Below are 230,003 nucleotides of genomic sequence, written 5' to 3'. Positions count from 1 at the left end.
AGCCTGCTGCGGGCCACGTACACGGGGGTCGTCGCGCAGCAGAACGCCGGGCAGCTGGCCCGGACGGCGACCCCGGGCGGCACGGTCTCCGTCGCGCAGGCACAGGCCCTGATCACGCCGCCGCCGGTCACCGACGTGGTGCCGCTGCCGCCCGACGACGTCAACGGCGCCTCGCTCGGCTTCCTCACCCAGGCCCTCGCCCTCGGCGGCACCATCGCGTCCGTCGGGCTCGGCCGGCTGATCCCGCGCACCCGGCGGTCCTGGCGCCGCGGGCTGGGACATCTGACCACCCTCATCGTGTACGCCCTGGGCTCCGCGGCCGTGGTGCTCTGGTCGATGAGCTGGTTCGGGGTCGGCTCCGGCGCGAACCAGGCGGGCACGTTCGGCATCTTCGCCCTGGTCTCGCTCGCGATCACGGCGTCCACCGCGGGCGCCGTGGCCCTCTTCGGCCCCGGCGGCGCGCTGCTCGGCGGCCTCTACTTCACGGTCGGCACGGTGATCAGCGGCGCGAGCATCCTCCCGGAATTCCTGCCCGCCTTCGGTCGTGCGGTGGGCGAGAACCTTCCGACCGGCGCCGGCGTCCAGGCGGTCCGCGACGACCTCTACTTCCCCGCCGCGCCGATCGCCGGGCACCTGGGCGTGCTCGCCCTGTACGCCGGCATCGGCTGCCTCCTGGTGCTGGTCACGAACCTGCTGCCGAACCGGGCGGACCGCACGTCGGAGCTTGATCTGGAGGTCAGGGACCGGATCGAGGGCAACGAGGTGCGGGAGCCCGACGCGATTCCCTGAGCCGGTTTGATCCGTTGTGACGTTCGGCTCGTGGATCACTTGATGAGCGCGCGGTACGGTCGAACCGTGCTTGAAGCGTCAAGTGCTGAGGGAGCGTCACATGTCTTTGGGTATTCGCAGCCGCGTCACCGTCCCGCTGAAGTTCACGGACGGCTACCGCACCACGGCCGAGGTCGTCACCTTCACCGGCCTGGCCGACGGCAAGGAACACCTGGCGCTCGCCCTCGGTGACGTGGCCGGCGCGGCCGTGCCGCTGGTCCGGCCGCACTCCGAATGCCTCACCGGCGACGTGTTCGGCTCCGAGCGCTGCGACTGCGGCCCCCAGTTGCGCGAGGCGGTCGAGCGGATCGCCACGGCCGGCGGCTACCTGCTCTACCTGCGCCAGGAGGGCCGCGGCATCGGGCTCTACGCGAAGCTCGACGCGTACGCGCTGCAGGACCGGGGCATGGACACATACGAGGCGAACCGCGCGCTCGGGCACGCCGACGACGAGCGGGACTACACCGCGGCGGCGCAGATGCTGTCGGTGCTCGGCGTCACGTCGATCGACCTGCTCAGCAACAATCCGGACAAGGCGGCCCAGCTGCGCGCGCTCGACGTCGACGTGCGCGCGGTGGTCCCGACCGGGGTGCACGCTTCCGCCGCGAACGTCCGCTATCTGCAGGCGAAGGTGTCGCACACGGCACACACCATCGACCTGCCGCTGGCGGTCTGAGCGCTCAGGGATCCGCCGCCCGGGCCGAAGAGGCAGGGGTCAGGCTGAACCAGCGCGCGGAGGTCATCGCTGTGGGCATCGAGGCCGTCAACAACCGGATAGCCGACATCCAGAGCCGGATCATCGCCCTGCAGACGCAGCAGGCGACGCGGCCCACGGCCGCCTCGGGCAGCACGGCCACCACGTCGGCCTCGGGCGCCTCGTTCGCCTCGGCGCTGGCGGACGCGGTCGGTGCGCAGAGCACCACCGCGCCCGCGGCCGCCGCCAAGTCGTACACGCTGAACGGCAAGGGCATTCCGACCGAGCTTGCCGCGTACGGCAACGGCAAGATCCCCGCCACCGCGCTGGAGCAGGTGGGCGGCACCCGGCACCGGCTCTGGGCGCCGGCCGCGGAGTCGCTGACCAGGATGATCGCCGACGCCAAGGCGCAGGGCGTGAAGATCGGGATCACCGACTCCTACCGTCCGTACGCCGAGCAGGTCGATCTCGCCCGGCGCAAGGGCCTCTACTCGCAGGGCGGGCTGGCCGCCAAGCCCGGCACCAGCGAGCACGGCTGGGGCATGGCGACCGACCTCGACCTGAACACCAAGGCGCAGGCGTGGATGCGCGCGAACGCCGAGAAGTACGGCTTCGTGGAGAACGTGCCGCGGGAGCCGTGGCACTGGGCGTACAAGCCGAAGAGCGTCTAGGAGACCCGGCAGATCAGCTCGCCGTGCAGCAGCGAGAGCCAGCCGTCGGGGTCGGCGGCCCACGTGCGCCAGCCCGCCGAGATGCGGGTGAGCTCGTCCCGCGTCGCGCCGGACGCCAGGGCCTGGGCCGCCAGGTCCGACTTCAGGATGCGGTCCGCCCAGAGGCCGCCCCACCAGGCGCGGTCCTCGTCGTTCGCGAAGCACCACGTGCTCGACGTCGCGGTGACGTCGGTGAAGCCGGCGGCGTGCGCCCAGGAGAGCAGCCGCCGTCCCGCGTCGGGCTCGCCGCCGTTGCGCCGGGCGACCCGCTCGTAGAGGGCCAGCCACTCGTCCAGCTCCGGCAGCCGCGGGAACCAGGTGAAGGCCGCGTAGTCGCTGTCGCGGACCGCCACGATCCCACCCGGCCGGGTCACCCGGCGCATCTCGCGCAGCGCCCGCACCGGATCGCCGACGTGCTGCAACACCTGATGGGCGTGCACCACGTCGAAGCTGTCGTCGGGGAAGTCCAGGGCGTGCACGTCGCCGACCGCGAAGTCGACGCCGGTCAGGCCCCGCCGGGCGATCTCGGCGCGGGCAAGGTCGAGCGCCTCCCCGGTGCGTTCCAGCGCGGTGATCCGGCCGGGTGTGATGTGCGTCGCCAGGTCCGCGGTGATGGTGCCGGGTCCGCAGCCGACGTCGAGCACCGTCGCGCCGGAGGTCAGGTGGGGCAGCAGGTACGCCGCCGAATTTTCTGCGGTGCGCCAGCGGTGTGAGCGCAGGACCGACTCGTGATGCCCGTGGGTGTAGACAGCAGCCATGCCACCGACGCTACGACCGTGTTTCGTATTTCGGGAGCGATATCCTGGGATGTGAGATAGCGACGGATACCGGATTTCCGTCGGTGCAGTTGGGGCCGTACTTTTGGGGCCATGAGGATCGGCATCGTCGGCGCGACGGGACAGGTCGGTGGCGTCATGCGCCGCATCCTGGCCGAGCGCGAGTTTCCCGTTGACCAGCTCCGGCTCTTCGCGTCCGCGCGTTCCGCGGGGCGCACGCTGCCCTGGCAGGGCGGTGAGGTGACCGTCGAGGACGCGGAGAAGGCGGACTTCCGCGGCCTGGACATCGTGCTGTTCTCCGCCGGCAAGGGCAGCTCCAGGGAGTTCGCGCCGCGCGTCGCCGAGGCCGGCGCCGTGGTGATCGACAACTCCTCCGCCTGGCGGATGGACCCGGACGTCCCGCTCGTCGTCGCCGAGGTGAACCCCGGCGCCGCCGCGAACCGGCCGAAGGGCATCATCGCCAACCCGAACTGCACCACGATGGCGGCGATGCCGGTGCTGCGCCCGTTGCACGACGAGGCGGAGCTGGTCGCGCTGGTCGCCACGACGTACCAGGCGGTGTCCGGGGCGGGCCTGGCCGGCGTGGCCGAGCTCGACGAGCAGGTGAAGAAGGTGGCCGACCGCGCCACCGAGCTGACCCACGACGGCGCGGCCGTCGACTTCCCCGCGCCCCGCTCGTTCGCCCGGCCGATCGCGTTCAACGTCCTGCCGCTGGCCGGCGCGATCGTCGACGACGGCCGCGGCGAGACCGACGAGGAGCAGAAGCTCCGCAACGAGAGCCGCAAGATCCTCGGCATCCCGGACCTGAAGGTCTCCGGCACCTGCGTCCGCGTCCCGGTCTTCACCGGCCACTCGCTGCAGATCAACGCCCGCTTCGCCCGGCCGCTCAGCCCGGCCCGTGCCCAGGAGTTGCTGACCGGCGCGCCCGGCGTGGAGCTGTCGGACGTGCCGACGCCGTTGCAGGCGGCCGGCCAGGACCCGACGTACGTGGGCCGCATCCGCGCCGACGAGACGGTGGACAACGGCCTGGCGCTGTTCCTCTCCAACGACAACCTGCGCAAGGGGGCGGCCCTCAACGCCGTCCAGGTCGCCGAGCTGGTCGCCGCCGGCCTCCGCTGATCTCGGATTTCGCGGGCTTTTCCGCCCCGTCCCGCCTTTCGGTGGGGCGGGGCGGTGCCATTTTGTCGTTCCTTCGGGGGTTCTTTGCGTCGCTCCACTATGGAAAATCCGGGCTTTTTGCCTGAATCGGTAGCGCATGGTGGGTTTGAGGTGCACAGTGATGGCATGAACGACAGTGGGCCTGGCGGGGGCGGCTATTTCTGGTGCCTCCGGCATGACCGGGTCGAGTCCGGGGACGACGTGTGTCCTGCCCAGTTCCGGCTCGGCCCGTACGCCTCCGCTGACGACGCCACGCGGGCACTCGAGACGGTCGAGAAGCGCAATAAGGCGTGGGATGCCGAGGATGCCCGCTGGACCGGGGAGGTCAGCTAGGCCCGGCTCGACCCCTGTGTCCAAGCCGGAATCTTCGGTCTCCAGGCGGAGACGAGCCCGCAGTCATTCGCAAGGAGGAACTTCCCCATGGCCGTGACCAAGAAGGCTGCCCCGAAACGGGCCGCCGACCCGAAACCAGCCGCCTCGAAGGCCGCCGCTCCGAAGGCCACCACTCAGAAGGCCACCACTCAGAAGGCCACCACCAAGCGGACGTCGGCGGCGACCTCGACCGCGACGAAGACCGCCACCAAGACGGTCGCGGGTCGCGCTGCGGGTGCCCAGAAGGCCCCGGCGAGCAAGGCCACCGCGAAGAAGGCCCCGGCGAGCAAGACCGCCGTGAAGAAGGCGCCCGCGAGCAAGGCTGTCGCCAAGAAGGCCCCGGCGAGCAAGACCACCGCGAAGAAGGCGCCCGCGAGCAAGACCACTGCCAAGAAGGCGCCCGCTAGCAAGACCACCGCCAAGAAGGCGACGGCGGCGAAGTCGACGGGGACCAAGGCGACCTCGGCGGTCAAGAAGACGGCGACCAAGATCGCGTCGACGGCGAAGAAGGCCACCACCAAGGCCACCACCACCAAGGCCACCGCCGCCACCAAGGTCACCGCGAAGAAGGCGTCGGCGGCGAAGCCCACCGCGAGCAAGGCCAACGCCGCCGCCACGAAGGCGCGCACGATGTCCGCCGGCAAGGCCGGCAACGCCAAGGCGGACTCGATGACGAAGAACTCGGCCACCAACGCCGGGCGGGTCACGAAGCCGGCGAACGCGTCCGCCGCCCGGAAGGCGACCGCCGCGAGCAACGGGCGTACGGCGGCTCCGGCGCGCAAGACGGCCGCCAAGAGCTGAGGTTCCTCGCGAGGGCCGCGCCGGTACGGGCGCGGCCCTTCGCGTGTTAGGAATGAGCCGTGCCGATCAGACGGGTTCTCGCGCCGCGTATCGACTTCTCCGTGCTGCGCGGGGAGCTGAAACTCCCGGACGGCTATCCGGCCGGGGCGCTGGAGGAGGCGCAGCGGGCCGCGGCGGCCCCGCTGCCGGAGAACGACCGTACGGACATCCCGCTCGTGACCGTCGACCCCGCCGCGTCCCGCGACCTCGACCAGGCGATGCACCTGAGCGAACGGCCCGGCGGCGGCTTCCGGGTCCGGTACGCGATCGCCGACGTGGCCGGCTACGTGCGCCCCGGCGGGCCGCTGGAGGCGGAGACCTGGGTCCGCGGGCAGACCATCTACCTGCCCGACGGCCGGATCCCGCTGCACCCGCCGGTGCTCAGCGAGGACGCGGTGAGCCTGCTGCCCGACGTCGACCGGGCGGCGGTGCTGTGGACGATCGACCTCGACGCGGACGGGGCCGTCACCGGCGTCGAGCTCGAGCGGGCCCGCGTACGCAGCCGCGCGAAGCTCGACTACGAGGGTCTGCAGCGGGCCGTGGACGCCGGCACCGCCCCCGAGCCGATCGCGTTGCTGCCGCGGATCGGTGCCCTGCTCGCCGCGCGCGCCGCCGGCCGGGGCGCGGTGAACCTGCCGCTGCCGGAGCAGGAGGTGGAGCCCGACGGCGACGGCTGGCGGCTGGTCCTGCGGGCGCCCGTGGCGGTCGAGGAGGACAACGCGCAGATCTCGCTGCTGACCGGCATGGCCGCGGCGACGCTGATGCTCGGCGGCGGGGTGGGCCTGCTGCGGACGATGCCGCCGCCTCGGTCCGGCGCCGTCGACAAGCTGCGGGCGGCAGCGGCGTCGCTGGGCGTGGAGTGGCCCGCGGGCGCCACGGTCGGTGCCGTCGTCTCGTCGGTCGATCCGGGCTCGCCGCGGGGCGCCGCGTTCCTCAACCAGGCCGCCGAGCTGCTGCGCGGGGCGGCGTACACGGCCTTCGACGGCGAGGCGCCCGCGGAGACCGGCCACGGCGGGGTGGGAGCGCCGTACGCGCACGTCACCGCCCCGCTGCGCCGCCTCGCCGACCGCTACGCGACGGAGGTGTGCCTCGCGCTGCACGCCGGCCGCGACGTGCCGGAGTGGGCCCGGGCCGCCCTGCCGCGGCTGCCCGAGGCGATGGCCACGACCGACCGGGTGGCCTCGGCCGCCGACCGGGGCGCGGTGTCGCTGGCCGAGGCGGTGCTGCTCGAGCACCGGGTGGGCGAGACGTTCGAGGCGGGCGTGCTCGACGTCGACGAGCCGTCCTCGTCCAACGGCCGGACCCGGCCGCCGGGCGGGGCGGTCGCCATCGACGAACCCGCGGTGCAGGCCCGCTGCACGGGGGAGCTGCCGCTGGGCGAGCGGATCACGGTCCGGCTCGTGGAGGCGGCGCCGAAGACCCGCACCGTACGGTTCGAAGCCGTGTGATCAGGGCAGGCGCGGGACGCCGTCGTCCAGGGGCCAGGCGGGGTTGTGGGTGATCTCCCACAGGTGGCCGTCCGGGTCGGTGAAGTAGCCGAGGTAGCCGCCCCACTCGGTGGGGCTGCCGGCGCGTACCAGGGTGGCGCCGGCCTGGACGACCGTGCGCAGGGCCTCGTCCACCGCCGCCGGGCTCTCCACGTTGATCGCCAGCATGGTCCCGCGGAAGTCGGTGGCCGGGTTGGCCGGCGGGACGCGCGTGGGCAGTCCCGCGTCGGCCGTCATGTCGTCCGTGGCCACCAGCGACAACAGCCCTCCGGCGGTGTGGAAGAAGCTCACCAGGCCGGGCACCGAGGCCGGCGACAGGCGCCAGCCCAGCGACTCGTAGAACTCGGTCGCGCGCACGACATCGGCCACGCCGAGGGTGGCGAGGCTGACCCGGGCAGGAACGGACATGTGACACCTCCGGGGACGAAGTCTGCCACTCCCGCGATCTTGCCCGGGCCGTACCCCGGTTCTAGAAGGTGTGTTCGGCCGCCGGGAACTCCCCGGAGCGGACCTCGTCCGCATAGCGGCGGGCCGCGTCGCCGAGGACGCCGGCGAGGTCGGCGTAGCGCTTGACGAACCGTGGCGCCTTGCCGCCGCGGAGGCCGGCCATGTCCTGCCAGACCAGCACCTGGGCGTCGGTGTCGGGGCCGGCGCCGATGCCGACCGTCGGCACGGCCAGCTCCTTGGTGACCTGCTTGGCCACCTCGCCGGGGACCATCTCGAGCACCACCGAGAAGGCGCCCGCCTCGGCGACCGCGCGGGCGTCGGCGACGACCTCCTCGGCGGCGCTGCCCCGGCCCTGGACCCGGTAGCCGCCGAGGGTGTGTTCGCTCTGCGGCGTGAAGCCGACGTGGCCCATCACCGGGATGCCGGCGCCGACGATCGCCCGGATCTGCTCGGCGGTGCGGCGCCCGCCCTCCAGCTTGACGGCGTGCGCGCCGCCCTCCTTCATGAACCGTACGGCGGTGCGCAGCGCCTGGACAGGCCCCTCCTCGTACGAGCCGAAGGGCAGGTCGGCGACGATCAGCGCGGTCTTCGTGGCGCGGACCACGGCCCGTACGAGCGGGAGCAGCTCGTCCGTGGTGACCGGCAGCGTCGTCTCGTAGCCGAACACGTTGTTGGCCGCGGAGTCGCCGACGAGCAGCACGGGGATGCCGGACGTGTCGAACAGCGCGGCCGTGTACTGGTCGTACGAGGTGAGCATGGCCCAGCGGTCGCCGCGCTCCTTGGCGGCGAGCAGGTCGCGGGTGCGGACCCGGCGGGTGGGCGGGCCGCCGTACAGGGTGGGCACCTCGGCGGGTGTCTCGGACATCGTCGTCTCCTTCCCTCGAGGCCGCGGTCTGCGGTCCCCGGGTGTTCTCGAATAGTCGCACCCGGGGACGGTTCGCGGTCAGAGGTGAGTGCGGCCGGTCACATCCGTGCTCAGGCCCCCTCGCGGAAGCGGTTGGTGATCGGCAGCCGGCGGTCGCGGCCGAACGCCTTGATGGAGATCTTCGTGCCCGGGGCGGACTGGCGGCGCTTGTACTCGGCGATGTCGACCATCCGCAGCACCCGGTCGACCAGCGCCGCGTCGTGCCCGGCGGCGATCAGGTCGTCGCGGCCCCGGTCGCCGTCGATGTAGCCGCTGAGGATCGCGTCGAGCACGTCGTAGTCCGGCAGCGAGTCGGTGTCGACCTGCCCGGGGCGCAACTCGGCCGAGGGCGGCTTGGTGATGGAGTTCTCCGGGATCGGCGGTTCGCCGCCGCGCCGGGCGGCGTCGGAGTTGCGCCACTTCGCGAGGCGCCAGACCATCGTCTTCGGTACGTCCTTGAGCGGGTTGAAGCCGCCGACCGAGTCGCCGTACAGGGTCGAGTAGCCGACCGCGAGCTCGCTCTTGTTGCCGGTGGTCAGGACGAGGTGGCCCTCCTGGTTCGACAGGGCCATGAGGATGACCCCGCGGACCCGGGCCTGGAGGTTCTCCACCGCGAGCCCGGAGAGCGACATGTTCGCCAGGAACGCGTCGACCATCGGCTGGATCGGTTCCGACCGGTAGTCGAGGCCGGTGCGCTTGGCCAGGTCGGCGGCGTCGTCGCGGGAGTGCGTGGAGGAGTAGCCGCTGGGCATGGAGACGCCGACGACCCGCTGCGGTCCGAGGGCGTCGACCGCGATGGCCGCCACGACCGCCGAGTCGATGCCGCCGGACAGGCCCAGCACCACCGAGCGGAAGCCGTTCTTCTCCACGTAGTCGTGCAGGCCCAGGGTGAGCGCGGACCAGATCTCCGCCTCGTCGGTGACCCGCTCGGCGATGCCGCCGTCGGCCGGGCCGCCGGTCAGCGGGCGCGGCGCGACGGCGAGCCGCACCCGCTCGATGGTCAGGTCGTCGTCGCCCCGCACCTCGCCGTGCAGGGACTCGGCGGAGGCCCCGGGGGCGGGCGGCGCGGCCGCGTCGACCGGGTCCGCCTCGACCTCGACGTCGTGCACCAGGAGCTCCTCGGTGAACTGCCCGGCCCGGGTGAGCAGCTCGCCGGTCGCCGTCACGATCATCGAGTCGCCGTCGAAGACCAGCTCGTCCTGGCCGCCGATCATGTTGACGTACGCCACCGTCGCGCCGGCCTCCGCGGCCCGGCGCCGCACCAGGGGCAGCCGCACGTCGTCCTTGTCCAGCTCGTACGGGGAGGCGTTGATGTTGACGACCAGCCCGACCCGGGCCCGGCGCGCGGCGGCGAACGGTCCGCCGGCCTGCCACAGGTCCTCGCACACGGTCAGCGCCACGTCGACGTCGCCGAAGCGCACCACGGTCAGCGAGGTGCCCGGCTCGAAGTAGCGGTCCTCGTCGAACACGCCGTAGTTGGGCAGGTGGTGCTTGAAGTAGGTGGCGGCCACCTCGCCGCCGAGCAGCAGCGCGGAGGCGTCCCGCCGGCCGCTGCCGGGCACCGCGTCGGCGCTGGTCGGGGCGGGTCCGTCGGCGTCGACGTAGCCGACCACCACGGCGACGTCGCCGAGGCCGTCGGCGGCCAGGTCGGCGGCGAGCTGCCGCACCGCCGCCCGGGACGCGGCCACCAGCGAATCGCGGAAGACCAGGTCCTCGATGGGGTAGCCGGTCAGCATCATCTCCGGGAACGCGACGAGCTGGGCGCCGGCGTCGGCGGCCCGCCGGGTCCAGCGGCGCACGGCGGCGGCATTGCCGGGTATATCCCCGACGGTGGAGTTCACCTGGGCGAGGGCGAGGCGCAACGAGGGCATACGGCTATTGTTCCCCAGCGTTGGCATCCCATGTGGCGGGTCCCTGCCGTACTCTCTGTGATCGGCATCGGGGCTCACCCGGGGCGCCCGCCGGGCTGTGGTCAGCGTAATCTCGGCGTAATCGGCACGGGAGAGACTGGCCGCCGGGCGAGTACGAGGGGTTGACGTGGACCGACAGCAGGAGTTCGTGCTCCGCACGCTCGAAGAGCGCGACATCCGTTTTGTCCGGCTCTGGTTCACCGACGTGCTCGGCACCCTGAAGAGTGTGTCGGTCGCGCCGGCCGAGCTGGAGTCCGCCTTCGAGGAGGGCATCGGCATCGACGGCTCGGCCATCGAGGGCTTCGCCCGGGTCTCCGAGTCGGACATGGTGGCCATGCCGGACCCCACCACGTTCCAGGTCTTCCCGTTCGAGGGCGGCGCCAGCGGCGAGAGCGCCCGGATGTTCTGCGACATCCTGCTGCCCGACGGCAGCGCCGCGTGGGCCGACCCGCGGCACGTGCTGCGCCGCATGCTGGCCAAGGCGGCCGAGAAGGGCTTCACCTTCTACACCCACCCCGAGGTCGAGTTCTTCCTGGTGCAGGACGGGCCGCTGGACGGGTCGGTGCCGGTCCCGGTCGACGGGGGCGGCTACTTCGACCACACCACGCACTCGGTCGCCCGCGACTTCCGCCGCCAGGCCGTGCTCGCGCTGGAGCGGATCGGCATCAGCGTCGAGTTCAGCCACCACGAGGTTGCGCCCGGCCAGCAGGAGATCGACCTGCGGTACGCCGACGCGCTGACCACGGCGGACAACATCATGACGTTCCGGCACGTGGTCAAGGAGGTGGCGCTGTCCCAGGGCGTACGCGCGACCTTCATGCCGAAGCCGTACACGGACCAGCCCGGCAGCGGCATGCACACGCACCTGTCGCTGTTCGAGGGCGAGCGCAACGCCTTCCACGACGCCGAGGACCCGCTCAAGCTCTCCAAGACCGCCCGCGCGTTCATCGCCGGGCTGCTCGTGCACGCCCGGGAGTACACGGCTGTCACGAATCAGTGGGTCAACTCGTACAAGAGGCTCTTCCCGCTGCAGTTGCCGGACCGGATCACCGAGTCGCCGGCGTTCGTCAGCTGGGGTCACCTGAACCGGTCCGCGCTGGTCCGGGTGCCGGCGTTCGGCAAGCCCAACTCGGCCCGGGTCGAGGTCCGCTCGATCGACTCCGGCACCAACCCCTACCTCGCCTTCGCGGTGATGCTCGGTGCCGGGCTCAAGGGCATCGAGGAGGGCTACGAGCTGCCGCCGGGCGCCGAGGACGACGTCTGGGCGCTGTCGCCGCAGGAGCGCAAGGCGATGGGCTACGACGCCCTGCCGGAGAACCTGGCCGAGGCGATCGACGTGATGGCCCGCTCGGAACTGATCCCGGAGATCCTCGGCGAGCACGTCTTCGACTTCTTCCTGCGCAACAAGCGCCAGGAATGGGAGCAGTACCGGCGTGAGGTGACCCCGTACGAGCGGCAGCGCTACCTCGGGACACTCTGACACTTTCGCCCGGCCGGTGGATCACCCCCGTGCGCTGGTCGGATACGGTGCCCTCGGACGTTCTACGAGGGAGAAATCGTGCTGGAGAATCTGCTTGAGGGTGCCGGGCGCAGCATCGTGTTCGGCGCGGTGGGCATCGGGCTGATGGCCCTCGGCTTCGTGCTCGTCGATCTGCTGACCCCGGGCAAGCTCCGCGACCTCATCTGGGTGGAGAAGAACCCGAACGCCGCCCTGCTGCTGGCCGCCAACCAGCTGGGCATCGCCGCGATCGTGTTCACCGCGGTCTTCACCAGCTACACCAACTTCGGCGAGGGCCTGGCGTCGACGGCGCTCTTCGGCGTGCTCGGCATCGGCGTGATGGCGCTCGCCTTCCTGGTGCTCGACTGGATGACCCCGGGCAAGCTCGGCGAGGTCATCTGCAGCCAGGAACGGCACCCGGGCGCCCTGGTCAGCGCCGCCTCGCACTTCGGCGCGGCGCTCATCGTCTGCGCCTGCATCGCCTGACGGCCCCGCCGTGGCGGGGTTGCCCGGACGCGGTGTCGGACCCACCGGATAGCCTCGACGGGTGGCTACTGCACTGGTGATCGAGAACGACCCGTCCGACGATCTGCGCCGGCTCGGCGACTGGTTCGCCGAGGCCGGCCTCGACCTGACCGTCGTGCGGCCGCACGCGGGTGAGCCGCTGCCCGACTCGCTCGACGGCTTCCTGGCCCTGGTCGTGCTCGGCGGCGACCAGAGCGCCTACGCCGACGCGGAGGGCCGGCCCGGCGCGCCGTGGTTCCCGGCGACCGAGGGGCTGCTGCGCAAGGCCGTCCGCCATCACGTGCCCACGCTGGGCGTCTGCCTGGGCGCGCAGCTGCTCGCCCAGGCGCACGGCGGCCTGGTGGAGCGCAGCACCTCCGGCCCGGAGATCGGCCCGGGGCTGGTCGGGCGCCGGGACGCGGCCGACGGCGATCCGCTGTTCAAGTGGGTGCCGCTGCTGCCCGACGTGGTGCAGTGGCACGTCGACGAGATCACCGAGCTGCCGATCGGCGCGGTCCTGCTCGCCGCCTCCACCCGCTACCCGCACCAGGCGTTCCGCCTCGGCGACCGGGCCTGGGGCCTCCAGTTCCACATCGAGTGCGACGCCGACATGATCGCCGCGTGGGCCCGTTCCGACCACGCGGTCCTCGAGGAGCTCGGGTACGACCCCGAGGCCGTCGTCGTGGCGACCGCGGACGTGCTGGCCGACGTCGAGGAGGTCTGGCAGCCGTTCGTGGCCCGGTTCGCCGCGCTGGCGCTGGGCGAGCTGCCCGACGCGGACATCCCGGTGCCGGGCACCCCGCGCACCCTCCCGCTCCTCGGCCACTGAGGTGACCAGGCCCAGCCGGCTCGCCCGGTACGGCTTCGCCGACAACGGCGCCCGCGCGGCCGACCTGCTCGGCCCCGGCGGGCTGCGGCTGTGGAACCCGGAGGCGCAGGAGCCGGTCGACCCCGAGGCGGGGGAACTGCTCCAGGCCCTGTCCCGTGCCGCCGACCCGACCCTCGCGCTGCGCCAGCTGCACCGGCTGGTCGACGCGGCGTCGCGGGCGGCGCTGCGCGGCAACGGCGGCCCGGTTACCGGCCCGGGCGAGGAGATCGCCGCCGGTCCGGCCGCCGAGGCGATCCTGACCGCCCTGGCCGGCGACGCCGGGCTGCGCCGCCGGCTGATCGCGGTGCTCGGTGCCTCCAGCGCGCTGGGCGATCACCTCGTCGCCAACCACGACCAGTGGCGGGTCCTCGCCACCGGCAAGACCGGCCTGCCGCCGAACGCCGAGGGGCGCCTGGAGTTCGGCGACTCCACCGGCGAGGGGCCGCCGACCGTGGCGGCGCTACGGGCGGCGTACCGGATCGCGCTGCTGCGGATCGTGGCCGCGGACCTGACCGGGGGACGCGGGCTGGAGCCGACGATGGCCGCCCTGTCCCGGCTGGCCGACGAGACCCTGGCGGCGGCGTATGCGATCGCCGTCGCCGGCCTTCCCGAGGGCACCGCGGAGCCGCGGCTGGCGGTCGTCGCGATGGGCAAGTGCGGCGGTGGCGAGCTCAACTACGTGTCCGACGTGGACGTCATCTTCGTGGCCGCCGGCGACGAGGACCTGTCCGCCGGCACCACCGTCGCGGCGAAGCTGATCGAGGTGTGCGGGCTGGTCGCGTGGCCGGTCGACGCCGCCCTGCGGCCCGAGGGCAGCCGCGGCCCCCTGGTCCGCACGCTCGCCAGCCACCAGGCCTACTACCGCCGCTGGGCCCGTACGTGGGAATTCCAGGCCCTGCTGAAGGCCCGCCCGGCGGCCGGCGACCTGGGTCTCGCCCGGGAATGGATCGACGACCTGGCGCCGCTCGTGTGGCACGCCGCCGAGCGCCCCGAGGCGGTCGCCGACGTCCGCGACATGCGCCGCAAGATCATCGCCAACGTGCCGCCGAAGGAGGTCGACCGGGAGATCAAGCGCGGCCCCGGCGGCCTGCGCGACATCGAGTTCGCCGTGCAACTGCTCCAGCTCGTGCACGGCCGCGTCGACGAGAGCCTGCGCGACGGCGGCACGCTGCCCGCCCTGCGCGCCCTGGTCGCCGGCGGCTACGTGGGCCGCGAGGACGGCGAGACGCTGCTGCGGGGGTATCGCTTCCTGCGTACCGTCGAGCATCGGTTGCAGCTGCAGAACCTCCGGCGTACGCACACCGTCCCGGACGACCCGGCGGCCCTGCGCTGGCTCGCCGCGGCCCTGGGCTACAAGGCGCTGGCCGGCCGCGACGCGGTCGAGGCGTTCCGCTCCGACTGGGTGAGCCACGCGGCGCAGGTCCGGCGCCTGCACGTCAAGCTGCTCTACCAGCCGCTGCTCGAGGCGGTGGCCCGGGTGCCCGCCGAGGCGCTGCGGATGACCACCGAGTCGGCCGGCCGTCGCCTGGAGATCCTCGGCTTCGCCGACCCGGCCGGCGCGCTGCGGCACCTCCAGGCGCTGACCGGCGGGGTCAGCCGCACCGCGGCCATCCAGCGCACCCTGCTGCCGATGCTGCTGCAGGAGTTCGCGGACGGCCCCGAACCCGACCGCGGGCTGCTGAACTACCGGCACGTGTCCGACAAGCTCGGCAGCACCCCCTGGTATCTGCGCCTGCTGCGCGACGGCGGCCCGGTCGCCCGCCGGCTGGCCCGGGTGATCAGCCTGTCCCGGTACGCGACCGATCTGCTCACCCGCGACCCGGAGGCGCTGCGCCTGCTCGCGGACGACGCCGAGCTTCAGCCTCGCCCGCGCGAGGTGCTGCGCGACGGCTTCCTGGCCGCGGTCGAACGGCATCTGCGCGACGGCGCCACCGACCCCGCCCCGGCCATCGCCGCCGTGCGCGCCCTGCGCCGCCGCGAGCTGTTCCGGCTCGCCTGCGCCGACATCCTGAGCGAGGCCGGCGAGCTGGCCCCCGCCCACCCGCTCGACGTGCACGCCATCGGCACCGCCCTGTCCGACGTCACCGACGCGACCCTGGGCGCGGCGCTGGCCGCGGCGCGGCGGGTCCACCCGGGCCCGGACGGGCTGCGCTTCGCGGTCATCGGCATGGGCCGCCTCGGCGGATACGAGATGAGCTACCCCTCCGACGCCGACGTGCTCTTCGTCTACGAGCCGCCGGAGGACGGCCCGGAGGGACAGGCCGGCGCCGCGGCCCAGGCCATCGCCGAGGAGCTGCGCCGCGCGCTCGGCGCCCCGGCGCCCGACCCGCCGCTGGGCGTGGACGCCGACCTGCGTCCCGAGGGCCGGCAGGGGCCGCTGGTGCGCAGCCTCAACGCGTACGCGCAGTATTACGCCCGCTGGTCGAAGGTGTGGGAGTCGCAGGCGCTGCTGCGGGCCCGGTTCGTCTGCGGCGACGCGGAGCTCGGCCGCCGCTTCGAGCAGCTCGCCGACGGCATGCGCTACCCGGACGGCGGGCTGACCCGCGAACAGGTCGTCGAGATCCGGCGGATCAAGGCCCGGGTGGAGACCGAGCGGATGCCCCGCGGCGCCGACCCCAACACGCACGCGAAACTCGGCCGGGGCGGGCTCGCCGACGTCGAGTGGGCGGTGCAGCTGGTGCAGTTGCGGCACGCGTACGCGCTGGAGGGCCTGCGGTGCACCCGCACGCTGGACGCGCTCACGGCGGAGCTCGAGGCGAAACTCGTCGACCGGGTGGACGCGGCCGCGATGACCGCGGGCTGGACGCTGGCCGCCCGGGTGCGCAACGCGCTCACCCTGGTCCGCGGGCGCCCCACCGACCAGCTGCCCCGGCACGGCCCGGAGCTGGCCGGCGTGGTGCAGATCCTCGGCGGCGGCGACCCGGGCGAGTTCGTCGACCGCTACCTGCGCATCACCCGGCGGTCGCGGGCGGCGATGGAGCGCGTGCTCGATGCTTGACCGGCACCGGGCGGTCCTCGGCGCGGTGGTGGTCGCGGTGCTGGTGCGGCTGCCGTTCGTCTTCACCGGGCTGTCGACGGACGAGGGCGGCTACGCGTACGTGGCCCGGCAGTGGGCCCGCGGCGACCGCCTCTACGACACCGCGTGGCTCGACCGGCCGCAGGGGCTGCTGCTGACGTACCGGGCGCTGCTGGCGATCGACGACTCGGGCTGGACCATCCGGGCCGGCATGGTCGCCGGCGGCGCGATCATCACGGTCGCGCTGGCGGCGATCGGCTGGCTGCTGGCCGGCCGGGCGGTGGGGATCGCGGCGGCCTGGATCTACGCGATTGCCGGGCTCGCCCCGCACCTCGAGGGCATGACCTTCAACGGCGAACTGCTCGCGAGCATCCCGTCGACGGTGGCCATCGCGTTCGCCGTCTGGTGGTGGCGGCGCGACCGGCCGCTGTGGGTGCTCGCGGCGGCCGGGATCTGCGCCGGTCTGGCCCTGACCATGAAGCAGTCCGGCATCGACGGCCTGGTCGTGGGGCTCGTCATCGTCGCGCTCGCGCGCAGCGGGCGGGCCGCGGCGGCCTTCCTCTCGGCCGCGGCGCTGCCGTTGCTGGCGTCGGTGCTGCACGGCATCGCGGTGGGCTGGCACTTCTACTGGACCGCGCTCGTCGGATATCAGCTGTCCGCCATGGGCGGCGACGGCTCCAACGCCTCCACCCGCTGGACCGACCTCGGCCGCCACGCCGGCGACATCGCCCTCGACCTGACGCTGCTGGTCCTCGTGGCCGTCCTCGGCTGGCGCCGCTTCGACCGGGGCGGCCGGTGGTTGCTCGGTGCGTGGCTGGCGGCCGGCTTCGTGGGCATCAACCTCGGCGGCTCGTACTGGCCGCACTACTTCGTCCAGCCGCTCCCGGCCCTCGTCCTGCTCGCCGCGGCGGCGGTGGCCGGCCTCGCCTCGCCGTGGCGGCGCCGGGCCCTCGCCGCCGCCGTCGTGCTGCCCACGCTGGTGTGGCTGGCGGCGCTCGCGGTCATGTCGCCGGGGCGCCGGGCGCAGGCCGTCCCGTACGATGCGCTGGCCGCCCGAGACGACCGGATCGCGGCCGTGATCAGGGAATCCACCACGCCGGACGAGCGCATCTACGTCCTGGAGTCGGAGGCCTACCTCTACTTCGCGGCCGACCGCGAGTCACCGTATCCGTACCTGTGGGGAAAGCCGATCGACAAGATCCCGGACGCGCTGCCCCGGCTGCGCGCCATGCTGACGTCACCGCAGCGCCCCACGCTCGTGGTCCTCGACACGCCCCCGGGCGCGGTCGACCCGAGCGGCGGGATCGCCGCGGACCTGGCCGCCCACTACCACCTCGGCACGGTCGTCGAGGGAGTGACGATCCTGCGGGCCAACCCATGACCGGCCCGTCGCCTGCCGGGCCTACTCCCGCCGGCCCGTTGCCCGCCGGCCCGTCGCCTGCCGGGCCTTCGCCTGCCGGGTCGTTGTCCGCTGGGCCGTCCGGGGCCGGGTCTGCCGGGTCTGGCGCTTCGGTGCCGGCTTCGTCGGCGGGCGGTCGGTGGGGGGCGCGGCTGGGGTGGCTCGGGCGGCCGGCGGGGGTGCGGTGGCTCGGGTTCGCCGGCTCGGTGTGCGCCGGGGCGGACGCCGTGCTGTTCGGGGCTCCGACGTGGATCCGGCGGGGTGTCTCCGTCATGAGCATCCTGCGCGGGCCGCACGGCGTACCGATCATGCTGCTCTGGATCGCCGGCGTCACCGCCCTGTGCGCGGCGTGGTGGCTCGGGCGCCGGCTCACCGTGTCGCGGCGGTGGATCCTGGTGACGGCCGCGCTGTGGATCGCGCCCCTGCTCCTCGTGCCGCCGCTGGCCAGCCGGGACGTCTACGCGTACGCCTGCCAGGGTTCCCTCTTCGACGCCGGCCTCAACCCGTCGGTGGTCGGCATCTCGGCGCAGCCGTGCCCCTGGATCGAGTCGGTGTCGGTGGTGTGGCGCGACACGCCCACGCCGTACGGGCCGCTCTGGATCGTGCTCACCGGCCTTGCCGCCTCGTTCGGCTCGCAGGCCGTCGCCGTCGCGATCTTCCGCCTGTACGCGGTCCTCGCCGTCGCCGGCCTCGCCGTGGCGGTGCCCGCACTGGCCCGGCGCACCGGCGTGCGGGAGGAGCGGGCGTTGTGGCTGGTGCTCTGCTGCCCGCTGGTGCCGGTGCACATGGTCGGTGGCAGCCACAACGACGCCCTCACCATGGCGTTGCTGCTCGCCGGACTCGCCCTGGTGACCGGCCGCCGCACCCCGGCCGGCCCTCCGGCCGTGCCCGTCGCCTCGGCTGGCCCTCCTGCCGTGCCCGCCGTCCCGGCTGGCGCTCCGGCCGTGCCAGTCGCCCCGGCTGGCCCTCCGGCCGTGCCAGTCGCCTCGGCCGGCCCTCCGGCCGTGCCAGTCGCCCCGGCCGGCCCTCCGGCCGACGCTGCGTCGGGCGAGCTTCCGGCCACGGACGCCGCACCGGCAAGCTCTTCGGGCGCGGGCGCGGGCGCGGGCGCGGGCGCGGGCGTGGGTGCGGGCGCGGGCGCGGGTGTGGGCGGCGGGCCGGGTGGGCGTGTGCTGGTCGGCGGGTGGCGGGGGACCGGGGTGCTGGTCGCCGGGGGTGCGCTGGTCGGGGCGGCGATCGCGGTCAAGACGACGGTCGGGGTGGTGCTGCCGTTCGCCGTGCTGATCGCCGCCGGGGGGCTCGAGCTGAACCGGGCGGGGCTCCTGCGCTTCGTGCGGAGGGGGGCCGCGGTGGTCGGCGGGGCGCTGGCCGCGCTGGCCGGATTGTCGGTGGTGTCGGGGCTGGGCTTCGGGTGGGCGGTCGCCCTGTCCGGGGCGGGGGAGTCGCGGAGCTGGACGTCGCCGCCCACCGCCGTGGGGATCGCTGTCAACGCCGTCGGCAAGTGGTTCGGCGCGGGGATCGACGTCGTGCCTGCCGTGCGTACGGTGGCATTGGTGTTGCTGCTCGGGACGCTGGTCGGGATCTGGTGGCGTTTCCGGCGGGGGGATGCCCTGCGCGGCGCCGGGCTGGCCTGCCTCGCCGTGATCTTCTTCGCGCCGATCACGCAGCCCTGGTATCTGTTCTGGACCCTCGCGCTGTTCGCGGTGACGACCGTGCGGATGCGGTGGTTCGAGCTCACCGTCGTCGCCTCGATGTTCCTCATCCTGCCCAACGGGGACGGGGCGTGGAAGCCGTTGCAGGTGCCGTTCGCGTTCCTGGTGACCGGGCTGGCCGGCTGGGTCGCGTGGCGCACGCTGCGCCGCCCCGGGCCGGCGGTGCCCTCGTGATCGCCGGCCCGCGGCTCGTGCGGTGGGGCGGGTTCGCCGGCAGCGTCGCCACGGCCGGGACCGCCTACCTCGGCGGGTCGGGGTTCGCACGGGTGCCGAGCATCAACCCGGGGACCCTGCTCAGCGGGCAGCGCGGGGTGCTGCTGCCGGTGCTGTGGGTGCTGGGCATGGCGCTGCTGATCACGGCGTGGTGGGTCGGGCGGCACGCGGTCCCGTCGACGCGCTGGGCCCTGCTGACCGCCGGGCTGTGGTTCCTGCCGGTGCTCCCGTTCCTGCCGCTGGGCAGCGCGGACGTTTATTCGTACGCGTGCCAGGGCTTCGTCCAGCACGCCGGCGGCGACCCGTACGCGGCCGGCGTGGGCGGCTCCGGCTGCCCGTGGCTGGGCTCGGTGGCGACGTCGTGGGTCGACTCGCCGGCGCCGTACGGACCGCTCTTCCTGATGCTGGCCGCCCGCGTGGTGGCGGTTGCCGGGGAGTCGCTCACCGGGGTCGTGGCCGGCCTGCGGATCGTCGCGCTGGCGGGGGTGGCGCTGCTGGCGGTCGCGGTGCCGGCGCTCGCCCGGAGTCGCGGCGCGGACCCGGCGAGGGCGACCTGGCTGGTCCTGGCGTGCCCCCTCGTGCTGATCCACCTCGTGTCCGGGGCGCACAACGACGCCGTCATGGCGGGTCTGATCGTCGCCGGCCTCGTGCTCGCCGCCGCGGCACAGCCGGAAACCCCCGGTTCCGCCCGGCTGGTTCTCGCCGGGGTGGTGCTCGGGCTGGCGGTCGGCGTGAAGGCGACCGCGATCGTCGTCGTGCCGTTCGCGGTGCTGGCGGCGCTGCCCGGGCCCGACAGGCGCCTGCGGGAGCTGTGGCGGCCGGCCGTGGCCGTCGGCGGGGGACTGGTGCTCGCCACGGTCGCCCTCGCCGGCCTGTCGGGGCGTGGGGCCGGGTGGGTCACCGGACTGCTGCGCAGCGGCGACACCGTGACGTGGGGATCGCCGCCCACCGCCGTCGGGCTGGTCGTCGAGGCGGTGACGGGGCTGCCCGCCGTACCCGTGACGCGGTTGATCGGGGTGGTGGTCCTGGCCGTCGTCCTGGTCCTGCTCTGGTGGCGGGCCCGGCGCGGCGACGCGATCACCGGGGCCGGGCTGGCCCTCGCCGCCACGGTCCTGTGCGCCCCGGTCTTCCATCCCTGGTACGCGACCTGGCCGCTCGCCGTCCTCGCCGCCGTCCGGGCGGAACACCGGTGGCTGCTCGGCCTGTGCGCCTTCGCGGCGACGCTCACCACCCCCGCCGGCTACAACTGGGCGCTCTACACCCGGGTGCCGGGCGCGTTCGTCGTCACCGCGGCGCTGGTCACGGCCGTGGTGGTCGCGGTGCGCCGCCGCGTGGACCGTAGGGTGGTCGCGTGACCCGCCGCACCATGATCCTCGCCGTCCTGGTGGCCGTCGCGGCGGTCGGGCTCGGCTGGTCGGCCGTCTACCACTTCTACTTCGACTCGAGCGTCTACGCCGGGGCCGTCCGCTACTGGTTCCGCGACGGGGGCATGGTCTACGACTACCTCACCCCGGGGACACCGTACGGGTTCACCTATCCGCCGTTCGCCGCGCTGGTCATGGCGCCGATGGCCTACCTGCCGCTGTGGCTGATCGCCACGATCGCCTCCGTCGCGACCGTCGCCACCACGGTGCTGGTCACGTGGTGGTTCCTCGTCCCGCTGATCCGCCGCCGCGGCTGGAACCCCCGGTACGCCCTGGCCGCCGCGTCCTGCCTCGCGCTCTTCTTCGAGCCGGTCCGCGAGACCTTCGGCTTCGGCCAGGTCAACCTCCTGCTGCTCGCCCTGGTGGCCGGCGACGTCCTGCTCGGCGTGGCGAAGGGCCGCCGCTGGGCGGGCGTGGGCATCGGGCTGGCCACCGCGATCAAGCTGACCCCCGGCGTCTTCATCCTGTATCTGCTGGTCACCCGGCGCTGGCGGGCCGCGGCCACGGCGATCGGCGCCGCCGCGGTGGCCACCCTGCTGCCCGCGGCCCTCTGGCCGGACGCCTCCCGCGAGTTCTGGACGGCCGCGCTCTGGGACACCAACCGGGTCGGCAACCTCGAGTACGTCTCCAACCAGTCCCTGCGCGGCATGCTGGCCCGGCTGCCGTTCGACGACGTCGAATCCCAGGTCTGGATCGCCTGCGTCCTGCTCGCCCTGGCCGTCTGGGCCTGGCGGGTACGCGCGGCCGACCCGCTGGGCGGCCTGGCCCTGACCGGCATCCTGGGCTGCCTGATCAGCCCGGTGACCTGGGTCCACCACTGCGTGTGGCTGCTGCCGGCCCTGGTCCGCTGCGTCGAGGTGGCCCGCGGCCACCGCTGGATCTTCTGGACCGGGGCGGCCTTCTACGGCCTGGTCTGCACCCGGATGACCTTCCTGTACGAGGCCGGCCCCAAGCCGCCACTCGCGATGGTGGGCGCGAACCTGTACGTACTGTTCGGAGCGCTGATGCTGGTGGCGATGCCGGTGGACGCGGGTACGGCCCGGGACGCGCCTGCCGAGGCGGGCGCGGACGGTGCGTTGGTGGGGGCCCGCGGCCTCAGGAGCTGATCTTCTGCTGCTTGACGACGGTGGAGCTGGCGGGGTGTTCGTGTGGCCTCAGGAGGTGGCCTTCTGCTGCTTGACCACGATCGAGCCGGCCGCGCGGTCGTGCAGGCCCCGGCGGTCGGCGTCCATGATCACCGCGGGGATCAGCAGGGCCAGCAGGACGCCGCGGAGCAGGCCCTTCGGCATGCCGATCGCACCGCCGTCGACGGCCGAGACGCAGCGCAGGCGGGCCAGCGCCATCCCCGGCGTCTGGCCGAACAGGCCGATGAAGACCATGTTCAGGAAGATGAGTACGACCACAGGCGGCCACGCCACCACCCGTGGATCGGCGTAGAAACTGGCCGCGAGCAGGCACAGGGCCCAGTCGATGAGCAGTGCGGCGAAGCGCCTGCCGAAGTCGGCGGGCTGCAGCCGGGTGGGGTCGTACGCGGGGGTCGCCACGGTGGATCAGGGTAATCGTGGGGCTGCCCGGCTCTGAGCTCCGGTCGCTGTTCCCGGCGCTCCGGTCGCCCCTGGGCTGGGCGGCGTTCCCCGGGCTGGGCGGCGTTCCCCGGGCTGGGCGTCGTTTCCCGGTGCTCCCGGCGTCCTTTTCGGTGCTCCGGGCGTACATGAAAATCGATCCTGGCGCGGGACGGCGTCGGCTCGCGTTAGGGTCCGGAGGGTCGCGGGCTCGGAAACCGGGAGCCTCCTTAACACGGCGGAAACAATAGGGATACGCCTGGGCAACCGCCACCCCATAGCGTCGCGACCAGCCTAGCCACGTGGCGGCCCACGCCGCCCGGTTCGAAAATCTGTGCCAGGAGGACGTGTGTTCGCCAATCCCGAGGAACTCCTGCGATACCTCAAAGACGAGGATGTCAAGTTCGTCGACGTACGGTTCTGTGATCTTCCGGGCGTGATGCAGCACTTCAACATGCCGGTGGAATCGTTCGACGACAGCGTCGTCACCGACGGCCTCGCCTTCGACGGATCGTCGATCCGCGGGTTCCAGGCCATCCACGAGTCCGACATGATGCTGCTGCCGGACGTGACGACGGCCTTCATCGACCCGTTCCGCATCCAGAAGACCCTGGCGCTCAACTTCTTCATCCACGACCCGTTCACGCGCGAGCCGTACTCGCGTGACCCGCGCAACGTGGCGAAGAAGGCCGAGACGTACCTGGCCTCCAGCGGCATCGCCGACACGGCGTACTTCGGTGCCGAGGCCGAGTTCTACATCTTCGACTCGATCCGCCACTCGACGTCCGCCAACGAGTCCTTCTACTACATCGACTCGATCGAGGGCGCCTGGAACTCCGGCAAGGACGAGGAGGGCGGCAACCGCGGCTACAAGACCGCGTACAAGGGCGGCTACTTCCCGGTGGCGCCGGTCGACCACTACTCCGACCTGCGCGACGCCATGGTGCGCCGCCTGATCGACGTCGGCTTCACCGTCGAGCGCTCGCACCACGAGGTCGGCACCGCCGGCCAGGCCGAGATCAACTACAAGTTCTCGACCCTGCTGCACGCCGGCGACCAGATGCAGATGTTCAAGTACATCATCAAGAACACCGCCTGGGAGCACGGCAAGACGGCGACGTTCATGCCGAAGCCGCTCTTCGGCGACAACGGCTCCGGCATGCACACCCACCAGAGCCTCTGGCTGGGCGGCGAGCCCCTGTTCTACGACGAGACCGGCTACGCGGGCCTGTCCGACACGGCCCGCTGGTACATCGGCGGCCTGCTCCACCACGCTCCGTCGCTGCTCGCGTTCACCAACCCGACCGTCAACTCGTACCGGCGCCTGGTCCCCGGCTACGAGGCCCCGGTCAACCTGGTCTACTCGCAGCGCAACCGCTCGGCCTGCACCCGCATCCCGGTCACGGGCAGCAACCCGAAGGCCAAGCGCGTCGAGTTCCGCGTCCCGGACCCGTCGTCGAACCCGTACCTGTCCTTCTCCGCCCAGATGATGGCGGGCCTCGACGGCATCAAGAACAAGATCGAGCCCCCGGCCCCGATCGACAAGGACCTCTACGACCTCCCCCCGGAGGAGTGGGGCAACGTCAAGCAGGTCCCCGGCTCCCTCGACGCGGTACTGAACAGCCTCGAGTCGGACCACGAATTCCTGACCGCCGGCGGCGTCTTCACCGACGACCTCATCTCCACCTGGATCGACTGGAAGCGCGCCAACGAAATCGACCCGGTCCGCCTCCGCCCGACCCCCCACGAATTCGAGATGTACTACAACGTCTGATCGTCTTCGCCGCGGAGCCGTGCACTCGGCTCCGCCCTGACGATCGCTGTCGCACGCGGCGGTCACTGCCGGCTCCTGCCGATGGTGACCGCCGCTTTGCGTTGCCTCTCCGAGCTTGTCGTCGTCCGTCGTCGGCGGCGACCATGGGGCCGGCGCGGCTGTGGCCGCGAGTCTGAGTGCCGACATGGCTGAGGGGTTTTGCTGCCGGCAAGCAAACGAGGATTCGCCGATTCGAGTTTGGCCTCGCCGGCGGCGATTGAACGTGAATTGATTCGTCGATGTGCACTGGTGCGGTAATCGGCAAGTTAGGCCGCCGCGGAGGTTATTCGTCGAGGGGGAGGGGGCGGTATGCGATGAAGAGGTTGGTGCGGGCGAGCAGGACGTGAGGGAGGCGTCGCGTCGCGCCCGGTGAACGGTTGCCTTGGCGGCCGTTGCTTGGTGCGGGCCCGTCCGGGGTCGAGCGCCGGGTGAAAAGGGCGCGGTCCTGCGCGGCGTCGCGCTCTTGATGTCGGGAGGCGCCGTGCTGTGTGGCGGCGGGCGGTGGGTGTGGGGTGGCGCGATGCTGTGGGGTGTCGCGCGGTGGGTGTGGGGTGGCGCGATGCTGTGGGGTGTCGCGCGGTGGGTGTGGGGTGGCGCGATGCTGTGGGGTGTCGCGCGGTCGGTGTGGGGTGGCGCCGTGCTGTGTGGCGTCGGGCGGTCCGTGTTGGACGGTGCGGTCTCGGGTGGCGTCGTGCGGTCCGGTTGGGCAGTGTGGGCCTGGCCAGCAGCGGGCGGCGGGAGTTGGGCAGTGCGGGATGGCGCGGCGTCGCGGCCGGGGCGGCCGTTGCGGGCAAGGCGAGATGGCGCGGCGTCGCGGCCGGGGCGGCCGTTGCGGGAAACGTCGGCGATGCAGCGTGGGGCCGGTCGTGCGAGGTGGGCCGGCAGTCGGTCGTGAGTCTGCAGTGTGCGGCGGGCCGACGGTGCCGGCTGGACTGGCGGTGCCGGCTGGACCGGCGGTGCCGGCTGGGCCAGCAGCGCGCGGTGGCGTGGAGTTGATCGGTGCGGGTGGGGGCGTGGTGGGTGGTCGGCTCCGGGTGTGGGGGAGACGTTCGGCGTGGCGGCGGGTCAGGCCCCAGGTGCGGTGGCGCTGGTGCGTTCGGCGGAATTGTTCGGCTGCGGGTGAGTGATGGCGGGACGCGGTCCGGTCGCGCATGGCGGAGAGTTCCGCCGTGGTGAACAACTGGAGCTGCCGCATGGGTCAATTCTCCCGCGTCCGGGCGACAATTTCCGCCTCCGGCCATGCCAATTCATCGGAGTCAGAAGAATGTAAGAATTGGCGGCCCAGGCGCGTTAATGGCGGGGATCGAGCGGGGCCCTGCGGGCGGAGTCCGGCACTGTGCTGGGCGGAGACCGTCATGGTGCACGCGGTAGTCGAGCGCGCTAGGTGCCTTGGCAGCCGAGGAAGGACGGAGTAACGCCCGGCAGCGGCCAGTCGAGCGCAGACGCCAAGCGCCGACACCGACCGTGCACGCCAAAGGCGCACGCCAACCGAGGACGCCGAGCACGGCAAGACCCTAAAAGAAGCGGCAAGACCTCAGAAGAGGCGGCAAGACCTCAGAAGAAGCGGCGAGACCTCAGGAGAAGCCGTACCCCTGCCGCCGGGCCATGCAGGCCCGGGCGGGGTCAGCGGGGGCGTTGCTGGCGGAAGGCGCCCTTCGAGGGACGCATGTTCTTCGGGATGGCGCCCTTGGGCATCTGGGGGCGGGCCATCAGGGCGGCGAGACGCTTGTCGAGGGCGTTGACGTCCTTGCCGGTCAGGTTGCGGGGGAGCTTCATCACCGTGGTGCGGAGTTTGCGGATGGAGAGCTCGCCCTCCTGCTGGCCGATGATGTAGTCGTACATCGGGGCGTTGCCGATGACCTTGGAGAGGCGGCGCTTCTCCTGGCCCATCAGGGAGCGGACGCGCTGGGGCTGGCCCTCGCCGAGGAGGATCACGCCGGGGCGGCCGATCACGACGTGGACCATGTCGAACTGGGTGGTGGAGCTGGCGGCGGGGCGTACGCGCCAGTCGCCGCGCATGTTCTCCATGATCGAGGCGGCGGCGCCGGGCTGGCCCTCGGCCGCGTTCATCATCGCCGCGTTGGAGCGCAGGTTGAGGACGATCAGCGAGGCCAGCAGGGCCACCATGATGCCGATCGGGATCCAGATCCAGCCGTAGCCCAGGAGCACCAGGAGCACCGTCAGCGCGAGCGGGATCAGCACCGCCGCGATGATCAGCGGGACGAACCACCGGTCCTGCCGCGCCGTGAACGCGAACACCTGGCCGATCTGCTTCAGGCGCTCGACGAACGACACCTTCTCCTGGGGTTTTGCCATACCCGAAAGTGTAAGGCCGCCTCAGGGCGCCGGGACCCGCGGGTAAGGCGCGCGGCGGCGCGAGGATCAGGCACGTTCCCCATGCGGCGGCGGGGCCTTCGGGCGAAGAGTCGAGGACATCGGAACGACAGCGAGGAGAAACCGATGTTCCAGGACGCGGGAATGCATCTCGAGCTCTTCCACCAGCGCGCGGGCGAGGAGCGGCGGGCGGCCGAGGCATACCGGCTGGCCCGCGATGTCTGGGCGCGCGGCCGGCGCCGGCAGGGCTGGTGGTCACGCCCCGTGCGCCGGCTACGGCCGGGCGTCCCCGAAACAACCAGGGCCCGAGGGTACGCCGAAAGCACCGCGAACCACGACCATTGCGCCGTGGCACTGGCGTAAGAACCGCCCCATCGGCGAGGGCCGGACACAGGGGGCACGCGGGACACGGGGCCCGTGAACCCCGGTCCGCCCCGAGACGCCGCGGGCGACACAGGGGCCCGCGAACCCCGTCCGCCCCGAGACGCCGCGGGCGACACAGGGGCCGGTGAGCCCGGATCCGCCCCGAGACGCCGCGGGGACATGGGGGACAGCGAGCCTGGGTCCGGACCGAGACACCCCGTAGAAGCGGGGTGCACGGGGGTCGGCGAGCCCGGATCCGCCCCGAGCCACCCCGCAGAAATGGGGTGCACGGGGGACCAGCACAGTCGCACGACGGGGGCATGCGGGGCCGGCGCGGCGCCAAGGCGGCGTGCCAGCGCACCCGGAGCACCCGGACCCCGGGGAATCCGGGTCCGCAGCGGGGGACGCGATGCGCCGATCCCCCGGGGGAACACGAGCGCAGATCGGGCCGCGGGGGCCGCGCTACGGGGGCCGCTGGGTGCTACCCGGCCGACGCGGAACAGGGGTTGGGGGTTCCGGCGTGAGCGGGGCATTCGGGGACGGTGGGGGATCCGGTTGGCGTGGCATGCTCGACGACGTGAGCGCGTACGCCGGGAAGGGTGTTCTGGTCGGCCGGGAGGCCGATCTTGCCGCGCTGCGTGATGCGCTGAAGCGGACCCGCAGCGCCGAGCCTTCCGTCGTGCTGGTCGGGGGTGAGGCGGGGGTCGGCAAGACCCGGCTCGTCGAGGAGTTCTGCCGGGCGGCCGCCGCCGACGGCGCTCGGGTGGTCACCGGGCAGTGCCTCGAGCTGGGCGAGGAGGGGTTGCCGTTCGCGCCGTTCGCCGCGGCGTTGCGGGAGGTGGTGCGGGCCGACGGTGCGGGCGTGCTCGACGGGCGGGAGCGGGATTTCGCCCGGTTGCTGCCCGAGCTGGTGCCGGTCGGCGAGGGCGTGCCGGAGAGCCGGCGCGGCTACCTGTTCGAGCTGGTCGCCGGGCTGTTCGGGCGGGTGAGCTCGGAACGGCCGCTGGTGCTCGTACTCGAGGATCTGCATTGGGCCGACCGGTCGACGCGCGACCTCATCGGTTTTCTGGTGCGGTCGGCCCGGCTGCCGCAGGTGCTGCTGGTCGCGACCTATCGCACCGACGAGCTGCACCGCGGCCATCCGTTGCGGCCGTTCCTGGCCGAGCTCGATCGGGTACGCGGGGTGCAACGCGTCGAGCTCGACCGGCTGGACCGCGACGGCACCGGCCAGCTGCTCACCGCTCTGCTGGGCGCCGAGCCGGAACCCGCGCTGGTCGACACGGTGCACGAGCGTGCCCAGGGCAACCCGTTCTTCATCGAGCAGTTCGCGGCGTCGGGCGACCCGCGGTGCTGCGACATCCCGCACAGCCTCCGCGACCTGCTGCTGACCCGCGTCGACCAGCTGCCCGAGCAGGCCCAGCGGGTGCTGCGGGTGGCAGCCGCCGGCGGCACCACGTTCGGGCACGAGCTGCTGACCGCGGTCGCCGGGATGGACGAGGCCGAGCTGGAGTCCGCGCTGCGGATCGTCGTCGCGGCCCAGCTCGTCGTGGTCGGGGCCGACGGCGATTACGAGTTCCGCCATGCGCTCGTGCGTGAGGCCGTACACGATGATCTTCTGCCGGGGGAGCACGCACGCCTGCATGCCCGCTATGCCCGGGCCGTCGAGGCGCAGCCGCACCTGGTCGCGATGGGCCGGGCGCCGGCCGAGATCGCCCACCACTGGTATGCCGCCCATGATCATCCTCGGGCCCTGACGGCGGCCCGGCTCGCTGCCGACGCCGCCGGCCGACGATATGCGTACGCGGAGCAGTCCCGTCTTCTGGAACGGGTCCTCGAGCTGTGGGAGCTGGTCGACGACGCGGCCGACCGCCTCGGCGCCGGCCATCTCGACCTGCTCGAGGAGAGCGCGCTCGCCGCCATCGACGCGGGCGACCACCAGCGCGCCCTCACGCTGACCAGGGCCGCGCTGGCCGACCTCGACGCCGCTGCCGAGCCGCTGCGCGCCGCCCGCCTGCTGGTACGCCGCGCGAAACTGCTCTTCAACGCCGGCACCAGTGACGGGGCGGCCGAGGCGCGGGAGGCGTACCGGCTGCTGCTCGCGGCGCCGCGCTCGGCGGAGCAGATCCGGTTGATGGCGGACGTGGCGTACCAGCTCGGAGGCGTGGATGACACCGAGGCGGGCGACGTGGCGAGGCGCGCGATGGCGGCGGCGGCCGAGCTGGGTGACGTGGCGACCCAGGTGGCCGCGACCATCACGTACGGGAAGGTCTGCGGTGGCCGGCTCTCCGCCGACGAGGCGCTACCGTCCATGCGGGCGGCGGCCGCGCGCGCCCGCGAGGCCGGTGACCTGCCCGGGCTCGCCAAGTCCCTGGTGAACATCTCCGATTCGCTGTTCGAGCTGGGCCGCTACGAGGAATCGGCGACCACGGCGGCCGAGGGCGTCCCGTACGCGGACCGGGTCGGGGTCAGCCGCACCACGGGCGTGTTCCTGCTGGCCAACCACGCCGAGGCGCTCCTTGCCCTGGGCCGCTGGGACGAGGCGGACGCCCGGCTCGAGGAGGCGGCCCGCCACGACCCGCCGGGAACGCTGGCGTTGCCCTGGTTGCGGCTCCGGGCCCGGTTGCGGCTCGCGCGCGGCCACGACGGCGCCCAGCCGCTGGTGCAGCGGGCGGTGGCGTTCCTCGGCCGGCCGTACCTGCACCGCGAGAACCGCCTGTCGCTCCTGGAGCTCCGCATCCTCGCGGCCCGCCACGCCGCCGACCCGGCCACGGAACTCGCCGCCGCCCGCGCCGCCATCACCGACCCGACCATCACCGACCGCCCCCGGTACGGCTGGCCGCTAGTCACCGCTGCCGCCGCCCTCGACGCCCCCGACGTACGTGAAAAGGCCGCGCACCTCGCCGCCGACCTGCCCGAACGCTATCCGGCCGACCGGGCGTACGCGGCACAGACCCGTGCGCTCCTGAACGGCGGCACCCCTGACCTGTGGCACGCGGCGGTCGAGGCCTGGCGCACCGACGGCCAGCGACATCCGCTGGCGGCGGCCCTCCTCGGCTACGCGGCATCGGAGGCGGCAGCGGGCGACCGCACGGCGGCGGGCCAGGCAATCGAGGAAGCAGCGGCGATCGCACGAGCCCTCGGCGCGGGCCCCCTGTCCGAGGAAGCGGACACCCTCGCCCGCCGCCTCGGCCTCCGCTCGGCGACGCACCCCGTCCTCTCGGGCACGGAGTCCCTGACCGACCGCGAACGAGAGGTGCTGACCCTGGTGGCGGAGGGCCACAGCAACGCCCGCATCGCCGAGCAGCTCTACATCTCGCCGAAGACGGCCAGCGTCCACGTGTCCCGCATCATCGCCAAACTCTCGGTAACCAGCCGCGGCGAGGCAGCGGCGGTAGCCCACCGACTAGGCCTGCTCGACTGACTCGGCTCGGCCCCGGCCCGGCCGTCGCCGGCCCGGGAGCGGGACGCTTATCCGGCCCGGCCCGGCCCGGCCCGGCCCGGCCCGGCCCGGCGTGGCTCGGCCCGGCGTGGCCGGGCTTGGCGTGGCTCGGCTTGGCGCCGCCGGGCTCGGCTTGGCGCGGCTCGGCCTGGGCGAGCTCGGCGCGCCCCGGGCGCCGCGTCTGGGGGCGCGGGGCGCATCCGTCGGGCCGGTGGGTTCTCCTGGCCGGGCGGCGCCGTGTCCGGGGCGCGAGGCGCATCCGTCGGGCCTGTGGGTCCCCCTGGGCCTGGCGGCGGCACCCGGACCGGAGGCACCCGGCCTGGCCGTGGCACAAGCCCGGCCGCGGCGCCCGGCCCGGCTTGGCTGTGGCACCCGGCCCGGCCGCAGCACAAGCCCGGCCGCGGCACCCGGACCGGAGGCACCCGGCTCGGCTGCGGCGCCCGGCTTGGCTGCGGCACCCGGACCGGAGGCACCCGGCTCGGCTGCGGCGTCCGGCTCGGCTGCGGCGTCCGGCTCGGCTGCGGCGCTCGGCCCGGAGGCGCCCGGCCCGGCGGTCTGGTTAGCCGCGGGCGGCCAGGGCCTGCTGGTAGAGGCGGCCGGCGCGGTAGGACGAGCGGACCAGGGGGCCTGACATGACTCCCGCGAAGCCGATCTGCTCGGCTTCTTCGCGGAGGTCGATGAATTCTTCCGGCTTGACCCAGCGTTCGACCGGGTGGTGGCGGGGGGTGGGGCGCAGGTACTGGGTGATGGTGATCAGTTCGCAGCCGGCGGCGTGGAGGTCGCGGAGGGCCTGGGAGACTTCGGCGCGTTCTTCGCCCATGCCGAGGATCAGGTTGGACTTGGTGACGAGGCCGGCGGCTCGGGCCTGGGTGATGACGTCGAGGGAGCGTTCGTAGCGGAAGCCGGGGCGGATGCGCTTGAAGATGCGGGGGACCGTCTCGACGTTGTGGGCCAGGACCTCGGGGGCCGCGCCGAAGACCTCGGCGAGCTGGGCCGGGTCGGCGTTGAAGTCGGGGATCAGCAGCTCGACGCCGCAGCCGGGCTGGAGCTTGTGGATCTGGCGCACCGTCTCGGCGTAGAGCCAGGCGCCGCCGTCGGGCAGGTCGTCGCGGGCGACGCCGGTGACGGTCGCGTATTTCAGGCCCATCGTGGCGACGGACTCGCCGACGCGGCGGGGCTCGTCGGCGTCGAACTCGGCCGGCTTGCCGGTGTCGATCTGGCAGAAGTCGCACCGGCGGGTGCACTGGTCACCGCCGATGAGGAAGGTGGCCTCGCGGTCTTCCCAGCACTCGTAGATGTTGGGGCAGCCCGCCTCCTGACAGACGGTGTGCAGGCCTTCCTTCTGGACCAGGCCACGCATGTGCGTGTATTCCGGGCCCATCTTCGCTTTGACTTTGATCCACGGCGGCTTCCGCTCGATGGGAGTTTCGGCGTTGCGCGCCTCGATGCGCAGCATTCGGCGGCCCTCGGGAGCAATAGTCACAACCCTGAGGTTACGCCGAATGCAAGATCAACCGGAGCAGGGGCGACGAGGCTCACGTGCGCGAATCTGTGAGCGCCCTCACGTCCGTCCGCTAATCCCCGTGCGTTGCCGGGTTCCCCACTGTTAACGTCCAGGCCACGGCGACGACGGAACCGAGTAACGCCCCGATCCACCGGCCGAGAGAGCCACCGCCAGCTGCGAAGGTGGCCCGGTGCCGGGGCGCGAAGACACTCCCGAGCCGCGCACGACAAGAGGCGCCCGAACCCGGTGCCCCTCGCCGCACCCGAGCGGCGGCAAACCCCCCGCCGCAAGCACAGGCGGCAGGTGGCCGCTCGCCGCAAGCAGGCGGCAGGTGGCCGCCTACCGCAAGCAAGCGGCAGGTGGCCACGCTGCCCGCCGCATGCAAGCGGCAGGTGGCCACGCTGCCCGCCGGCAGGCACGCGGCAAGGCCGGGCCTGCCGCCGGCGAGCGGTGGGCAGGGATCGGGATCGGGCGCGAAGGTGTGGTGGCACCGCGAGGATCCCGCTCGCCCACGCCTCCCTGGGGCCGCGTTGCCGCATCCGAGGAGGTCACCCATCGTGCAACGCATCCTCTCCACCGAACTTCACGCCCACGAGAAGCAGACCGTCACCGTCGCCGGCTGGGTGCATCGCCGCCGGTTGCTCAAGTCGGTCGCGTTCGTCATCGTGCGCGACGCCGGCGGGTTCAGCCAGGTGGTGGTCACCGAGCCCGGCGTGCGCGCGTTGGTCGAGACGCTGCCGGAGGAGACCGTCGTCGAGGTCACGGCCACGGTCACGGCGAACGCCGCGGCGCCGTCCGGGGTCGAGCTCACCGATCCTTCCGTACGCGTGAGCAGCCGCGCTCCGGGCGTACCGTTGCCGTTCGAACTGCATCGGCCGACGCTGAGCGCGACCATGGCCACCCAGCTGGACCATGCTGCTCTGGCTCTGCGGCATCCGTCGCGGGCGGCGGCGCTGCGGGTCGCGGCCGCCGCGACCGCCGGGTTCCGCGACGCGCTCGACCGGGAGCGGTTCGTCGAGATCCACACCCCCAAGATCGTGGGTACGGCCACCGAGTCCGGTGCCACGGTGTTCGCGCTCGACTACTTCGGGCGGCCGGCCTACCTCGCGCAGTCGCCGCAGTTCTACAAGCAGCTGATGGTCGGGGTGTTCGAGCGCGTCTACGAGGTCGGGCCGGTGTTCCGCGCCGAGCCGCACGACACGTCGCGGCACCTGGCGCAGTACACGTCGCTGGACGCGGAGATGGGCTTCGTCGCCGACCACCGGGACGTGATGGCGACGCTGACCCGGGTCGTCGCCGGCATGACCGCGACGGTCGCGGACCGTACGGGCGCCGAGGTGCCCCCGGTGCCGGCGCAGATCCCGTCGGTGCACTTCGCCGAGGCGCTGCGGATCGCGGGCGCCCCACCGGACGAACCGGACCTGGCACCGGCGCACGAGCGCGCGATCGGCGACTGGGCGCGCCGCGAACACGGCTCCGACTTCGTCTTCGTGACCGGCTACCCGATGGCGAAACGCCCGTTCTACACGCACCCGCAGCCGTCCGACCCGCGCTGGAGCAACAGCTTCGACCTGCTGTTCCGCGGGCAGGAACTGGTCACGGGAGGCCAGCGGCTGCACCGCTACGAGGACTACCTCGCGGTGGTCCCGGACCCGGAGCCGCTGGCGGGCTACCTCGAGGCTTTCCGGTACGGAATGCCGCCGCACGGAGGCTTCGCCATCGGACTGGAACGGTTCGTGGCAAGGCTGACGGGCGCGGCGAACGTCCGCGAGGCGACGGCCTTTCCCCGCGACCTCCACCGCGTGACGCCGTAAGAAGTCACGCCGCGGCGAGTCGTCGGTCGCTGCGGGTGGTCGAGGCGGGGAGCGCGGGGAAGCTGGCCGGCTCGCTGAGGCAACGCGCGCCGCGGCCGTAGTCGCCCGGACGGCCCGCGATGGCCCGCCGCGGTCGCCCGGACGGCCCGCGATGGCCCGCCGTAGTCGCCCGGACGGCCCGCGATGGCCCGCCGCGGTCGCCCGGACGGCCCGCGATGGCCCGCCGCGGTCGCCCGGACGGCCCGCGATCGCCCGCCGCGATCGCCCGCCCGGATCACGTAGCCCACAGCCCGGACCACACAGCTCGGGCCCCGCGCCCGGCTCGCTCCGATCCCGGGCCGGGCGGGCCCGGGCCGGGTCGGCCGCGCTCCGCGCGGGACAGCCGGGCGGGCGGGGCAGGCGGGGCCGGGCGGGACAGCCGGGCGGGCGGGGCAGGCCGGGCCGGGCGGGGCGCTCAGGCGAGGACGGCGATGGTTACGCCGGCGACGATGACCACGGGGACGATCGTCATCAGGATCAGGATCCACCAGGCGATCGGGTGTCCGAAGTTGAGGGACACCCCGCCCGCCTTGTTCGGCACGAAGACGCGTTTGTCGCGGGGGTTGTTGTAGAGCTTCACAGCAGCGTCGGGAGGTGGCGTTCGACCGCCGGGAGGACCTCGGCCACCGGGACCGGGCGGCGCAGTTCCTCGGTCAGCGACGTTACGCCCGCGTCGCGGATGCCGCAGGGGACGAAACGGTCGTAGTTCGACAGGTCGCAGTCGCAGTTGATGGCGAAACCGTGCTGGGTGACGCCGCGGGCGACCCGGATGCCGATCGCCGCGATCTTGCGGTCGGGGCCTCGGTCGTCGGCGCGGACCCAGGCGCCGCTGCGGCCCTCGACGCGTTCCGCGGTGACGCCGAACTCGGCGCAGACGTCGATGAGCAGCTGCTCGATGCGGCGCACGTAGGCCACCACGTCGACCGGGTCGGGCAGCTTGACGATCGGGTAGCCGACGAGCTGCCCGGGGCCGTGCCAGGTGATCTTGCCGCCGCGGTCCACGTCGACGACCGGGGTGCCGTCGACCGGGCGGTCCATCGGCTCGGTGCGCTTGCCGGCGGTGAAGACGCTCGGGTGCTCGAGCAGCAGGATCGTGTCGGGGCGCTCGCCCGCCACCACGGCCTCGTGCAGCCGCCGCTGCTCGTCCCAGGCCTCGCGGTAGTCGACCAGGCCCGGGCGGAGGACCTGCAGGGTGGAAGTCGTCACGACCCCCAGACTAGCCCGCCGGCCGCGCCGATCCAGGCCCCGCACCCGCTGCCGGCGCAGTCGAGACGGAGCCCACACCAGCCACCGCACCGCCGGAACCGGGCCGAGCCCCGGCCGCCGGCCCGGAGCCAGAACCGGGTCGAGCCCCGGCCGAGGGCCGAGCCCCGGCCGAGGGCCCGCCGCCGGAGCCGGCCCCAGCCGCAGGCCCCGCGACTCCGGCAGCCGCAGCCCGGCACGCGGGGCAGGCGCCGGCGGGCACCGAGCCGGGCCGCCGAGATCCGGGACCGGGGCCGCCGGCCGGGCGCAGCGAGCTCGGCAGCCCGCCCCCGGGCACCAGCACCGGATCCAGCCCCGGCCGCACCCGCCACACCGTCACGTCGTCCACGTGCTCGCCCGGCCCGAACAGCACCGTCAGATTCCACACCAGCGACTCGTGGAACATCATCCCGTCGCGCCCCGAGATCCGGTCCGGGACGTACAGCGCCTGTACGTTCCAGTACGCGAGGTCGGTGCGGACCTTGAGCCGGTCCCAGTTGCTGATCCGGTAGACGTAGCCGCTCCACGCCGACTTGGTCCACATCCAGGCCGCCGGCCGTACGGGCGCACCCACCTGCCCCGTGCCGTCCGGGCCGCCGGGGCCCAGGAAATACCCGTCGGGGATGCGGAACTCCTCACCGCGGGCCAGGGCGTACGCCTGCCAGCGCTGCGCGTCCGGGGCCGTGTTCGAGCCGTGCGGAAGCGCGGTGATTACGCCGCCCTCGGAGACGTACCGCTTCCAGGTGCCGCCGGCCATGAACCGGGGCTCCGCCGCCCGTTCGGTGGTCAGGATCGGCAGCGGGAAGAGCGGCACCAGCGCCAGGGCGAACGCCGCCACCCAGACCGCCCGCACGCGGGGCAGCCGGTCGGCGAGCAACGCCAGCGTCGTCGCGATGACGCAGGCCACGACGAGGGCCAGCCGGCCGGGGAGGGCCGCGTCGAAGAGCGGGACCCGGGTCAGGGCGGCGTACGGAAGAGGGAAGTGGAATTCGTGCTGGAACCAGTTGAAGCGGGGGCCGAGGGACAGCGCGGTGAAGAGCACGCCCACGACGGTGAGCGCGCGCATGAGGGCCTTGCGCTGCCGGTCCGCGCGCCACCACAGCGCGGCCGTGCCGGCGACCATCAGCAGCAGCAGCGGAAGGCCGAAGAACGAGGCGCCCTCGGTCTGGTTGACCGCCAGGTCGCCGCGGCTCACGCCGAGCAGCGAACCCACCGATCGGTACGGGTAGAACAGGTACGCGGCCGCGTCCTCCACGTACCAGCGCTGGTCGAAGCCGGTGCCGTGGAACGAGCCGGGCCCGGCGAAGTGCATGTAGAGCGGGTACGCGAGCAGCGTGTCGGCCACCAGCGCGCTCATCCCCAGCGCGGCGAACGTGGTGGCCGCCGCGGCCCGCGCCTGCGGCCAGGTGCCCCGGCCGCAGCTCCACGCGAGCACGAACACGGTGGTGCCCAGCGCGGTCCAGAACAGCCACTCGGCGGCGATGGAGAACCCGATCGCCATGAGGAGGCCGAGCACCGTGCCGTTCAGCAACCAGCGGCGGGACGTGCGCAGCCGCAGCACCCACCAGATGATCACCGGTGCGATCCAGCCGGCCGTCCAGTTGAGATGGCCGTTGGCGTGCGAGATCCAGCCCGGGGCGAAGCCGGCGAACAGGCCACCGAGGACGGCCGCGGCGCGGTGGCGCACGGCGTACCGGTGGAACAGCAGATACCAGGCGAAGGCGGAGGCGGCGAGATTCAGGGTGAGGATGACCGCGTACGTGAGCTGCGGTCCGGCGAGGAAGGTCAGGGGCGCGAACACGATCGCGTACGCCGTGACCGATGTGTTCGCCGCCAGGTTCACCCCGAGCGGGGCGTTGAGCAGGTCGGTGTAGAAGGGGTCCGCGCCGGTCCGCAGGATCTGCACGCCGTACGCCAGCATCCACTCGAAGAACGCGTGATCGCCCCGGTTGTGCGAGACCGTACGCCGGTACGGGTCCATCCACAGCCCGGACGTGACCCAGTAGCCCATGCCGAGGCAGATCAGCCCGACGAGCGCGTGCCACATCCGTCCGGCGCGGCGGTAGTTCGTGCCGGGGGAGGCGCGGGGTTCGGCGACCTCGGGGGCGATGGTTGCGACGGCCACGGGGGAAAATTAGCAGTGAACTATGTCGTCCGCCGTTCCAGGAGTCACCCGGAACTGTTGCGGTCCACCGGATCCACGCCCGGCCGGATCCGCCACAGCAGCACCCCGCCCACCCGTTGCGGCTCGCCGAGCAGGTCGCGGGCGGTGGTCTCCACCGCGGAGCGGAAAAGCCCCGTATGCGAGCCGGTGATCTCGTCCGGCAGGAACACCGCCTCGACGCCCCAGTACGCGAAATCCTGCCGGGCGCGCAGCCGGTCGAAGTCGTCCACCGCGACGAGCGTCCCGTAGTAGGCCGCCTGGAAGAACAGCCAGTCGGTGTTGCGGGGCGACGCGCCGATCTGCCCGACGCCGTCGGGCCCGCCCGGCCCGAGGAAATAGCCGCCGGGGATCCGGAACTGCTTGCCGGCCCGGGCCATCGTGTACGCCTGCCAGCGCTGCCCGTCCGCGGTGTCGGTGGTGGCGAACGGCAGCGCGGTCATCACCCCGTTGTCGCTGACGTAGTCCCGCCAGATGCCGTCGGCGATGAACGCGGGCTCCGGCGAGCGCAGCGACGTCCGCACCGGCATCGGGATCAGCGGGACGAGCGCCACCGCGAACACCGCCGTCCACAGGGCGCCGGTGCGCACCGGCAGGGACTCGCTCAGCAGCCGGTCGGCGAGCAGGGCCAGCAGGATGCCGATGACGACGGCGACCACGAGCGCCAGGCGGGCCGGCAGCGCGGAGTCGAACAGCGGAAGATCGCGCAGGGCCTCGTACGGAAGCTTGAAGCCGGTCTCGGTCTTGAAGATCCTCAGCTGCGGCCCCCAGGACAGCACCATGAAGATCACGGCCACGGTGCTGAGCGCGGCCAGCGTCGAGCGCCGGCCGGGTGCCGCGCGCCGCCACAGGAACACCACGGCCACAACCGCGAGAACCATCAACGGTACGCCGAAATAGGACGTCTCCTCCGTCGCGTTGGGAGCCAGCTTGCTGCCCAGCCCCGCGTAGCCGGCCAGGGAACGGTTCGGATACTCGACGTAGGCGCCGACGTCCTCGGCATAGTGGGCCTGGTTGAAGCCCGTACCCGTGAAGGTGTGCGGCCCCGCGAAGTGCATGTAGAGCGGGTACGCCAGCAGCAGCCCCGCCTGCACCGCGGTGACGCCCAGCGCGGCCAGCACCCGCGGCGCGGCGGCCCGGGCCTCGGCGCGGGTGGCCGGCGCCAGCGACCAGACCAGCACGAAGACGCCGCAGGCGAGCGCGGTGAAGAACAGCCCCTCGGCGGCGATCGAGAACCCGACGGCGACCAGCAGGCCGAGGACCACGCCGTGCAGCAGCCACTTGCCGGGCTCCCGCAGCTTGAGCACCCACCACAGCACCACCGGCGCGATCCAGCCGGCCGTCCAGTTCAGGTGCCCGTTGGCGTGCGAGACGAACCCGGGCGCGAAGCCGCAGAAGAGCCCGCCGAGCGTGGCCGCGGTCTGGTTCCCGACGAGGTAGCGGCGCAGGAACAGATACCAGGCGAAGCCCGACGCGGCGAGGTTCAGGGTCAGGATCGTCACGAACGTGACCTGCGGTCCGGCCAGGAACGTCAGCGGGGAGAACAGCGTCGAGTACACGGTGATGGAGGTGTTCGCGGCCAGGTTCACCCCGACCGGCGCGTTGAGCATCCACGTGTAGAACGGGTCGGCGCCGTGCCCGAGCGTGTACACCCCGTACCCGAGGACCCATTCGAAGAACGCCTGGTCGCCCAGGTTCTCGGTCAACCCCCGGTTCGCCGGATCGAACCAGAGACCGCTCGTCACGTACGTGGCGAGCGCCAGCGCGATGACGGCGACGGGCAGATGCGGGCGCCACGCGAGAGAGCCGCGGCGGGCCGGTGACGTTGCCGGCGGCTCGGCGGACTCGGACGGGGCTGCGGCAACGACGGACACCAGCCGCAGATTATCAACAACTCCCGCCCCCGGCCGACCCGTCCCGGTGGGTGGCGCCGCCCTCCGCCGCCCCTCCGCCCCGAGACCCCAGGTCAGGGCCCCACCCCCGCACCCCGATTCCCAGCCAGTTGTGACCCGGCACCCCGCGCGCCCAGCACCCCGCGCGCCCAGCACCCCGCGCGCCCAGCACCCCGCGCGCCCGGCGCCGCGCGCGCCCAGCACCCCGCGCGCCCGGCGCTTGGGTACCTGGCGCCCGACGAACCCCGCGCGCCCAGCACCCCGCGCGCCCGGCGCCGCGCGCGCCCAGCACCCCGCGCGCCCGGCGCTTGGGTACCTGGCCGCCCGACGAACCCCGCGCCTGGGTACCCGGCGCCCGGCGAACCCCGCGCCAGGCACCCCGCACGCGCGCCCGCGATCGACCCGTGCGGCCGTGTCCGGCCACCCCAACACGAGCGCGCGCAATCGGCCCATGCAGCCGTGTCCGGCCACCGCACACGAGCGCACGCGATCAGCCCGTGCAGCCGTGCCCGGCCACCCTCCAGCCTTTGCGCCGCCCAGCCCTCCGGGCCGGCCGGCTGCCGGGCGGTCAGGCGGCTGCGGGGGATTCGGTGCCGACGGCGGCGTGGAGGGCCGATTCGAGGTTCGGGTAGGCGAAGGTGAAGCCGGCGCGCTCCAGCACTCCCGGCAGCACACGTTGGCTGCGCAGCGCCTCGTGGGCGAACTCGCCGAGCGCGACCTGCAGGGCGAGTCCCGGCACCTGGAGCAGCGCCGGGCGGTTCAGCACCCTGCCGAGGGTGCGGGTGAACTCGGCGTTGGTCACCGGACGTGGCCCGACCACGTTGACCGGGCCGGCGAGGTCGTCGCGCGCCAGCAGGAACTCGGCGGCGGCCAGCCAGTCGGCGAGGGCGATCCACGGCACCCACTGTTTCCCGCCGCCCAGCTTCGCCCCGGCGCCGAGCCGGAACAGGGGCATCTGCGGCTTGAGGAGGCCACCGTTCGCGGCCAGCGGAAGCCCGGTGCGCAGCAGGACCACCCGGGTGCCGGCATCCTCGGCGGGCCGGGCGGCGGCCTCCCAGACCCGGCACACGTCGGCGAGGAACCCGGTGCCGGCCGGCGCCTCCTCGGTGACCTCCCGGTCGCCGGTGTCGCCGTACCACCCGACGGCCGAAGACTGCAGGAGAACCTTCGGCCGGTCCTCGGCGGGCAGCTGCCGGATGGCCCGCGCGATGGTGCCGGTGCTGTCCACCCGGCTGCTACGGATCAAACTCTTGTAGCGGGCCGTCCACCGCTTGTCCCCGACCCCGGCCCCGGCCAGATTCACGACGGCGTCCGCACCGACCAGCAACGCCGGATCGAGCTGCCCCGCCGACGGCTTCCACGACGCCTCATCGGCCCCCTCGACCGCCCGCCGCACCAGCCGGACGACGTCATGCCCGCCGTCCCGCAGCCGCTCGGCAAGGGTGGTGCCCAGAAAGCCCGACGCGCCGGCCATGAGGATCCGCATATCCCCATCATTCCCGAACTTGAACCCGCTCAAAACACGAAAGAGGCGCCGAAGCGCCCCTCCCCTGTGATCTTCCACGCGTAGCCGACCGGCCGAGGCCGCCCGGAGCCCGCACCCGAAGCCCACCCCGCCCCAATAGGTAGCCCGCGCGCCTGCCCGTCCGCGCGCCTGCCCGTCCGCCCGCGCCTCGGCCCACCCGCCCGCGCGCCGGCCCGTCCGCCAGCCGTGAGAGGGCCCGCCCAAAGGGTGGTAGCTCCCTGGGGCTCGGCTCACCGGCGTCCAACCGTTCAAGGTCGGCCGCTCGAAGTCGGCTCACCCGCGCCCGCCCGCTCAAGGCCGCCCGCTCAAGGCCGACCACTCAAAGTCGGCTCGCCCGCGCCGGGCCCGCTCAAGGCCCTCACCCCGCGGTCGGCCCACCCACCGCTAGCCCACCCGGAGGCCAACCCACCCGGAGGCCAACCCACCCCGAGAGGGCGCGGTTGAAGAGGGCGCGGTTGAAGAGGGCGCGGTTGAAGAGGGGCGCGGTTGAAGAGGGCGCGGTTGGAGACGGCGCGGTTGGAGACCGCGCGGAGGGTGGTCCGTCGGGACCGGGCGGCGCGGAGGCTGCCCGGTCCCGACGGGGCGTGCTCAGGCGTGCAGGCCGAGGTCGCCCTCGAACTGGCCGGCTTCGAGGCGTTCCTTCATCGTCACCAGGAAGCGGGCGGCGTCGGCGCCGTCGACGATGCGGTGGTCGTAGCTCAGGGCGAGGTAGACCATGGAGCGGGGGACGACGAGTTCGCCCAGGTTGGGGTCGTCGACGACTACCGCTCGCTTGACCACGGCGCCGGTGCCCAGGATGCCTACCTGGGGCTGGTTGATGATCGGGGTGTCGAAGAGCGCGCCGCGGCTGCCCGTGTTGGTCAGCGTGAACGTGCCGCCGGAGAGCTCGTCGGGGCTGATCTTGTTGTTGCGGGTGCGCTCGGCGACGTCGGCGATCCGCTTGGCCAGGCCGGCCAGGTTGAGGTCGCCGGCGTCCCGCAGGACCGGGACGACCAGGCCCTTCGGGGTGTCCACCGCGATGCCCAGGTGCTCGCCGTCGTGGTACGTGACGGTGCCGGCCTCCTGGTCGATCGACGAGTTGACGACCGGGTGCTGGCGCAGCGCCTCGACCGCGGCCAGGGCGAAGAACGGCAGGAAGGACAGCTTGACGCCGTTCTTGGCGACGAAGTCCGCCTTGGCGCGGTTGCGCAGCTGGGCGATCTTCGTGACGTCCACCTCGACGACCGTGGTGAGCTGCGCCGAGATGTGCAGCGACTCGACCATGCGGCGGGCGATCGTCGCGCGGATGCGGGTCAGCTTCTCGGTGCGGCCGCGCAGCGGGCTCGGGGCCGGCTTCGGGGTGGGCGCCGCGGGAGCCGCGGCGGCCGGGGCCTGCTGCGGAGCCGGCGCGCTCGCGGCGGCCTTGGCAGCGGCGGCCTTGTCGGCGGCCTCGATGACGTCCTGCTTGCGGATCCGTCCGCCGACCCCGGTGCCGGTGATCGACCCGAGGTCGACGCCCTTCTCGGCGGCCAGCTTGCGGACCAGCGGGGTCACGTAGCCGGCGTCGCCCGCGCCGTTGCTCCGGACCGTCTCGGCGGCGGGCGCGGAGGCCTGCGCCGGGGCGGGCTCGGCGGCGCGCTCGGCCGCGACCGGGTCCTTGGCGGTCTCCGCCTCGGCGGCGGGCTCGGCGTAGGAGCCGCCGGGCTCGATCGACGGCGCCGGCTTCGACTCGATCGTCGGCTGCGGCGCCTGCTGCGGAGCCGGCGCCGGGGCCGACGAAGAACCCGAGGAGGACGAAGAACCCGAGGACGACGGCGCAGGCGAGGACGACGGCGCAGGCGAGGACGACGGGGCCGGGGAAGCAGAGGCGGTGCCGATGATCGCCAGGTCGGCGCCGACGTCCGCGGTCTCGTCCTCGGGGACCTTGATCTCCAGGACGGTGCCGGCCACCGGCGACGGGATCTCCGTGTCGACCTTGTCGGTGGAGACCTCGAGCAGGGGCTCGTCCACCTCGACCGTCTCGCCGACCTGCTTGAGCCAGCGGGTGACCGTACCCTCGGTGACGCTCTCGCCCAGGGCGGGCATCTTCACGGCCGTGCCCTCGCCGCCGGACTGCTGGGCGGTCTGCGGAGCGGGGGCCTCCTCCTCGACCGGCTTCTCGGTCGACGGGGTGGTCGGCGCGGCCGGCTCGGGCTCCGCCTCCTGCTGCTGCTGAGCGGGGGCGGCCGGAGCCTCCTGCTCGGGGGCCTGGGCGGCCGGTGCGGGGGCGGAGTCGCCCGCGTCCTCGCCGTCGCCCGCGATGACCGCGAGCTCGCTGCCGACGTCCGCCGTCTCGTCCTCGCCGACGACGATGCGCGAGAGCACACCGGCGGCCGGCGACGGGATCTCGGTGTCGACCTTGTCGGTGGAGACCTCGAGCAGCGGCTCGTCGGCCTCGACCCGCTCGCCCTCCTGCTTGAGCCAGCGCGTGACGGTGCCCTCGGTGACGCTCTCACCGAGCCGCGGCATGGTGACCGATACCGGCATGTCTCAGTACTCCTTAACCGCTTGAGCGGGCCTGTAAGTCCGGTGCGGGGTGTGTGACGGGATCGTTGTCAGGCGTGCGCGTGCAGGGGCTTGCCGGCCAGCGCCAGGAAAGCCTCGCCGAGCGCCTCGTTCTGCGTCGGGTGGGCGTGCACGAGCTGGGCCACCTCCGCCGGGAAGGCCTCCCAGTTGTAGATCAGCTGGGCCTCGCCGACGAGTTCGCCCATCCGGGCGCCGACCATGTGGACGCCGACGACCGGGCCGTCCTCGACCCGGACCAGCTTCACGAAGCCCTGGGTCTTGAGGATCTGGCTCTTGCCGTTGCCGCCGAGGTTGTAGTTGTACGTCGAGACCTTGTCGGCGCCGTACTGCTCCTTGGCCTTGGCCTCGGTGAGACCGACCGAGGCGACCTCGGGGTCGGAATACGTGACGCGCGGGATGCCGGCCTCGTCGATGACCGCCGGGCGCAGGCCCGCGATCTCCTCGGCGACGAAGATGCCCTGCTGGAAGCCGCGGTGCGCGAGCTGCAGGCCGGGGACGATGTCGCCGACGGCGTAGATGTTGCCGACGCCGGTGTGCAGCCGCTCGTTGGTGATGACGAAGCCGCGGTCCAGCGTGACGCCCTGCTCCTCGTAGCCCAGCCCCTGCGTCGTCGGGCCGCGGCCCACGGCGACCAGCAGGATCTCGGCCTCGACGGTCTCGCCGCCGGCGATGGTGGCGCGCACACCGTTGTCGGTGTGCTCGACCTTCTCGAACGGCTTGCCGACCTTGAAGTTGATCTTCCGCTTGCGGAACGCGCGCTCGACCGCCTTGGAGATGTCCTCGTCCTCGGCGGCGACGAGCCGGGGCAGCGCCTCCAGGATCGTCACGTCCGCGCCGAAGGACTTCCACACGCTGGCGAACTCGACGCCGATGACGCCGCCGCCCAGCACGATCGCCGAGCTCGGCACCCGGTCGAGCTTGAGCGCGTGCTCGCTGGTGAGCACCCGGGTGCCGTCGACCTCGAGGCCGGGCAGGGAGCGCGAGTACGACCCGGTGGCCAGGATGACGTTGCGGCCGGTGTAGCGCTTCCCGTCCACCTCGACGGTGTCCTGGGAGACCAGCTTGCCGGCGCCCTGCACCAGGGTGATCTTGTCCTGCTTGAGCAGCCCCTGGAGGCCCTTGTACAGCCGGCCGACGACGCCGTCCTTGTACGCGTTGACGCCCGCCATGTCGATGCCGACGAGGTCCGCCTTGACGCCGAACTGCTCGCTCTCGCGGGTCTGGTCGGCCAGCTCCGCGGCGTGCAGCAGCGCCTTCGTCGGGATACAGCCGCGGTGCAGGCAGGTGCCGCCCAGCTCCGCCTTGTCGATCAGTGCCACCGAGAGGTTCAGCTCGGCCGCGCGCAGGGCGGCCGCATACCCGCCGCTGCCCGCGCCGAGAATCACGATGTCGAAGGTTCCGCCAGGCTGGCTCACGTCTACTCCCAGATCGCGTCGTTGCCACATGGGTCACATGGTGGAAACGGTCACAGCATTCCAGTTCATCTTGTCACTTGGCGCACCGATCGATGCAGCCAGGTGCCCAATGACACGTCGATTCGTCGTACCCTTGCGGCAGTTGACCCGAAGGAGTTGTCCGTGGCCTGGTTCCGGCGGCGCAAGGAACCGTCGCGCACGAGCGGCCGACCTGCGGATCGTGCGGACCTCGAGTATCTCGCGGAGTTCGTCAGGTCGCGGCGGGGCGTCGAGGCGTTCATCGAGCCCCGCACCACCGTGACGGAGACCACGATCCTGCTGGTCGCGCACGACGGCGAGTGGACGCGGCGGCGCATCGAGAGCCCGGAAGCGGCCCGGCGCTTCGCCCACCAGCTGGCGATGCCGATCTACGACATCCGGCTCATGGGCTACCCGCAGCGCATGCGCGACTACAACGCCCGCCAGAAACGCCGCCCGGCCTGAGCGCGGCCCTCCCGGCCGTCCAAGGACAAAAACCCTTTTCCTGTACGGGCACAGCCGCGCCCAAAAGCAGCAGCGTGCCACAAGCCCCGACGGCGGAAGCACGAGCGCCGAGAGCCCGAGCGGCCCGGAGCGCGCGGCGAGGACTTGGGCGGCCCGGGAGCACGCGTGGCCGGGAGCGCGTGCGGCGAGAACTCGGGCGGTCGAACACGCGCGGCGAGAACTAGGGCGGCGGAGCATGCGCGGCCAGAGCGGCCGGGACACACGGCCGTCGGCGCGCGAGGAATCGGCAAGGCCGAGTGTTGTGGCGCGGCGGCCGGGCAGCCGACCCGCGACCCGGCCTGGCGGACTGGGGTGAGCGGCGCGGGTGGTGGGAGTGGCGCGGCAGATGACGCGGCCGTGGGTGGTGACGCGGCCTTGGGTGGTGAAGCGGCCTTAGGTGGTGAGTGGCCGTGGGTGGTGGAGTGGCGCGAGCGACCGTGCGTGATGGGGTGGCGCGGGGTTCGGGTTGGAGAGGGGCCCGCGACCCGGCCGGAAGTGGCGTGGTCGGGCCGGGACGGCAGGTGCGGGGCGTGCGCCACGCGGGCCTGCCGTGCCCGTACCGGAAAAGGGGTCAGCCGTTGGCCGCGACGTCGTCGATCAGGGTGAGGAAGGTACGGACCGGGACGCCCGTGCCGCCCTTCGTCCAGTAGCCGGTCGGCTCGCCGGTGTGGTACGACGGGCCGGCGATGTCGATGTGGGCCCATTCGACGCCCTCGGCGACGAACTCGCGCAGGAAGACGCCGCCCTGGAGCATGTGGCCGGCGCGGTCCATGCTCGCGTTGACCTGGGTGATGTCGGCGATCTCCGACTCCATGCCCTTGCGGACGTCGTCGGGCAGGGGCATCGGCCAGGCCGGTTCGCCCGCCGCCTCGCCGGCCGCGCGGACCCGCTCGCAGGTGTCCGGGCTGCCCATGACGCCGGCGATGCGCTTGCCGAGCGCGACGACCTGGCCGCCGGTGAGCGTGGACGTCTCGAAGACGTAGTCGGTGCCGTCGGCGCAGGCCCGGGCGATCGCGTCGGCGAGCACCATGCGGCCCTCGGCGTCGGTGTTGAGCACCTCGACGCGCTTGCCGTTGAACATCGTGATGACGTCGCCCGGCCGGTACGCCGAACCCGACGGCATGTTCTCCGCCATGGCCAGGTAGCCGGTGACCGCGACCGGCGGCTTCAGGGCGGCCACCGCCAGCATGGTCGCGCCCACGGCGGCCGCGCCGGCCATGTCCGACTTCATCTCCCACATGCCGGCGGCCGGCTTGATGCTGATGCCGCCGGTGTCGAAGGTGATGCCCTTGCCGACCAGCGCGACGCGCTTCGGGTCGGCGACGCCCTCGGGGGTGTAGGTGAGCTTCACCAGCCGCGGCGGGGCCTCGGAGCCCTGGCCGACCGCCACGATGCCGCCGTAGCCACCGGCCTTGAGCTGCTCGAAGTCGAGCACCTCGACCTCCAGGCCGGTGCCCTCGGCGGCGGCCACCACGGCGTCGGCGAACGCCGGCGGGCGCAGCTGGTTCGGGGGAGTGTTGACCCAGTCCCGGGTCAGCCGGACCGCGCGGGCGACCGCCTCGCCGCGGGCCACCTCGCTGCCGGCGGCGGCGTCGGCGGCGTCCGGCACGACCACCTGGAGGGCCTTGACCGGCTCCCGGCGGCCCGGCTGCGGCTTCGTCTTGTAGCCGGCGAACCGGTACGACCCCAGCAGCGCGCCCTCGAGGATGCCGCGCAGCACGGCGGGGGCGTCGGCGTCGTCGGGCACCGGCAGGGCCAGGGCGACCGACTCGCTGCCGGCGAGCGCCCGCACGGCGGCACCCGTGCCGCGGCGCAGCGTCTCGGGGGCGGGTGCGGAACCCGGCGGCTCGTCGCCGAGGCCGACGGCGACGATCAGCGGCGCCGCCACCGTGCCGAGGGTGGCCAGCTTGGTGACCTCGCCGGGGGCGCCGGTCGCGCCGAGCAGCGCCAGGGTCGCGGTCAGCCGGCCGTCGAAGGCGGCGGCGATGCTCTCCGCGCCGGCGGCCGGCAGCAGCGCACCGTCCTCGTCGGGCTGGCTGTGCAGGCCGATGACGAGGGCATCGACGGCCAGTTCGGCGGGGTCGCTGTCGACCAGGCTCAATGAGGGGGCGGGGTGGGTCACTCAGGCTCTCCGCGGCGACTGGGGCCGGAGCTCGCTCGTGGGCCGCTCCGACAGCGTGGTCCGTGCGGCGCGGGTCGCGCCGGACGGCGGGTGGTGTCCCGCCGATGCTAACCACATGCAAGGTCACGGGTAAGTTGCCACTCATGTCCACCGACGCCACGCCCCTGCTCCGTTCGCCCCTGCACGAGCGTCACCTCGCCCTGGGCGCCAAGTTCGCCGCGTTCGGCGGCTGGGAGATGCCGCTGGAGTACGCTGGCGGCGGCGTTCTGCGCGAGCATGCCGCGGTCCGCGAGGCCGTGGGTGTGTTCGACGTCTCCCACCTGGGCAAGGCGCGGGTGGCCGGGCCGGGTGCGGCCGACTTCGTCAACGCCTGCCTCAGCAACGATCTGGGCCGCATCGAGCCGGGCAGGGCGCAGTACACGCTCTGCTGCGACGAGGCCACGGGCGGGGTGGTCGACGACCTGATCGCGTACCTGATCGGGCCGGACGAGGTGTTCCTCATCCCGAACGCCGCGAACACCGCCGAGGTCGTGCGCCGGCTCGCCGCGGCGGCGCCGGCCGGGATCACGGTCACCGACGAGCACCGGGCGTACGCCGTCCTCGCCGTGCAGGGCCCCGGGTCGGCGGAGACCGTGGCGGCGCTGGGTCTGCCGGTCGAGCACGGCTACATGTCGTTCTCCACCGCCCGCCTCGACGGGGTGGAACTCATCGTGTGCCGCACCGGGTACACCGGCGAGCACGGCTACGAGCTGGTCGTGCCGTGGGACGACGCGACCCGGGTGTGGGACGCGCTCGCCGGGGCCGGGGTGCGCCCGTGCGGCCTGGGCGCGCGGGACACGCTGCGCACCGAGATGGGCTACCCGCTGCACGGCCAGGAGCTCTCGCTGGAGATCACCCCCGTGCAGGCCCGCTCGGGCTGGGCGGTCGGCTGGTCCAAGCCGGCGTTCTGGGGCCGCGACGCCCTGCTCGCCGAGAAGGAGCAGGGCCCCCGGCGGTCGCTGCGCGGCCTCGAGCTGACGGGCCGCGGCATCCCGCGGGGTCACATGCACGTGTACGCCGGCAGCACGCTCGTCGGCGAGACGACCAGCGGCACGTTCTCGCCCACGAAGAAGGTGGGGATCGCGCTGGCGCTGCTCGACACGTCCGCGGGCCTGGCCGAGGGCGACGTGGTCGAGGTGGGCATCCGGGGCCGGCGCGCCGAGGCACGCGTCGTGAAGCCGCCGTTCGTGCAGACGTCGGTGCGCTGAGGGCGGCCGGGTCAGGTCAGCGCGAGAGCGACCAGCGCGAGGGTGGTGGCGAGTTCCGTCGCCGCGCCCAGCACGTCGCCGGTGATGCCGCCGAAGCGCCGCACCGCGTGCCGCAGCAGCACGAGCACGACCAGCACGACCCCGGCGACCACGGCCGGCCCCGCCCAGGGCCGGCCCGGCACGGCCCACACCGCGCCCGCCGCGACGGCGACCGCGAGCCCCGCCGCCACCGGGACGGGCACGGTCGACGCGACCAGCGCGCCGAGCCCACCCGGGCGCGCGGCCGGCACCCCGCGGCGGCAGGCGAGCGTGATCCCCAGGCGGCCGGCCGCCCACGCGGCGACGATCGCCCACGGCCCCACCTCGGCCACGGCGGCGGCCTGGAGCAGCAGGGTCAGCGTGATCGCGGCGACCCCGAACGGCCCGATGTCGGGCTTCTTCATGATCTCCAGGGCCGCCTCCCCGGACCGGTACGACCCCAGCGCGTCGACCGTGTCCGCCAGCCCGTCCAGGTGCAGCCCCCGGGTCAGCAGGACACCCGCGGCGACGATGACCGCGGCGCCGAGCAGGCCGGCCGGCAGCAGCCCGTGCAGGCCGGCGAGCACCAGCCCGAGCAGCGCGCCGACCAGCGGCGCGAGGCTCATCGCCACCGCGGCGGCCCGCCGGTCGACGCGGCCGGGGCGCAGCGGCAGGACGGTCAGCGTGGTGAGGGCCAGACGCAGCCCGTCAAACACGGGCCAGGCCGTTACGCACCGCCGGGCCGTTGCCCACCGCCGTACCGTTGCCCACTCCTGGGCCGTTGCCCACTCCTGGGCCGTTGCCCACGGCCGGGCCGTTGCCCGCTCCCGGGCCGTTACGCGCCGATCGGGCCGGGTTAGGCACTGGCCGGGCCGGGGCCGCGCGGCTCGGGCTCGGTGAAGGCCTCGTCGGAGGCCTCCGCTGCGTCGTCCTCGTCGTCCTCGTCGTCCGCGGCGTCGCTCAGGCCGTCGTCTCCGGGGGCCGTGAGCAGCGCGGGGTGCACCGGCAGCGCGGACGCCAGGGCGATCGCCGAGCGCAGCAGCGGCAGGGCGGCCAGGGCGTTCGCGCCCTCGCCCAGATCCAGGCCGAGGTCGAGCACCGGGGTCAGGCCCAGCACGTCCGCGCCCTGCCGCACCAGCTGGTCGCGGCCCGCGTCGGCGAGCAGCCACCAGTGCCGGCTCTGCGAGCTCAGGTCGCGGGCCACCAGGCCGGCCGCGATGCCCACCGGCCCGTCGACCAGCACCGGCATCCGCCGCGCGGCCGCGCCGAGCAGCGCCCCGGTGGCCACGGCGAGGTCCGCGCCGCCGAGCTGCGCGAGGACGTCCTTGGCGCCCCGGGGCTCCTGCCGGATCCGGTGCAGGGCATCGCGGACGGCCGCGCAGCGCCGCATCCACGCCTCGTCGTCGTACCGGCCGCCGGGCACCAGGACGCGGGGCAGGATCGCGACCGGTTCGGCGCCGGTGGTGGCGGCGACGACGGCGGTGGCTGCTGCCTGCGTACCGGCGCCGCACGCGCCGATCACCAGTGCCTCCCGGCCCGCGTCGGCCGCCGCGAAGGCGAGCTCCCAGCCCTGCCGCAGCCCCGCCTCGACGCCCGCCTCGTCCAGCACGGGGCCGTCCTCCATCGCACCGGAGGCCGGCACGCGGACGACGGCGATATCGGCGTCGGCGGCAGCGGCGAGCTGGGCGAGGGCGCCCGTGCCGGCCTCGGCCTGCGCGGCCCGGCGCCCGGACTCGGCGGGGTCGGCGCCGGCCGTCGCCCCGCCGGCGTGGCTGCCGTCGATCAGCAGGACGCGCACCGGACCCCAGGGCCGGGGCGCGGCGGTGCTCTGCGTGGCCGCGGCGAACTCGACGGCCTCGAGCAGGACGCCGACGCCGGCCCCCGGCAGGTCGAGGCGTTCGAGGCGGTCCCGGGCGTCGGGGCCGGAGTCGCTGTCCGGGAGCGGCAGGTCCATGCCCGGCTCGATGACCGTGTCGACCGGCAGGGCCGCCTCACCGGGATCGGCAGCGGCGACCGCGGGTGCCACCGGGGCGGCGACCGGCGTGGCGATGGTGACCTGCGCAGGTGCCACCGGGGCGGCGACCGCGGGTGCCACCGGGGCGGCGACCGGCGTCGCGATGGTGACCTGCGCGGGGGCCGGCAGGGGAGCGGTCGCCTCCACCGCCTGGAGGTCGGTGACGATGCCCGGCTCCGCGGCGGCCGTCTTCAGCCACGCCGGGCGGCCCGCGACCACGAACGCGACCCGGTCGCACGCGTCGGCCAGCGCCTGGTTCGCGGTGCCGAGCGCGTCGGCGAACGCCCGCCCGACCGGCGTCGCCGGCACCAGCGACAGGCCCACCTCCGGACTGACCAGCACGACCCGGGCCGCGCACGCCCGGACCGCCTCCGCCAGCGCGGCCACCGTCGCCACGTCGTCGTTCGGCTGGTTCGCCGGGTCGAGCAGGGTGGCCACCCAGCCGCCCAGGTCGTCGACGAGCAGCGTCTCGTCCGGCTTCGCCTCGGCCAGCACGGCGGCGAGACGCCCCGGGTCGGCGCCGGTCTCCTCGGTCGTCCACGACTGCGGCCGGCGCCGCTGGTGCGCCTCGATGCGGCCGCGCCACTCGGGGTCGTCCTCGCCACCCGCGGAGGTGGCGACGTACCGCACGGAGGGCGCGCCGGCCACGAGGGCCTCGGCGTACGCGGACTTCCCGGACCGGATCCCGCCGAGCACCAGGACCGAACTCCACCCGTCAGCAGACATGCCCCGTACCTTAGATCCGCGCCCGGCGATCACGCGGCCCGACCCGGGGGCTGTCCGTTCACCGGCCCGCCCGCCGGCCCGGCACCTGCCCGGTGCCGGCGCACCGGCCGCGCCCGGAGCGGGCCCGCGCGCCCGCCGGCCCGCCGGCCCGCCCGCCGGCCCGGCACCTGCCCGGCGTCGGCGCACCGGCCGCGCCCGGAGCGGACCCGCGCGCCCGGAGCGGGCCCGCGCGCCCGGAGCGGGGCCGGGCGGTTCGGCGGCGGTCGATCGTTCGCGCGCGCCCGCGATGGGTGCCGCCGGCCGACACCGTAGGGTGGGACGCAAGCACAGTCGGACACCGAGGAGGGCGACCGCATGCCGTGGAGTTGGCGGTACGAGGGCGTCGACGGGCAGCCTGTGGCAGGGCCCGCCGAGACGTTCAGCAGCCAGGCAGACGCCGAGTCGTGGATCGGCCAGGCGTGGCGTGAGCTGGCCGCCGCCGGGGTCACCCAGGTCACCCTGGTCGAGGACGACCGGGTCGACTACAAGATGAGTCTGCTGCCGGCCGAGTGAGCAGCTTCCAGGTCAGCCGCGGCACGCCGCGCAGCGCCTTCCTGCCGAGCCCGGTCTTCGTCGGCATCCTCGCGCTCGTCGCGGTCAGCGGATGGATGACGTGGACCGGCTACGGCAACGTCCGCGTCGACGTGTTCCTGCTCGTCATCGCGGGCTGGGTGCTGTCGCTGTGCCTGCACGAGTACGCGCACGCCCTGGTGGCGTACTTCTCCGGGGACCGCGGCGTCGCCGAGCGCGGCTACCTGACGCTCAACCCGCTGAAGTACACCCACCCCGTGCTGTCGATCGTCCTGCCGCTGGTCGCGGTCGTGCTCGGCGGCATCGGCCTGCCCGGCGGCGCGGTCTGGGTGGATCACGCGTACGTCCGCAGCAAGCTCAGGCAGTCCCTGATCAGCCTGGCCGGACCGGCCACCAACGTGCTCTTCGCCCTGGTGCTCGCGGCGCCGTTCGCCTTCGGCGCGGGCGACGACGTGGGCTTCTACCGGGACGGCTCCGGCCAGATCGCGGTCGCCGGCGAGCACGGCGCGTTCTGGGTGGCCCTGGGCGCGCTGGCTTTCCTCCAGGTGACCGCGAGCGTGCTGAACCTGCTGCCGGTGCCCGGCCTCGACGGCGGCAACATCCTGCACCCGTGGCTCAGCCCGCCCTACCAGCGCGCCTACAACCTCTTCGCGCCGTACGGCTTCATCCTGCTCTTCGTCCTGCTCTGGCAGTCGGAGATCAACGTGCTCTTCTTCGACCTGGTGCGGTTCCTCGCGGGCCTGCTCGGCGTGCCGGACATCGGCCAGGGCGGCCTGTTCTACATGCGCTTCTGGTCCGACGTCTGACCTGCCGCGGCGTGCGGTGCCCGCCTGCCGCGGCGTGCGGTGCCCGCCTGCCGCGGCGTGCGGTGCCCGCCTGCCGCGGCGTGCGGTGCCCGCCTGCCCCGGCGCGCGGTGCCCGCGCGCCGGGGACCGGTTCAGGGACGGTTCGCGGGGCTGGCCGTCTTCGCCGGGTCGCGCTCGGCGATGCCACCGATGACGTCGTCGATCGCCTTCATCAGGTCCGCTTCCAGCCGTACGCCCGAAGCCTTGGCGTTGTCCCGGACCTGCTCGGGCCGCGACGCCCCCACGATCGCCGCGGAGACGTTCGGGTTCTGCAGCACCCAGGCGACCGCCAGCTGCGCCAGGGTCAGCCCGGCCTGCTCGGCGAGGGGCTTGAGCCGCTGCACCGTGCCCAGCACCTCGTCGGTCATGAGGCGCTGGATGAACTGCGCGCCCGACTTCTCGTCGGTGGCCCGCGAGCCCGCCGGCGGCTGCTTGCCCGGCTCGTACTTGCCGGTCAGCACGCCCTGCGCGACCGGGGAGAAGACGACCTGGCCCAGGCCCAGTTCCTCGCACACCGGCACCACCTCCGCCTCGATGACCCGCCACAGCATCGAGTACTGCGGCTGGTTCGAGACGAGCTGGATCTTCAGGTCCTGGGCGAGCTCCCAGCCGGCCCGGATCTCCGAGGCGGTCCACTCGGAGACGCCGATGTAGAGCGCCTTGCCGGAGTGCACGATGTCGGCGAACGCCTGCATCGTCTCCTCGAGCGGCGTCGAGTAGTCGTAGCGGTGCGCCTGGTACAGGTCGACGTAGTCCAGCTGCAGCCGGCGCAGCGAACCGTTGATCGACTCCATGACGTGCTTACGGGACAGGGCGCGGTCGTTCGGGCCCGGCCCGGTCGGCCAGAAGACCTTCGTGAAGATCTCCAGCCCTTCGCGGCGCTCGCCCTTGAGCGCGCGGCCGAGGACTTCCTCGGCGCGGGTGCCGGCGTACGCGTCCGCGGTGTCGAAGGTGGTGATGCCCACGTCGAGGGCGGCCCGCACGCACGCGGCGGCGGCGTCCTCCTCGACCTGGGAACCGTGGGTGATCCAGTTGCCGTACGCGATCTCGCTGATCATGAGGCCGGAACGGCCGAGGTGACGGAACTCCATGACCTCGGACCCTACCCGCCCCTTACAGAACCGGCCGGGTATCGGCGAGCAGGCGGTCGATCTCCCGCACCACGTCGGCGGGTTTCGGGTACGCCACGTCGACGATCGGGTCACCCTGCCGGTCGAGCGCGCCCCACAGCCCCTCCCGGTCCCGGATCACGTACGCGACCGGGTGGATGAACAGCTCGGCGTGCACCGGCGGGATGAGCAGCTGCCCCGTACGGTCGACGACGCCGAACCGGTCGCCCGCGTCCACCACCGCCAGCCCCTCGTCGGTGAACCCGTCCACCGGCCCGCCCGCGGTCAGCGCCGTGGCGAACCCGCGGAACTTCAGCGGCACCACGATCCGCCCGTGCCGGTCCACGGCGCCCCAGCCGCCGCGCTGCACCGCCGCCAGGCCCTGCCGGAACGGCCGCACCTCCTCGAACCCGCCCGGCACGATGACCCGGTTGTGCCAGTCGACGGCGAACCACCCGCCGACCGGCTCCCGCGACACCCAGGCCAGCCCGTCCGAGAACGGCAGCACCTGCTTGTACCCGGACGAGGCGTCCAGCAGCAGCGCCCCCCGCTCGTCGATGAGCTCCCAGGAGGCGGTGCCGGGCCGGCGTACCCAGGCGGCGCCCTCGTGGAACGGCTGGGCGGCGGCGTAGGTCTCGGGGATGACGACGTCGCCGTTGCTGTCGGCGTACCCGAAAAGCCCGGTCCGGTAGTCGGTGGCTGGCTGCGGCGGACGGCTCTGCTGCAGAATCTCCTCCCGCGACCGCGGATAGGGTCCCCACCCGGTCTCCTGCACCCGCGCCATGACGGCGTCGAGCGCGGCCTCGGTCCGCGCCACCAGCTCCGGATCCTCGACCCGCCGCAACTCCAGCGCCTGCTCGAAGTGGTTGCACGCCTCGAGATACCGCCCCTGGTCGTAACAGGACTTCCCGGCATGCACGTGCATCTCGGCCCGCAACCGCCCGGGCAGCTCGACGGAGTTCGCCTCCTCGTACAGCCGGTCGGCCTCGGCGAAATCCCCCCGCCACTGCTGCACATGAGCCAGCCGGGCCTGCACGATCGCGATCCGCCTGAGCTCCCCGGTAGCCTCGGCGTGCCGCAACGCCTCCCGCCCGTCGGCGAGCGCCCACCCGTAGTCGCCCAGCACCCGGCTGACCACGGCCCGCAGGCTCAGCAACCGCGCCCGCACGGCATCCCGCTCGGCATACTCCACCTTGTCGGTCAACCGATCCCGCACGGCCCGCAGCCGCTCCGGCTCCCCGGCGGTCTCCCGCAGGGTGACCGGATCAACCACCCACGGGTACGCCGCCAGCACCTGCTCCGGATCGACGAGCCGAGGCTGCGGCTCGAGCTCCGGCTCCGGCGGAGGGGGAACGGAGAGGGCGGGCAGCTGCTGACTCGGCGCGAGAACAGCCCTGCCCTCGGCCTCCCGCTCCGTCCCGGCCTTGTTCTCAGCCTCAGCCTTGTTCTCAGCCTCGGCCTCGGCCTCGTTCTCGCCCTTGTTCGCGGCCTCGTGTCCCGGCTCGGTCTCCCGAGGCGTGACGATCGCGGTCTCGGCCGACGGCGAAAACCAATCCGTCCGTACGGGAGCACCCCCGCTGACCGGAACCTCCTCCACCACGGGCGGCGCGCTGACCGGCGCCTCAGGAGCGGGCGAAACGGGCACCCCCTCAGGCTCCGGAGTAACCGCCCCCAGCCCACTCAGCGACAGCAGCCACCCGAGCCCTCGCCCGTCCTCCCCAGCATCGCCCGTCCCCCCACCAATTTCCGCCGCGCCGTCCTCGGCCGTGCCGTCCTCCGCCGGGATGTCCCCGGCCGGGACGGTCTCTGCCTGGGCGGTTTCGGCCTGGACGGTTTCCGCCGGGACGACCTCGCCGGCCGGCTCCTCCGTGTCGCCACTGCCGGTCTCATCGACAGACTCGACCTCGTCCACCGGCCGCTCGACACCGGCCACCTCGCCGGACCTCGCAACCTCGGAGCCCACCGCGTCGGCGTTGCTCTCCGATCCCGCCTCGCGCTCGGCGCTGACTTCGGCCTCAGCTTCAGCTTCGGTCCCGGCTGCGGCCTCGACCTCAGCGCCGGCCTCGGTCTCGACTGCGGCCTCGGCTTCGACCGGGGCGTCGACTTCGGTTCGCGCCTTTGTGCCGGCCTCCGGTTCGGTGTCGGCCTCGGGCTCGTCCCGAGCCTCGGGCTCAGCCCTGACCTCGGGCGCGCCATCAGCCGGCGCGCTCTCCGCAGCGGGCGGTTCCTCCGTCGCGCTTTCCGCCGGGACCCCGTCAGATACCGGCTCTTCAACCACCGGATCCTCGGACAACGTTGCCGCGGTTACCGGCTCTTCGAGCACCGTTGGTGCGGCTACGGGTTTCTCGGGCAGCGTTGCTGCGGCTGCCGGCTCCTCGGGTGTCAGGGCCGCCGCGGCCTCGGACGCCTCGGGCGCCGGTGCTGCGACCACGGGGTCGGCCGACACGGGCACCGCTGAAACGGGCGCCTCCGGAATCACCGGAACCGGAGCAGCCGCAGCCTGAGGCGCTGTCGGCGCGCTGGCCGCTTCCGCCGGCTTGGTGGGCAGGCCGGCCGCCTCCGGCTGAGCAGCAGGCGGCGCCGCCGCGACAGACGCGACCGGTGTGACAGCAGGAGCCGGTGCGGCCGACAACGCCGACGTAGGAGCGGGCGCCGGTGTGGGAGCGGCGGCCGGCGTGGAAGCGGGCGGTGACGCAGGCGCGGGAGTAGGCGCGGGCGCCGGCGTGGCAGCGGGCGTTGGGGCCGGCGTGGGCGGAGACGTGGGGGTAGGAGTGGGCGTTGGGCCCGGCGTGGGAGCGGGCGTTGGGGCCGGCGTGGGCGCAGACGTGGGGGTAGGAGCGGGCGTGGCGGCCGGCGTGGGCGCAGACGTGGAGGTGGCAGCGGGCGTGGGCGTCGCCGGGGGAGTCGGCATCGGCGTGGGAGTGGGCGTTGGCGCTGGAGTGGGTGCCGGTGCCGGTGCCGGTGCTGGTGCTGGTGTCGGAGCGGGAGCCGGCGTCGGTGCAGGCGTCGGCGTGGGCTGCGGGGCCGGCGTGGTGGCCGGCGGTGCCGGCGTAGGGGTCGGGGCCGGAGCGTCCACAGGGGCGGGTGTGGGCGCCGTGGAAGGGGCTGGTGCCACCGCTGGCGTGGGCGAAGGGGTCGGCCGGCGGTCGTCCGGGGTGGGGGCGTGCCGGGGCTGGGGCTCGTAGGGGTGTGACGGCGGCGCCGGGCGGAAGTGGGCCGGTTGGGCCGGCGTCGGGCGGGCGGCCGGCGGGGCCGGCTCGGTCGGCGCGGGGCGCACGACCGGCGGTGCGGGCTGGGCCGAGGTCGGGCGGACCACCGGAGGCGGCGGCTGCTGCGCGACCACGACCGGCGCCGGCGGCTGCGGACTACCCGACGGCTGGGTGGGCTGAGGTCGGGCGGGCTGGGATTGGGTGGGCTGAGGCTGGGCCGGCGGCTGGGTGGGCTGAGGCCGCGCGGGCTGGGGATGGCCGGGCTGAGGCTGGGCCGGCGGCTGGGTGGGCTGCGGGCGGGTGGGCTGCGGCTCCGCCGCCGGGCGGAGTGGGACCGGGAAGCGGGGGTCGGTCGGGGGTTCCGCGCTGTGGGCGCCCCGGCGTGGCGGGCGGTCGTCCGAGAACGCTGCCGGGCGGTCGTCCAGCGGGCGGCGGGTCTCCGGCTGGGTGGGTGTCGGGGCGCCGTGCCGGAATTCCGGCTGGGGCGCGAACGGGGTGGCGGGCGGGTTCGAGCGCGGCGGCTGCACCGGCTCCGGCCGCGGTGCCTGGTGGAGGGACTCCGGCCGCTGCGCGGGGCGCGTCGGCTCGGGCCGCGGGGCCTGGTGCAGCGACTCCGGCCGCTGCACGGGCCGCGGCGCCTCCGGCTGCGGGGCAGGGCGCGTCGGTTCGGGCCGCTGCGTCTGGTGCAGCGTCTCGGACCGGTGGACCGGATCGGGTCGCTGGGCGAGGTCGGGTCGCTGGGCATGGTGGAGCGACTCGGGCCGCTGCGGCAGATCGGGCCGCGGGGCCTGGTGCAGGGACTCGGGCCGCTGCGGTTCCGGGCGGTACGGCTGCGCCGGCGCCGGCGGGTAGGGCCGTGGCGCTCCCGAGCGTGGTTCGGCGCTCGTACCGGGCCGGTCGCTGTAGCGGTGATCGGCCGGTGCGGCCCAGCGGGAGTCGCCCGGGTACGGCGGGCCCGACTGCGGCTGCGGACCCGTGGGCCGGGGACCGAGCGGGGTGACCGGGCGGGGATCGACCGGCGCGGCCCAGCTCGGGTCCGGGGGCGTCGGGCGGGGTGCCCGCTCCTGTCCGGGGCCGCGCTGGGAGTACGGGCCGTAGAAGGGCTCGTCGGGCCGGGCGGCGGGCATCGGCTCCGGGCCGGGGACCTCCGGGCGCTGCCCGGGGGCGCGCCGCTCCGGCTCGGGCAGCCGCTCGGGCAGGGGTACGGCCCGGTTCCAGGACGGTTCCGCGCGCGAGGGCTGCTCCGGCTGATTCCAGGAGGGGGGAGAGGGCTGCTGCGGCGGGTTCCACGACGGCCGCGACCGGCCCGACGGGTCAGGCCGGTTCCACGACGGCTCGGGCCGCGGAGGCTGAGCGGGATGAGAGGGCTGAGCGGGATGAGAGGACTGGGAAGGATGAGGGGGCTGCGAAGACTGCGCCGGCCCGTGCCAGGCCGGCGGTGGCTGCGGCGGGCGGCCGACCGTGGCCCGGCCCGCTGCCGGGGAGATCGGGCGGGCCGGTGGGGCGGATACGGGCGGTGATGACACCGGGCCGGCCGGCGGGCCCGACGCCTGGGCGATCGCCTTGAAGTCCGCGTCCCAGGCGGCTGCCGCGGAGGCCGCCGCCGACGCGTCCCAGACCGGGTGGTGCACCGCCCGGCGCCGGCCCGGGTCGCCCGGGTAGCGCTGGCCGGGGGTGGGTTCCCACTCCCAGGTGATCTCGTACACCCAGGCGGGTTCGTCGTCCCAGCCGCCCGCGCCCACGTGCGAGCTCCAGCCGTTCATCGGGCGACCACGAGGGTGCCGGATGCCTGGCTACGCTGCGTCACGACGGGTTTCCACCTTGTCGGAAATTGCTCGGTGGCTGGGCGGCGCACCGGGTACAGTCGCCCGGCTCCGCTGCGGGGGTTGTGAGAGGAGATTAACGGCGTGGACGGGCTCGACGCCAGGGTGCCTGTGATCTCTCCCCGCCGTCCGTTCCGGGACTGGGTCAGCACGTTCGGTGCGCTTTCATGGTCGGGTTTCCGGAGGTACGCGACCTACCGGCAGGCGACCATAGCCGGATCGTTCACGAACACCGTCTTCGGGTTCCTCAGGTGTTACGTGCTGCTCGCGGTGGCGGCGGGCGCGGCGGGGGGACGGCCGGGCGGTTACGGCGCCGAACAGCTCGCGTCGTTCGTCTGGGTGGGGCAGGGGTTGCTCACCGTAGTGTCGCTGTGGGGCTGGACCGAGCTGGCGGATCGGATCCGGTCCGGCGACGTGGCCGCCGACCTGCTCCGGCCCGTACCCCCGATCGTCGGTTATCTCGCCCCTGACCTGGGGCGAGCCGGGCATGCGATGATTTTCCGGTTTCTGCCGCCGCTCGCGGTCGGCGCGCTTTTCTTCGATCTGTACGCCCCCAGCCGCTGGTTCACCGTCCCGCTCTTTGCGCTGTCGATCGTGCTGGCCGTGGTCGCGAGCCTGGGCCTGCGGTTCCTGGTGAACGCCACGGCGTACTGGCTGCACGACGCGCGCGGCCCGATCGCGCTCTGGACGTTGTCGGCGGGGGTCCTGGCCGGCCTGTACTTCCCGCTGCGGTTCCTGCCGGACTGGCTGGCGGTGCTGCTCTGGGTCGCCACGCCGTTCCCGGGGCTGCTGCAGACGCCGCTCGACGTGCTCGTGGAGCGCGATCCGGCGCCGGTGCAGCTGGGCCTGGTGGCGTTGCAGGCGGTGTGGGCGACGGCGCTGATCACGGCCGCGGTGTTCGTGCAGCGCCGGGCCGAGCGCCGGCTGGTGGCGCAGGGTGGGTGAGCTGCGGGCGTACGCGGCGCTGTTCTCCGGGCAGTTCCGTTCGGTGGCCTCGTACCGGGCGTCGTTCGTGGCCGACCTGGTCACGAACCTCTTCGGTACGGTGCTGGACGTCCTCGCCGTGCTCGTGCTGTTCCGGGCGACCCGGTCGGTGGCCGGGTTCACCCTCGCCCAGGGTCTGCTGGTGGTGAGCCTGTCGTCGTGCGGGTTCGCGCTCGCCGACCTGACCGTGGGCAACATCGACCGGCTCAAGACGTACGTGCGCACCGGCACGATGGACGCCGTGCTGGTCCGTCCGCTGGCGGCGCTGCCCCAGCTGGTGCTCATGGACCTGCCGGTGCGCAAGGCGCTGCGCGCCGTCGTGGCCGTCTCCGTGCTGGTCGTGGCGCTGCGGCTGAACCACGTCGAGTGGACGCCGGGCCGGGCGCTGCTCGTGGTGTCCGCCCCGCTCGCCGGCGCGGTGTTCTTCGGTGCCATCTTCGTGATCAGCGCCAGCCTCGCCTTCTGGTGGGTGGAGTCCGGCGAGATCGGCCACGCGTTCACGTACGGCGGTCGCGACTTCACCGCGTATCCGACCCCCGTCTACTCAGGGTGGTTCCGCGGGCTTTTCGCGTACGCGATGGGCTTCGGTTTCGTGGCCTATCAGCCGGCGCTGGCGCTCCTGGGCCGCGCCGACCCGCTCGGCCTGCCCGCCTGGGCGGGCTTTCTCTCACCCTTGGTCGCCCTGGTCGCGGCCGGTATTGCCGCCGTCGTGTGGCGGACCGGGATCAGGCACTACCGGAGTACGGGTTCATGAGCGTGATAGCGATGCGCGGGCTGCGCAAGGATTTCACCGTACGTGTCGGCAGAGGGCGGTTGCGCCGCGAGAAACGCACGGTGACGGCCGTCGACGGCATCGACCTCGGCATCGAGCGCGGCGAGATGGTCGGTTACATCGGGCCGAACGGCGCCGGCAAGTCGACCACGCTGAAGATGCTGACCGGCGTGCTGACCCCGTCGGCGGGCGAGGTGTCGGTGTGCGGGCTGAGTCCGGTGCCGCAGCGCACCCGGCTCGCGCTGACGATCGGCGTGGTGTTCGGGCAGCGCTCGCAGCTGTGGTGGGATCTGCCGCTGCGGGACTCGTTCGCGCTGCTGCGGCACGTCTACCGGGTTCCGGCCGGGGCGCACGCCGCGCGGCTGCGGCGGTGCCGGGCGCTGCTGGAACTGGACGAGTTCCTGGACACGCCGGTCCGGCAGTTGTCGCTCGGCCAGCGGATGCGCGGCGAGCTGACCGCCGCGCTGCTGCACGGGCCGTCGGTGCTGTTCCTGGACGAGCCGACGATCGGCCTGGACGTGGTGAGCAAGCAGGCGGTGCGCTCGTTCCTCGCGGAGCTGGGCGGTTCCGGCGACGTGACCATGGTGCTGACCACGCACGACCTCGCCGACATCGAGCGGCTGTGCCGGCGGCTGGTGGTGATCGACCACGGCCGGGTGGTGCACGACGGCACGATCGAGGCCCTGCACGCCCGGTACGGTTCCCGCCGCCGTCTCGTCGTGGACCTCGACGCGCCGCTCGCACCGGACTTCGCCGTGCCCGGGGCGGAACTCGTCGCGCTGGACGCCGGCGGGCACCGCGCGTCGTTCGACCTGCTCTCGTCGGTGGCCGGCGCGGTGGTCGCCGAGCTGACGTCGCTGGCCGCCGTACGGGACCTGGCGCTGGTCGAGCCGGACATCGAGGACGTGGTGGCCCGGCTCTACCGTTCGTAGCCCTATGAGTGCTCCATCACCAGCACGGCCCAGGTGCCCGGCTCCAACGCCTCGTAGTGGTGCGGCACGTCGCCGGGGAACGCCAGGTAGTCGCCGGGGCCGAGCTCGACGTGGTCGCCGTCCGGCCCGGCGACGAGCCGTCCGGCGGCCACGACGAGGTGCTCCACGCTGCCCGGGATGTGCGCCTCGGCGTCGCGGGGCTGGCCGGGCTCGAGTTCCATCACGTACAGGTCGCGCCGCGCGTGCGCGGAACCGGCCGCCAGCAGGGCGGCGGCGAAATCGGCATGGTCGGCCCGCAGCCTGGGCCCGGCGCCGGCCCGGATGACGCGTACGGCGGGAGCCGGGGGTTCGACGAGCCGGCTGAACGGCACCCCGAGCGCCACGCCGAGCGACCAGAGCGTCTCGATGCTCGGATTGCCGGTGCCGTTCTCGAGCTGGGAGAGCGTGGACTTGGCCAGGCCGGCCCGGCGCGCGAGCTCGGCGAGGGAGATGCCCACCCGTTCGCGTTCGCGGCGCAGGGCGGCGGCGATGGCGGCGAGCGGGGCAGCCGGCTGCGACATTGTTCACTCCGTCGGTCGGTGCGTTCGGTTTGACGAACGATCGGCGCGTCGTTCATTATTTTGAACCATGCGTACGACAGGCCGAACACCGGACCGGGCGCTGCTCCGGGACGCGGCAGCCATCGCCGCGGCGATGGTCGCGGTCGGTGCCTCGTTCGGCGCCATAGCGATCGCGTACGGGCTGCCGACCTGGGTCCCGTTCGTCATGTCCACGGTGGTGTTCGCCGGCGGCGCCCAGTTCCTGGCCGTCGGGCTGATCGCGGCGGGCAACCCCCTCGCGGCGGTCGTCGCCGGGCTGCTGCTGAACGCCCGCCACCTCCCGTTCGGCCTGGCGGTCGCCCCGACGATCGGCACCCGGTGGCGCGACCGCCTCCTCGGCAGCCACCTGATGACGGACGAGACGGTGGCCTTCACCCTGCGGGAGGAGCACCCGGCCCGCCGCCGTCGCACCTACTGGCTGATCGGCACAACCCTGTTCGTCTCCTGGAACACCGGCACGCTCCTGGGCGTCCTGCTCGGCGGCGCCACCGGCGACCCGGCCGCCCTGGGCCTGGACGCGGCCTTCCCGGCCGGCCTGATCGCCCTGATCCTCCCGTCCCTGCGAGACGGCACGACCCGCGCGGTGGCACTCACGGGTGCGGCCCTCGCGGTGCTGCTCACGCCGGTGCTGCCGGCAGGCCTGCCGGTGCTGGCGGCCCTGCTCGGGCTGTTCGTCCTGTTCGTCCCTCGCCGCGGTGGCCCGCACCGCCCCGGCCCCACCCCGGACGGCCAGACCCACCCGGATCCGGAGCGGTCGGAGGGGGTTGTGCCGTGCTGATCGCGTCGATCGTGGTGCTGGCCGTCGGCACGTACACGATGCGGCTCAGCGGTGTCCTGCTCCGCGACCGCCTGGAGCTGTCGGACCGCCTCCAGCGTCTCCTGCCGATGGCCGCGACGACGCTGCTCGCGGCGCTGGCCCTGACCGCCACGCTGATGGAGGGCGCCGCGTTCGCCGGCCTCGCCCGGCCGGCGGGGGTGGCGGTGGGCGCGCTCCTGGCCTGGCGCCGCGCCCCGTTCGTCGTGGTGGTGCTCGCCGCGGCCCTGACAGCGGCCCTGCTCCGCCTCGCCGGCCTACCCTGAGCCCTCGCCCGGCCCGCTCAGCCCTCGCCCGGCCCGCTCAGCCCTCGCCCGGCCCGCTCAGCCCTCGCCCGGCCCGCTCAGCCCTCGCCCGGCCCTCGCCCGGCCCTCGCGCGCCCGGCTCGGCCCGGCGGTTGGTCAGACCTTGGTGCCGAGCTCGATCTGCGGCTTGGGCACGCGCATCCGGCGGAAGGTGAGGCCGCGCATGATGCCGTACAGATAGAGCGATCCCATGCGCTGCGTCGTCTTCGGGAAGCGTTCCGTGACCAGCCGCTTGATCCGGCGGGAGATCAGGATGCTGTCGACGACGACGGTGATCGCCAGGATCGCCCAGAGCAGGTTGGCGCCGAGCTGGACGGCCACCGGCATCGCGCCGGTCGAGCCGATGAACACGATGATCGCGCCGACGAAGAACCAGGTGCCCGCGGTGCGGCGGGAGTCGACGATGTTGCGGACCAGGGCGCGTTCCGGGCCGCGGTCGCGGGCCAGCAGGTAACGCTCGTCGCCCGCGCGCATGCCGGCCGAGGCCTCGGCGCGCTCGGAGCGCTGCCGCTCGCGCATCTGCTTGTACGCCTCCCGGCGGTTGGCCGGGGCCTGCACGGCGTCGTGGCGCCGCTGGGCGGTCTGCCGCTTCGGCGTCTGGAGCCCGAGCTCCTTCTTGGAGGGCGTGTAGCCCTTGGGCCGGGACGTGGCGGGGTCCGGCTCGGTCGTCACCTGCTCGGTGGCGTCGGCGACCAGATCGGCGGACTTACGGCGAAACAGCGAGGGCACCCCAGCAGAGTAGCCAAGTGCCACCGCAAACCCGAAACCGCGGTTCCGCCGACCGGCCCGAAACCCGCCGCCCCGCACCCCGGGATCCGCCGAGCCGCCGCCGACGCAGCCCAAGATCCGCCGAACCGCCCCGCGCACCCGGACCCCGCCGAACCGCCGTGGCCCTATCCCGGGGAACGCCGAACCGCCGCGGCACCGTCGGGACCCGCGGCACCGCCGCCGCCGGACCCGCGGAACCGCCGCCGCCGCGCCCTGCGGAACGCGGAACCGCCGCCGCCGCCGCGCATCCCGGAACGCGGAACCGCCGCCGCCGCGCATCCCGGAACGCGGAACCGCGCCGCCGAATGAGCTCGGCGGCGCGGTTGCCGGGAGGGCGGCGGTCCGTCAGAGGCGCTCGACGTGCGCGCCGAGGGCGGCCAGCTTGCCCTCGAAGTCCTCGTAGCCGCGGTTGATCAGGTCGACGCCGTACACCCGGGAGGTGCCCTCGGCGGCGAGAGCCGCGATCAGGTGGCTGAAGCCCGCCCGGAGGTCCGGGATGACCAGGTCGGCCGCGTGCAGCTTGCTGGGGCCGGCGATGACCGCGGAGTGCTTGAAGTTGCGGCGGCCGAAGCGGCAGGGGGTGCCGCCGAGGCAGTCGCGGTAGACCTGGATGGTCGCGCCCATGGAGTTCAGCGCCTCGGTGTAGCCGAGCCGCTGCTCGTAGACCGTCTCGTGCATGATCGACAGGCCGCGGGCCTGGGTCAGCGCGACCACCAGCGGCTGCTGCCAGTCGGTCATGAAGCCGGGGTGGACGTCGGTCTCCAGCGCCACGGCCTGCAGCTCGCCGCCCGGGTGCCAGAACTTGATGCCGCCCTCGACGCCGGTGACGCCGGGCCGGGGCACGCGCGCGTCGGTGACCTCGAACTGGCCGCCGATCGAGCGGAAGACGTTGAGGAACGTCATCATGTCGGCCTGCTGGGCGCCGAGCACCTCGATCTCGCCGCGGGTGGCGAGCGCGGCGGCGGCCCAGCTGGCGGCCTCGATCCGGTCCGGGATCGGCTTGTGGTGGTAGCCGTGCAGCTTCGGTACGCCCAGGATCTCGATGACCCGGTCGGTGTGCACGGTGATGATCGCGCCCATCTTCTGCAGCACGCAGATGAGGTCGATGATCTCCGGCTCGATGGCCGCGTTGCGCAGCTCCGTGACGCCCTCGGCGCGTACGGCGGTGAGCAGCACCTGCTCGGTAGCGCCCACGCTCGGGTACGGCAGCTCGAGCTTCGTGCCGTGCAGCCCGTTGGGGGCGGTCAGGTGCATGCCCTCGGGCGTCTTGTCGACGATCGCGCCGAACTGGCGCAGCGCCTGGATGTGGAAGTCGATCGGGCGCGGGCCGATGTGGCAGCCGCCCAGGTCGGGGATGAACGCGTGGCCGAGCCGGTGCAGCAGCGGCCCGCAGAACAGGATCGGGATCCGCGAGGAGCCGGCGTGCACGTTGATCTCGTCGCTGCTGGCGGACTCCACGTTGGTGGGGTCCATCACCAGCTCGCCGTCGTCGGCGCCGTCGGACACCTTGACACCGTGCAGGCCGAGCAGGCCGCGGACGACCTCCACGTCCCGGATGGCCGGTACGTCGAACAGGCGGCTCGGCGTCTCGCCCAGCAGGGCGGCCACCATGGCCTTCGAAACCAGGTTCTTGGCGCCACGGACCCGGATCTGCCCGTGCAGCGGCGCACCGCCGTGTACGGCCAGGACGTCGTCGGTCAACGCAACCTCCAGAGGCGGGCGCATCGACGCGCCCGAAGCGAATATGGGTGCTGCGAGGAAGGGGGGACCCTCGGCAGCCGCCCGGGCAGCATAGCCCTGCGTGACCGTTGCAGAAATCCTCACACCGCTCAGGACGGCACGAATTGCTGATGATTAAGCCAAGAAAAAGATGCGGCTGAGCGCAGGGCTCATCGTCGATCACACACGGTGATTATTTACGGCAGCGCCAGCATCTGGTCGAGGGCGATCCGGGCGTACTTCGCGGTGTCCTCGTCGACGGTGATCTGGTTGGGCACGCGGCCCGCGACGAGCTCCTCGAGTGCCCACACGAGGTGCGGGAGATCGATGCGGTTCATCGTCGAGCAGTAGCAGACCGCCCGGTCGAGGAACATGATCTGCTTGTCCGGGTGGGCCAGGGCCATCCGGCGGACGAGATTGAGCTCGGTGCCGACCGCCCACGCCGAACCGGCCGGGGCCGCCTCCAGCGCCTTGATGATGTATTCGGTCGAGCCGACCTGGTCGGCGGCGCGGACGACCTCGTGCCGGCATTCCGGGTGGACCAGGACGTTGACGCCGGGCACCCGCTCGCGGACCTCGCGCACGCTGTCGAGCGTGAAGCGGCCGTGCACCGAGCAGTGGCCGCGCCAGAGGATCATCTTGGCGTCGCGGAGCTGCTCGGCGGTGAGGCCACCGTTCGGCTTGTGCGGGTCGTAGAGGACGCAGTCGTCGAGCGAGAAGCCCATCTCGAGCACCGCGGTGTTGCGGCCCAGGTGCTGGTCGGGCAGGAAGAACACCTTCTGGCCCTGCTCGAAGGCCCAGGTCAGGGCGCGCTCGGCGTTGGACGAGGTGCAGACCACGCCGCCGTTGCGACCGACGAAGCCCTTGATGTCCGCCGAGCTGTTCATGTACGTCACCGGGACGATGTCGCCCTGGATGCCCAGGTCGGTGAACTGCTCCCAGGCCGTCTCCACCTGGCCCAGGACGGCCATGTCGGCCATCGAGCAGCCGGCGGCCAGGTCGGGCAGCACCACCTTCTGCGCCGCGGTGGTGAGGATGTCGGCGCTCTCGGCCATGAAGTGCACGCCGCAGAAGACGATGAACTCGGCGGCGGGCCGGGCGGCGGCCTCGCGGGCGAGCTTGAACGAGTCGCCGGTCACGTCGGCGAACTGGATGACCTCGTCGCGCTGATAGTGGTGACCGAGCACGAAGACGCGGTCGCCGAGCGCGGCCTTGGCCGCGGCGGCGCGGGCGACCAGCCCGGGATCGCTGGGCGCCGGCAGGTCGCCGGGGCAGTCGACGCCGCGCTCGCTGGCGGGGTCGGTGCCCTGGCCGAGCAGGAGCAGCGCGAGGGGCGTGTTCGCGGGTTCGGTCCAGGTCGACGTCACGCTGACCATGTTTCCACAAGGTTGCCGTGACTCACGGGGGCCGATCAGGTGCTGTACGCCACTCAGCGCCGGCGGTTCTGGAAGCGGGTCGCGAGCTTGCGCAGCCGCGCCTGGTTCTCGGGCTTGGCCAGCTGGCGCCGGCCCTGCTGGACGACCCGCTGGCCCTGAGGGCTGCGGAGGAACTGCTGCAATCGCTGCATGAGAGTGGCCATGTACTCAACGTTGCCAGGTGTGCCTGAGTGAAACCTGTACTTTCTTTCCGTGCGCGTACTGATCTGCCCCGACAAGTTCGCCGGAACGCTGTCCGCCCCCGAGGCCGCCGCCGCGGTGGCCGAGGGCTGGCACGAGACCGCCCCGGCGGACGATTGCGTGCTGCGGCCCCTCTCCGACGGCGGCCCCGGCTTCGTGGAGGTGCTCGCGGGCGCGCTCGACGGCCGGCTCCTCCCGGTGACGACGACCGACCCGCTCGGGCGGCCGGCGCAGGGCGAGATCCTGCTGGCCGGCACCACCGCCTACGTCGAGAGCGCCCAGGCCTGCGGGTTGCACCTGCTCACGAAGGAAGAGCGCAACCCCAACACCGCTTCCTCGTACGGCCTGGGCCTGCTGCTCGCCGCCGCGGTGGAGGCGGGCGCCACCGAGGTCGTGGTGGGGCTCGGCGGCTCCGCGGTCAACGACGCCGGCGCCGGCATGCTGGCCGCGCTGGGTGCCGGCCCGGTCGACCAGAGCGGGTACGCCCTCCCGTACGGCGGCGCGGCCCTGGGCGTGGCGGCCGGGCTGGCCGGGCTGCCCCAGCTGCGCGAGGCCCGCCTGGTCGCGGCCACCGACGTCGACAACCCGCTGCTGGGGCTGCACGGCGCCAGCAACGTGTACGGCCCCCAGAAGGGCGCGAGCAGGGAGGACGTCCTCAGGCTGGACGCCGCCCTGGAACACTTCTCCGGCGTACTCGAACGGGCGTTCGGCGTCGACGGCCTGGCCACGATGCCCGGCGCCGGTGCGGCCGGCGGGATCGGCGCCGCCCTGCTCGCCCTCGGCGGCCGGGTGGTGTCCGGCATCGGCCTGGTCACCCGGCTCATCGGCCTCGAGGAGCAGCTGGACCGGGCGGACCTGGTGATCACCGGCGAGGGCTCGTTCGACCACCAGTCGCTGCGCGGCAAGGTCGCCGCGGGGATCGCCGGGGGAGCGCGCGACCGCGGCCTGCCCTGCGTGGTGATCGCCGGACGCAACGAGACCGGCTACCGCGAGGCGGCCGCGGCCGGCGTGACCGAGACGTACGCCCTCGTCGAGCACTTCGGCTCCGTGGAGAAGGCCCTCGCCGAGCCGGCCCGCGGCGTCCGCGAGGTCGCGGCGCGCCTCGCCGGGCAGTGGAGCCGGTGAACCGGTGTCCGACATCTCGCCCCTCCCGATTGGGAATAGGGCCGGAGAGAGCTAGCGTTGGCCGGTACGGCACAACACCGGACCGGCAGGAGAACCGCACGTGACCACTGAAGCGCACACCGAGTCGACCGAGGCCACCACGGCCGCGCCGACCGGCGTCATCTTGACCGACGTCGCGGCTACCAAGGTCAAGGCCCTCATCGAGCAGGAGGGCCGCGACGACCTGCGCCTGCGCATCGCGGTGCAGCCCGGCGGCTGCTCCGGCCTGCGTTACCAGCTGTTCTTCGACGAGCGCTCGCTCGACGGGGACATCGTCACCGACTTCGACGGCGTCGAGGTCGTCGTCGACCGCATGAGCTCGCCGTACCTCGCGGGTGCCAAGATCGACTTCGCGGACCGCATCGACGCCCAGGGCTTCACGATCGACAACCCCAACGCGCAGAATTCCTGCGCCTGCGGCGACTCTTTCCACTGAGCCGCCCGCCCGGCCACTGAGCCGCCCGCCCGGCACCCACCGGGCCGACGGGCAGGTCGAGGCCGCCCAGCAGCACGTCCGGCCGAGGGCCGTCCACCCCACCGGGGGCGGGCGGCCCTCGCCGCATCCACCCACCCACCCGCCTGCCGGGCCGCCCCGTCGCGCCACGCCCCGCCACGCCCCGCCACGCCACGCCCCGTCGCGCCACGCCCCGTCGCGCCGCCACGCCGTCGCGTCGCGCCGCCACGCCGCGCCACCGCCCCGCCCCGCCCCGCCACGCCGCGCCACCGCCACGCCGCCCCGCCACGCCTCGCCGCGCCTCGCCGCCCGCCTCGCCGTCGCGCCCAGCGCCGCCCGGACCGTCCTCGCGGGGCTGCCGCACCTTGCCCACAGCGCCCGGGCCGTCCCCGCCGAGCCGCCACTCCGCCGCCCGCACCGGGCTGCTGCTCCGGCCCCCGCGGGCCGCTGCTCCGGCCGCCGCACCGGCCGCCGCTCAGCCGCCGCACCGGCCGCCGCTCGGCCGCCGCTCGGCCGCCGCTCGGCCGCCGCACCGGCCGCCGCTCGGCCGCCGCTCGGCCGCCGCACGGCCGCCGCTCGGCCGCCGCTCGGCCGCCGCTCGGCCGCCGCTCGGCCGCCGCTCGGCCGCCGCTCGGCCGCCGCTCGGCCGCCGCTCGGCCGCCGCTCGGCCGCCGCACCGGCCGCCGCACCGGCCGCCGCACCGGCCGCCGCACCGGCCGCCGCACCGGCCGCCGCACCGGCCGCCGCACCGGCCGCCGCACCGGCCTTCGGCCTGCTGCCTGCGCCGGGCTGCCGGGCCGTGCCGCCCGCCGGCGTGTCGCATCCGGCGGGCGGGTGTGGGCGGCGCGCCGGGTGGAGTGGGGGCGTGTGACGCGGAGGTGTCCCTCGTGCGAACGGCCGGTAGGCTCCGGGGGTAATCGCACCCGACCCCCGAGGGCCGACATGAAGATCGCCGTCACCGGCTCGATCGCCACCGACCATCTGATGCACTTTCCCGGCAAGTTTGCCGAGCAGCTCATCGCCGATCAGCTCCACAAGGTCTCGCTCTCGTTCCTCGTCGACGACCTCGTGGTGCGCCGCGGCGGCGTGGCGTCGAACATCGCGTACGGCATGGGCAAGCTGGGCCTGCGGCCGATCCTGGTCGGCGCGGTCGGCCTCGACTTCGCCGACTACCGCTCGTGGCTGGAGCGGCACGGCGTCGACTGCGACTCCGTGCACGTCAGCGAGGTCGCGCACACCGCGCGCTTCGTGTGCACCACCGATGACGACCTCAACCAGATCGCGTCGTTCTACGCGGGCGCGATGGCCGAGGCCCGCAACATCGAGCTGGCGCCGGTCGCCGAGCGTGCCGGGGGCCTCGACCTCGTCCTGGTCAGCGCCAACGACCCGGCCGCGATGCTCCGCCACTCGCAGGAGTGCCGCACCCGGGGCTACGCCTTCGCGGCCGACCCGTCGCAGCAGCTCGCCCGCATGGAGGGCAGCGACGTGATGGCCCTCATCGAGGGCGCGGAGTATCTGCTCACCAACGACTACGAGCGCTCGCTGCTGGAGACCAAGGCCGGCCTCAGCGCGGAGCAGATCCTCGAGCACGTCAAGGTGCGGGTCACCACGCTGGGCAAGGACGGCGTGGAGATCAGCGGGCGCGGGATCGAGCGGATCCACGTCCCGGTCGCGCGCGGCGTGGTGCCCGACGATCCCACCGGCGTCGGCGACGGCTTCCGGGCCGGTTTCTTCGCCGCGCTCAGCTGGGGGATCGGCCTCGAACGGGCCGCGCAGGTGGGCTCGCTGGTCGCCGCCCTGGTCCTCGAGACGGTCGGCCCGCAGGAGTACGACGTGCAGGCGGACGAGTTCCTCAAGCGCCTCGCCGACTCCTACGGCGACGAAGCCGCCGCCGAGATCCAGCCCTACCTTCCCGCGTAGCCGTGGTCCTCGCCGTCTTCGCCGGCCTGCCGGGCGTGGGCAAGAGCACGCTCGCGCAGCGGGTGGGGGCGGCGCTGCCGGCCGCAGTGCTCGCGGTCGACGCCGTCGACTTCACGCTCCAGGCCTACGACGTCACCGAGCCCCGTCCCGGCTATGCCGCGTACGGGGTGGTGGCGGCGCTGGCCGAGACGCAGCTCACCATGGGCCACAGCGTGATCATCGACGCGGTGAACCCGGTGAAGGCGGCCCGGCAGCTGTGGATCGAGCTCGCCGACCGGCTCGGCGTCCCGCTGCGGGTCGTCGAGGTGGTCTGCGGCGACGACGCCGAGCACCGCCGCCGCGTCGAGGCCCGGTTCGCGGCCCGCGCCCACGACGGCATCCCCGACTGGGTGCGGGTCCTGGAACGGCAGACCGAGTACGAGCCCTACCTGGGCCCCCGCCTGGTCGTGGACACCTACTTCGCGAAGGACCCGGTCGGCCCGGTCGTCGAGTACCTCAGCTGAGCGTGACCCACCCCGCCGGGGCGGGGAGAAGACCGCTCAGCTGAGCCGGCGGACGTCGTAGGCGCCGGGGGCGGGGCTGCCGGCGTACTCCTGTCCCTTCATCCGGCACCAGGCCGGGATGTCGTTGGCCGCCGCCGGGTCGTCGGCCAGGACCCGCACCACCTCGCCGACCGGCACCGACGGCATCGCCTTCGCCAGGTCGATGACCGGCAGCGGGCAGCGCCGGCCGCGGGAGTCCACCTCGATCACAGCCCCGCCTCCTTGCGGATCTCCGCGACGACCCCGGGCAGCACGGCCAGGAAGCGGTCCACGTCCGCCTCCGTGGTGCCGCGGTGCAGCGACACCCGGACGTTGCCGTGGCTGAGCACGCCCATCGCCTCCAGGACGTGGCTGGGCCGCAGCGTGGAAGCCGTGCAGGACGAGCCGGACGACACCGCGAAGCCGCGCCGGTCCAGGGCGTGCAGCAGCGCCTCGCCGTCCACGTAGAGGCACGAGAACGTGACCAGGTGGGGTAGCCGTGCCACCGGGTCGCCGACGATGTCGACGTCCGGCACGGTCGCCGCGACGGTGTCCCGGATGCGGTCCACCAGGGCGCTCAGGCGTACGGACTCGGTCTCGGTCTCGGCCAGGACGGCCCGCAGGCTCGCCGCGGCCGCGACCACCGCGGGCAGGTCCAGCGCCCCCTGCGGGCGCGGTCTGTGAAGATCATCACCAGGGTACGGCGAGAGCCAGCGCGTGCCCTTACGGACCGCCAGAAGTCCCACCCCGGGCGGCCCTCCCCACTTGCGGGCGCTGGCCGTGAGCAGGGACCAGCCCGGCGGCACCGGCGCGTGCCCGACCGACTGGGCGGCGTCCACGTGCAGCGGCACCCCGGCCTCGGCGCACGCCTCGGCGGCCGCCGCCACCGGCTGCACCGTTCCCACCTCGTGGCTCGCGCTGATCAGGCTCGCCAGGGCCACGCCGGGACGCGCCACGGCGGCCCGCCACGCGGCCGGGTCGAGGCGGCCCAGCCGGTCGACGCCGACCTCTTCCGACGTGCCGTGCCGGGCGGCGGCGTGCAGCACCGCCGAGTGCTCGATCGCCGAGTGGACGAGCGTCCGGCCTGCGCGGACGCGTCCCGCGAGTCCGCCGAGGACCGCCGCGTGCACCGCGGCGGTGCCCGAGGAGAGAAAGGTCAGTTCGTCCGGGCGTACGCCCAGGCACTGCGCCGCGGTGGCGGTCGCCGCCTCCCGCAGCTGCTGGGCCCGCCGGCCCGCGGCGTAGAGCCGGTCCGGATCGGCCCAGCCGTCGTCCAGGGCGGCCAGCATCGCCTGCCGCGCCACGGGATGCATCGGGGCCGCGGCGGCCGCGTCCAGGTACGCGGGCGCACCCGCTTGTTCCGCCGTGTATTCCACCTCCGGAACGGTATCGTCCACAGGATCGGGGGTATGCACGCCCGGGCGAAGATCGGACCCCCGGTAGCCGGGCGGCAGGGCCAGGTCGAGTAGTGTGCGACCGTCGGTGACACCTTGCCGCCGGTGTCCGGATTCAGTCGCACCGGGCGGTGCTCTAGGGAGGCAGGAGCAGGTGGTCTCAAGGAGTTCGGTCGCACGACCCCGCGTCGTACGGCTAGCCGGGCTCGGTGTCGGCGGTGCCATGCTGCTGGCCCTGCTGTCCGGCTGTTCCGCCAACTCGATCGGTGACCGGCTGGGCGGCTTCGGCTGGCCCCGGCACGGCATCACGCTGCAGGCCCACAAGATGTACGACATGTGGATCGCCGCCACCATCGCGGCCCTGGTCGTCGGCATCTTCGTGTGGGGCCTGATCTTCTGGTGCGTGATCCGGTACCGCAAGCGCGGCGACAACCTGCCCGTGCAGACACGGTTCAACATGCCGATGGAGGTGCTCTACACGGTCACCCCGGTGCTGATCGTGGCGGTCCTCTTCTACTACACGGCCATCGTGCAGACCGATGTGGACAAGCTGTCGGCCAAGCCGGATCAGACCGTCGAGGTCGTGGCGTTCAAGTGGAACTGGCAGTTCAACTACCGTGACGCGCCCGGCAAGGACGCCCGCACGCTGGCCTCCAACCTCGGCTCGTCGGACGTCATCCCGCTGCTCGTGCTCCCCACCGGCCGCAAGATCCGGTTCGAGGAGACCAGCCGCGACGTCATCCACTCGTTCTGGGTGCCGGAGATGCTGTTCAAGCGGGACGTCTTCCCGGGCAGCACGCGCAACGTCTTCGAGGTCACGCTCGACCGCGAGGGCCGCTACGTCGGCCGCTGCGCCGAGCTGTGCGGCACGTACCACGCCTTCATGCAGTTCGAGCTGGTCGTGGTCTCGCCGGAGCGGTTCGACCGGTTCCTCGCGGCCAAGACCGGCGGCGCCAGCACGCAGGACGCGATGGCGGCGATCGGCTTCACCGGCGACGAGCGCTTCGCCGTGACGACGCGGCCGTTCGACACCCGCCGCGACGGCCAGTCGTGGAACCAGTCCGGCGATTCCGTGGCCGCAGGGAAGTAGGAACCCGAGTTGAGGACCGAATACAAGATCTTCGCGGGCGTCGCCGCCTTCCTCTTCGGCGCGGCGATCGTGTACGCCTTCTACACCGACGGCACCGGCGTCCACGTCGAGTGGGTCGGCACCGTGGCGCTCCTCCTGTCGGGCCTGCTGTGCGCGATGTGCGCCGGCTTCTTCTGGTTCGTCGCCCGCCGCATCGACCTCCGCCCGGAGGACCGCGAGGACGGCGAGATCGTCGAGGGCGCGGGCGAGGTCGGCTTCTTCAGCCCGGGCAGCTACTGGCCGTTCGGCCTGGCCCTGGCCGCCGCGACCGCCGCGATGGGCCTCGTCTTCTGGATGTGGTGGCTGATCGCGGCCGGCCTGATCATGGTCATCTTCGCGGCGTGCGGGCTGCTCTTCGAGTACTACTCGGGCACCCGGCACCCCGCCGAGCACTGAACGACGCAACACCCCGGAAGGCCCGCGCTCCGGCGCGGGCCTTCCGCGTTCCAGACGCAATCTCCGGCCCCGCGACGGTACGGGGTGACCGGGCCCGCGGGCTCCGGGCTGAACGTCAGCTCAGGCCGCTTCAGAGTGCCCTGCCGGAGCCGTCCGTCCCCGGAGCCGTCCGCGGCCGGAGCCGTCCATGCCCGGAGCCGTCCGCGGCCGGAGCCGTCCATGCCCGGAGCCGTCCGCGGCCGGAGCCGTCCATGCCCGGAGCCGTCCGCGGCCGGAGCCGTCCGCGGCCGGAGCTGTCCGTGGCTGGCGCCGTCCGTCCGTGGCTGGCGCCGTCCGTCCGCGGCCGGAGCCGTCCGTCTGCCGCCGGAGGTGGTCCGTCCGAGGCGGAGGTGTCCGTTTGCGGTGCCGATCGCAGGCGGCCGGCTATGGCCGTGACCGCTTCGGAGAGCCCTCGAAGGGTCTTAAATGCGATATTTCCGTCAGATAGTTGAACGGCAGGCATGACCTATATCCGGATTTATCCGGTGCAGAGGTGTCCGCCGCGGCGCTGCGAGGGGCGCGGCGGGGGAGCGGCGGCGCTGATGGCCGGCTCCGGTCCGGGCGGTCAGGCGGCGCGGCGCTGGAGGGGGGCGATGCGGTCGCCGCCGGGGCGTAGCCAGACCCGGATCTCGAGGGGGGCGAGGATCTCCGCGGCGCCGCAGCGGGTGCAGACGAGTTCCGGGCAGTCCCTGTCGTGGCCGTCCGTGCAGGGCGGCACCTCGAACGGCATCTCGGCGTCGCAGATGATGCAGCGCAGCTCTCGTTCGTCCACGGGTGGCTCCTCTTCGTCGGAAGCGGAAGGTGGAATTACCCGAATGTCATTCAAACGTTGTCACGGGTTCGCCGGGCAGCGGTGGACGTGCCCCGGCGTGTTGGGGACAAAGCTGTCAGGACTGCTCGGCCTCCGCTCCAGCGGATCGTCCCACCGGCCGTCGCGCGCATGCCGGTCTGTCGGGACTGCTCGGCCTCCGCTCCAGCGGGCCGCCCTACCGGCCGTTGCGCGCATGCCGGTCCGGGTCAGGACTGCTCGGCGGCCTTCGCGGCCTTGGCCGCCTCGACCCAGCGGTCCAGCAGCGCGGTGGCCGCCCCCGAGTCGACCGCCTCCACCGCCCGGGCGATGCCCGCGCGCATCGTGTCCGCGAAGGTGCCCGGGAAGCCGGCGTGGGCCGCGAACGCCGCGGCGGCGTTGACCAGGACGGCGTCGCGGACCGGGCCGCGTTCGCCGGCGAACGTGCGGAGTGCGGCGTCCGCGTTGAAGGTCGCGTCGCCGCCGCGCAGGTCGCCGGGTTCGCTGCGGGGGACGCCGAAGTCCGTGGCGTCCACCACCGACTCGGTGACCGTGCCGTCCTTGACCGTCCAGATCCGGGTCGGGGCGGCTGTGGTGAACTCGTCCAGGCCGTCCTCACCCCGCATGACCAGGGCCGAGTCGCCGCGGCCGGCGAAGACCTCGGCCATCACCGGGGCCATCCGCTGGTCGAAGCAGCCGACCGCCGCGCTGCGGGGGCGGGCCGGGTTGGTCAGCGGGCCCAGCACGTTGAAGAACGTCGGGTGGCCCAGCTCGCGGCGGGTGACCGAGGCGTGCCGCATGCCGGGGTGGTAGCGGGCGGCGAAGCAGAAGCCGATGCCGGCCTCGGCCACCGTGCGGGCGACGCCGTCCGGGCCGAGGTCGAGCGGGATGCCGAAGTGTTCCAGCAGGTCGGCGGTGCCGCAGGCGGAGGATGCCGCCCGGTTGCCGTGCTTGACCACCTTGACGCCGGCCGCGGCCACGATGATCGCGGCCATCGTGGAGATGTTGACCGTGTGGGCCCGGTCTCCGCCGGTGCCGACCACGTCGACGGCGTCGGCGCGTACGGCCTCGGGCAGGTCCACGACGGTCGCGTTGGACAGCATGGACTCGACCAGGCCGGCCAGCTCGACCGGCGTCTCGCCCTTGGCACGCAGCGCCACCGCGAAGCCCGCGACCTGCACCGGGGTGGCGTTACCCGCCATGATCTCGTCCATCGCCCAGGCCGTGTCGTGCGCCGGGAGCTCCTCGCCCCGCAGCAGGGCACTCAGCAGATTGGGCCAGGTAGGTGCGCCCATGGGGGCCTCCGGAGGCGAGGGTGCGTGCGGGGGAGGGTGGTGCTCAGCCCAGCGTGCCGAGGGTGCCCAGCGGGATCGCGCCGTTGCGGCGGGCCCGGAGCATGCCGGCGATGGTCTGGCCGGTGGTGACCGGGTCGAGCGGGTACACCAGCGTCTCGTCGACCTGGGCGTACGCGGCGAGCCAGCGGTCCGCCGCCCGGGCGATCACGACGCAGGTGGGCGGGGGGTCGGCGTACTCGTCCTTGGTCTGGCGGGCGATGCCGAGGCCGCCGGCGGGTGTCGCCTCGCCGTCGAGCACCATCAGGTCGATCTCGTAGTCGTCGAGCAGCCGGCGGCACTCCTCCCAGGTGGAGGCGTCGACGAACTCGACGGACAGGTCGGCGGCGGGGCGCACGCCGATCGCCAGCCGGATCTTGTCGCGGACCAGCGCGTCGTCGCTGTACAGCAGGACGGTGTACTTGTCCGGCTGCGGCTTGGTGTCGTTGCTCATAAGGTGCCCCGGTTCCCACGCTCGTAGGTGCTGGCTGATCGTACCCAACCGGTCATCGGCTGTCGGGCTCCGGGCGTACCGTGGCGGTCCCGTTTGTGATCTTGCTCGCCGACGGCGCAGCCGGCGCCGGGTCCGCGGCCCGGGCCTGCGCCCGGTCGGAGGTCTGGGCCTGCTCCTGGTCCGGGGTCCGGGGCGCCTGGTCCGGGGTCTGTGCCGGGTCCGGGGTCCGGGGCGCCTGGTGCGGGCCGGCCGCGGCGCGTTCCTCGGCCTCGGCCCGGTCGAGGGCGCGGTCGATCCGCTTGGCCTCCCGCTCGGACTGCTTGATCCACTGGAGCACCAGGATGCCGAGCATCGTGACGCTGACGATCTCGCCGCCCGCCCACAGGATGCCGCCCGCCGTGACCTGGTCGTCGAAGGGGTCCATCCAGCTCAGCCGGAGGTTCGGGTACCAGTCGCCGCCGAGCAGGGTCTTGCTCTGCATGATCGTCAGGCCCAGCACCGTGTGGAACGGCACGGACAGGACCATGAGCAGGGCCCTTGCCGGGTACGGCCACCTGTTCGGCAGCGGGTCCAGGCCCAGCAGCGGCCAGAAGAACAGGCAGCCGGTCACGATGAAGTGCACGTGGATGAACTCGTGCAGCCACGCGTGCTCCAGCGTGGCGCGGTACAGGCCGGTGAAGTAGAGGACGAACGGGTTCGCGATGAACAGCCCGAACGCGACCAGCGGGAAGGTCAGCACCCCGATCGGACGGCTGTGCAGCACGGCGAGCAGGCGCTTGCGCCCGCGTACGGGCATCGTGCGCAGCGCCAGCGTGACCGGCGCGCCGAGGGCGAGGAAGATCGGGCCCACCATGGACAGGACCATGTGCTGCACCATGTGCACGCTGATGAGCGTGGTGTCGTACGCCTCGATCCCGGTCACCGTGACCGCCGCGAGCGAGCCCAGCCCGCCGGCCAGGAAGGCCGCCGTCCGGCCGCCGGACCAGTGGTCGCCGCGCTGCCGGAGTCGATGTACGCCGTACAGGTACGCGGCCGCGGCCAGGAGCAGGAACAGCGCGATCAGGCTGGTCAGACGGATCTCGGTGAAGATCTGACCGACGCTGAACGGCGGCGGGGCAGTATCCCCCGCCGCCACGGCGGGGGGGAGCGATTCGGCGAGCTGCACCGTTCGAGGCTAGGCCCCTCGGCGGTGTCCGCACGCCACCGGGCTGCGACACATGCCGGATTGGGCCCCCCGCGACATGTTCAGGTGATCGCGGGGCAATAATGAGCCCGTGACAGCGGCAGCCATCGACAAGAGCCGGATCCACTCGCTGACCCGACCCAACATGGTCAGCGTGGGGACCATCGTGTGGCTCTCCAGCGAGCTCATGTTCTTCGCAGCCTTGTTCGCGATGTATTTCGCGATCCGCGCGGCGGACTACAGCATGTGGGAGCACCACACCGAGGTTCTGAACATTCCGTACGCGACGACGTTCACGGTGATCCTCGTGCTCTCGTCGGTCACCTGCCAGCTCGGTGTGTTCGCGGCGGAGAAGGGTGACGTGTTCGCGCTGCGGCGCTGGTTCACCGTCACCTTCATCATGGGCCTGATCTTCGTGCTCGGCCAGGCGAACGAGTACCGCCACCTGGTGGCCGACGGCATCAAGATCAACAGTGACGGCTACGGGTCGATGTTCTACCTGACCACCGGGTTCCACGGCCTGCACGTCACGGGCGGTCTCATCGCCTTCATCGTCTACATGATCCGCACCACCATGGGCCGGTTCACCCCGGCGCAGGCCACCTCGGCGATCGTCGTGTCGTACTACTGGCACTTCGTCGACATCGTGTGGATCGCGCTGTTCGCCATGATCTATTGGCTGCAGTGACAGCCGTCGCCGTCCGTGAGTTTCAAGGTCAAGACCCAGAGGGACATACCCATGACTTCTGACACCCCCGCCGGACGGCGTTTCCGGGTGTTCACCAGGCGGCGGTCCGCGCCGAGCCGGGCGCGCCGGCGCATCGGCGCCGCGGTCCGCATGCTCGCCGCGCTCGCCCTCGCGGGTGGCGTCTACACCGCCTTCGCCCCCGGCGCCTCCGCCGAGGACACCCGCCAGCTCTCCGGCGCAGCGCAGGAGGGCAAGGCGCTCTTCGACAACAGCTGCATCAGCTGCCACGGCCGCAACGCCGAGGGTGTCGAGGGCCGCGGGCCGAGCCTGATCGGCGTCGGCTCCGCCTCGGTGGAGTTCCAGGTGGGCACCGGCCGCATGCCGATGACCCGGCAGGAGGCCCAGGCCGAGAAGAAGCCGCCGCAGTTCAACGAGGCGCAGACCAAGCAGCTGGGTCAGTACATCCAGGAGCTCGGCGGCGGACCGCAGCTGCCGTCCGGCTCGCTGGTCGAGGACATCGAGCAGAACCCCGAGGCGCTGGCCCGCGGCGGCGAGCTGTTCCGGATCAACTGCACCTCGTGCCACAGCTTCGGCGGCGCCGGCGGTGCCCTGTCGTCCGGCAAGTTCGCGCCCTCGCTGCACTCCGCCTCCGCGGAGGAGATCTACGCCGCGATGCTCACCGGCCCGCAGAACATGCCGGTGTTCGGCGACAACGAGATCACCCCCGAGCAGAAGCGCCAGATCATCACGTACGTCACGCAGCAGCTCCAGGAGGACAAGGACCCGGGCGGCCTCTTCAACCTCGGCCGGTACGGGCCGGTGACCGAGGGCCTGGCCATCTTCCTGGTCGGGATCACGCTCCTGGTGTTCGCGACGCTGTGGATTGCGGGGAAGTCATGACGGTGACCAAGAACGACCAGCACGGCGCCGGCACCGAGCCGGTGGACCTCAGCGATCCCCGGCTGTCCCGCTTCGAGATCGTCCGCGAGGGCGCCCGGCGCGACGACATCGAGATCGTCACGTACGAGTCGCAGTTCCCGACGCCGAACTCCAAGGCGGAGAAGCGCATCGAGCGCACCATCGCCCTGATGTTCCTGCTCGCGGGGCTGCTCGGCCTGGTGTTCCTGGCCGCGTACATCTTCTGGCCGTGGGAGTTCGAGCTGGGCCACGCGCGCAGCGACTACTACACCCCGATCCTCGGCATCTCGCTCGGCCTGGCCCTGCTGGCCATCGGCTTCGCCATCCTGACCTGGGCCAAGAAGCTGCTGCCGCACGAGGTCTCGATCCAGGACCGGCACGAGGGCAGGTCGACGGACGAGGATCGCCAGATCACCGGCCAGACGCTGCTCTTCACCGTCGACGAGCTCGGCATCCAGCGCCGGCCGCTGCTCAAGGGCGCCATCGCCCTGGGCCTCGCGCCGATCGGCCTGGTCGCCGCGGCGCCGCTGGTCGGCGGCCTGATCAAGAACCCGCACAAGCCCGACCGCGGCCAGGACCCGCCGATGTTCCGCACCGGCTTCGACCCGGTGGCCAACCAGGGCCGTCCGGTCCGGCTGACGCACGAGGACGGCACCCCGATCCGGCCCGAGGACATCAGCGTCGGCGGCCAGATCACGGTGTTCCCCGGCGTTCCCCACGGTGCCACCAACGAGTACGCGGACTCGCCCACGCTGCTGATCCAGCTGCGCGCGGACGACGCCGCGGTGGCCCGCAAGGCGTCCGAGGAGGACGAGCGCAACAAGGGCGCGATGTGGGGCAACTACGTCGCCTTCTCCAAGATCTGCACCCACGCGGGCTGCCCCGCCAGCCTGTACGAGCAGCAGACCAACCGGCTCCTCTGCCCGTGCCACCAGTCGCAGTTCCTCATCACGGAGAACGCCCGCCCGATCTTCGGACCGGCCAGCCGCCGACTGCCGATGCTGCCCATCACGGTGGACGACGAGGGTTACTTCGTGGCAGCGTCTGATTACCGAGAGACCGTCGGGCCCGACTTCTGGGAGAGGCCGTGAAGCGCCGAAAGTTCGATCTCGCATCCGTACCGGGCAAGGCCGCCAAGGGCGTCGACGAGCGCTACCAGGTGGCCACCCCGCTGCGAGGGCTGCTGAACAAGGTCTTCCCCGACCACTGGTCGTTCCTGCTCGGGGAGATCGCGCTCTTCTCGTTCATCGTCCTGCTGCTCAGCGGCGTGTTCCTGACCCTCTTCTTCGACCCGTCGATGAAGGAGGTCGCGTACGACGGCTCGTACACGGCGCTGCGCGGCACCGAGATGTCGGCGGCGTACGAGTCCTCGCTGCACCTGTCGTTCGAGGTGCGCGGCGGTCTGTTCATGCGGCAGATGCACCACTGGGCGGCGCTGCTGTTCATGGCGGCGATCGTCGTCCACATGGCGCGCGTCTTCTTCACCGGCGCGTTCCGCAAGCCGCGTGAGGCCAACTGGGCGATCGGCATCGCGCTGTTCCTCCTGGGCTTCCTCGCCGGCTTCACCGGCTACTCGCTCCCCGACGACGGCCTCTCCGGCACAGGCCTGCGCATCGCCTCGGCGATCATGCTGTCCATCCCGGTCGTCGGCACCTGGCTGTCGGCGTCGATCTTCGGCGGCGAGTTCCCGGGCGAGCTGATCATCGGGCGCTTCTACATCGCCCACGTCCTGCTCATCCCGGGCGGCCTGCTCGCGCTGATCAGCGTCCACCTGGGCCTGGTCTTCGCGCAGAAGCACACCCAGTGGCCCGGCCCCGGCCGGACCAACTCCAACGTGGTCGGCGAGCGCATGTTCCCGCGGTACGCGCTCAAGCAGGGCGGTTTCTTCATGACCGTCTTCGGCGTGATCGCGCTGCTGGCCGGCCTGTTCCAGATCAACCCGATCTGGCTGTTCGGGCCGTACCGGGCGTCCGAGGTCTCCTCGGGCAGCCAGCCCGACTGGTACGTCATGTTCATGGACGGCCTGGTCCGGCTCATGCCCGCCTGGCAGATCGACCTGCCGATCGGCGACGGCTACGTGATCCCGCCGCTGTTCTGGCCCGCGGTCGTCGGCCTCGGCGCGCTGACCACGGTGCCGATGTTCTACCCCTGGATCGAGGCGCGCCGCCTGAAGGACACGCGGTCGCACCACCTGCTCCAGCGGCCGCGCGACGCACCCGAGCGCACCGGCCTCGGCGCCATGGCGTTCACATTCTTCATCGTGGCCACCCTCTCCGGCGGCAACGACGTCATCGCGGACAAGTTCCACATCAGCCTGAACGCGATGACCTGGGCCGGCCGCATCGGCATGGTGATCCTGCCGCCGCTGGCGTACTACCTGGCCGTCCGCATCTGCCTGGGCCTGCAGCAGCACGACCGCGAGGTCCTCGCCCACGGCGTGGAGACGGGCATCATCAAGCGCCTGCCGGACGGCCGCTTCGTCGAGGTCCACCAGCCGCTGAGCCCCGTCGACGACCACGGCCACCCGCTGCCGCTGGACTACGCCGGCTGGGTCGTCCCGAAGAAGATGAACCGCCTCGGCGCGCTGGCGCCCGCGGTCAAGGGCTTCTTCTTCCCGGTCGAGAAGCCGGTCGAGGCCCCGGTCTCGCCGGCCGTCCCGCCGCTGGCGAGCCGCGAGGACCGCGAGGAGATCACCTCCGGCCGCTGAGTCAGCACGCGAGAAAGGGGGCCCGCGAGGGCCCCCTTTTCCGTGTCCCGCGCGGGGTCAGTCGGCGTCGGGCAGCCCGATCGCGAAGGCGTCCTCCAGGTCGTGCTTCGAGTACGCCCGGAACGCGATGTGCGACTCGGTGTTGAGCACCCCGGGCGTCTTCGAGATCCGCCCGGCGATCACCTCGGCGATATCGTCGAACCGCGGCACCCGCACGATCGCGATCAGGTCCACGTTGCCGGCCACCGAGTAGACCTCGCTGACCCCGGGCAGCGCGGCCAGCGCCTCGGCGACCTCAGGAATCGAGTCGGTGGCGCAGTCGATGTGCACGATCGCGGTGTTCACGGAGGCTCCCTCGGGTCGGCGTCGGTTCATGCTAACGACCCGGGCGCCCCTTGATCAGGCGGCCACGGTCAGGTCTTCGCCGGCGCGGATGATCCGGCTCAGGTCCTCGCCGGCGGCGACGTGCGCACCGGGCCAGACGACGCAGCGGTCCACCCGGCCCTCGACGACCGCGCCCGCCCCGACCACCGACCGCTCGGCGTGCCCGCTGACCCTCGCCGAGGGGTCCACCAGGCCACCGATCCCGTCCGCGGCGGGCTGCCGGGGGACGGTCGGGTCGGGCGTGTCGGCGCCCTCGACCGGGACGCCGGCCGCGTGCAGGTTGGCCGCGAGATACCTGGCCGGGGTGCCGGTGTCGATGTAGACGCCGTCGTAGCCGATGAGCTCCAGCTCGCCCGCGGCCTCCGCCGGGCGCCACACCGTGCGGACCAGGTCGGAGAACTCCGGGCTGAGCTCGCGCACGTACCGCCACGGCAGCAGGGAGAAGCCGGCGAAGCGCCGCCCGCTGAAGCCGCCCGTGTCGCCGGGCGGCACCGGCTTCGTCAGCATCCGTACGGTCTCGCCGTCCCAGCCGTCGAGCAGCGCGGCGATGTCCTTGCCCGGCTCGCGCACTGCGTCCGCCAGGTAGGCGTCGGCGTTGCCGACCAGCACGCCGCGGCCGTCGATCCACCCGCGGAGCCGGCCGATCCCGCCGGCCGTGCCGAGCGGCCCGTCGGGCTCGACGGAAACATGCACCCGCTCCCCGGCGTGCGCCACGAGCTGCTCGGCCAGGTACGCGGCGTTGACCGCCACCATGGACGGCCCGTGCAGGCCGAGGCCGGCCACCCGCGCCAGGGCCCGGTCGAGCAGCGCGACGTTCCCGACCGGACAGAGCGCCTTCGGTACGCCCTCGGTCAGCGGCCGCAGCCGTTGCCCCTCACCCGCGGCCAGGATCACGGCGGCAACGGCGCTCATGACGACGCGGACGGGGTCTGCTCGGCCGCGCGGGGGCCGATGCCGTAGACGCCGAGGACCAGGGCCGTGTTCGGGGTCAGGCGGGGGAGGTCGTCGAGGGGGAACCAGACCGCCTCGAGGACCTCGCCGCCGTCGACGACGAGTTCGGTGGTGGAGGCGGGGACCGTACCCATGAAGACGGTGTCGACCCAGCCCTTGGGGTGCACGATGGCGTTCGGGACGGCCGGGGTGAGCTCGTCCGGGGCGATCCGGACGCCGGACTCCTCGTGCAGCTCGCGGGCGGCGCCGACCTCGGGTGCCTCGCCCTTCTTGAGCAGGCCGGCGGGCAGGCCCCAGCCCCGGCCGGGCGGCTGGCGCAGCAGCAGGAGCCGGCCGGGCTCGCGGGCGTCGCTGTCCCGCACGATGCACACCGCCCCGACCAGGTATTTCGGCGCGATGAGCCGCACGATCCGCCGGCGCACCGGGTGCGGCAGCCGATAGAAGCCCTGATATGCGGCGCCGCGCAATCGCCGAGGCATTTTCACGCCCCAAGGCTAGCGGGGCGCCGCCCGTCCCTCAGCCTGGGTGGCCCACCGGGCTCAGTCTGGGCGGCCCACCGGCTCAGCCTGGGCGGTGCGCCGGGTGGCCCGCCGGGCTCAGTCGGGGTGGTCCACCAGGGCGATCAGCTGCTCGACCACCTGGTCCGGCTCGAGGTTGCGCTCCGTCACGGCCACCAGCATGGTTTCCAGGTCCGGGTAGCCGAGCTCCTCCGCGAGCCGGCGCAGCGGCACCTCGCTCGCCAGGCCGCGGTCGTGCTTGCGCAGGGTCAGGCCGATCGTGGCGCGGCCGAGGCGGACCTTGTCGGCGATGCTGATGCCGGGGGAGTTCTCCTCCGCGAAGTACCGGTTGATCTGCATCTGGGCCTGCGTCGACTTGACGAAGCCCAGCCACTCCTTGCGGGGGCCGCGGGGAGCGATGCCCGGTTCGACCTCGACGCGGCCGTCGGTCTCGGTGAAGATCTCCACCACGTCGCCGTCGCGGAGCTGGGAACTCAGCGGTGCCAGCCGGCCGTTGATGGTCGCGGCGAGCGTCTGGTCACCCTTGTCGGGGCTGAGCTCGTACGCGAGGTCGACCGGGGTGGAGCCGGCCGGGAGCTCGAAGGTGCGGCCCTTGGCGAAGACCGTGATCTGGGCCTCGGCGAGGTCGCAGCGCAGCGAGTCGAGGAACTGGCCCGCGTCCGTGGTGTCCTGCTCCCAGTCGAGCACCCGCTTGAGCCAGGTGAGCTGGTCCGTGCCCGTCTCGGAGTCGAATTTCGGGTAGCGGTAGCCGGTGGCGACGCCGTACTCGGCGCAGCGGTGCATCGAGACCGTGCGGATCAGCACCTCGACGAGGCGGCCGTCGGGGCCGGTGACGGTCGTGTGCAGCGAGCGGTAGAGGTTGTTCTTGGGGGAGGCGATGAAGTCCTTGAAACGGCCGGCCACCGGGCGCCACTGGCCGTGGATGGCGCCGAGCGCGGCGTAACAGTCGGTCTCCGGGCCGTCGACCACGACGGCCAGGCGGGGCAGGTCGAACGGTACGGCGTGACCGCCCGCGACCGTGTCCTTCCAGATCGAGTAGTAGTGCCGGGGTCGCGGCTTCACGTCGGCGCTGACCCGCAGCCGGCGCAGCGCGCGCTGGGCCTCGACCGACACGGCACCGAGGTATTCGTCCCAGCCGGGGCGGTTCTTGACGTGCTCGTCGATGCGGGCGTACGACTCCGGCTCGAGGTGGTAGAGCACCACGTCGTCGAGGTCGCGCTTGAGGGCCTGGATGCCGAGCCGGTCGCAGAGCGGGACGAGCACGTCGAGCGTGGCCGTGGCGATGCGGGCCCGGGAGGCGGGGGAGCGGGCGTCGAGGGTGCGCATGTTGTGCAGCCGGTCGGCCAGCTTGATCACCAGCACCCGGACGTCCTTGCCGGCCGCGATGATCATCTTGCGGATCGTCTCGGCCTCGGCCACCTTGCCGTAGAACGCCTTGTCGAACTTGGTGACGCCGTCGACCAGGTGGGTGACCTCGGGGCCGAAGTCGCCGTGCAGCGTCTCCAGCGTGTAGCTCGTGTCCTCGACCGTGTCGTGCAGCAGCGCCGCGACCAGCGTGGTCGTGTCCATGCCCAGCTCGGCGCAGATCTGGGCGACGGCGAGCGGATGGGTGATGTACGGGTCGCCGCTCTTGCGGAACTGGCCGCGGTGCATGTTCTCGGCCACGGCGTAGCTGCGCCGCAGGATGCCGGCGTCGGCGGACGGATGGATCGCACGATGCGTGCGCGTCAGGGTGGTGACCGGGTCGTCGTCGTTGCCCTGAAAGCTCAGGAACGACCTCAGCCGCTGGGTCAGCGGCGCCGTCGGCAGGGCACGTCCAAGGGCGGCGCCGTGGCCGGCGTCGACGTCCACTCGGACACCCCCTCCCGGATCGATCGCACCCTACGCGCGGATCCCACCGATTTCTCGGCTTTGCAGCCGCGTGCCCTACAGCCTAAGCGAGCGAGCGTCATCCGAACGGGCAGTTACGGATGAGCGAACGGGTGAGTCTCTTCTCGACGCCGCGGCTTCGGCCCTGGTGAGCAGCCTACTGAACCGCGCTGCGCCACGCGCCGGTGACACCCAGTCGCCGGAAGTTTCCACCAGCCGGGTGTCCGGCCGCTCGAGCCATGCCAGGATCCGCTCGGTCTCCTCCGCCGACGCCGCCGGAACCGGTCCCGGTCCGGGTAGGACCGTCTCCGCCGTCGCCCGGGCCAGGTCCAGGGTCGGCCGGGGATGCAGGCGCGGCGGCGAGGTCGCGGCGGCGGCCAGGCGGCCGTGCCGGACCACCACGATCTCCCATCCGTACGCGTCGTTGCGCCGCGCCGCCACCAGCTCCTCGATCCGGGTCAGCGCCCCCAGCTTCTGCATCCGCACGACGGCCCGCAGCAGCGCGACGAGGCGGGACCGGACGACCGCCGCCTCCTCGTAACGCTGCCGCTGCGACAGTGCCTCGATCCTCGCCAGGAGGGCCTCCACCAGGGGCTCCGGGTCGCCGTGGGTGGCGGTGCGAAAGGGCAGCGCGGCGCTCTGGGCGTACGCCTCAGGGGTTATCCGGTGCTCGCAGGGCGCCGGGCATCTCCCCAGCTCGGCCAGCGCGCAGGCCGGCGTGACCGTCCTGGTGGAGAGCTTGTGGGTGCATTGGCGCAGCGGCACCGCGTCGTAGACGGCCGCCGCGGCGAGCTCGGCGGTGCGCCGCGACGAGAACGGCCCGAGATAGGCGGCGTCGTCGTCGGCGAGCTGCCGCACGACCGACAGCCGGGGGTAGGCCTCCGCGGTCAGCTTCAGCCACACCACCCGCTCCGGATACTTCGAGCGGCGGTTGTACGGCGGCGCGTGCGCGGCGATCAACCGCAGCTCACGCACCTCGGCCTCGAGCGAGTGCGCGCACTCCACCGCCTCCACCCGGGTCGCGGCGGCGATCATCTCCGACATCCGGGCCCGCTTCTCGCCGGCCGTGAAGTAGCTGCGCACCCGGGTCGCGATGTCCACCGAGGTGCCGACGTAGAGCGGCCGCTCGTCGGCGGCGCGGAACACGTAGACCCCCGGCACGTGCGGCAGGTTGTCGGCGAGATGGCGTTTGCGCCGCTGGGCGGGGGTGACCGCCTTGGCGAACTCGATCGCGTCGCCGAGCGTGTGCACCTTGAAGCTGCCCAGCCGCTCGATCAGCCCGTGCAGGACGTCCACGGTCGCCTTGGCGTCGTCGAGCGCCCGGTGGGTGGGCTGCACCCGGGCGTGGAAGAACTGCGCCAGCGTGCCCAGCTTGCGGTTGGGCACCTCGTCGCGGGTCAGCGCCCGGCGGGCCAGGGCCGCGGTGTCCAGCACGCGCAGCTGCGGCCAGGCATGCCCGTGCCGGGCGCACGCGGCCTTGAGGAAGCCCACGTCGTAGGGCGCGTTGTGGGCGACCAGCACCGACCCGCGCAGGAACTCGAGCAGACTCGGCAGCACGGCCTCGATCGGCGGCGCCGGCGCCAGCATCGCCTCGGTGATGCCGGTCAGCACGGTGATGAACGGCGGCAGGCGCTCACCCGGGTTGACCAGGGTGCCGAGCACGCCCAGCTCCTCACCGGCGCGGACCTTGACCGCCCCGATCTCGGTGATGCCGCCGCCGTCCGGCGCCCCGCCGGTCGTCTCCAGGTCGAGCACCACGAACGTCGTGTCCCGCAGCGACAACGCCGCCGGATCGACGGAACCGTCGGCGCTCAGGAGGGTGTCCAGAGTGCCTTGGACATATGCCGGTTGTGCCACGGCGGGCAATCTAGGGCCCGGGTACGACATTCTCCGGGTCCGTACCCGAAAAGATCACTTGCCTCCGCAAGCTTTTCCGCTGCCCACGGTGGGAGAATAGAAAAATGTCCGCGCCGCAGGAGTTCGCCGACCACCCCTCCGAGGAGGAGGCGGCGGCTCCTGCTGCCTTGGGCGGTTCCTCTTCGGTCTCGCTGGAGGGTGACGACGGCGGTGCGCCGGAGCCGGCCCTGCCCGAGCCCGTCCGGCAGCGGATCACCGCGCTGACCGCGGCCGCCCTGCCCGGCATGCCGGGCGAGGAGATCCCCGTCGCCCTCCGGCGGGTTGCCCGGTTCGCCCCCAATCGTCGGGCTCGGCTCGGCGGCGCCGCGCTCGCCGCCCAGCTCACCTCGGACCCGCTGTTCCGCCAGCGCATCGGCACCCGGGTGGTCGCCGAGACCGGCGACCTGGGCGCCGCCGTCGCCGCCGGCATGGCGCCCGCCGCGGCCGACCCCGTCGAGGTCGCCGCCCTCGCCTACCTGGCCCGTCCCACCGGCTGGCGCGAGCTGGTCGAAGCGGCCGGCGAATCGGTGCGCGCCGAGGCCGACAGCGCCGCCGTCGCCGGCCAGATCCGGGACGCCGAGCACCGTGCCGCCCGTGCCGAGCACGACCGGGCGGTCGCCCGGGTGGAGGCCGACAAGCTGCGCGACGAGCTCGCCCGGGTGCGGGAGGAGCTGGGCCAGCTGCGCGAGGAGGCCCGGACCACCGCTCGCGCGCTGCGCGAGACGCAGGCGGCCCACAAGCGGGCCAGCGATCTGCTGGCCACCGAGAAGGGCCGCGCGGCGAAGGTGGCGGCCGATCACGATGCCGAGGTACGCCGGTTGCGCACGCGCCTGGCCGAGGCGGAGGCGGCGGCCGCCTCGGGCAAGCAGAGCGCGAAGGACGCCCGGGCCGCCGACGACGCCCGCCTCTGGCTGCTGCTGGAGACGATCGGGCAGGCGGCCTCCGGGCTGCGCCGCGAGCTGGCCATCGGCCCGGCCGACAAGCTGCCCGCCGACTTCGTGGCCGACGCCTCCGCCGACCGCCCGGGGGCGCAGGAACGCTCCCGCCCCCGCGCCCAGGACACCGACGACCCCGGCCGCCTCGACCAGCTCCTCGCGCTGCCGCGGGCCCACCTGATCGTGGACGGCTACAACGTCACCAAGCGCGGCTTCGCCGACATGTCGCTCGAGCAGCAGCGCAAGCGTCTGATCACCGGGCTGGGCGGCATCGCGGCGCAGACCGGCGACGAGGTCACGGTGGTGTTCGACGGGGCGGAGCGGGTGCACGGCCTGCCACCGGCGCCCCGCGGCGTCCGCGTGCTGTTCTCGCGCAAGGGCGACACCGCCGACGAGCTCATCCGCCAGCTCGTCCGGGCCGAACCGGCGGGCCGCGCGCTCGTGGTCATCTCGTCGGACCGGGAGGTCGCGGACGGCGTACGCCGGCACGGGGCGTACCCGATGGGAGCTGACTCACTGCTGCGGCGGCTCGCCCGGTCCTGATTTTTGTCATACCCCCTCCATAGCGTGACTGTCACCGATGGTGGTCGGTCCGCGACAGGCACTTCCCCCGGATCGCGGCCGCACCACCCTCGGGCACGAGGAGGAAGTGATGATCATCGACTGCGGCCGTTGCCCCGGTAGGGGACGCGGATGCGAGGGTTGCCTGATCAAGGCGATGGCGGACACGCCCGACGGCATCAGCGACCTGACCCCGGGCGAGCTGCGCGCGATCGAGGCGTTCGAGCTGGCGGGCTTCGAGGTGGAGCTGCTCGAGACGCCGGAGCCGCCGGTGGCGGTCCCGCTGTACCGCCGCCACGGCCACGTGGCGTGATCAACATCCCGGTTCCCCGGTTATCCACAGGGGTCGGCCGGGGTGGGTGAGGACGTGCCTAGGATGGGCGATCACGACGGCGGGACGGAGGCGCAGGGCATGACACCTCGGCTGTGGGCTGCCTGCACGCTCGCCGTGCTCCTCGTCGTCCTGATCGTCTACACAGCCGTGACCATCCCGTGGCACCGGCCTCCCGCGCCCCGCGCCGACCAGCTCGCGGCGCTCGGGCAGCTCCCCGCCGACCAGGTCGCCCGCGCCCGGGAGTTCCATGCGGCGCTGCGGCCCGGGGCGTACGGCGGGATGGCCGTGGGGCTGGCCGGGGCGTTGCTGCTGGGGTTGACGCCGCTGGGCTCGCGCCTGGTGTCGTGGGCCGGGCGCCCGTTCGGAGATCACTGGATCGCCCAGGCGGTGCTCGGAGGGCTGCTCATCGTGCTCGCCGCCGAGGTGCTCACCCTGCCGTTCGCGGCGTGGCGGCACTCGATCGTCGCCCGCTACGGCATCTCGACCCAGACGTGGGGAGCCTGGACGGTCGACGTCGCCAAGTCGTTCGCCGTGGGCGCGGTCATCGGCGCGCTGGCGTTGCTCGGCTTCTTCACGGTGACCCGCCTCGCGCCGCGCTGGTGGTGGGCCTTCGGGGCGGCGGGGGCGGCGGCGCTGGTCGTGCTGCTCTCCTTCGTGCTGCCCGTCGTGGTCGAGCCGATCTTCAACAGGTTCACGCCGATGGCCGCCGGTCCGCTGCGCACGTCGTTGATGGAGCTGGCCGCGCGGGACGGCGTACCCGTCAAGGACGTTCTCGTCGCCGACGCCTCGCGCCGCACCCGGGCGGTCAACGCGTACGTCTCGGGCTTCGGCCCCACCCGCCGGATCGTCGTCTACGACACGATGCTCACCGAGGCCACCCCGGACGAGGTGGTGTCGGTGGCGGCACACGAGCTCGGCCACGCCAAACGCAACGACGTCCTGACCGGCACGATCATCGGCGCGCTCGGTGCCGCCGCGGCGGTGATCGCGCTGTACCTGCTCGGGTCGCTGGGCTGGCTGCTGCGCTGGGCCGGCGTCGGCACGATGGGAGAACCGAAGGCGATCGCGCTGCTCCTCGCCCTCGTCGCGATCGCCGGCCTGCTGGGCGGCCCGGCCCAGGCCCTGATCTCCCGCCGCGTCGAGGCCCGGGCCGACGCCCACGCCCTCGAACTGACCGGCGACCCGGCCGGCTTCGAATCCATGCAACGCCGCCTCGGCACCGTCAACCTCTCCGACCCCGACCCGCCGGCCTGGGAGTACGCCATGTCAGCCTCACACCCCTCCACGGTCGAACGCATGGCAGCCGCCCGCGCCTACGCCCGAGGCGAACGATGACCCCCGCCTCCCACCCACCCCGGCCCACCCCGGTCCGCCCCTCTGCCACGGCGAAGGCTGCCGTCCACTCACCCCGGCCCACCTCAAACCGGTCCGCCAGACGGCCGCCTGCCGCGGCGGTGGCGCCCGCCGTCCACCCACCCCGGACCGCCTCGGCCCTGCCCGCCGCCCGCCCCTCCGCCGCGGCGGTGGCTTCCGTCCACCCACCTCGGGCCCTCTCGTCCCTGGCCGCCGGCCGGCGGTCTTGCGCGGCGGTGGCTTCCGTCCACCCGCCCCGGGCCCTCTCGTCCTTGCCCGCCGGCCGGCGGTCTTGCGCGGCGGTGGCTTCCGTCCACCCACCTCGGACCCCCTCGGCCCCGCCCGGCAGGCCGCCGTCTGCCGCAGTGGTGGCCGCCGTGCGGCAGCCCGCTCGGGTCGAGCTCGGCGCCCGCCGGCCCGCTCGGGCTGTGACCGACGGGTGCCGGCCGGCCGCTGCTGTCGGTGAGCTGCAGCGGCTCGCTCCGCGTGTGGCTGGCGTGCCCCGCTCTTTCCCCTGTGTGGCTGGCGTGCCTCGCCCCTTCGCGCGTGTGGCTGGCGTGCCTCGCCCCTTCACGCGTGTGGCTGGCGTGCCCAGCCCCGTCCCGTGCGTGGCTGATCTGCCCCGCTCCTTGCCGCGCGTGGCCGGTCTGCCGCGGCCTGCGCCGATCGCGGTTGGCGCGCGTCGCTCGGCCTCGCGCGTGGCCGGCGTGCGGCGGGTCGTCTTGAACGCGGGTGGTGTGGGGTCGCGTGTCTCTGGTGCGGCTGGGGGACGGCGGCGCGTCTCGGGTGCGGCGGGTGGGCGGCGGGTGGCTGTTCTTGCGGGCGGTTCGGTGGGCTTTGTTATTGACCTCGCGCGGCTGGGGGCCGGCTGCGGGCGGTCCAGTGGGTCGTTGATGGGGCTTGCCGGAATGGGGGTGCGCTGATGGGGCGGACGCTGCTCGTCACCAACGACTTTCCGCCGCGGCCCGGGGGGATTCAGCAGTTCGTGCACAACCTGGCTGTGCGGCAGCCGGCCGGGGCGGTTGTTGTCTATGCGTCGACGTGGCGGGGGGCCGAGAAGTTCGACGCCGAGCAGCCGTTCGAGGTGGTGCGGGAGAAGACCGGGGTGCTGCTGCCCACGCCGGCCGTGGCGCGGCGGGCCGGCGAGCTGGCTCGGGCGTACGGATGTGACAGCGTCTGGTTCGGGGCTGCCGCTCCGCTGGGGTTGCTGGCCGACGGGTTGCGGCGGCGGGCCGGGGTGGAGCGGGCGGTGGCGCTGACGCATGGGCATGAGATCGGGTGGGCCGCGTTGCCCGGCGCCCGGCAGTTGCTGCGGCGGATCGCGCGGGGCAATGACGTGGTCACCTACCTGACCGAGTTTCAGCGGGTTCGCCTGGACCGGGCGTTGCGGGGGCTCACGTCGTTGGAGCGGCTCACCCCGGGCGTCGATGTGGACGCTTATCACCCTGCGGTCGACGGGTCCGGGGTGCGGGCGAAGCACGGTCTCGGGGACCGGCCGGTGGTGGTGTGCGTCTCGCGGCTGGTGGCGCGCAAGGGGCAGGACATGCTCATCCGGGCTCTGCCGGCGATCCGGCGCCGGGTGGCCGGGGCGGCGTTGCTGATCGTGGGCGGGGGGCCGTACCGGGAGAAGTTGCAGGCCCTGGCCCGGTCCGAGGGCGTCGAGTCCGATGTGATCTTCACCGGGTCGGTGCCGTGGGAGGAACTGCCGGCGCACTACGCGGCGGGGGACGTCTATGCGATGCCGTGCCGCACGCGTAGCGCCGGGCTCGACGTGGAAGGGCTGGGCATCGTCTACCTGGAGGCGTCGGCGACCGGGCTTCCGGTGCTCGCGGGCGACTCGGGTGGCGCGCCGGACGCCGTCCGGGAGGGCGAGACCGGCTACGTGGTGAGCGGCCGCGACGTGCCGGCGATCGCGGACCGGCTGGCCGGCCTGCTGGCGGACCCGGAGGCGGCGCGGCGGATGGGCGCGGCCGGACGGGCGTGGGTCGAGCGCGAATGGCGTTGGGAGACCAAGGCCGCCCGCCTCGGCGAGCTGCTGCGGCACGAGGGAGAGGAAGGTCGAGTGCGGCATGAGTGAGTAGTCACTCCATGTATACGGATAGACACGCTTTGTGGTGAGAGGGTAGGAACGGCTGAGAGCCCACGGGACGGGAGCCGTTGATGCAGGACGCCAACCCGCCAGCCGCCAACCCCCACACCGCCGACCCCCGAGGCGTCACCCCTCAGCACGCCGATCCGCAGGACGTCGATCCGCGAGGCGTCAGCCCTCAGGACGCCGATCCGCAAGACGTCGGCCCTCAGGATGTCGGCCCTCAGGATGTCGGCCCTCGGGACGCCGACCTGCGGGACGTCAGCCAGTCGGCCGGCAACCCCCACGACCCGGACGCGCGGGATGGCGACCTGCGCGACGCTGACCTGCGCGACGCTGACCTGCGCGACGCTGACCTGCGCGACGCTGACCTGCGCGGCGCTGACTCGGGTCACGCCGACCTGCGCGTCGGTTCGCCGGGCGTCGACCCGCCGGGCGTCGGCTCGCCCGGCGTCGACCCGCGCGCCACGGTCGAATCGCCCGGTTCGGAGGGCCGCGACCCGCTCCCGCCGGGTGACCCGCCCGGTGACCCGTCCGGGGGCCGGTCCGCTGCCGGTGAGCCGTCCGGCGCGCCGCCCGCCGCCGGCACTGAGCTTTCCGGTGAGGATGCGGGGGAGTTGCAGCTGCCGTACTGGCTCACCAGCACCGAGGAGGCCGCCAACACCAGCTTCGCCCGGATGTGCAGGCGGCTGCCTCGGCTTCTGCGGGCCGCGTGGGCTCTGGCCTGGCAGGCCAGTCGTCGTACCACCATTGCCGTTGTTGTGCTTCAGGTGCTCGGGGGGCTTGCCAGTGCTGCCGGGCTGATCAGTGTTGTCGGGGTGTTCGACGGGCTGTTGCGGGAGGGGCCCACGCCGGAGCGGGTGCGGGCCGCCGTGCCGTCGCTGGTTCTGCTGGTGTTTGCGGTGGCTGTCCGGGGTGCGCTCAGTTCGGCCGCGGCGGCGGCGAACGGGCGGTTGTCGCCGCGGGTGTACGAGGCCGCCGAGATGCGGTTGCTCGACCTGACGACCAGTGTCGGGCTGTCCACGTTCGACGATCCGGGGTGGCGCGATGCCATGGAACGGGCCCGGGACCGGGGCATCAACGCCGCGCAGATGCTCGTCGACCGGGCCATCGAGCTCGGTACGAACTTTATCGGGCTGGCCGCCGCGGCCGGGGTGCTCGGCGTGCTGCACCCCGTACTGTTGCCGCTTCTCGTGGTTTCGGTCGTGCCCATCGCCTGGGCCGCGGTGCGGTCCGCCCGGCTCGGCTACCGGCAGCAGTTGCGGTTCATCGCGGTGTGGCGGCGGCAGCGGATGCTCGCCCATCTGCTCGCGGCGCGGGAGCCGGCGGCCGAGCTCCGGGCCTTCACCGTACGGGGATATCTGCTCGCCGAGATCAAGCGGCTGCTGTCCGCCGCCACCGTGCAGGAGATCAAGCTTGCCGAGCGTCAGGTGCGCACCACCATGGTCGGCAACACGCTTAGTGGGATCGCGACCGGGCTCACGTACGCGGTGCTGCTCTGGCTCCTGTGGACCGGCCGGATGGAGCTGGCGGCCGGCGGCGCTGCCGCGTACGCGATCAGCATGGGGATCTCGAAGCTCACCGAACTCGCCTACAGTGCCAACCGGGTGTTCGAACAGGGCCTGTACTTCGCGGACTTCCAGGGATTCTGCGAGATGTCGAAGGCCCGCGACGAGAGCGGGACCGGCCGTGCCGCACCCGCCGGGTTCGCCGAGATCCGCCTCGACGGCGTCACCTTCGCCTACCCCGACGCCGAGCGCCCGGCCGTCCAGGAGGTCAGCATGACGCTGCGGCGCGGCGAGATCATCGCGCTCGTCGGCGAGAACGGTTCCGGCAAGTCGACCCTCGCCGGCCTGCTCGCGGGGCTCTACCAGCCGCAGACCGGGCGGATCACGTGGGACGGCCGGGACCTGCGGACCTGCGACCCCGAGTCGATCCGCCGGCGCGTCGCCGTCGTCATGCAGGAACCGACCCGCTGGCCCCTCTCCGCGCGGGTCAACATCACGATCGGACGGTACGAGCGGAGCACGCACCTCCCCGAGGTGCACGCGGCGGCCCGGGCCGGGGATGCCCACGAGTTCGTGATGGAACTCCCGCGCCAGTACGAGACGCTGCTGTCACGCCACTTCACCGACGGCGCGGACCTCTCCGGCGGGCAGTGGCAGCGCCTGGCCGTGAGCCGCGCCTTCTACCGCGACGCGGCGCTGCTGATCTGCGACGAACCCACCGCGAACCTCGACGCGCGGGCGGAGCACGAGGTGTATCTGCGGCTCCGGGACCTGGCGGCCGGCCGTACCGTCGTGCTGATCACCCACCGCATGGCCAGCGTGCGCGAGGCGGACCGCATCTACGTGCTCGACCACGGCTCGGTGGTGGAGGAGGGCGATCACCGTACGTTGATGGCGGCGGAGGGGATCTACGCGCAGCTGTTCACGTTGCAGGCGAGCGCGTACCAGCCCGCGTCGTAGGTCACATCGCTTCCGGGGCGGGCGCGTGCCACAGTGAGGGAATGGATGCCGCCGGGCTGGTCGTCGCCGTCGCGGTCGTCGTGGCCGGCGTCGCGATCGGCTTGTGGCGCCGCCGAACCGACGGCCGGCTGCGGGCCGGTGGTCGGCTCCGGACTGACGGCCGGCTCCGGACTGACGGCCGGCTGCGGGCCGGTGGTCGGCTGCGGGCCGGCGGTCGGCTCCGGGCCGTCTCCGGCAGGGTCCTCGATGACGCGGGTACGGAGGACAGCGACGTGATCGAGTCCGCAGCAGCGGGTCGTCCTGCCCCGCCGTCCGTTCCCGAGCCCCCGGCGGCCGGCGGTGACCGGATCGATCCCGCCGTGCTTGCCGCGCTGGGCGTGCAGCCGGCCGAGGCCACGCTGCTGCAGTTCTCCTCCGCGTTCTGTGCGCCGTGCCGTGCGGTGCGGCGGGTGAGTGCCGAGGTCGCCGCGATGATTCCCGGCGTGCAGCACGTCGAGGTCGACGCCGAGAGCCACCTGGACGCCGTGCGGGCGCTGGGGATCTGGAAGACGCCGACGCTGCTGGTGCTCGACGCCGACGGCCGGGTGGCGAGGCGGGCCACCGGCGTATCGGGCAAGCCGCAACTCATCGCCGCCCTCGGCGAGCTGCTTCCCGCCCGCTGACCAGGGAATCTGCACCTTTGCGCCGGTGATGCAACACACGGCCGGCGGGCGCCTCCGGCGTGCGACAGTCCACTCATGCAGCTCGACCCGCGCGGCCCTCGCTTCGCCGCGGCGCTGACCACCGCCGTCCTCGTGATCGTCCTGGCCACCGGCTGGGGCTGGCTCGCCCTCGCCCAGACGGTGGTCTTCGCGATCACCGCCGCCGACCCCCGCCGCGGCCCGTACGCGCTGCTCTACCGCGCCCTGATCGCCCCGCGCCTGGGCCCGCCGGCCGAGCGCGAGGACGCGGCCCCCGTCCGCTTCGCGCAACTCGTCGGCTTCGTCTTCCTCGCCGTCGCCTCGGCCGGCTACCTGACCGGCGCCGCGGCGCTGGGCCTGGCCGCCACGGCCTTCGGGCTGCTCGCGGCCTTCCTCAACGCGGCGTTCGGACTCTGCCTCGGCTGCGAGGCCTACCTGGCGGCCCGCCGCCTCACCACCCGCCGTCCCGCCTGACGACCGCCCCGCGAGGGCGGCCCGGGGCCACAAAAAATCTTGCTTCCAGAAACGCCGAAATTGCCAGGTCCGTGCCGGAAAACGGTTAACGTCGCCTACCCGAGAAGGGCCCGGAGGCGGTCTGAAGCGGCCCCCGGAGCGGCGCTGGAGCGGCCCCGGAGTGGGCCCGGAGTGGGCCCGGAGTGGGCCCGGAGTGGGCCCGGAGTGGCCTTGAGAAAAGGCCGAAACCGCCCGGAGCGACCCGGAGGCCGGGACGACCGGAGCAGCCCGAGCCCGGAACGGCGACCGCCCGCCACCCCAGCGGGGCGACGGGCGGCTCAGTGCGCCGGCGAGATCAGAACTTGGGCGCGTCCGGTGCTTCGAGGAGTCCCAGCCGTAGTGCCGTCATCAGCGCCTGGGCTCGGTTGGCTGCTCCGAGTTTCTCGTACAGCTTGGAGATGTGGGTTTTCGCCGTCGACTCCGAGACGAAGAGTTGTTTGGCGATTCCCGCCACGCTCATTCCGTCGGCGAGCAGGCGCAGGACCTGGCCCTCGCGGGGGGAGAGCTGGGGGCCCGACGGGGCGAGGCGGCGCTTCATCGCCTCGGCCAGGTCGGCCGCCGTGAAGGCGCTCGGGGCCGAGGCCGCGTGGCGGGCTGCCGCCACGACCTCGTCGGCCGGGGCCGTCTTGGGGACGAAGGCGCTGGCACCGGCCTCGAGGGCGCCGAAGAGCTGGTCGTCGCCCGCGTACATGGTGAGGACCACGATGCCCATGTTGGCGTTGTTCTTGCGCAGGGCACGGGTCGCTTCGAGGCCGCTGCCGTCGGGCAGGCGCAGGTCCATGATGACCACGTCGGGCTGGAGCGCGCCGGCCTGGCGGACGGCCTCGGCGGCGGTGGCGGCCTCGCCGACCACCTCGAACTGCCGGTCCCGCTCGAACGCGTGCCGCAGCCCCTTACGGATCAGGTCGTGATCGTCGACGAGGAGCACCTTGGTGCGGGTCGTCGGCATCGGACTGGTCGACATGCTCGGGTTACTCCCCTTCTGGTGCGGAAACGCTATCCCGCACGCTATCGCGCCGAGCGGAGGTTCCGAGCACTACCGCAACGGTTGTCCCGCTGGGGTGTCGTGGTCTGATCTCCAGCCGGCCTCGGATACGTTCCGCCCTCTCGGCCATGATCGCAAGGCCGTAGCGCCCGTCGGGGCGGTCGTCGGCAAACCCCTTGCCGTCGTCGGTGACCTCGATCTGCGCGTACGGCGGGTCGACGGTGCACGTCACCCACAGGTTCGAGGCGCCGGCGTGCTTCCGGGCGTTCGTGATCGCCTCCTGGGCGATGCGCAGCAGTTCCGCCTCGGTCGCGGCGGGCAGGCGTGCGGTGGACTCGTCGAAGGTGAAGTGCACCCGCAGGCCGGCCGACGTGCCGAGGGTACGGGCGTACTCGGCGATGGCCGCCGCGAGGCCGCCGTTGCGGTCCACCTCGGAGCGCAGCTCGAACAGGCTGAGCCGCAGCTCGGTGATGACCCGGGTGACCTCGCCGCGCAGGGTGCGCAGTTCCTCGGCGGTCTCGTCGGCGCCCTCCGGCAGCGTCGCCTGCGCGTTGTCGATGCCGTAGCCGACCATGACGAGTTCCTGGGCGACGCCGTCGTGGATCTCGCGGGCGAGGCGCTGACGCTCCTCATTGGTCGCGAGCGAGCGGACCTCGTCGAAGAGCAGGGCGGCCTCCAGCCGCAGGGCGGCCGGGCCGGTCACCTCGGTCACCCGGGAGATCACCGCCGACGGGTACGCGTTCGGCACGTCCGCCTCGAGGATCACCAGCCCGATCGTGCGTACGCCGGCGACCAGCGGCACGACCAGCGACGACGCCTCCCCGCCCTGGTGCGAGCGGGCCTGGGAACGGGACGCGGTCTGCGGCTGCTGGGTGGCCCACGCGTCCGCGATGGCCGAGTCGGCGTCGAGGGTGACCTCCCAGTCGACGCGTTCGGCGCCGGTCTGGGCGAGCACGACGAGGCGCCCGCCGCCGCTGGCCGACAGCACGGCCGCGCGGTGCCCGGGAGCGACGACGCGCAACTCCTCCAGCAGGTGCTCGGAGATGCCGCCCGGGTCGAGGGTGGCACCGGGCAGCGAACGGGCGACGCTGCGCAGCTGGGTGAGCAGGCGGGTGGCTTCCGCGTACGGCTGGGGCTTGTTCTCGGCCGGAGCCATCAGCTGCCGCATGGTGTCCGCGGCGAAGGTGACGATCGCGCCGAGGACCAGCCACTGACCGCCGGCGGCAAGATAGCCCAGCTGGGTGATGATCGTCTCGCCGTCCTCGGCGAGCATGCCGCCGACGACCATCGCGACGGCCGCGACGCCGAGCAGGGCCGCGCCCTCGGTCGGGCGCCGGCGCAGGGCGGCCGTGAGCAGCGGCACGGCCAGGTACGGCAGGACCGCCTCGGCGCCGAAGCCGGCGTCGAAGGTCCCGGAGATGTTCGCGGCCGCGGCGATCGACCCGGCGGCCAGGCCGGTGACCGCCACCTCGGCGAAGCGGCCCAGCGGCGCGGCGAAGCGGTGGTCCGGGGCGAAGAACGCGGGCAGGGCGGCGACCAGCAGCAACGCTATCCAGCGCAGTTGCCCGGGCTCCTTGGTGGCGATCTGGGTGAGCGCCGCGACGAGCGCGAGCATGACGAGACGGGCGGCCACCGCGAGCGGGTGGACGCGCACGGAAGCGCGGGCTGAGGCGGACACGTGACGGATCGTAGCCGGACGCTCCGGAAACGGCCCATCGTCCGTTGCGGCCGGGGGTCGCCCGGTCCGGGTCCGGCACGAGGTAGCCTGCCAGCCATGGCGGACACCTCGACGCAGTCGATCCAGGTAAAGGCGCCCCTCGACCAGGTGGCCGCGGTGATCTGCGACTTCCCCCGCTACCCGGAGTGGGCGGACGCGATGAAGCGGGTGGAGGTCGTCGAGGAGTACGACGACGGCTACGCGGCCCAGGTCCGGTTCGTCCTGGACGCCGGACCGCTCGCCGACGACTACACGCTCGAGTACGCGTACGCCGACGACCTGTCGCGCATCGAGTGGCACCTCGTGGCACCGTCGAAGATGCAGAAGACGCTGAACGGCTCGTACGACCTCACCGACGCGGGCGACGGCACGACGACGGTGACGTACATGCTCGAGGTGGAGCTCAACATCGGCATGCTCGGCATGTTCAAGCGCAAGGCCGAGAAGATGATCATGGACACGGCGCTCAAGGAGTTGAAGCGCCGGGTCGAGAGCCTCGCCAAGACGTGACGGCCGTTCGCACCACGGCGCGGGAGGGGCTCCGACCATGACTGGGACCACGGGAACGGCACGCCAGGAGGCGGAACGGCTGGTCGCCGCCCTGCTCGCGATGGTTTCGCAGGGCGGTCGCGAGGGCCTGGGCGACCTGCTCACGGGAGCGGTCGGTCAAATCTTCTCCGGTACGGGCACCCAGCCGCACACAAGCAGCACCGGGTGGGCGACCGGCACGGCCGAGTGCTGCGTGTGCCCGATCTGCCGGACGATAGCGGCCCTGCGCGACCCGACCCCGCAGACCGCCGAACGCCTGGCCGCGGGCGCGGGGGATCTCGCCACCGGAGTGGCCACGATCATGCGCGCCTTCTCCACGATCGCGGGCGCCACCGCCGCCACCCCGAAGCCCCGGCCGGCCTCGCGCCCGGAACCCACGCCGGACGAGGCCTGGTCGGCGGCCACCCGCCGGAACGCCGAGCCGCCGCCCGCCCGGAAGCCGGACGAAACGCTGGACCCGTGGGGCGCCGCCACCCGCACCCCGCCGGAGCCGCCCCGGAGCGAACCCGAGACCGCCGGCCCGGGCGAGACCGCCGGCCCGGGCGAGACCGCCGGCCCGGGCGAGACCGCCGCTCCGGGCGAGGCCGCCGGCCCGGGCGAGACCGTCGGCCCGGGGGGCGCCGGCCCGGGGTCGGATGTCGATCCGGCGAACGCCGGCTCGCCGGACGGGAGCGGGACCGGTGATCCGTGGGCTGCCGCCACGCGAGCTCCGGCCGATGCGGCTGCCCGGCACGAAGCGGGGGCGCGGCAGGAGAGCCCGGCCACCGGTGCGGTCGCGTCCGCGGGAGGGCGCCGGGCCGCCGCTGCTTCCGGGGACTCCGGACCGCGTACTGAAAAGTCTGGTTTGTCCGGTCGTGGAGATGTCTGGGCGGCTGCCGTCGCGGATGGCGGGTTCCGGGGGGAAACCGGCGTGGCGGGAAGCGGCAGCGTAGATCATGATGTGGCGGCACAAGGGACACCGGCTGCGGCCGAGGACCACGGGAGCCGGCCGGGCGACGACGCCCCCGGCGACGTGGTGTGACACAACAGAGGGGACGGGCAGCGTGACGCTGACCATCGGAGTCGACGTGGGCGGCACGAAGGTGGCCGGCGGGGTGGTGGACGACACGGGCGCTGTGCTGGCCCAGACGCGCCGGGACACCCCCGCGGACGACCCGGCCGGCACGCGCGACACGATCGTGGCGGTCGCCGCCGAGCTGGCGGCGCTGCACCCCGGGGCGAAGGCGGTCGGGATCGGCGCGGCCGCGTGGATCGACGCGGCCGGGTCGACGGTGCTGTTCGCGCCCAACCTGGCGTGGCGGGACGAGCCGGTGCGCGACTACGTGGCCAAGGCCGTCGGGCTGCCGACCGTGCTGGAGAACGACGCCAACGTCGCGGCCTGGGCGGAGTTCCGGTTCGGGGCCGCGCGGCAGGCCGACGACTCGATGGTGATGATCACCGTGGGGACCGGGATCGGCGGCGGGATCGTGCTCAACGGCGCGCTGTGGCGGGGCGCGAACGGGATCGCCGGGGAACTCGGCCACATCCAGTCGGTCAACGGCGGGCATCCCTGCGGCTGCGGCCGGCTCGGCTGCCTGGAGCAGTACGCGAGCGGCAACGCGCTGGTCCGCTTCGCGCGGGCGGGTGCGCGGCAGGAACCGGACCGGGCCGCGCACCTGCTGGGGCTGGCCGGCGGCGACCCGGTGGAGATCACCGGCCGGATGATCACCGAGGCGGCGCAGGCCGGCGACGGCGTGGCCCGCGACGCGTTCGCCCAGATCGGCTACTGGCTGGGCGTGGCGATGGCCGACCTGGCCCAGGCGTTCGACCCGCAGGTGCTGGTGGTCGGCGGCGGCGTCATCGACGCGGGTGACCTGCTGATGGGGCCGACCGAGCGGACGTACCGGGACCAGCTGGCCCAGCGGGGGCGGTTCCCGGTGGCGGAGATCAGGGCCGCGGAGACCGGCAACACCGCCGGGGTGCTCGGCGCCGCCGACCTGGCCCGCCGGATCTGAGGGGGACGACGTGTCCGGGGTGCGGCTGCGGGTGCTGAGCTACAACGTGCACGGCTTGCGCGACGACCGGGCGGCGCTGACCGGCCTGGTGCGGGAGCTGGCCCCGGACGTCGTCATCGTGCAGGAGGCGCCGCGGCGCTTCCGGTGGCGGCACAAGTGCGCGGCGCTCGCCGACGACTTCGGCATGGTGGTCGCGGCGGGCGGCCTGCCGTCGCTGGGCAACCTGCTGCTGGTCAGCCTCCGGGTGCGGGTGCACGACACCTGGTGCCTGCGCTATCCGCTGACCCCCGGCCGGCACCTGCGCGGCGCGGCGTTCGCGCGGTGCACGGTGCCCGGCGGCCGGTTCACGGTCTCCGGGTCGCACCTCGCGACCGACCCCACCGAGCGGCCCGAGCAGGCGGCGGTGTGGAAGGAGGCGCTGTCCGCGGTGGAAGGCCCGCTCGTCGCGGGCGGTGACCTCAACGAGGGGCCGGGCGGAGGCGCGTGGCGTACGGTCGCCGACGGCCTGGTGGACACCGCCTCCCGGGGCGGCGGGGCGACGCTGACGTTCCCGGCCACCCTGCCGCGGCAGCGCCTCGACGCGCTGTTCGTCTCGCCCGGCATCGAGGTCGACCGCTACGAGGTGGTGGAGAACGACACGGCCCGCCGGGCGAGCGACCATCTGCCGGTCCTGGCGGAGCTGATTCTCCCGGCGGATTGACCCCTTCCGGGCGTGCCACGCGTTCTGCGAGGATTCTCCGGTGCACGACACCCCTGACATCGCCGACCGGCACGACGCGGTCTGCGTGATCGGCGCCGGCGCCAGCGGCCTGGTGACCGTCAAGAACCTGCGCGAGCAGGGCTTCTCCGTCGACTGCTACGAGCGGGAGACGTCGGTCGGCGGCGCCTGGAACTGGCGCCACGACCGCAGCCCGGTCTACGCGAGCACCCACCTGGTGACGTCGCGCCCGCTGACCGAGCTGCCGGACTTCCCGATGCCCGACGACTGGCCCGACTACCCGCACCACACCCAGCTCCTGGCCTACCTCGAGCGGTACGCGGAGCACTTCGGACTGCGCGACAGCATCTGGTTCGGCACCGAGGTGGTCGCGGTGACCCCGGTCGGCGACGGCCGCTGGGACGTCACCACGCGCGGCACCGGCGGCGGCGCGGAACGGGTGCAGCGCTACGCGGCGGTCGTGGTCGCCAACGGGCACAACTGGTCGCCGAAGCCGCTGTCGGTGGACACGTCGGCGTTCCGGGGGCGGGTGATGCACGCGGCGGCGTACAAGGACCCGGCGCAGCTGCGCGGCCGGAAGGTGCTGGTCGTGGGCGGCGGCAACACCGGCTGCGACATCGCGGTCGAGGCGGCGCAGCAGGCCACCACGGTGTGGCACTCGACCCGGCGCGGCTACTGGTACGCCCCGAAGTACGTCTTCGGCCGCCCGGCCGACCAGGTCCACGACAAGCTCCTCGAGCAGCGGGTGCCGCTGCGGCTGCGGCAGTGGCTCTACCACCTGGCCGTGCGGCTGACCGTCGGCGACGTGACCCGGTTCGGCCTGCCCGCGCCCGACCACCGGCCGTACGAGAGCCACCCGGTCGTCAACAGCCAGCTCGTCTACTACGTGGGCCACGGGCGGATCACGCCGGTCCCGGACGTCGTCCGGCTCGAGGGCGCCACGGCCGAGTTCGCCGACGGCCGCCGCGTGGAGCCCGACCTGGTGATCACCGCCACCGGCTATCTGCCGCGCTTCGAGTTCCTCGCCCCGGACCTGCTCGACATCGACGAGGACGGCAAGCCCGACCTGCACCTGCACGCCTTCGCCCGGCGGCACCCGACGCTGGCGGTGGTGGGGCTGGTGCAGGCCGACGCCGGGCTGCTGCCGCTCGCCCACTGGCAGAGCGTGGCCGTCGCCCGCTGGCTGCGGTTGCGCCTCACCGATCCGGACCGGGCGGTGGCGGTGCAGCAGCGCGAGTCGACGCGGCCGCTGCGGTCGTGGACCCGGCTGCGCGTCGTACCGTCGTCCCGGCACTGGTTCGAGGTCAGCCACACCAACTACCTGCGCGCCCTCGAGGACCTTCTGAAGCAGATGGAGCCGGCATGAAGCTGGAGTTGGTGCGGTTCAAGGACTGGACCGACCCCGTTCCTTCCGTACGCCGGGAGGTGCTGAGCGCCCTGCCGCACCCCGACGACGGCCAGCCTCCGCTGCTGTTCGTGCCGGGGCTGGGCCACGGCGCCTGGGCGTTCCGGGAGCACTGGCTCGGGCACGTCGCCTCGCGCGGGTTCGCCGCGTACGCCCTCAGCCCCCGCGAGCAGGGGTCGCTGCGCGCGTACGCGCACGACGTCGTGCAGGTGGCCGCCGGGCTGCCCCGCCAGGCCGTGCTGGTCGGCCACGGCGTCGGCGCGCTCGTCGTCGCGCACGCGCTCGCGCGGTATCCGGCCCGGGCCGCGGTGCTGGCCGCGCCGGTGCTGCACGGCCGGGCGGCGCTCGGGGCGGCGCTGCGGACCAACCCGCTGGGCACCCTCCCCGCGTTCTTCGGCGGCGGCCTGAGGCTCAGCCGCAGGCAGTTGTTCGCCGGCGATCCGCCGGGTGCGGACGCGTACGTCGAACGGCTGACGCGGGCGCCCTCGGCCGTCTACCGCTCGCTGCTGACGGCGCCCGGGCCGGCCGACCCGGTGGGGGCGCCGCCGGCCCTGGTGGTGGGCAGCCCGGACGACCGGATCGTGACCCGCAAGGCGCTCGACCGTGCGGCGGCCCGCTTCGGCGGCGCGCCGCTGCTGTTCCCCGGCATGGGCCACGATCTGATGCTCGAGCCGGGCTGGCAGGAGCCGATCGACGCCATCCTCGACTGGCTGGTCAAGGAACTCGCCGGGTAGACCCCCCTTTACCCACGCCTTATCCTGGCGCCCGTACGGTCCTCGGTCATGGTCGACTCGCTCACATCCGCGCCCGCGCGCCCGGCAGGGGAGGTCTCCGTGCCGGCTCCGTCGCGATGGCGCCGCGTCCGCCCGCACGCCGCGGCGGCGGTCGTGTACCTCGGACTCGGCGTGCTGGTGATGGGCAAGTACGCCGTCGACCCCGCCGGGCGCATCTCCTCGCACCTGTCCGGCGACAACACGTGGTTCCAGTGGCTCCTGTCGCACGGTGCGTACTCGGTGCGGCATCTGAGCAACCCGCTGTTCTCCACCCAGCAGAACGCGCCGGACGGCGTGAACATGATGGCGAACACGTCGGTGCTGGGCGTGACCCTGCCGATGGCGCCGGTGACGATGCTGCTCGGGCCGGCGATCGGCTACTTCATCTGGATGGTCGGGGCCTGCGCCGCCACCGCGTTCAGCGCGTACTGGGTGCTCCAGCGGTACCTGGTGAAGTCGCGGGCGGCGGCGTTCGTGGCCGGCGCGTTCGCGGGCTTCGCCCCGGGCATCATCCACCACGCGAACGGCCAGCCGAACTTCGTCTCGAACTTCGCGCTGCCGCTGATCGTGGCGCGGGTGGCCCGGCTCGGCATCGACGGCCGCTGGCGGCGCGACGGGCTGATCCTCGGCGCGCTCGTCACCTACCAGCTGTTCATCAACGAGGAGTTGCTGCTCATCACGGCCGTCGGCAGCCTCGTGCTGACGATCGCGTACCTGGCGATGCGCCCGGCGGCAGCGCGGGCGCGGGCGGGGGCGTTCCTGCGGGCGCTCGGGGTCACCGCGGTCGTGGCGGGGGTGCTGTGCGCGTACCCGATCTGGTTCCAGTTCCACGGGCCGATGTCGTTCTCGAGCATGCCGTACTTCACCGACTGGGGTGAGGACCCGCTCGCGTACCTGACCTTCGCCCGGGACACGCTCGCCGGCACCCCGGCGTCCGAGGCGACCGTCGGGCGCACCGAGCAGAACAGCTACTTCGGCTGGCCGCTGACCCTGCTCGCGCTGGCGCTCGGCGTCCTGCTGTGGCGGCAGTCGATCATCGCGCGGGTCGCCGCGGTCACCGCCGTCGTGGTCGGCTTCCTCTCGCTCGGCCCGATCCTGCGCATCGGTGGCCTGGTCACCGACACGCCCGGCCCGCTCGCCATGATGCCGAAGAAGATGCCGGTCTTCGGGCTGCTCATGCCCAGCCGGCTGACCTTCGTGGTGATCGGCGCGATCGTGGTGCTGATCGCCCTCGGCTGGGAGCGGATGCGCCGCCCGTACGGCCAGGTGGCGATCGCCGCCGCGCTGCTGCCGATCATCCCCACCCCGGTGCCGACGGTGCCGGAGCGGCCGGCGCCGGAGTTCATCACGTCGGGCGCCTGGCGGCCGTACGTGACCCCCGGCCACACCCTGGTGCCGGTGCCGCTGCCGGACGACTGGCGCGGCCGCGAGGAGCTGGGCTGGAGCGCGACGGCGCTGCACGAGTTCGCGGTGCCCGAGGGCTACTTCCTCGGCCCGAGCCTGGACGGCCACGGGAAGATGGGCCCGGCGCAGACCGGCACGCTGACCCGGCTGGTGCACGAGACGGCGAAGTCCGGGACCGTGCCCGTGCTGACCGAGGCCGACCGGGCGGCCGTCCGCGCCGACGTGGCGCACTGGAGCGGTGCCGTGCTGGTGATGCGCGCGGACCCCTTCCAGGAGCCGCTGCGCAAGCTCGTCGAGCAGGTGTACGGCCCGGCGAAGCAGGACCGGGACGTCTGGGTCTGGGTCCCCACCCCCTGAGCCGGCCCGCGGGTGGTCAGCGGCGCAGCCCCGCGGCCACCCGGCCGGTGCCGTCCAGCGCGGTCAGGTAGGCCCGCGCCCACGCCACGATGTCGTGGCGGGTCAGGTGGTCCCGCATGGCGGCCATCCGCCGGGCCAGGTTCGCCGGGTCCGCCTCCATCGCGAGCAGCAGCGTGTCCTTGAGCCCGTCGACGTCGTGCGGGTTGACCAGGAAGGCGTCCTCGAACTCGGCCGCGGCCCCGGCGAACTCGCTGAGCACCAGGGCGCCGGAGGCGTCGGCGCGGGCGGCCACGTACTCCTTGGCGACCAGGTTCATGCCGTCGCGCAGCGGGGTCACCACCATCACGTCCGCGGTCTGGTAGAGCGCGGCCAGGTCGGCGCGGTCGAACGGCTGGTTGAGGTAGTGGATGGCGGTCTCGCCGACGCGGCCGTACTCGCCGTTGATCCGCCCGACCTCGCCCTCGATCCGGTCGCGCAGCACCCGGTAGCTGTCGACCCGTTCCCGGCTCGGCACCGCCACCTGCACCATCACCGTGTCGCGCACCTTCACCCGGCCGTCGCGCAGCAGCTCGCTGTACGCCGTCAGCCGGTGCTCGATGCCCTTGGTGTAGTCGAGCCGGTCGACGCTGAGCAGCACCCGCCGGGGCCGGCCCAGGTCGGCGCGGAGCTGCTGGGCGTGGTCGCGCACGTCGGGGCGGGCGGCCAGCGCCTGCATCTCGGCCACGTCGATGGAGACGGGGAACGCGCCGGTGCGCACCGTACGGCCGTCGAGGGTGATCTGGTCGTTCGCGGTGACCTGCGCGCCGAGCAGTTTCACCGCGAGCTGGGCGACGTTGTGGGCGGCCTGCGGGCGCTGGAAGCCGACGAGGTCGGCGCCGAGCATGCCGCGCAGCAGCTCGCTGCGCCGGGGGAGTTGCATGAACAGCTCGGGCGGCGGGAACGGCACGTGCAGGAAGAAGCCGATCAGCACGTCCGGCCGGAGCTCGCGCAGCAGGTCCGGGACCAGCTGGAGGTGGTAGTCCTGCACCCAGACGGCGCCGCCGGGCTCGACCACCTCGGCGGCGGCCTCGGCGAAGCGGCGGTTCGTGTCCCGGTAGGTCTCCCACCAGCCGCGGTCGAAGACGGGCTGTTCGACCGCGTCGTGGTAGAGCGGCCAGAGCGTCGAGTTGGCGAAGCCCTCGTAGTAGCCGCGGACCTCCTTCTCGGACAGTGCGACCGGGCGCAGGCGCAGGCTGCCGATGTCGGGGAGGGCGGGCGCGGCGCCGATCCCCCCGCCCCAGCCGACCCAGGTCGCCGGGGTCTGCTGGAGGATGGCGTGCAGGGCGCTGGCGAGGCCGCCGGGGCTGCGCCGCCATTCGCAGGCCCCGTCCGGCGCGGCACTGTCGTCCAGGGGGAGGCGGTTGGCGACGACCACGAGCGAGCTCTGGCGCATCCACGAGAGGTTAGTGGATGACTACCGAGCGAAACAATGGCGGTGGTCTATGTCATATTTTGGGGCGGTCAGACGACCGCGCCGTCGTCGAACTCGTCGTCGTCATCACCGGAACGCAGCCGCCAGACCAGCGTGACGGCGCCCGCCACGATCGCCGTGAAGCCGATCAGCGTCACGTAGTTGCGCTCGATCGGGAGCAGCCACGGGAAGAGGAAGAGCACGAAGCCGAGCACCACGCCGAGGACGCCGGCGATCGCGTACTTGGAGATGTGCGGGAGCGGCGGCGGGGGCGGGGGGACGTACCGCTCGTCGTCCTCGTCGTCGCCGAGCCCGGTGCCGAAGGTGTCCAGCCCGTCCAGCATCGACGGCTCGTCCACCCGGTCGGTGCGGCGGCGGTTGAGCTGGATGCCGGTGAAGTCGGCGGCCGAGGTGAGCTTGTCGCCCGGCTGCGGCTCCGGCCCCGGCTTCGGCAGCTCGGGGGCGCGGGTCGCGTCGATGCCCTCGGCCGCGGGCCACGGCGGCGCGGTCGGGTCGACGGCGGTGTGGAAGCCGGCGACGATCTTCGCCCATTCCGCGTCCACGTCGCTCTGGTTGCGGCCCTCCCGGGACTCCGGCTGCGCGGCGGGCGGGAACGGGCCGGTGCCGCCGGTCAGCTTGTGCAGGTGCTCGCGGGCGGTGGCGAGGTGGGTGCGGTCGACGTAGAGCCGGTCGGTCGGGCGGGCCGGGAACGTGGTCGCCCGCAGGATCGGGTTGAGATCGGCCGAGGGCTGTAGATATGCGGCGATGCCGCCGGCCGCCAGGACGTCGAGCAGATGCTCGCCGACACGCGGATCCACGTCGCCCGCGGCCGCGTAATCGGCCGCGTCGAGTCCGTTGTCCCGCCGCCCGCGACGGGCGCCACCCGCAGACACCCTGCACACTCCTCGCCCCGCGCTGCTCGCGCGTGCCTTGAATGGTGACACGACAGGTACCGCTTGCGGGAGTGCGTTGTGGCGTGCCGCTCCCGCTTCGTACGCTTTCCCTGCCCTACGGACCCGAGCGCGCGGGAAAGGACGTCAGTGTTCTACTGGCTGTTGAAGTACGTGGTCCTCGGACCCGTCCTGAAATGCCTCTTCCGCCCCGATGTGGAGGGCTTGCACCATGTCCCGGCGGCGGGGCCGGTGATCCTCGCCTGCAACCACCTCTCGTTCTCGGACTCGATCTTCACACCCCTGCTCGTGAAGCGGAGGGTGACATTCGTCGCCAAAGCGGAGTACTTCACCGGGAAGGGGATCAAGGGCTGGCTGATGCGCCAGTTCTTCGTCAGCACCGGCACCATCCCGGTGGACCGTTCCGGCGGCAAAGCGGCCCGCGCGGCTCTCGACACGCAGTTGCGCGTGCTCCGCTCCGGCAACATCGCCGGGATCTACCCCGAGGGCACCCGCTCCCCGGACGGCCGGCTCTACCGCGGCAAGACCGGCGTCGCCCGGCTCGCCCTGGAGAGCGGCGCCCCGGTCGTGCCGGTCGCCCTGCTCAACACCGACGAGATCCAGCCGACCGGCAGGCTGATCCCCTCGATCAAGCGGGTCCGGATGCGCTTCGGCGCACCCCTCGACTTCTCCCGGTACGCCGACAAGCTCGGCGACCGCTTCGTCGAGCGCGCCGTCACCGACGAGATCATGTACGAGCTGATGACCCTGACCGGCCGCGAGTACGTCGACGTCTACGCCTCCTCGCTGAAGACGGCGGTCGTGGCGCCCACCCCCGCGCCGGCGCCGGAGGCGTCCCGCTCACCCGGCGTTTGAGCCCCTCGGGGACCGGGCACGGAGATCGGGTCACCGACGTGAGGAGGATCGCCATGCCGGCCCGAGAGGACCTGCCCGGCACGCTCAAGCGGTCGCCGAAGAAGGCACAGAACACGTACGTCAAGGCGCACGACGCCGCGGTCGAAGAGTACGGCGAGGGCGAGCGGGCGCACCGGACCGCCCTGGCCGCGGTGAAGCACTCGTTCGAGAAGGTCGGCGATCACTGGGAGCCCAAGGCGAAGAAGGGCCCCAGCGACGCCAAGGCGGCCGGCGGCCGGGACACGAAGGCGGCCACCAAGGGCGGCGTCGACGCCAACGCCGGCAAGGAGCACCTGCTGAAGCTCGCCAAGCGCCTGGACATCAGCGGCCGGTCGAAGATGAAGAAGTCCGAGCTCGTGGACGCCATCGACAAAGCCAACGCGAAGGCCACCCGCAAGGCCGCCGCCAAGGGCCGGAAGAAGTAGCCGTCAGGCCTGCCGGGAGTGCCGCTCCATGGCGTTCCAGCGGGCGAGGTTGTGCTTGGCGTCGACCAGCGCGTCATGGCGGCCCTGCGCGGTGGGCAGCGGCGGGCGGCCCAGGTCGTCCCAGCGCTGCCGGAGATCCTTGGTGAAGCGCGGGATCTCCCGGGGCAGGGCCGGCATCGCGCCCCACAGCTGGGCCAGGGCGACGTGGTCGTACGCCGCGTACCAGGCCCAGAGCTCCATCTGCTCGTCGCGGCCTCGCAGCGGCTCGACCAGGAACGCGTGCAGGTCGTCGCGGATGCGCTCGCGGGAACGCCACGCCGGGTCGGCCGGGGAGGGCAGCTTGTCCAGCACGTTGCGGCGCACCCAGGGCACGGCCCGGGAGTCGTCGAACTGGGTGGAGACCGCGTAGAACTCGCGGCCGTGCTCGTCGACCATGCCGATGGACACGAGGTCGACCGTGCGGCCGTCCTCGATGAACTCGCAGTCGTAGAAATAGCGGTAGACCATCACCGTCCATCCTTGCCTACCGCGGCTCCGGCGCCGCGGCCAGGGCGGCCCGCGCGCGCCGCAGCACCTCGCCGTCGCCCTCGCCGCCCTCGCCGGCGGCCAGCCGCCGGGCCGCCCGGTCGGCGTGGACCGCCCAGCGCAGGCGCAGCATCACCGGCAGGGCGGCGTGCAGCTCGTCCTCGTCGACCGGGCCGGCGGCCAGGTAGCCGTCCAGCAGTTCGGCGGCGGTGTCCGGGCCGCCCGCGTAGATCACCGCGGCGGCCACGTCGTAGAGCAGCGGGCCGGTGCCGCCGGCGCCGCAGTCCAGCAGGCCCGCGCGGCCGGTCGCCGGGTCGACCAGGAAGACCTCGGGCGCCGGGTCGCCGTGCAGCACCCCGTACGTGAGCCGGTCGGTGACCGTGAGCCGGGTCGCGGCCGTCGCCGCGCCGGCCACCGCCTCCCGCAGCCACGGCTCGGCGCCCAGGTGCGGCGCGTCCGGGTCGAGCGGGTTCCCGCGGCGCAGCCCCGGGTGGGTGAACGTCTGCAGCGCCCGGTGCACCGCGCCCAGCCGGTCTCCCCAGAACTGCTGGTCCACCGGGTCGCGGCCGTCGAGGGTGCGGCCGGGCGTACGGCGCAGCACCGCCATCGCCCCGCCCGGCGTCTCCGCGGTCAGGCCGCCGGCCAGCGTCCGTACCGGGCGGCCGGCCTCGATGCCGCGGCCGCGCAGGTGCTCGGCGGCGACGAGGCCCGCCTCCACCGGCTGCCGGGCGGCCGGCTCGGCGAGCCGGGCGACGAAGCGCTCCCCGCCCGCGGTGATGTCCCAGCCGTGCGACAGCAGGCCGCCCGGCAGCGGCGCGATCCCGGTCGGCACGAGATGCCACTGGTCGCGCAGCGTTGATCGAAGAAGGTCGAGGTCCGGCACGGCGCGATTATCGGGGGATCCGATGCGATTGCAACGGACACGGTGGGTGGTTCGGCGGTCACGATGCATCGTGACTGACGGCGTACGGGGGGTGTACAGCGAGCGACATCCGCGAAATGATCGAAAGGCAGGGCGCTCGAGGTATCAAATGGCGTTGATGACGCTCTTCATGCTAAGAGTGATCGTTTGCGTCTAGGGACGACGTCGGACAGCCGCGCCGGCGGTTTTCCCGACCGGGGGAAGGACTGACCGTGGACCATCGGCTGCCGGAGCCGGGTGACGCGCTCACGGGCGTGGAGATGTTCGCCGGGCTGGAGCCCGACGTGCGCCAACGGGTGATCGCGGCGGCGGTGCCCCGCACCTACCGCAAGGGTCAGATCCTCTTCGTCGAGCACGACCCCGGCGACTCCCTGATCGTGCTGCGCCGCGGGGCGATCGCCGTGTTCCGCACCGCACCCACCGGCGAGCGCGCGGTGCTCACGGTGGTCCGCCCGCCCGACGTCCTCGGCGAGGTCTCGCTGCTGGACGCGTCGACCCGCTCGGCCAGCGCGGAGGCGATCGAGGACAGTCAGGCGCTGGCCCTGTCCCGGGTCGCGTTCATGGACCTGGTGCACTCCAACCCGCGCATCCTCGACGCGGTGATGCGCTCGGTCGGCGGCCTGATCCGGCGGCTCACCGAGCAGAACGCCGACCATGTCTTCCTCGACCTGCCGGGCCGGGTGGCCAAGACCCTGGTCCGCCTCGCGGGTGACAGCCAGGCACCGATGATCACCATCGAGCTCAACCAGAGTCAGCTCGCCGAGATGGCGGGCGGCTCGCGGCAGAGCGTCAACCAGGCCATCGGCTCCTTCGCCACGCGGGGCTGGCTGCGTACGGAGGGCCGCCGGATCGTGGTCACCGACGTGTCGGCGCTGCGCCGCCGGGCCGGGATGAACGAAAGGTAGGGTCCTGCCCGTTTCGTCGCGGTGACCCCGGGAAGTTCACCGGGACACCGCGACGAAGGGAGCCGGCCATGGCCGAGCACGGTGAGCAGAAGAGCGAGCAGGAGAAGCGCGAGAAGCTGAAGGAGCTCGTCAAGGACGCCCGGATCGGGATGTTCACCACGATGACCGCCGAGGGCCGGCACGTCAGCCGCCCGATGGCCCTGCAGGACGTGGAGTTCGACGGCGACCTCTGGTTCTTCACGTACGCGGACTCCGACCTGGTCGCGCAGGTCCGGGCCAACCCGCAGGTCAACGTGTCGTTCAGCGACGCCGGGCAGCACGCGTGGACCTCGGTCTCCGGCACCGCGGCGCGGACCGACGACCGGGCGAAGGCGGAGGAGCTGTGGAACCCCATGCTCAAGGCCTGGTTCCCGGACGGGCTCGAGACGCCGAACCTGACCCTGGTCAAGGTGCACGCCGAGACGGCCGAGTACTGGGAGTCCGCGCACAGCTCGCGGGTCGTCACGCTGCTCGGGTTCGCCAAGGCGGCGGTGACGGGCCGTACCCCGGACGCCGGCGAGAACGAAACCGTACGCTTGTAGCGGGGCGTTTTGGTCCGGGGTGACCGCGGCGACTACAGTGCGCATGCGGCCCGCCCCCGGACCCGGCAGTGACGCCGGACGACGGAATCCCCAGGGTGCCGGGCATCTCGCGACCCGATCAGGGAGGACGAGCAATCATGCGTATCGGCGTGCTCACCGGCGGCGGCGACTGCCCCGGTCTCAACGCGGTGATCCGGGCGGTGGTGCGCAAGGGCGTCGCCACGTACGGTCACGAGTTCGTCGGCTTCCGGGACGGCTGGAAGGGTCCGCTGGAGGGCCTGACGAAGCCGCTCGGCATCGCCGAGGTCCGCGGAATCCTGCCGCGCGGCGGCACCATCCTCGGGTCCTCCCGGACCAACCCGTTCAAGATCGACGGCGGCGTCGAGAAGATCAAGGCCAACCTGGCCGAGCAGGGCGTCGACGCGCTCGTGGCGATCGGCGGCGAGGACACCCTCGGCGTCGCCACGAAGCTGAACGACCTCGGCGTCAACGTCGTCGGCGTGCCGAAGACGATCGACAACGACCTCAACGCGACCGACTACACGTTCGGCTTCGACACCGCGGTCAACATCGCGATGGAGGCCATCGACCGGCTGCACACCACGGCCGAGTCGCACCACCGCACCCTGGTGGTCGAGGTCATGGGCCGGCACGCCGGCTGGATCGCGCTGCACGCCGGCCTCGCCGGTGGCGCCAACGTCATCCTGCTGCCGGAGCGCAACTTCGACGTGGAGCAGGTCGCCACGTACGTCACCAAGCGCTTCCAGGTCGAGTACGCCCCCATCGTGGTCGTCGCCGAGGGCGCCCAGCCGCTCGAGGGTCAGATGGTCACGCACAACCAGGAGCTCGACGCGTTCGGCCACGTCCGCCTCGGCGGCATCGGCCAGTGGCTCGCCCAGCAGCTGGAGGAGAAGACCGGCAAGGAGGCCCGCACGGTCGTCCTCGGTCACATCCAGCGCGGTGGCACCCCGACCGCGTTCGACCGGGTCCTCGCGACCCGCTTCGGGCTCCAGGCCATCGACGCCGTCCACGAGGGCGACTTCGGCAAGATGATGGCGCTGCGCGGCACCGACATCGTCCGGGTGCCCCTGATCGACGGCACCGGCGAGCTGAAGACCGTGCCGATCTCGCGGTACGACGAGGCCGAGGTCTTCTTCGGCAGCTGAGCCGAGATCCGGTGAAGGGGCGGGCGTCTCCACGCCCGCCCCTTTCTCACGTTCGGGAGGACGTATGACTGTCGTCGCGGTGCTCGGCGCCGGCAAGATCGGCGAGCTGGTGCTCTCCGGCCTGCTGCGCGCGGGCTGGCCGGCGTCGAAGCTGCTGGTCACCACCCGCCGGGCGGCCCGGGGCGACGAACTGCGCGAGCGCTACGGCGTCCGGGTCGTCGACAACGCCGCCGCGGTGGCCGAGGCCGACGTGCTGGCGATCGCGGTCAAGCCGCAGGACGCCGGCACGCTGCTCGCGGAGATCGGCGCGAAGATCCCGGCGGACAAGCTGATCATCTCCCTCTGCGCCGGCCTGCCCACCGGCTTCTTCGCCGCCCGGCTGCCCGAGGGCACCCCGGTGGTCCGGGTCATGACGAACACGCCGGCCCTGGTGGACCAGGCGATGACGGCGATCTCGGCGGGCCCGCACGCGACCGGCGAGCACCTCGCGGTCGCGGAGGAGATGTTCAAGCCGCTGGGCGCCACCATCCGGGTGCCGGAGTCCCAGCAGGACGCGGTGACGGCCCTGTCCGGCTCCGGCCCGGCCTATTTCTACCTGCTGGTCGAGGCGATGATCGACGCCGGCATCCTGCTCGGGCTGCCCCGCCAGGTCGCCCACGAGCTGATCGTGCAGACCGCGATCGGCTCGGCGGTCATGCTGCGCGACTCGGGCGAGCACCCGGTCAAGCTCCGCGAGGCGGTGACGTCGCCCGCGGGCACGACGATCTCGGCGATCCGGGAGCTGGAGAACCACGGCGTGCGGGCGGCGCTGCTCGCGGCCCTGGAGGCGGCGCGGGACCGGGCCCGGGAGATCGCCGCCCAGTCCACCTGACGGCCGCTCATCGGCGCGGCCTGCCGCGGCGCCGGCGGCCGGCCGCTCCCGCGAGCCGCGGCAGGCGCGCGGAGCCCTGGCGCGCGGAGCCCTGGCGCGCGGAGCCCTGGCGCGCGGAGCCCTGGCGGGTGCCGCCGGGGCGCTGGAGAAGCCGGGACAGCAGGGTGGCGGTCACCGCCCGGACGCCGCCGTGGAAGACGTCGCTGATCAGTTGCATCGGGTCGAGAAGGTCCATCCGTGCAGCGAAGCCGGTCGCCCGGGCCGCCGGGAAGGCGTTCGGACACCCCCGGACCGGGCCGGGCGCCCCCGGGCCGGTCCGGACGCGCCGGGCGCCGGACGCTGTCGGACACCGTCGTACGCTGTCGGACATGGCCGGTCTTCAGCAGCCCCGCCCGCAGTCCGTGGCCACCGTGGCGGAGCTGGCGTACGAGCTGCGGCTGCTCAAGATCCACGTGGGTGACCCGTCGGTGCGCGACCTGTCCCGTACGGCGGCACGGGCCGGGACGGTGCTGCCGCATTCGACCGCCCAGGACGCGTTGAGCGGCAAGCGGGGGCTGCCGAGGCTTGCCACCGTGCTCGCCCTCGTGAGCGCCCTCGGGGTCGCCGACACCGGCCCCTGGCGGGACGCGTGGCGCCGGGCCGGCCAGCACCACCGCGGCCTGGACGGCCGTCCGGAACGACCCGCGGGCCTCGTGGCCGACCGTCGGCACCCGGCCGGCGAACCGCCGGCGCCCCGGGCGGTGCCGGCCCGCATCGCCGTGGTCAACGCCGCCCGGGGCGCCGCCCTCGTGGAGAGCCTGCCCCTGGAGGTGGTGGTGGAGCAGCTCGCGGAGATGTCCGAGCCGGACGCCGCCCGGCGGCTCGAGCTGGTGGTGCCGGGCCGGGCCGCCGAGGTGCTGAGCGAGATGGACGACGGCCGCGCCGCGCGGATCCTCGACCTGCTCCGCCTTGATCTGGCCGCCGGCGTGGTGGCGGAGATGCGCCCGTCGGCCGCCGCGCGGCTCCTGGAGGGACTGCCCGGCCGGAACCGGTCGGCGGTGCTGGCCCGGCTGGCCCCCCGGATCGCCGCGGGGGTCCGGGCCGAGCTCGCCTAGTACCAGATGGCGATGCGGGTGCCGTTGTTCTCCTCGGGCGGGCTGGGGTGGCTCAGGGCCGCGCCCGTGGCCATCCGGTGGGCGCTCCAGGCGACGGCCGCGGCGTCGAGGATGTCGTCGGGCGGCGCTTGGCCGGCCGGGCCGAGCTGGTCGGGCAGGACTATGCCGTGCTTGGCCAGCAGGTCGCGGCGGCGGGCCTGGCCGGTCCAGGTCTTCTTCGCGTACGCGAGCGGCTCGCCGGCCATCTCCCGGAACGAGACCTCGGGGTGGGCCTCGAAGAGCAGACCGGGGTGGCGTTCCCAGATGGCGTTCGCCTCGAGGAGCTTGGGCCGCAGCGCCCACGACTGGCGGCTGAGCCCGGCGCCGGTGAGCTCGCGGCAGAGCCGGTTGGCCGCGGCGAAGTCCGACTCCTGCCAGACCGCGCGCGGCGGCACCCGGAAGACGCTGCTGCGCCGGGGGCCGAGGTGGTCGGCGGCGACGGTGTCCGCGGCCCGCCAGCGGTCGGGGAGCATGCCGAGCGGGATGTCGACGCCGATGACGGCCGCGCCGGAGCTGCCCGCGACGATCTCGTAGAGGGTGGACGCGAGCATCGCCCGGCCGAAGCGACCGTCGCGGAGCTCCACCCCCACCCAGCCGAGGGCGTAAGCGTCGACTCCGATGACGTGGATGCTCATCCCGGGCTCAGCGAGGCAGCAGGGTTTCGATGGTGGACACGAGGCGTTCGTCGTCCGGCTGGGTGCCGGGGTCGAAGCGGGCCGCCACCGCGCCGTCCGGGGCGACGACGAACTTCTCGAAGTTCCACTGGAGGTCGCCGCCGTCGCCCACGAGCTCGGTGTAGAGGGGGTGCCGGCCCGGGCCGTTGACCTCCACCTTCGCCGTCAGCGGGAACGTCACGCCGTAGTTGACCTGGCAGAACTCCTCGATCTCGGCGGCCCCGCCGGGCTCCTGGCCGCCGAACTGGTTGCACGGGACGCCGAGCACGACCAGGCCCCGGTCGCGGTAGGTGGCGTACAGCTTCTCGAGGCCGGCGTACTGGGGCGTCAGCCCGCATTTCGATGCCACATTGACCACGAGGACGACATTGCCGCGGTATTGCCCCAGATCGGCGGATCCGCCCGGTAGTGCGTCGATGTCGACGTCGAAGATGGTCATGACCGCAGACTACGCGTAGTGCCCGTCTGAGTGCACGCTGTGGCGCTCACTCCGGAAAAGTTAAGAGGTCTGTCAAACCCGCGTGACCTTCTTGACTGATGTTCATAGATGTGACTACCGTCTCTTCAACTTCCCTTTGGAAAGTTTCCTAAATGTTCTGAGGAGACGCAGTGAAGAAATCCCTCCGCCGCGCGTTGTGGGCCGGGGCGATCGTGGCGATGGCCTCGGCCGCGATCCCGATGGTCCAGGCTTCCGCAGCCGCCGCCTGTGCTCCCGCCTGGAGCAGCTCCGCGGTGTACACCAAGGACATGGCCGCCTCCCAGAACGGACACAACTACACCGCGAAGTGGTGGACCCAGAACGAGTCCCCGGCCACGCACAGCGGCCAGTGGGACGTCTGGGCGGACAACGGCACGTGCGGCGGCGGGGGCACCGACCCGACCACGCCGCCGACCGACCCCACCACCCCGCCGACCGACCCGACCACGCCCCCCGGCCCCGGTGGCAAGGCCGTCGTCGGCTACTTCGCCGAGTGGGGCGTCTACGGCCGCAACTACCACGTCAAGAACCTCGTGACGAGCGGCTCCGCGGCCAAGCTCACCCACATCCTGTACGCGTTCGGCAACACCACCGGCGGCCAGTGCACGATCGGTGACCCGTACGCGGACTACGACCGGGCGTACACGGCGGCGGAGAGCGTCGACGGCGTGGCGGACACCTGGGACACCGGCGCCCTGCGTGGCTCCTTCAACCAGCTGCGCAAGCTGAAGAAGCAGTACCCGAACCTCAAGGTGCTCTGGTCGTTCGGCGGCTGGACCTGGTCCGGCGGCTTCACCCAGGCCGCGGCGAACCCGACCGGCTTCGCCAACTCCTGCTACAACCTGGTCAAGGACTCCCGCTGGGCGGACGTCTTCGACGGCATCGACGTGGACTGGGAGTACCCGAACGCCTGCGGCCTCAGCTGTGACAGCAGTGGCCCGGACGCGTACAACAGGGTGGTCTCGGCGCTGCGCACCAAGTTCGGGCAGAACTTCCTGGTCACCTCGGCGATCTCGGCCGACGGCTCCAACGGCGGCAAGCTCGACGTCGCGGACTACGCCACCGGCATCTCGAAGCTCAACCTGGTCTTCCCGATGACCTACGACTACTTCGGCGCCTTCGCCCCGCAGGGCCCCACCGCCCCGCACTCGCCGCTGACCTCGTACTCGGGCATCCCGCAGCAGGGCTTCTGGTCCGACGCGGCGATCCAGAAGCTGAAGAGCAAGGGCGTTCCGGCCAGCAAGATGCTGCTCGGCATCGGCTTCTACGGCCGCGGCTGGACCGGCGTCACCCAGAGCGCGCCGGGCGGCTCGGCGACCGGCGCGGCGCCGGGCACCTACGAGGCCGGCATCGAGGACTACAAGGTCCTCAAGAACAGCTGCCCGGCCACCGGCACGGTCGGCGGCACCGCCTACGCCAAGTGCGGCAGCAACTGGTGGAGCTACGACACCCCGGCCACCATCGCCGGCAAGATGACGTACGCCAAGAACCAGGGCCTCGGCGGCGCCTTCTTCTGGGAGTTCTCCGGTGACACCAGCAACGGTGAGCTGATCAGCGCGATCAGCAACGGCCTGCGGTAGGCAGTCCTAGAGAGTGGGGCGCCGGGGATCCTCCCGGCGCCCCCTCCTCGTGTCTGGTTAGGCTTTCCGATATGCGCCGAGAGTGGCACCAGCTCAGTCATCCCGCGGTCGGGGCGACCGCCCTGCAGACCTCCCGTCCCTCCACCGACTCCGCCGAGGACTCGGCGCTGGGGCTGGATCGCTGGCGCGAGCTCCCGCGCGTGCAGGTGCCGCCGTGGTCGGACCCGGACGAGGTGGCCTCGGTCTGCCAGGTCCTCGACAACGTGCCGTCGATCGTCGCGCCGTACGAGGTCGACCAGCTGCGGCACAAGCTCGCCGAGGTGTGCGAGGGGCGGGCCTTCCTGCTCCAGGGCGGCGACTGCGCCGAGACCTTCGCCGACAACACCGAGAGCCACCTGCTCGCCAACGCCCGCACGCTGCTGCAGATGGCGGTCGTGCTCACGTACGGCGCCTCGATGCCGGTGGTGAAGGTGGCCCGGGTGGCGGGGCAGTACACCAAGCCGCGGTCGTCGGCGACGGACTCGCTGGGGCTGCCGGCGTACCGCGGGGACCTGATCAACTCGCTGGAGGCGAACGAGGCCGCCCGGGTCGCCGATCCGCAGCGCATGATCCGGGCGTACGCGAACAGCGCCGCGGCGATGAACATGCTGCGGGCGTACCTCGCGGGCGGTCTTGCCGATCTTGCGGGTCTGCACGACTGGAACAAGGACTTCGTCCGTGCCTCGCCCGCGGGGGAGCGCTACGAGGCCATCGCGCGGGAGATCGACCGCGCCCTCGACTTCATCCGCGCCTGCGGCATGACCGACGACGAGGCGCTGCGCACGGTCAGCCTGTACTGCTCCCACGAGGCGCTCGCGCTGGAGTACGACCGCGCGCTCACCCGCGTCTCGGACGGGCGGGCGTACGGGCTCTCCGGGCACTTCCTGTGGATCGGCGAGCGCACCCGGCAGCTGGACCACGCGCACATCGACTTCGTCAGCCGCATCGCCAACCCGATCGGCGTGAAGCTGGGCCCCGGCACGTCCCCGGAGACGGCCATCGAGCTGTGCGAGAAGCTCAACCCGGAGAACATCCCGGGCCGGCTCACCCTGATCAGCCGGATGGGCAACGGCAAGGTCCGCGACGCCCTGCCGCCGATCGTCGAGAAGGTCACCGCGACCGGCGCCAAGGTCGTCTGGCAGTGCGACCCGATGCACGGCAACACGCACGAGTCCTCGAACGGCTACAAGACCCGCCACTTCGACCGGATCGTCGACGAGGTGCTCGGCTACTTCGAGGTGCACCGCGGCCTCGGCACCCACCCGGGCGGCATCCACGTGGAGCTGACCGGCGAGGACGTCACCGAGTGCCTGGGTGGCGCGCAGGGCATCGCCGACCTCGACCTGCCGGACCGCTACGAGACCGCGTGCGACCCCCGGCTGAACACCCAGCAGAGCCTGGAGCTGGCCTTCCTGGTCGCGGAGATGCTGCGTGGTTGATCTCCGGTCGGACACGGTCACCCGGCCGACCGCGGCCATGCGCGAGGCCATGGCCGCGGCGGAGGTGGGCGACGACGTCTTCGGCGACGACCCCACCGTCAACGCGCTCGAGGCGCACGTGGCGACGATGTTCGGGCACGAGGCGGCGCTGTTCGCCCCGACCGGGACGATGGCCAACCAGATCGCGCTCCAGCTGCTCGTGCGGCCGGGCGAGGAGCTGCTCGCCGGCGCGGACGCCCACGTGGTCAACTACGAGATCGGCGCCGCCGCGGCCCTCGGCGGCATCTCCACCCGCACCTGGCCGTCGCGGGGCGCCGCACTGGACGTCGACGAGATCGCGGCGATGATCCGGCCCGACGGCTTCCCGCCGGTGCCGACCCGGGCCGTCGCGGTCGAGCAGACGCACAACCTCGGCGGCGGTGGCGTCGTGCCGCTGGCGGCCCTGCACCGCCTGCGCGAGGTGACCTCGGCCGCCGGGGTGGCGCTGCACTGCGACGGCGCCCGCATCTGGCACGCGCACGTCGCGGACGGGGTGCCGCTGTTCACGTACGGGCAGCTGTTCGACACCCTGTCGGTCTGCCTGTCCAAGGCGCTGGGCGCGCCCGTCGGCTCGCTGATCGTGGGCTCCGCCGAGCGCATCGCCCGGGCGAGGGTGATCCGCAAGCGGCTGGGCGGGGGCATGCGCCAGACCGGCATCCTCGCCGCGGCCGGCCGGTACGCCCTCGACCACCACGTCGGCCGGCTCGCCGAGGACCACGCCCGCGCGCGGCGCCTCGCGGAGGCGCTGGAGCCGTACGGGGTGGTGGAAGCCGCCGCCGTGCGCACCAACCTCGTGCCGATCGACCTGACCAAGTCGCGCCTCGACGCGCCGGCGCTGGTCGCGAGGGCCGCCGAGCGCGGCGTGCTGATCACGGTGATGCTGCCGCGGCTGGCGCGGGCGATCCCGCACCTCGACGTGGACGACGCCGGCGTCGACCGGGCGATCAGCGTGTTGACGGATCTTCTGCGCGCCGCCTGAGCAGCGCACCCGGCGTCTGATTACATCGGGTGAGCCGCCGTCCGCGACCGCCGAGGAGTTCCCGATGACCCGCCGCGCCACCGGCACCTTCACCACCGTCTTCGAGCCGCTGCCGATCGACGACGACACGATCGGCCGCACGCAGGTGCTGAAGACCTTCGAGGGCGACATCACCGGCACCGGCCGCGCCGAGATGCTCTCCGTCGGCACGCCCATCGACGGGTCGGCGGGCTACGTCGCGATCGACCTGGTCGACGGCACGCTGCACGGCCACCGCGGCAGCTTCGTGCTGCAGCACTACGGGCTGATGGACCGCGGCTCGGGCACGCTGGTGGTGCGGGTGGTGCCCGACTCCGGCACCGACGAGCTGACCGGCCTGACCGGCACGTTCCAGATCGACAACAGCTCGGAGGAGCACCGCTACCTCTTCGACTACGAGATCACGCCGCGCTGAGCCGCAGGCCCTTCAGCAGGGCGATGTCGGCGGCGTGCCCCTCGTGGAGCGGCGCCGTCGGGGTCTCCACGATCACCGGGATGCCCGCCGTGGCCGGGTGGGCGAGCAGCTCCGCGAACGCGGCCGTGCCGATCCGGCCCGCGCCGATCGTCTCGTGCCGGTCACGGGTGGAGCCGCACTCGTCCTTCGAGTCGTTGGCGTGGATCAGCATCAGCCGCTCCCGGCCCACGGTGGCCACCAGCGCGTCCAGGGTCTCCGTCATGCCGCCGGGCCGGGCCAGGTCGTGGCCGGCCGCCCAGGCGTGGCAGGTGTCGAAGCAGACGCCGAGCCACGGGTGGTCCTCCACCGCGGCCAGGTACGGCCCCAGATCCTGCACCTTCGACGCGAGGCTGCGCCCGCCCCCGGCGCTCGGCTCGACCAGCAGCTTCGGCAGGCCCCGCGCGGCGGCCACGTCGAGCAGCGGCAGCAGCGCCTCGCGGAGCTGGTGCAGCGCCTTGTCGTCGTGGGCCGGGTCGACCGAGCTGCCCGCGTGGTAGACGACCGCGGTCGCGCCGATCGCCGCGCCCCGGCGCAGGGCGTGCTCCAGGGTCTCCACCGAGCGCGTGACGGTCTGCTCGGTGGGCGAGCCCAGGTTCACCAGCAGCGACGCGTGGATGTACGCCGGCAGCCCCCGCTCGCCGCACCCGTCGCGGAACAGCGTGTCCTGCTTCGGGTCGCCCGGCGGCAGCGCCCAGCCCCGCGAGTTGGACACGTAGACCTGGACCGCCTCGGAGCCCGCGGCGTCGGCGTACGGCAGGGCCGCCCTGGCCAGCCCGCCCGACGTCCGGGTGTGCGACCCGATCGGCCGGCTCACAGACAATTCAGCACGACCTCGGTCTGCGGGGGCACCGGCGTGTTCGGTGGCGGGTTCTGCTGGCGCACGAGCCCGTTGGGGTTGAAGTTGAGCCGGGCCCGCAGGTTCATCCCCTGCAGCGCCTGCGCCGCCTGCTGGCACGGCTGGTTGGTCAGGTCGGGGACGGGGATCTGCGGCGGGCCCTTGCTGACGTCGAGCTTGATCTCGTCGTCCTTCTCGGCGCCGGTGCCGGCCCCGGGGGACTGGCCGATGACCGTGTCGGCGGGCTGGTCGCTGTCCTTGTACTGCTCCACCACGACCAGGCCGCGGCTCTGCAGCTCGTTGCGGGCGTCGTTGATGTTCTTGCCCTTGACGTCCGGCACGGTGATCGGCGCCTTGCCCTTGCTGACCACCACGGTCACCGTGGTGCCGGGCTTGAGCGACTCGCCGGCCTTGGGGTCGGTGGAGATGACCACGCCCTGCGCCACCTCGTCGCTGTACTTGCCCGTGCCCTCCTTGAACTTCAGCTTGGCGCTCTCCAGCTCGCCCTTGGCGGCGGCCTTCTCCATGCCGACCACGTCCGGCACCGGATAGCGCTCGGGGCCCAGGGAGAGCGTCAGCGTGAGGCTGCCGCCCTTGACCAGCCGCTTCTCCGCCGGCGGGTCCTGCGCGAGCACCACGTCCTTGGGCACGGTCTCGTCGTAGCGGCCGTCGTCGAAGAGCAGCGAGAAGCCCTTGCCACTCGCCTCCTGCTCGGCCTGCGCCCGGGTCATGTTCACGAACTGCGGCGCGTCCGTGTAGCGCCCGGCCGTGACCCACCAGGTGCTGAAGACGACCGTGAGGACCATCAGCGAGACGGCGGCGATGAGGAAGAGGCGCCGGCGGTCGCCGAAGCGGCCGGCCGGGGTGTCCGGGAAGGGCGGGGGCGGGCTGCCGCCGCGGCGCCGCTGGCCCCGGGTGCGCGCGCCCTGCTCGGGCAGGCGGGCCCAGGTGGGGCGGTCGGCGGCGGCCGGGTAGACGGACGTCAGGGCGGGCACCAGGGCGGTGGCGTCCGCGGCCGGCGGACGGGCCGGCACCTGGCGCAGCAGCGCGGTCTCGACGTTGGCGGCGCCCAGGTCGTCGCGGACGACCTGCACCTCGGCCAGCAGCGCGCCGGCGTCGGTGGGCCGCGCGCCGGGGTCGCGGCGGGTGGCCCGGGCGACCAGGTCGTCCAGGACGGTGGGCAGCCCTTTGACGATGCTGGACGGGGCCGGCACGTCGTTGTCCACGTGTTGCCACGCGACCTCGACCGGCTCGCCGCCGTCGTACGGCACCTTGCCGGTCAGCATCTCGAACAGCACGATGCCGGCCGAGTAGACATCCGTGCGGGCATCCGCGTGCCCGTCGGTGACGAGTTCGGGTGCGACATACGCCACAGTCGCCATCAGTTGGCCCGAATCGCCCTCGGTGCTTGCCTCGACGGCGCGCGCCAGCCCGAAGTCGGCCACCTTGACGACGCTGTCCACGAGGTTGGCGATGCCGCCGCTGGGCGCCTCGGCGACCAGCACGTTCTCCGGCTTCACGTCGCGGTGGACCAGGCCCGCGCGGTGCGCGGCGGCGATCGCGGCGAGCATCTGCTCGAGGATGGCGAGCGCCTCGACCGGGTTGAGCCGGCGGCGCTGGGTGAGCAGGTCGCGCAGGGTGCGGCCCTGGACGTACTCCATGACCAGGTAGGGCAGGCCCTGGTGGCGGCCCTGGTCGTACACGGCGACGACGTTGGGGTGGGTCAGCCGGGCGATCGTCTTCGCCTCGTCGGTGAACCGGTCGACGAAGTGGACGTTGGTCGCCTGCGAGGGGTGAATGATCTTCAGGGCGACCGTACGCTCGAGCCGGTCGTCCACGGCGGTGTACACGGTCGCCATGCCACCACGGGCGACGCGGCCGGTGATCCGGTAGCGCCCGTCAATAGTCGTGCCGATCAACGTGTCGGCGACAGTCGTGTCCATCGGCGTGAAGTGTATGTGCCCTTCCGGGAAAGGCGGACCAGGATGTCCCAGCTGAGACCGAACGGGTACTGCACCACGTGCTGACCTGCGCATCGCGGATGAATCGGCCCGCGGTGCCGGGGCACCGCGGGCGCTTTATCATGACAAATCGGATCAGTGTCGGCGAGGGTGCCGCGCCCGTTCCGTCCCCCCGCCGCTGCCGCCGTCGTCCGTCGCGGTCGGATCCGGCGATCCGGAGTCGCTCGGTTCCGGCGCGGGCGAGTCGTCCGTGGACGGGCTGGGCGACGGCTCCGCCGGCGGCTCGTACGGCGACGAGGGTGCCGCGGTGGGCGTCGGCACCGGCGGCGTCAGGCAGTCGCAGTCCGTCGGCGTGGGCACCGGCACGGCGCCGCCCACCGTCGTCCGATGCGGCTGCGGTGCCCGGGCCGCCGTCGTCGCCGGCGCGCCCGGCACGGTGGCCGCCGGGTTCGGCAGCACCCGGATCGTGCCCGGACCCGGCTCCGCGGCCGGCTCGTCGGCGCGGGCGGCACCCCGGCCCAGGCCCTCGTGCGACAGCCCGTCCGCGTCGCCGCCCGGAGCGGCCGCGGACAGCGGGTACGGCTCCGTGCCGCCCTGCTGCCCGAGCAGCGCACCCAGCCCGTTGACCACCGCGAAGTAGCTGCCCGTCGCGCCGGCCACCGCGAGCACGCCGAACGCCGTGACGGCGACCAGGCGGCGCGGCTGGCGGGCGTGGCCGGGGCCGTACGCGGTCCGCAGCCCGTCGGTGACCCCCGCGCCGCCGAACGTGCTGAAACCGGTCGCGGTGACGTCCTCGAACGCGGCCGCCCGGGCCCGGTGCCCGCCGAGCGGACCGTGCCGCGGACCGGCCGGGTCCGGTTCGCGCCGGCCCAGGTCGTAGCGCAGCGACCGCCAGGCGCCGGCCACCTCGTTGCGGGTTCTCCGCCACAGGGTCATCGGGACATCTCTCCGCTCTCCTCCGGCCGGGTGCGTCCCGGCCCGCTCAGGGGTTCCGCGTGGTCGCGCCCGCGGGCGGCATGGCACGCTGGTCGGGTGACCGATTCCGTAACCATGGGCCCGGCGGCCGCCCAGCCGGCCGGCCCGGCCGAGTGGATCAACCTGCCCGACGTGGCGGACCGGCTGGATGTGTCGATCAGCAAGGTGCACCAGATGATCCGCGACGGCGCGCTGCTCGCGGTGCGGCGTGACGGCATCCGGGTGGTGCCCGCCGAGCTGGTGGCCAACAGCACCGTGCTCAAGCACCTCCCCGGCATCGTCACCTTGCTCCGCGACGCTGGGTACAACGACGAAGAAGCCGTCGGGTGGCTGTACGAGCCCGACGAGACCCTCGGCGGCTGCGGCGCGGTGGCGCTCGGCGGCGACCGCGCCCGCGAGGTCAAGCGGCGCGCGCAGGCGCTCGGCTTCTGAGCCCGGATGCGGCACCTGGCGTACCTGGCCGTGCTCGCCGGCTGCCTGATCTGCGCGCTCTGGCTGGAGCCGGTGCTGAAGGTCAACGTGCTGCGCCGGTGGCGGCGGCTGCTGCTCACGCTGCTGCCGGTGGTGGTCGTCTTCGGGCTCTGGGACCTCGCGGCCATCGCGGCGGGGCACTGGACGTTCGACCCCGCCCAGACCACCGGCGTGCTGCTGCCCGGCGGGCTGCCGCTCGACGAGGTGCTGTTCTTCGTCGTCGTGCCGATCTGCGCGGTGCTCGGGTTCGAGGCCGTGCGAGCCGTGCTCGGCAAGCCGGCGGGTGACGAGCTCGGCAGGCCGGCGGAGGACGCATGAGCTACACCGTGGCGGCCCTGCTCGGCGTGGCGGGCGCGCTCGTGGCCGACCTGTTCGTGCTGCGTACGGCGCTCGTGCGGCGGGTGGTCTTCTGGGCCACGTACCCGATCATCATCGTCTTCCAGCTGCTGTCCAACGGCATCCTGACCGGGCGGCACATCGTGATCTACGACCCGGACGCGATCCTCGGGCTGCGGATCGCGTACGCGCCGGTGGAGGACCTGCTCTTCGGCTTCGCGATGGTGCTGCTGACCCTGTCGGTGTGGGTCTGGCTCGGCCGGCGCGGCGTCCAGCCCGGGCCGCGCGCCGGGGAGGGCAGCAAGCTGCTGCGACGCCTCCGGCGCTGACCCCTACACCGTGCGGCGTACGGCCGCGTCGGCGAGCTCCAGCAGCACGGCGCGGGCCTCCGGCTCGACCTCCGCGGCCTCCAGGGCCGCCAGCGCCTCCTCGGTGAGCGCGGCGATCCGCGCCTCCGTCCGGGCCGGCGCGCCGCTCCCCGTGATGATCGCGCGCAGCCGCGAAACCCCCTGCTCGTCCAGCCCCGGGTCGCCCAGCCCGCGCTCGACCTCGGCCCGGCCGGCTGCGGAGAGCGTCTCGTACGCCGCCGCGATCAGGTACGTGCGCTTGCCCTCCCGCAGGTCGTCGCCGGCCGGCTTGCCGGTCACCTCCGGGTCGCCGAAGACGCCCAGCACGTCGTCGCGCAGCTGGAACGCCTCGCCCAGCGGCAGGCCGAAGCCCGAGTACGCCGCGAGCTGCGCGGGGGTGGCGGCGGCCAGCGCGGCCCCCATCAGCAGCGGCCGCTCGACCGTGTACTTCGCCGACTTGTACCGGGCTACCTTGCTCGCGCGCGCCGCCGACGTGTCGCCGGTGACCGGGGTGAGCACGTCGAGATACTGGCCGACGGTCACCTCCGTGCGCATCTCGTCGAAGACCGGCCGGGCCCGGGCCAGATCCTCCAGGGCGACGCCGGAGCCGTGCAGCAGCTCGTCGGACCAGACCAGCGCCAGGTCGCCGAGCAGCACCGCGGCGTTGTCCCCGAAGGCGCCGGCCGGGCCGCGCCACGCCGCCGCGGCGTGCCGGGCCGCGAAGCGCTTGTGCACCGAGGGCTCGCCGCGCCGGGTGTCCGAGCGGTCCATCAGGTCGTCGTGGATCAGCGCGCCCGCCTGCACCAGCTCCAGCGCGGCGACCGCGGTGACCACGTGGTCGGAGTCGATGCCGCCGGCGCCGCGGTAGCCCCAGTAGGCGAAGGCGGGCCGCAGCCGCTTGCCGCCGCGCAGCACGAAGGCCTCCAGCGCGTCCGCCACGTCGGCGAGGGCGTCGTCGATCGCGAGCAGCCGGGTGCGCTGCGCCGCGAGGAAGGCGGCGAGGGCCTTGTCGACGCGGGGGCGCAGGCCGGCGCGTTCCAGCGGGGAGGTCACGGCGCCAAACCTAGCCGGTCTGCGGGTACGCGGCAGCCGGTAGAGTCTCCGGTGTGGCTCTCGGACTTCCTTCGCGTCTCCCGGCGTCCCCGGCGATCGGTGACCTGATCCGCCGGCCGGCGCCGACGTTCTCGTTCGAGTTCATGCCGCCGAAGACGCGCGAGGCGGAGCAGCTGCTGTGGCGCACGATCCGCGAGCTCGAGCCGCTGCGGCCGGACTTCGTCTCGATCACGTACGGCGCCGGCGGCACCACCCGTGACACCACGGTCGAGGTGACCGAGCGGGTCGCGACCGAGACGACGCTGCTGCCCATGGCGCACCTGACGGCGGTCAACCACTCCGTCGCCGAGCTGCGCAACGTGGTCGGGCGGCTGGCCGGCGCCGGCATCCGCAACGTGCTGGCGGTGCGCGGCGACCCGCCCGGCGACCCCAACGGCGAGTGGGTCCGCCACCCCGAGGGCGTGCTGTACGCCGAGGACCTGGTCCGGCTGCTGCGCGACGCCGGGGATTTCAGCGTCGGGGTGGCCGCCTTCCCGTACAAGCACCCCCGCTCGCCCGACATCGAGAGCGACACCCGCAACTTCATCGCGAAGTGCCGGGCCGGCGCCGACTTCGCGATCACCCAGATGTTCTTCGAGGCCGACGACTACCTGCGGCTGCGCGACCGGGTCGCGGCCGCGGGCTGCGACACCCCGATCGTGCCGGGCGTCATGCCGGTGCTGCGGATGGCGACCATCGCGCGCTCGGCGCAGCTGTCCGGCGCGCCGTTCCCGCCGGACCTGCTGGCCCGCTTCGAGCGGATCGCCGACGACGAGGCGGGCGTGCGCAAGCTCGGCATCGAGCTGTGCGGGGAGATGTGCCGCCGGCTGCTCGACGAGGGCGTCCCGGGCATCCACTTCATCACCATGAACCGCTCCCCGGCGACGCGCGAGGTGTGGCAGCAGCTCACCGGCGTGAACGCCGCGCCCGCCGCCGCCTGACCGGTGACCTGGGAGCAGTACGCCGCGGCGTGGTCGGCGCTGCACGGCGGCTTCGATCCGCGCACGGCCTCGCCGGTGGTGCGCGGGTGGGTGCGGCTCGCGTACCGGGGCGGCAGCCTGCTCGGCCGGTGGCGCGTCGGCCCGACCACGGTGACCGTCGCCGGCCTGCTGCTCTGCGCGGGCGTGCCGTTCGTGCCGCTGCTCGCCGGGGCGGTGCTGGTCCTGCTGGCGAGCTTCGCCGACGCCCTCGACGGCGCGGTGGCCGTGGTGACCGGCCGCACCACCCGGCTGGGCTTCGTCTACGACTCGGTCGCCGACCGGCTCGGCGAGCTGGCGTGGCTGGCCGCCTTCTGGGTGGCCGGGGTGCCGGGCTGGCTGGTCGTGGCCGCTCTCGCGGTGAGCTGGCTGCACGAGTACGTCCGGGCCCGCGCCGCCGCGGCCGGCATGGACGGGCTGGGCGTGGTGACCGTCGGCGAGCGTCCGACCCGGGTCTCGGTGGCGGTGAGCGGGCTGGTCGCCGGCGGCGTAGCGGGCCTGGTCCACCCCGGCTGGGACCGTACGGTCGTCCTGGTCGCGGTCCTGGTCTGGATCCTCCTGGGCCTGATCGGCCTCGCCCAGCTCCTCGCCGCCGTGCGCCGCACGCTGGTCGATTAATGCGTTGTCCGGTACCCGTCCTTCGCCCTACCTTGTGATCCGACGACGAGGCCCGGGTCACCGGGCTCACAGGGAGCAGAGATGACGGCTGTCCGGCACGGGAGCAGGGGTCACCGCAACGGTTGAGGCGTGCGCGCCGGGCCGTCGCCGTCCACCCCGTGCTGTCCGGGGCAGGGCGGCTTTTTCCTGCCCGCGGCACAGGGGAGGTGAACCGTGATGAGTGTGGTCCTGGTACTCAACGCCGACTACGGGCCGCTGCACCGGGTCAGCGTCCGGCACGCGATCCGGATGCTGTGCCGCGAGGTGGCGGTGGTGCAGGAGGCCCGGCCGGACGCACGCATGGGCGTCTTTCCCATCCCGACCGTGGTGCGGCTGGTCAGCTACGTGGTGACGCGCTGGCGGCACAGCCGCGGGCCGGGCTGGTCCCGGGGCGGCGTGCTGACCCGCGACGGCCACCGCTGCGGCTACTGCGGCGGGGCCGCCTCCACCATCGACCACGTCCTGCCGCGATCCCGCGGCGGGGGCAACACCTGGGACAACACCGTCGCCGCGTGCGGGCGCTGCAACCAGCGCAAGGGGGACCGCACGCCGGCGGAGGCGCGGATGCCGCTGCGCCGGGCCCCGAGGGCGCCCGGCTGGGCGGAACTGGCCGCGCGGTGAGGACGACGGCCGGCGGGACCACACGGGGGCCCGTCGGTCGTCCACCTCGCATCCTGTCAACATACTGTTGACGCATGACGACGCTGGAGGACCTCGCGGAGATCGCGACCGCGCGCGCCCGCCTCGACGAGCGGGAACGGGAGCTGATCGACCGCGCCCGGCACGGCGGCGCCACCTGGGCGCAGATCGCCGAGGTGCTCGGCCTCGCCAGCCGCCAGGCGGCCGAGCAGCGGCGGCAGCGTCTGGTCGCGGCCGCCCGCGCCCGCCGGCACGACCAGGATCTCCGGTACGCCTCCAGCATCGTCACCCTTCGCGAGGCCGTCTCCGCCCTGCACCGCGCGCTCGCGGCGGACCCGCGGTGGCCGTCCCGCTTCGTCCGCGCGCCGCTGGTGCGCGACACGGTCGCCGCGGCCCTGGACGCCCCGCCCGGCGGCCTGTATGCCCTCGCCGAACAGGCCGCCCACGACCTCACCGCGGTCCGTGCCGCCGACCTCCCCGGCCACGTCCGCGTAGCGCTGGCCGACGTGCGCCGCGCGTTGTCAACAGAACATTGACGCACTTGCGCCCCACGGACGCAAGTTCGCAGGATGATGGCCATGCGCCGCAACGCCCTCCTCCTGGTGACGATCTCCCTGCTGTCGGGCTTCGCCGGCAGTGCGATGGCCCTGGTGGTGGGCGTGTGGATGCTCGACCTGACCGGTTCGCCGAGCCTCGCCGCCCTGGCGGGGCTGTGCGTGTACGCGCCCACCCTCGCCGGCCCGTGGCTCGGTGCCGTCGTGGACCTGCTGCCGCGCCGGCCCCTGCTCGTCGCGACGAACGTGGTGCTCGCCGCGACCCTGCTGTCGCTGTTCGCGGTCCGGTCGGCCGGTGACGCGTGGCTGCTCTACCTCGTCTCCTTCGCGTACGGAATCAGCTATGTCCTGTTGGACGCGGGCGAATCGGCGCTCCTGCCGTCGGCGCTGGCCCCGGACCGGCTCGGGGCGGTCAACGGCTGGCGTTCCAGCGCGCAGGAGGGCATGAAACTCGTGGCGCCGCTCGCCGGCGCCGGCCTCTACGCCTGGCACGGCGGCCGGCCCGTGGTCGCCCTGAGCGCGCTGGCGCCGCTGATCGCCGCCGCTCTGTACGCGATGCTCCGCCTCGACGGCGCCGCCTCCGTCGATCACCCCGGGCACGGACTCCGCGCCGGACTCGCCGCCCTGCGCCGGGAGCCACGGCCCGCCGTGCTGCTGGCAGCGGTCTCGATCGCGCTGACCGGTTTCGCCACCGCTCCCGTGTACGCGGTGGTCACCGACGACCTGGGGCTGCCCGCCACGTTCCTCGGCGTCCTGATGAGCGCGCAGGGCGCCGGCTCGATCGCCGCGGGCCTGGCGGCGGGCCGCCTGATCGACCGGTACGGCCCCGTCACCGTCGCCGCCGCCGGGACGTTGCTGGTCGCGGCCGGACTCCTGGCGCGCTGCCTGCCGTGGTGGCCCGCGCTCCCGGCAGGCGCCGCGATCGGCGGGGTGGGTCTGCCGTGGACGCTGATCGCGGCGGTCACGGCCATCCAGACGCACACCCCGGGCCACCTGCTCGGCCGGGTCTCGGCGCTCGCGAACACCGTGATGTTCGGCCCGATCGCCCTGGCCAACCCGCTCGGCTCGGCGGCGGTGACGCTGGGTGGCCGGCCCAGCCTCGTCGCCGCCGCGGCCTCGGGCACGGCGGCGGCCCTCGTCGCCGCTAGATCAGCCGGGACAGCACCCCGGACTCGGCGACGATGACCACGCCGATGGCGACGAAGACCAGCGGGACGAGCCAGTGGCCGTACCGCTCGGCGCGATGACCCGGCGGTGCGACCCCAGCCACGACGCCGCGGCACACCAGACGGCGACCAGCACCGCGAAGACGGTCACGGTGGTCACGGTGCCGGCGACGCCGAGCGTACGGAAAACCGGCGTGTAGACCGCGATGTTGTCGGCGCCGTTCGCCACGGTCACCCCGGCGACGGCCAGCGCGTTCCCGGCGGCGACCGCCTCCGGGGCGTCCTGCGCGCTGCGCCACGCCCGATCAGCCCCCGGACCCCGAGGGCGACCGGCACCAGCCCGAGCAGGCCGGTCCACGGATCGGGCACGATCGTCAGCCCCACGGCGGCCAGCCCGGAAACCGCCACCAGGGCGGCGATGCCCGCATACTGCCCCACCCACACCTGCCACGCCGGCGGCCGCCCGGTGGCCCGCGCCGCCAGGAAAAGCACGGTCAGCACGATCAGATCATCGACGTTGGTCCCCGCGAAGATCCCGGCGGCGGCCAGCGCAACCTCACCCATCGCCGCCCGGGCCCGGCGGCGGGCTCGTCACGCGACGGGTCAGCCGATGGTCGATGACGGCGTCGAGCAGCTCCCGCTTGCCGGCCTCGACCGCGTCCTCCCCGCCGACCTCTTCGACCAGGTCGGCGCGAATGTCACTCCAGCGCACGTAGATGCTCATGGACGCGGGGCCCCCTTCTCGGCGCGCCGGAGGCCCTTCGGGCACTCGATGACGGCCAAGGATAGCTTCGCCGTACCCGGGTCAGGTGTTGCGGAGGGCCTTGCGGTAGTCGTTGTTGAGGCGGCCGATCAGGGTGAGGGGGATGCCCTTCGGGCAGACCGTCGTGCATTCGCCCATGTTGGTGCAGCCGCCGAAGCCCGCCTCGTCCTGGGCCTCCAGCATGTCGATCACGCGGGTGTCGCGTTCCGGCTGGCCCTGGGGGAGCAGGCCCAGGTGGGCGACCTTGGCGGCGGTGAAGAGCATGGAGGAGCCGTTGGGGCAGGCTGCCACGCAGGCGCCGCAGCCGATGCAGGTGGCCGCCTCGAAGGCCGCGTCCGCGTCCGGCTTGGGGACCGGGGTGGCGTGGGCGTCCGGGGCCGTGCCGGTGGGGGCCGTGATGTAGCCGCCCGCCTGGATGATGCGGTCGAAGGCGCCGCGGTTGACGACCAGGTCCTTGATGACCGGGAAGGCCGCCGCGCGCCACGGCTCGACGTCGATGACGTCGCCGTCCTTGAAGTGGCGCATGTGGAGCTGGCAGGTCGTGGTCGCCCGCTCCGGGCCGTGGGCGACGCCGTTGATCATCATGCCGCACATGCCGCAGATGCCCTCGCGGCAGTCGTGGTCGAAGGCCACCGGGTCGTCGCCGTCGAGGATCAGCTTCTCGTTGAGGACGTCCAGCATCTCGAGGAAGCTGGCGTCCGGGGAGATGTCCTTCACGTCGTACGTGACCATCCGGCCCTTGTCGGACGGACCGGACTGGCGCCACACGCGTACCTGGATATCCATTACTTGTAGCTCCGCGTGCTCGGGTGGACGTACTCGAAGGTCAGGTCTTCCTTGTGGAGCGTCGGCACCTCGCCGTACTCCCAGGCGGCGACGTAGCTGAACTCGTCGTCGTGGCGCAGGGCCTCGCCGTCCGGCGTCTGGCTCTCCGCGCGGAAGTGGCCGCCGGCCGATTCGGCGCGGTGCAGGGCGTCGATGCACATCAGCTCGGCGAGCTCGAAGAAGTCGGCGACGCGGCCGGCCTTCTCCAGGTTCTGGTTGAGCTGCTCGCCCGTGCCGGGCACCTTCACCCGGGTCCAGAAGTCGTCGCGCAGGCCGCGGATCAGGCCGATCGCCTTGGTCAGGCCCTCGTCCGTACGCTCCATGCCGCAGTACTCCCACATGATGTGGCCGAGTTCGCGGTGGAAGGAGTCGACCGTACGGTCACCGTCGACGGCCAGGAGCCGGGCGAGCCGGTCCTCGACCTGCGCCCGCGCCTCGACCACCGCGGGGTCCTCGGGGGAGACGGCGTCGAACGGGCCCGCGGCCAGGTAGTGGTTGATCGTGTTCGGCAGCACGAAGTAGCCGTCCGCGAGGCCCTGCATCAGCGCCGAGGCGCCGAGGCGGTTGGCGCCGTGGTCGGAGAAGTTGGCCTCACCGACGACGAACAGGCCGGGGATCGTCGACTGGAGGTCGTAGTCGACCCAGAGGCCGCCCATCGTGTAGTGCACCGCGGGGTAGATGCGCATCGGGACCTCGTACGGGTCCTCGCCGGTGATCCGCTGGTACATCTCGAACAGGTTGCCGTACTTGGCCTCGACGGCCTTGCGGCCCAGCCGCTGGATCGCGTCGGCGAAGTCGAGGTAGACGCCGAGCCCGCCGGGGCCGACGCCGCGCCCCTCGTCGCAGACGTTCTTCGCCGCGCGGGAGGCGATGTCGCGCGGCACCAGGTTGCCGAACGACGGGTAGATCCGCTCGAGGTAGTAGTCCCTGTCCTCCTCGGGGATGTCGGCCGCCGGCTTCCCGCAGTCCTCGGCTCTGCGGGGGACCCACACCCGCCCGTCGTTGCGCAGCGACTCGCTCATCAGGGTCAGCTTGCTCTGATGCGTACCCGATTCGGGAATGCAGGTGGGGTGGATCTGGGTGTAGCAGGGGTTCGCGAAGAGCGCGCCCTTGCGGTGCGCGCGCCACGTCGCGGTGACGTTGCAGCCCTTGGCGTTGGTCGAGAGGAAGAAGACGTTGCCGTAGCCGCCGGAGGCGAGCACGACCGCGTCGGCGACGTCGGTGCTGACCTCGCCGGTGACCAGGTCGCGGACGACGACGCCGCGGGCCCGGCCGTCCACCACGATCAGCTCGAGCATCTCGTGCCGGGCGAACATCTCGATGTTGCCGAGGCCGATCTGCCGCTCCATCGCCTGGTACGCGCCCAGCAGCAGCTGCTGACCCGTCTGGCCCCGGGCGTAGAACGTCCGCGACACCTGGGTGCCGCCGAACGAGCGGTTGTCGAGCAGGCCGCCGTATTCGCGGGCGAACGGCACGCCCTGGGCCACGCACTGGTCGATGATGTTCACGCTGACCTGGGCGAGCCGGTACACGTTGGACTCGCGGGCGCGGAAGTCGCCACCCTTGACCGTGTCGTAGAACAGCCGGTAGATCGAGTCGCCGTCGTTGCGGTAGTTCTTCGCGGCGTTGATGCCGCCCTGCGCGGCGATGGAGTGCGCACGCCGCGGGCTGTCCTGGTAGCAGTACGAGCGGACCCGGTAGCCGGCCTCGGCCAGGGTCGCCGCCGCCGAGCCGCCGGCCAGGCCGGTGCCGATCACGATGACCGTCAGCTTGCGCCGGTTCGCCGGGTTGACCAGCTTGGCGGCGAACTTGCGCCGCTCCCAGCGCGTCTCGATCGGGCCGTCGGGCGCCGCCCGGTCGGCGATCGGGTCACCCTCGGTCCAGAAGGGAGCGGTCATGTCAGTCCACCAATCCGGTGAGCACGGCGAACGGCACCGACAGGTAGCCGGCGACCAGGACCGCGGAGAGCGCCAGGGCGGCGGCCCGGGCGAGGCGCTCGCCGCGCGGGGTGCGCTGGCCCAGCGTGCGGACCGCGCTGAACAGCCCGTGCCGCAGGTGGAAGCCGACGCTGAGGATGGCGAGCGTGTAGAAGACCGTCACGTACCAGCGGTCGGGGGCGAAGTCCGCGACCACGTTCGCGTACGGGTGCTGCCGGTCGCCGACCGGGTTCAGCGTGCCGGTGGTCAGGTCGAGGATGTGGTAGATCACGAACAGCAGGATGATCACGCCGCCCCAGCGCATGGTCCGCGCGGCGTAGCTGCCCTGGACCCTGGTCCGGTGCACGTAGCGCACCGGCCGGGCCTTGCGGGCGCGGCGCGCCAGGATCGTGGCGGCGACGATGTGCCCGATCACCGCGGCGGTGAGCACGAACCGCTGGATCCACAGGTACCAGTCCTGCGGCACCAGGGGCATGCCGATCGTGCGCAGCCAGTGCGCGTAGTGGTCGAAGCTCTCCGCGCCGACGAAGACCTTGAGGTTGCCGACCATGTGCGCGTACAGGAAGACCACCAGGAGCAGCCCGGTGACCGCCATGACGAGCTTGAGCGCGACCGACGAGCGCAGGCCTCGCGGGCGCCGCTTCGCGGGGGCCTTCTTGCCGGGGGCCCTGCGGGCCGGCTGGGCCGTCGCCCTGGGGGGAGTGCTGGTATCTACCGCCACAATCCCCGACGGTAGGAACGCCGACGCGATTCGTCTAATGCATGATCGTCTCAGTGCTCATAGACGTAGGCTATGGAGGTGCAGCTACAACAGCTCCGATACTTCCTGGCAGTGGTAGAAACCCGGCATTTCACCCAGGCGGCGGACTCGCTGGGCGTTTCACAGCCGACTTTAAGTAAGCAGGTTCACACCCTCGAACAGACCCTCGGCGCCCCGCTTTTCGAGCGCACCCGCGGCGCGGTCGCCCTCACCGCGGCCGGCGACACCCTGCTGCCCCTCGCCCGCCGCATGATCGCCGACGCCGACGCGGCCCGCGACGCGGTCCAGGAGATCGTCGGCCTGCGCAGCGGACGCGTCCGCGTCGGCGCCACCCCCAGCCTCTGCTCGTCCCTGGTGCCGGCGGTGCTGCGCCGCTTCCGTACCGAACATCCCGGCATCGACCTGCACGTGAACGAGGGCAGCTCCCAGGACCTGATCGCCGACCTCCTCGCCCGCGACCTCGACCTGGCGCTGATCGTCCAACCCGAACAGGGCGTCGACCCGGCCCTGCACGCCGCCCCGGTCCTGCGCGAAAGCCTGGTCGTGGCGTCGGTGGCCTCCGGGCCGCCCCCGACGGCCGGCGCCGAACTGGCCCTGACCGAGCTGCGCGACACCCCGCTGGTGATGTTCCGCCCCGGCTACGACCTGCGCGATGTCACCCTGGAGGCCTGCCGCCGGGCGGGCTTCGCACCCCGCTTCGCGGTCGAGGGCGGCGAGATGGACGCGGTCCTGGCCTTCGTCGAGGCGGGCCTGGGGGTGGCCCTGGTGCCGAGCATGGTCCTGGTGAACCGGCCGCTGCTGCGAGCCACCCCGCTGGCCCCGCCGGGAATGCGGCGCACGGTAGCCCTCGCCCACCGCCGCCGGGCGGTCCTCCCGCACGCGGCGGAAGCCCTCCGAGCCACGCTCCTCGACCACATAGCCACCGGCGAACTCCCCATCGGCGTCCAGCCCCTGTGACGCTCGGCCGGTCGGGCGCGCAGTGCTTCGGGCGAGGCCGGCGACGAGAGCTTTGTCGGTACCTCGGCCGCCGAGGCGAGGATCGCCCGGCTCAGGGGGCGACCCGGGGCGGTGGCCCGCGCCGCCGGGATCCAGGCGGAGATGGCGGAGACCGACCGGGCGTACGCCGATGGGCATCCGCGCACCCTACCGATCAGGCCGGGCCGACGGCGTCCGCGACGATCTTCGCCGACAGGGTGACCATCGGCAGGCCGCCGCCGGGGTGGGCCGAGCCGCCCACCAGGTACAGACCGTCGACCGGTCCGCGGTTGGCCGGTCGCAGGAGCCCGCCCGCCGTGCCGTAGATCGTGCCGCCGGGTGCCGCGGTGGCGTCGGCGAGGTCCGCCGGGGTGCGGGTCTCCAGGAACGCGAGCCGGTCGCGGACGTCGAGGCCGCGGGAGGCCAGCACGTCGAGGATGTGGCGGCCGTACGCCTCCGCGAGGCCGGGCCGCCGCCAGTCGACCGCGCCGGCCGCCGTGCCGTGGCGGGGGGCGTTGACCAGGACGAACCAGGCTTCGGCGCCGGGTGGGTGGACGGCCGGGTCGGCGGCGCGGGTGACGAAGACGGTGGGGTCGGACGGCGGGCGGGCGCGGCGGCCGTGGCCGGGGTCGCCGAAGGCCGCGTCGAACTCGGCGTCGTAGTCGCGGGGGAAGAAGACCGTGTGGTGGGCGAGCTGCGGGGTTTCGCCGCGGACGCCGAGGAGCAGGACGAAGCCGGCCAGGCTGCGGTCCGCGAGGGCGGCGAGCCGGCCGGGAGTGGGCAGCAGCTCCCGGTAGAGCGTGGCGGCGTCCACATCGGAGACGACCACGTCCGCGGGGCTGCCGGCGCCGGAGTCGAGGTCCACGCCGGTGACGCGGCCGTCGCCGGTGCGGATGCCGGTGACCGTCGAGGACGTGCGGATCGTGACGCCCAGCGCGGCGCAGCGGTCGAGCAGGGCCGTGCCCAGGACGCCCAGGCCGCCGGGGAGGTACCAGCCGCCGAAGGCGAGCTCGGCGTACGGGATGGCGGCGAGGGCGGCCGGGGCGCGGCGGGGGTCGGTGCCGGTGTAGGTCGCGTACCGGTCGAGCAGCATCCGCAGCCGCCAGTCGCGCAGGTAGCGCCGGCCGAGGGCGCGCAGCGAGCGGCCGGGCGCGATCGCCGCGAGGTCGCCGACCCGCCACGAGAGCCGCGCCAGCGACGCGGGGGAGACCTCGCGTTGCAGCACCGAGCGCCACGACGCCGCCCAGATCCGTTCGGCGCGCCGCCAGAACCGGGCCCAGTCCGCGGCCGCCCCCGCCCCCAGCGCATCGGCGATCCGTCCGGCGAAGACGGCCGGGTCCGGCGACGAGTCGAGGGTGCGGCCGTCCGGGAACACGTGCCGCACGACCGGGTCCAGCGCCACCGGGTCGAGGGTGAGGCCGAGGTCGGTGAAGACCTGCGGCAGGGTCAGCAGGCTGGGTCCGGTGTCGAAGAGGAAGCCGTCGCGCTCGTAGCGGCCGAGCTTGCCGCCCACGTCCGAGGCCCGCTCGTGCACGGTCACCTCGTGCCCCGCCGCCGCCAGCCGGACCGCCGCGGCCAGCCCGCCCACCCCCGCACCGATCACCACAACGCGGCTCATACCGGACGCCCCCGCCAGCTCAGGCGGCCCCGGCGGCGCAGCGCGAACGAGCGCGCCACCAGGACCGCGAAGACCACGATCGACAGCGGCTGGGCCAGCGGGTCGGGCCAGGTCCGCCCGCCCGTCGCGGCCGCCGCGATCACCCTTCCCAGAACCCCCATCCCGTACGCACACACACTCCACAAAGCAAGCTCCACCGTTGCGGACATCAGGGCGACGATCGGCGGGGCCGCGTACAGAAGAAGCAGAAGGAGCACGACGGCGGCCGCACCGGCGGGCGACCCGAACGAGGCCCAGAGCGACTTGGCGTAACCGTCGGCCAGCTCGCGCCACGACGCGTACATGTGGCACGTCGCCGTGCGTGACCCGTCCGCGAGCGCGATCCGCCCGCCGGAGCGCTTGACCGCCCGGGCCAGCCCGATGTCCTCGAGGATGTCGCCGCGCACTGCCGCGTGCCCGCCCGCCCGCTCGTAGCCGGCCCGGTCGGCGACCAGCCACTGCCCGCCCGCGGCGGCCAGCGACGGCCGGGGCGAGCGTTCCATCAGCCGCAGCGGCAGGAACGTCAGCCACGACCACTGGAGCAGCGGCTGCACGAGCCGCCCCGCCCCGACGATCCGCGGGTACGGCGACAGCAGCGTGACCTGCGCCGACCGCAGCAGCGCCACGCCGCCGGCGACCGCGTCGGGCGCGAGCACCACGTCGGCGTCGACGAACACCAGCACGTCCCGGTCGCCCGCGGCGGCGGCCAGCTGTGCGCACGCGTGCGGCTTCCCGAGCCATCCCGCCGCGGGCGGCGCGCCGGTCAGCAGCCGTACGCGATCCCCGGCGACCCGGCGCACCACCTCCGCCGTGCCGTCCGCCGAACCGTCGTCGAGCACGATGATCTCCAGGTCGGCGACGCCGCGCTGGGCGAGCAGCGACTCCAGGCAGGGAGTGACCCGCGCCGCCTCGTCACGCAACGGCAGCAGCACGGCGACGCGTTCGGTGACCGTGGCCTCGCGAGGCGGACGGCGCAACAGGGCGGCGTTGACGAGCGTGTGCCCGGTGAGCGCTATCCAGGGCAGGAGCGCGTACCCGATCATGCCGGACGCCGGGGGAGCCGGAGCGCGAGCGGCACGACCACCGCGCCCATGACGAGGCCGCCCCAGAGCGCCGACCAGGGCAGCCCCAGGAAGACCGCGTGGGCGAGCACCGACGAAGCGTACGTCCACAGCCACAGCGTGATCATCGGGGCGTCCGCGGTCCCCGGCCGGTTTGCGGCCGGCCCGGCCGCCGCCGCCAGCACCGCCATCAGCAGCAGCGCGAAACCCAGCCACCCCAGGTAGTTGCCGACCGGGATGCCGGGCACCCCGGGCAGCGCGGGCGTGGGGGAGTCCCAGACCCAGTAGCCCTCGGCGACCATCTGCGGGTCGAGGAAGAGGTCCCACGCCGCCAGCCCGGCCGCCGCCAGCGCGACCCGGGCCGGCCGGGACCGGGCCAGCCGCAGCGCCGCCAGCCACGCCGGCCAGGCCATCCAGGTCCAGGCCAGCGGGATGATCAGCGGTACGCCCACCAGCTTCGGCCCGAGCTGACCGGAGTAGTCGTACGTGCCGAACGGGAACCCGGTGGCGACCCCCACCGCCTCGACCGCGAAACCGCCCAGCGTGGCCGTCGCGACCAGCGCCCCGGCCGCCCGCGCGCCCCGGCTGCGCCACGCGTGCGCGACGGACAGCAGATAACCCAGCACGACCGTGGTGACGGTGAAACCCGCGCGGACCTCACCGTGGGTCAGCGGGTAGCAGATCTGCACCAGCACGAGGACGCCGAGCAGCACCCACAGCGGCCGGACCCGGGCGTTCATCGGGCGAACGTCAGATGCCGACGATGCCGGGGGCACCCTCGGCCGGTACGCGCTCGGTCAGCGGCAGGCCGCGGCCCAGGATCGCGAAACCCCGCTCGTCGCCGGGGAAGTGGAAGTCGCGCAGCAGATCCTCGAAGCCGAACCGGCGATACAGCCGCCAGGCCCGGGACCGCTGCTCGTCGGCCTCCGGCGTCGACAGCAGCACCGTGGAGCCGTCGGCCATGGACAGCAGGGCGCGCAGCTGGCGGGCGCCGATGCCGTGTCCCTGCGCGCTCGGGCGTACGTGCAGCTCCACGACCTCGAAGCAGTGCGACAGCCAGCGCTGCCGGGCGGCGTCGTCCAGCGCCGACCGGACCTGGTCGTGCCACCACTGGCCGGGGCCGGACGCGTAGCCGTACCCGAAGCCGGCGAGCTGGCCCTCGGTGGTGAGGGTGGCGACGGCCCGGAAACCGGCGCGCCGCACGTGCGCGCCGATGTACCCGCGGCGGGTCTGCAACAGCTCGGCGCGGTAGCCCATCGCCTCGCCGTACACGCTGACCACGTCGTCGAGCCGCCGGAGCATGTCGTCCGGCTGCCACGGGACGAGCCTCATCGTTCTCCTTCCCGCCAGCCCAGCACGGCCCTGTCGCCGCTGATGCCGAGCACCGCGAACCGGGCGAACAGGTCCTCGGCGTACCACCGGACGGCCGCCGTGCGCGCGATCACCGCGCGATGCTCCGGCTGACGGTACGCGAACGCGGTCAGGTCCGCCGCAGTGCGCCACACGCTGACGGTGCCCTGCCAGCCGACCGGTGCCTCGCCGACCCCGAACCGGGCGAGCAGCCCCGGCGCGGCGGCGAGCTCGCGGGCCACCGGCGGCACCGCCCGCCAGAACGTGAGCGCCTTCGCCGGCCGCAGCCGGGCCCGGGTCAGCGCCAGCACCGGGCCCTCGGCGCGGCCCCCGGCCGGCTCGCCGAACGGCGCGACCCCCGACCACCGGCCCTGGCTGGTCAGGGGCCTCAGGTCGGCGCGCGCGGCGGAGGTGGCGATCGCGTCCCAGGCGGCGCCGGTGCGGCCCAGGTCGCCGCCGTCGGCGCCGTCCCACGCGACCACGGCCGCGAACCGGGTGAGGTCCGCGTCGCCGGGGCCGAAGCTCAGGCCCGTCCCGGTGCCGAGCAGCTTCGCGAACCGGACACCGGGCAGACGCCGCAAACGCCGCGGATCGGTTGCCATCCGGACGAAAGCGCGGCCGGCGGCGCGCCGCGGCACCCGCCACACGTGCAGCGTGACCAGCGGCGGGACGGGAATCATCCCGCCACGCTACTGCCCCGGCCGGCGCTCCAGCTCGGTGACCCACAGCCTGTGGAAGACGGTCTTGGAGACCCACTTGTAGCGGGCATCGACGTCCGGCTGCTGGCTGGACGGCAGCGGGCTGGTCGGCCAGCCGCTCGGATCCGACGAGACGAGCCAGATGCGCGGCGGCCCGTCGGCGAGGCAGGCCGCGGTGTCCCGGCACGGCGGATGCACCCACGACCACTCGGTGCCCGGCGGCTGGGCGACCAGCACCTCCCGCGGCTGCTCGGCCAGGGGCTGGTGCCGCCACTCGTAGCGGAAGCCGCGGTGCAGGAAGTCGTAGCCGGAGAAGATGATGCCGTCGCCGGGCCGCTCCCACTGCGCGATGTAGCCGGCCGCGTCGCGGAAGGCGTACTCCTCCTCGGCCTGGTCGGTGCGCATCGCCGTCTGGTGGTCCCAGCCGGCGAAGGTCAGCGCGCCGCCGGCGACGAGCGTCACCGCCAATATCCGGGCCAGGCCGGTGGGCGTGGCCAGCCGGCGGATCGCGTACGCCCCCAGCAGCACCCACGCCGGCACGGTGAACAGCAGGTAGCGCGGCAGGAAGAAGTGGAACTCGTGGAACGTGTAATACGCGAGCACCGGCGGCAGCACCGCCCAGAACGCCAGGAAGGCGGCGATCCACCGCTGCCTGCGGCTGTCCGAGAGGGCCAGCAGGGTCATCGCGGCGAAGCCCAGCGCCAGGAAGAAGCCGCCGACCGCCGGGCTGAGGAACATCTCCCCGGGGAACGCGTGCACTCGCGCCCAGGTGGTGTTCGGGATCCAGCTGATCTGCGCGCTCTGCCGGTCCCCGTCGAGGATCAGCGGCAGCGCCGTCAGCCCCGCCGCGAGCACGGCCACGGGCCACCCGGCGACGATCCACCACCGGTCCCGGCCGGTCGCCCGTCGCACCGCCGGCACGACCGCGATCAGGTGCGCGGCCAGGCCCATCAGCGCGACGACGTGGCTGTAGCCGATCCAGAGCACGGCGATCGCGTACGCGGCCCAGCGCCACGCCGACGGCCGTTCCAGCGCCCGCAGCAACAGCAGCACGGCCGTGACCGAGGCGAGCAGCGCCATCGCGTACGGCCGGGCCTCCTGGCCGTACCGGCTGATCACCGGGACCGCCGGCATCAGCAGGCCCGCCACCAGGCCGGTCGGCGCGTCGAAGAGGCGCCGGCCGATGAGCGCGACGACGGCGGCGGCCAGCGCCATGAAGATCGCGGAGGGCATCCGCAGCGCCGTCTCGGAATCCCCGAACAGACCGATCCACCAGTGCAGGAACAGATAGTACGGATACAGCACCGCGTCCACGGTGTCCGCGAGCTTGCGCAGGTCACCGGTCGGCAGCGAGGCCGCCCACCAGGTCGCGTTCTCGTCGCGCCACAGCTGCCGCTTGCCGATGTCGATCAGCATCACGGTCAGCGTGACGGCGAACGGGACGATCGTGAGGGCGGCCGTGGGCAGCAGCTCCCGCCAGCCCCGGCGCCGCTTCGGGGGCGGCGGTTTCCCCTCGCCGTTCCCCGCTTCCGGGCGGGGTTCCCCGGCCTTCTTCGGGCCGGCCTCCTCCGGGGCGGCCTTCTTCGGGCCGGCCTCCTCCGGGGCGGCTTCCTCCGGGCTGGTTACAGGGGTCGCTACCGCATCCGTGGCGGTATCGGCGGCCATGCGGGGCACTCTCCGGGGGGTCTGGAGGACGGCAGGAGTAGCCACCCATCCTAGGGACCGCCGTCGAGCCCGGCCCTCTCACAAGACACCCCCGCCAGTGATCCACGCCTCAGGCGACATCCATCGGTGTGCCGTCGGTGACCCTCAGCAATTCCGGGTACGTGATCGGGAAAACGGCGCGCGGCACGCCGCCGGCCGCCCAGATCTCGTCGTACAGCGCGAGCTCGACGTCGACCAGCGTGCGGACCGGCCGGGGGTGGCCCACCGGCGCGACCCCGCCGATCGGCTGGCCGGTGTGCTCGCGCACGAACTCCGGCGTGGCCCGGCCCAGCTCGGCCAGCCCCAGCGCGGCGGCGACCTTCTTCGTGTCGACCCGGTGCGCCCCCGACGTGAGCACGAGCAGCGGCTCCCCGTCCGCCTCGAAGATCAGCGAGTTGGCGATCTGTCCGATCTCGACACCGAGCGCCGCGGCCGCCGCGGCGGCGGTGTGCACGCCCTCGTCGAAGACCACCATCTCGGGCGCGGTGTCGCCCAGCGCGGCCCGCACGGCGAGCACATTGGGATGATTCTCCATCGGCCTATTCTCCCCATTCAGGCTTCCCGATCGGCACGCACGTGCCCCTGTTGCTCTTCATCCGGCTGTTTCCCGGCCGGCGTGCACTGCCTCCTCGCTGGCGTCCCACAGCCGGGCGGCGAGCGCCGGGTCGGCGAGCCGCGAATCCGGCCGGGCGACCTTGCGGCCGACGTAGTAGGCGCCGCTGCGCAGTTCCTCCGCCGGCGCGGTCGCCAGCCAGGTCAGCAGGTCGCCGGCCTTCCTCGAACCGGTGAGCAACGGGTTCCGCGCCCAGAGCACCCGGACCGCCGTACCGGTGGCGAAGTTGGTGCGCACCACGCCCGGGTGGAACGCCACCGAGAGGATGTCCGGCCAGCGCCGCGCCGCCTCCGCCGTGAACAGGATGTTGGCGGCCTTGCTGTGACAGTAGGCCGGCCACCCGTGCCACGCCGCCGGGTCCCAGGTGAAATCCTCCGGGCCCGGCCGCCGCCGCCGATGGGCCTGGGAGGCGGTGTTCACCACCCGCCCGCCGCGCAGCGCGTCCCGCAGCAGCCCGGTCAGGAGAAAGGGCGCGAGGTGGTTACCCGCCATCGTCGCCTCGAGGCCGTCCTCGGTTCTCCGGTACGCCCCCAGCATGGCGCCGGCGTTGTTGGCGAGGACATCCACGGCCGGGTACGCCGCCAGCACGTGATCGGCGAGCCGGCGTACCTGATCCAGGGAGGTGAAATCGGCCCGGAACTCGTCCGGCTCGGGGCCGGTGGCGGCCGCCCGGATCCGGGCCATCGCCGCGCCCAGCCGGCCGGGATCACGCCCGACGACGACCACCTGATCGCCCCGCGCGGCAAGCCTCTCCGCCGCGGCCAGGCCCAGCCCGGAACTCGCCCCGGTGACCACGATCGTCCGCATGCCGAACCTCCGCTCCGCGGGGTGCCGTACCCCTGGGGCATCCTGGCAACCGGCGAGCCCCGGGACAACGTACCGGCGCCGGCACCCGCGCGCCGGGTAGGCGGTACGCCCCCCGGCGGTCCCGGATCCTCGGCGCCCTTCCCCGGCCCGCCCCGCTCGCCCGCGTCGCTCTCGCCAGGTCGCCCGCGTTGCCCTCGCCAGGTCACCCGCGGCTGCCGCCGAGTCCTTGAAGATCACCTCCGGCCTGCGGCGTTCGCCGTTGCTTTTTTGTCGGAGGGGGGTGTTACTCTCTCCAGTAGTTAGAACGAGTGTTCGATTGGTTCGAACGGCTGTTCCACCCGAGCCGACACCGATCCGGCGGTCGCCCCTCCTGGCGTCCGGCGAATCGGATCGGCGCGAGGACCGGCCCGTCCGGCAGGATCGGCGCCCGCGCTGACTGAACGGGAGCCGCGTTCGCGGCGTGACTCCCGGGTGCGGCGTCCGCGAAGCGCCGCACGCGAGGTCCGGGCATTCGCGGGTCCGGGCCTGCACCAGGCAGGACCGTCGTCCGCCGCCCTCGACCCCCGGGCGACGGGCGACGGACCCGCCCGCCAGTCCGGCCGGGTGTGGTGTGGGGAAGCTTCACACCCGGCCGGCAGCCCCACCCGCTGTGCCTTCCTCCGCAGCACCCCGGTTCGACCAGCACGTCGGATGCGACACACGCGAGGAGAGACCATGGTGAGCAACCCGGCACCGGGCCTGAGACCACCTGCCCCCCGGCAGCACCGTCCCAGCCCCACCCTCCGGCCCCCGGCGTTCCGCGGTGCCCCGGCCGTCGAGCCCGCCGCTGGGCCCCACGACCGCGGCGCCCCCGGCCCCGGGCCTGCCGCCGGGCCCGCCGCTGGGCTCCACGACCGCGGCGCCCCCGGCCCCGGGCCCGCCGCCGAGCCGGGCCCGCGGGCGTATGGCCTGGCGCACGCCCCGACGGCCGGCACTCAGGCGGCCCCCACGGTGCCCGCCAACCTCCTGCCCAACCGCACCCCCGCCCAGCTGCTCGCGATAGCCCGTGAGGGCCTGGCGGAGGCGGCCCGCACCCGCCCCGATGGCCTGCGCTACGCCGCGGCCCACCTGGCGGCCCTGCGCGCGGCCGCGGCCGTTTTGGCCGCCCGTGCCAGGCCCGCCGCCCCCACCCGCCGCAACCGCGTCACCAGCGTCTGGTCCCTCCTCGTCCTGGTGGCCCCCGAGTTCAGCGACTGGGCCGGCTACTTCGCCCTGGGCGCCACCAAGCGAGCAGCCGCCGAAGCCGGCATCCCCCGCGTGGTCACCGCCCGCGAGGCGGACGACCTCCTGAGAGCAGCGGAAACGTTCGTATCCCTGGTGCAATCGGCGCTGGGCCTGGCCTACCAACCCACCCTCGAAGCAGCCTGACCCGCACCACCGCCACCAGACCCGTCCCCGCCCCCACCGCCGCCGACCGAGATCGCCCCGCACCCGAAACCGCCGCCGCCCGCCTGCCGCCTACCGGGATCGCCGCCGATCGTTTTGTTGTCGACCGGGGCCGGCGTCGACCGGAGCCGGCGTCGACCAACCAGGGCCGGCGTCGACCGGGGACCGGTGTCGACCGAGATCGTCCGCGACCAGCTTTGTCGCCGACCGAAGCCGCCGCGCGGCCGGAGCCGTCGTCGACCAGCCTGTCGCCGACCGCGATCGCCGCCGGCCGGACCGTCGGTGGCCGGACCGTCGATGGCCGGGCCGACACGAGCCGGTCATCGCAGCGGGGCCGTCGCCGGCCGGGTCGTGGTGGCAGTGATGGGTCGTGGCGCAGTGATCGTCGCCGGCCGAACCGTCGGCAGTCGGGTATGGCCGGCAGGGACCGTGGTGGCCGGCAGCGCGGTCGGTTCGGAGTGGTGGCGTGGCCGGGGGCGGCTTCGTCCTTCAGGTGGTTTCAGGTCTGTGGTTTCCAGGTGGTTCTGTCTCTCCGGCAGAGCCACGAAGATCAACTTCGTCGCATGTGGACAGCGGGGCGGAACGATGGCGGGGCGCATGATCGGTGGGGCGGCGGCTCTTGCTGATCTGGTGCGTCCCGGTGCGGCCGTCGACGAGGGCGGGATGCATCGGGTGCTGCCGGTGCTTCCCGAGCTGGGAAGTCTGCTGCCCGGCCACGGACTTCGCCGGGGAACCACCGTCGCGATCGGGTTCGCCCCCGGTGCGGGGCCGCGGTCATCGGGCTACGGCTGGACGCCCGCCCCCACCCACGGAGCTGCTCCCGCTCCCGCCCACGGCACTGCGCATGACACCACCCACGACGTTGCCCACGGCACTGCGCATGGCACCACCCACGGCGTTGCTCACGGCACTGCGCATGGCACCACCCACGACGTTGCCCACGGCACTGCGCATCGCGCCGCCCACGGCACTGCGTCTGGCGCCGCGCAGGGCACTGCGCATGGAGCCACCCACGACGTTGCTCACGGCACAGCGCATGGCACCACCCACGGCACTACGTCTGGCACTGCGCATGGCACCGCGCATGGCGCTGCTCACGATCCTGCGTATGGGGGCGCGCATGGCACTGCGTCTGGCGCCACTCGCGGCGTCGCCCACGGTGCTGCGCGGGGCGCCGCTCATGGCGCTGCTCGTGGTGCTGCGCGTGACGCTGCTCTCGGCGCTGCTCATGGGGATCCCCGTCGGGTTGGGGGCGGGGCGCGGGCCGATGTGAGTTCTGGGGGTGGGGTGCGTTTGGGGCTTGGTGGGGAGGGTGCCGCGCCTGGGGGACGGGGGGTGGCTCGGGGGCTCGGGTCGCGGGGGCGGGAGAGCGGGGGCGTGCGGGTCGGGGACGGTGGTACCTCCTTGCTTCTGGCTCTGCTCTCGGCTGCTTCTCGGGCCGGGTCCTGGTGTGCGGTGGTCGGCGTACCGGCGCTGGGTGCGCTTGCCGCCGCCGAGAGTGGGGTGGCGCTCGATCGGCTGGCGTTGGTGCCGCATCCCGGTCCCGAGTGGGCCACCGTGGTCGCCGCGCTCATCGACGGGGTGGATGTCGTGGTTGTTGCGGTTCCCGGGCCGGTTTCCGCCTCGGTCACCAGCCGGCTTGTGGCTCGGGCCCGGCAGCGGGGGTGTGTGCTGGTGCCGTACGGGCGGTGGGACGGGGCCGATGTCACGTTGCAGGTCACGCAGGGGCGCTGGGAGGGGCTCGGGGACGGGCGGGGGCGGTTGCGGCAGCGGGAGGTCACCGTGGTGGCGCGGGGGCGGGGGGCTGCCGCGCGGCCCAAGGAGCTGACCCTGTGGATGCCGGCGATCGGTCCGGTGGCCGCGGCGGAGCGGGAGTTGGCCGGGGGTGGCCGGGGGCGGCGGGGTGCGGGGAATCTCGGCCTGGCCTGGCCGCCCGGGAAGGACGGCGGGGAGGGTGCCGGCCCGGCCCGCCGGCTCGGGGAGGGCGGCGCGCGGGCTGCGGACGACGGTGCGCGGGCTGGGGAGAAAGGCGCGCGGGGCGAGGAGGGCAGCTGGGTGGGGGAGGGCGGCGCCGGGGGTGGCTCGGAGGGTGGGGATGGTGGCGGGTGGGGGCGGTTGTCCGTGGTGGGGTCGCGGTGAGTGGGGGGCCTCGTACGTTGCTGGTCTGGTGTCCGGATTGGCCGGTTGTTGCTGCGGAGATCGTGGAGGGGGTCTCGGCCGAGGGGCCCGTTGTGGTGTTGCGGGGGAATCGGGTGGTGGCCTGTTCCGAGGCGGCGCGGCGGGAAGGGGTTCGGCGGGGGTTGCGGCGGCGGGAGGTTCAGGGGCGTTGTCCTCAGGTTGTTGTCGTCGAGCATGATGCGGGGCGGGATGCCCGGGCCTTCGAGGCGGTGGTCGGCGCCGTCGAGGAGGTTGCCGTCGGGGTCGAGGTGGTGCGGCCCGGGGCCTGTGCGCTGGCCGCCCGGGGGCCCTCCCGGTATTTCGGCGGGGAGGAGCGGGCCGCCGAGCGGATCGTCGAGCAGGTGGCGCAGGCCTGTGCCGTCGAGAGTCAGGTGGGGATCGCCGACGGGGTGTTCGCGGCCGGGCTGGCCGCGCGGGACGGGCGGATCGTGCCCGCCGGGGGGAGCCGGGAGTTTCTGGCCGGGGTGACCGTCGAGGCGCTGGAGCGGCCCGAGCTGGCCGACCTGCTGCGCCGGCTGGGCGTGACGACGCTGGGGGACTTCGCCGCGCTGCCCGCGTCCGACGTGCTGACCCGGTTCGGGTTCGACGGGGCGCTCGCTCACCGGCTCGCCGCCGGGCTGGATCACCGGCCTCTCGCCGTACGGAAGCCTCCGCCCGATCTTGATGTTTCCGACACGTACGACGAACCGCTGGAACGGGTCGACGTGGCCGCGTTCGCCGGGCGGGTGCTGGCCGAACGGCTGCACGAGCGGCTGGCCGCGTACGGAATGGCCTGCACCCGGCTGGGCATCGAAGCGGTGACCGCCGACGGTCAGGAACTGCACCGGGTCTGGCGGCACGACGGCCTGCTCACCGCCGCCGCCATCGCCGAGCGGGTGCGCTGGCAGCTCGACGGCTGGCTGACCGGCGCGCGCCGGGGTGCGCCCGCCCGGCCGACCGCGGGGCTGGTGCGGCTGCGGCTGGTGCCCGACGGGGTGCTGGTCCACCTCGGACTTCAGCCGGGTCTGTGGGGGGACACCGGCGCGGAACGGGAACGGGCGCACCGGGCGCTGAGCCGGGTCCAGGGGCTGCTCGGCCCGGAGTCGGTGCTGACGGCCGTGCGGGGCGGGGGACGGTCCGCCGACGACCAGGTGCGGCTGGTGCCGTGGGGCGACGAGCGGGAACCGGCCCGGCCCGCCGCACCGCCCAAGCCGGTGGTGCCGGGGGACGAGCCCGTGGTGGTCGCCCTCGAAGAAGCGACGAAGGACGCGGAACGCGAGCGGGGAAAGCCCGCGGAACAGGGGAAGTTGCCGCCGTGGCCGGGCCGGCTTCCGGCGCCCTCGCCCGCGCTGGTCCTGCCGCAGCCGGCGCCCGCGGTCGTGCTGGACGAGGCGGGTACGCCGGTCGGGGTCAGCGCCCGCCTCGAGCTCAGCGGCGCCCCGGCCGTGCTGGTGATCGGCGAGGAGGCCGAGGCGATCACCGGGTGGGCCGGGCCGTGGCCGGTGGACGAGCGGTGGTGGGCGCCCGGCGAGGGGCGCCGGCGGGCCCGGTTCCAGGTCGCCGTCGCGGGCGGGCAGGCGTTTCTGCTGTCGCTGGCGTCCGGGCACTGGGCCGTCGAAGCGATCTACGACTAGGCGGGGGAGATGGGTTTCCACAATCCACGGATGCCGTGGGGCGAACTGGAGAGGACGCTCAGCGGCGAGGGGCGGCATCTGCACGTCGTCGACCCGCTCGCCGTCGACGGTGACGGCGGTGACTCGCCCGCGTGGAGTCGCAAGCGGCCACCGTACGAGGCTCCGGCGCTGGTCCGGACCGTGGGCGAGGAGCCGTACGCCGAACTGCACTGCCACACCAACTTCAGCTTCCTGGACGGCGCGAGCCACCCCGAGGAGCTGGCCGAGGAGGCGGCGCGGCTCGGGCTGACCGCCCTGGCCGTCACCGACCACGACGGGTTCTACGGGGTGGTGCGGTTCTCGCAGGCCGCCCGGGAGCTGGGGCTGCCCACGATCTTCGGCGCCGAACTCTCCCTGGACCTGACGAAACCGCAGAACGGCGAACCCGACCCCGAGGGCCGGCACCTGCTCGCCCTGGCGCACGGCCCCGAGGGGTACGCCCGCCTCGCCCGGACGATCTCCCGGGGCCAGCTCGACGGCAAGGAGAAGGGCCGGCCCGCGTACGGGGACCTCGAGCAGCTCGCCGAGGTGCTGCGCGACCACGTGCTGGTCCTGACCGGCTGCCGCAAGGGCAGTGTGCCGCGCGCCCTGGCGGCCGAGGGGGTGGGCGCGGCGGCGCGGGAGCTGGACCGGCTGGTGGGCCTGTTCGGCCGGGGCAACGTCGCCGTCGAGCTGACCAGCCACGGCGACCCGTACGACGACGACCGCAACGATCTTCTGTACGGGCTGGCGCGGGCCCGCGGCCTGGAGGTGGTCGCGACGAACAACGTGCACTACGCGACCCCGGCGCGGCGCCGGCTGGCCACCGCGCTGGCCGCCGTACGGGCCCGGCGCAGCCTCGACGAGCTGGACGGGTGGCTGCCCGCGGCCGGCACCGCGCACCTGCGCAGCGGCGCCGAGATGAAGAGGCGGTTCGCCGCGTACCCGGGCGCGGTGGAGAACGCCGCGATGTTCGGTGACGATCTCGCCTTCGACCTGAACCTGGTGGCGCCGCGGCTGCCGGACTTCCCGATCCCCGAGCCCGGTCACACCGAGATGAGCTGGCTGCGGGAGCTGACCCTGCGCGGCGCGCGGGAGCGGTACGGGCCGCCGCAGGCGCATCCGCGGGCGTACGCGCAGCTCGAGCACGAGCTGCGGATGATCGAGGAGCTGAACTTCCCCGGCTACTTCCTGGTGGTCTACGACATCGTGCGGTTCTGCTGGGAGAAGAACATCTACTGCCAGGGCCGGGGTTCGGCGGCGAACTCGGCGGTCTGCTACGCCCTGCGGATCACCAATGTGGACGCGGTCGAGTACGACCTGCTGTTCGAGCGGTTCCTGGCGCCGGAACGGGACGGCCCGCCGGACATCGACGTGGACATCGAGTCGGACCGGCGCGAGGAGGTGATCCAGTACGTGTACGCCAAGCACGGCCGGGAGCACACCGCGCAGGTCGCCAACGTGATCTCGTACCGCCCGCGGTCCGCCGTACGCGACATGGCCAAGGCCTTCGGGTTCTCGCCCGGTCAGCAGGACGCGTGGAGCAAGCAGATCGACCGGTGGGGCAGCGTCGCGGCGATCGACGTGGACGACATCCCCGAGCAGGTGGTCACGTTCGCCAACCAGGTGCAGGGCTTCCCGCGGCACCTCGGCATCCACTCCGGCGGCATGGTCATCTGCGACCGGCCGATCATCGAGGTGTGCCCGGTGGAGTGGGGGCGGATGCCGGGACGCACGGTGCTGCAGTGGGACAAGGACGACTGCGCGGCGGTGGAGCTGGTGAAGTTCGACCTGCTCGGGCTGGGGATGCTGTCGGCGCTGCACTACGCGTACGAAATGATCGAATCGGATCTGGACATCAGCACCATGCGGCTGGACGATCCCGAGGTCTACGCGATGCTGTGCCGCGCCGATTCCGTCGGGGTGTTCCAGGTGGAGAGCCGCGCGCAGATGGCCACCCTGCCCCGCCTCAAGCCGGACAAATTCTACGACCTCGTGGTGGAGGTCGCGCTGATCCGGCCCGGACCGATCCAGGGCGGCTCGGTGCATCCCTACATAAGGAGGAAAAACGGACTCGAGGAAGTGACCTATCCGCATCCGCTGATGCGCAACGCCCTGGAGAAGACGCTCGGGGTGCCGTTGTTCCAGGAACAGCTCATGCAGCTGGCCATCGACGTGGCGGGGTTCGATCCGGCGGAGGCGGACCAGTTGCGGCGGGCGATGGGGTCCAAGCGGTCCGTCGAGAAGATGGAACGGATCAGGAAGCGGCTCTACGCGGGGATGGCGGCGAACGGCATCACCGGGGACCTGGCGGACGACCTGTTCCTCAAGCTGTCCGCGTTCGCGAACTACGGCTTCCCGGAGAGCCACGCGATGAGCTTCGCCTACCTCGTGTACGCGAGCGCGTGGCTGAAGCGCTACCACCCCGCGGCGTTCTGCGCGGCCCTGCTCAACGCCCAGCCGATGGGCTTCTACTCGCCGCAGTCGCTGGTGGACGACGCGCGCCGGCACGGCGTCGAGGTGCGCCGCCCGGACATCAACCTCAGCGACGCCGCCGCGACGCTGGAGTCGACGGCGGCCACCCGGTGGGGCTCGGCGCCGGGGGAGCCGCCGCACGCGTGGGGGCTGGGCGGGCCGGCCGTGCGGATGGGGCTGTCCAGTGTGCGTACCGTCGGCGAGGAGCTGGCGAAGACGATCGAGGGTGAGCGCCGCGCGCACGGGGCGTACCGGGACATGGCGGACCTCGCCCGGCGGACCGGATGCTCGACCGCCCACCTGGAGGCCCTCGCCACCGCCGACGCCTTCGCGGGTTTCGGGCTCTCGCGCCGGGAGGCGCTGTGGGCCGCGGGTGCGGCGGCGCAGGACCGCCCGGACCGCCTTCCGGGTACGGTCACCGGCACCGGCGCCCCCACGCTGCCCGGCATGGGCGACGTGGACAGGCTGGTCGCGGACGTGTGGGCGACGGGCCTGTCCCCGGACGCGCACCCGGCGCAGTTCCTCCGGGCGGAGCTGGACAGGCGGGGCGCGCTGCCGATCGCGCGGCTGGGGCGGGTCGAGGCGGGCACCCGGATCCGGGTCGGCGGCATCGTCACCCACCGGCAGCGGCCGGCGACCGCGGGCGGGGTCACGTTCGTCAACCTGGAGGACGAGACCGGGATGCTCAACGTCACCTGCTCGCCGGGGCTGTGGCAGCGCTACCGCCGGGTGGCCCGGACCAGCTCGGCGCTGGTGGTGCGGGGGCGGCTGGAACAGGCCGAGGGGGTGCTCAACCTGGTCGCGGACCGGCTCGACGCGCTCACCCCGCCGGTCACTCCCGCCTCCCGCGACTTCCGCTGAGTGGGCACTATATTTCCGTTCTGCGCGTACGGCACCTTTTGTGGCGTACACCGGATGCGCACGGAAATGCACCACGGGGGAGCGACACCATGATCCGTACCATCGGCCTGTCCGCCGTCCTGGTCCTCGCCGCGGCCGCGCCGGCCGCCGCGGCTACGAAGAAAACCGAGCTGCATCTCAGCTACATGTCGGATGCCGGCTTCGCGGCGGCGGTCATCCTGCGGTGCGAGCCGGCCGGCGGTGCCCACCCCAAGAAGGGCAAGGCCTGCGCCGCGCTCGCCAGGGCCGGCGGCGACCCCGCGAAGCTGAAGCCGGTGCGGGGAATGATGTGCACCATGGAGTACGCGCCGATCACCGCCGAGGTCACCGGCCGGTGGCGGGGCAAGCGGGTCGACTGGTCGCGGACGTTCGGCAACCCCTGCGAGATGACCCGCGCGACCGGCGTGGTCATGGCCTTCTGAGCGGCCGATACGCTGCCCCGGTGGACACCGCATCGACGCGTACCCCCCGACCGCCCGGCACCGTGCGCACGGCCGCCGTCTGGGCCGTCCTGCGCCGCGAGCTGGAGCGGCACGCCGGGCGCGAGCTGACCGTGCTCGACGTCGGCGGCGGGACGGGCGGCTTCGCCGTGCCGCTGGCCGAGGCCGGGCACACCGTGACCGTGGTCGACGCCAGCCCGGACGCCCTCGCCGCGCTCACCCGCCGGGCCGCCGACGCGGGCGTCGCCGGCCGGGTCCGGGCCGTGCAGGGCGACGGCGACGCGCTCGCCGGACTGGTCGCGCCGGGCAGCGTGGACCTCATCCTCTGCCACGCGGTGCTGGAGGTCGTCGACGATCCGGCCGGCGTCGTCGCCGCGGTGGCGGCCGCGCTGCGACCCGGGGGAGCGGTCAGCCTGCTGGTCGCCGGGCGGGCCGCCGCGGTGCTCGGCCGGGCCTTCAACGGCCACCTCGGCGCCGCGTCCGCGCTGCTCGACGACCCGGACGGGCGCGCCGGGGGCCGCGACACCCTGCGCCGGCGCTACGACGCGGAGACCGCCGCGGCGCTGCTCAGCGGGGCGGGGCTCACGGTCGAGGAGATCCACGGGGTACGGGTGCTCGCCGACCTCCTGCCCGCCGCGGTGGTCGAGGCGGACCCGCGCACCATGCTGGAGCTGGAGCTGGCGTTGTCCGCCCGGCCGCCGTTCCGCGACATCGCCGCCCAGCTGCACGTCTTCGCCCGGCGCCCGTGACGGCGTCCGGCGTCGTCCTGCCCGCGTACGGCACGGGCAGCCTCGCGGAGCTGCTGCCCAGCGCCGGGGCGGTGCTCGGGGTGCCCGGTGCCACGGATGTGCTGGGGCTGGGCGGGCTGCTGGGCGACGTCGACCGGATCGCGGTGCTGCTGGTCGACGGGCTGGGGGCGTACCAGATCCCGGTCGCGGCCCCGCACGCGCCGATCCTGACGCAGCTGGCCGGACGCACGCTGACCTCGGGTTTTCCCTCCACGACCCCGGTCAGCCTGGTCACCCTCGGCACCGGTACGCCGCCCGGCGCGCACGGCGTCCTCGGCTTCACCGTGCGCCGGCCCGGCGGTGCGGTGCTCAACCACATCCAGTGGGGCACCGACCCCGATCCCGCCGCCTGGCAGCCGGTGCCCACCTGGTTCGAGCGGTCCGGGGTCCGCACGACGCTGGTCACCAGGCCGGAGTTCCGGGGCACCGGCCTGACCCGGGCGGCCTACCGCGGGGCCGGATTCGCCGGGGCCGCCGACCCGTACGCCCTCTCCACCGCCATGCTGGCCGCCCTCTCGAAGCCCGGCCTCGTGTACGGCTACCACCCCGACCTCGACCACCACGGCCACGGCTCCGGGATCGACTCCGACCCCTGGCGCGACGCCGCGGCGTGGGTCGGGGAGCTGATCACCCGCCTCGTCGAGGGCCTGCCACCGCGGGCGGCGCTGCTGGTCACGGCCGACCACGGGCAGCTGGACATCCCCCTCGGCACCCGCGTCGACCTGGCCGCCGACCCGGCCCTGAGCGCCGGGATCGCCGGGGTCGCCGGTGAGCCGCGGGTGCGCTACCTGCACACCGAGGCCGGCGCCACGGACGACGTCGTGGCCGCCTACCGGGCGGTGCTCGGCTCCTCCGCGTGGGTCCTCACCAGGGAAGACGCGATCGAGCGCGGCCTGTACGGGCCGGTGCCGCCCGCGCATCTCGACCGGATCGGCGACGTCGTGGTGATCTGCCTCGGCACCACCGTCGTGCTGGCGGGCGGGTGGGAGCCGCCGTCGGTCGGCAGGCTCGTCGCGTACCACGGGTCGGTGACCGCCGCCGAGATGACGGTTCCGCTGCTCAGTTTTGTCAGACCCCCTGGATAGTCTCCCCGGGTGGGACGAAGCCAGGCGATCGGCCGGGGACGCGACCCGCGGTTCGGGCCGGAGGCCGACGACGCGGGCTGCACCATCCTGCACGTCGACATGGACGCCTTCTTCGCCGCCGTGGAGGTCCGGCGCCGCCCCGAGCTGCGCGGACGCCCGGTCGTGGTGGGCGGGGCCGGTCCGCGCGGCGTGGTGAGCTCGGCCAGCTACGAGGCCCGGCGCTACGGCGTCCGCAGCGCGATGCCGGGGATGCGGGCCCGGGCGCTCTGCCCGCACGCGATCTTCCTGCCGCCCGACTTCTCCGCGTATTCGGCCGCCTCCGACGCCGTCATGCGGATCTTCCGGGACGTCACCCCGCTGGTGGAGCCGCTCTCCCTGGACGAGGCGTTTCTCGACGTGGCCGGCGCCCAGCGGCTGCTCGGGCGTCCCGCGGCCATCGCCGCCGCCATCCGCCGCCGGGTGTTCGAGGAGCAGCGGCTCACCTGCTCGGTCGGGGTCGCGCCGAGCAAGTTCGTGGCCAAGCTCGGCTCCACCCGCGCCAAACCCGACGGCATGATGGTCGTCCCGGCCGGGCAGGTCCTCGACTTCCTGCACCCGCTGCCGGTCGGCGCGCTCTGGGGCGTCGGAGAGAAGGCGGCCGCCCAGCTGCACCGCCTCGGCCTCACCACGGTCGGCGACCTGGCCCGCGCCCCGGTGAGCATGCTGCGCGGCGCGCTCGGCGAGGCCTCCGCCGCGCACCTGCACGAGCTGTCCTGGGGCCGCGACCCGCGCCGGGTGATCGCCGAGCACGAGGAGAAGTCGATCGGCGCCGAGCTGACCTACGACACGGACGTCACCGATCCGGCGATGATCCGCCGCAGCATGCTGGCCCTCGCCGAGAAGGTGGGCGCGCGGCTGCGGGCGAGCGGCAACGTCGGCCGCACGGTCTCGATCAAAATCAGGGTCGCCGACTTCCGTACGGTCAATCGCTCGCGCACGCTGCCCACGACCACCGATGTGGCACGCGAGATCTTCGAGATTTCCTGGGCGCTGTTCCAGGTTCTCCGCCCTGCCGAGCCGATCCGCCTCGTCGGCATCCGCGTCGAGGGGCTGGCCGCCGCCGCGACCGCGTCCCGGCAGCCCACGCTGGGCGAACCCGAGCGCGGCTGGCGCGAGGCGGAGGCCGCAGCCGACGCCGTGGCGGCCCGCTTCGGGCGTTCCATCGTCGGACCGGCCAGTCTTTTGGGACGAAGTGATCTACGTCGGGCCGAAAATCACCCGCACTCGACGGTCGTCCCGCTTTCCGACCCGGCAACCCCCTCGTAGACTTGCGGTAAGGCAGCCGGTCGGCTGCCTCGCACCATCGGCCGCCCGCACCACCGCTGGGGGGCCGGACATGCGCCCGGGGAGGAATGCCGTGCCGCTCTCGGAGCACGAGCAGCGGCTGTTCGATCAGATCGAGCGGTCGCTTGCCGAGGACCCCAAGTTCGCCTCGGCTGTGCGGAACAGTGACCCGCGTTTCCACGCCCGGCGCCGGCTGGTAGTCGCGGCGTTCGTGATCGTCTTGGGTCTCGCACTGGTTGTCTACGGCACGGTGAGCAGCAATACGCCGCTCGGCGTGGCCGGCTTCGTGGTGATGCTGGCCTCGGCCGCGTTCGCGATGCAGAGCCGCCGGAAGGGGCAGGCACCCGACCTGCACGCCGTCGGCGGCACCGCGACCCGCCGCACCCGCCAGACCCGCAAGGCGGGCTTCATCGACCGCCTCGAGGACCGCTGGCGCCAGCGCCCCGAGGGTCACCGCTAACCAGGCAACCCACGGCGACAAGATGGCGGCCACCCGGCCGCCATCGCCGTATCCGCCCGCCGCTCACCCACAATGAGCCGGGCATGACGCGGCGTCCCTCCGCACCCCACGGAGCGCGGCGCCGCTCAATGCTGCCCCCAACCCGCGCCGACCCGATCCTGCCGGCGATCCGCCACCCCTCCGCCCTCCGCCCGGCTGCGTCATCCTCTGCCCGGCTGCGTCGTTCTCCGCCTGGCCGCGCGGTTCTCCGCCTGGCCGCGTCGCCCTCTGCCCGGCCGTCCTCCGCTTGGACCCCGCGCGCGGCCAGGCGGATTGGCGGCGACTCCGGGCCCACCTCGCCCACGACATCGATGAGCGGCCTGGCAGCGGTGCGCCGGGCGGATCCCGGCCGGCCGTCGGCGGGCCGGTCCGGGCGCAGGCGGGTCGGTCCGGGCGCAGGCGGTGGTCCGGCCCGGGTGCCGGTGGCGGTCCGGGCGGGCCCGTCTTAGCACCGTCGCCGCACGCCCCCGACCTGGCCTGATGCCGGCGGTGCTCCGGCCGGGCCCTGGGCAGATCCGAGGTTGAGGGTGGTCCCGGCCGGGCCCTGGGCAGGTCCGGGCGCGCGGGATTGAGGGGTGGTCTCGGCCGGGGCCTGGGCGGGACCAGGACCGGGGGTGACGGTGATCCCGGCCGGGCCCTGGGCGGGTCCGGCCGGGAGTGGGGTCAGCGGGTGCGGCTTGCCAGGAGGCGGCGGGGGCTGAAGCGGACCAGGAGGTCGCGGCCGCGGCTCAGGGTGGTCAGCCAGGTGGCTGAGAGGTCGGACAGGGACATTCGCCAGCGGAGCATGACCGACGGGGGGAGGAACAGGGCCGTCAGGCGGGTGCGGCGGGAGGCCGTGCGGGCGAGGCCGCGGCGGACCTGGTTCAGGGCCGTGGTCAGGCCTTCGCCCTGGAGGGGGGTGCGGGCGTACCGGGCGCGTTCCTCGGCGTGGCCCAGGAGAGTGACGCCCTGGGCCGGGGCGTCGACCAGTTCCGCCTCGCGGATCAGGCGCAGGGCCGTGTGCCGGGGGGTCTCCGTCGGGTCCACCGGTACGCGGTAGTCGACCATCGTGTCGACGAGTTCGTCCCAGGCCGCGTGGGCGTCCTCGCGGGCCCGGATCGACTCCGTGGTGACGGTGACCTGGCGGGTGCCGGGCAGCACCGGGCCGGTCGAGGGGGTCGCCGTGACGGCGGCGGTGGCCGCGTGGCGGCGTCGGCGGACCAGGACGCGGCGCAGGGCCGGCACCAGCAGGAGGGCGATGACCAGCGCCGCGATGCCGGCGGTCAGCAGGCCGGTGGACGAGCCGCCCGACGGGGTCTCGCCGCCGGGGGCGCCGAAGGCGTTGGCGTCCCGGTCGTTCCCGGGGCGGCTGCTGGCGCCGGGGCCGGCGCTGTTGACGGCGCCGGGGGCCGAGGAGGCGGAGGACGACGCCGACGGGGTGTCGACGCGGTCGTTGTCCGGGGCCCACTCCGAGCGGCTGGAGCCGACCACGGAGCCGGCCGGGGTGGCGTCGAACGGGATCCAGCCGAAGCCGTCGAGGTAGGCCTCGGTCCAGGCGTGGGCGTTGCGGTTGGTCAGGACGTACGCGCTGCCGTCGCGGGTGCTGCCCCGGGTGAAGCCGAACGCGACCCGGGCCGGGATGCCCGCCTCGCGCACCATCCAGGCGAGCGCCGCCGCGTACTGCTGGCAGTAGCCGGTCTTGTTGTCGAGGAACGCCGAGATCGCCGAGGCGCCGCCCTCCGGGTCCGCCGCCTGGAGGCTGTACGTGAACCCGTTGTCGCGGGAGAAGTGCTGGTAGAGCGCCATGATCTTGTCGTACGGGGTGTCCTTGCCGCGGGTCAGCCGGGCCACCAGCGCCTCGACCTTGCGATCCTCCGGCACCGGCGTGAACTGGGTGCGGATCGGGTCGTCCTCGGCGAGCGGCTCGGACTGCCGGAGCTGGCCGGGCGTGTACTTCGCGCGTACGTAATCGAACGAGTATTTCTTGCCCTTGGTGGTCGTGCGGTTGGAGAAGACGACCTGCGCGCTGGGGTCGTAGGACCAGCCGCCGTCGAGCCCGTCGACGTCGATCGTGGAGGAGTAGACGGGCGCCAGGGTCTGCCCGAAGTCCTCGGTGATCTCGACCTCGGCGTGGTACTGCTGGTACGTCCCGCCGTCGGTGTCGGCGTTCTGGCGGGGGTCGACGATGCCCCGCGACAGCGGCCGGCCGGTCGGGGTGCGGTTGCTGAACCCGGCGGTGCTGAGCACGTCCGCGGTGCCGAAGCGCAGGTAGAACGGGTCCGGCTCGGTGGTGGTCACCCGCACGTAGTCCGTCGTCTGGCTCTGGTTGAGCTGCCCGCTGAGCGACGCGAAGAGGTTGATGCGCCCGTTGCCGCCGCTGCCCGTACCGTTGCCGCCCACGCCCGTGCCCACCTGGGTGAGCTTGTTGAGCAGGCCGGTGTTGAGGCCGGGCACGATCAGCGGGAGCAGGACGGCGGTGGCGACGCCGATCACCGCGAGCCGGCGGCCGGCCGCGGCGAGCGGCGACGGCTCCCAGACGTCGACGTCGCGGCCGTCGCCGGTGAAGCGGCGGCCGAAGCGGCGTACCCGGTCGACGTTGTCGGCGACGAGCAGCCAGAGGAAGCCGACCGCGCCGATGACGAACGGGACGACCGGGACGCTGTCGACGTAGACGGCGACCGGCACCGAGTAGATGGCCAGCATCGGGAGGCCGGCGAGGGCCGGGCGGCGGGCGACGACGGTGAGCAGGTCGACGGCGATGGCCACGGTGCCGATGCCGAGGACGGCGATGAAGAGCAGGCCGTCGCGGTCGGGGACCGGTACGCCGTACGACCGCGTGTCGTTCCCGGCCTGCGAGAACAGGTCGGCGAAGTGGTTGAACGTGGCGGGCGAGGGGATCAGCGCCAGCAGTTCGTCGCCGCTGGGGAACATCCAGGTGAGGGTGAGCAGCAGGGTCAGTGCCATGCCGGCCGCCTGGGCCCACGTCGGCAGCCGCATGCTGCGGGTGAGCACGGCGGCGCCGGCGATCAGGCCGACCGCGAGGAGGCACTGGAGCAGCCAGGTCCACGTGTCGAAGATCGCCGAGAGCGGCGCGGCCGACAGCAGGGTCGCCGCGGCCGCCACCAGCCCGAGTCGTCGTCGCCCGGTCACAGCACAACTCCTGTCATCACATGCCTGCCACTGTCTCGGCCATCGCCGCCCGGTAGGCGAAGCCCTGCGAGCCGCGCCCGGCCGCCGGCCAGAGCGCCGGCAGGGAGTCGCCGTGCGCCACCGGCACCGACCGCCAGCCGCTGCGGATCAGCGCGAGGGACGTCGCGGCGTGCTGCCGGTCCGCCTCCTGCCGCTCGTCCGCGGTCATGCCCATCCAGGTGGAACTGTCGATGGCGAAGCCGATGCACGTCGCCCCGTTGCCGCGCAGCCCGGTCAGCACCTCGGCCTCGGCGACGGTGAGGGTGCCGAACAGGCCGATCACCAGCCCGCCGTCGGAGCGGCGCCGGACCAGGTCCACGAGGCCGGCCACGTCGCCGTGCGGGGCGGTCTTGACGTCGGCGAGGGTGTCGAGGATCGCGCCCTCGCCGCCCGCCTCGATCGCGTCGAGGTCGACGCCCGTGCCCGTGACCAGGCGCAGCTTGTAGCCGGCCTGGCGGAGGTGGACCGCGATGCTGGCGGTCGCCGACACCGCCCACTCGAAGCTGGCCGTCGGGCCCTCGCCGCGGTAGGCGTGCTGCCGGGTGTCCAGCACGACGGTGGCCCGCGACTCCCACGGCTGCTCCTCGCGGCGCACCATCAGCTCGCCGGTGCGGGCGGTGGAGCGCCAGTGGACCCGCCGCAGGTCGTCGCCGCGGCGGTACTCGCGGGTGGCCGCGTCGTCCTCGCCGTGCACCGCGACCGAGCGGGCGCGGCTGTCGCCGGTGCCCGCGTACTCGCCGGCGAGGCGCACCGACGGCAGCGGGACGACCTGGGGGATCACCGTGAGCCGGTCGACGCTGGGGAACGAGCGGGTCAGCTCGCACAGGCCGAACGGGTCGGTGAGCCGGATGACCAGGGGGCCCACCGGGTAGCGGCCGCGGACGTCGGCGCGCACGGTGTACGCCACCGAGCTGGCCATGTGCGCGCCGAGCCGTTCGAGCACGACGCGCGGCCGGCTGCCGAGGGCGTACGGGAGGCGGTCCTCCAGCAGCAGGGTGCCGGTGGGCAGCCGGGACAGGTTCTGCAGGCGCAGCACGACGCGGGCGCTGGAGCCGACCGGCGCGCGGCCGGGCTCCAGCGACCGGGTGCAGGCCAGCTTGTACCGGCTGCGGCCCACGTACGCGGCGGCCAGCAGCGGCAGCGCCGCCAGCAGGATGGCGACCCGCAGCAGGTCCCGCTCGCCGAGGATGAAGGCGGACAGTGCGGCGGCCGCCCCCGCGGCGAGGAAGGACCGGCCCCGCGTCGTCATGCCCCGCAGGGCCTCCCGCATGTCAGAGCCCCCGCGACTCGTACTGCGCGCGGCCGTCGCCGGTGGCGCGGGTGTCGTACGGCGACCGGCTGCGGTCGTGCGGCAGCGGCAGCCGGTGCACGATCTCGGCCACGATCGCGTCCGTCGTACGCCGGTTGAGCTGCGCGTCGGCGGTCGGGATGATGCGGTGGGCGAGGACCGGTACGGCCAGCGCCTGGAGATCGTCGGGCAGCACGTAGTCGCGGCCCTCGAGCGCGGCGACCGCCTTCGCCGTGCGGATCAGCTGCAGCGTGGACCGGGGCGACGCGCCGAGGCGGATCTCCGGTGCCTCGCGGGTGGCCGTGACCAGCGCGATCGCGTACTGCTGGACGGCGTCGGCCGCGTGCACGTCGCGCGCCGTGGCGATGAGCCGGCGCACCAGCGCGGCGTCAGCGACGGCCCGCAGGTCGTTCAGCGGGTCGTGGGCGCCGTGGCCGTTGAGCATGGCCATCTCCGCGCGCGGGTCCGGGTAGCCCATCGCGATCCGGGCGGTGAACCGGTCGCGCTGCGCCTCGGGCAGCGGGTACGTGCCCTCCATCTCGATCGGGTTCTGCGTCGCGATCACCATGAACGGCGCCTGCAGCTCGTACGTGGTGCCGTCGACCGTGACCTGCCGCTCCTCCATGCACTCGAGCAGGGCGGACTGGGTCTTCGGCGACGCGCGGTTGATCTCGTCGCCGACCACCAGGTTGGCGAAGACCGCTCCGGGCTTGAACTCGAAGTCGCGCGTCTCCTGGTTGTAGACGCTGACCCCGGTCACATCGCTGGGCAGCAGGTCAGGCGTGAACTGGATGCGCCGTACGGAACAGTCGATCGAGCGGGCCAGGGCCTTGGCCAGTTTGGTCTTGCCGACGCCGGGCACATCCTCGATGAGGAGATGACCCTCTGCCAGCATGACGGCGAGCGCCAGCCGTACCGTCGCGCTCTTGCCCTCGATGACCTGCTCGATGTTCGCGATGATCGCCTCGCTCGCGGCGCGGAAATCGGCGTTCGGCAGCGGGCCACCGGGCTCGTCCCAGGTGGGGGTTGTCACGGGCCTCCTCCATGTCGTTCAAGCCCCTTTCTAGGTGCTGACACCGAAAGGGAACCGAAGGTTCGCGGGCGGCCGGGGTGTCCGTGGGCCTCCGGCGCTCGCCGCCCGTCCCCACAGGTTAGCCCGGTCACAGCAACTCGCCGAGTGGGGCACTAACCCCCAATACGTCCCGTGGTCAACCAGACACGCATATCGGATGGGTTACGAATCCGGGAGAGCCTATACCGGTCGCCGCCACCGAAGCGGGGCGAGTACCATGCCCCTATGGCCCGAGCCTTCCTGCTTCTTACCTAGCCGCGCCGCCCGTCGTCCCGCGACGAGCCAGAGCGCGGCGCCCCCTCCTGCGAAGGGGGCTTTTTTGTGTCCACAGGCAGGCCGAACGAGAACGAGATGGTGACGATGAGCGAGTCCGAGACCAACGCGGACGTCCCGCCGTACCGCTACACGGCTGCGATGGCCGCCGAGATCGAGCCGCGCTGGCAGGAGTTCTGGGCCGAGAACGGCACGTTCTACGCGCCCAACCCCGTCGGTGAGCTGGCCGACCCCTCGCACCCGCGCGCGGGCGCGCCGAAGCTGCACGTGCAGGACATGTTCCCGTACCCGTCGGGTGCGGGCCTGCACGTCGGGCACCCGCTCGGCTACATCGGCACCGACTCGTACACCCGCTACAAGCGCATGGCGGGCTTCAACGTGCTGCACCCGATGGGCTTCGACGCCTTCGGCCTGCCCGCCGAGCAGTACGCGGTGCAGACCGGCACCCACCCGCGCACCACGACCGAGGCGAACGTCGAGCGCTACCGCGGGCAGCTGCGCCGGCTGGGGCTGGCGTACGACGACCGCCGCTCGGTCGCCACCACGGACCCGGAGTACTACCGCTGGACCCAGTGGATCTTCCTGCAGGTCTTCAACTCCTGGTTCGACCCGGAGCTGCGCAGGGCCCGGCCGATCGACGAGCTGGTGGCCGAGTTCGAGGCCGGCACCCGCGAGGTGCCGGGCGGGCGCGACTGGTCCGCCCTGTCCGCGGTCGAGCGGCGTCAGGTGATCAACGACTTCCGGCTGGCGTACGTCAGCGAGGCGCCGGTCAACTGGTGCCCCGGCCTGGGCACGGTGCTGGCCAACGAGGAGGTCACCCCGGACGGCCGCAGCGAGCGGGGCAACTACCCGGTCTTCCAGCGCTCGCTGAAGCAGTGGAAGATGCGGATCACCGCGTACGGCGACCGCCTGGTCGAGGACCTGGACGCGCTGGACTGGCCGGAGCCGGTCAAGCTGATGCAGCGCAACTGGATCGGCCGCTCGCGGGGTGCGCACGTCGACTTCCCGGTGGGCGACGACGTGATCACGGTCTTCACCACCCGGCCCGACACGCTGTTCGGCGCGACGTACATGGTGCTGGCGCCGGAGCACGAGCTGGTCGACCGGATCGTCCCGGCGGAGTGGCCCGACGGGACCAACCCGGCGTGGACCGGCGGTGCGGCGGCCCCGGCCGAGGCGGTCCGGGCCTACCGGGCGGCCGCCGCGGCCAAGACCGAGGAGGAGCGCACCGACGCCAAGGAGAAGACCGGCGTCTTCACCGGCGCGTTCGCCGTCAACCCGGTCAACGGGGCGAGGATCCCGGTGTTCGTCGCCGACTACGTGCTGGCCGGCTACGGCACCGGCGCGATCATGGCGGTGCCCGGCCAGGACGAGCGCGACTGGGCCTTCGCGGAGATTTTTCAACTGCCGATCATCCGTACGGTCGCAGCGCCTGAGGGCTTCGAGGGGGCGTACACGGGCGAGGGCCCGGCGATCAACAGCGACTGGCTGAACGGCATGGAGGTCGCCGAGGCCAAGGCGGCCATGATCGCGTGGCTGGAGGAGCACGGCCACGGCCGCGGCGCCACCACGTTCCGGCTGCGCGACTGGCTGTTCAGCCGGCAGCGCTACTGGGGCGAGCCGTTCCCGATCGTGTACGACGAGACCGGCCTGCCGATCGCGCTGCCCGAGTCGATGCTGCCCGTCGAGCTGCCGGAGGTCGACGACTTCTCCCCGCGGACGTTCGACCCGGACGACGCGGAGAGCGAGCCGGAGACGCCGCTGTCGCGCAAGAAGGACTGGGTTCAGGTCGAGCTGGATCTGGGCGACGGGCCGAAGACGTACACCCGCGAGACCAACACCATGCCGCAATGGGCCGGTTCGTGCTGGTACGAGCTGCGTTACCTGGATCCGCACAATGACAAGGTGCTGGTCGACCCGGAGAACGAGGCGTACTGGATGGGCCCGCAGCGTCCGGGCGACCCGGGCGGCGTCGACCTGTACGTCGGCGGCGTCGAGCACGCCGTCCTGCACCTGCTGTACGCCCGCTTCTGGCACAAGGTCCTGTACGACCTGGGGCACGTCTCGTCCTTCGAGCCGTTCCGCAGGCTGTTCAACCAGGGCTACATCCAGGCGTACGCGTACCGTGACGCCCGCGGGGTCATCGTGCCCGCCGAGGAGGTCGTCGAGCGCGGCGGCAAGTACTACTACGGTGACCAGGAGGTCGCCCGCGAGTACGGCAAGATGGGCAAGTCGCTGAAGAACGTCGTCACCCCGGACGAGATGAGCGAGCAGTACGGCGCCGACACGTTCCGGGTGTACGAGATGGCGATGGGCCCGCTGGACGTCTCGCGGCCGTGGGAGACCCGCGCGGTCGTCGGCTCGCAGCGCTTCCTGCAGCGGGTGTGGCGCCTGGTGGTGGACGAGGAGACCGGCGCGGTGCGGGTCTCCGACACCCCACTGGACGAGAAGACCCGCCGCGCCCTGCACCGGACCATCGCCGGCGTCCGCGAGGACATGGACGAGCTGCGGTTCAACACCGCGATCGCCAAGCTGATCCAGCTGACCAACACGCTGACGCCGCTGGAGACGACGTCGCGCGAGGCGGTCGAGCCGCTGGTGCTGATGATGTCGCCGTTCGCCCCGCACCTGGCCGAGGAGCTGTGGCGCAAGCTGGGCCACGACGGCACGCTGGCGTACGCGGACTTCCCGGTCGCCGACCCGGCCCAGCTGGTCGCCGAGTCGATCACCTATCCGGTGCAGATCAACGGCAAGGTCCGCGGCCGGGTCGAGGTCGCGCCGGACACGGCCGAGGATTCCGTACGCGAGGCAGCGCTGGCCGCCGTCGCCGACGCGCTGGCCGGCCGCGATCCCCGCAAGGTGATCGTGGTGCCGGGCCGGCTGGTCAGCGTCGTCGTCTGAGCGATCCACCTGATGGAACAGGGCCCGCCGCGAGGATCGTGGCGGGCCCTGCCGCGGGCAGAATGACGCCGTGCCCGATCTTCCGGACGTGCTGCCCGTCGCCCCGCTGAGCTCCCCGCTGGACGCCACGGTGCGGCCCCCGGGGTCCAAGAGCATCACCAACCGCGCGCTGATCTGCGCGGCGCTGGCGCGGGGCACCTCCACCCTCTCCGGGGCCCTCTTCGCCGACGACACCCGGGCGATGATGGGCGCCGTCGCCGCCCTCGGCGCGCGGGTGGAGGCCGACGAGGCCGCCCGGACGGTGCGCGTGACCGGCGTCGACCCGGGGGCCGTGGTGACCTCCGGCATGGTCGACGCCCGGCAGTCGGGCACCACGTCCCGGTTCGTCCTGCCCGCGGCGGCGCTGCTGTCCGTCCGTACGGTCGTGGACGGCTCCGCGCAGCTGCGGGCGCGCCCGTTCGGCCCGGTCCTGGAGGCGCTGCGGGGCGTGGGCGCCGTGGTGGAGGAGCTGGACCGCCCCGGGTTCCTGCCGGCGGCGGTGCGCGGGCCGTTGCGCGGCGGCCCGGTCGAGGTCAGCGGGCACATCTCCAGCCAGTTCCTGTCCGGGCTGCTCATGGCGGGCCCGCTGATGCACGCCGGCCTGTCGGTCTCGCTCACCTCCCCGCTGGTCTCGGTGCCGTACGTGGAGATGACCCGGGCGGTGATGGCCGCCTTCGGGGTGACCGTCGACGGGCTGTCGGTGGCGCCGGGCGGCTACCGGGCCGCCGCCTACGACGTGGAGCCCGACGCGAGCGCCGCCTCCTACTTCCTCGGCGCCGCCGCGGTGGCGGGCGGCCGGGTCACGGTGGAGGGGCTCGGCACGGGGAGCCTCCAGGGCGACGTGCGGTTCGCCGAGGTGCTGGAGCGGATGGGCGCGGCGGTGTCCTGGACGAGCGGCTCGGTGACCGTGACCACGGGCGCGCCGCTGCGGGGCGTCGACGTCGACATGTCCGATATCTCGGATACCGCCCAGACGCTCGCGGCGGTGGCCGTGTTCGCCGACTCGCCCACGCGGGTGCGGGGCATCGGCTTCATCCGGCGCAAGGAAACCGACCGGCTGGCCGCGGTGGTGACCGAGCTGTGCCGGGCCGGGATCGACGCGGTCGAGGACGAGGACGGCTTTACGATCCACCCGGGGCGGCCGAGGCCGACGCGGTTCGCGACGTACGACGACCACCGGATGGCGATGAGCATGTCGCTGCTGGGGCTGCGGGTGCCCGGGATCGAGATCGAGGACCCGGGCTGCGTGGCGAAGACCTACCCCGGCTACTTCCGGGACCTGGCGGCGCTGTCCTGAGGGTCAGGCCGTGCTGTCCTGAACGTCAGGCCGCCGCGGCAGCCGCGGCGGCATCGCGGCGGGCGGCGAGGCGCCAGCGGAGCACGATCGTCGTGGTGAGGGCGAAGCCGATGGCGGCCGGCGCGAGCGTCATCGGGCTCATCTCGCCGGGCGCGGTCACCGCCGCGCCGATCACCGCGTAGGACACCGCGGACGGGATGGCGGCGAGCGTGGTGCCGAGCAGGTAGCGCTTGCGGCAGACCGACGTCGTCCCGTACGCGTAGCCGATCAGGCCGTACGGCGCGAGCGGCAGGAAGCGGACCAGGAGCACCGCCGCGAGCCCGCGCCGGTTGAGCCAGCCGTCGAGGCGGGCCATCCGGCCGCCGGCCTTCGCGCCCAGCGCGCCCCGGCCGGCCCAGCGGCCCGCGTAGTAGGTGGCCACGGCCGCGATCACGGCGGCCGCGAGGGCCGTCGCCGCGCCGGTGGCCGGGCCGAGCAGCATGCCGCAGCCCATCGTGACGGCGGTGCGGGGGACCAGGACGGAGAGCAGCAGGCCGCCCACCACCGCGATGGCCACCGCGGCGGCCGGGCCGAAGCCGACCACCGAGTCGGCGATCGACTGGATCGGCAGGACCGCGGCGGCGCCGCCGAGGCCGGCCACGACGGCGGCGAGGATGCCGACCCGGAGGAGGCGGTGCCGCCGCCCCGTCGCGGCGGGGGTCTGCTGGCTGGCCTGAGGGACCGCGCGCTGGAGGGCCCGCGGGGTGATCAGGGTGTCAGTCATGCAGGCGTACCGCCCTCACGTCTCGTCGGTCCGGAAAGGTGCTGGTCTCGGGTCACGCGGCGCCCGCGGCGGCGAGCCGCTCGCCGCGGAGCCGGTCGGCCCAGGTGTCGTCGAGCGGGGCAAGACTATCCGCGCCGATCGCCCAACGCAGTAGCAGATCGGCTATCGCTGGGTTGCGGGCGAGCGCGGGCCCATGGGCGTACGTGCCCAGGATCTTGCCGTGCCATGCGCCCTCGGTCTGCCCGTCGTTGCCGATGCCGGCGGTGACCCGGGCCAGCGGCGCGACGCCGGGGCCGAGGTGGGTCCGGCCGCCGTGGTTCTCGAAGCCGGTCAGCGGGGGCAGGCCCAGCCGCGGGTCGATGTCGCCGCGCACCTCGCCGACCGCGCGGGTCTCGCCCCGGTCGGAGCGGATGTCGAGCAGGTCGAGGCCGGCGCACTGGGCGCCCTTGGCGAAGAAGGAGGCGCCGAAGAGCTGGTAGCCGGCGCAGACGGCGAGCACGGCGGCGCCCTGGGCCACCGCCCGGTGCAGGCCGCCGTCGGCGATGAGCCGCTGGGCGGCCAGCGCCTGCGGACCGTCCTCGCCGCCGCCGATCAGGTAGATGTCGGCGGTCGCGGGCATCGCCTGGTCGGAGCGGATCGAGTAGGTCTCCACCGGGATGCCCCGCAGGGCGGCGCGGCGGGCCAGGATCAGCATGTTGCCCCGGTCGCCGTACGTCGACAGCAGGTCGGGGTAGATCCAGACGATTCGGAGGGTGCTCTCACTCATGGTTGCCCTTTTGTTCTCCGCCGCGGTTACTCATGGGTGTCCCCTTTTGTTTTCCGCCGCGGTAAAACTCAGTTGACACGGTCCAACTCCGCTCGGATGTCCTGGAACGCCGTGTAGTTGGCGATCACCTCGAGCCGGCCCGGCGGGGTGGCCCGGATCGCCTCGTCGAAGGTCTTAACGTGCCGGAAGGGCACTTCGTTCACCTCGAGGCGTACGGCCAGGTCATAGGCCCGGTCGCCGGTGATCAGGACGGGCCGTCCGCGCAGCGGCGAGAAGTCGACGTCGTACAGCCACGAGGTGTCGAAGCCGTCGGGGTCGCGCGCGTTGATGGAGAGCAGGGTCGGCGCGACCTCGGCCATGTCGAACGCCTCGAGCCAGCTCGCCGGGTTCTTGGCCAGCAGGAGCCGGATGTTGCGGCCGTCCCGGTCGACCTGGGCGTAGCGGCCGGCCACCGAGGCCACGCTCGCGAGCCGCGGCACGGCCTCTATCGGCCGCACGCCGAACTCGGCGGCCACGGCCAGGGCGGTGGCCGCGTTGCCGAGGTTGACGTGGCCCGGGAGCTGGAGCTTGACCAGGTGCCAGTCGCCCCTGGGGTCGAGCACCCCGTCGTCCTCGACCGTCCACTGGGCCTGCGGGCGGCGCAGCGGGCACCCGGTGCACCACCAGTCGCCCTGGGCCCGGTTGATCGGGGAGCCGCACTCGGGGCAGACCCACGAGTCGTCGGTCCACCGCTGGCCGGCGCTGAACCAGGTGACCTGGCCGGTGTTGACGGCCGACCAGACCACCATCGGGTCGTCGGCGTTGGCGACCACGTGCACGTCCGGGTGGGCGGCGAGCGCGGTGCGCCACATCTGCGCCATCATCGCCACCTCCTTGGCCCGGTCGAGCTGGTCGCGGGAGAGGTTGAGCAGCGCCACCACGCGGGGGTGCGTCTCCTCGATGACCCGGGCGAGGTAGTGCTCGTCCACCTCGAGCACGGCGAACGGGGTGGCACCCGCCTTGGCCAGCGCGGAGGTGTGACCGGTGGGCATGTTGGCGCCGAACGAGTTGGTGGCGACCGGGCCCAGGACGCCGAGCGCCGCGGCGGCGAACCGGGTCGTGGTGGTCTTGCCGTTGGTGCCCGACACGAGCGCGATCGCGCGGCCGGCGGCGAGGTTGCGCAACAGGTCCGGATCGATCTTCAGGCCGATCCAGCCGCCGATCACCGAGCCGTCGCCGCGTCCCGCGGCGCGCGAGAGCGCGGCCGCCGTGCGCGACACGGAGGTCGCGACCTTGGCCCGCAGGGGCAATTTCCCGTCCGTCACGGCGACGAGGGTACCGGAAACGGACACTACGTCGAGTGGCCCCGGGTGCGACGCCGTTCGTCGTGATCCGTGGGGGTGCCGGCTCGGCCGAACGGGGGAGCGGCGCCCGCCGTCCGGCGCCACGTCTGGGCCGGTGGGGACGTTTGCGGGGGCATTCGCCCGACCTCCGACACGCCCAAGATCATCGGGCCTCCGGCTTTTTGTGTGTTCTGATTCACCCGTAACCTTCGGCAATGAGTGATCGAAACGGTGCCTAGCGTCGCGGCATTTGTCACGTGGCGGTCACAAAACGGACACCACTCATCGTGCCAAACACGAAGAGTGACGAATCGAGGCCCGACAGTGGATCGAGAAATCGGGTAGGCAGGACGGGCCGGTGAGCGCCCGCCCACCGCTCGTACCGCACGGATCACGCCGAGCCCTGCCCCGGTCCGCACGGTACGACCACAGAGCACGTGAACGACCACGAAGGCATACGGGGGCAGGGACGGGGGACCCATTTCCGGTCCGCCACCGGGTCGTACGACCCGGCGGACCTCGGGGTGAAGCCGCGCTCGCGCGGCCGGGCAACCTTCCCGCCCGAACCCGACAGCTAACCTCGCAGGCGTGCCGGAGGGATATCTCTACCGTGCACGAACGCAGTTCGAGCCGGGGCCGCCGCACGTCCATCGGCACCGGATCCGTCGCACTGTCCCTGGGTCTCTGCCTCTGCGCCGGCCAGTTGGTCGCGACGCCGGCAGCCTCCGCCGCTCCCGTCGTCTCGGCGGCCGCGGCAAGGACCGTCGCGCCGAAGCTCTCCGTCTCGTACAACAAGAAGACGGTGAACTGGGGCTCGAAGGTCCGGGTGACCACGAAGCTGATCGACCCCAAGACCGGCAAGAAGCTGGTCTACGGCTGGGTGCGTCTCCAGTCGAAGGTCGACGGCAAGTGGAAGACCTGGCAGAAGAAGTCGGCCCGTACCGGGACCGTCGTCTTCACCACCAAGCCCGGCAAGACGGCCTGGTACCGCACGTACTACGGCGGCACCAAGGGCGTCACCACGGGCTCCACCAAGTCGGTGAAGATCACCGTCCGCACCAGTGGGGCGAAGATCCTCGCCGAGGCGAAGCGGCACAAGGGCGCGCTGTACAAGTTCGGCGCCGCGGGCCCGAAGCGCTTCGACTGCTCCGGCTACACGCTGTACGTCTACAAGAAGGCAGTGGGCAAGAAGCTGCCGCACAAGGCGAACTCGCAGCAGAAGTACGGCAAGAAGATCAGCAAGAGCAACAAGAAGGTCGGCGACCTGATCGTCTTCCGCTCGGGCTCGTACGGCACGCACGCCGGGATCTACGCCGGTGGCGGTTACATCTGGGACTCGCCGCACTCCGGTGCCCGGGTCGGCAAGCACAAGATCTGGAGCAACAACTACGTCGTGCGGCGTCTCGCCGCCTGACGGTTCTCCGGCACAGGCAATACAGCAGTACGGCAGATCAGTGGGGCGCGACCCGGTTCGGGTCGCGCCCCGCTGTCGTACCCGGAACCCTCCACTTCCCTCCCCGCGGTCTCTCCACTTCCCTCCCTGGCGCCCGGACGCGGCGGCGGAAGGCCCGTTTTGCGCGGGGTTTCGTGCCCGCCTGGGCGGCTTGTCGGAAAGTGGACCTTGGTCGGGGGCGTTCACCCCTCCACTCCGGCCCCACCGCGTCTGACGTGCGCTTTCATCCGCGAATCCGGTTCATGGACGGCGCGATTCCGGTTGCGGGTGGAGGGAAGTGGAGTAGAGTGGAGCGCAGTGGCAGGCCGGAGCGGACCTGCCGGCCCGAGCGAACCGGCGGACCGCGAACCGCCACACCGGGGGCAGGGGGTTCGGCCGATGTTCCTCGGCACGCACACCCCGCGCCTGGACGACAAGGGCCGGCTGATCCTTCCGGCGAAGTTCCGGGACGAGCTGGCGGGAGGTGTCGTGATCACCAAGGGGCAGGAACGTTGCCTGTACGTGTTCCCGATGCCGGAGTTCCAGCGCATCGCGGGGCAGCTGCGGGATCAACCGGTCACCAACAAGGCCGCCCGGGCCTACAGCCGGGTGTTCTTCGCCAGCGCGCACGACGAGATCCCCGACAAGCAGGGCCGGGTCACCATCCCGGGCCATCTGCGGGAGTATGCGGCGCTGGACCGTGAACTCGTGGTGATCGGGGCGAGCACGCGGGTGGAGATCTGGGACAAGCAGTCCTGGGAGCAGTACCTCTCGGCGAGCGAGGACGACTTCGCCGACATCGAGGAGGGGGTGCTGCCCGGCGGACTGTAGGCGTGGCTACCTGCCGGCCGCCGAGGCGGTCCGGACGTCGCTGCCGCCGTACTGCGAGATCTCCAGCCGCTCCCGCTCCTGGCGCCTCTTCCCCGGCGCCAGGCGTGTGTCCAATGCGGCGCGCCCGGTGGCAACGGGCACGAGCGGATGGGGATCTGGCGGTACGGAAGACGACCGGACGCCGGTTGCGAACAAGCGGCCGGGTGGCGCGCGAGGAAGAGCGGGGCGATGGGGGTCGACATGGGGGAGCTTCGCGGCACGCACGTGCCGGTGCTGCTCGAGCGCTGCCTCGAGCTGCTCGCTCCCGCCCTCGACCGGCCCGGAGCGGTGCACGTCGACTTCACGCTGGGCCTCGGCGGGCACGCCGAGGCGGTGCTCGAGCGGCATCCGGAGGCCGTCCTCATCGGACTCGACCGGGACCCGGAGGCGCTGGCGCACTCCCGGCACCGGCTCGAGCGCTTCGCCGGCCGCATCCACCTGGTCCACGCCGTGTACGACGAGCTCCCGGCGGTCCTCGCCGACCTCGGTCACCCGCAGTTCCACAGTGGGCTGTTCGACCTGGGTGTGTCCTCGTTGCAGCTCGACGAGGCCGACCGGGGCTTCGCGTACGCCAAGGACGCACCGCTCGACATGCGGATGGACCAGTCCCGGGGGATCACCGCCGAGGAGGTCGTCAACGGCTACGAGCCCGGCGAACTCGTCCGGATCCTGCGCGTGTACGGCGAGGAGAAGTTCGCGCCGCGCGTCGTCTCGGCGATCGTCCGGGAGCGGGCGAAGGCACGCATCGTCTCCTCGGCGCGGCTCGCCGACCTGGTCAGGGGCGCCATCCCGGCCGCCGCGCGGCGTACGGGTGGAAATCCCGCGAAAAGAACGTTTCAAGCGCTACGTATTGAGGTAAATGCGGAACTCGCCGCCCTTGAGGCCGCGGTTCCGGCGGCATTGGATCACCTGGCCCCGAGTGGGCGCCTTGTGGTGATGTCGTATCAATCGTTGGAGGACCGGATCGTGAAGCGCGCCCTGGCCGTGAGGGCGCGCAGCACCGGGCCGGTCGATCTGCCGGTCGAACTGCCCGGCACGGGTCCCAGCCTGCGGCTGCTGACCCGGGGATCGGAGCCGCCGACGGCGGCGGAGGTGGCGGAGAACCCGCGTGCCGCTTCGGTGAAGCTGCGCGCGGCGGAACGGATCGACCAGCAGGACCAGGGACAGGGGGCCGCCCGCGAACGGCCCCGGATGTCCGCGCACGGGGGACGAGGGCGGCGACGCCCGGGGGAACACCAGGAGGGGGAGGGGCATTGAGCGAGCGCATGAGCGCCGCGCCGCGGTCGGGGGGCCGGACCGCGGATCGGACGGAGAAGGGCCGGCGCACGCCGGCCGGCACGAAGGGGACCGCGCGGGGGGCGCGCCAGTTCCCGATCGAGGGCACCACCGCGCTGAAGCTCAACGCCGAGCAGCAGCGGGACACGGTCGCGACGCCGCGGCTGCGGGTCGCGCCGCCCGCGCCGATCAACGCGCCGCGGGCGCCGTTCATCGCGCTGGTGGTCGGCGTCGTGGTCGCCGGCGTGGTGGGCATCCTGCTGATCAACACCAAGACGGCGGAGAACTCGTTCGAGCTGGACACGCTCCAGAAGCAGCAGTCCCAGCTGGACGCCCAGCAGCAGGCGCTGGAGAACGAGATCGCCGCCAACAACATGCCCGGCAGCCTCGACGCGGCGGCCCGGCGGCTGGGCCTGGTCAAGGCGGACTCGCCGGCGTACATCCGGCTGCCCGACGGCAAGGTCTTCGGCGTGCCGAAGCCCGGCAGCGGGAAGCCCGCCGTGACGGCCCAGGACCCGGCCGGCACGGCCGTGCCCACCGGACGCTCGGCGTCCACCCAGGACGCCACGACCGAGGACGTCACCCCGCAGGCCGGCGCCGAGGCGCCGGACACCGCTGCGGTAGCAGGGCAGTAGCGCGGTGACGCCGCGCTCGGACGAGACGCCGCGCCGGGGCCGGGAGCCCCGGCGCGGCGCTTCTTCGCAGGACCAGCCGGGCGGCGAGGACGAGCGGGCCCGCGGTTTCGGCGGGATCGGCGACGCGCGGGCGTACACCCCGCGCGGACGGACCGTGCGGGAGGGCGACCAGCGCACCCGGTCGCCGCGCAGCGGGCGTACCACCGATCCGTTCCGGCCGGCGTTGCAGGTGCTCGACGGCGGGCGGCCGGCCCGGGACCGCCGCCGGGACGCCGACGAGGAGCCTCCGCCGCAGCGGCGGGCGAAGGACCGGGACGAGGAACCGAAGGGCCGCGGGCGGGGCACCGACACCCGCGACACCCGGCGGGAGGCGCCCGAGCGGGACCGTCAGGCGCGTACGGGCCGGGCGGGCTCGGAACGGGGGCGGATCCAGGCCGGGCGTGCCGAGCCGACGCGCGCGACCGCGGGGGCCGGACGGAACAGGGCGACGGCCAACCCGCGGCGGGCGGGCTCCGGGCGTACCGAATCGGTCCGGTCCGGTCGTGACCGCCGGGTCGCCGCCTCCCCGGAACCGCGGCGGACCGCCCGCCCGGGTGCCGCACCGCCACGCCCGGCCGGCCGGCGGCCCGCGCCGGCGGTCCCGGCCGAGCCGCCGAAGCTGGCCAACAGCACCCGCCGGCTGCGGCTCGGCACCGTGCTCGCCCTGACCCTGTTCATGATCATCGGTGTACGGCTGGTCGTGCTGCAGGTCTCGGACTCGCCGGCGTCCGCGCAGAGCCTGCTCAAGCAGCGGCAGAGCCGGCTCACCGAGATCGTGCTGCCGGCACCGCGCGGCAGCATCCTCGACCGTTCCGGCGCGGTGCTGGCCCACAGCGTCGAGGCCCGGCACGTCTACGCCGACCCCGAGCTGGTGAAGGACCCCACCGGCACCGCCGCCAAGCTCTTCCCGCTGCTCGGCGTGCCGCAGTCCACGCTCGTGCAGCTCATGGCCAAGAAGAAGCGCCCCGGCGGCGGCGCCTCCCGCTTCGAGTACCTGGCCCGCGGCCTGGACGTGGCGGAGGCCGACCGGATCCGGAAGATGAACCTGCCCGGCATCGGCACCGGCCGCGACGAGCGCCGGGACGTGCCCGGCGCCGACCTGGCGGCCAACCTGATCGGCTTCACCGGCGAGGACCACACCGGGCTCGAGGGCCTCGAGGCCCGCTACGACGAGCTGCTGCGCGGCACCGACGGCGAGAAGGTGTACGAGATCGGCCGCGGCGACCTGGCCAAGGAGATCCCGGGCGGGTACCACCGCGAGACGAAGGCCGCGCCGGGCTCGTCGCTGCAGCTCACCATCGACAGCGACCTGCAGTTCGAGGTGCAGCGCTACCTCGGTGAGTACATGGAGAAGGTGCACGCGACCGTCGCCGGGGCCGTCGTGCTCGACGTGCAGACCGGCGAGGTGCTCGCGCAGGCCAGCTACCCGCCGTACAACGCGCAGAAGCCGCGCGACTTCGAGCCGCGGCAGCGCGAGGACGCGGTGTCCAGCGTGATCTCCGACCCGGGCTCGACGCACAAGGCGTTCACCATCGGTGCGGCCCTGCAGGAGGGGGTCATCACCAAGGACACCGAGATCGTCGTGGGCCGGGGACTGCGCCTGGGCGGCGCGTCGTTCACCGACGGCCACCCCTTCCCCAACGGTACGAAGCTCACGATCCCGCAGGTGCTCGCGTACTCGTCGAACGTCGGCACGATCCGGATCGGGCAGAAGCTCGGCAAGGAGAAGCTGTACGAGTACCAGCAGAAGTTCGGGCTGGGCCGCCCCACCAACGAGGGCATGCCCGGCGAGGCGCCCGGCCGGCTGCTGAGCCCGGACGAGTGGAGCGGCTCGGCGTGGGGCTCCGTCCCGATCGGCCACAGCGTCGACGCCACCCTGCTGCAGATGGCCGCCGGCTACGCCGCGATCGCCAACGACGGCACGTATGTCCAGCCGCACCTGATCAAGGCCACCATCTCCGGCCGGGACGGCACCGTCACGCCGGCAGCGCCGCCGGAGACGCACGAGGTGCTGAGCCCGCAGGTGGCACGCGACCTGCGGGAGATGATGGAGGCCGTGGTCGACGCCAAGGGCGCCACCGGCACCAAGGCGAAGGTCGACGGCTATCGCGTGTCCGGCAAGACCGGCACCGGCAAGATGCTCGTCGACGGGCAGTACACCAGCCACAACGCCGGCTCGTTCATCGGCATGGCGCCGGCCGAGAAGCCGCGCTTCGTCATCGGGGTCTTCGCCGACGTGCCCAACGGCACCGGCGGCGACGTGGCCGCACCGGCGTTCAGCAAGATGATGGCCTCGGCTCTGCTGCACTACCGCGTGCCACCGTCCGGCACCAAGCCGCCGACGTTCGCGTGGAAGGACTGAGCCACGCGGATGGCGTGCGCAGCCGGGTCCGCGACACCGGGTAGGGTCTGACGCCGTGTCCGGCATTCCCCGTCCCCAGACCGTCCGGCCGTCGCGGCTGACCGACCTCGCGGCGCTGGCCGAGGCCGAGCTCACCGGCGTGGACGCCCAGGTCACGGGCGTGACCCACGCCAGTGGCGAGGTCCACCCCGGCGATCTCTACGCCGCGCTGCCCGGTGCGCGCCGGCACGGTGCCGAGTTCGTCGGCGCCGCCGCCGCGGCGGGTGCCGCCGCCGTCCTGACCGACCCGGCCGGGCGCGACGCGGCGGTCGCCGCCGGCCTGCCGGTCCTGGTGGTCCCCGACCCGCGGGCGGTGCTGGGCGTGGTCGCCTCGGCCGTCTACGGCGACCCGACCGAGCGGCTCACCGTGATCGGCCTGACCGGCACGGCCGGCAAGACCAGCACGGCGTACCTGGTGGAGTCGGGGCTGCGCGCCGCCGGACTGACCACCGGGCTGATCGGCACGGTCGAGACCCGCCTGGGCGACCTGGTGGTGGGCAGCGCCCGGACCACCCCGGAGGCCACCGACCTGCACGCGATCCTGGCGACCGCGGTGGAGCAGGGTGTCACCGCGGTCGTGATGGAGGTCTCCAGCCACGCCCTCGCCATGGGCCGGGTCGGCGGCGTCCGGTTCACCGTGGGCGGGTACACGAACTTCGGGCTCGACCACCTCGACTTCCACGCCGACGCCGACGACTACTTCGCGGCCAAGGCGAAGCTGTTCGACGGGCGCTGCCGGTTCGAGGTGCTCAACGCCGACGACCCGGCGCTGAAGCCGCTGCACAAGCCGGCCACCATCACCTACTCGGCGGCCGGCGACCCGGACGCCACCTGGTCGGCGTCCGGCATCCGCGGCGACGCCTTCGGCCAGCGCTTCACCGCGCGGGGCCCCGGCGGTGAGGTGCGCGCCGGGGTGGCCCTGCCCGGGCGGCACAACGTCGCGAACGCGCTGCTCGCCCTCGCCTCGCTGGTCGCGGCCGGCGTCGACGCCCGGGTGGCGGCCGACGGCATCGCCGCGTGCCCGGGCGTGCCCGGCCGGCTGGAGCGGGTGGAGTCGCCCGGCGACGTGTTCGGCGTCGTCGACTACGCGCACAAGCCGGACGCCATCGTGGCCGCGCTCGCGGCGCTCCGCGAGCTGGCGGCGGCCCGCGGCGGCCATCTGCTCTGCGTCATCGGCGCCGGCGGGGACCGGGACACCGGCAAGCGGCCGCTGATGGGCGCGGCCGCCGCGCGCGGTGCCGACCTCGTGGTGGTCACGGACGACAACCCGCGTACCGAGGACCCGGCCGTCGTGCGCGCCGCGGTCCGCCGGGGCGCGGAGGAGGCCGGTGCGCCGGCGAAGATCATCGAGGTGGCGGGCCGCCGGGCCGCCATCGCCGAGGCGGTGCGACTGGCCGGTTCCGGCGACGTCGTGGCCGTCCTCGGCAAGGGACACGAGCGGGGCCAGGAGGTGGACGGCGAGGTGCTGCCGTTCGACGACCGGATCGAGCTCGCCGCCGCGCTGGCCGGGCGCACGGGCGGTGCCGCTTGATCCGCATGACGCTGGACGAGATCGCCGCGGTCACCGGAGGACGTGCCGTCAACGCCGGCCCGGCCGCGACCGTCACCGGACCGGTCGAGTACGACTCCCGCGCGCTGCTGCCCGGGGGCCTGTTCGTCGCGTTCGAGGGCGAGAAGGTGGACGGGCACGACTACGCGGCCACCGCGGTCGCCGCCGGGGCGGCCGGCGTGCTGGGCTCGCGCGACACCGGGCAGCCGGGCGTCGTGGCCGAGGACCCGCTCGCCGCGCTGGCGAAGCTCGCGCACGTGGTGGCCGGCCGGCTCCCGGAGCTGACCGTGGTCGGGCTCACCGGCTCGTCCGGCAAGACGACGACCAAGGACTACGTCGGTCAGCTGCTCACCCGCCTCGGGCCCACGGTGGCGCCGGCCGGGTCGCTCAACAACGAGCTCGGGTTCCCGTACACGGTGCTCAAGGCGACGCCCGAGACGCGCTTCCTGGTCCTGGAGATGGGTGCCCGCGGCATCGGGCACATCGCCCACCTGGCCGGCATCGCCGCGCCCCGGATCGGCGTGGTGCTCAACGTCGGCGCCGCCCACCTCGGCGAGTTCGGCTCGGTCGAGGGCACCGCGCGGGCCAAGGGCGAGCTGGTCGAGAGCCTGCCCGCCGACGGGCTCGCGGTGCTCAACGCCGACGATCCGCTGGTCTCCGCGATGGCGTCGCGCACGCGGGCCCGGGTGGTCCTGGTGGGCGAGTCGGAGCGGGCCGGGGTGCGGGCCGCCGACGTGACCCTGGACCGGCGGGGACGCGCGGCCTACACGCTGGTCACCCCGGCCGGCAGTGCTCCCGTACGGCTGGCGGTCACCGGCCGCCACCAGGTCGGCAACACGCTCGCCGCCGCCGCGGTCGCGCTGGAGGCGGGGATGGCGGTCGACGAGCTCGCCGCCGCCCTGGGCGAGGTGGGCATCGTGTCCAGCCGGCGCATGGACGTCTTCGACCGCCCCGACGGCGTGACGGTCATCGACGACTCGTACAACGCCAATCCCTCGTCGACGTCGGCGGCCCTGCGCGCGCTGGCGGCGCTGGGGGAGGGGCGGCGCACGATCGCCGTGCTGGGCTACATGGCCGAGCTCGGCGAGTTCGAGACGTCCGGGCACCGCGACGTCGGCCGGCTCGCCGCGGAGCTGGGCGTCGACCGCCTGGTGGCGGTCGCGCAGGCCGCGCCCGTGCTGGACGGTGCCGCGTCCGTACCGGAATGGAAGGGTGAGCCGGTTGCCGCCGCCGACCAGGCGGCCGCCGTCGCCGCGGTGACCGGGGATCTGCGCCCGGGCGACGTGGTGCTGGTCAAGGGTTCGCGATACCGCACGTGGGAGGTGGCCGATGCGCTTCGCGCGGAGACGGCCGCCGAGGAGGTTGGCCCGTGAGGGCAGTCATCGTCGCGGCCGCGGTCGCGTTCATCATCTCGCTGTTCGGCACCCCGGTCGCCATCCGGGTGTTCACCGCGCTGAAGGCCGGCCAGCCGATCCGCTCGGTCGGCCCGGCCTCGCACCAGGGCAAGAAGGGCACGCCCACGATGGGCGGGGTGGCCTTCATCGTCGCCACGGTGCTGGCGTACGTGGCCGGGCACATCGCCCTGACCACCCTGCCGTCGCAGCAGATCGCCCAGGTCCAGCCGACGATGACGGCGCTGGTGCTGCTGGGGCTCTTCGTCTTCTGCGGCGCGGTCGGCTTCCTCGACGACTTCCTGAAGGTGCGCAAGCGGCACTCCGGCGGCCTCAGCGCCAAGGGCAAGCTGATCGGCCAGCTGCTGGTCGGCGGCGGGCTCGGCGTCGCGGCGCTCTACGTGCCCAGCACCAACGGGCAGACGGTGGCGAGCGAGCACATCTCGTTCATCCGCGACATCAGCTTCCTCGACGTCGGCAAGGTCGGCTCGGTGATCGTGTTCGTCTTCGTCATCATGTCGATGTCGAACGGCGTGAACCTCACCGACGGCCTCGACGGCCTGGCCACCGGCGCCTCGATCCTGGTGCTGGGGGCGTACGCGCTGATCGGTTTCTGGCAGTACCGGCACTGGTGCGGAGACACGGCGTACGCCGGTGACTACTGCTACGAGGCGCGCGACCCCCTGGAGATCGCCCTGATCGCGGCCGCCGCCGCCGGGGCCTGTGTCGGCTTCCTGTGGTGGAACACGTCCCCGGCCCGCATCTTCATGGGTGACACCGGCGCGCTCGGCCTCGGCGGCCTGATCGGCGGCCTGGCCATGGCGACCCGCACGACGCTGCTGTCGATCATCATCGGCGGCCTGTTCGTCATCATCACGATGTCCGTGGTGATCCAGATCATCTCGTTCAAGACCACCGGTAAACGGGTGTTCCGGATGTCGCCGCTGCAGCACCACTTCGAGCTGGCGGGCTGGAGCGAGGTCAACATCGTGGTCCGGTTCTGGATCGTCGCGGGCATCTGCGTGGCGATCGGCCTGGGTCTGTTCTACAGCGACTTCCTGCGCGTCATGGGATAGATCTCTCTCGCGACACGCCACGACGCAACCCGGGCGTGGCGTGTCGCGCCACCATGATGGTGGGCATGGGGGAGGACAGTTCCGAGGCCCGGACCACGGTCACCGTGTCGCCGGCCGCCACCGTGCAGCCCGCGCCGCCGCCGGTACGCCCGAAGACGCTGAGCCAGCAGCTGCTGCCCGCGGTGCACGGCATGCTGGCCCGGCCGCTGTCCTCGTACTACCTGCTGATCGCGAGCTCCGGCCTGCTGCTGATCATCGGGCTGACCATGGTGTTCTCGGCGACCAGCGTCAAGGCGTACGCGGAGAACGGCAGTGCCTTCACCTCCATCCGCAATCAGCTGATCTTCGCCGTCCTCGGCCTCGTCGGCTTCTGGGCCTGCCAGCGCCTGCCGGCCACCACGCTGCGCTTCATCGGCGTGTACGTCCTCGGCGCGGCCGTCGCCCTGCTGGCCCTGCTCGACCTGCTGATCGTCCTCGGCGCCGTCGGCATCGTGCCGGTGAACAAGGACGGCACCATCTCCGTCGGCCCGGTCACCGCCGACCTGCTGTGGCTCTACCTCGGGCCGATCGGCCTGCAACCCGCCGAGCTCGTCAAGTTCGGGGTGGTGCTCTGGGGCGCCGACATCATCGCCCGCAAGGGCGCCGCCATGGGCTACTGGCGTGAGTTGTCCATGCCGCTGTTCCCGGTGGTGGGGCTGCTGTTCGTCCTCGTCGGCTACAACGACCTCGGCACGATGCTGGTCCTGCTGTCGCTGATCGTCGGCCTGCTGTGGGCGGCCGGGGTGCGGCTGCGGGTGTTCGCCGCGCTCGGCGTGCTGGGCCTGTCCGGCATCGGCCTGCTCATCGCGGCCGCGTCCCGGGGCGCCGGCTCCGGCGCGGAGGGCGAGCCGAACTACCGGCTGCAGCGGCTCACCACGTTCCTCACCCCGCCGGAGAAGTGTGACCTCGACCTCTGCTACCAGATCCTGCAGGGGCGCTCGGCGATCTACGAGGGCGGCTGGTTCGGCGTCGGCCTCGGCAAGGGCGCCCTCAAGTGGAACTGGCTGCCCGCCGCGGACAACGACTTCATCTTCGCGGTCGTCGCCGAGGAACTGGGCGTGGTCGGCTGCATGGTGATCGTGGCGCTGTTCGCGGTGCTCGCGTACACCGGCTTCCGGATCGCCCGCCGCGTCGACGACCCGTTCCGGCGGCTCGCCGCGACCGGGATCACCACCTGGCTGGTGGCCCAGGCGGTCATCAACATCGGCGGCGTGGTCGGCCTGCTGCCCATCACCGGGCTGCCGCTGCCGTTCATCTCCGCCGGTGGCAGCGCCCTGGTCGTGACGATGGCCGGCGTCGGCATCCTCGCCTCCTTCGCCCGCGCGGAGCCGGACGCGGCGCGAGCCCTGCACGCCCGTCCGCCCGCTCGGTGGGTACGGCTAGTCTGGGCCCCGCTGCCGCCGCTCCCCCCGCCGCGGCGGCCGGGTTCCTCGCGCCCGCCCGCTCCGAAACCGGGCAACCGCGCGCCCGATGACAAGGGGGGCGAGAGGAGACGGTGATGGTTCCGCTGCGGTCGGTCGTGCTCGCCGGAGGAGGCACCGGCGGTCACATCTACCCGCTGCTCGCCTTCGCCGATGCCCTGCGACGGCACTTCCCCGAGGTGCGTATCACCACGCTGGGCAGCCCGAAGGGGATGGAGAACGACCTCATCCCCCCGGCCGGCTACGACCTGCGGGTGATCCCGGCGTTCCAGCTGCCCCGCGCGATCAACCTCAACCTGCTGCGCACGCCGGACCGCATGTACAAGTCCGCGCACGCCGCCGGGAAGATCCTCGACGAGGTGCAGGCCGACGTGGTCGTCGGCTTCGGCGGGTACGTGTCGGTGCCGGCGTACCTGGCGGCGTGGCGGCGCGAGCTGCCCATCGTCATCCACGAGGTCAACGTGCCGCCGGGCGTGGCCAACCGGATGGGCATGAAGTTCACCAAGAACATCGCCGTGGGCTTCCCGAGCCAGCCGGTGGCCGCCGAGTCGCTGCGCGACGCGCGCGTGGTCGGCGTGCCGCTGCGTACGGCGATCGCCCGGATGGACCGCGCCGCGCTGCGCCCCCAGGCGTTGCAGCACTTCGGCCTGCGCCCCGACCTGCCGGTGCTGTTCGTCTCCGGCGGCTCCTCCGGCGCCCGCACGATCAACCTCGCGGTGGCCGAGGCGGCCAAGCGGATCACCCACGCCGGCATCCAGGTGCTGCACGTGCAGGGCGGGCGCAACGACCCGTTCGAGGTGCCGAGCGACCTGCCGGTGCCGTACGTCGTGGTGCCGTACCTGTCGGACATGCAGCTGGGCTACGCGGCGGCGGACCTCATGCTCTGCCGCGGCGGCGCGATCACGGTCGCCGAGACCACGGCCATCGGCATGCCCGCCATCTATGTGCCGTACCCGCACAGCAACCAGGAGCAGAAGCGCAACGCGCTGCCGGTGGTCGAGTCGGGCGGCGGCCTGCTCGTGGACAACTCCGAGCTGACTCCGGAGTGGATCGAGCGTACGGTCATCCCGCTCGCGCGCGACCCGCAGCGGCTCGCCGCGATGGGCCGGGCGGCCGGCGCGTACGGCCGCCGCGACGGCGACGAGGCGCTGCTGGACTTCGTGTGCGAGGCGGTCGCGGGCCGATGAACGTTTCTAGGAGCAGGGGAGTGACCTCGTGAACACGGCGGAGCTGAAGCCGGCCGGCGGCCTGACCGCCGAGGACCTGGGTACCGTCCACCTCATCGGCATCGGCGGGGTCGGCATGGGCGGCCTCGCCCGCCTGCTGCTCACCCGCGGGGTGCCCGTCTCCGGCAGCGAGCTGCGCGAGTGGCCGGCCCTGGCGGCGCTGCGGGCGCTCGGCGGCACCGTGCACATGGCGCACGAGGCGTCCAACCTGGACGGCGTCGACACGGTCGTCTACTCCACCGCGATCCCGCAGGACCACGTCGAGATCGTCGAGGCGCACCGGCGCGGGCTGCGGGTGCTGCACCGCTCCGAGGCGCTGGCGGCGGCCATGACCGGGCGCCGCACGATCGCGGTGGCCGGCACCCACGGCAAGACCACCACGACGTCGATCATGACGGTGATCCTCCAGCACGCGGGGGAGGACCCGTCGTTCGTGATCGGCGGCGAGATCTCGGCGGCCGGCTCCAACGGCCACCACGGCACCGGTTCCTCCTTCGTGGCGGAGGCCGACGAGAGCGACAAGTCGTTCCTGATCTACCGCCCGCACGTCGCGATCATCACCAACATCGAGGGCGACCACCTCAACAACTGGGGCGACCTCGACGGGCTCAAGGCGGGCTTCCTGGAGTTCGCCCGCCTCACCGACGACGACGGCTTCGTGGTGACCTGCGCCGACGACGAGGGCGTGCAGGAGCTCATCGCGGCGCTGCGCGCCCAGGGCAGGACCGTCTACACGTACGGCGAGAGCGAGGCGGCCGATCTGCGGCTCACCGACGTGGTCTCGTCCGTGCAGGGCGTGCGCTACCAGGCGACGCTGGACGGCAAGCCGCTGGGCGAGATCCAGCTCGCGCTGCCGGGGCGGCACATGGGGCTGAACAGCGCCGCCGCCGTGCTGACCGCGCTGCGGCTGGGGCTGCCGCTGGACAAGATCACCGAGGCGCTGGGGTCGTTCCCGGGCGTACGGCGGCGCTTCGAGCGCAAGGGCACAGTCGCCGGGGTGCGCGTCTACGACGAGTACGCGTACCACCCGACCTCGGTGAAGGCGGCGCTGCGGACCCTGCGCGAGGTGGCCGGCGACGGGCGGCTCGTGGTGGTGTTCCAGCCGTACCGGGTCTATCGGACCCGCGACCTGCAGGCCGAGCTCGCCGAGGGCCTGGCGATCGCCGACGAGGTGATCGTCATGGAGGTCTTCGGGCCGGGCGAGACCCGCGGCCCGGGCGAGGGCGGCGCGGCGCTGACCGCGGCGATCGACCTGCCGGAGGAGCGCAAGGTGTTCGTGCCGTCCTGGGAGGACGTGCCGGCCGAGGTGGTCCGCCGCAGCCGCCCCGGCGACGTGGTGGTGACGATGGGCGCCCCGCCGATCTCGCTGATGGGCGACGAGCTGCTGGCCGCGCTGGCGGAGAGCTGACCCTGCGGTGAGCGACGGGGGCGGGCGCAACTGGCGGCTGGTACGGGCGGACACGGACGCCGTGCCGCCGTCGGTGCGCCGGTTCATGGCCCGCGCCCGGCAGCGCCGGATGCGGGCGGCGCTGCCCTGGGCGGTCGGCCTCGGCGCGCTGCTGGTGGTGGGCGCGCTGGTGTGGACGGTGTACGGCACGTCGGTGCTGGGCGTCCGGGACGTCCGCGTGGTCGGCACCGGCATCCTCACGCCGGAGCAGGTCGAGCAGGCCGCCGCCGTACGCCTCACCGAGCCGCTCGCGCGCGTCGACCTCGACGCGATCCGGGGCCGGGTGCAGGCCCTGCCGGCCGTCGAGCGGGCCGTCGTGTCGCGCAGCTGGCCCGCCACCGTCGAGGTGCAGGTCGTGGAGCGTACGGCGGTCGCGGCCGTACCCCTGGGCCAGGGTTTCTCGCTCATCGACGCCGAGGGCGTCGCCTTCCGGACCGTCCCGCGGCGGCCGGCGGAGCTGCCGGTCGCGCAGCTCGCGGCGCCGGGACCGGCGGACATCAACACCCGCTCGGCGCTGGTGGTGCTCTCCTCGCTCACCGCCGAGCTGCGCGAACAGCTGGTGTCGATCTCGGTGCCGGCGCCGGCGCAGGTGCGGCTGGGGTTGCGCAAGGACCGGACGATCATCTGGGGCGACGACACCGAGAGCGAGAAGAAGGCTCAGGTGGCGACCGCGCTGCTGGAGCGCAAGGGCGACACGATCGACGTGAGCGCGCCGACCGTGGTGACCATCCGCTGAGTCGGCAGTAAACAGACAACCCGCGCTAAACGGCGCATTCGGTCGGAGGTTACGGCTCAGTCGGATAGTCGCCTCGCAAGCGGACGCCGACACGCCGCGTTGGTCCTTGGATCGGGCGACACGTCCGCTTACGTTGCCCCGAGAGGTTCAGTAGTTGACATAACTCTAAGCCTCTAGTAGAGGGTGAGGGTTTCCTCGCCCTCCCTTGTACGGAGCGGACGTCGATGGCGGTTCCTGGCCGGACCGCTGGGGCCTCGACGTCCGCCAACCCTGGAAGGGAAGGCTGAGCCCGATGACACCTCCGCACAACTATCTGGCGGTCATCAAGGTCGTCGGCATCGGTGGCGGCGGCGTGAACGCCGTCAACCGCATGATCGAGGTAGGGCTCAAGGGAGTCGAGTTCATCGCGATCAACACCGATGCCCAGGCGCTGCTGATGTCCGACGCCGACGTCAAGCTCGACGTCGGCCGCGAACTGACCCGCGGGCTCGGCGCCGGTGCGCAGCCCGAGGTCGGCAAGAACGCCGCCGAGGACCACCGCGACGAGATCGAGGAGGTCCTCAAGGGGGCCGACATGGTCTTCGTGACCTGCGGCGAGGGCGGCGGCACCGGTACGGGCGGCGCCCCCGTGGTCGCGAACATCGCCCGCAAGCTCGGGGCGCTGACCATCGGCGTGGTCACCCGGCCGTTCTCGTTCGAGGGCAAGCGCCGCCAGGTGCAGGCCGAGTCCGGCATCGACGAGCTGCGCAACCAGTGCGACACGCTCATCGTGATCCCGAACGACCGGCTGCTCGCCCTCGGCGACCGCGGCATCAGCATGATGGACGCGTTCCGGCAGGCCGACCAGGTGCTGCTCTCCGGCGTGCAGGGCATCACCGACCTGATCACCACGCCGGGTCTGATCAACCTGGACTTCGCCGACGTCAAGAGCGTCATGAGCGGCGCGGGCAGCGCCCTCATGGGCATCGGCAGCGCCCGCGGCGACAACCGCGCGGTCGAGGCGGCCGAGAAGGCGATCTCCAGCCCGCTGCTCGAGCAGAGCATGGACGGCGCGCGCGGCGTGCTGCTCTCCATCGCCGGCGGCTCGGACCTCGGCCTGTTCGAGATCAACGACGCGGCCCAGCTGGTCACCGACGCGGCGCACCCCGACGCCAACATCATCTTCGGCGCGGTCATCGACGACGCGCTCGGCGACGAGGTGCGGGTCACCGTGATCGCGGCCGGCTTCGACGGGGGCACCCCCTCGTACAAGCCGACCGAGACGGCCCGCAAGGTCGTGCAGCAGCCCACCGCACCGCCCGCGGTCACGCCCAGCGTGCCCGCGCCGGTGAGCCCGGCGGTTTCGCCGCCGGCGGCGACCACGCCGCCGCCGCGCCGGGTGCTCTTCGACGACGTCGACGTGCCGGACTTCCTGAAGAACGGCTCCTGACGGCTTGCCGGACCAGGCGCGCCGGGACCAGCTGGCCGCCTCGCTCGCCGAGGTGCACCAGCGGATCGCGCGCGCCTGCACGGCGGCGGGCCGCGACCCGGGCAGCGTCGCCCTGGTCGCCGTGACCAAGACGTACCCGGCCGAGGACGTCGTGCTGCTGGCCGGGCTCGGCGTCACCGACGTCGGGGAGAACAAGGACCAGGAGGCCGCGGCGAAGGCGGCCGCGGTGGCCGGGGCGGGGGTCCCGGTCCGCTGGCATTTCGTCGGCCAGTTGCAGCGCAACAAGGCCAGGTCGGTGGTGCGCTACGCCGATGTGGTCGAGTCGGTCGACTCGGTACGCCTGGCGTCCGCGCTGGACGCCGCGGCCGGCCGGCACCGGGACACCCCGCTCGACGTGCTGATCCAGGTCAGCATCGACGGGGATCCGGCGCGGGGCGGCGCCGTCGATCCGGCCGCCGGCCCGCCGCCGTCCGATCCGGAGCACGACCTGCGGCGCGTCGCCGAGACGGTGGCCGCCGCGGGCACCCTCCGGCTGCGGGGCCTGATGGCCGTGGCCCCGCGCGGGTGGGAGCCCGCCCGGGCGTTCGAGGCGCTGGCCGCCACGGCCGCCCGGCTCCGCGCCGGTCATCCGGACGCGACGGTGCTGTCGGCGGGGATGAGCGGTGATCTCGAGGAGGCCGTCCGGTACGGGGCGACACACGTACGGATCGGCACTTCTTTGCTCGGGATGCGAAACCCGCTGCGGTAGCCTTGCGGCGGGCAGCAAACTACATACGTGTTGTTTACGCGCGACGTGCCCGGCCTTCGGCTTGCCGGCACCGCGCCCGACGACGCAGCGTCGTTAGCGGGCGCCGGGGTCCGAAGGTTTGGAGATCGCGGAATCCGTGCAAGGGGGGAGCGGCCCGCCCGGGGGGAGCAGGCCGTATACACGGACGGAGGTGGGGGCATGGACGAGCGGTTCGGCGCCGAGCAGGGGCTGGTGAAGGCATGAGCGCACTGCGCAAGGCCGGCGTGTGGCTGGGCCTGGTCGAGGAGGACGACCAGTACGACGACCGCGGTTACCGCGACGGCGGATACCGCGAGCGGGAGCGTGACCGCGACCGTGACCGCGACCGGGACCGGGATCGCGACTCCGGTTTCCGCTACGCCGACGAGTACGACGATGACGACGTCGACGAGGCACCGTCGCTGCCGCGGGCGCGCGCGTCCGAGCGGGGCAGCGGCCGGCTCGAGCGGGCCGCCGCGGCCCTCGACCGCGAGGAGCACGAGCGGGCCGAGCGCAGCGAGCGCGGCAGCGTCCGCTCGATCACCCGCCCGCCGGCGCCGGTGAGCGAGCCGGCCTTCTCCACCCGCGAGAACCTGGCCCTCGCGCCGCAGACGCAGGTGCACCAGCGCGTCGTCGAGGAGGAGCAGCGCTACCAGATCACCACGCTGCACCCGACCACGTACCGGGAGGCCCGCACCATCGGAGAGCACTTCCGCGACGGGGTGCCGGTGATCATCAATCTCACCGAGATGGATGAGAGCGATGCCCGCCGTCTGGTCGACTTCGCCGCCGGACTGGCCTTCGGCCTTCGCGGTACGATCGAGCGCGTGACCAACCGGGTATTCCTGCTCTCGCCGGCCAACGTCCAGGTCACCGCGGAGGACAAGGCCAAGATCGCTGAGGGCGGTTTCTTCACCCAGAGTTGACCCCTAACGAGGGACCCGCCTGACGTGCTGTCGATCGTGTTTCAGATCATCTATCTGTTGGTCTACGTGTTCTTCCTGACCCTGTTGGCCCGGTTCGTGCTGGGTGCGGTGCTTCAGTACGGGCGCCGGTGGCAGCCGGGGCGAGGGGCGTCGGCGGCAATGGAATCGGTGTGGAGCGTCACTGATCCGCCCCTCAAGGCGTTGAGGCGTGTGATCCCACCGCTTCGAATTGGTACCGTGAGTTTGGACCTGGCGTCCCTGGTCCTGCTGGTTATCCTGTTCGTGCTTTTGAACTTCGTGTTAGCGCGTCTGATCATCGCGTTCGCCTGACCGCGAGCGCCCTGATCGGCTGCGCCCCACGCGGCCGCAACTGACCCGAGGAGTTTCGATGCCGCTGACCCCGGCCGACGTGCACAACGTCGCCTTCAAGAAGCCCCCGATCGGCAAGCGGGGGTACGACGAGGAGGAGGTCGACGCCTTCCTGGACGAGGTCGAGCGCGAACTCGCCCGTCTGATCGAGGAGAACAACGAGCTGCGTGCCCAGGTGGAGCGCGGCGGACGGGGTGGCGCACCGGCCGGCCCGAGCGCCGACCCCCGCCTCGCGGCCGAGCTCAACGACATGAAGGCGCAGCTCGACCGCGTCCAGCGCGACAAGACCGCGGCGGAGCAGGCGGCCCGGCAGATGCAGGCCGAGCTCGAGCAGGTTCGCGCCCAGGGCGGCCCGGTCGGCGCCGGCGCTTCGGCGTCCGGCGGCGGCGACGGCGAGCAGCAGGCGCTCCGCGTCCTGATGATGGCCCAGCGCACCGCCGACGACCACGTGTCCGACGCGCGCCGCGAGGCCGACAAGCTGCTCTCCGACGCGCGCTCCAAGGCGGAGGAGGTCACCCGCGAGGCCCGCGCCAAGGCGGACGCGCTCGAGCGGGACGCCCGCCAGCGGCACCAGGAGGCCATGGGCGGCCTGGACGCCAAGCGGTCGGCGCTGCAGAAGCACATCGAGGAGCTCAAGCAGTTCGAGCGGGAGTACCGCACGCGACTGAAGGCGTACCTCGAGAGTCAGCTGCGCGACCTCGACGGCCGCGGTCAGGGCCTGGAGGCCGAGATGACCCGCGCCGACGCCAACCGCGCGGTCGGCGGCTCGGGCGGTCTCGCCGCCGCGGGTCTCGCCGGCTCGTACGGCGGCGGCCGTGCCAGCTCGATCGAGACGGGCCGCTGAGCCCTCGCGTCACCCCTCTCGGACGTCATCACTGCGGCGGGGATGAGCCATGATTATCGCTAGTCTGCTGCTCATCCTCGTCGCCGTGACCCTGCTCGTCCTCGGCCTCGCCGGCGGATCGAGCACCCTGCTGATCAGCTCCATCGTGGCCAGCCTGCTGGCCGCGGTGGCCCTGGTCGTCGGCGCCCGCCAGGCCGGCGCCGGCCGCCGTGCCACCGGTGATCCCCTCGCCGCCGGCACACCCCCCACGCCCGCCGGCTCCTCCGTGCCCGGCTCCGCCGCCTACGACGACCCGGCGGCCTACGCCGGGGCTCCGCTCCGCGCCGGCTCGGCGGGAGGCGACCCATTGCCTCACCCTGAGTCACCGGCCGATGCGGGGAGTGGTCGCCGCGGCGGGGCTCCGGATGGCGCCTACAACGACGGATCCGCCGAATCCGGCCATGTCCGGCGCGAGGGCGAGCCCGATCCCGAACGCGTCATCCGCGAGGCCTTCAGCAGCCGCGAAGCCGACCGGAAAGCGCAGGCCGCGGGCTCCCCGTACGACGACGAAGCACCATCGGCACCGACCGGTGCCGGGCATTCCGACAGCGAACCGGACCGCGCCGCCGCGTACGCCGCGGGTCAGCGCGACGCCGTGACGGGCCTCACCGGCTCGTCCCGGACGGCGGCCGGTCCGGGGCCCGACGTGACGCAACGTGTCGACACCGACACCGATGCGTACGCCGGGCCGGGCGACTCCGACGCCGGTGTGGACCGCGTCCCGTACTCGGGAACGGACGCTGACAGCACCGCCGCCGGAGGCCGCCGCCCCCCGGAGCGCCCCACCGACCCCGACTACGACCAGGCCTCGTCGATGATCGGCGGCGCCCGCGCCACCGACGACGACTCCTGGCGCCGCACCCCGGCCGACCCGGACCCGGCGTCCTTCCCGGACCGCCCCGCCGACCAGGGCACACCCTTCCCGGAGTCGACGCCGGCCGCCGACCGGGCCGGGCCCTACGCGGAACCGTCGCGTCCGGGCGAGGCCTTCGCGGACCCGGCACCGCCCGGCGATCGGGGCGGGGCCTTCGCGGACCCGGGGCGGGCCGCGGAGCAGGGTGCGGCCCTTGCGGATCCTGCGCGGGGCGGCGACTTCGGCGAGCCGGATCCGGACGATCCCGACGACGAGCCGCTCCCGCAGAAGGTGCGGCCGGCCGACGCGGTGCGGGTCGCCCGGATGGACGCCGAGGTCCTGGTCGTCGACGGGAGGCCGCGCTACCACCTGGCGGGCTGCCCGCACCTGGCCGGCCGCGAGACGGAGGGCCTGCCGGTGGCCGAGGCCGTGGAACTGGGCTTCAGCCCGTGCGGCCAATGCCGCCCGGTCGACCGTCTGGTAGCGGCAACCCTCCACCACTGACCCAGCCACGCGCCGGCCTGGCCACGCGCCGGCCTGGCTACCCGCCGGCTCGGGTGGCGTGCTGCCGGGGGCGCGCCGGGTCGGCCGACGGGCCGGTGGGGTGCACGCTGAGTTGTCGGGCGACCCCGCTTCGGTGCGGAACTGAAGATCGGCACAATGGGGCATGGCCAAGCGGCGCGTGCCCCCGTCCGAGCCCCGTAAGCCGTCCGAGGCTCGCACCCCGTCCGACGGACCGGCGCCGGGCCGGGGCGGGGCGGCGGGCGGGTTGTCGGTGGCCGTGCGGGTGCGGCCCGGGGCCGGCCGGGACCGGGTCGGTGGGCGGTACGACGGGCCGCACGGGCCCGCCCTGGTCGTCGCCGTGGGGGCTCCCGCGGTCGACGGGCGGGCCACCGAGGCGGTCCGGCGGGCGCTGGCGGGGGCGCTGGGCGTACGGGCCGCTGCCGTCACGCTCAAGGTCGGGGCGACCAGCCGGGACAAGGTCTTCGTCGTCGACGGGGATGTCGGGACGCGGCTCGCCGAGCTCCGTGACGGGCCCCCGTGACCGCCGGGCTCGATCTTGCGCTGCTCATCGGCGCCGCCGTGCTGCTGGTCGCCGTGGGCGCGGTGCGGGTGTCGACGAGGGTGGGGGTGCCCAGCCTTCTCGTCTACCTGCTCATCGGCATGGGGCTGGGGGAGTCGGGGCTCGGCATCCGGTTCGACGACGCGGAGCTCACGCGTACCCTCGGGTTCTGCGCCCTTCTCGTGATCATCGCCGAGGGTGGGCTGACCGCGCGCTGGACCACCCTGCGGCCCGTCCTGAAACTGTCCGCGATCCTGGCCACGCTCGGGGTGGCCGTCAGCATCGCGGTCGTCGGCGCCGTCGTGCATGTGCTGCTCGGGCTCGACTGGCGGCTCGCCCTGCTCTACGGCGCGGTGCTGTCCTCGACCGACGCCGCGGCCGTGTTCGCCACGCTGCGGCGGCTGCGGCTGCGGCCCCGGCTGGTCGCCACGCTCGAGGCCGAGTCGGGCATGAACGACGCGCCGGTGGTGCTGCTCGTGGTGCTGCTGTCCACGACCGGGTTCGCCCTGCCGTGGTGGCACGAGCTGGGGGTCGTCGCCTACGAGCTGGCCGCCGGCGCCGCGATCGGGATCACCGTCGGCGTGGTCGGGCGGTGGCTGCTGCGGCACGCCGCGTTGCCGTCCGCCGGGCTCTACCCGATCGCCGCGGTGGGGCTGACCGTGCTCGCGTACGCGGCCGGCGCGGTCGCCCACGCCTCCGGGTTCCTGGCCGTCTACGTGGCGGGGGTGGTCCTCGGCAACGCCCGGCTGCCGCACCGCCGGGCCATTCTCGGGTTCGCCGACGGGCTCGCCTGGCTCGCCCAGATCGGCCTGTTCGTCCTGCTCGGGCTCCTGGTCTCGCCCGACGCGCTGCCGGCCGCGATCGGGCCGGCGTTGGTCGTCGGCGGCGCCCTGGTCCTGCTCGCCCGGCCGCTGTCGGTCTGGGTGTCGGCCGTCGCCGCCCGCAGTTCCCGCCGGCTGGGGTGGCGGGGGCAGGCGTTCCTCTCCTGGGCCGGGCTCCGCGGCGCGGTGCCCATCGTGCTGGCCACGATCCCGCTGTCGAGCGCGGCCCCGGGCGCCGACGGGCTCTTCAACGCCGTCTTCGTCCTGGTGATCATCTTCACGCTGGTGCAGGCCGGGACCCTGGCCCCGGTCGCCCGGTGGCTGGGCGTGACCGCGCCGGCGGAGGCGGCCGAGATCCATGTGGAGACAGCGCCGCTGGAGCGCATGCGGGCCGACCTGCTCCAGATCGACGTGGCGCCCGGTTCCCGGCTCGCCGGGGTGCACATCGACGAGCTGCGGCTGCCGGTCGGGTCCGGCGTGACCCTGGTCGTGCGGGACGGCGCCGGCTTCGTGCCCGGCCCCGACACCCGCTTGCGTACGGGCGACAGCCTGCTGATCGTCGCCACCGCGGAGGTCCGGGACCTCACCGAGCGCCGGATGCGGGCGGTGAGCCGCCGCGGCCGGCTGGCACGCTGGTTCGGCGAGGACGGCGCCGACCACGGTTGAAACCTCGACGGGTGGTCGGGTATCCGACCGTCCGTACGGGCGATTCCTCCCGGTTGTGCCGTGACCGGGCCGGTGCGCCGTGTTGTCGCTGCTCCCGGGCTTCCGTATCCTTGCCACACTCCGGGGTGCGCGGCGACAGCAGCCGCGCCATTTGTGCACGTGGGGGCTTGTCCTCCGGGGGACTGTTCCTCCAGGGGGCTGTGCACCGGGTCGCGTGGGGGCGTGACCCGCATCTCAGCAGGGGCGGTGGGCGGCCGTTTCCCTGCGACGACCGACACCGCCGATTCGCCGCGCCCGGCGCGGCTCAGGGGAGCGACGATGGCCAAGGCAACCGAGAAGGCTGCGCCCGAGCGGTCCCGCAGCGCGGCCGAGACCGAGAAGATCCGTGTCGCGCTGACCGAGCGCCGCGACGAGCTGCAGGCGGAGTACGACCAGTCGCTCACCGAGATCACTGAGTTGCAGCGCGAGCGGCTCGCCGACTCCGCGGGTGACGACCAGGCGGACACCGGCACGAAGACGTTCGAGCGTGAGCAGGAGATCACGCTGGCGAACAATCTGCTGGAGCGCATCACGCAGGTGGAGCGCGCCCTCGAGCGTCTCGGCGAGGGCCACTACGGTTGGTGCGAGCGATGCGGCAACGCCATCCCGGTCGAGCGGCTGGCGGCGTTCCCGGTCGCGACCCTCTGTGTGTCCTGCAAGCAGCTGGAGGAACGACGCTGAACGCCGACGAGGCAGCGGACGGCACGCCCGGGACCGGCGGCACGCGGCCGGCCCGGAGCGGGTTCGCGGGCAGGGCCGTGGCGGTCCTCGCGATCACCGCGATGCTCGCCGTCACGCTCGACCAGATCACCAAGGAGCTGTCCACCAACGGCCTGACCGAGGGCGAACCGGTCCGGATCCTGGGCGGCCTGGTCTACCTGTCCCTGCTGCGCAACAGCGGGGCCGCCTTCAGCCTGGGCAGCGGGTACACGTGGGTGTTCCCGCTGGTCACGCTCGCCGTGGTGTGCTGGATCGGCTGGATGTCCGCGAGGCTGCGGTCCGTGCCGTGGGCCGTCGCGCTCGGGCTCGTGCTCGGCGGCGCCCTGGGCAACCTCGGCGACCGGCTGTTCCGGGCCCCCGGCGTGTTCCAGGGGCACGTCGTCGACATGATCAGCGTCTTCGGGCCGTACGGGGAGTATTTCGCGGTCTTCAACATCGCCGACAGCTGCCTGAGCGTCGGAGTGGTCCTCGCCGTCCTGCTCGAGCTGACCGGCCGCCAGCGGGACGGTTCCCGGCTGACCAAGAGCACCACCAAGGAGAAGACCACAGCATGACGGCGCGTTCTCTGCCCGTACCGGACGGTCTGGACGGGATGCGTCTCGATCAGGCCGTGTCGCGGTTGTTCGGGTTGTCCCGCACCGCCGCGGCGACCCTCGTCGAGTCCGGGGACGCCCTGGTCGACGGCGTGCCGCGGCCGAAGTCCGACAAGGTCAGCGCGGGCGACTGGCTCGAGGTCACCCTGCCGCCGCCGGTGACCGCCCCGGCGGTGGTCGCGGAACCGGTGCACGGCATGAAGATCGTCTACAGCGACGACGACATCGTGGTGGTCGACAAGCCCGTCGGCGTCGCGGCCCACCCGAGTCCCGGCTGGACCGGGCCGACCGTGATCGGCGGCCTGGCCGCGATGGGGCAGAACGTGGCCACCAGCGGCGCGGCCGAGCGGCAGGGCGTCGTGCACCGCCTCGACGTCGGCACCACCGGGCTGATGGTGGTCGCGAAGAGCGAGGTGGCGTACACGATGCTCAAGCGGGCGTTCAAGGAGCGCGAGGTGGACAAGCGCTACCACGCGGTCGTGCAGGGCCACCTCGACCCGCTGCGCGGCACGATCGACGCCCCGATCGACCGGCACCCCACCGCCGACTACAAGTACGCGGTCATGTCCGGCGGCAAGCCCAGCGTCACGCACTACGACACGCTCGAGGCCTTCCGCTCCGCGAGCCTCATCGACGTGAAGCTGGAGACCGGGCGGACGCATCAGATCCGGGTGCACTTCTCGGCGATGCGGCATCCGTGCGTTGGGGATCTCACGTACGGCGCCGACCCGACCCTGGCCGCCCGCCTGCGGCTGAACCGGCAGTGGCTGCACGCCCGCGAGCTCGGCTTCGTGCACCCGCGCACGCAGGACGAGGTCCGGTTCGTCAGCGACTACCCTGACGACCTGGGGTACGCGCTGGACGTGCTCCGCGACGCGAGCTGACCACCTGGCGCGGAGGGAAACTCCCATGAGGCCCGGGGACCGGACGATGCCGCCGGCGGCACGTGGCCTGTCGCGCTCCGGTGCCGGGCAGTTCCGGCTGCGGCTGCTCACCGGCCTGACCCTGGTCGTGGTGCTGGCGATGCTGGTCACCGTGGTGCTGCTGAACGACCGCGGCCCCGACGGCGAGGATGCGACCGGCGACGTCGTCCGGGTCGGCGTGGTCGAGGGTCAGTCCGTCTCCGGCTACCTGCGGTCCAGCCAGAGCGAGCTGGCGGCGCTGCTGCCCTCGCCGGGCTCGCCGGTGGCCGGGCCGACCTGGGCGCTGGTGAGCCTGGCCGGCTACTACCCGCCCGGCAAGCTGCCCGCCGTGCTCGACGGTGCGGCGATCGCCCAGGTGTACGTGCGGGCCGCCCCGCTCGCGAACGTACGGACACCGGTGTTGAAGCTTCCGGTCTACCGCATGCCGGAGGACGTGGTGACCGGCATGCAGAACGCCGCGGTGGCCCGGGAGCAGGAACGGGCCGACTACCTCAAGCTCGCCGGCGAACTGGCCGGCGACGGGCCGGAGGAGCTGCGGCTGCGGGCCGCGTACGAGAGTGCCGCGCAGACCGCCGCCGCGGAGGCCGCCGCGTTCCGCGCCCAGTGCGCCTGCGTGTTCGCCGCGGTGGTCCGGGCCGAGCCCGCCGCGCTGGCGCAGCTCGCCGGCCGCGCCGAGGTCCGGGTCGTGGACCCGGCCCCCGAGGTGCGGCGGCTGGACCGTACGGAATTCCGCCCGGTGCTGCCCGAGCAGACCACGACGGTGCCGGACGACGACACCTCCGGTTCGCCCGTGCCATCGCAGGACGTCACTGTTGCCCCGGCGAGCCTCGCGCCACTACCCTCATCGTCCAGGGCCGGTTCCACGTCGGCCCCATCCGGCGGCTCCGCCCGGGAGCCCGGCCCCTCGTCCACGGCACCGGAGGAGAGCGCTGCCGTACCCTCTGCGCCGTCCGTTTTTCCCGGCCCCGACGTGCCGTTACCGGTCGCGGGAGCATCCCGGGGCGCGTCCGGGCGTTAATTTTTCCGTCGGCCCCGGCCGGAGCGGCCGCGCGGGCCGTATGCACGAGTGAGCCTCTGGTAAGCAAGAGCGGCGCGCGCAGTTGCGACGTCCGGGAGTGGCCCGAATAGGGTGGGCGTCCGTAGCCTGTTGCAGGGCGACGGAGGCCGTCGAGGAGACCGAGATCGAGTAGGCGCTGGGGAGGACGAGCCGTGGACGGGACCGAGACCGGCTGGGGCCGGCCTGCGGAACCAGCGCCGCGTTGGCGGGCGCTGCTCGACCGCGCCCGGCACGGGTCCCGGACGGCCGACGACGGCCACGAGGCCGAGCACGAGCAGGAGCCCGAGCCCCGCCGTCCGGCGGCCGGGCCGCCGCTGCCGAACCGGCCCGGCCGCCCGTTCAATCCGCTCGACCCCCGCCAGCGCGATCAGGGCCTCCGCGATCAGGGCGCCCGGGATCAGGGCCCGCGCGGCTATCCGCCGGCCGAGCCGCCGCCGCTGCCCCCGGTCAACCCGCTCGACCGCCGCGCCGGGCGCGCCTCCCTCGGCGAGCGCCTCGGGGCCACCGAGCCGCTCGCACCCGGGGAACGCCCGGTGGACCGCCCTGGGGACCGCCCCGGGGATCGCCCGGCGGACCGGCGCACGCCCGATCCACGCCTGGTCAACCCGCTGGAGGCGCGCCGCCAGTCGCGGATCGGCGAGGGGTTCCAGGCCCGCCCGGAGGCGGAACCGCACAGCTTCTTCAACCCGGCCACCCGCGGGTCGGCCCCGCCGCCGATCGGCCGGGCGCCGCACGACCCGGCGATGCCGCCCAGCCGGGGCGCCGCCTCGGTGGGCTCGGCCTCCGTGCTGCCGCCCCCGCCGGCCGCGCTGCCCGGCGCGCCGGCGCCCGTGCCGATGCTGCCGCCCCCGCCGGCGGCCGTGCCGGGTGCGCCGCCCTCCGGCGCTCCGGCACCGACGTCGCCCGCGCCGGCCCGCATCGAGTGGCGGCAGACCCGGCCCGAGCCCGAGGACCGCGCCGCCGGGGTGCTGCGGCGCAAGCTCGGCAAGCCGCGGGTCATGGCCTTCGCCAACCCCAAGGGCGGCGTGCACAAGACGACCGCCACCGTGCTGGCCGCGGCCACCATCGGCAGCGTCCGCGGCCGGGGCGTGCTCGCCTGGGACGACAACGAGCTGCGCGGCACCCTGGGCCTGCGGGCCGGCAGCGCGCGGCACGCGCGCACGATCCGGCACCTGGTCAGCGACCTGCTCGAGATCGAGAACATGCACGGCGACCAGCTGATGCAGTATTTCGACGGCTACCTGCGGCACGCCTCCGACGGGTCGTACGACGTGCTCGCCGGGGAGGAGAACCCGCGGTTCGCCCAGCGGCTCGACCAGAGCACGGTGCGGCGGGTGATGGACCTGTTGCGGCGTACGCACGACGTGATCTGCGTGGACACCGGCAACAACGTCGAGAGCGTCAACTGGCAGACGGTCATGCGCAGCGCCGACCAGCTGGTCATCACGACCGTGCCGCGCGAGGACGCCGCGTTCACCGCGGACTGGATGCTGGACGTGCTCAACGAGACCGGCATGGAGGATCTCGTCGCGAACGCGGTGACGCTGATCTCGTGCCCGTCGCCGGGCAAGCTGCCGCTCCTCGACGACCTCGCCAAGCATTTCGCCACGCGCACCCGCGCGGTGGCCGTGGTGCCGTACGACCCGGCGCTCGAGGTCGGCTCCTCCATCGAGTACAACGTGCTCCAGCCGGAGACCAAGCAGGCGTGGCTGCGGGCCGCCGCTGTGATGATCGAGCCATTCGCCGAATAGGCGGGTGTCAGCGGTGCCGCTCCTGCCGGGTCGGGACTAGGCTCTCCAAGCCGGATCCGCCGCGGGAGTAAGGGGGCCCTGGGTGTCTGACTCGTTCGTGCACCTCCATGTGCACACCGAGTATTCGATGCTCGACGGAGCCGCCCGGCTGAAGGACCTGTTCGCCGAGGCGAACCGGCTCGGGATGCCGGCCGTGGCGATCACCGACCACGGCAACATGCACGGGGCGTACGACTTCTACACGCAGGCCACGGCGGCCGGCGTCACCCCGGTGATCGGCATCGAGGCGTACGTGGCGCCCGAGTCGCGGTTGCACAAGGCGCGCGTCAAGTGGGGCCGCCCGGAGCAGAAGTCCGACGACATCTCGGGTAACGGCGCGATCACCCACAAGACGATGTGGGCCCGCAACGCGCAGGGGCTCAAGAACCTGTTCCGGCTCAGCAGCCGGGCGTCCATGGAGGGCCACTACGTCAAGTGGCCGCGGATGGACATGGACATCATCGCCGAGCACGCCGAGGGCATCATGGCGACGACGGGCTGCCCGTCCGGCGCCGTGCAGACCCGGCTGCGGCTGGGGCAGGACGACGAGGCGTACAAGGTCGCGGCGCAGTATCAGGAGATCTTCGGCAAGGAGAACTACTTCCTGGAGATCATGGACCACGGCCTCGAGATCGAGAACAGGGTCCGCGACGGCCTGCTCGACATCAGCCGCCGGCTCGGCATCCCGCCGCTGGTCACCAACGACTCGCACTACACCCACGAGGCCCAGGCCGAGGCGCACGACGTGCTGCTGTGCGTGCAGACCGGCAGCAACATCGCCGACCCCAACCGGTTCCGCTTCGACGGCGGCGGCTACTTCATCAAGTCCGCCGACCAGATGCGCGCGGTCGACTCGTCCGACGCCTGGCTGGAGGGGTGCCGCAACACGCTCCTGGTGGCCGAGAAGGTCGACACCGAGGGCATGTTCACCTTCAAGAACCTGATGCCCCGGTTCCCCGTCCCCGAGGGGCACACCGAGGAGTCGTGGTTCCGCCACGAGGCGTACGAGGGCCTCAAGCGCCGCTTCCCGGGCGGCATCCCGGAGACGCACGTCAAGCAGGCGGAGTACGAGCTCGGCGTCATCAGCCAGATGGGCTTCCCGTCCTACTTCCTCGTGGTCGCCGACTTCATCCAGTGGTCGAAGCGCAACGGCATCGCGGTCGGCCCGGGCCGCGGCTCGGCGGCCGGCTCGCTGATCGCGTACGCGATGGGCATCACCGACCTCGACCCCCTGCCGCACGGCCTGATCTTCGAGCGGTTCCTCAACCCCGAGCGCGTCTCCATGCCCGACGTCGACATCGACTTCGACGAGCGGCGGCGCGGCGAGGTCATCCGCTACGTCACCGACCGCTGGGGCGAGGACAAGGTCGCGCAGATCGCCACCTTCGGCACGATCAAGGCGAAGGCGGCCATCAAGGACTCGGCGCGGGTGCTCGGCTACCCGTTCGCGGTGGGCGACCGGATCACCAAGGCGCTGCCGCCGGACGTGATGGGCAAGGGCATCCCCCTGTCCGGCATCTTCGACAAGGACCACAAGCGGTACAGCGAGGCCGGCGAGGTCCGCGCGCTGTACGAGCAGGATCCCGACGTCAAGAAGGTGATCGACACCGCGCGCGGCATCGAGGGCCTGATCCGGCAGACCGGCGTGCACGCCGCCGGCGTCATCATGAGCGCCGAGCCGATCATCGACCACATCCCGCTCATGCGCCGCGCCACCGACGGTGTGATCATCACGCAGTTCGACTACCCGACCTGCGAGACGCTCGGCCTGCTGAAGATGGACTTCCTCGGCCTGCGGAACCTGACGATCATCGACGACGCCGTGAAGAACATCCAGCTCAACCACGGCATGGAGATGGACCTGCTGGCCCTGCCGCTGGACGACAAGCCCGCCTACGAGCTGCTGGCCCGCGGCGACACGCTGGGCGTCTTCCAGCTCGACGGCGGGCCGATGCGGTCGCTGCTGCGGCTCATGAAGCCCGACAACTTCGAGGACATCTCCGCGGTGCTGGCGCTCTACCGGCCCGGCCCGATGGGTGTCGAATCGCACACCAACTACGCGCTGCGCAAGAACAAGCTGCAGGAGATCACGCCGATCCACCCGGAGCTCGAGGAGCCGCTGCGCGAGATCCTGGAGCCCACGTACGGCCTGATCGTCTACCAGGAGCAGGTGCAGCGCGCCGCGCAGATCCTCGCCGGCTACACCCTCGGCCAGGCCGACCTGCTGCGCCGCGCGATGGGCAAGAAGAAGAAGGAGATCCTCGACAAGGAGTTCAAGCCCTTCCGCGAGGGCTGCCGGCAGCACGGCTACAGCGACGAGGCCATCCAGGCGGTGTGGGACGTCCTCGTGCCGTTCGCCGGCTACGCCTTCAACAAGGCGCACTCGGCCGCGTACGGCCTGGTGTCGTACTGGACGGCGTACCTCAAGGCGCACTACCCGGCGGAGTACATGGCCGGGCTGCTCACCAGCGTCGGCGACGACAAGGACAAGATGGCGATGTACCTGGCCGAGTGCCGGCGCATGGGCATCCAGGTCCTGCCGCCCGACGTCAACGAGTCCGCCGGGCCCTTCACCCCGGTCGGCAAGGACATCCGCTTCGGCCTCGCCGCGATCCGCAACGTCGGGCACAACGTGGTCGAGGCGGTCGCCCGCTGCCGCGAGGAGAAGGGCAAGTATCAGGACTTCTACGACTTCCTGTCCAAGGTGGACGCCGTCGCCTGCAACAAGAAGACGATCGAATCCCTGATCAAGGCCGGCGCGTTCGACTCGATGGGGCACAGCCGCAAGGGGCTGCTGGCCGTGCACGCCGAGGCAATCGACGCGTACGCCGACGTCAAGCGCAACGAGGCCGCGGGCCAGTTCGACCTGTTCGGTGCCTTCGGCGACGAGGCCGGGGGCGCCTCGGCGACCGTGGCGATGCCGACCATCACCGACGGCGAGTGGGACAAGCGCGACAAGCTGGCCTTCGAGCGCGAGATGCTCGGCCTCTACGTCTCCGACCACCCGCTCGCGGGCCTGGAGCAGGTCCTCGCGAACGCCGCCGACACCACGATCGCGGCGCTGAACGAGGAGGGCTCGGTCCCGGACGGGCAGGTCGTCACCCTCGCCGGCATCCTCACCGGGGTCCAGCGGCGGATCACCAAGCAGGGCCGGCCCTGGGCGTCGGCCACGCTGGAGGACCTGGCCGGCGGGGTGGAGACGCTGTTCTTCCCCAACACGTACGAGGTGATCGGGCAGTACATCGCCGAGGACGCGATCGTGGTGGTGAAGGGCCGGGTCGACCGCCGCGACGACACCCCGCGGATCATGGCGATGGACATGTCGATGCCGGACGTGACCCACAACCCGGACACGAAGCCGATCACGCTGACCATGCCGATCACCCGGTGCACCCCGCCGCTGGTCTCCGAGCTCAAGGAGATCCTGGTCAGCCACCCCGGCGACAGCGAGGTGCACGTCCACCTGCTCAACGGCAGCCGCAAGACGGTGATGCGGCTGGGCGGCTTCAAGGTGGCGGCCACCCCCGCGCTGCGCGCCGACCTGAAGATGATCCTCGGTCCGTCGGCGGTCGCCTGATGGTCCGCAGCGGGCGTACAGCGGGACCTGGCAGGATCGGGGGGTGAACCCGAGTCAGGAGCCGGGCCCGCAGCCCTCCGAGCCGCAGGTCGTCTTCCCGTACGGTCCCACCACGGACCCGGGCTGGCAGCCGGCGCCGCGAACGGGCCGGCCGTGGCGCCGCAGCGTGGCCGTCGGCGCCCTGATCGTGGTCGCGATGGCCGTGGCCGGCGTGCCGCTGGGCCTGCTCTGGTCGTGGCTCTCGCCGTCGGTGCCGGTGGTCAACGCCGGCGAGAACGGCATCGTCGTCAACGACCCGTCGCCGGAGCAGTACATCGCCGCCGACGGCTGGTTCACCATCATCGGATTCGTCTTCGGCCTGCTCGCCGCGATCGCCGCCTGGCTGGTGCTGCGCCGCGACCGCGGCCCGGCGGTGCTGCTCGGCGTCACCCTCGGCGGCCTCGCCTCGACGCTGGTGATGTGGCAGGCCGGCCGGCTGGTCGGGCTGAGCGCGTGGCAGGACTGGCAGCGGAGCTCGGCCCCGGGCGACCGCTTCAGCCGCCCGCCGGACCTGCACGCGTACGGGACGCTGCTGGTGGCCGCGTTCGCCGCGGTGATCGTCACCACCCTGCTGGCGGGCTGGGCCAACGACCCCGACCTGGACCGGCCCGGCGCGAAGCCGGGCTACGGCCACGACGGCGGGGGAGAGGGTCCCTGCCCGCTCCCGGACGAGCCGGTCGCCGGCGACCCGTTCAGTTCGGGCTCACCGGGCGCGCCAGATCCGACAGCGGCACCGGCACCGCCCGCACCTTGGCGAGCAGACCCGCCTCGCGGGTGAGCACCTTGAGCTCGTTGCGCAGCCGGGTCGCGGTGTCCGGCGCGGCCAGCAGCTCCTGGCGTTCCTCGACGGTCAGCTGGGCGGTCGCCGCGATCAGGTGGGACAGCACGGTCGGGTCGTCCGGCACCTGGTCCAGCGTCTCGGAGTCGGGGCGCAGCAGGTCGAGATAGGTGCGGAAGGCGGTCAGCACCCGCGGCGCGAGCACCCGGGCCGTCTCGTCGCCCGGCTCCTCGTCGGGCAGCCATTCCACCTCGGCCGTCAGGTACGGGTGGGTCTCCGCCGCCGTGCTCAGCACCCGGAACCGGCGCCGCCCCACCGTGACGATGTCGAAGCGGCCGTCCGGCAGCTCGGTGACCTGGCGCAACTCGGCGGTGCAGCCGATGTCGTAGAGCTGGCCGGCGGTGACCGGCGGCTCGTCCGGGCGCTCGTCGTCGCCCTCGGTGGACAGCACCTCGGACCCGTGCCGCAGCGTCACCACGCCGAACTCGTGCGGTTCGTCCGCCGTCGTGGCGACCAGGTCGCGCACGAGCGTGCGGTATCGCTCCTCGAAGATGTGCAGGGGCAGCACCAGGCCGGGAAAGAGCACCGTGCCCAGCGGGAAGACCGGGAGAATCGCGCCCACGGTCCGAGCGTATCGGCATGGTCGCCGTCCGCGCGCGTCCCGGCGACGGTGATCTTCGCCCGCCGGTTCGCAAAAGCCGCATAGCGCACCGGGTGGCGCTTCCCACTGCCTGGTATGCGGCCCGGGGGCCCGGCCGGCCGCGGCCTAGACTTGGCGGCGTGTTGAACCGGATCGACCTGCGCGGCTCCCGCCGGGACCCGCGCGGTCTGCTGCCCCGCGCCCAGCTCGACGTCTCGCAGGCGGTCGAGAGGATCCGCCCCGTCGTGGCGGCGGTCCGGGAGCATGGTTTCGCCGCGATCCGGGAGGCCACCGAGCGCTTCGACGGCGTACGCCTCGAGCGCCTGCGCGTCCCCGCCGAGGCCATCGCCGCCGCGGCCGGATCCCTCGACCCGGACGTGCGGGCGGCCCTGCTGGTCGCCATCGAGCGCGCCCGCAAGGTCCACAGCGATCAGCGCCGCACCGACACGACCACCCAGGTGGTGCCCGGCGGCAGCGTGACCGAGCGGTGGGTGCCGGTGTCCCGGGTCGGCCTCTACGTCCCCGGCGGCCTGGCGGTCTACCCGTCCACCGTGGTCATGAACGTGGTGCCCGCCCAGGAGGCCGGCGTCGCGTCGCTGGTGGTGGCCAGCCCGCCGCAGCAGGAGAACAACGGCCTGCCCGACGCCCGGGTCCTCGCCGCCTGCGCCCTGCTCGGCGTCGACGAGGTCTACGCGGTCGGCGGCGCCCAGGCGATCGCCATGCTCGGCCACGGCGCCGACGGTGCCGACGAGGCCGACCGCTGCGAGCCGGTGGACGTCATCACCGGCCCGGGCAACATCTGGGTCACCGCGGCCAAGCGCCTGCTGCAGGGCACCGTCGGCATCGACGCCGAGGCCGGCCCCACCGAGATCGCGATCCTGGCCGACGACACCGCCTCGCCGGTGCACGTCGCCGCCGACCTGATCAGCCAGGCCGAGCACGACCCGCTGGCCGCGAGCGTGCTGGTCACCGACTCGCCGGAGTTGGCCGCCGCGGTCGACGCGCAGCTCGCGGTGCAGGTGCCGGCGACCAAGCACGAGGCACGCGTACGCGAGGCGCTGGGCGGCACGCAGTCCGGCGTGGTGCTCGTCGACGACCTCGAGCAGGGGCTGGCGGTCGTGGACGCGTACGCGGCCGAGCACCTCGAGATCCAGACCCGGGACGCGCGCGAGTGGGCGATGCGGGTCCGCAACGCCGGCGCGATCTTCGTCGGCGCGTACTCACCCGTCTCGCTCGGCGACTACGCGGCCGGCTCCAACCACGTGCTGCCCACCGCGGGCTGCGCCCGGCACTCCTCCGGCCTGTCCGTGCAGTCGTTCCTGCGCGGCATCCACGTCGTGGAGTACGACGAGGCCGCCCTGCGCGACGTCGCCCCGCACGTGGTGGCGCTCGCCAACGCCGAGGACCTCCCCGCGCACGGACAGGCCGTCACGGCGAGGTTCGGCTCATGACCACGCTCGACGATCTCCCGCTGCGCGACGACCTGCGGGGCAGGTCGCCGTACGGCGCGCCGCAGCTCGACGTGGCCGTGCGGCTCAACACCAACGAGAATTCGTACCCGCTGCCGGATGCGGTGGCGGAGGCGATCGGCAAGGCGGTGCAGGCCGAGGTGCGCGACCTCAACCGCTATCCCGACCGGGACGCCGTCGCGTTGCGCGCCGACCTCGCCGGCTACCTCGGGCACGGGCTGAGCACCGCGAACGTCTGGGCGGCCAACGGCTCCAACGAGGTCCAGCAGCAGCTGCTGCAGGCGTTCGCCGGCCCGGGGCGCACGGCCCTGGGATTCGGCCCGTCGTACTCGATGCACCCGCTGCTCGCCGCCGGCACCGGCACCCGGTGGGTGGGTGCGCTGCGCGACCCGGACTTCGGCCTCACCCCGGCGTCGGCCCTGGCCCAGCTGGAGGAGCACGACCCCGACCTGGTCTTCCTCTGCTCGCCCAACAACCCGACCGGGACGGCCCTCGACCCCGGCGTGGTGGCCGCGGTGCTCGGTGCGGCGCGGGGCATGGTCGTCGTGGACGAGGCGTACGCGGAATTCGCCCGCCCCGGCACCCCGAGCGCGCTGACGCTGCTGCCGGGGCACCCGCGGCTGGTGGTGACCCGCACGATGAGCAAGGCGTTCGGCTTCGCCGGCGGCCGGCTCGGCTACCTCGCGGCGGATCCCGCCGTGGTCGACGCGGTGCAGCTGGTCCGGCTGCCCTACCACCTGTCGGCGCTCACCCAGGCCGCCGCCCGCGCCGCCCTCGCCGAGCGGGACGCGCTGCTCGCCACCGTCGAGGCGATCAAGGAGCAGCGCGACCGGATCGTCGCGACCCTGCGCGCCCGCGGCACCGAGGTGGCCGACAGCGACGCCAACTTCGTGCTGTTCCGTGCCGGCGCCGACCAGAAGGTGTCCTGGCAGGCCTTCCTCGACCGCGGGGTGCTGATCCGCGACGTCGGGCTGACCGGCTGGCTGCGGGTCACCGCGGGCACCGAGACCGAGACTTCCGCCTTCCTGAAAGCCGCCGAGGAGATCCTGCCGTGAGCCGCACCGCGCGCATCGAGCGCGTCACCAACGAGACCAAGGTCCTCGTCGAGATCGACCTCGACGGCACCGGCAAGGGCGACCTCTCCACCGGCGTCGGCTTCTACGACCACATGCTCAACCAGCTCGCCAAGCACGGCGGCTTCGACCTCACCGTACGCACCGAGGGCGACCTGGAGATCGACGCGCACCACACCATGGAGGACACGGCCATCGCGCTGGGCGAGGCCTTCGCGCGGGCGCTCGGCGACAAGGCCGGGATCCGGCGCTACGGCTCCGCGACCATCCCCATGGACGAGGTGCTGTGCCGGGCCGCGGTGGACCTGTCCGGCCGGCCGTACGTGGTGCACGACGAGCCGGAGCTGGCGCCGTACATCGGTCCGGTCTACCCGACCAGCATGACCCGGCACATCTTCGAGTCGTTCGGCCACACCGCCAGGGTGACCCTGCACGTCAGCGTGCTCCGGGCCGCGCGTGACGGCGGCCGGCCCGACGCCCACCACGTCGTCGAGGCGCAGTTCAAGGCGTTCTCCCGGGCGCTGCGCGAGGCCGTCGAGATCGACCCGCGCAACGCCGGGGCGCTGCCGTCCACCAAGGGCGTGCTGTGAGCAGCATCGCGCCGGTCCTGCTGCTGGGCCTCGCCGGCATCCTGGTCGGCGGGGTCGTGTCGCTCGCCCGGCAGGGCGCCACGAGGTTCTCGATCGGGCTGGTCGCCGCGCTGGCCCTGCTCGCGCTGGCCGGCGGCGTGCTGTGGCTGATCCCGGGGGACTCATGAGCACCGTCGTGATCCTGGACTACGGGTCGGGCAACCTGCGGTCGGCGGAGCGGGCTGTCGCGCGTACCGGAGCGGACGTGACCGTGACCGACGACCTGGCCGCCGCCGCCGCGGCGGACGGCCTGGTCGTGCCCGGGGTGGGCGCCTACGCGGCCTGCATGGCCGGCATCGAGAAGCTCGGCGCCGGGCCGGTCATCGCGGAGCGGGTCGCCGCCGGCCGTCCGGTGCTCGGCATCTGCGTCGGCATGCAGATCCTCTTCGAGACCGGCGTCGAGCACGGCGTCGAGACCCGCGGCCTGGGCCTGCTCCCCGGCGCGGTGACCCGGCTGACCGCCCGGCGCATCCCGCACATGGGCTGGAACACGGTGTCGGTGCCGGAGGGCTCGGTTCTGCTCCGCGGCATCGCACCGGACACCCGGTTCTACTTCGTGCATTCGTACGGCGCCTCGCAGCTGGACGCCCTCACGCGGGCCGGCGCCACGGTGACCACGGCCGCGCACGACGAGCCGTTCGCCGCGGTGGTCGAGCACGGGCCGCTGTCCGCCGCCCAGTTCCACCCCGAGAAGTCCGCCAACGCCGGCTACGCGCTGCTGCGTACCTGGGTCGCCGGGCTCTGACGGTGAGCAAGGAACGGGCCCAGCGGCGGGCCGAGCGGCTCGCCGTCCTGGAGAAGGAGAAGGCCCGCCGGGCCCGCCGGGTCGCCCGGCGCAACCGGCGGCGCGCCCTCGTCCGGTCGTTGCGGCCGCAGCGCCGCGGCTCCGGCCGGCTCTACCGGCGCAGCCGCACCCAGCGCGCCGGCATCGTGGTGGTGCCGCTGCTCGCCTCGGGCCTGATCTGGTTCCTGGTGCCCGAGCTGGGCCTGCGCATCATCCTCATCGCCCTGATCGTTCTCGTCCTGCCGGCCCTGGTCGTCGTGATCCTCGGCCGTCGCTAGCTGATCGGAGTCACCCCGTGTCCCTCACCCTGCTGCCCGCCGTCGACGTCGCCGACGGCCAGGCGGTGCGCCTCGTCCAGGGCGCCGCCGGCTCCGAGACGAGCTACGGCGACCCGCTCGAGGCCGCCCTGGCCTGGCAGCGCGACGGCGCGGAGTGGGTGCACCTCGTCGACCTCGACGCCGCGTTCGGCCGTGGCTCCAACGCCGAGCTGCTCGCCGGCGTGGTCGGCCGCCTCGACGTCAAGGTCGAGCTCTCCGGCGGCATCCGCGACGACGAGTCGCTGCGCGCGGCGCTCTCCACCGGCGCCGCCCGCGTCAACATCGGCACCGCCGCCCTCGAGGACCCGGAATGGTGCGACCGGATCTGCGGCGAGTACGGCGACCGCGTGGCCATCGGGCTGGACGTGCGCGGCCGTACCCTGTCCGCCCGCGGCTGGACCCGCGACGGCGGCGACCTCTACGAGGTGCTCGAGCGCCTCGACAAGGCGGGCGCGGCCCGGTACGTCGTCACGGACATCACCAAGGACGGCACCATGAAGGGCCCGAACCTGGAACTGCTGCGCGAGGTGTGCTCCCGTACGCCGGCCCCGGTCATCGCCAGCGGCGGCGTGTCGGCCCTCGACGACCTGCGCGCGCTGGCCACCCTCGAACCGGTCGGCGTGGAGGGCGTGATCGCGGGCAAGGCCCTCTACGCGGGCGCGTTCACGGTGGCCGAGGCCCTCGCGGCGCTGCGCGCGGCATGATCGCGCGCTTCAGTCTGGGCTTCTTGACCGTGCGCGACGGCTCGGGCGGCTTTTTGCTCGCGCGCTCCGGGTCCGGCGGGCCGATGGTTGCGCGCTACGGTCGGGCGGCCTCATGATCGCGCGCTTCGGGTCCGGCGGGCCCTGGGAGGAGCGGTTCGGCTACTCCCGCGTCGTCCGCGCCGGGGACCTCCTTGTCACCGCCGGGTGCACGGCCACGGTGGACGGTGAGGTGGTGGCCGTCGGCGACCCCGCGGCGCAGGCCAGGATCGCCTTCCGCATCGGCCTCGACGCGCTGGCCGCCGCGGGCGCCGCCGCCGCTGACGTCATCCGTACCCGCATGTACGTCACCGACCGGGCGCACGCGGACGCCGTCGCCGCGGTGCACGGGGAGATCTTCCGGGACGTACGGCCGGCGGCGGCGCTGATCGTGGTCGCCGGGCTGCTGCACGAGGACCACCTGGTCGAGGTCGAGATCGACGCCTACGCGGGCGGAAGGGTGACATCATGACGGTCGCGGTACGGGTGATCCCCTGCCTGGACGTGGACGCCGGACGGGTCGTCAAGGGCGTCAACTTCGTCGACCTGCGCGACGCCGGCGACCCGGTCGAGCTGGCCGCCGCGTACGACGCCGCGGGCGCGGACGAGCTGACGTTCCTCGACGTGACCGCGTCCTCCGACGCCCGCGGGACGATGCTCGACGTCGTACGCCGTACGGCCGAATCGGTCTTCATCCCGCTGACCGTGGGCGGCGGGGTGCGCTCGGTCGACAACGTCGACACCCTGCTGCGGGCGGGCGCGGACAAGGTCGGCGTCAACACGGCCGCGATCCACCGCCCCGAACTCATCGCCGAGATCGCCGGCCGCTTCGGCAACCAGGTGCTGGTGCTGTCGCTCGACGTGCGGCGCGTGCCGGGCGGACCGCACGTGAGCGGCTGGGAGGTCACCACCCACGGCGGGCGCCGGTCGGCCGGGCTCGACGCGGTGGAGTGGGCGCGGCGGGTGGCCGAGCTCGGCGCGGGCGAGATCCTGCTCAACTCGATGGACGCCGACGGCACGAAGGCCGGCTTCGACCTCGACCTGATCGCGGCGGTCCGCGAGGTGGTCGACATCCCGGTGATCGCGAGCGGCGGGGCGGGCGCGGCCGGCCACTTCCCGCCGGCGGTGGCGGCGGGGGCGGACGCGGTGCTGGCGGCCAGCGTGTTCCACTTCGGAGAGCTGACCATCGGCGAGGTGAAGGACAGCCTCCGCGCCGCGGGCAACCCGGTCCGCTGAGGGCGGTGCCGCGTCCGCGCGGGCGGCGAGTCCGGCGTCTCAGGACGGCGCGCCCCTCCTGCGGGCGGCCCGGCGGCGGGTCCGGCGCCTCAGGACGGCGCGGCCCCTCCCGTGGGCGGCCGGGCCGCCCGGCGCGGGTCAGCGGCCGTCGGCGAGGCGGAGGGAATACTCGCGGACGGCGGCGTTGTAGGTGGTGTCGTCCAGTTTCCAGTCCGACTCGCCCGGGGTGGCGGCGCGGTTGAGCTGGGTCTGGAGGGTGACGACCGCCGATGACAGGCCGCTGAACGGGCGGGTGCGCCACAACTGCTCGCCCGCCGGGGCCACTTCGACCAGATCGTCGTCGACTGTGAGCAGGCCCGCGCCGGCCAGGCGGCGCACCGACTCCTCGAGCTCGGAACGGCTCGGGACGCTGTGGTGCAGGAAGTCGGCGGCGGCGAGCACATCGGCCAGGCTGGCCCCGGTCACCGGGAGGGCGGCATGCATCGCCCGGTCACGCTCGAGGCGCTCGGCGATGACCGCGGACACGAAGATCCATGCGTCGTTCCAGTGCCACTCGCCAGCCCCCATGCCGCAATGATGCCGCCTGCCCGGCCAACCGGAAAGCAATTGTGTCGGGATGATCACCAAGGTGTGTCCGGCCGCCCGGACAAACCGCCCGTCGCCCGTGCGTCCGGACCAACCCGCAAAACCCGTGCAACCTCCGCGCCGCCCAGCCCCGCCGGCCCGGGGCTCGGCTGGGTCCGGGGGCTCGGCTGGGTCCGGGGGCTCGGCTGGGTCCGGGGGCTCGGCTCGGGTCCGGAGGCGGGCGGGTTACGCCGGGGCGGGGGCGAGGCGTGTCGTGCCGGGGCGGGGTTCCATTGCGAACACCGGCATGAAGATCTGGACCAGGGGGCCGATCGCCAGGGCGTACCCGATGGTGCCGAGGCCGGCCGTGCCGCCCAGCAGGAAGCCGGTCGCCAGGACCGCGAGTTCGATGCTGGTCCGGACCAGGCGGAGGGAGAGCCGCGGGAAGCGGCCGACCAGGCCGGTCATCAGGCCGTCGCGGGGGCCGGGGCCGAAGCGGGCGCCGATGTACATGGCGGTCGCGACGCCGTTGAGCAGGATGCCGATGGTCAGGTACGTGACGCGCATCGCCATGGATTCGCCCGGAGTCAGGACCGCGAGGGCGGCGTCCACCACCAGGCCGATGACCACGAGGTTGGCGACCGTGCCGAAGCCGGGCCGCTGCCGCAGCGGGATCCACAGCAGCAGGATCGGGATGCCGGCCAGGATCACCACCCAGCCGAAGCTGAGGCCGGTCGCCTTCGACACGCCCTGGTGGAACACGTCCCACGAGGTGAGGCCGAGGCTCGATTCGACCATGAAGGCCATGCTTATGCCGTACAGGATCAGGCCCGCGAAGAGCTGACTGACGCGGCGGGGGAGTCGGCGGTTGCTTCCGGTGGTCATGAGTGCCACTCTGAAGGCCAATTCGACCGTACGGCATAGCCAATTTCGCGGAGGTGGCCATGACGACGTCCGTGCGAGGAGGCCAATTGGCCCGGTTGCTGGGTCAGTGGCACTCGCTGCCGGGTCGCCATCGCAGCCCGGACTACGCGGCGCTCGCCGGGGCGGTCCGGGGGCTGCTCACCGACGGGCGGCTGCCCCTGGGCGTACGGTTGCCCGCCGAGCGCGAGCTGGCCGAGGCGCTGGCGGTGAGCCGGACGACCGTGACCGCCGCGTACCGGAGCCTCCGGGAGACCGGGCACCTGACCAGCCGGCGCGGCGCCGGAAGCTGGACCACCCTGCCGAACGGCCACCGGGTGGCCAGTTCGGGTCTCTGGACGCCCGACGACGACCTGGACATGATCGACATGGGGGTGGCGGCGTCCGCGGCGCCCGTCGAACTGGTGCCCGCCGCCCGCGCCGCCGCCGACGAGCTGCCCCGGTTCCTCGGCACCGCCGGATACCACCCGACCGGGCTGATGGAGCTGCGGGACGCCGTCGCCGCGGCTTACACGGCGCGGGGCGTGCCGACCAGCGCCGAACAGATCCTGATCACCAGCGGCACGCAGCAGGCCCTCGACCTGGTGCTGCGCCTGTCGGTGCCCGCGGGCGCGTCCGTGCTGGTGGAGTCGCCGACGTACCCGAACGCGCTGGCCGCGCTCGCCGCCCGGCGCGCCCGGATCAGCACCCACGGCCTCGACGCGGCCACCGGCTGGGACGGCGAGCTGCTGCTGGCGGCGATGCGGCAGACGCGTCCGCGGCTCGCGTACGTGATCCCCGAATTCCAGAACCCCACCGGCCACCTCATGCCGGCCGCCCTGCGCGAACGGCTGGTGGCCGCGGCCCACGCTACCGGCACCGAGCTGGTCGCCGACGAGTCCTTCGTGGACCTCCCGTTGAACGGCGAGGCCATGCCGCCACCGGTGGCCGTCTTCGACCGGCACTCCCGCGTGGTCACCATCGGCGGCATGAGCAAGGCCTACTGGGGCGGCCTGCGGATCGGCTGGGTGCGCGCGTCGGCCCCGCTGGTCCAGCGCCTGGCCGCGCTGCGGGTCGGCGTCGACATGGCCAGCCCGGTGCTGGAGCAGCTCGTCGCGGTCCACCTGCTCCAGGACGCGCCGAGCATCGTCGCCGTACGTCGCGCCCAGCTCGCCGCCCGCCGCGACACCCTCATCGAGGCGTTGCGCGAGCACCTGCCGGAGTGGCGCTTCTTCGTGCCCTCCGGCGGCGTGACGCTCTGGGCGGAACTCGACGGCCCGATCTCCAGCGCCCTCGCCCGCGCGGCGGAGGACGTCGGCGTGCGGCTCGCGCCGGGCCCCCGCTTCGGCCTCGACGGCACGCTGGAACGCTTCGTACGCCTGCCGTTCTCGCTCCCCCCGGACGACCTGATCGAGGCGATCCGCCGCATCGCCTCGGTCCGCCACGACCTGGACCGGGCGGCCCGCCCGGCCTGGCGCACCCCGGCCGTCATCACCTGACGACGCGGTCCGGTGGAGGATTCGCGCCGGTGCCGGCCGCGGGATCAGTCGGTGAACATGAGATCGCTGAGTCCGAGTGAGCCTGACCGGTGGGGAAACCGCAGTGTGACGGACCGGATCCGGGTCAGGTCGACGCCGGTGAAGGCGGACAGGGGCACCCGGACCTGGTTGAGCAGGAAGTGGGGGTAGAGGTCCGAGTAACCCTCGGTGATCGTGGTGGTCATGCGGGGGAAGCTGAGGGCGGGGTTGCCGCCGGCTGTGACGGTTCGGCTGCGCCCGAAGGCGTCGGTCAGGACGAACTGCAGCCTGCCTGTCCGCCCGGCCGGGTTGCGGACATCGGTGAAGTCGAGCGCGGCGCGGACCTGGATGGCCCTGAACCGGCGGACGTCGCGCAGCCCGGGGGCGAGGGGGGTGGTGATGCCGGCGCCGGGCCGGGTCCACGCCGCTTTCACCATGGACAGGTCTCCCCAGCTGTGGTGGGGCTCGGAGTCCGGGGTCGGCGTTTTGCGGGAGTTGGTCAGGCAGTTGCCGGCCTCGCCGATCCGCTGCTCCCTGGAGCAGACGCGGAGGTCGGCGAAGCCGCGGGCCCGGACACTGCCGGTCACGTCGCGCTCGGTGGCCAGCCGGTTGATCACACCACGCGTGGTCCGGGTGTCCCGCGGGTGGCGGGCCACCTGCACGACGGATGTCGCCCAGGCCGGGGTGAGGTCGCCGCGCCACAGCGGGGCGAGGGCCCGCTCGGCGGCGAGGTGGTATCGGAAGAAGGCGCCCAGGTAGCCGGTCGCGATGTCACGCTGCCGGGCCTGGTCGAGCCGGCGAGGGCTACCGGCCTTGCACACACTGCCGGGCGGGCCGTTGACGGTGTCGTCCTCGATGCCGGGCTGGCCTGGGATCGGCTTCGACCAGACCGTGTTGAAGAAGTTGTGGTTGGCGCCCTCGATGGTGACGGTGTACTTGGGTGCGGTGTCACCTCGTTCGGCGTAGCGGCTGTGGTCGACGTAGAAGACGCCCTGATGCTGGTAGGCGTCGCCGTCGCACAGCGGCAACACCACCCCGAGAGCTATGTCGGTGATCGTGTCCTTGCCCTCGACGGCCGGGGCCAGCGGCAGCACCGCCTTGAGGGTGAAGTCCTTGTTCGGCAGCAGGGTCGCGTACCGGGCCACCGCGCCGCCGCTGCGGGAGTGCCCCATGATCCCGAGCCTGTGCTGGTCGATCGCGCCGAGCAGCGCGTTGCCGAACGGGGCGCCCCCGGTGGTGTTCCAGGCGGCGATCTTCTTCAGATGCACCCCGATCAACCGGGCCCGCGGTGTCAGATCCCAGGAGGCATCTTGCTCGGCCGGCGTGATGCCGTTCGCGCTGATCGACACGACGACGAAGCCGTGACTGGCCAGGTTCGCCGCCAGGTAGTCGTACCCGCGGAAACTCGGTACCGGCACCAAACCCTTCGGGCACGGCCACTTGAGCGTCGCGCCTGAGGGCACCACTCCGGGCCGAGTCAGACAGGTGAAATAGAGCCCGTGCTCGAGGACGACCAGGGGCAGCCGCTTGCCTTTGGCGTCGACCGGCCGATGCACCACCCCGCGCAGTTCCACCGCCGAGGTCACCCCCGGCACGTGCGCGGCGTCGTCGCCGAAGTTGTACTCCTGGGCCGTCACCGCCAACGATCCGGGCTGCCGCGGATCCGGCAGCATTCCCGCGCCGATGGGCCTACCGGATCCGGTTGGTGCCCCGTAGCCCGGCCGTGCGGCCGCGTCCACGCGCCACCGCGCTCCGGAGACCAGGGCCGCAACCGCGGCCAGCACCAACACCATCACCGCGAGGGCGAACCGCCGCCGCCCCGTCGACACGTTGCTTGTCATGCCCGGTACCTGTCCGGCCACCCGCACCGTGTCACACATCAACACCGAACGTTTCCCGTTCCCGGGACACCCGACTGACCACCGCCTGTCGCAGGGCCGTGTGCGGTGACAGGCGGCGTGGGTTCAGTCCAGGTCGACGACCCGGTGATCGGTCGTGCCGGTGGCGGTGTGCACGGTCACGGTCAGCGTGTCGGCCTCGCCGCCTTCGGGGCCCGGCCACCAGGCGGCCCACCAGCCGTTGCGTACGCTGGCCTGGAAGCTCTTGCCACCGTCCGGGCGCACGTCGACCCGGGTGACGCCGGTGCCGGCCAGGCCGACGATGTCCGACCACCGACCGTCGCCCTCGCCGACCGAGGCCATCGTCTCCAGGGTGACGGTGTCCGCGGGCGGGGCCGGCAGCGGCCCGTCGGCCAGGCTCATCGAGGCCAGTTGGTCGTCGGAGCCGGGTCCCGCACTGAGGCACAGGTCGATGACGCCGCTGTCCTTCTTCATGATCAGCAGGGTGGCGAGACCCCGCTGTTCGGCCAGCAGCACGTCCGCCGGGCCGGCCGTCGACGGGCCGCCCCGGCCGTTGCCGGCGCAGGCGCGGGCCTGCGGCAGGACCTGCTCACCGGTCAGCGAGCCGGGTGCCGCGGTCCAGGAGGCGAACGCCTTCTCCGCCGTGCCCGGCAGCAACGACGGCACCGTCACCGCGGCCACCGCCCCCGCGGCGGCCACCGCGACACCCACCACCAGCCTGCGCCGAACCGGCCGGGACGGCGACGGTTGCGGGGCCCGGCCGGAGATGACGCGTTCCAGCATGGCCCGCGAGCGGGTCCATTCCACGGCGGTGGGTTCGCGTCCGCGTGCCGGGTCGAGCGAGTTCAGCTGCTTGAGGTCGTTCAGGTGCGGATCCATGACGGTTGCTCCTTGCCATCGTGCACGTGGGCGGAGTCGGCGAGGGCGGCCTGCAGGCGCTGCCGGGCCCGGCCGAGGCGCATCGCGAACGTCGACCGGCGGCAGCCCAGCGTCGTCGCCGCCTGCTCGCCGGTCAGACCGTCGAACGCGACCAGCGCCAGCACCTCGCGATCGGCGGGGCGCAGCGACCGCCAGGCGGACGCCAGGTCGATCCGGGCGCCCACCCGCAGGGTGTCGTCGGTGCCCTCATCGCGCGGCTGCGCCGTCAAACGGACGTCCAGGGCCCGGCGCCGCAGCAAGCCGCGGGTGCGGTTGGCCATGGTCTTGCGCGCTACGGCGAACAGCCACGGCCGGGCGTCGTCGGGCAGGTCGTCGAAGCGGCGCCAGGCCGTCAGGAAGACCGTCGAGACGATGTCCTCGCTGTCGCCGTCGAAGACCCGGCGCTCGACGAAACGCAGCAGGTCGGGGTACGTCTCGGCATGCAGGCGACGGAACCGCTCCGCGCGGGCCCCGGCATCCGGTTCGCTCATCAGGGTGCTGCCTCCCGGTCCATACCCCTTATCTGTCCGGCTCGCCCACGGCTGTCACACCGGAAAAAGTTCTGGGCCGGCCGGCCAAGCTCGAGGCACGCACGGTCGACCGCCGGGTGGCCCCTCCGGTTTGCCCCGCTCGCGCCGGCGTGATTGCGGGAGCGGATCGTGCCGGCCATCGGCGGCGGTTCGCGGACGGCTCGGGCTCTGGCCGCGACCGGGACGGCCCGGGTCGCGCTGGGCGGCGCCCGGGACGTGGTGATGATCGATGCCCGGCTGGAGTCGGTGGCCGGGGTCGGCGCCGCGCCGGAGCGGGTGGCCGAGGGTTACGGCGGCCCGGAAACGCCCGGCCGCGCGGCCCGGAAACGCCCGGCCGCGCAGCCCGGAAAGGGAACGCGCGGCCCCGGCCCGGCCGGGACCGCGCGGTGGTGCGGACGGTCAGATCTGGGCGAGGCTGCCCGCGTACATCTTGTCGATCTGCTCGGCGAAGTTGGTTTCGACGCTGCGGCGCTTGATCTTCATCGACGGGGTGATCTCGCCCTGTTCGATGCTGAGGTCGCGGGGGAGGATGGCGAACTTCTTGATCGTCTCCCAGCGGTTCAGCTTGGCGTTGAGCTCCTCGATGTAGCCCGCGACCAGTTTCTCCGTCTCCGGGGCCGCGACGATCTCCTCGTACGGCTTGCCGTCGAGGGGGCCGCCCGCCGCCCAGCCCGCGATCGCTTCCTCGTCGAGGCTGATCAGCATCGTGACGAAGTTGCGGGCCTGGCCGACCACCACGGCCTGGGAGGTGTACGGGCAGACCGCCTTGAACATGCCCTCGATCGCCGACGGGGCGATGTACTTGCCGCCCGACGTCTTGACCAGGTCCTTCTTGCGGTCGGTGATCTTCAGGTAGCCGTCCGCGTCGAGCTCGCCGATGTCGCCCGTGCGGAAGAAGCCGTCCTCGGTGAACGCCTCCTCGGTCTCCTTGGGCAGGTTGTGGTAGCCGCGCATGACCGGCTTGCCGCGCAGCAGGATCTCGCCGTCGGATTCGATGCGGCATTCGAGGTCGCCGAGGGGCTGGCCGACCGTGCCGATCTTGAGCTTGCCGAGCCGGTTGACGAAGTTGGCGGCGCTGCTCTCGGTGAGGCCGTAGCCCTCCATGATCGGCAGGTTCGCGGCGGCGAAGAACTCGGCGATGTCGCGGCTCAGCGGCGCGGAACCGGAGACCAGCACCCGCAGCCGGCCGCCGAGGCGCTGCTGGAGCTTGCTGAAGACCAGCTTCTCGGCGATCGCGTACCTGGCCTTGAGGGCGCCCGGGACCGGCTTGCCGGCCTGCTCGAGGGCGACCTTCTGCTTGCCGGTGGCGACCGCCCAGCCGAAGATCTTGGCCTTGAGCCCGCCGGCGCCGACCGCGGTGGTCACCGTCTTGTTGTAGACCTTCTCGAAGATCCGCGGCGCCGCGCACATCAGCGTCGGCTGGACCACGGCCAGCATGTCGACGAGCTTCTCGACCCGGCCGTCGATGTACGTCGGCACGCCCACGTGCAGGATGCCGCAGAGCAGCGTCTTGCCGAACGAGTGCGACAGCGGGAGCCACAGATACTGCAGGTCGCTGGCCTCGAACAGGCCCAGGCCGGCCTGCGCGACGCCCTCCCAGCACCAGCCGCCGTGCAGCAGCTGGACGCCCTTGGGCCGGCCGGTGGTGCCCGAGGTGTAGATCAGCGTGGCGATGTTGTCCGGCCCGATGCCCTCGGCGATCCGCTCGACCAGGTCGGGAGTCTCGGCGAGCGCCGCGCGGCCGCGCTCCTCGAGCTCGGCCAGGGTGAGCTGCGGCGGCTGGGCGGAGGCGTCGGCGAGCCCGTCGATGAGCACCACGTGGGTGACCGACGTGTCGGCGCCGGCCAGCTTGAGCGCCTGCTTCGGGTCCTCCGCGACCAGGATCTTGGAGCCGGAGTCGGCCACGATGTAGGCCGCGTCCTCCGGCTCGGTGGTCGGGTAGACCGTGGTGGTGGCGCCGCCGGCACAGTTGATGCCGAGGTCGACCAGCGCCCACTCGAGCCGGGTGCCGGACAGGATCGCGACCCGGTCCTCCAGCCCGACCCCGAGGCCCGCCAGGCCGGCCGCGATGGCCTTGGCCCGCTCACCCACCTCGGCCCAGGTCAGCCAGGTGATCCCCCGGTCGTCGGCGGTCGGGACGGCGAACGCCTGACCGTTCGGAGTCGCCCGCACGCGCTGCAGGAACATGTCCGGGATCGAGCGGTAGGGAACCTCGAGAGCCATCGGCGCCGCCTCTTTGCGTCTATGGGGTGTGTCAGCCGTGTTACCGAAGAGTATTGCCAGGAGGGATCGGGCGGAAGTGCGCCCTGCTCATTACCGATCCTATCGACGCCGCGACCACGAGCCCAGGACCGGCGGCTTTTTCTGAAATGCGTGAGTGCCCGGGCTTGGTCGGCCCGGGCACTCTTCCTATTTCGTACGGCCGTTGGCGCAACGCCTACCGCACCGTGGCCGGATGGATCAGTCGTCGTCCCCGTGGTCGTCGTCCCGGTCGTCGGCGTCGTCGCCGTCATCGTCGGCGTCCTGGTCGTCGCTGTCGTCGTCGGCGTCCTGGTCGTCGTCGGTGTCGGTCTCGTGGCGGGCCACCTCGCCGGTGGCACGGTCGACGTCGACGTCGTGCTCGACCGCGCCGTTGAGCACCTCGATGTCCCAGACCGCCCGGCCGTGCTCGTTCTCCCGCTCCGAGTCGGTGACCTGCCCGCCCCCGGCCGTACGGACCGCGATCTCCTTCGCCGCGTCCAGGCTGATCGCGTCCGCGCTCGCCGCCGACGAGGACGACGACGAGGACGACGACTGGGACGGCGCCTCGGACGGCGCCTGGGACGGGGACCCGGACGGGGCGGTGGACGAGGACGAGGGCGTGGGCGAGGACGGGCCCGGGGCGGCGGCCAGGATCTCGCCGCCGGGGACCGCGCCGGTCGCGGCCGGCTTGCCGGCGCCCTCCGAGGCGAGCGCGGCACCCCCGATGGCGAGAGCGGCGACCGCGCCCGCGGCCAGGGCGGATGCCGTACGAAGCCTGATCATGCTGAACCTCCGGAGGTCGTCGTCGTGGTGACCCCCACAAGGTGCCGCGCCGCGCACTATGGCGGCGCTGTGTGACCGCTAAGCCCCGGTTAAGCCGCGGACCGGTCAGGCCTTGCGGTAGACGGAGACGTGGCTGCGGGACTCCGGCCCGAACGGCTCGCGCCCCCAGCCCGCCCAGCGGTCCGCCAGCGTCAGCCCGGCGCCGGCGGCCAGCTCGTCGATCTGCTCCGGCCAGCGGTAGTGCATGCCGAACGGCTGCAGCCGCACGCCGCCGTCGGTGAACGTGACGGTCTGGCGTACGAAGGTCTGCGCCTCCCGGTCGTACCGGTGCAGGCGGATCGAGACCGCGTCCTCGGTCACCGACCACACCTGGACCTGCTGCTCGTCGCGGTCGAAGGCGGCCGGATCGGGCACGTACGCCTCGATCACGAACGCGCCGCCGGGCGCCAGCACCCGGGCCACGTTGCGGAAGCAGTCCTCCTGCCGGCCCTCGCCGGTGAGGTTGAACAGCGTGTTGAAGACCAGGTAGACCAGCGGGTACGGCCCCGGCACGGCGACGTCAGCCAGGTCGCCGAGGACGACCGGGACCGTGTCGCCACCCGGCTTGCCGCGCAGCAGCTCCACCATCTCCGGTGACGCCTCGATGCCCTCGACCCGTACGCCCCGGGCGGCCAGCGGCAGCGCCACCCGGCCGCTGCCGATCGCCAGCTCCAGGGCGGGCCCGTCACCGGCCAGCGCGGCGAGGAGCTCCGCCGCTGGTTCCGGGTCGGGGTTGCCGGGGCTGTCGTAGGTGGCCGCCCACTGGCGGCCGAAGAGTCCGGGATCGTCCAGAAGCGCCATGACGACCACATCACCAGAGGGCTCAGCCGGGCGGCAACGCATTTACCCCGAGTTCGATGCGGACCGAGGCGCCGCCGCCCGGTGCCGCCCCGGCGTGCAGCGCGCCGCCGGCCGCCTCGGCCGCGCGCCGGGCGATGTCCAGGCCCAGCCCGGTCGAGCCGCTGCCCGAGGCGCCGCGCCGCAGGGCGTCCGGCGGGAATCCCGGGCCGTCGTCGTCGACGGTCAGCACCGCGCCGCCGCCGGGGCGGGGCGCCAGCGTCACCCCGAACGCGGTGCCGTCGGGGGTGTGCGCGAAGACGTTGCCGAGCAGGGCGTCCAGGGCCGCGGCGAGCTCGTCGGCGGGGATGGGCACCGGGAGGGGACCGGGCGGGAGCTCACGGCGTACGCGACGATCGGTGTCCTCGGCGAGCACGGACCAGAACGCGACCCGGTCCCGGACCACCGCCGCGGCGTCGCAGGACCGCCGTTCGCCGCCCCGGCGGCGGGCCTGCTCGATCACCGCGGTGACCGCCCGCTGGACCCCGTCGGCGGCGGCCGCGATCCGGTCCGCCTCGGCCGGGTCGCGCAGGGACTCCGCCTCCAGCCGCAGCGCGGTCAGCGGGGTGCGCAGCCGGTGCGACAGGTCGGCGACCTGTTCCCGCTCCTCGCGCAGCAGGTCCTGGATGCGCCCGGCGAGATGGTTGAGGGCGGTGGCGACCTCGCGGATCTCGCGCGGGCCGGCGGGGGCCGCCCGCGCGGACAGCTCCGCCCGGGCGAGCCGGTGCGAGACGGCGGACAGGTCGGCGATCGGGGCGACCAGGTTGCGGGCCAGCCGGTCCGCCACCACCAGGCCGAGCAGCACCAGCGCCGCGCCCAGCCCGGCCAGCACCAGCCAGGAGCGGGTGACGCCGCGGTTCAGCTCCTCGTCGGGCACGACCGTGCGCACCACGTAGACGCCGCCGGCGCTGACCACCGGCACGACGATCTCCCGGCCCTCGTCGGTGGCGACGGCGAACGACTCGCGCCGGGCGGCGGCCAGCGTGACGGCCGGCGTACGGCGGGCCTCCTCGCCGATCACCTCCCCGGCCGGCGGGAAGACGCTGACCGGCAGCGGCTGGCCCTCGACGGCGAGCTCGAGCCGGTCCGGTTCGGTGCCGATCAGCGGGACGATGGTCTGCACCACCCCGTGGGCGCGGCTGACCGCCCGGTCCTCGGCCACCTGCCGCACGAGCAGCGCCAGCGGCACCAGGAACGCGATCAGCACCAGGCAGGTGGTGGCCGCGACCAGCAGGGTCAGCCGGCGCCTCATGCCGGGCCGCTCAGCCGTACGCCCACCCCGCGCACGGTGTGCAGGTAGCGCGGCTCCTGCGCGGTCTCGCCCAGCTTGCGGCGCAGCCACGACAGGTGCACGTCGACGGTCTTGTCCGCGCCGCCGTACGGGATCTGCCACACCTCGTTCAGCAGTTCCCGCTTGCTGACCACCTGCCCGGCCCGGGTCGCCAGGTGGTGCAGCAGGTCGAACTCGCGCGGGGTGAGGTCGAGGCTCGCGCCGTCCAGGGTGGCCGTCCGCGCCCCCGCGTCGATGCGCAGGCCGCCGACGGTCAGGGCGGCCTCCCCGGGACCGGTGCCGCCGCGGCGCAGCACCGCCCGGACCCGCGCGTCGAGCTGCGCGGCGGTGAACGGCTTGACGATGTAGTCGTCCGCGCCGGCGTCCAGCACCCGGACGATCTCGGTCTCGTCGTCGCGGGCGGTCGCCACGATCACCGGCACCGCGCTCACCGCCCGCAGCATCCGGAGCAGCTCGCGTCCGTCGAGGTCGGGCAGTCCGAGGTCGAGCACCACCAGGTCGGGGCGCTCGGCGAGGGCGGTCTGGAGGCCGTCCATCGCGGTGTGCGAGGCGGCCACGGCGTGACCGCGCTCCCGCAACGCGCGCAGCAGCGTCGTCCGGATCGCCGCGTCGTCCTCGATCAGCAACAGGTGGGCCACGGACGCAACCTATCCCGGCGTACGGGAGGATCCGCGCCCCTTAACCGTCCCTTAGCGTCGCGGCGGGCCCGGCTTAGCGTCGGGGCGGGCATAGTCGACCGGGTGAACCGTCGCATGCTGCTCGTCGCCGCGGGCTGGGCCGCCGCGGCCGTCCTGGCCGTCCTGGTCGGCATCACCGCGATCGGCCTGATCGGCGCCGGCCTCATCACCACCGGGGAACGACCCCGCACCGAGGCGCAGGTCGCCCGGGACCTGGCGAACCTGCCGTCCGGTCCGGCCGGCCCGCGGGCGTCGTCGCCGCCGGCCTCCGAGGGCGTCGGCGAGGCGCCGGGGGCGGGCCGGACGCTGCTCACCCGCGGCGGCACGGTCGTCGCCCGGTGCGTCGCCGGCCGGGCCGAGATCGTGGCGATGTCCCCGGCGCCCGGCTACGCGCTGCACGAACAGGACGACGACGAGGGCGAGTTCCGCAGCACCTCGGACGGCCACGACCGGGACGAGTTCGACGTCGTCTGCACCGGCGACCGGCCGGCCCTGGTGTCGCGCGCCGGCGACTGAACGCCGGCGGCCACTTCTACCGGGCCGGGGTCACATGCTCAGCTTGGCGGTCCGCAGGCTCTCGTCGCCGGTCAGGTCCACCTTCGCGATGCGCTGGCGGCCGGAGAGGAAGAGGGTGAGCTCGGCCGGCTCCCCGGTGAGGACCGCGGCCGGTTCGCCGTCGCCGACCTGGAACACCCCGAAGCCGGGCGCCTCGACGCGGATCGGGCGGCCCAGCCGGCGCAGCACCATCCGGGCGGTGAGTTTCAGCGTCTTCCAGATCGCCGCCTGCTGGCCGGGGTCGAGGACCCGGGGCTGCCAGTCCGGCCGGGCGCGGCGGACGTCCTCGTGGTGGATGAAGAACTCGACGGTGTTGGCCAGCCCGTCGGTGAGCGGGTTGCTGACCGGGCTCCACCACGGCGGGGTGCGGATCTCGTGCACGAGGCCGGCGTACGGCTGGGCTGCCTTCGCGCGGCGCACGTGCTCGCCGTGCCCGGCCAGCGGCGGGATCAGCCCGCCGATCATCGCGTCCGGGCGGCGCTCGCGCACGACCACGTGGGCGGCGAGGTCGCGCGCGGTCCAGCCGGTGCACACCGTCGGCGCGTCCGGGCCCACCTCGAGCAGCAGATCCGCGAGCAGTGCCCGTTCCGTACGCGCGTAGTCCGTCATGAGGAGATCGTAGGCCCGGCACGGTCCCGGGCTGCGCGCCGATGTAATCGCGGACACAATGTAAATCCCGTGGCATCGCGCGGGCGGTTCGGCAGGATGGACCGGTAAGGCCGGTTCAGCCGGCGGGGACTTACCTGTAGGCGGGGGATCTTGACCACGAGGGCCAGCCGCGATGTGCTCGGTCGCGGCCTCCGCGTGCTCGGCCGCGCGATCCGCACCGAACCTCGCCTGTTCATCATCGGCACCGTCGGCAGCAGCCTGTTCGGCCTGCTCGTCATCGCCAACTCGTACGTCGTCGGCGCGGTGATCGGCCACGTCGTCGTGCCCGCCTTCACCGAGCACCGGGCCGGCGCGGGCGAGCTGGGCCTGATCGCGGCGGTGTTCATCGGCATCTCGGTGCTGCGCGTGGCGAGCATCTTCGGCCGCCGGCTCGGCGCGGGCTTCATGCAGTTCCGGCTCCAGGCCCGCTACCGGCGCGCGGTCACCCGCCGCTACCTCTCCCTGCCGCCCGCCTGGCACCAGCGGCACGCGACCGGCACGCTGCTGTCCAACGCCAACTCCGACGTGGAGGCGGCCTTCGTCCCGATCGCGCCGCTGCCGTTCGCCGTCGGCACCATCGTGATGATCCTGGCGGCGGTGGTCTCGCTCTTCGTCACCGACTGGGTGCTCGCCATGGTCGGCGTCTGCCTGTTCCCGGCCCTGTTCGGCCTCAACCTGGTCTACTCGCGGCGGATGTCGCCCCGGCAGATCCGCGCCCAGCAGCTGCGCGCCAAGGTCAGCGCGGTCGCGCACGAGAGCTTCGACGGCGCCCTGGTGGTCAAGACGATGGGCCGCGAGGCCGACGAGTCGCAGCGCTTCCGGGTGCACGTGACCGAGCTGCGCGACGCGCTGATCGCGGTCGGCCGGCTGCGTGGCCTCTTCGACCCGCTGATGGACAGCCTGCCCAGCGTCGGCACGCTGGCGGTGCTGCTGCTCGGCGCGTGGCGGCTGCAGACCGGCGCGATCAGCGTCACCGAGCTGGTCAGCGTCGCTTTCCTGTTCACCGTCCTGGCGTTCCCGGTGCGCGCGATCGGCTGGGTGGTCGCCGAGCTGCCGCGCAGCGTCGCCGGCTGGGAGCGGGTCCAGGCCGTGCTGGCCGCCGAGGGCGATCTCGCGTACGGCACGGCCGAGCCGCGGGCGGACGGCCCGGCGGCGCTCACCTTCGACCAGGTCCACTTCTCGTACGGCGAGGGCCCCGAGGTCCTGCACGACGTGTCCTTCACGGTGCCGGCCGGCCGCACGGTGGCCCTGGTCGGCGCGACCGGCTCGGGCAAGTCCACGATCGCCTCGCTGGCCGTACGCCTCGTCGACCCGGACAGCGGCACGGTCACCGTGGACGGCACGCCGCTGCCCGACCTCTCCGAACCGGCCCTCGCCGCCGTCTCCGCGCTCGTGCCGCAGATCCCGTTCGTCTTCGACGACACCGTGCGCGGCAACGTCAGCCTGGAACGCGACGACGTGGACGACGCCCGGGTGTGGTCCGCGCTGCGGCTGGCCGAGGCCGACGGCTTCGTCGCCCACCTGCCCGACGGCCTGGACACCGCGGTCGGCGAGCGGGGCACGTCGCTCTCCGGCGGCCAGCGGCAGCGGCTCACCCTGGCCCGCGCGCTGGCCGGCCGGCCGCGGCTGCTCGTGCTCGACGACGCGACCAGCGCGGTCGACCCGCGGGTGGAGGCGGCCATCCTGGCCTCGCTGCGCGGGGCCGACGCCGGCGCGTCGATCCTGGTGGTGGCGTACCGGCGGGCCACCATCGCCCTCGCCGACGAGGTGGTCTACCTGGAGGACGGCAAGGTGGTCGCGACCGGCACGCACGCGCATCTGATGGCCACCGAGCCCGGATATCTCGCGCTGGTCACCGCGTACGAGCAGGCCGACGCGGCCGAGGAGGTGCAGGCATGACGGCGGCCGCGGTGGAGGAGGGCACGTTCGCGACCGTGCGGCGGGGGGTGGCGCTCTCGCCGGAGCTGCGCCCCGGGCTCGCCGGCACCCTGGCGCTCGCCTTCGTCTCGATGGCCGGCCGCGTCGCCGTGCCGATCGCCGTCCAGCAGGGCATCGACCGCGGCATCCGCGCGCCGGGCGGGCCGCACCTCGGCACGGTCGGCGTGATCGTCCTGATCACGCTGGGCATCCTGGCCGTCTCCACCGCCTGCGGGTACGCGATGACCCGCCGGCTGTTCACGGTCAGCGAGACGGCCCTGGCCGCCCTGCGCGCCCGGACGTTCCGGCACATCCACGACCTGTCGATGCTGCACCAGCAGTCGGAGCGGCGGGGCTCGCTGGTCTCCCGGGTCACCGGCGACGTCGACCAGATCACCCAGTTCCTGCAGACCGGCGGTGTGATGCTGCTGCTCACCAGCGGCCAGGTCGTCGTCACCACGGCCGTCATGCTGGTCTACTCGTGGCAGCTCACGCTCGTGGTGTTCGCCGCGTTCCTGCCGGCCGTCCTGATCATCCGGCTGTTCCAGCGGCGGCTCGCCGGCGTCTACCGGACCGTGCGGGAGCGCACCGGCGTGATGCTCGGGGCGATCGCGGAAAGCGTCGTCGGCGCCACCGTGATCCGGGCGTACGGGGTGGCCGGGCGCACCGAGAAGCGGCTCGACACCGCCATCGAGGACCTGCGTGGCGCCCAGCAGAAGGCGCTGCGTACCAGCGTGCTCGGCTTCTCCACCGGCGAGATCGCGGCCGGCGTGGCGCTCGCGGCGGTGGTCGTGGTCGGGGTGCTGCTCGGCGTGGACGGCGGCCTGAGCGTCGGCAAGCTCACCGCGTTCCTGTTCCTCGTGACGCTGTTCATCCAGCCGGTGCAGATCGCGACCGAGGTGCTCAACGAGGCGCAGAACGCGGTGGCCGGCTGGCGCCGGGTGCTCGACGTGCTCGACCTGCGGCCGGACGTGGCCGACCCGGACACCGAGGGGGTGGCGCTGCCGCCGGGGCCGCTGTCGGTGCGCTTCGCCGACGTGTCCTACCGCTATCCCGGCGGTCCGGTCGTGCTCTCCGGCGTGGACCTCGAGATCCCGGCGCGCACGAAGGTGGCCGTGGTGGGGGAGACGGGCAGCGGCAAGACCACGTTCGCGAAGCTGCTGACCCGGCTGATGGACCCGGCCGGCGGGGAGGTGCTGCTCGGCGGGACGGCGCTGACCACCGTACGGTTCGATTCGTTGCGGTCCCGGGTCGTGATGGTGCCGCAGGACGGGTTCCTCTTCGACGCGACCGTGGCGGAGAACATCCGCTTCGCCCGCCCCGCGCTGACCGGCGAGGAGCTGGAGCGCGCCTTCGCCGAGCTGGGTCTGGACGACTGGCTGGCCGGTCTGCCGCAGGGGCTCGACACGCCGGTCGGGGAGCGCGGGGAGGCGCTCAGCGTGGGGGAGCGGCAGCTGGTGGCGCTGGTGCGGGCGTACGTGGCGGACCCCGACCTGCTGGTGCTCGACGAGGCGACCAGCGCGGTCGACCCGGCCACCGAGGTACGCCTGCAGCGCGCCCTCGACACGGTGACCCGCGGGCGCACGACCGTGGCGATCGCGCACCGGCTGTCCACCGCCGAGTCGGCCGACGAGGTGATCGTGGTCGACGCCGGCCGGGTCGTGCAGCGCGGCCCGCATGCCGACCTGCTGCGCGACCCGGACTCCATCTACGCGAAGCTCTACGCGAGCTGGCTGGAGCAGACCCGCTGAGCGGCCGTCAGCGGGCGTAGAACTCGACGACGAGCTGCTCGTCGCAGACCACCGGAACCTCGCTGCGCAGCGCCTTGCGGATCACCGTGGTGCGCAGGTCCTCGATGACCGTGGACAGGTACGGCGCCGTCGGGCCGTCGAGGTGGGCGCCGGTGGCCGCGATCTGGAACGGCGGCTTGGCGCGGCTGCTCTCCCGCACCTCGACGACCTGACCGGGCTTGAGCCGGTACGACGGCCGGTCGACCTTCCTGCCGTCCACCGTGAAGTGCCCGTGCGCGACGAGCTGCCGGGCCTGGTAGATGGTGCGGGCGAGGCCGGCGCGCTGCACGGTCGCGTCCAGCCGGCTCTCCAGCAGGGCGACCATGTTCTCGCCGGTCTTGCCCTCGCCGCGGTGCGCATCGTCGTACGCCCGGCGCATCTGCGCCTCGCTGATGTTGTACTGGTGCCGCAGCCGCTGCTTCTCCAGCAGCCGCACCTGGTAGTCCGACTGCTTGCGCCGGCCCCGGCCGTGCACGCCGGGTGGGAACGGGCGCCGCTCGAAATACTTCACGCACTTGCGCGTCAGCGGGATGCCGAGTGCCCTCGAGAGCCGGGCCTTGGGTCGGGAGTTGTTCACGGGCGATCTTGTCCTTCGGTACGGGATGCTACGGTTAGCCTCGCCTAACTAAGGCTAGCCTAACCGGTGCCCGGAGGTCCCTGAGATGCAGCCCACCCACGCCGAGGTCGCGCGTACGCTCGCGGCCGGCAACCTGCCCGCCACCGCGCACATCGCCTGCCGCCCGGGGCCGCACCCGGTCCGCCACGTGACCGACGCCCAGGGCCGGATCCTGCTGCTCTCCCCGAGCGACGGCGCGCTCGCCGCCGCGCTGCGCCCCGCACCGGACACCGGCGACACCGCGCTGGTGCTCGACATCGCCGACGTGCCCCCGGTCGCCGGCGCGCCGTCCCTCGGCCGGGTGTGGGTCGCCGGCTGGGCCACCCCGCTCGCCGGCGAGGAGGCGCGGCAGGCGACCCTCGACTACGCCGACACCGACCCCGCCACCGACCTGCTCGACGTCGGCACGTCGCAGGTCCTCCACCGCGTCGACGTGGCCGAGGTGCGCTACGAGCGCAACGGCGTGCTCGTGGACGTCGACCCCGACGAATACGCCGAGGCCACCCCCGACCCGCTGCACAGGATGGAGTTCGACCTCATCGCCGACCTCGCCGACCACCACGTCGAGGAGATGGCCGGCTACGTCCGCCGCCGCCTCGGCCCGGCCGCCCGCCCCGGCGACGAACCGCGCGTGGTCCGCCTCGACCGCTACGGGTTCCTGGTGCGCATCGGCGCCCGCCTGGCCCGGCTCTCCTTCCCCCGCCCGGTGACCGACCGCCACGACCTCGCCCACCTGCTGCACCCGGTGCTCTGCCACCGCTGCGCCCACCGGGCGGCCTGACCTCAGGCGCCGGCGTCCGTCCACGCCGCCTCGGATCCCTGCGCCTCCACGTCGGCCAGGCGCTGCCGCAACGCCGCGGTGGCCGCGCCGTACGAGTCGGTGCCCAGCACCAGCCGCAGCGGGGCGGGACGCCGATCCACGCTCGCGATGATCCGTCCGGCGATCCTGCGCGGGTCGCCCACGACCGGCGCCTCCCGGGTGCGGAAGGCCTGCACCATGGCGGCCGGCGTACCCGCGTAGGCCGGCAGGGGCTCCGCGATCCGCAGGCCCTCCCGGACGAAGCCGGTACGCGCGCCGCCCGGCTCCACGATCGTCACCCCGATGCCGAACGGGGCCACCTCCGCGGCGAGCGCCTCCATGAAGCCCTCCACGCCCCACTTGCTCGCGTGGTAGAGCGACGCCCCCGCGTGCGCGGCCAGCCCGGCGACCGAGGAGATCTGGATCAGCCGCCCGCCACCCTGGGCCCGCAGGTGCGGCAGGGCGGCCCGGACGGTCTGGATCGAACCGAGCAGGTTCGTGGCGATCTGGTCCCGGACCTGCTCGTCGGTGAGCTCCTCGGCGGCGCCGAACAGGCCGTAGCCGGCGTTCGCCACGACCACGTCGATGCGGCCCAGGGCGGCGAAGGCGGCATCCACCACCTCGCGGACCCGCGACAGGTCGGTGACGTCGAGGCGGCCGAGCCAGAGCCGGTCGCCGTACCGGCCCGCCAGGTCGCCGGCCGCGCTCTCCCGGCGTACGGTCCCGGCGACCCGGTCGCCACGCCGCAGAAGCTGTTCCGTCAGCTCCCGGCCGAAGCCGCTGCTGATGCCGGTGATGAACCACGTCTGATCGGTCATGGCGCCGAGCGTGCGGCACCGGCCCGCGGCG

205 protein-coding genes, 3 pseudogenes and 1 riboswitch (1 of these 209 running past the window's edge) are annotated in these 230,003 nt (G+C 73.4%); of the genes and pseudogenes, 125 read left to right on the top strand and 83 right to left on the bottom strand.

Annotated features, from left to right (window positions below; genetic code table 11):
* From CLV70_RS14015 to CLV70_RS14005, 3 genes are all read left to right on the top strand, one after another.
* Nucleotides 1–789, top strand: partial view of an ABC transporter permease gene (locus CLV70_RS14015; RefSeq protein ID WP_106126882.1) — the 3' portion only. Its footprint begins 348 nt before the window's first position; only the last 789 of its 1,137 coding nucleotides appear in the window; its start codon lies off the left edge, out of view; it ends in the stop codon at nt 787–789.
* A 100-nt stretch (nt 790–889) separates the two neighbouring features.
* Nucleotides 890–1,504, top strand: coding sequence for a GTP cyclohydrolase II (locus CLV70_RS14010; protein ID WP_106126881.1), 615 nt, complete (start codon nt 890–892; stop codon nt 1,502–1,504).
* A 71-nt stretch (nt 1,505–1,575) separates the two neighbouring features.
* The gene (locus CLV70_RS14005) at nt 1,576–2,193 is read left to right on the top strand and encodes a M15 family metallopeptidase (RefSeq protein ID WP_106126880.1); all 618 of its coding nucleotides are present in this window, start codon (nt 1,576–1,578) and stop codon (nt 2,191–2,193) included.
* On the opposite strand, the gene CLV70_RS14000 is transcribed toward CLV70_RS14005, so the two are convergent.
* On the bottom strand, nt 2,190–2,990 hold the full coding sequence (locus CLV70_RS14000; RefSeq protein WP_106126879.1) for a class I SAM-dependent methyltransferase: 801 nt from the start codon (nt 2,988–2,990) through the stop codon (nt 2,190–2,192). The genes CLV70_RS14005 and CLV70_RS14000 overlap by 4 nt on opposite strands.
* A 111-nt stretch (nt 2,991–3,101) precedes the next feature.
* Here CLV70_RS14000 and CLV70_RS13995 point away from each other — a divergent pair, with 111 nt between their 5' ends.
* The 4 genes from CLV70_RS13995 to CLV70_RS13980 all read left to right on the top strand — a co-directional run bounded on the left by CLV70_RS13995 (nt 3,102) and on the right by CLV70_RS13980 (nt 6,826).
* Nucleotides 3,102–4,127: an aspartate-semialdehyde dehydrogenase gene (locus CLV70_RS13995; RefSeq protein ID WP_106126878.1), complete on the top strand. Its 1,026-nt coding sequence runs from the start codon at nt 3,102–3,104 to the stop codon at nt 4,125–4,127.
* A 165-nt stretch (nt 4,128–4,292) separates the two neighbouring features.
* Entirely contained in the window at nt 4,293–4,499 is a 207-nt protein-coding gene (locus CLV70_RS13990; RefSeq protein WP_106126877.1) for a hypothetical protein, read from the top strand.
* 87 nt (nt 4,500–4,586) lie between these two features.
* Entirely contained in the window at nt 4,587–5,339 is a 753-nt protein-coding gene (locus CLV70_RS39120) for a histone H1-like repetitive region-containing protein (RefSeq protein WP_211303757.1), read from the top strand.
* A 59-nt stretch (nt 5,340–5,398) separates the two neighbouring features.
* Nucleotides 5,399–6,826 (top strand): RNB domain-containing ribonuclease, encoded by a 1,428-nt coding sequence (locus CLV70_RS13980; protein WP_106126876.1) that lies wholly within the window; start codon nt 5,399–5,401, stop codon nt 6,824–6,826.
* On the opposite strand, the gene CLV70_RS13975 is transcribed toward CLV70_RS13980, so the two are convergent.
* From CLV70_RS13975 to CLV70_RS13965, 3 genes are all read right to left on the bottom strand, one after another.
* Nucleotides 6,827–7,273, bottom strand: a complete 447-nt coding sequence (locus CLV70_RS13975) for a VOC family protein (RefSeq protein ID WP_106126875.1) — start codon at nt 7,271–7,273, stop codon at nt 6,827–6,829.
* Nucleotides 7,274–7,334: 61 nt separating this feature from the next.
* Nucleotides 7,335–8,177: a 3-methyl-2-oxobutanoate hydroxymethyltransferase gene (panB, locus tag CLV70_RS13970; RefSeq protein ID WP_106126874.1), complete on the bottom strand. Its 843-nt coding sequence runs from the start codon at nt 8,175–8,177 to the stop codon at nt 7,335–7,337.
* A 110-nt stretch (nt 8,178–8,287) separates the two neighbouring features.
* A complete protein-coding gene (locus CLV70_RS13965; RefSeq protein ID WP_106126873.1) occupies nt 8,288–10,087 on the bottom strand; it encodes an NAD+ synthase in 1,800 nt (599 codons plus the stop codon).
* Between the two features lie 166 nt (nt 10,088–10,253).
* Here CLV70_RS13965 and CLV70_RS13960 point away from each other — a divergent pair, with 166 nt between their 5' ends.
* From CLV70_RS13960 to CLV70_RS13925, 8 genes are all read left to right on the top strand, one after another.
* A complete protein-coding gene (locus CLV70_RS13960) occupies nt 10,254–11,606 on the top strand; it encodes a glutamine synthetase family protein (RefSeq protein WP_106126872.1) in 1,353 nt (450 codons plus the stop codon).
* Nucleotides 11,607–11,684: 78 nt separating this feature from the next.
* Nucleotides 11,685–12,110 carry a DUF350 domain-containing protein gene (locus CLV70_RS13955; protein WP_106126871.1) on the top strand — a complete coding sequence of 142 codons (426 nt, stop codon included), beginning with the start codon at nt 11,685–11,687 and terminating at the stop codon, nt 12,108–12,110.
* A 61-nt stretch (nt 12,111–12,171) separates the two neighbouring features.
* The gene (locus CLV70_RS13950; RefSeq protein WP_106126870.1) at nt 12,172–12,957 is read left to right on the top strand and encodes a type 1 glutamine amidotransferase; all 786 of its coding nucleotides are present in this window, start codon (nt 12,172–12,174) and stop codon (nt 12,955–12,957) included.
* 1 nt (nt 12,958) lies between these two features.
* Nucleotides 12,959–15,994, top strand: a complete 3,036-nt coding sequence (locus CLV70_RS13945; protein ID WP_106126869.1) for a bifunctional [glutamine synthetase] adenylyltransferase/[glutamine synthetase]-adenylyl-L-tyrosine phosphorylase — start codon at nt 12,959–12,961, stop codon at nt 15,992–15,994.
* Entirely contained in the window at nt 15,987–17,393 is a 1,407-nt protein-coding gene (locus CLV70_RS13940) for a hypothetical protein (protein ID WP_106126868.1), read from the top strand. The genes CLV70_RS13945 and CLV70_RS13940 overlap by 8 nt, the downstream gene beginning before the upstream one ends.
* A complete protein-coding gene (gene mptB / locus CLV70_RS39675) occupies nt 17,390–19,297 on the top strand; it encodes a polyprenol phosphomannose-dependent alpha 1,6 mannosyltransferase MptB (RefSeq protein ID WP_483880084.1) in 1,908 nt (635 codons plus the stop codon). Before CLV70_RS13940 ends, mptB (CLV70_RS39675) begins: the two co-directional genes overlap by 4 nt.
* Nucleotides 19,255–20,691 carry a polyprenol phosphomannose-dependent alpha 1,6 mannosyltransferase MptB gene (gene mptB / locus CLV70_RS13930; RefSeq protein ID WP_106126866.1) on the top strand — a complete coding sequence of 479 codons (1,437 nt, stop codon included), beginning with the start codon at nt 19,255–19,257 and terminating at the stop codon, nt 20,689–20,691. The genes mptB (CLV70_RS39675) and mptB (CLV70_RS13930) overlap by 43 nt, the downstream gene beginning before the upstream one ends.
* 11 nt (nt 20,692–20,702) lie before the next feature.
* Nucleotides 20,703–21,866: a glycosyltransferase 87 family protein gene (locus tag CLV70_RS13925; RefSeq protein WP_106126948.1), complete on the top strand. Its 1,164-nt coding sequence runs from the start codon at nt 20,703–20,705 to the stop codon at nt 21,864–21,866.
* A 48-nt stretch (nt 21,867–21,914) separates the two neighbouring features.
* Here the strand turns inward: CLV70_RS13925 and CLV70_RS13920 are convergent, their stop codons facing one another.
* Entirely contained in the window at nt 21,915–22,304 is a 390-nt protein-coding gene (locus CLV70_RS13920; RefSeq protein ID WP_106126865.1) for an RDD family protein, read from the bottom strand.
* Nucleotides 22,305–22,671: 367 nt separating this feature from the next.
* On the opposite strand from CLV70_RS13920, the gene glnA reads away from it, so the two are divergent.
* Nucleotides 22,672–24,096 (top strand): type I glutamate--ammonia ligase, encoded by a 1,425-nt coding sequence (gene glnA / locus CLV70_RS13915; RefSeq protein WP_106126864.1) that lies wholly within the window; start codon nt 22,672–22,674, stop codon nt 24,094–24,096.
* 1,662 nt (nt 24,097–25,758) lie between these two features.
* Here the strand turns inward: glnA and CLV70_RS13910 are convergent.
* Entirely contained in the window at nt 25,759–26,451 is a 693-nt protein-coding gene (locus tag CLV70_RS13910; protein ID WP_106126863.1) for a DUF4191 domain-containing protein, read from the bottom strand.
* A 946-nt stretch (nt 26,452–27,397) separates the two neighbouring features.
* Here CLV70_RS13910 and CLV70_RS13900 point away from each other — a divergent pair.
* Entirely contained in the window at nt 27,398–30,253 is a 2,856-nt protein-coding gene (locus tag CLV70_RS13900) for a helix-turn-helix transcriptional regulator (RefSeq protein ID WP_106126861.1), read from the top strand.
* Nucleotides 30,254–30,830: 577 nt separating this feature from the next.
* Here the strand turns inward: CLV70_RS13900 and lipA are convergent.
* The gene (gene lipA / locus CLV70_RS13895) at nt 30,831–31,775 is read right to left on the bottom strand and encodes a lipoyl synthase (RefSeq protein ID WP_425440154.1); all 945 of its coding nucleotides are present in this window, start codon (nt 31,773–31,775) and stop codon (nt 30,831–30,833) included.
* Between the two features lie 557 nt (nt 31,776–32,332).
* Here lipA and aspS point away from each other — a divergent pair.
* Nucleotides 32,333–33,589: an aspartate--tRNA(Asn) ligase gene (gene aspS / locus CLV70_RS13890; protein WP_106126859.1), complete on the top strand. Its 1,257-nt coding sequence runs from the start codon at nt 32,333–32,335 to the stop codon at nt 33,587–33,589.
* Between the two features lie 454 nt (nt 33,590–34,043).
* Here aspS and CLV70_RS13885 read toward each other — a convergent pair whose 3' ends face one another.
* From CLV70_RS13885 to lpdA, 7 genes are all read right to left on the bottom strand, one after another.
* Nucleotides 34,044–34,208 carry a peptide ABC transporter substrate-binding protein gene (locus tag CLV70_RS13885; protein ID WP_106126858.1) on the bottom strand — a complete coding sequence of 55 codons (165 nt, stop codon included), beginning with the start codon at nt 34,206–34,208 and terminating at the stop codon, nt 34,044–34,046.
* A complete protein-coding gene (lipB, locus tag CLV70_RS13880; protein WP_106126857.1) occupies nt 34,205–34,834 on the bottom strand; it encodes a lipoyl(octanoyl) transferase LipB in 630 nt (209 codons plus the stop codon). The genes CLV70_RS13885 and lipB overlap by 4 nt, the downstream gene beginning before the upstream one ends.
* Nucleotides 34,835–34,844: 10 nt before the next feature.
* Entirely contained in the window at nt 34,845–36,995 is a 2,151-nt protein-coding gene (locus tag CLV70_RS13875) for a YfhO family protein (RefSeq protein WP_245908207.1), read from the bottom strand.
* Nucleotides 36,996–37,039: 44 nt separating this feature from the next.
* Nucleotides 37,040–38,905: a DUF6311 domain-containing protein gene (locus CLV70_RS13870; RefSeq protein ID WP_170148612.1), complete on the bottom strand. Its 1,866-nt coding sequence runs from the start codon at nt 38,903–38,905 to the stop codon at nt 37,040–37,042.
* A gap of 586 nt (nt 38,906–39,491) precedes the next feature.
* On the bottom strand, nt 39,492–40,409 hold the full coding sequence (locus CLV70_RS13865) for a TIGR01777 family oxidoreductase (RefSeq protein ID WP_106126856.1): 918 nt from the start codon (nt 40,407–40,409) through the stop codon (nt 39,492–39,494).
* Between the two features lie 627 nt (nt 40,410–41,036).
* Nucleotides 41,037–42,953: a 2-oxoglutarate dehydrogenase, E2 component, dihydrolipoamide succinyltransferase gene (sucB, locus tag CLV70_RS13860; protein ID WP_106126855.1), complete on the bottom strand. Its 1,917-nt coding sequence runs from the start codon at nt 42,951–42,953 to the stop codon at nt 41,037–41,039.
* A 68-nt stretch (nt 42,954–43,021) separates the two neighbouring features.
* A complete protein-coding gene (gene lpdA / locus CLV70_RS13855) occupies nt 43,022–44,437 on the bottom strand; it encodes a dihydrolipoyl dehydrogenase (protein ID WP_211303756.1) in 1,416 nt (471 codons plus the stop codon).
* Between the two features lie 72 nt (nt 44,438–44,509).
* Between lpdA and CLV70_RS13850 the strand changes: the two genes are divergently transcribed.
* Nucleotides 44,510–44,890, top strand: coding sequence for a hypothetical protein (locus tag CLV70_RS13850; protein ID WP_425440150.1), 381 nt, complete (start codon nt 44,510–44,512; stop codon nt 44,888–44,890).
* A gap of 610 nt (nt 44,891–45,500) precedes the next feature.
* Here the strand turns inward: CLV70_RS13850 and CLV70_RS13845 are convergent.
* Nucleotides 45,501–47,051, bottom strand: coding sequence for a leucyl aminopeptidase (locus CLV70_RS13845; protein WP_106126852.1), 1,551 nt, complete (start codon nt 47,049–47,051; stop codon nt 45,501–45,503).
* A gap of 143 nt (nt 47,052–47,194) precedes the next feature.
* On the opposite strand from CLV70_RS13845, the gene gcvT reads away from it, so the two are divergent.
* Nucleotides 47,195–48,298, top strand: coding sequence for a glycine cleavage system aminomethyltransferase GcvT (gene gcvT, locus CLV70_RS13840; protein ID WP_245908206.1), 1,104 nt, complete (start codon nt 47,195–47,197; stop codon nt 48,296–48,298).
* Between the two features lie 11 nt (nt 48,299–48,309).
* On the opposite strand, the gene CLV70_RS13835 is transcribed toward gcvT, so the two are convergent.
* Both CLV70_RS13835 and CLV70_RS13830 read right to left on the bottom strand, forming a co-directional pair.
* The gene (locus tag CLV70_RS13835) at nt 48,310–49,032 is read right to left on the bottom strand and encodes an adenosylcobinamide-GDP ribazoletransferase (protein WP_106126850.1); all 723 of its coding nucleotides are present in this window, start codon (nt 49,030–49,032) and stop codon (nt 48,310–48,312) included.
* Between the two features lie 140 nt (nt 49,033–49,172).
* Nucleotides 49,173–51,056 carry a bifunctional adenosylcobinamide kinase/adenosylcobinamide-phosphate guanylyltransferase gene (locus tag CLV70_RS13830; protein WP_106126849.1) on the bottom strand — a complete coding sequence of 628 codons (1,884 nt, stop codon included), beginning with the start codon at nt 51,054–51,056 and terminating at the stop codon, nt 49,173–49,175.
* Between the two features lie 354 nt (nt 51,057–51,410).
* Between CLV70_RS13830 and CLV70_RS13825 the strand changes: the two genes are divergently transcribed.
* Complete coding sequence (locus CLV70_RS13825) at nt 51,411–51,608, top strand: hypothetical protein (RefSeq protein WP_106126848.1); 198 nt, start codon at nt 51,411–51,413, stop codon at nt 51,606–51,608.
* Nucleotides 51,605–52,432 carry a site-2 protease family protein gene (locus tag CLV70_RS13820; protein WP_106126847.1) on the top strand — a complete coding sequence of 276 codons (828 nt, stop codon included), beginning with the start codon at nt 51,605–51,607 and terminating at the stop codon, nt 52,430–52,432. Before CLV70_RS13825 ends, CLV70_RS13820 begins: the two co-directional genes overlap by 4 nt.
* Nucleotides 52,433–52,563: 131 nt before the next feature.
* Here the strand turns inward: CLV70_RS13820 and CLV70_RS13815 are convergent, their stop codons facing one another.
* Entirely contained in the window at nt 52,564–53,562 is a 999-nt protein-coding gene (locus CLV70_RS13815; protein WP_106126846.1) for an aldo/keto reductase family protein, read from the bottom strand.
* Between the two features lie 22 nt (nt 53,563–53,584).
* Nucleotides 53,585–55,513, bottom strand: a complete 1,929-nt coding sequence (locus CLV70_RS13810; protein ID WP_245908219.1) for a WG repeat-containing protein — start codon at nt 55,511–55,513, stop codon at nt 53,585–53,587.
* A 995-nt stretch (nt 55,514–56,508) separates the two neighbouring features.
* Here CLV70_RS13810 and CLV70_RS41720 point away from each other — a divergent pair.
* From CLV70_RS41720 to CLV70_RS13790, 4 genes are all read left to right on the top strand, one after another.
* Entirely contained in the window at nt 56,509–56,634 is a 126-nt protein-coding gene (locus tag CLV70_RS41720) for a hypothetical protein (RefSeq protein ID WP_281260450.1), read from the top strand.
* Nucleotides 56,635–58,696: 2,062 nt separating this feature from the next.
* Complete coding sequence (locus CLV70_RS13800) at nt 58,697–59,557, top strand: ABC transporter permease (RefSeq protein ID WP_106126843.1); 861 nt, start codon at nt 58,697–58,699, stop codon at nt 59,555–59,557.
* Complete coding sequence (locus tag CLV70_RS13795; protein ID WP_106126842.1) at nt 59,550–60,350, top strand: ABC transporter permease; 801 nt, start codon at nt 59,550–59,552, stop codon at nt 60,348–60,350. The genes CLV70_RS13800 and CLV70_RS13795 overlap by 8 nt, the downstream gene beginning before the upstream one ends.
* The gene (locus CLV70_RS13790) at nt 60,347–61,300 is read left to right on the top strand and encodes an ABC transporter ATP-binding protein (protein ID WP_106126841.1); all 954 of its coding nucleotides are present in this window, start codon (nt 60,347–60,349) and stop codon (nt 61,298–61,300) included. The genes CLV70_RS13795 and CLV70_RS13790 overlap by 4 nt, the downstream gene beginning before the upstream one ends.
* A gap of 2 nt (nt 61,301–61,302) precedes the next feature.
* Here CLV70_RS13790 and CLV70_RS13785 read toward each other — a convergent pair whose 3' ends face one another.
* The gene (locus CLV70_RS13785; protein WP_106126840.1) at nt 61,303–61,860 is read right to left on the bottom strand and encodes a helix-turn-helix domain-containing protein; all 558 of its coding nucleotides are present in this window, start codon (nt 61,858–61,860) and stop codon (nt 61,303–61,305) included.
* A 67-nt stretch (nt 61,861–61,927) separates the two neighbouring features.
* Between CLV70_RS13785 and CLV70_RS13780 the strand changes: the two genes are divergently transcribed.
* On the top strand, nt 61,928–62,677 hold the full coding sequence (locus CLV70_RS13780) for an AzlC family ABC transporter permease (RefSeq protein ID WP_106126839.1): 750 nt from the start codon (nt 61,928–61,930) through the stop codon (nt 62,675–62,677).
* On the top strand, nt 62,671–62,979 hold the full coding sequence (locus CLV70_RS13775) for an AzlD domain-containing protein (RefSeq protein WP_106126838.1): 309 nt from the start codon (nt 62,671–62,673) through the stop codon (nt 62,977–62,979). Before CLV70_RS13780 ends, CLV70_RS13775 begins: the two co-directional genes overlap by 7 nt.
* A gap of 135 nt (nt 62,980–63,114) precedes the next feature.
* On the opposite strand, the gene CLV70_RS13770 is transcribed toward CLV70_RS13775, so the two are convergent.
* From CLV70_RS13770 to CLV70_RS40130, 4 genes are all read right to left on the bottom strand, one after another.
* Complete coding sequence (locus CLV70_RS13770) at nt 63,115–63,747, bottom strand: DUF3043 domain-containing protein (protein WP_106126837.1); 633 nt, start codon at nt 63,745–63,747, stop codon at nt 63,115–63,117.
* A gap of 384 nt (nt 63,748–64,131) precedes the next feature.
* Entirely contained in the window at nt 64,132–65,487 is a 1,356-nt protein-coding gene (murA, locus tag CLV70_RS13765; RefSeq protein WP_106126836.1) for a UDP-N-acetylglucosamine 1-carboxyvinyltransferase, read from the bottom strand.
* Nucleotides 65,488–65,702: 215 nt separating this feature from the next.
* The gene (gene nadA, locus CLV70_RS13760; RefSeq protein ID WP_106126946.1) at nt 65,703–66,872 is read right to left on the bottom strand and encodes a quinolinate synthase NadA; all 1,170 of its coding nucleotides are present in this window, start codon (nt 66,870–66,872) and stop codon (nt 65,703–65,705) included.
* Nucleotides 66,873–66,934: 62 nt separating this feature from the next.
* Nucleotides 66,935–67,084: a hypothetical protein gene (locus tag CLV70_RS40130; RefSeq protein ID WP_170148611.1), complete on the bottom strand. Its 150-nt coding sequence runs from the start codon at nt 67,082–67,084 to the stop codon at nt 66,935–66,937.
* A gap of 49 nt (nt 67,085–67,133) precedes the next feature.
* On the opposite strand from CLV70_RS40130, the gene CLV70_RS13755 reads away from it, so the two are divergent.
* The 4 genes from CLV70_RS13755 (at nt 67,134) to CLV70_RS13740 (ending at nt 71,162) form a co-directional block, all read left to right on the top strand.
* Nucleotides 67,134–68,246 carry a glycerate kinase family protein gene (locus tag CLV70_RS13755; protein ID WP_106126835.1) on the top strand — a complete coding sequence of 371 codons (1,113 nt, stop codon included), beginning with the start codon at nt 67,134–67,136 and terminating at the stop codon, nt 68,244–68,246.
* A 100-nt stretch (nt 68,247–68,346) separates the two neighbouring features.
* A complete protein-coding gene (erpA, locus tag CLV70_RS13750) occupies nt 68,347–68,721 on the top strand; it encodes an iron-sulfur cluster insertion protein ErpA (protein WP_106126834.1) in 375 nt (124 codons plus the stop codon).
* A gap of 960 nt (nt 68,722–69,681) precedes the next feature.
* Complete coding sequence (locus tag CLV70_RS13745; RefSeq protein ID WP_106126833.1) at nt 69,682–70,659, top strand: carbohydrate kinase family protein; 978 nt, start codon at nt 69,682–69,684, stop codon at nt 70,657–70,659.
* Between the two features lie 2 nt (nt 70,660–70,661).
* Nucleotides 70,662–71,162, top strand: a complete 501-nt coding sequence (locus CLV70_RS13740) for a P-loop nucleotide/nucleoside kinase family protein (protein WP_106126832.1) — start codon at nt 70,662–70,664, stop codon at nt 71,160–71,162.
* A gap of 36 nt (nt 71,163–71,198) precedes the next feature.
* Here CLV70_RS13740 and CLV70_RS13735 read toward each other — a convergent pair whose 3' ends face one another.
* Together CLV70_RS13735 and CLV70_RS13730 are read right to left on the bottom strand one after the other, a co-directional pair.
* On the bottom strand, nt 71,199–71,411 hold the full coding sequence (locus CLV70_RS13735; RefSeq protein ID WP_106126831.1) for a sulfurtransferase TusA family protein: 213 nt from the start codon (nt 71,409–71,411) through the stop codon (nt 71,199–71,201).
* On the bottom strand, nt 71,408–72,556 hold the full coding sequence (locus CLV70_RS13730) for a cysteine desulfurase family protein (protein ID WP_211303755.1): 1,149 nt from the start codon (nt 72,554–72,556) through the stop codon (nt 71,408–71,410). Before CLV70_RS13730 ends, CLV70_RS13735 begins: the two co-directional genes overlap by 4 nt.
* 241 nt (nt 72,557–72,797) lie before the next feature.
* Between CLV70_RS13730 and ctaC the strand changes: the two genes are divergently transcribed.
* Both ctaC and CLV70_RS13720 read left to right on the top strand, forming a co-directional pair.
* Nucleotides 72,798–73,664: an aa3-type cytochrome oxidase subunit II gene (gene ctaC / locus CLV70_RS13725; RefSeq protein ID WP_106126830.1), complete on the top strand. Its 867-nt coding sequence runs from the start codon at nt 72,798–72,800 to the stop codon at nt 73,662–73,664.
* Nucleotides 73,665–73,673: 9 nt separating this feature from the next.
* Nucleotides 73,674–74,099, top strand: a complete 426-nt coding sequence (locus tag CLV70_RS13720; RefSeq protein ID WP_106126829.1) for a cytochrome c oxidase subunit 4 — start codon at nt 73,674–73,676, stop codon at nt 74,097–74,099.
* A 604-nt stretch (nt 74,100–74,703) separates the two neighbouring features.
* Here the strand turns inward: CLV70_RS13720 and CLV70_RS13715 are convergent.
* The 4 genes and pseudogenes from CLV70_RS13715 to CLV70_RS13700 form a co-directional block, all read right to left on the bottom strand.
* Entirely contained in the window at nt 74,704–74,910 is a 207-nt protein-coding gene (locus CLV70_RS13715) for a hypothetical protein (protein WP_106126828.1), read from the bottom strand.
* Nucleotides 74,911–75,155: 245 nt separating this feature from the next.
* Nucleotides 75,156–76,220 carry an anthranilate phosphoribosyltransferase gene (trpD, locus tag CLV70_RS13710; protein ID WP_106126827.1) on the bottom strand — a complete coding sequence of 355 codons (1,065 nt, stop codon included), beginning with the start codon at nt 76,218–76,220 and terminating at the stop codon, nt 75,156–75,158.
* A 43-nt stretch (nt 76,221–76,263) separates the two neighbouring features.
* A complete protein-coding gene (locus tag CLV70_RS13705; RefSeq protein ID WP_106126826.1) occupies nt 76,264–76,710 on the bottom strand; it encodes a hypothetical protein in 447 nt (148 codons plus the stop codon).
* A gap of 250 nt (nt 76,711–76,960) precedes the next feature.
* Nucleotides 76,961–77,875, bottom strand: a pseudogene (locus CLV70_RS13700) (cytochrome c oxidase assembly protein); the annotation flags it as partial.
* Nucleotides 77,876–77,984: 109 nt separating this feature from the next.
* Between CLV70_RS13700 and ctaE the strand changes: the two are divergent.
* The 4 genes from ctaE to qcrB are packed head-to-tail and all read left to right on the top strand — an operon-like array spanning nt 77,985 to nt 82,206.
* Nucleotides 77,985–78,581 carry an aa3-type cytochrome oxidase subunit III gene (gene ctaE, locus CLV70_RS13695; RefSeq protein ID WP_106126824.1) on the top strand — a complete coding sequence of 199 codons (597 nt, stop codon included), beginning with the start codon at nt 77,985–77,987 and terminating at the stop codon, nt 78,579–78,581.
* A gap of 51 nt (nt 78,582–78,632) precedes the next feature.
* The gene (gene qcrC / locus CLV70_RS13690; RefSeq protein WP_106126944.1) at nt 78,633–79,481 is read left to right on the top strand and encodes a cytochrome bc1 complex diheme cytochrome c subunit; all 849 of its coding nucleotides are present in this window, start codon (nt 78,633–78,635) and stop codon (nt 79,479–79,481) included.
* Nucleotides 79,478–80,590 carry a cytochrome bc1 complex Rieske iron-sulfur subunit gene (qcrA, locus tag CLV70_RS13685; protein ID WP_106126823.1) on the top strand — a complete coding sequence of 371 codons (1,113 nt, stop codon included), beginning with the start codon at nt 79,478–79,480 and terminating at the stop codon, nt 80,588–80,590. The genes qcrC and qcrA overlap by 4 nt, the downstream gene beginning before the upstream one ends.
* A complete protein-coding gene (gene qcrB / locus CLV70_RS13680) occupies nt 80,587–82,206 on the top strand; it encodes a cytochrome bc1 complex cytochrome b subunit (protein WP_106126822.1) in 1,620 nt (539 codons plus the stop codon). Before qcrA ends, qcrB begins: the two co-directional genes overlap by 4 nt.
* 57 nt (nt 82,207–82,263) lie before the next feature.
* Here the strand turns inward: qcrB and CLV70_RS13675 are convergent, their stop codons facing one another.
* From CLV70_RS13675 to CLV70_RS13655, 5 genes are all read right to left on the bottom strand, one after another.
* Nucleotides 82,264–82,551 (bottom strand): Lrp/AsnC family transcriptional regulator, encoded by a 288-nt coding sequence (locus CLV70_RS13675; RefSeq protein WP_106126821.1) that lies wholly within the window; start codon nt 82,549–82,551, stop codon nt 82,264–82,266.
* 54 nt (nt 82,552–82,605) lie between these two features.
* Entirely contained in the window at nt 82,606–83,502 is an 897-nt protein-coding gene (locus tag CLV70_RS13670; RefSeq protein WP_106126820.1) for a sugar phosphate nucleotidyltransferase, read from the bottom strand.
* Nucleotides 83,499–84,020 carry an NUDIX hydrolase gene (locus tag CLV70_RS13665; RefSeq protein WP_106126819.1) on the bottom strand — a complete coding sequence of 174 codons (522 nt, stop codon included), beginning with the start codon at nt 84,018–84,020 and terminating at the stop codon, nt 83,499–83,501. The genes CLV70_RS13670 and CLV70_RS13665 overlap by 4 nt, the downstream gene beginning before the upstream one ends.
* 117 nt (nt 84,021–84,137) lie before the next feature.
* Entirely contained in the window at nt 84,138–85,910 is a 1,773-nt protein-coding gene (locus CLV70_RS13660) for a RelA/SpoT family protein (RefSeq protein WP_106126818.1), read from the bottom strand.
* Between the two features lie 75 nt (nt 85,911–85,985).
* The gene (locus tag CLV70_RS13655; RefSeq protein ID WP_106126817.1) at nt 85,986–87,785 is read right to left on the bottom strand and encodes a DEDD exonuclease domain-containing protein; all 1,800 of its coding nucleotides are present in this window, start codon (nt 87,783–87,785) and stop codon (nt 85,986–85,988) included.
* 104 nt (nt 87,786–87,889) lie between these two features.
* Here CLV70_RS13655 and CLV70_RS13650 point away from each other — a divergent pair, with 104 nt between their 5' ends.
* From CLV70_RS13650 to CLV70_RS13620, 7 genes are all read left to right on the top strand, one after another.
* Nucleotides 87,890–89,302: an NYN domain-containing protein gene (locus CLV70_RS13650; protein ID WP_106126816.1), complete on the top strand. Its 1,413-nt coding sequence runs from the start codon at nt 87,890–87,892 to the stop codon at nt 89,300–89,302.
* Nucleotides 89,303–89,477: 175 nt separating this feature from the next.
* Nucleotides 89,478–89,633, top strand: a complete 156-nt coding sequence (locus tag CLV70_RS13645) for a hypothetical protein (protein WP_245908203.1) — start codon at nt 89,478–89,480, stop codon at nt 89,631–89,633.
* A 99-nt stretch (nt 89,634–89,732) separates the two neighbouring features.
* A complete protein-coding gene (locus CLV70_RS13640) occupies nt 89,733–90,989 on the top strand; it encodes a M48 family metallopeptidase (RefSeq protein WP_106126942.1) in 1,257 nt (418 codons plus the stop codon).
* A 940-nt stretch (nt 90,990–91,929) separates the two neighbouring features.
* A complete protein-coding gene (locus CLV70_RS13635; protein ID WP_106126815.1) occupies nt 91,930–93,084 on the top strand; it encodes a glycosyltransferase family 4 protein in 1,155 nt (384 codons plus the stop codon).
* 83 nt (nt 93,085–93,167) lie between these two features.
* Nucleotides 93,168–95,564 carry an ATP-binding cassette domain-containing protein gene (locus CLV70_RS13630; protein WP_106126814.1) on the top strand — a complete coding sequence of 799 codons (2,397 nt, stop codon included), beginning with the start codon at nt 93,168–93,170 and terminating at the stop codon, nt 95,562–95,564.
* Between the two features lie 41 nt (nt 95,565–95,605).
* Entirely contained in the window at nt 95,606–96,226 is a 621-nt protein-coding gene (locus CLV70_RS40395; protein WP_211303754.1) for a TlpA family protein disulfide reductase, read from the top strand.
* Nucleotides 96,227–96,301: 75 nt separating this feature from the next.
* Entirely contained in the window at nt 96,302–96,718 is a 417-nt protein-coding gene (locus CLV70_RS13620) for a DUF4395 domain-containing protein (protein ID WP_106126813.1), read from the top strand.
* A 334-nt stretch (nt 96,719–97,052) separates the two neighbouring features.
* On the opposite strand, the gene CLV70_RS13615 is transcribed toward CLV70_RS13620, so the two are convergent.
* Both CLV70_RS13615 and CLV70_RS13610 read right to left on the bottom strand, forming a co-directional pair.
* Nucleotides 97,053–97,721 carry a response regulator transcription factor gene (locus CLV70_RS13615; protein WP_023359837.1) on the bottom strand — a complete coding sequence of 223 codons (669 nt, stop codon included), beginning with the start codon at nt 97,719–97,721 and terminating at the stop codon, nt 97,053–97,055.
* A gap of 7 nt (nt 97,722–97,728) precedes the next feature.
* On the bottom strand, nt 97,729–99,420 hold the full coding sequence (locus tag CLV70_RS13610) for a GAF domain-containing sensor histidine kinase (protein WP_106126812.1): 1,692 nt from the start codon (nt 99,418–99,420) through the stop codon (nt 97,729–97,731).
* 96 nt (nt 99,421–99,516) lie between these two features.
* On the opposite strand from CLV70_RS13610, the gene CLV70_RS13605 reads away from it, so the two are divergent.
* From CLV70_RS13605 to CLV70_RS13575, 7 genes are read left to right on the top strand one after another with little or no spacing between them, the layout of a single operon-like run.
* Nucleotides 99,517–99,969: an SRPBCC family protein gene (locus CLV70_RS13605; RefSeq protein ID WP_106126811.1), complete on the top strand. Its 453-nt coding sequence runs from the start codon at nt 99,517–99,519 to the stop codon at nt 99,967–99,969.
* Nucleotides 99,970–100,006: 37 nt separating this feature from the next.
* On the top strand, nt 100,007–101,029 hold the full coding sequence (locus CLV70_RS39105) for a hypothetical protein (RefSeq protein WP_146164055.1): 1,023 nt from the start codon (nt 100,007–100,009) through the stop codon (nt 101,027–101,029).
* 22 nt (nt 101,030–101,051) lie between these two features.
* A complete protein-coding gene (locus CLV70_RS13595; RefSeq protein ID WP_106126809.1) occupies nt 101,052–102,002 on the top strand; it encodes an ROK family glucokinase in 951 nt (316 codons plus the stop codon).
* Nucleotides 102,003–102,012: 10 nt separating this feature from the next.
* Nucleotides 102,013–102,702, top strand: a complete 690-nt coding sequence (locus CLV70_RS13590; RefSeq protein WP_106126808.1) for an endonuclease/exonuclease/phosphatase family protein — start codon at nt 102,013–102,015, stop codon at nt 102,700–102,702.
* Nucleotides 102,703–102,742: 40 nt separating this feature from the next.
* Complete coding sequence (locus CLV70_RS13585) at nt 102,743–104,086, top strand: flavin-containing monooxygenase (protein WP_106126807.1); 1,344 nt, start codon at nt 102,743–102,745, stop codon at nt 104,084–104,086.
* Complete coding sequence (locus tag CLV70_RS13580; protein ID WP_106126806.1) at nt 104,083–104,859, top strand: alpha/beta hydrolase; 777 nt, start codon at nt 104,083–104,085, stop codon at nt 104,857–104,859. The genes CLV70_RS13585 and CLV70_RS13580 overlap by 4 nt, the downstream gene beginning before the upstream one ends.
* A gap of 48 nt (nt 104,860–104,907) precedes the next feature.
* Nucleotides 104,908–106,659 carry a hypothetical protein gene (locus tag CLV70_RS13575; RefSeq protein WP_106126805.1) on the top strand — a complete coding sequence of 584 codons (1,752 nt, stop codon included), beginning with the start codon at nt 104,908–104,910 and terminating at the stop codon, nt 106,657–106,659.
* Nucleotides 106,660–106,675: 16 nt separating this feature from the next.
* Here the strand turns inward: CLV70_RS13575 and CLV70_RS13570 are convergent, their stop codons facing one another.
* On the bottom strand, nt 106,676–108,091 hold the full coding sequence (locus CLV70_RS13570; protein ID WP_106126804.1) for an alpha,alpha-trehalose-phosphate synthase (UDP-forming): 1,416 nt from the start codon (nt 108,089–108,091) through the stop codon (nt 106,676–106,678).
* Nucleotides 108,092–108,159: 68 nt separating this feature from the next.
* Entirely contained in the window at nt 108,160–109,002 is an 843-nt protein-coding gene (locus CLV70_RS13565) for a DUF308 domain-containing protein (RefSeq protein ID WP_106126803.1), read from the bottom strand.
* A 147-nt stretch (nt 109,003–109,149) separates the two neighbouring features.
* On the opposite strand from CLV70_RS13565, the gene CLV70_RS13560 reads away from it, so the two are divergent.
* A complete protein-coding gene (locus CLV70_RS13560) occupies nt 109,150–109,875 on the top strand; it encodes a lysophospholipid acyltransferase family protein (protein ID WP_106126802.1) in 726 nt (241 codons plus the stop codon).
* A gap of 53 nt (nt 109,876–109,928) precedes the next feature.
* The gene (locus CLV70_RS13555; protein WP_106126801.1) at nt 109,929–110,339 is read left to right on the top strand and encodes a ChaB family protein; all 411 of its coding nucleotides are present in this window, start codon (nt 109,929–109,931) and stop codon (nt 110,337–110,339) included.
* A 3-nt stretch (nt 110,340–110,342) separates the two neighbouring features.
* Here CLV70_RS13555 and CLV70_RS13550 read toward each other — a convergent pair whose 3' ends face one another.
* Both CLV70_RS13550 and CLV70_RS13545 read right to left on the bottom strand, forming a co-directional pair.
* Complete coding sequence (locus CLV70_RS13550; RefSeq protein ID WP_106126800.1) at nt 110,343–110,846, bottom strand: polyadenylate-specific 3'-exoribonuclease AS; 504 nt, start codon at nt 110,844–110,846, stop codon at nt 110,343–110,345.
* 16 nt (nt 110,847–110,862) lie between these two features.
* Nucleotides 110,863–111,747, bottom strand: coding sequence for a phosphotransferase enzyme family protein (locus CLV70_RS13545; protein WP_245908202.1), 885 nt, complete (start codon nt 111,745–111,747; stop codon nt 110,863–110,865).
* Nucleotides 111,748–111,998: 251 nt separating this feature from the next.
* On the opposite strand from CLV70_RS13545, the gene CLV70_RS13540 reads away from it, so the two are divergent.
* The 4 genes from CLV70_RS13540 (at nt 111,999) to proC (ending at nt 115,309) form a co-directional block, all read left to right on the top strand.
* Nucleotides 111,999–112,691 (top strand): Crp/Fnr family transcriptional regulator, encoded by a 693-nt coding sequence (locus CLV70_RS13540; protein ID WP_106126799.1) that lies wholly within the window; start codon nt 111,999–112,001, stop codon nt 112,689–112,691.
* A 68-nt stretch (nt 112,692–112,759) separates the two neighbouring features.
* Nucleotides 112,760–113,272 carry a pyridoxamine 5'-phosphate oxidase family protein gene (locus CLV70_RS13535; protein WP_106126798.1) on the top strand — a complete coding sequence of 171 codons (513 nt, stop codon included), beginning with the start codon at nt 112,760–112,762 and terminating at the stop codon, nt 113,270–113,272.
* A 137-nt stretch (nt 113,273–113,409) separates the two neighbouring features.
* Nucleotides 113,410–114,438 (top strand): 6-phosphofructokinase, encoded by a 1,029-nt coding sequence (locus CLV70_RS13530; RefSeq protein ID WP_106126797.1) that lies wholly within the window; start codon nt 113,410–113,412, stop codon nt 114,436–114,438.
* Nucleotides 114,439–114,502: 64 nt separating this feature from the next.
* Nucleotides 114,503–115,309: a pyrroline-5-carboxylate reductase gene (proC, locus tag CLV70_RS13525; protein ID WP_106126796.1), complete on the top strand. Its 807-nt coding sequence runs from the start codon at nt 114,503–114,505 to the stop codon at nt 115,307–115,309.
* A gap of 7 nt (nt 115,310–115,316) precedes the next feature.
* Here proC and CLV70_RS13520 read toward each other — a convergent pair whose 3' ends face one another.
* Complete coding sequence (locus tag CLV70_RS13520; RefSeq protein ID WP_106126795.1) at nt 115,317–115,544, bottom strand: hypothetical protein; 228 nt, start codon at nt 115,542–115,544, stop codon at nt 115,317–115,319.
* A gap of 133 nt (nt 115,545–115,677) precedes the next feature.
* On the opposite strand from CLV70_RS13520, the gene CLV70_RS13515 reads away from it, so the two are divergent.
* Entirely contained in the window at nt 115,678–116,403 is a 726-nt protein-coding gene (locus CLV70_RS13515) for a magnesium transporter MgtE N-terminal domain-containing protein (protein ID WP_146164054.1), read from the top strand.
* Here the strand turns inward: CLV70_RS13515 and CLV70_RS13510 are convergent.
* On the bottom strand, nt 116,400–117,077 hold the full coding sequence (locus tag CLV70_RS13510) for a DUF429 domain-containing protein (protein WP_106126793.1): 678 nt from the start codon (nt 117,075–117,077) through the stop codon (nt 116,400–116,402). The genes CLV70_RS13515 and CLV70_RS13510 overlap by 4 nt on opposite strands.
* Nucleotides 117,078–117,084: 7 nt before the next feature.
* On the bottom strand, nt 117,085–117,555 hold the full coding sequence (locus CLV70_RS13505) for a glutathione peroxidase (protein ID WP_106126792.1): 471 nt from the start codon (nt 117,553–117,555) through the stop codon (nt 117,085–117,087).
* Between the two features lie 170 nt (nt 117,556–117,725).
* Here CLV70_RS13505 and CLV70_RS13500 point away from each other — a divergent pair, with 170 nt between their 5' ends.
* From CLV70_RS13500 to CLV70_RS13485, 4 genes are all read left to right on the top strand, one after another.
* A complete protein-coding gene (locus tag CLV70_RS13500) occupies nt 117,726–119,174 on the top strand; it encodes a glycosyl hydrolase family 18 protein (protein WP_106126791.1) in 1,449 nt (482 codons plus the stop codon).
* Nucleotides 119,175–119,245: 71 nt separating this feature from the next.
* Nucleotides 119,246–120,652, top strand: a complete 1,407-nt coding sequence (locus CLV70_RS13495; protein ID WP_106126790.1) for a class II 3-deoxy-7-phosphoheptulonate synthase — start codon at nt 119,246–119,248, stop codon at nt 120,650–120,652.
* The gene (locus CLV70_RS13490) at nt 120,645–121,670 is read left to right on the top strand and encodes a threonine aldolase family protein (RefSeq protein WP_106126789.1); all 1,026 of its coding nucleotides are present in this window, start codon (nt 120,645–120,647) and stop codon (nt 121,668–121,670) included. The genes CLV70_RS13495 and CLV70_RS13490 overlap by 8 nt, the downstream gene beginning before the upstream one ends.
* Nucleotides 121,671–121,734: 64 nt before the next feature.
* The gene (locus tag CLV70_RS13485; RefSeq protein ID WP_106126788.1) at nt 121,735–122,124 is read left to right on the top strand and encodes a DUF3224 domain-containing protein; all 390 of its coding nucleotides are present in this window, start codon (nt 121,735–121,737) and stop codon (nt 122,122–122,124) included.
* Here the strand turns inward: CLV70_RS13485 and CLV70_RS13480 are convergent.
* From CLV70_RS13480 to CLV70_RS13470, 3 genes are all read right to left on the bottom strand, one after another.
* Nucleotides 122,111–122,983 carry a deoxyribonuclease IV gene (locus tag CLV70_RS13480; RefSeq protein ID WP_211303753.1) on the bottom strand — a complete coding sequence of 291 codons (873 nt, stop codon included), beginning with the start codon at nt 122,981–122,983 and terminating at the stop codon, nt 122,111–122,113. The two genes, CLV70_RS13485 and CLV70_RS13480, sit on opposite strands and share 14 nt — an antisense overlap.
* Complete coding sequence (gene pknB / locus CLV70_RS13475; RefSeq protein WP_106126787.1) at nt 122,974–124,941, bottom strand: Stk1 family PASTA domain-containing Ser/Thr kinase; 1,968 nt, start codon at nt 124,939–124,941, stop codon at nt 122,974–122,976. The genes CLV70_RS13480 and pknB overlap by 10 nt, the downstream gene beginning before the upstream one ends.
* 153 nt (nt 124,942–125,094) lie before the next feature.
* A complete protein-coding gene (locus CLV70_RS13470) occupies nt 125,095–125,895 on the bottom strand; it encodes a hypothetical protein (RefSeq protein WP_106126786.1) in 801 nt (266 codons plus the stop codon).
* Nucleotides 125,896–125,991: 96 nt separating this feature from the next.
* Here CLV70_RS13470 and CLV70_RS13465 point away from each other — a divergent pair, with 96 nt between their 5' ends.
* The 3 genes from CLV70_RS13465 to CLV70_RS13455 are packed head-to-tail and all read left to right on the top strand — an operon-like array spanning nt 125,992 to nt 127,070.
* On the top strand, nt 125,992–126,366 hold the full coding sequence (locus tag CLV70_RS13465) for an Rv2175c family DNA-binding protein (protein ID WP_106126785.1): 375 nt from the start codon (nt 125,992–125,994) through the stop codon (nt 126,364–126,366).
* Between the two features lie 6 nt (nt 126,367–126,372).
* Nucleotides 126,373–126,723 (top strand): lycopene cyclase domain-containing protein, encoded by a 351-nt coding sequence (locus tag CLV70_RS13460; protein ID WP_106126784.1) that lies wholly within the window; start codon nt 126,373–126,375, stop codon nt 126,721–126,723.
* Nucleotides 126,720–127,070, top strand: a complete 351-nt coding sequence (locus tag CLV70_RS13455; protein ID WP_106126783.1) for a lycopene cyclase domain-containing protein — start codon at nt 126,720–126,722, stop codon at nt 127,068–127,070. The genes CLV70_RS13460 and CLV70_RS13455 overlap by 4 nt, the downstream gene beginning before the upstream one ends.
* A gap of 3 nt (nt 127,071–127,073) precedes the next feature.
* On the opposite strand, the gene CLV70_RS13450 is transcribed toward CLV70_RS13455, so the two are convergent.
* Complete coding sequence (locus CLV70_RS13450) at nt 127,074–128,129, bottom strand: polyprenyl synthetase family protein (protein ID WP_106126939.1); 1,056 nt, start codon at nt 128,127–128,129, stop codon at nt 127,074–127,076.
* Between the two features lie 65 nt (nt 128,130–128,194).
* Between CLV70_RS13450 and metF the strand changes: the two genes are divergently transcribed.
* The 5 genes from metF (at nt 128,195) to CLV70_RS13425 (ending at nt 132,192) form a co-directional block, all read left to right on the top strand.
* Nucleotides 128,195–129,121 carry a methylenetetrahydrofolate reductase [NAD(P)H] gene (gene metF / locus CLV70_RS13445; protein WP_106126782.1) on the top strand — a complete coding sequence of 309 codons (927 nt, stop codon included), beginning with the start codon at nt 128,195–128,197 and terminating at the stop codon, nt 129,119–129,121.
* 3 nt (nt 129,122–129,124) lie between these two features.
* The gene (locus CLV70_RS13440) at nt 129,125–129,775 is read left to right on the top strand and encodes a CDP-alcohol phosphatidyltransferase family protein (RefSeq protein WP_106126781.1); all 651 of its coding nucleotides are present in this window, start codon (nt 129,125–129,127) and stop codon (nt 129,773–129,775) included.
* Between the two features lie 216 nt (nt 129,776–129,991).
* Nucleotides 129,992–130,435, top strand: coding sequence for an HNH endonuclease (locus tag CLV70_RS13435; RefSeq protein WP_106126780.1), 444 nt, complete (start codon nt 129,992–129,994; stop codon nt 130,433–130,435).
* 74 nt (nt 130,436–130,509) lie between these two features.
* The gene (locus tag CLV70_RS13430; RefSeq protein ID WP_106126779.1) at nt 130,510–130,989 is read left to right on the top strand and encodes a hypothetical protein; all 480 of its coding nucleotides are present in this window, start codon (nt 130,510–130,512) and stop codon (nt 130,987–130,989) included.
* Nucleotides 130,990–131,031: 42 nt separating this feature from the next.
* Nucleotides 131,032–132,192, top strand: a complete 1,161-nt coding sequence (locus CLV70_RS13425; RefSeq protein WP_106126938.1) for an MFS transporter — start codon at nt 131,032–131,034, stop codon at nt 132,190–132,192.
* Here the strand turns inward: CLV70_RS13425 and CLV70_RS41715 are convergent.
* The 7 genes and pseudogenes from CLV70_RS41715 to CLV70_RS13400 form a co-directional block, all read right to left on the bottom strand.
* A complete protein-coding gene (locus CLV70_RS41715) occupies nt 132,152–132,277 on the bottom strand; it encodes a hypothetical protein (RefSeq protein WP_281260453.1) in 126 nt (41 codons plus the stop codon). The genes CLV70_RS13425 and CLV70_RS41715 overlap by 41 nt on opposite strands.
* A gap of 50 nt (nt 132,278–132,327) precedes the next feature.
* Nucleotides 132,328–132,402, bottom strand: a pseudogene (locus tag CLV70_RS41710) (cadmium resistance transporter); the annotation flags it as partial.
* Between the two features lie 2 nt (nt 132,403–132,404).
* The gene (locus tag CLV70_RS13420) at nt 132,405–132,737 is read right to left on the bottom strand and encodes a cadmium resistance transporter (protein ID WP_281260448.1); all 333 of its coding nucleotides are present in this window, start codon (nt 132,735–132,737) and stop codon (nt 132,405–132,407) included.
* Nucleotides 132,730–132,897 (bottom strand): hypothetical protein, encoded by a 168-nt coding sequence (locus CLV70_RS13415; protein WP_245908201.1) that lies wholly within the window; start codon nt 132,895–132,897, stop codon nt 132,730–132,732. Before CLV70_RS13415 ends, CLV70_RS13420 begins: the two co-directional genes overlap by 8 nt.
* A gap of 81 nt (nt 132,898–132,978) precedes the next feature.
* Nucleotides 132,979–133,722 carry a succinate dehydrogenase/fumarate reductase iron-sulfur subunit gene (locus CLV70_RS13410; RefSeq protein WP_106126778.1) on the bottom strand — a complete coding sequence of 248 codons (744 nt, stop codon included), beginning with the start codon at nt 133,720–133,722 and terminating at the stop codon, nt 132,979–132,981.
* The gene (locus CLV70_RS13405; RefSeq protein WP_106126777.1) at nt 133,722–135,659 is read right to left on the bottom strand and encodes a fumarate reductase/succinate dehydrogenase flavoprotein subunit; all 1,938 of its coding nucleotides are present in this window, start codon (nt 135,657–135,659) and stop codon (nt 133,722–133,724) included. The genes CLV70_RS13410 and CLV70_RS13405 overlap by 1 nt, the downstream gene beginning before the upstream one ends.
* A 1-nt stretch (nt 135,660) precedes the next feature.
* The gene (locus CLV70_RS13400; protein ID WP_281260452.1) at nt 135,661–136,323 is read right to left on the bottom strand and encodes a succinate dehydrogenase cytochrome b subunit; all 663 of its coding nucleotides are present in this window, start codon (nt 136,321–136,323) and stop codon (nt 135,661–135,663) included.
* A 168-nt stretch (nt 136,324–136,491) separates the two neighbouring features.
* Here CLV70_RS13400 and CLV70_RS13395 point away from each other — a divergent pair, with 168 nt between their 5' ends.
* Nucleotides 136,492–137,415 (top strand): LysR family transcriptional regulator, encoded by a 924-nt coding sequence (locus tag CLV70_RS13395; protein ID WP_170148610.1) that lies wholly within the window; start codon nt 136,492–136,494, stop codon nt 137,413–137,415.
* Nucleotides 137,416–137,608: 193 nt separating this feature from the next.
* On the opposite strand, the gene CLV70_RS13390 is transcribed toward CLV70_RS13395, so the two are convergent.
* The 8 genes from CLV70_RS13390 to CLV70_RS13355 form a co-directional block, all read right to left on the bottom strand.
* A complete protein-coding gene (locus CLV70_RS13390; RefSeq protein WP_106126775.1) occupies nt 137,609–139,051 on the bottom strand; it encodes a phytoene desaturase family protein in 1,443 nt (480 codons plus the stop codon).
* Nucleotides 139,048–140,133: a glycosyltransferase family 2 protein gene (locus tag CLV70_RS13385; protein ID WP_106126774.1), complete on the bottom strand. Its 1,086-nt coding sequence runs from the start codon at nt 140,131–140,133 to the stop codon at nt 139,048–139,050. The genes CLV70_RS13390 and CLV70_RS13385 overlap by 4 nt, the downstream gene beginning before the upstream one ends.
* Nucleotides 140,130–140,891 carry a carotenoid biosynthesis protein gene (locus CLV70_RS13380; RefSeq protein ID WP_106126773.1) on the bottom strand — a complete coding sequence of 254 codons (762 nt, stop codon included), beginning with the start codon at nt 140,889–140,891 and terminating at the stop codon, nt 140,130–140,132. The genes CLV70_RS13385 and CLV70_RS13380 overlap by 4 nt, the downstream gene beginning before the upstream one ends.
* 10 nt (nt 140,892–140,901) lie before the next feature.
* On the bottom strand, nt 140,902–141,483 hold the full coding sequence (locus tag CLV70_RS13375) for a GNAT family N-acetyltransferase (RefSeq protein ID WP_106126772.1): 582 nt from the start codon (nt 141,481–141,483) through the stop codon (nt 140,902–140,904).
* Nucleotides 141,480–142,181 carry a monooxygenase gene (locus CLV70_RS13370; protein WP_106126771.1) on the bottom strand — a complete coding sequence of 234 codons (702 nt, stop codon included), beginning with the start codon at nt 142,179–142,181 and terminating at the stop codon, nt 141,480–141,482. Before CLV70_RS13370 ends, CLV70_RS13375 begins: the two co-directional genes overlap by 4 nt.
* 9 nt (nt 142,182–142,190) lie before the next feature.
* Nucleotides 142,191–143,864, bottom strand: coding sequence for a glycosyltransferase family 39 protein (locus tag CLV70_RS13365; RefSeq protein WP_106126770.1), 1,674 nt, complete (start codon nt 143,862–143,864; stop codon nt 142,191–142,193).
* Nucleotides 143,865–143,973: 109 nt separating this feature from the next.
* Complete coding sequence (locus CLV70_RS13360) at nt 143,974–144,438, bottom strand: YbaK/EbsC family protein (protein WP_106126769.1); 465 nt, start codon at nt 144,436–144,438, stop codon at nt 143,974–143,976.
* A gap of 57 nt (nt 144,439–144,495) precedes the next feature.
* Entirely contained in the window at nt 144,496–145,323 is an 828-nt protein-coding gene (locus CLV70_RS13355; protein ID WP_106126768.1) for an SDR family NAD(P)-dependent oxidoreductase, read from the bottom strand.
* Between the two features lie 990 nt (nt 145,324–146,313).
* Here CLV70_RS13355 and CLV70_RS13350 point away from each other — a divergent pair.
* The 10 genes from CLV70_RS13350 to CLV70_RS13305 all read left to right on the top strand — a co-directional run bounded on the left by CLV70_RS13350 (nt 146,314) and on the right by CLV70_RS13305 (nt 158,028).
* The gene (locus CLV70_RS13350) at nt 146,314–146,730 is read left to right on the top strand and encodes an SAV_6107 family HEPN domain-containing protein (protein WP_245908200.1); all 417 of its coding nucleotides are present in this window, start codon (nt 146,314–146,316) and stop codon (nt 146,728–146,730) included.
* 1,138 nt (nt 146,731–147,868) lie between these two features.
* Nucleotides 147,869–148,021, top strand: coding sequence for a hypothetical protein (locus CLV70_RS39670; protein WP_158277761.1), 153 nt, complete (start codon nt 147,869–147,871; stop codon nt 148,019–148,021).
* On the top strand, nt 148,018–148,887 hold the full coding sequence (locus CLV70_RS41015) for a hypothetical protein (protein WP_425440148.1): 870 nt from the start codon (nt 148,018–148,020) through the stop codon (nt 148,885–148,887). The genes CLV70_RS39670 and CLV70_RS41015 overlap by 4 nt, the downstream gene beginning before the upstream one ends.
* The gene (locus CLV70_RS13335) at nt 148,884–150,539 is read left to right on the top strand and encodes a DNA polymerase Y family protein (protein WP_106126766.1); all 1,656 of its coding nucleotides are present in this window, start codon (nt 148,884–148,886) and stop codon (nt 150,537–150,539) included. The genes CLV70_RS41015 and CLV70_RS13335 overlap by 4 nt, the downstream gene beginning before the upstream one ends.
* Before the next feature lie 9 nt (nt 150,540–150,548).
* The gene (locus CLV70_RS13330; RefSeq protein WP_106126765.1) at nt 150,549–153,893 is read left to right on the top strand and encodes an error-prone DNA polymerase; all 3,345 of its coding nucleotides are present in this window, start codon (nt 150,549–150,551) and stop codon (nt 153,891–153,893) included.
* Between the two features lie 89 nt (nt 153,894–153,982).
* Complete coding sequence (locus tag CLV70_RS13325) at nt 153,983–154,354, top strand: SSI family serine proteinase inhibitor (protein ID WP_106126764.1); 372 nt, start codon at nt 153,983–153,985, stop codon at nt 154,352–154,354.
* Nucleotides 154,355–154,374: 20 nt separating this feature from the next.
* Nucleotides 154,375–155,121: a methyltransferase domain-containing protein gene (locus CLV70_RS13320; RefSeq protein ID WP_106126763.1), complete on the top strand. Its 747-nt coding sequence runs from the start codon at nt 154,375–154,377 to the stop codon at nt 155,119–155,121.
* On the top strand, nt 155,118–156,245 hold the full coding sequence (locus tag CLV70_RS13315; protein WP_106126762.1) for an alkaline phosphatase family protein: 1,128 nt from the start codon (nt 155,118–155,120) through the stop codon (nt 156,243–156,245). The genes CLV70_RS13320 and CLV70_RS13315 overlap by 4 nt, the downstream gene beginning before the upstream one ends.
* 9 nt (nt 156,246–156,254) lie before the next feature.
* Nucleotides 156,255–157,550 (top strand): DNA polymerase IV, encoded by a 1,296-nt coding sequence (locus CLV70_RS13310; RefSeq protein WP_106126761.1) that lies wholly within the window; start codon nt 156,255–156,257, stop codon nt 157,548–157,550.
* A gap of 91 nt (nt 157,551–157,641) precedes the next feature.
* Entirely contained in the window at nt 157,642–158,028 is a 387-nt protein-coding gene (locus tag CLV70_RS13305; protein ID WP_106126760.1) for a DUF3040 domain-containing protein, read from the top strand.
* 702 nt (nt 158,029–158,730) lie between these two features.
* Here CLV70_RS13305 and CLV70_RS13300 read toward each other — a convergent pair.
* From CLV70_RS13300 to CLV70_RS13290, 3 genes are read right to left on the bottom strand one after another with little or no spacing between them, the layout of a single operon-like run.
* Nucleotides 158,731–161,196 (bottom strand): transglutaminase TgpA family protein, encoded by a 2,466-nt coding sequence (locus tag CLV70_RS13300; protein WP_106126759.1) that lies wholly within the window; start codon nt 161,194–161,196, stop codon nt 158,731–158,733.
* A 16-nt stretch (nt 161,197–161,212) separates the two neighbouring features.
* Nucleotides 161,213–162,505 carry a DUF58 domain-containing protein gene (locus tag CLV70_RS13295; protein ID WP_106126758.1) on the bottom strand — a complete coding sequence of 431 codons (1,293 nt, stop codon included), beginning with the start codon at nt 162,503–162,505 and terminating at the stop codon, nt 161,213–161,215.
* A gap of 1 nt (nt 162,506) precedes the next feature.
* Nucleotides 162,507–163,556, bottom strand: a complete 1,050-nt coding sequence (locus CLV70_RS13290) for an AAA family ATPase (RefSeq protein ID WP_106126757.1) — start codon at nt 163,554–163,556, stop codon at nt 162,507–162,509.
* Nucleotides 163,557–163,946: 390 nt separating this feature from the next.
* Here CLV70_RS13290 and leuS point away from each other — a divergent pair, with 390 nt between their 5' ends.
* Both leuS and aroA read left to right on the top strand, forming a co-directional pair.
* Entirely contained in the window at nt 163,947–166,769 is a 2,823-nt protein-coding gene (gene leuS, locus CLV70_RS13285) for a leucine--tRNA ligase (protein ID WP_425440147.1), read from the top strand.
* A 70-nt stretch (nt 166,770–166,839) separates the two neighbouring features.
* Entirely contained in the window at nt 166,840–168,105 is a 1,266-nt protein-coding gene (gene aroA / locus CLV70_RS13280; protein ID WP_245908199.1) for a 3-phosphoshikimate 1-carboxyvinyltransferase, read from the top strand.
* Nucleotides 168,106–168,130: 25 nt separating this feature from the next.
* On the opposite strand, the gene CLV70_RS13275 is transcribed toward aroA, so the two are convergent.
* The 3 genes from CLV70_RS13275 to CLV70_RS13265 all read right to left on the bottom strand — a co-directional run bounded on the left by CLV70_RS13275 (nt 168,131) and on the right by CLV70_RS13265 (nt 170,923).
* Entirely contained in the window at nt 168,131–168,868 is a 738-nt protein-coding gene (locus CLV70_RS13275) for a TVP38/TMEM64 family protein (protein WP_106126756.1), read from the bottom strand.
* 52 nt (nt 168,869–168,920) lie between these two features.
* On the bottom strand, nt 168,921–169,634 hold the full coding sequence (locus CLV70_RS13270) for a type 1 glutamine amidotransferase (protein ID WP_106126755.1): 714 nt from the start codon (nt 169,632–169,634) through the stop codon (nt 168,921–168,923).
* Between the two features lie 68 nt (nt 169,635–169,702).
* The gene (locus tag CLV70_RS13265; protein ID WP_106126933.1) at nt 169,703–170,923 is read right to left on the bottom strand and encodes a MurT ligase domain-containing protein; all 1,221 of its coding nucleotides are present in this window, start codon (nt 170,921–170,923) and stop codon (nt 169,703–169,705) included.
* A 513-nt stretch (nt 170,924–171,436) separates the two neighbouring features.
* Nucleotides 171,437–171,560, top strand: a riboswitch (cyclic di-AMP (ydaO/yuaA leader).
* A gap of 6 nt (nt 171,561–171,566) precedes the next feature.
* On the opposite strand from CLV70_RS13265, the gene CLV70_RS13260 reads away from it, so the two are divergent.
* The 27 genes and pseudogenes from CLV70_RS13260 (at nt 171,567) to CLV70_RS13130 (ending at nt 203,785) form a co-directional block, all read left to right on the top strand.
* On the top strand, nt 171,567–172,370 hold the full coding sequence (locus CLV70_RS13260; protein WP_106126754.1) for a C40 family peptidase: 804 nt from the start codon (nt 171,567–171,569) through the stop codon (nt 172,368–172,370).
* Between the two features lie 417 nt (nt 172,371–172,787).
* Nucleotides 172,788–173,219, top strand: coding sequence for a division/cell wall cluster transcriptional repressor MraZ (gene mraZ, locus CLV70_RS13255; protein ID WP_041833368.1), 432 nt, complete (start codon nt 172,788–172,790; stop codon nt 173,217–173,219).
* A 228-nt stretch (nt 173,220–173,447) separates the two neighbouring features.
* Nucleotides 173,448–174,515 (top strand): 16S rRNA (cytosine(1402)-N(4))-methyltransferase RsmH, encoded by a 1,068-nt coding sequence (gene rsmH, locus CLV70_RS13250; RefSeq protein ID WP_106126753.1) that lies wholly within the window; start codon nt 173,448–173,450, stop codon nt 174,513–174,515.
* 8 nt (nt 174,516–174,523) lie between these two features.
* Nucleotides 174,524–175,027 (top strand): annotated as a pseudogene (ftsL, locus tag CLV70_RS13245) (cell division protein FtsL); the annotation flags it as partial.
* 256 nt (nt 175,028–175,283) lie between these two features.
* The gene (locus tag CLV70_RS13240) at nt 175,284–177,569 is read left to right on the top strand and encodes a peptidoglycan D,D-transpeptidase FtsI family protein (RefSeq protein WP_425440153.1); all 2,286 of its coding nucleotides are present in this window, start codon (nt 175,284–175,286) and stop codon (nt 177,567–177,569) included.
* A 55-nt stretch (nt 177,570–177,624) separates the two neighbouring features.
* Nucleotides 177,625–179,139: a UDP-N-acetylmuramoyl-L-alanyl-D-glutamate--2,6-diaminopimelate ligase gene (locus CLV70_RS13235; protein ID WP_106126751.1), complete on the top strand. Its 1,515-nt coding sequence runs from the start codon at nt 177,625–177,627 to the stop codon at nt 179,137–179,139.
* Nucleotides 179,136–180,530: a UDP-N-acetylmuramoyl-tripeptide--D-alanyl-D-alanine ligase gene (locus tag CLV70_RS13230; protein ID WP_106126750.1), complete on the top strand. Its 1,395-nt coding sequence runs from the start codon at nt 179,136–179,138 to the stop codon at nt 180,528–180,530. The genes CLV70_RS13235 and CLV70_RS13230 overlap by 4 nt, the downstream gene beginning before the upstream one ends.
* Complete coding sequence (gene mraY / locus CLV70_RS13225; protein WP_106126749.1) at nt 180,527–181,624, top strand: phospho-N-acetylmuramoyl-pentapeptide-transferase; 1,098 nt, start codon at nt 180,527–180,529, stop codon at nt 181,622–181,624. The genes CLV70_RS13230 and mraY overlap by 4 nt, the downstream gene beginning before the upstream one ends.
* A 65-nt stretch (nt 181,625–181,689) precedes the next feature.
* Entirely contained in the window at nt 181,690–183,162 is a 1,473-nt protein-coding gene (locus tag CLV70_RS13220; protein WP_425440146.1) for an FtsW/RodA/SpoVE family cell cycle protein, read from the top strand.
* Nucleotides 183,162–184,271, top strand: a complete 1,110-nt coding sequence (gene murG / locus CLV70_RS13215; protein WP_106126747.1) for an undecaprenyldiphospho-muramoylpentapeptide beta-N-acetylglucosaminyltransferase — start codon at nt 183,162–183,164, stop codon at nt 184,269–184,271. The genes CLV70_RS13220 and murG overlap by 1 nt, the downstream gene beginning before the upstream one ends.
* Before the next feature lie 28 nt (nt 184,272–184,299).
* Complete coding sequence (gene murC, locus CLV70_RS13210) at nt 184,300–185,718, top strand: UDP-N-acetylmuramate--L-alanine ligase (RefSeq protein ID WP_106126746.1); 1,419 nt, start codon at nt 184,300–184,302, stop codon at nt 185,716–185,718.
* Nucleotides 185,719–185,725: 7 nt separating this feature from the next.
* Nucleotides 185,726–186,493, top strand: coding sequence for a cell division protein FtsQ/DivIB (locus CLV70_RS13205; RefSeq protein WP_245908198.1), 768 nt, complete (start codon nt 185,726–185,728; stop codon nt 186,491–186,493).
* Between the two features lie 292 nt (nt 186,494–186,785).
* Nucleotides 186,786–187,922 (top strand): cell division protein FtsZ, encoded by a 1,137-nt coding sequence (gene ftsZ, locus CLV70_RS13200; protein WP_106126745.1) that lies wholly within the window; start codon nt 186,786–186,788, stop codon nt 187,920–187,922.
* A gap of 4 nt (nt 187,923–187,926) precedes the next feature.
* Nucleotides 187,927–188,670, top strand: coding sequence for a YggS family pyridoxal phosphate-dependent enzyme (locus tag CLV70_RS13195; RefSeq protein ID WP_106126744.1), 744 nt, complete (start codon nt 187,927–187,929; stop codon nt 188,668–188,670).
* Nucleotides 188,671–188,909: 239 nt separating this feature from the next.
* On the top strand, nt 188,910–189,614 hold the full coding sequence (locus CLV70_RS13190; protein WP_106126743.1) for a cell division protein SepF: 705 nt from the start codon (nt 188,910–188,912) through the stop codon (nt 189,612–189,614).
* A gap of 24 nt (nt 189,615–189,638) precedes the next feature.
* On the top strand, nt 189,639–189,944 hold the full coding sequence (locus CLV70_RS13185; protein WP_106126742.1) for a YggT family protein: 306 nt from the start codon (nt 189,639–189,641) through the stop codon (nt 189,942–189,944).
* 58 nt (nt 189,945–190,002) lie between these two features.
* Nucleotides 190,003–190,827, top strand: coding sequence for a DivIVA domain-containing protein (locus tag CLV70_RS13180; RefSeq protein ID WP_106126741.1), 825 nt, complete (start codon nt 190,003–190,005; stop codon nt 190,825–190,827).
* A gap of 49 nt (nt 190,828–190,876) precedes the next feature.
* Nucleotides 190,877–192,223: a hypothetical protein gene (locus tag CLV70_RS42100; protein WP_245908220.1), complete on the top strand. Its 1,347-nt coding sequence runs from the start codon at nt 190,877–190,879 to the stop codon at nt 192,221–192,223.
* Between the two features lie 265 nt (nt 192,224–192,488).
* The gene (locus tag CLV70_RS13170) at nt 192,489–192,764 is read left to right on the top strand and encodes a DUF167 domain-containing protein (RefSeq protein ID WP_245908216.1); all 276 of its coding nucleotides are present in this window, start codon (nt 192,489–192,491) and stop codon (nt 192,762–192,764) included.
* Entirely contained in the window at nt 192,761–194,269 is a 1,509-nt protein-coding gene (locus tag CLV70_RS13165; RefSeq protein WP_106126739.1) for a potassium/proton antiporter, read from the top strand. The genes CLV70_RS13170 and CLV70_RS13165 overlap by 4 nt, the downstream gene beginning before the upstream one ends.
* A gap of 318 nt (nt 194,270–194,587) precedes the next feature.
* On the top strand, nt 194,588–194,989 hold the full coding sequence (locus CLV70_RS13160; RefSeq protein ID WP_106126738.1) for a TraR/DksA family transcriptional regulator: 402 nt from the start codon (nt 194,588–194,590) through the stop codon (nt 194,987–194,989).
* Nucleotides 194,899–195,582 (top strand): signal peptidase II, encoded by a 684-nt coding sequence (gene lspA / locus CLV70_RS13155; protein WP_106126737.1) that lies wholly within the window; start codon nt 194,899–194,901, stop codon nt 195,580–195,582. Before CLV70_RS13160 ends, lspA begins: the two co-directional genes overlap by 91 nt.
* Nucleotides 195,579–196,505 carry an RluA family pseudouridine synthase gene (locus CLV70_RS13150; RefSeq protein ID WP_106126736.1) on the top strand — a complete coding sequence of 309 codons (927 nt, stop codon included), beginning with the start codon at nt 195,579–195,581 and terminating at the stop codon, nt 196,503–196,505. The genes lspA and CLV70_RS13150 overlap by 4 nt, the downstream gene beginning before the upstream one ends.
* A gap of 25 nt (nt 196,506–196,530) precedes the next feature.
* The gene (locus tag CLV70_RS13145; protein WP_146164053.1) at nt 196,531–197,562 is read left to right on the top strand and encodes a RodZ family helix-turn-helix domain-containing protein; all 1,032 of its coding nucleotides are present in this window, start codon (nt 196,531–196,533) and stop codon (nt 197,560–197,562) included.
* A 191-nt stretch (nt 197,563–197,753) separates the two neighbouring features.
* On the top strand, nt 197,754–199,352 hold the full coding sequence (locus CLV70_RS13140) for a MinD/ParA family ATP-binding protein (protein WP_106126734.1): 1,599 nt from the start codon (nt 197,754–197,756) through the stop codon (nt 199,350–199,352).
* An 82-nt stretch (nt 199,353–199,434) separates the two neighbouring features.
* A complete protein-coding gene (dnaE, locus tag CLV70_RS13135; protein WP_106126733.1) occupies nt 199,435–202,968 on the top strand; it encodes a DNA polymerase III subunit alpha in 3,534 nt (1,177 codons plus the stop codon).
* 43 nt (nt 202,969–203,011) lie between these two features.
* On the top strand, nt 203,012–203,785 hold the full coding sequence (locus tag CLV70_RS13130; RefSeq protein ID WP_106126732.1) for a DUF2567 domain-containing protein: 774 nt from the start codon (nt 203,012–203,014) through the stop codon (nt 203,783–203,785).
* On the opposite strand, the gene CLV70_RS13125 is transcribed toward CLV70_RS13130, so the two are convergent.
* The gene (locus CLV70_RS13125; RefSeq protein WP_106126731.1) at nt 203,700–204,407 is read right to left on the bottom strand and encodes an LON peptidase substrate-binding domain-containing protein; all 708 of its coding nucleotides are present in this window, start codon (nt 204,405–204,407) and stop codon (nt 203,700–203,702) included. The genes CLV70_RS13130 and CLV70_RS13125 overlap by 86 nt on opposite strands.
* A 158-nt stretch (nt 204,408–204,565) precedes the next feature.
* Here CLV70_RS13125 and hisD point away from each other — a divergent pair, with 158 nt between their 5' ends.
* The 9 genes from hisD (at nt 204,566) to hisF (ending at nt 210,673) form a co-directional block, all read left to right on the top strand.
* A complete protein-coding gene (gene hisD / locus CLV70_RS13120; protein ID WP_106126730.1) occupies nt 204,566–205,876 on the top strand; it encodes a histidinol dehydrogenase in 1,311 nt (436 codons plus the stop codon).
* A complete protein-coding gene (locus CLV70_RS13115) occupies nt 205,873–206,949 on the top strand; it encodes a histidinol-phosphate transaminase (RefSeq protein ID WP_106126729.1) in 1,077 nt (358 codons plus the stop codon). Before hisD ends, CLV70_RS13115 begins: the two co-directional genes overlap by 4 nt.
* Nucleotides 206,946–207,557 carry an imidazoleglycerol-phosphate dehydratase HisB gene (hisB, locus tag CLV70_RS13110; RefSeq protein ID WP_106126728.1) on the top strand — a complete coding sequence of 204 codons (612 nt, stop codon included), beginning with the start codon at nt 206,946–206,948 and terminating at the stop codon, nt 207,555–207,557. Before CLV70_RS13115 ends, hisB begins: the two co-directional genes overlap by 4 nt.
* Complete coding sequence (locus CLV70_RS40120) at nt 207,554–207,724, top strand: hypothetical protein (RefSeq protein WP_170148609.1); 171 nt, start codon at nt 207,554–207,556, stop codon at nt 207,722–207,724. Before hisB ends, CLV70_RS40120 begins: the two co-directional genes overlap by 4 nt.
* Entirely contained in the window at nt 207,721–208,341 is a 621-nt protein-coding gene (gene hisH / locus CLV70_RS13105) for an imidazole glycerol phosphate synthase subunit HisH (protein WP_106126727.1), read from the top strand. The genes CLV70_RS40120 and hisH overlap by 4 nt, the downstream gene beginning before the upstream one ends.
* 2 nt (nt 208,342–208,343) lie before the next feature.
* A complete protein-coding gene (locus CLV70_RS13100) occupies nt 208,344–208,658 on the top strand; it encodes a hypothetical protein (RefSeq protein WP_106126726.1) in 315 nt (104 codons plus the stop codon).
* Between the two features lie 17 nt (nt 208,659–208,675).
* Nucleotides 208,676–209,401 carry a bifunctional 1-(5-phosphoribosyl)-5-((5-phosphoribosylamino)methylideneamino)imidazole-4-carboxamide isomerase/phosphoribosylanthranilate isomerase PriA gene (gene priA, locus CLV70_RS13095; RefSeq protein ID WP_106126725.1) on the top strand — a complete coding sequence of 242 codons (726 nt, stop codon included), beginning with the start codon at nt 208,676–208,678 and terminating at the stop codon, nt 209,399–209,401.
* Between the two features lie 112 nt (nt 209,402–209,513).
* A complete protein-coding gene (locus tag CLV70_RS13090; protein ID WP_106126724.1) occupies nt 209,514–209,909 on the top strand; it encodes a Rid family hydrolase in 396 nt (131 codons plus the stop codon).
* Nucleotides 209,906–210,673, top strand: a complete 768-nt coding sequence (gene hisF / locus CLV70_RS13085; RefSeq protein ID WP_106126723.1) for an imidazole glycerol phosphate synthase subunit HisF — start codon at nt 209,906–209,908, stop codon at nt 210,671–210,673. Before CLV70_RS13090 ends, hisF begins: the two co-directional genes overlap by 4 nt.
* Before the next feature lie 138 nt (nt 210,674–210,811).
* Here hisF and CLV70_RS13080 read toward each other — a convergent pair whose 3' ends face one another.
* Nucleotides 210,812–211,240, bottom strand: coding sequence for a hypothetical protein (locus CLV70_RS13080; protein ID WP_106126722.1), 429 nt, complete (start codon nt 211,238–211,240; stop codon nt 210,812–210,814).
* Between the two features lie 243 nt (nt 211,241–211,483).
* Entirely contained in the window at nt 211,484–212,122 is a 639-nt protein-coding gene (gene yczE, locus CLV70_RS13075) for a membrane protein YczE (protein WP_106126721.1), read from the bottom strand.
* A 59-nt stretch (nt 212,123–212,181) separates the two neighbouring features.
* On the opposite strand from yczE, the gene yczR reads away from it, so the two are divergent.
* Entirely contained in the window at nt 212,182–213,636 is a 1,455-nt protein-coding gene (gene yczR / locus CLV70_RS13070; protein ID WP_106126720.1) for a MocR-like transcription factor YczR, read from the top strand.
* A 44-nt stretch (nt 213,637–213,680) separates the two neighbouring features.
* Here yczR and CLV70_RS13065 read toward each other — a convergent pair whose 3' ends face one another.
* The 8 genes from CLV70_RS13065 to CLV70_RS13030 all read right to left on the bottom strand — a co-directional run bounded on the left by CLV70_RS13065 (nt 213,681) and on the right by CLV70_RS13030 (nt 222,790).
* On the bottom strand, nt 213,681–215,495 hold the full coding sequence (locus CLV70_RS13065) for a poly(ethylene terephthalate) hydrolase family protein (RefSeq protein ID WP_146164052.1): 1,815 nt from the start codon (nt 215,493–215,495) through the stop codon (nt 213,681–213,683).
* Between the two features lie 123 nt (nt 215,496–215,618).
* Nucleotides 215,619–216,392: a hypothetical protein gene (locus CLV70_RS13060; protein WP_106126718.1), complete on the bottom strand. Its 774-nt coding sequence runs from the start codon at nt 216,390–216,392 to the stop codon at nt 215,619–215,621.
* Nucleotides 216,377–216,922 carry an RNA polymerase sigma factor gene (locus CLV70_RS13055; protein WP_106126717.1) on the bottom strand — a complete coding sequence of 182 codons (546 nt, stop codon included), beginning with the start codon at nt 216,920–216,922 and terminating at the stop codon, nt 216,377–216,379. The genes CLV70_RS13060 and CLV70_RS13055 overlap by 16 nt, the downstream gene beginning before the upstream one ends.
* A 438-nt stretch (nt 216,923–217,360) precedes the next feature.
* Nucleotides 217,361–219,184, bottom strand: coding sequence for an AMP-dependent synthetase/ligase (locus CLV70_RS13050; RefSeq protein ID WP_106126716.1), 1,824 nt, complete (start codon nt 219,182–219,184; stop codon nt 217,361–217,363).
* 237 nt (nt 219,185–219,421) lie between these two features.
* Entirely contained in the window at nt 219,422–219,985 is a 564-nt protein-coding gene (locus CLV70_RS13045; protein WP_106126715.1) for a PepSY domain-containing protein, read from the bottom strand.
* Nucleotides 219,986–220,090: 105 nt separating this feature from the next.
* Nucleotides 220,091–220,825 carry a class I SAM-dependent methyltransferase gene (locus tag CLV70_RS13040; protein WP_106126931.1) on the bottom strand — a complete coding sequence of 245 codons (735 nt, stop codon included), beginning with the start codon at nt 220,823–220,825 and terminating at the stop codon, nt 220,091–220,093.
* 22 nt (nt 220,826–220,847) lie between these two features.
* On the bottom strand, nt 220,848–222,113 hold the full coding sequence (locus CLV70_RS13035; protein WP_106126714.1) for a sensor histidine kinase: 1,266 nt from the start codon (nt 222,111–222,113) through the stop codon (nt 220,848–220,850).
* On the bottom strand, nt 222,110–222,790 hold the full coding sequence (locus tag CLV70_RS13030; RefSeq protein ID WP_106126713.1) for a response regulator transcription factor: 681 nt from the start codon (nt 222,788–222,790) through the stop codon (nt 222,110–222,112). Before CLV70_RS13030 ends, CLV70_RS13035 begins: the two co-directional genes overlap by 4 nt.
* Before the next feature lie 102 nt (nt 222,791–222,892).
* Between CLV70_RS13030 and CLV70_RS13025 the strand changes: the two genes are divergently transcribed.
* Complete coding sequence (locus tag CLV70_RS13025) at nt 222,893–223,345, top strand: hypothetical protein (protein ID WP_146164051.1); 453 nt, start codon at nt 222,893–222,895, stop codon at nt 223,343–223,345.
* A gap of 30 nt (nt 223,346–223,375) precedes the next feature.
* Here CLV70_RS13025 and CLV70_RS13020 read toward each other — a convergent pair whose 3' ends face one another.
* Nucleotides 223,376–223,993, bottom strand: coding sequence for a TIGR03085 family metal-binding protein (locus CLV70_RS13020; protein ID WP_106126711.1), 618 nt, complete (start codon nt 223,991–223,993; stop codon nt 223,376–223,378).
* Between the two features lie 150 nt (nt 223,994–224,143).
* On the opposite strand from CLV70_RS13020, the gene CLV70_RS13015 reads away from it, so the two are divergent.
* Together CLV70_RS13015 and CLV70_RS13010 are read left to right on the top strand one after the other, a co-directional pair.
* Entirely contained in the window at nt 224,144–225,931 is a 1,788-nt protein-coding gene (locus CLV70_RS13015) for an ABC transporter ATP-binding protein (RefSeq protein ID WP_106126710.1), read from the top strand.
* The gene (locus CLV70_RS13010; protein WP_106126709.1) at nt 225,928–227,700 is read left to right on the top strand and encodes an ABC transporter ATP-binding protein; all 1,773 of its coding nucleotides are present in this window, start codon (nt 225,928–225,930) and stop codon (nt 227,698–227,700) included. Before CLV70_RS13015 ends, CLV70_RS13010 begins: the two co-directional genes overlap by 4 nt.
* 7 nt (nt 227,701–227,707) lie before the next feature.
* Here CLV70_RS13010 and rpsD read toward each other — a convergent pair whose 3' ends face one another.
* Complete coding sequence (gene rpsD, locus CLV70_RS13005; RefSeq protein ID WP_106126708.1) at nt 227,708–228,316, bottom strand: 30S ribosomal protein S4; 609 nt, start codon at nt 228,314–228,316, stop codon at nt 227,708–227,710.
* Nucleotides 228,317–228,401: 85 nt separating this feature from the next.
* Here rpsD and CLV70_RS13000 point away from each other — a divergent pair, with 85 nt between their 5' ends.
* On the top strand, nt 228,402–229,136 hold the full coding sequence (locus CLV70_RS13000) for a DUF2470 domain-containing protein (RefSeq protein ID WP_106126707.1): 735 nt from the start codon (nt 228,402–228,404) through the stop codon (nt 229,134–229,136).
* Between the two features lie 2 nt (nt 229,137–229,138).
* On the opposite strand, the gene CLV70_RS12995 is transcribed toward CLV70_RS13000, so the two are convergent.
* The gene (locus CLV70_RS12995) at nt 229,139–229,972 is read right to left on the bottom strand and encodes an SDR family oxidoreductase (RefSeq protein ID WP_106126706.1); all 834 of its coding nucleotides are present in this window, start codon (nt 229,970–229,972) and stop codon (nt 229,139–229,141) included.
* Nucleotides 229,973–230,003: the final 31 nt, after the last annotated feature.

Origin of the sequence: Pseudosporangium ferrugineum (assembly GCF_003002065.1) — a bacterium.
Classification (GTDB): domain Bacteria; phylum Actinomycetota; class Actinomycetes; order Mycobacteriales; family Micromonosporaceae; genus Actinoplanes; species Actinoplanes ferrugineus_A.
This window is presented reverse-complemented; position numbering and strand designations above follow the sequence as displayed.

Excerpts from the sequence above, each read along its gene's own strand:
- CLV70_RS14010 (WP_106126881.1), top strand. The coding sequence starts at position 890 with ATGTCTTTGGGTATTCGCAGCCGCGTCACCGTCCCGCTGAAGTTCACG.
- CLV70_RS14000 (WP_106126879.1), bottom strand. The coding sequence starts at position 2,990 with ATGGCTGCTGTCTACACCCACGGGCATCACGAGTCGGTCCTGCGCTCA.
- CLV70_RS13995 (WP_106126878.1), top strand. The coding sequence starts at position 3,102 with ATGAGGATCGGCATCGTCGGCGCGACGGGACAGGTCGGTGGCGTCATG.
- CLV70_RS13990 (WP_106126877.1), top strand. The coding sequence starts at position 4,293 with ATGAACGACAGTGGGCCTGGCGGGGGCGGCTATTTCTGGTGCCTCCGG.
- CLV70_RS39120 (WP_211303757.1), top strand. The coding sequence starts at position 4,587 with ATGGCCGTGACCAAGAAGGCTGCCCCGAAACGGGCCGCCGACCCGAAA.
- CLV70_RS13975 (WP_106126875.1), bottom strand. The coding sequence starts at position 7,273 with ATGTCCGTTCCTGCCCGGGTCAGCCTCGCCACCCTCGGCGTGGCCGAT.
- panB (WP_106126874.1), bottom strand. The coding sequence starts at position 8,177 with ATGTCCGAGACACCCGCCGAGGTGCCCACCCTGTACGGCGGCCCGCCC.
- CLV70_RS13965 (WP_106126873.1), bottom strand. The coding sequence starts at position 10,087 with ATGCCCTCGTTGCGCCTCGCCCTCGCCCAGGTGAACTCCACCGTCGGG.
- CLV70_RS13940 (WP_106126868.1), top strand. The coding sequence starts at position 15,987 with ATGCTTGACCGGCACCGGGCGGTCCTCGGCGCGGTGGTGGTCGCGGTG.
- mptB (WP_483880084.1), top strand. The coding sequence starts at position 17,390 with ATGACCGGCCCGTCGCCTGCCGGGCCTACTCCCGCCGGCCCGTTGCCC.
- CLV70_RS13925 (WP_106126948.1), top strand. The coding sequence starts at position 20,703 with ATGATCCTCGCCGTCCTGGTGGCCGTCGCGGCGGTCGGGCTCGGCTGG.
- CLV70_RS13910 (WP_106126863.1), bottom strand. The coding sequence starts at position 26,451 with ATGGCAAAACCCCAGGAGAAGGTGTCGTTCGTCGAGCGCCTGAAGCAG.
- CLV70_RS13900 (WP_106126861.1), top strand. The coding sequence starts at position 27,398 with ATGCTCGACGACGTGAGCGCGTACGCCGGGAAGGGTGTTCTGGTCGGC.
- CLV70_RS13865 (WP_106126856.1), bottom strand. The coding sequence starts at position 40,409 with ATGCGGATCCTCATGGCCGGCGCGTCGGGCTTTCTGGGCACCACCCTT.
- sucB (WP_106126855.1), bottom strand. The coding sequence starts at position 42,953 with ATGCCGGTATCGGTCACCATGCCGCGGCTCGGTGAGAGCGTCACCGAG.
- lpdA (WP_211303756.1), bottom strand. The coding sequence starts at position 44,437 with ATGTGGCAACGACGCGATCTGGGAGTAGACGTGAGCCAGCCTGGCGGA.
- gcvT (WP_245908206.1), top strand. The coding sequence starts at position 47,195 with ATGTCCACCGACGCCACGCCCCTGCTCCGTTCGCCCCTGCACGAGCGT.
- CLV70_RS13830 (WP_106126849.1), bottom strand. The coding sequence starts at position 51,056 with ATGTCTGCTGACGGGTGGAGTTCGGTCCTGGTGCTCGGCGGGATCCGG.
- CLV70_RS13825 (WP_106126848.1), top strand. The coding sequence starts at position 51,411 with ATGCCGTGGAGTTGGCGGTACGAGGGCGTCGACGGGCAGCCTGTGGCA.
- CLV70_RS13815 (WP_106126846.1), bottom strand. The coding sequence starts at position 53,562 with ATGGAGTTCCGTCACCTCGGCCGTTCCGGCCTCATGATCAGCGAGATC.
- CLV70_RS13790 (WP_106126841.1), top strand. The coding sequence starts at position 60,347 with ATGAGCGTGATAGCGATGCGCGGGCTGCGCAAGGATTTCACCGTACGT.
- CLV70_RS13785 (WP_106126840.1), bottom strand. The coding sequence starts at position 61,860 with ATGTCGCAGCCGGCTGCCCCGCTCGCCGCCATCGCCGCCGCCCTGCGC.
- CLV70_RS13780 (WP_106126839.1), top strand. The coding sequence starts at position 61,928 with ATGCGTACGACAGGCCGAACACCGGACCGGGCGCTGCTCCGGGACGCG.
- CLV70_RS40130 (WP_170148611.1), bottom strand. The coding sequence starts at position 67,084 with ATGGCCACTCTCATGCAGCGATTGCAGCAGTTCCTCCGCAGCCCTCAG.
- CLV70_RS13745 (WP_106126833.1), top strand. The coding sequence starts at position 69,682 with ATGAAGATCGCCGTCACCGGCTCGATCGCCACCGACCATCTGATGCAC.
- ctaC (WP_106126830.1), top strand. The coding sequence starts at position 72,798 with ATGCTGCTGGCCCTGCTGTCCGGCTGTTCCGCCAACTCGATCGGTGAC.
- trpD (WP_106126827.1), bottom strand. The coding sequence starts at position 76,220 with ATGGGCGCACCTACCTGGCCCAATCTGCTGAGTGCCCTGCTGCGGGGC.
- CLV70_RS13705 (WP_106126826.1), bottom strand. The coding sequence starts at position 76,710 with ATGAGCAACGACACCAAGCCGCAGCCGGACAAGTACACCGTCCTGCTG.
- qcrC (WP_106126944.1), top strand. The coding sequence starts at position 78,633 with ATGACTTCTGACACCCCCGCCGGACGGCGTTTCCGGGTGTTCACCAGG.
- qcrA (WP_106126823.1), top strand. The coding sequence starts at position 79,478 with ATGACGGTGACCAAGAACGACCAGCACGGCGCCGGCACCGAGCCGGTG.
- CLV70_RS13670 (WP_106126820.1), bottom strand. The coding sequence starts at position 83,502 with ATGAGCGCCGTTGCCGCCGTGATCCTGGCCGCGGGTGAGGGGCAACGG.
- CLV70_RS13665 (WP_106126819.1), bottom strand. The coding sequence starts at position 84,020 with ATGCCTCGGCGATTGCGCGGCGCCGCATATCAGGGCTTCTATCGGCTG.
- CLV70_RS13650 (WP_106126816.1), top strand. The coding sequence starts at position 87,890 with ATGTCCGCGCCGCAGGAGTTCGCCGACCACCCCTCCGAGGAGGAGGCG.
- CLV70_RS13645 (WP_245908203.1), top strand. The coding sequence starts at position 89,478 with ATGGCGGACACGCCCGACGGCATCAGCGACCTGACCCCGGGCGAGCTG.
- CLV70_RS13640 (WP_106126942.1), top strand. The coding sequence starts at position 89,733 with ATGACACCTCGGCTGTGGGCTGCCTGCACGCTCGCCGTGCTCCTCGTC.
- CLV70_RS13635 (WP_106126815.1), top strand. The coding sequence starts at position 91,930 with ATGGGGCGGACGCTGCTCGTCACCAACGACTTTCCGCCGCGGCCCGGG.
- CLV70_RS13630 (WP_106126814.1), top strand. The coding sequence starts at position 93,168 with ATGCAGGACGCCAACCCGCCAGCCGCCAACCCCCACACCGCCGACCCC.
- CLV70_RS40395 (WP_211303754.1), top strand. The coding sequence starts at position 95,606 with ATGGATGCCGCCGGGCTGGTCGTCGCCGTCGCGGTCGTCGTGGCCGGC.
- CLV70_RS13620 (WP_106126813.1), top strand. The coding sequence starts at position 96,302 with ATGCAGCTCGACCCGCGCGGCCCTCGCTTCGCCGCGGCGCTGACCACC.
- CLV70_RS13615 (WP_023359837.1), bottom strand. The coding sequence starts at position 97,721 with ATGTCGACCAGTCCGATGCCGACGACCCGCACCAAGGTGCTCCTCGTC.
- CLV70_RS13605 (WP_106126811.1), top strand. The coding sequence starts at position 99,517 with ATGGCGGACACCTCGACGCAGTCGATCCAGGTAAAGGCGCCCCTCGAC.
- CLV70_RS39105 (WP_146164055.1), top strand. The coding sequence starts at position 100,007 with ATGACTGGGACCACGGGAACGGCACGCCAGGAGGCGGAACGGCTGGTC.
- CLV70_RS13580 (WP_106126806.1), top strand. The coding sequence starts at position 104,083 with ATGAAGCTGGAGTTGGTGCGGTTCAAGGACTGGACCGACCCCGTTCCT.
- CLV70_RS13575 (WP_106126805.1), top strand. The coding sequence starts at position 104,908 with ATGGTCGACTCGCTCACATCCGCGCCCGCGCGCCCGGCAGGGGAGGTC.
- CLV70_RS13570 (WP_106126804.1), bottom strand. The coding sequence starts at position 108,091 with ATGCGCCAGAGCTCGCTCGTGGTCGTCGCCAACCGCCTCCCCCTGGAC.
- CLV70_RS13555 (WP_106126801.1), top strand. The coding sequence starts at position 109,929 with ATGCCGGCCCGAGAGGACCTGCCCGGCACGCTCAAGCGGTCGCCGAAG.
- CLV70_RS13550 (WP_106126800.1), bottom strand. The coding sequence starts at position 110,846 with ATGGTCTACCGCTATTTCTACGACTGCGAGTTCATCGAGGACGGCCGC.
- CLV70_RS13535 (WP_106126798.1), top strand. The coding sequence starts at position 112,760 with ATGGCCGAGCACGGTGAGCAGAAGAGCGAGCAGGAGAAGCGCGAGAAG.
- CLV70_RS13530 (WP_106126797.1), top strand. The coding sequence starts at position 113,410 with ATGCGTATCGGCGTGCTCACCGGCGGCGGCGACTGCCCCGGTCTCAAC.
- proC (WP_106126796.1), top strand. The coding sequence starts at position 114,503 with ATGACTGTCGTCGCGGTGCTCGGCGCCGGCAAGATCGGCGAGCTGGTG.
- CLV70_RS13520 (WP_106126795.1), bottom strand. The coding sequence starts at position 115,544 with ATGGACCTTCTCGACCCGATGCAACTGATCAGCGACGTCTTCCACGGC.
- CLV70_RS13515 (WP_146164054.1), top strand. The coding sequence starts at position 115,678 with ATGGCCGGTCTTCAGCAGCCCCGCCCGCAGTCCGTGGCCACCGTGGCG.
- CLV70_RS13510 (WP_106126793.1), bottom strand. The coding sequence starts at position 117,077 with ATGAGCATCCACGTCATCGGAGTCGACGCTTACGCCCTCGGCTGGGTG.
- CLV70_RS13505 (WP_106126792.1), bottom strand. The coding sequence starts at position 117,555 with ATGACCATCTTCGACGTCGACATCGACGCACTACCGGGCGGATCCGCC.
- CLV70_RS13495 (WP_106126790.1), top strand. The coding sequence starts at position 119,246 with ATGCGCCGAGAGTGGCACCAGCTCAGTCATCCCGCGGTCGGGGCGACC.
- CLV70_RS13485 (WP_106126788.1), top strand. The coding sequence starts at position 121,735 with ATGACCCGCCGCGCCACCGGCACCTTCACCACCGTCTTCGAGCCGCTG.
- pknB (WP_106126787.1), bottom strand. The coding sequence starts at position 124,941 with ATGGACACGACTGTCGCCGACACGTTGATCGGCACGACTATTGACGGG.
- CLV70_RS13470 (WP_106126786.1), bottom strand. The coding sequence starts at position 125,895 with ATGACCCTGTGGCGGAGAACCCGCAACGAGGTGGCCGGCGCCTGGCGG.
- CLV70_RS13460 (WP_106126784.1), top strand. The coding sequence starts at position 126,373 with ATGCGGCACCTGGCGTACCTGGCCGTGCTCGCCGGCTGCCTGATCTGC.
- CLV70_RS13455 (WP_106126783.1), top strand. The coding sequence starts at position 126,720 with ATGAGCTACACCGTGGCGGCCCTGCTCGGCGTGGCGGGCGCGCTCGTG.
- CLV70_RS13435 (WP_106126780.1), top strand. The coding sequence starts at position 129,992 with ATGAGTGTGGTCCTGGTACTCAACGCCGACTACGGGCCGCTGCACCGG.
- CLV70_RS13430 (WP_106126779.1), top strand. The coding sequence starts at position 130,510 with ATGACGACGCTGGAGGACCTCGCGGAGATCGCGACCGCGCGCGCCCGC.
- CLV70_RS13425 (WP_106126938.1), top strand. The coding sequence starts at position 131,032 with ATGCGCCGCAACGCCCTCCTCCTGGTGACGATCTCCCTGCTGTCGGGC.
- CLV70_RS13420 (WP_281260448.1), bottom strand. The coding sequence starts at position 132,737 with ATGGGTGAGGTTGCGCTGGCCGCCGCCGGGATCTTCGCGGGGACCAAC.
- CLV70_RS13415 (WP_245908201.1), bottom strand. The coding sequence starts at position 132,897 with ATGAGCATCTACGTGCGCTGGAGTGACATTCGCGCCGACCTGGTCGAA.
- CLV70_RS13410 (WP_106126778.1), bottom strand. The coding sequence starts at position 133,722 with ATGGATATCCAGGTACGCGTGTGGCGCCAGTCCGGTCCGTCCGACAAG.
- CLV70_RS13405 (WP_106126777.1), bottom strand. The coding sequence starts at position 135,659 with ATGACCGCTCCCTTCTGGACCGAGGGTGACCCGATCGCCGACCGGGCG.
- CLV70_RS13395 (WP_170148610.1), top strand. The coding sequence starts at position 136,492 with ATGGAGGTGCAGCTACAACAGCTCCGATACTTCCTGGCAGTGGTAGAA.
- CLV70_RS13390 (WP_106126775.1), bottom strand. The coding sequence starts at position 139,051 with ATGAGCCGCGTTGTGGTGATCGGTGCGGGGGTGGGCGGGCTGGCCGCG.
- CLV70_RS13385 (WP_106126774.1), bottom strand. The coding sequence starts at position 140,133 with ATGATCGGGTACGCGCTCCTGCCCTGGATAGCGCTCACCGGGCACACG.
- CLV70_RS13380 (WP_106126773.1), bottom strand. The coding sequence starts at position 140,891 with ATGAACGCCCGGGTCCGGCCGCTGTGGGTGCTGCTCGGCGTCCTCGTG.
- CLV70_RS13375 (WP_106126772.1), bottom strand. The coding sequence starts at position 141,483 with ATGAGGCTCGTCCCGTGGCAGCCGGACGACATGCTCCGGCGGCTCGAC.
- CLV70_RS13370 (WP_106126771.1), bottom strand. The coding sequence starts at position 142,181 with ATGATTCCCGTCCCGCCGCTGGTCACGCTGCACGTGTGGCGGGTGCCG.
- CLV70_RS13365 (WP_106126770.1), bottom strand. The coding sequence starts at position 143,864 with ATGGCCGCCGATACCGCCACGGATGCGGTAGCGACCCCTGTAACCAGC.
- CLV70_RS13360 (WP_106126769.1), bottom strand. The coding sequence starts at position 144,438 with ATGGAGAATCATCCCAATGTGCTCGCCGTGCGGGCCGCGCTGGGCGAC.
- CLV70_RS13355 (WP_106126768.1), bottom strand. The coding sequence starts at position 145,323 with ATGCGGACGATCGTGGTCACCGGGGCGAGTTCCGGGCTGGGCCTGGCC.
- CLV70_RS39670 (WP_158277761.1), top strand. The coding sequence starts at position 147,869 with ATGGCACTGCGTCTGGCGCCACTCGCGGCGTCGCCCACGGTGCTGCGC.
- CLV70_RS13330 (WP_106126765.1), top strand. The coding sequence starts at position 150,549 with ATGGGTTTCCACAATCCACGGATGCCGTGGGGCGAACTGGAGAGGACG.
- CLV70_RS13325 (WP_106126764.1), top strand. The coding sequence starts at position 153,983 with ATGATCCGTACCATCGGCCTGTCCGCCGTCCTGGTCCTCGCCGCGGCC.
- CLV70_RS13295 (WP_106126758.1), bottom strand. The coding sequence starts at position 162,505 with ATGCGGGAGGCCCTGCGGGGCATGACGACGCGGGGCCGGTCCTTCCTC.
- leuS (WP_425440147.1), top strand. The coding sequence starts at position 163,947 with ATGGTGACGATGAGCGAGTCCGAGACCAACGCGGACGTCCCGCCGTAC.
- CLV70_RS13275 (WP_106126756.1), bottom strand. The coding sequence starts at position 168,868 with ATGACTGACACCCTGATCACCCCGCGGGCCCTCCAGCGCGCGGTCCCT.
- CLV70_RS13270 (WP_106126755.1), bottom strand. The coding sequence starts at position 169,634 with ATGAGTGAGAGCACCCTCCGAATCGTCTGGATCTACCCCGACCTGCTG.
- mraZ (WP_041833368.1), top strand. The coding sequence starts at position 172,788 with ATGTTCCTCGGCACGCACACCCCGCGCCTGGACGACAAGGGCCGGCTG.
- rsmH (WP_106126753.1), top strand. The coding sequence starts at position 173,448 with ATGGGGGTCGACATGGGGGAGCTTCGCGGCACGCACGTGCCGGTGCTG.
- CLV70_RS13220 (WP_425440146.1), top strand. The coding sequence starts at position 181,690 with ATGGGGGAGGACAGTTCCGAGGCCCGGACCACGGTCACCGTGTCGCCG.
- murG (WP_106126747.1), top strand. The coding sequence starts at position 183,162 with ATGGTTCCGCTGCGGTCGGTCGTGCTCGCCGGAGGAGGCACCGGCGGT.
- ftsZ (WP_106126745.1), top strand. The coding sequence starts at position 186,786 with ATGACACCTCCGCACAACTATCTGGCGGTCATCAAGGTCGTCGGCATC.
- CLV70_RS13190 (WP_106126743.1), top strand. The coding sequence starts at position 188,910 with ATGAGCGCACTGCGCAAGGCCGGCGTGTGGCTGGGCCTGGTCGAGGAG.
- CLV70_RS13180 (WP_106126741.1), top strand. The coding sequence starts at position 190,003 with ATGCCGCTGACCCCGGCCGACGTGCACAACGTCGCCTTCAAGAAGCCC.
- CLV70_RS42100 (WP_245908220.1), top strand. The coding sequence starts at position 190,877 with ATGATTATCGCTAGTCTGCTGCTCATCCTCGTCGCCGTGACCCTGCTC.
- CLV70_RS13160 (WP_106126738.1), top strand. The coding sequence starts at position 194,588 with ATGGCCAAGGCAACCGAGAAGGCTGCGCCCGAGCGGTCCCGCAGCGCG.
- lspA (WP_106126737.1), top strand. The coding sequence starts at position 194,899 with ATGCGGCAACGCCATCCCGGTCGAGCGGCTGGCGGCGTTCCCGGTCGC.
- CLV70_RS13150 (WP_106126736.1), top strand. The coding sequence starts at position 195,579 with ATGACGGCGCGTTCTCTGCCCGTACCGGACGGTCTGGACGGGATGCGT.
- CLV70_RS13145 (WP_146164053.1), top strand. The coding sequence starts at position 196,531 with ATGAGGCCCGGGGACCGGACGATGCCGCCGGCGGCACGTGGCCTGTCG.
- CLV70_RS13115 (WP_106126729.1), top strand. The coding sequence starts at position 205,873 with ATGACCACGCTCGACGATCTCCCGCTGCGCGACGACCTGCGGGGCAGG.
- hisH (WP_106126727.1), top strand. The coding sequence starts at position 207,721 with ATGAGCACCGTCGTGATCCTGGACTACGGGTCGGGCAACCTGCGGTCG.
- CLV70_RS13090 (WP_106126724.1), top strand. The coding sequence starts at position 209,514 with ATGATCGCGCGCTTCGGGTCCGGCGGGCCCTGGGAGGAGCGGTTCGGC.
- hisF (WP_106126723.1), top strand. The coding sequence starts at position 209,906 with ATGACGGTCGCGGTACGGGTGATCCCCTGCCTGGACGTGGACGCCGGA.
- CLV70_RS13080 (WP_106126722.1), bottom strand. The coding sequence starts at position 211,240 with ATGGGGGCTGGCGAGTGGCACTGGAACGACGCATGGATCTTCGTGTCC.
- yczE (WP_106126721.1), bottom strand. The coding sequence starts at position 212,122 with ATGACCACCGGAAGCAACCGCCGACTCCCCCGCCGCGTCAGTCAGCTC.
- yczR (WP_106126720.1), top strand. The coding sequence starts at position 212,182 with ATGACGACGTCCGTGCGAGGAGGCCAATTGGCCCGGTTGCTGGGTCAG.
- CLV70_RS13065 (WP_146164052.1), bottom strand. The coding sequence starts at position 215,495 with ATGACAAGCAACGTGTCGACGGGGCGGCGGCGGTTCGCCCTCGCGGTG.
- CLV70_RS13060 (WP_106126718.1), bottom strand. The coding sequence starts at position 216,392 with ATGGATCCGCACCTGAACGACCTCAAGCAGCTGAACTCGCTCGACCCG.
- CLV70_RS13055 (WP_106126717.1), bottom strand. The coding sequence starts at position 216,922 with ATGAGCGAACCGGATGCCGGGGCCCGCGCGGAGCGGTTCCGTCGCCTG.
- CLV70_RS13050 (WP_106126716.1), bottom strand. The coding sequence starts at position 219,184 with ATGGCTCTCGAGGTTCCCTACCGCTCGATCCCGGACATGTTCCTGCAG.
- CLV70_RS13045 (WP_106126715.1), bottom strand. The coding sequence starts at position 219,985 with ATGATCAGGCTTCGTACGGCATCCGCCCTGGCCGCGGGCGCGGTCGCC.
- CLV70_RS13040 (WP_106126931.1), bottom strand. The coding sequence starts at position 220,825 with ATGGCGCTTCTGGACGATCCCGGACTCTTCGGCCGCCAGTGGGCGGCC.
- CLV70_RS13035 (WP_106126714.1), bottom strand. The coding sequence starts at position 222,113 with ATGAGGCGCCGGCTGACCCTGCTGGTCGCGGCCACCACCTGCCTGGTG.
- CLV70_RS13020 (WP_106126711.1), bottom strand. The coding sequence starts at position 223,993 with ATGACGGACTACGCGCGTACGGAACGGGCACTGCTCGCGGATCTGCTG.
- CLV70_RS13010 (WP_106126709.1), top strand. The coding sequence starts at position 225,928 with ATGACGGCGGCCGCGGTGGAGGAGGGCACGTTCGCGACCGTGCGGCGG.
- CLV70_RS13000 (WP_106126707.1), top strand. The coding sequence starts at position 228,402 with ATGCAGCCCACCCACGCCGAGGTCGCGCGTACGCTCGCGGCCGGCAAC.
- CLV70_RS12995 (WP_106126706.1), bottom strand. The coding sequence starts at position 229,972 with ATGACCGATCAGACGTGGTTCATCACCGGCATCAGCAGCGGCTTCGGC.